Source organism: Agromyces sp. Root81 (assembly GCF_001429165.1).
Lineage (GTDB): Bacteria > Actinomycetota > Actinomycetes > Actinomycetales > Microbacteriaceae > Agromyces.
The window spans coordinates 679,219-907,695 of sequence record NZ_LMIR01000001.1 but is presented as its reverse complement, the minus strand read 5'-3'; the positions used below and the strand labels follow the sequence as shown (position 1 = coordinate 907,695).

Annotated in this window: 212 protein-coding genes, 9 tRNA genes and 1 riboswitch (2 of these 222 cut by a window edge); of the genes, 157 read left to right on the top strand and 64 right to left on the bottom strand. The window is 69.6% G+C overall.

Translation table 11 applies throughout. The annotated features are described in order from the left end of the window. The 5 genes from ASE14_RS04370 to ASE14_RS04350 all read left to right on the top strand — a co-directional run. On the top strand, positions 1-233 hold the 3' end of the coding sequence (locus tag ASE14_RS04370) for a hypothetical protein (protein WP_056651173.1). 304 nt of this gene lie to the left of the window's left edge; the window shows 233 of its 537 coding nt (coding positions 305-537); its start codon lies beyond the left edge, outside the window; it ends in the stop codon at positions 231-233. A gap of 209 nt (positions 234-442) precedes the next feature. Beyond that, a complete protein-coding gene (gene rplS, locus ASE14_RS04365) occupies positions 443-790 on the top strand; it encodes a 50S ribosomal protein L19 (RefSeq protein WP_056009567.1) in 348 nt (115 codons plus the stop codon). Between the two features lie 81 nt (positions 791-871). Continuing rightward, positions 872-1,618, top strand: coding sequence for a signal peptidase I (gene lepB / locus ASE14_RS04360; protein ID WP_056651171.1), 747 nt, complete (start codon positions 872-874; stop codon positions 1,616-1,618). Further along, the gene (locus ASE14_RS04355) at positions 1,618-2,298 is read left to right on the top strand and encodes a ribonuclease HII (RefSeq protein ID WP_056651168.1); all 681 of its coding nucleotides are present in this window, start codon (positions 1,618-1,620) and stop codon (positions 2,296-2,298) included. Before lepB ends, ASE14_RS04355 begins: the two co-directional genes overlap by 1 nt. A 5-nt stretch (positions 2,299-2,303) precedes the next feature. Next, a complete protein-coding gene (locus ASE14_RS04350; RefSeq protein ID WP_022891843.1) occupies positions 2,304-2,627 on the top strand; it encodes a DUF2469 family protein in 324 nt (107 codons plus the stop codon). A gap of 47 nt (positions 2,628-2,674) precedes the next feature. Here ASE14_RS04350 and ASE14_RS04345 read toward each other — a convergent pair whose 3' ends face one another. Next, positions 2,675-2,965, bottom strand: a complete 291-nt coding sequence (locus ASE14_RS04345) for a DUF1905 domain-containing protein (RefSeq protein ID WP_056651165.1) — start codon at positions 2,963-2,965, stop codon at positions 2,675-2,677. Between the two features lie 168 nt (positions 2,966-3,133). On the opposite strand from ASE14_RS04345, the gene ASE14_RS04340 reads away from it, so the two are divergent. The 4 genes from ASE14_RS04340 to ASE14_RS20895 are packed head-to-tail and all read left to right on the top strand — an operon-like array spanning position 3,134 to position 6,296. Continuing rightward, positions 3,134-3,490: a YraN family protein gene (locus ASE14_RS04340; protein ID WP_056651162.1), complete on the top strand. Its 357-nt coding sequence runs from the start codon at positions 3,134-3,136 to the stop codon at positions 3,488-3,490. Then, positions 3,490-5,040 carry a YifB family Mg chelatase-like AAA ATPase gene (locus tag ASE14_RS04335; RefSeq protein WP_056651159.1) on the top strand — a complete coding sequence of 517 codons (1,551 nt, stop codon included), beginning with the start codon at positions 3,490-3,492 and terminating at the stop codon, positions 5,038-5,040. The genes ASE14_RS04340 and ASE14_RS04335 overlap by 1 nt, the downstream gene beginning before the upstream one ends. Continuing rightward, a complete protein-coding gene (gene dprA / locus ASE14_RS04330; protein WP_200953261.1) occupies positions 5,037-6,017 on the top strand; it encodes a DNA-processing protein DprA in 981 nt (326 codons plus the stop codon). Before ASE14_RS04335 ends, dprA begins: the two co-directional genes overlap by 4 nt. Further along, positions 6,018-6,296, top strand: coding sequence for a helix-turn-helix domain-containing protein (locus ASE14_RS20895; RefSeq protein WP_200953260.1), 279 nt, complete (start codon positions 6,018-6,020; stop codon positions 6,294-6,296). A 24-nt stretch (positions 6,297-6,320) separates the two neighbouring features. Here ASE14_RS20895 and ASE14_RS04325 read toward each other — a convergent pair whose 3' ends face one another. Both ASE14_RS04325 and ASE14_RS04320 read right to left on the bottom strand, forming a co-directional pair. Further along, positions 6,321-7,088: a hypothetical protein gene (locus ASE14_RS04325; protein ID WP_056651157.1), complete on the bottom strand. Its 768-nt coding sequence runs from the start codon at positions 7,086-7,088 to the stop codon at positions 6,321-6,323. An 11-nt stretch (positions 7,089-7,099) separates the two neighbouring features. Continuing rightward, positions 7,100-7,834, bottom strand: a complete 735-nt coding sequence (locus ASE14_RS04320) for a hypothetical protein (protein WP_056651154.1) — start codon at positions 7,832-7,834, stop codon at positions 7,100-7,102. A 320-nt stretch (positions 7,835-8,154) separates the two neighbouring features. Between ASE14_RS04320 and ASE14_RS04315 the strand changes: the two genes are divergently transcribed. Then, positions 8,155-9,063 carry a metallophosphoesterase gene (locus ASE14_RS04315; protein ID WP_056651151.1) on the top strand — a complete coding sequence of 303 codons (909 nt, stop codon included), beginning with the start codon at positions 8,155-8,157 and terminating at the stop codon, positions 9,061-9,063. Positions 9,064-9,121: 58 nt separating this feature from the next. Further along, a complete protein-coding gene (locus ASE14_RS04310; protein ID WP_056651147.1) occupies positions 9,122-10,072 on the top strand; it encodes a tyrosine recombinase XerC in 951 nt (316 codons plus the stop codon). A 1-nt stretch (position 10,073) separates the two neighbouring features. Here ASE14_RS04310 and ASE14_RS19910 read toward each other — a convergent pair whose 3' ends face one another. Continuing rightward, the gene (locus ASE14_RS19910; protein ID WP_082600165.1) at positions 10,074-10,664 is read right to left on the bottom strand and encodes a M23 family metallopeptidase; all 591 of its coding nucleotides are present in this window, start codon (positions 10,662-10,664) and stop codon (positions 10,074-10,076) included. Positions 10,665-10,934: 270 nt separating this feature from the next. Here ASE14_RS19910 and rpsB point away from each other — a divergent pair, with 270 nt between their 5' ends. The 9 genes from rpsB (at position 10,935) to ASE14_RS04255 (ending at position 17,647) form a co-directional block, all read left to right on the top strand. Next, positions 10,935-11,876, top strand: coding sequence for a 30S ribosomal protein S2 (gene rpsB, locus ASE14_RS04295; RefSeq protein ID WP_056651137.1), 942 nt, complete (start codon positions 10,935-10,937; stop codon positions 11,874-11,876). A 28-nt stretch (positions 11,877-11,904) separates the two neighbouring features. Then, positions 11,905-12,735 (top strand): translation elongation factor Ts, encoded by an 831-nt coding sequence (gene tsf, locus ASE14_RS04290; protein WP_056651134.1) that lies wholly within the window; start codon positions 11,905-11,907, stop codon positions 12,733-12,735. Positions 12,736-12,902: 167 nt separating this feature from the next. Further along, positions 12,903-13,634, top strand: a complete 732-nt coding sequence (gene pyrH, locus ASE14_RS04285) for a UMP kinase (RefSeq protein ID WP_056651131.1) — start codon at positions 12,903-12,905, stop codon at positions 13,632-13,634. 33 nt (positions 13,635-13,667) lie between these two features. Further along, positions 13,668-14,222, top strand: a complete 555-nt coding sequence (gene frr / locus ASE14_RS04280) for a ribosome recycling factor (RefSeq protein ID WP_056651128.1) — start codon at positions 13,668-13,670, stop codon at positions 14,220-14,222. Between the two features lie 8 nt (positions 14,223-14,230). Next, a complete protein-coding gene (locus tag ASE14_RS04275) occupies positions 14,231-15,214 on the top strand; it encodes a phosphatidate cytidylyltransferase (RefSeq protein WP_082600053.1) in 984 nt (327 codons plus the stop codon). Positions 15,215-15,249: 35 nt separating this feature from the next. Next, a complete protein-coding gene (locus ASE14_RS04270) occupies positions 15,250-15,804 on the top strand; it encodes a DivIVA domain-containing protein (protein WP_235511079.1) in 555 nt (184 codons plus the stop codon). Positions 15,805-15,930: 126 nt separating this feature from the next. After that, entirely contained in the window at positions 15,931-16,539 is a 609-nt protein-coding gene (locus tag ASE14_RS19905) for a lytic transglycosylase domain-containing protein (RefSeq protein WP_200953259.1), read from the top strand. A 68-nt stretch (positions 16,540-16,607) separates the two neighbouring features. Further along, complete coding sequence (locus tag ASE14_RS04260; protein WP_056651119.1) at positions 16,608-16,916, top strand: hypothetical protein; 309 nt, start codon at positions 16,608-16,610, stop codon at positions 16,914-16,916. Continuing rightward, a complete protein-coding gene (locus ASE14_RS04255; RefSeq protein ID WP_056651116.1) occupies positions 16,913-17,647 on the top strand; it encodes an alpha/beta hydrolase in 735 nt (244 codons plus the stop codon). The genes ASE14_RS04260 and ASE14_RS04255 overlap by 4 nt, the downstream gene beginning before the upstream one ends. 13 nt (positions 17,648-17,660) lie before the next feature. Here ASE14_RS04255 and ASE14_RS04250 read toward each other — a convergent pair whose 3' ends face one another. Continuing rightward, positions 17,661-18,725: an AI-2E family transporter gene (locus ASE14_RS04250; protein WP_056651113.1), complete on the bottom strand. Its 1,065-nt coding sequence runs from the start codon at positions 18,723-18,725 to the stop codon at positions 17,661-17,663. A 28-nt stretch (positions 18,726-18,753) separates the two neighbouring features. Next, the gene (locus ASE14_RS04245) at positions 18,754-20,370 is read right to left on the bottom strand and encodes a DivIVA domain-containing protein (RefSeq protein ID WP_056651108.1); all 1,617 of its coding nucleotides are present in this window, start codon (positions 20,368-20,370) and stop codon (positions 18,754-18,756) included. A 191-nt stretch (positions 20,371-20,561) separates the two neighbouring features. Between ASE14_RS04245 and ASE14_RS04240 the strand changes: the two genes are divergently transcribed. Beyond that, entirely contained in the window at positions 20,562-22,460 is a 1,899-nt protein-coding gene (locus ASE14_RS04240; protein WP_157372778.1) for a hypothetical protein, read from the top strand. After that, positions 22,457-23,416 (top strand): tetratricopeptide repeat protein, encoded by a 960-nt coding sequence (locus ASE14_RS04235; protein ID WP_056651101.1) that lies wholly within the window; start codon positions 22,457-22,459, stop codon positions 23,414-23,416. Before ASE14_RS04240 ends, ASE14_RS04235 begins: the two co-directional genes overlap by 4 nt. A 39-nt stretch (positions 23,417-23,455) precedes the next feature. Here the strand turns inward: ASE14_RS04235 and glgB are convergent, their stop codons facing one another. Further along, positions 23,456-25,663, bottom strand: a complete 2,208-nt coding sequence (glgB, locus tag ASE14_RS04230; protein ID WP_056651098.1) for a 1,4-alpha-glucan branching protein GlgB — start codon at positions 25,661-25,663, stop codon at positions 23,456-23,458. Further along, positions 25,656-27,677, bottom strand: a complete 2,022-nt coding sequence (locus tag ASE14_RS04225) for a maltotransferase domain-containing protein (protein ID WP_082600049.1) — start codon at positions 27,675-27,677, stop codon at positions 25,656-25,658. The genes glgB and ASE14_RS04225 overlap by 8 nt, the downstream gene beginning before the upstream one ends. 107 nt (positions 27,678-27,784) lie before the next feature. On the opposite strand from ASE14_RS04225, the gene ASE14_RS04220 reads away from it, so the two are divergent. From ASE14_RS04220 to glgP, 7 genes are all read left to right on the top strand, one after another. Continuing rightward, positions 27,785-29,413, top strand: a complete 1,629-nt coding sequence (locus ASE14_RS04220; RefSeq protein WP_056651096.1) for a cyclic nucleotide-binding domain-containing thioredoxin-disulfide reductase — start codon at positions 27,785-27,787, stop codon at positions 29,411-29,413. 127 nt (positions 29,414-29,540) lie between these two features. Next, entirely contained in the window at positions 29,541-29,999 is a 459-nt protein-coding gene (locus tag ASE14_RS20340) for a hypothetical protein (RefSeq protein WP_157372776.1), read from the top strand. Between the two features lie 70 nt (positions 30,000-30,069). Further along, complete coding sequence (locus ASE14_RS04210) at positions 30,070-30,588, top strand: hypothetical protein (protein WP_056651090.1); 519 nt, start codon at positions 30,070-30,072, stop codon at positions 30,586-30,588. Between the two features lie 135 nt (positions 30,589-30,723). Then, positions 30,724-31,410, top strand: a complete 687-nt coding sequence (locus ASE14_RS04205) for a hypothetical protein (RefSeq protein WP_157372774.1) — start codon at positions 30,724-30,726, stop codon at positions 31,408-31,410. Positions 31,411-31,435: 25 nt separating this feature from the next. Next, the gene (locus ASE14_RS20335) at positions 31,436-32,053 is read left to right on the top strand and encodes a hypothetical protein (RefSeq protein WP_157372772.1); all 618 of its coding nucleotides are present in this window, start codon (positions 31,436-31,438) and stop codon (positions 32,051-32,053) included. 27 nt (positions 32,054-32,080) lie between these two features. Then, positions 32,081-32,743: a hypothetical protein gene (locus ASE14_RS04200; protein WP_056651085.1), complete on the top strand. Its 663-nt coding sequence runs from the start codon at positions 32,081-32,083 to the stop codon at positions 32,741-32,743. Positions 32,744-32,789: 46 nt separating this feature from the next. Beyond that, positions 32,790-35,354, top strand: coding sequence for an alpha-glucan family phosphorylase (gene glgP, locus ASE14_RS04195; RefSeq protein WP_056651080.1), 2,565 nt, complete (start codon positions 32,790-32,792; stop codon positions 35,352-35,354). Positions 35,355-35,510: 156 nt separating this feature from the next. Here glgP and ybaK read toward each other — a convergent pair whose 3' ends face one another. Both ybaK and glgX read right to left on the bottom strand, forming a co-directional pair. Continuing rightward, entirely contained in the window at positions 35,511-36,008 is a 498-nt protein-coding gene (gene ybaK, locus ASE14_RS04190; RefSeq protein WP_056651077.1) for a Cys-tRNA(Pro) deacylase, read from the bottom strand. Next, positions 36,008-38,122 carry a glycogen debranching protein GlgX gene (gene glgX / locus ASE14_RS04185; RefSeq protein WP_056651073.1) on the bottom strand — a complete coding sequence of 705 codons (2,115 nt, stop codon included), beginning with the start codon at positions 38,120-38,122 and terminating at the stop codon, positions 36,008-36,010. The genes ybaK and glgX overlap by 1 nt, the downstream gene beginning before the upstream one ends. Positions 38,123-38,214: 92 nt before the next feature. On the opposite strand from glgX, the gene ASE14_RS04180 reads away from it, so the two are divergent. The 7 genes from ASE14_RS04180 to gatB all read left to right on the top strand — a co-directional run bounded on the left by ASE14_RS04180 (position 38,215) and on the right by gatB (position 48,364). Continuing rightward, positions 38,215-39,468 carry a cysteine desulfurase family protein gene (locus ASE14_RS04180; protein WP_056651070.1) on the top strand — a complete coding sequence of 418 codons (1,254 nt, stop codon included), beginning with the start codon at positions 38,215-38,217 and terminating at the stop codon, positions 39,466-39,468. 165 nt (positions 39,469-39,633) lie between these two features. After that, positions 39,634-40,740: a tRNA 2-thiouridine(34) synthase MnmA gene (mnmA, locus tag ASE14_RS04175; protein ID WP_082600047.1), complete on the top strand. Its 1,107-nt coding sequence runs from the start codon at positions 39,634-39,636 to the stop codon at positions 40,738-40,740. 66 nt (positions 40,741-40,806) lie between these two features. Then, the gene (ligA, locus tag ASE14_RS04170) at positions 40,807-43,173 is read left to right on the top strand and encodes an NAD-dependent DNA ligase LigA (protein ID WP_369816448.1); all 2,367 of its coding nucleotides are present in this window, start codon (positions 40,807-40,809) and stop codon (positions 43,171-43,173) included. A 36-nt stretch (positions 43,174-43,209) separates the two neighbouring features. Beyond that, complete coding sequence (locus tag ASE14_RS04165; protein ID WP_056651066.1) at positions 43,210-44,979, top strand: alkaline phosphatase family protein; 1,770 nt, start codon at positions 43,210-43,212, stop codon at positions 44,977-44,979. 36 nt (positions 44,980-45,015) lie between these two features. Next, a complete protein-coding gene (gatC, locus tag ASE14_RS04160) occupies positions 45,016-45,318 on the top strand; it encodes an Asp-tRNA(Asn)/Glu-tRNA(Gln) amidotransferase subunit GatC (RefSeq protein WP_056651063.1) in 303 nt (100 codons plus the stop codon). After that, positions 45,315-46,850 (top strand): Asp-tRNA(Asn)/Glu-tRNA(Gln) amidotransferase subunit GatA, encoded by a 1,536-nt coding sequence (gene gatA, locus ASE14_RS04155; protein ID WP_056651056.1) that lies wholly within the window; start codon positions 45,315-45,317, stop codon positions 46,848-46,850. The genes gatC and gatA overlap by 4 nt, the downstream gene beginning before the upstream one ends. After that, complete coding sequence (gene gatB / locus ASE14_RS04150) at positions 46,850-48,364, top strand: Asp-tRNA(Asn)/Glu-tRNA(Gln) amidotransferase subunit GatB (protein ID WP_056651051.1); 1,515 nt, start codon at positions 46,850-46,852, stop codon at positions 48,362-48,364. Before gatA ends, gatB begins: the two co-directional genes overlap by 1 nt. A gap of 67 nt (positions 48,365-48,431) precedes the next feature. Here gatB and ASE14_RS04145 read toward each other — a convergent pair whose 3' ends face one another. Then, on the bottom strand, positions 48,432-49,730 hold the full coding sequence (locus tag ASE14_RS04145) for an acyltransferase (protein ID WP_056651047.1): 1,299 nt from the start codon (positions 49,728-49,730) through the stop codon (positions 48,432-48,434). A gap of 168 nt (positions 49,731-49,898) precedes the next feature. Here ASE14_RS04145 and ASE14_RS04140 point away from each other — a divergent pair, with 168 nt between their 5' ends. The 8 genes from ASE14_RS04140 to ASE14_RS04105 all read left to right on the top strand — a co-directional run bounded on the left by ASE14_RS04140 (position 49,899) and on the right by ASE14_RS04105 (position 56,315). After that, on the top strand, positions 49,899-50,537 hold the full coding sequence (locus tag ASE14_RS04140; protein ID WP_056651044.1) for a hypothetical protein: 639 nt from the start codon (positions 49,899-49,901) through the stop codon (positions 50,535-50,537). Between the two features lie 60 nt (positions 50,538-50,597). Next, a complete protein-coding gene (locus ASE14_RS04135) occupies positions 50,598-51,863 on the top strand; it encodes a DNA polymerase IV (protein ID WP_056651041.1) in 1,266 nt (421 codons plus the stop codon). 59 nt (positions 51,864-51,922) lie between these two features. Beyond that, on the top strand, positions 51,923-52,255 hold the full coding sequence (locus ASE14_RS04130; protein WP_056651038.1) for a hypothetical protein: 333 nt from the start codon (positions 51,923-51,925) through the stop codon (positions 52,253-52,255). Between the two features lie 62 nt (positions 52,256-52,317). Further along, positions 52,318-52,427, top strand: a riboswitch (TPP riboswitch). A gap of 39 nt (positions 52,428-52,466) precedes the next feature. Then, a complete protein-coding gene (locus ASE14_RS04125) occupies positions 52,467-53,102 on the top strand; it encodes an ECF transporter S component (protein ID WP_056651036.1) in 636 nt (211 codons plus the stop codon). Position 53,103: 1 nt separating this feature from the next. Continuing rightward, positions 53,104-54,594: an ABC transporter ATP-binding protein gene (locus ASE14_RS04120; protein ID WP_082600043.1), complete on the top strand. Its 1,491-nt coding sequence runs from the start codon at positions 53,104-53,106 to the stop codon at positions 54,592-54,594. Continuing rightward, positions 54,591-55,364: an energy-coupling factor transporter transmembrane protein EcfT gene (locus ASE14_RS04115; protein WP_200953258.1), complete on the top strand. Its 774-nt coding sequence runs from the start codon at positions 54,591-54,593 to the stop codon at positions 55,362-55,364. The genes ASE14_RS04120 and ASE14_RS04115 overlap by 4 nt, the downstream gene beginning before the upstream one ends. Further along, complete coding sequence (locus ASE14_RS04110; protein WP_056651030.1) at positions 55,355-55,942, top strand: AAA family ATPase; 588 nt, start codon at positions 55,355-55,357, stop codon at positions 55,940-55,942. The genes ASE14_RS04115 and ASE14_RS04110 overlap by 10 nt, the downstream gene beginning before the upstream one ends. A gap of 118 nt (positions 55,943-56,060) precedes the next feature. Next, positions 56,061-56,315 carry a hypothetical protein gene (locus tag ASE14_RS04105; RefSeq protein ID WP_056651027.1) on the top strand — a complete coding sequence of 85 codons (255 nt, stop codon included), beginning with the start codon at positions 56,061-56,063 and terminating at the stop codon, positions 56,313-56,315. Positions 56,316-56,332: 17 nt separating this feature from the next. Here the strand turns inward: ASE14_RS04105 and ASE14_RS04100 are convergent, their stop codons facing one another. The 4 genes from ASE14_RS04100 to orn form a co-directional block, all read right to left on the bottom strand. Continuing rightward, the gene (locus ASE14_RS04100) at positions 56,333-57,598 is read right to left on the bottom strand and encodes a serine hydrolase (RefSeq protein WP_056651024.1); all 1,266 of its coding nucleotides are present in this window, start codon (positions 57,596-57,598) and stop codon (positions 56,333-56,335) included. 24 nt (positions 57,599-57,622) lie between these two features. Further along, entirely contained in the window at positions 57,623-57,970 is a 348-nt protein-coding gene (locus ASE14_RS04095) for a metallopeptidase family protein (RefSeq protein WP_056651022.1), read from the bottom strand. Positions 57,971-58,004: 34 nt separating this feature from the next. After that, positions 58,005-58,080, bottom strand: a tRNA-His gene (locus tag ASE14_RS04090). A gap of 43 nt (positions 58,081-58,123) precedes the next feature. Further along, positions 58,124-58,744 (bottom strand): oligoribonuclease, encoded by a 621-nt coding sequence (gene orn, locus ASE14_RS04085; RefSeq protein ID WP_056651019.1) that lies wholly within the window; start codon positions 58,742-58,744, stop codon positions 58,124-58,126. 96 nt (positions 58,745-58,840) lie between these two features. On the opposite strand from orn, the gene ASE14_RS20330 reads away from it, so the two are divergent. Further along, positions 58,841-59,296 (top strand): hypothetical protein, encoded by a 456-nt coding sequence (locus ASE14_RS20330; RefSeq protein ID WP_157372770.1) that lies wholly within the window; start codon positions 58,841-58,843, stop codon positions 59,294-59,296. Between the two features lie 116 nt (positions 59,297-59,412). Here ASE14_RS20330 and ASE14_RS04080 read toward each other — a convergent pair. After that, positions 59,413-59,488: transfer RNA gene (locus ASE14_RS04080), tRNA-Arg, on the bottom strand. Positions 59,489-59,601: 113 nt separating this feature from the next. Continuing rightward, positions 59,602-60,822, bottom strand: coding sequence for a cation:proton antiporter (locus tag ASE14_RS04075; protein ID WP_056651016.1), 1,221 nt, complete (start codon positions 60,820-60,822; stop codon positions 59,602-59,604). A gap of 124 nt (positions 60,823-60,946) precedes the next feature. Between ASE14_RS04075 and nadE the strand changes: the two genes are divergently transcribed. Further along, entirely contained in the window at positions 60,947-61,768 is an 822-nt protein-coding gene (gene nadE / locus ASE14_RS04070; RefSeq protein WP_056651013.1) for an ammonia-dependent NAD(+) synthetase, read from the top strand. A 64-nt stretch (positions 61,769-61,832) separates the two neighbouring features. Here the strand turns inward: nadE and ASE14_RS04065 are convergent, their stop codons facing one another. The 3 genes from ASE14_RS04065 to ASE14_RS04055 form a co-directional block, all read right to left on the bottom strand. Further along, positions 61,833-62,486: a hypothetical protein gene (locus ASE14_RS04065; RefSeq protein WP_056651010.1), complete on the bottom strand. Its 654-nt coding sequence runs from the start codon at positions 62,484-62,486 to the stop codon at positions 61,833-61,835. A gap of 74 nt (positions 62,487-62,560) precedes the next feature. Further along, positions 62,561-62,818 carry a hypothetical protein gene (locus ASE14_RS04060; RefSeq protein ID WP_056651007.1) on the bottom strand — a complete coding sequence of 86 codons (258 nt, stop codon included), beginning with the start codon at positions 62,816-62,818 and terminating at the stop codon, positions 62,561-62,563. A gap of 117 nt (positions 62,819-62,935) precedes the next feature. Then, entirely contained in the window at positions 62,936-63,943 is a 1,008-nt protein-coding gene (locus tag ASE14_RS04055; protein ID WP_056651004.1) for an aldo/keto reductase, read from the bottom strand. A gap of 201 nt (positions 63,944-64,144) precedes the next feature. Here ASE14_RS04055 and ASE14_RS20890 point away from each other — a divergent pair, with 201 nt between their 5' ends. From ASE14_RS20890 to ASE14_RS04035, 4 genes are all read left to right on the top strand, one after another. Beyond that, positions 64,145-64,771 (top strand): single-stranded DNA-binding protein, encoded by a 627-nt coding sequence (locus ASE14_RS20890; RefSeq protein ID WP_056651001.1) that lies wholly within the window; start codon positions 64,145-64,147, stop codon positions 64,769-64,771. Positions 64,772-64,871: 100 nt separating this feature from the next. Then, positions 64,872-65,366, top strand: a complete 495-nt coding sequence (locus tag ASE14_RS04045) for a hypothetical protein (RefSeq protein ID WP_056650998.1) — start codon at positions 64,872-64,874, stop codon at positions 65,364-65,366. Positions 65,367-65,371: 5 nt separating this feature from the next. Then, entirely contained in the window at positions 65,372-67,054 is a 1,683-nt protein-coding gene (gene ettA / locus ASE14_RS04040) for an energy-dependent translational throttle protein EttA (protein ID WP_056650993.1), read from the top strand. A 1-nt stretch (position 67,055) separates the two neighbouring features. After that, entirely contained in the window at positions 67,056-67,532 is a 477-nt protein-coding gene (locus ASE14_RS04035; protein ID WP_056650990.1) for a thioesterase family protein, read from the top strand. Positions 67,533-67,548: 16 nt separating this feature from the next. Here ASE14_RS04035 and ASE14_RS04030 read toward each other — a convergent pair whose 3' ends face one another. The 3 genes from ASE14_RS04030 to ASE14_RS04020 all read right to left on the bottom strand — a co-directional run bounded on the left by ASE14_RS04030 (position 67,549) and on the right by ASE14_RS04020 (position 69,554). Continuing rightward, positions 67,549-68,085: a hypothetical protein gene (locus ASE14_RS04030; protein WP_056650987.1), complete on the bottom strand. Its 537-nt coding sequence runs from the start codon at positions 68,083-68,085 to the stop codon at positions 67,549-67,551. A 2-nt stretch (positions 68,086-68,087) separates the two neighbouring features. Further along, on the bottom strand, positions 68,088-68,567 hold the full coding sequence (locus tag ASE14_RS04025) for a ubiquinol-cytochrome c reductase iron-sulfur subunit (RefSeq protein ID WP_056650984.1): 480 nt from the start codon (positions 68,565-68,567) through the stop codon (positions 68,088-68,090). Positions 68,568-68,663: 96 nt separating this feature from the next. Beyond that, positions 68,664-69,554, bottom strand: coding sequence for an acyl-CoA thioesterase II (locus tag ASE14_RS04020; RefSeq protein ID WP_056650975.1), 891 nt, complete (start codon positions 69,552-69,554; stop codon positions 68,664-68,666). 93 nt (positions 69,555-69,647) lie between these two features. On the opposite strand from ASE14_RS04020, the gene ASE14_RS04015 reads away from it, so the two are divergent. Continuing rightward, positions 69,648-70,328, top strand: a complete 681-nt coding sequence (locus ASE14_RS04015) for a hypothetical protein (protein WP_056650972.1) — start codon at positions 69,648-69,650, stop codon at positions 70,326-70,328. Here ASE14_RS04015 and ASE14_RS04010 read toward each other — a convergent pair. From ASE14_RS04010 to ASE14_RS03960, 11 genes are all read right to left on the bottom strand, one after another. Then, complete coding sequence (locus ASE14_RS04010) at positions 70,325-70,897, bottom strand: pyridoxal 5'-phosphate synthase (RefSeq protein WP_056650969.1); 573 nt, start codon at positions 70,895-70,897, stop codon at positions 70,325-70,327. The genes ASE14_RS04015 and ASE14_RS04010 overlap by 4 nt on opposite strands. Before the next feature lie 3 nt (positions 70,898-70,900). After that, entirely contained in the window at positions 70,901-72,589 is a 1,689-nt protein-coding gene (locus ASE14_RS04005; protein ID WP_056650966.1) for an FAD-binding dehydrogenase, read from the bottom strand. 56 nt (positions 72,590-72,645) lie between these two features. Then, a complete protein-coding gene (locus ASE14_RS04000) occupies positions 72,646-73,110 on the bottom strand; it encodes a globin (RefSeq protein ID WP_082600042.1) in 465 nt (154 codons plus the stop codon). Further along, a complete protein-coding gene (locus tag ASE14_RS03995) occupies positions 73,107-74,219 on the bottom strand; it encodes a mechanosensitive ion channel domain-containing protein (protein WP_082600040.1) in 1,113 nt (370 codons plus the stop codon). The genes ASE14_RS04000 and ASE14_RS03995 overlap by 4 nt, the downstream gene beginning before the upstream one ends. 11 nt (positions 74,220-74,230) lie before the next feature. Next, the gene (gene pepN, locus ASE14_RS03990; RefSeq protein WP_056650963.1) at positions 74,231-76,813 is read right to left on the bottom strand and encodes an aminopeptidase N; all 2,583 of its coding nucleotides are present in this window, start codon (positions 76,811-76,813) and stop codon (positions 74,231-74,233) included. A 42-nt stretch (positions 76,814-76,855) separates the two neighbouring features. Further along, a complete protein-coding gene (locus ASE14_RS03985) occupies positions 76,856-77,542 on the bottom strand; it encodes a response regulator transcription factor (RefSeq protein ID WP_056650959.1) in 687 nt (228 codons plus the stop codon). Beyond that, positions 77,539-78,870, bottom strand: coding sequence for a sensor histidine kinase (locus ASE14_RS03980; protein ID WP_157372768.1), 1,332 nt, complete (start codon positions 78,868-78,870; stop codon positions 77,539-77,541). The genes ASE14_RS03985 and ASE14_RS03980 overlap by 4 nt, the downstream gene beginning before the upstream one ends. A 10-nt stretch (positions 78,871-78,880) precedes the next feature. Further along, entirely contained in the window at positions 78,881-79,735 is an 855-nt protein-coding gene (locus ASE14_RS03975; RefSeq protein WP_056650955.1) for an ABC transporter permease subunit, read from the bottom strand. Next, positions 79,732-80,643 (bottom strand): ABC transporter ATP-binding protein, encoded by a 912-nt coding sequence (locus ASE14_RS03970; RefSeq protein WP_056650952.1) that lies wholly within the window; start codon positions 80,641-80,643, stop codon positions 79,732-79,734. The genes ASE14_RS03975 and ASE14_RS03970 overlap by 4 nt, the downstream gene beginning before the upstream one ends. A gap of 114 nt (positions 80,644-80,757) precedes the next feature. Next, a complete protein-coding gene (gene pepN, locus ASE14_RS03965; protein ID WP_056650949.1) occupies positions 80,758-83,325 on the bottom strand; it encodes an aminopeptidase N in 2,568 nt (855 codons plus the stop codon). Between the two features lie 132 nt (positions 83,326-83,457). Continuing rightward, positions 83,458-84,942 carry an SDR family oxidoreductase gene (locus tag ASE14_RS03960; RefSeq protein ID WP_056650946.1) on the bottom strand — a complete coding sequence of 495 codons (1,485 nt, stop codon included), beginning with the start codon at positions 84,940-84,942 and terminating at the stop codon, positions 83,458-83,460. 86 nt (positions 84,943-85,028) lie between these two features. On the opposite strand from ASE14_RS03960, the gene ASE14_RS03955 reads away from it, so the two are divergent. From ASE14_RS03955 to ASE14_RS03920, 8 genes are all read left to right on the top strand, one after another. After that, on the top strand, positions 85,029-86,021 hold the full coding sequence (locus tag ASE14_RS03955; protein WP_056650943.1) for a DUF2332 domain-containing protein: 993 nt from the start codon (positions 85,029-85,031) through the stop codon (positions 86,019-86,021). A 9-nt stretch (positions 86,022-86,030) separates the two neighbouring features. Then, entirely contained in the window at positions 86,031-86,570 is a 540-nt protein-coding gene (locus ASE14_RS03950) for a ribose-5-phosphate isomerase (RefSeq protein WP_056650940.1), read from the top strand. 1 nt (position 86,571) lies between these two features. Beyond that, entirely contained in the window at positions 86,572-87,582 is a 1,011-nt protein-coding gene (locus ASE14_RS03945) for an Fpg/Nei family DNA glycosylase (RefSeq protein ID WP_056650937.1), read from the top strand. Positions 87,583-87,607: 25 nt separating this feature from the next. After that, the gene (locus tag ASE14_RS03940; protein ID WP_056650935.1) at positions 87,608-88,252 is read left to right on the top strand and encodes an FMN-binding negative transcriptional regulator; all 645 of its coding nucleotides are present in this window, start codon (positions 87,608-87,610) and stop codon (positions 88,250-88,252) included. Further along, positions 88,249-89,793 carry an amidohydrolase gene (locus ASE14_RS03935; RefSeq protein ID WP_235511078.1) on the top strand — a complete coding sequence of 515 codons (1,545 nt, stop codon included), beginning with the start codon at positions 88,249-88,251 and terminating at the stop codon, positions 89,791-89,793. The genes ASE14_RS03940 and ASE14_RS03935 overlap by 4 nt, the downstream gene beginning before the upstream one ends. A gap of 86 nt (positions 89,794-89,879) precedes the next feature. Beyond that, on the top strand, positions 89,880-91,427 hold the full coding sequence (locus tag ASE14_RS03930) for a multicopper oxidase family protein (protein ID WP_056650932.1): 1,548 nt from the start codon (positions 89,880-89,882) through the stop codon (positions 91,425-91,427). Further along, positions 91,417-92,844, top strand: coding sequence for a sensor histidine kinase (locus ASE14_RS03925; RefSeq protein ID WP_056650928.1), 1,428 nt, complete (start codon positions 91,417-91,419; stop codon positions 92,842-92,844). Before ASE14_RS03930 ends, ASE14_RS03925 begins: the two co-directional genes overlap by 11 nt. 152 nt (positions 92,845-92,996) lie before the next feature. Then, positions 92,997-93,653 carry a response regulator transcription factor gene (locus ASE14_RS03920; protein WP_056650924.1) on the top strand — a complete coding sequence of 219 codons (657 nt, stop codon included), beginning with the start codon at positions 92,997-92,999 and terminating at the stop codon, positions 93,651-93,653. 42 nt (positions 93,654-93,695) lie between these two features. Here ASE14_RS03920 and ASE14_RS03915 read toward each other — a convergent pair whose 3' ends face one another. The 3 genes from ASE14_RS03915 to ASE14_RS03905 all read right to left on the bottom strand — a co-directional run bounded on the left by ASE14_RS03915 (position 93,696) and on the right by ASE14_RS03905 (position 95,817). Further along, positions 93,696-94,424, bottom strand: coding sequence for a hypothetical protein (locus ASE14_RS03915; protein ID WP_235511077.1), 729 nt, complete (start codon positions 94,422-94,424; stop codon positions 93,696-93,698). 42 nt (positions 94,425-94,466) lie between these two features. Beyond that, complete coding sequence (locus ASE14_RS03910; RefSeq protein WP_056650921.1) at positions 94,467-94,964, bottom strand: Dps family protein; 498 nt, start codon at positions 94,962-94,964, stop codon at positions 94,467-94,469. Between the two features lie 178 nt (positions 94,965-95,142). Further along, positions 95,143-95,817 (bottom strand): TetR/AcrR family transcriptional regulator, encoded by a 675-nt coding sequence (locus ASE14_RS03905; protein ID WP_056650918.1) that lies wholly within the window; start codon positions 95,815-95,817, stop codon positions 95,143-95,145. A 131-nt stretch (positions 95,818-95,948) separates the two neighbouring features. Between ASE14_RS03905 and ASE14_RS03900 the strand changes: the two genes are divergently transcribed. Beyond that, positions 95,949-96,986, top strand: a complete 1,038-nt coding sequence (locus ASE14_RS03900; protein WP_200953257.1) for an NAD(P)-dependent alcohol dehydrogenase — start codon at positions 95,949-95,951, stop codon at positions 96,984-96,986. A 97-nt stretch (positions 96,987-97,083) separates the two neighbouring features. Next, positions 97,084-97,572 carry a DUF6326 family protein gene (locus tag ASE14_RS03895; RefSeq protein ID WP_056650912.1) on the top strand — a complete coding sequence of 163 codons (489 nt, stop codon included), beginning with the start codon at positions 97,084-97,086 and terminating at the stop codon, positions 97,570-97,572. Between the two features lie 225 nt (positions 97,573-97,797). On the opposite strand, the gene ASE14_RS03890 is transcribed toward ASE14_RS03895, so the two are convergent. After that, positions 97,798-97,871, bottom strand: a tRNA-Gly gene (locus ASE14_RS03890). Positions 97,872-97,948: 77 nt separating this feature from the next. After that, positions 97,949-101,719 carry an SCO7613 C-terminal domain-containing membrane protein gene (locus tag ASE14_RS03885; RefSeq protein ID WP_157372766.1) on the bottom strand — a complete coding sequence of 1,257 codons (3,771 nt, stop codon included), beginning with the start codon at positions 101,717-101,719 and terminating at the stop codon, positions 97,949-97,951. A gap of 181 nt (positions 101,720-101,900) precedes the next feature. Here ASE14_RS03885 and ASE14_RS03880 point away from each other — a divergent pair. From ASE14_RS03880 to ASE14_RS03845, 8 genes are all read left to right on the top strand, one after another. Then, positions 101,901-101,974, top strand: a tRNA-Pro gene (locus ASE14_RS03880). Between the two features lie 49 nt (positions 101,975-102,023). Further along, the gene (gene tig / locus ASE14_RS03875) at positions 102,024-103,487 is read left to right on the top strand and encodes a trigger factor (protein ID WP_056650905.1); all 1,464 of its coding nucleotides are present in this window, start codon (positions 102,024-102,026) and stop codon (positions 103,485-103,487) included. A gap of 69 nt (positions 103,488-103,556) precedes the next feature. Continuing rightward, complete coding sequence (locus ASE14_RS03870) at positions 103,557-104,039, top strand: tetratricopeptide repeat protein (RefSeq protein ID WP_056650902.1); 483 nt, start codon at positions 103,557-103,559, stop codon at positions 104,037-104,039. Positions 104,040-104,112: 73 nt separating this feature from the next. Continuing rightward, positions 104,113-104,697, top strand: a complete 585-nt coding sequence (locus ASE14_RS03865; RefSeq protein WP_056650900.1) for an ATP-dependent Clp protease proteolytic subunit — start codon at positions 104,113-104,115, stop codon at positions 104,695-104,697. Positions 104,698-104,724: 27 nt separating this feature from the next. Further along, positions 104,725-105,393 (top strand): ATP-dependent Clp protease proteolytic subunit, encoded by a 669-nt coding sequence (locus ASE14_RS03860; RefSeq protein ID WP_056650896.1) that lies wholly within the window; start codon positions 104,725-104,727, stop codon positions 105,391-105,393. 10 nt (positions 105,394-105,403) lie between these two features. Beyond that, positions 105,404-106,159: an AAA family ATPase gene (locus tag ASE14_RS03855; RefSeq protein WP_056650892.1), complete on the top strand. Its 756-nt coding sequence runs from the start codon at positions 105,404-105,406 to the stop codon at positions 106,157-106,159. Positions 106,160-106,273: 114 nt separating this feature from the next. Then, positions 106,274-107,551 (top strand): ATP-dependent Clp protease ATP-binding subunit ClpX, encoded by a 1,278-nt coding sequence (gene clpX, locus ASE14_RS03850; protein ID WP_056650889.1) that lies wholly within the window; start codon positions 106,274-106,276, stop codon positions 107,549-107,551. A 24-nt stretch (positions 107,552-107,575) separates the two neighbouring features. Then, positions 107,576-108,811: a benzoate/H(+) symporter BenE family transporter gene (locus tag ASE14_RS03845; RefSeq protein WP_082600038.1), complete on the top strand. Its 1,236-nt coding sequence runs from the start codon at positions 107,576-107,578 to the stop codon at positions 108,809-108,811. On the opposite strand, the gene ASE14_RS03840 is transcribed toward ASE14_RS03845, so the two are convergent. Then, on the bottom strand, positions 108,812-109,096 hold the full coding sequence (locus ASE14_RS03840; RefSeq protein ID WP_056650886.1) for a hypothetical protein: 285 nt from the start codon (positions 109,094-109,096) through the stop codon (positions 108,812-108,814). It lies immediately after the preceding gene. A gap of 146 nt (positions 109,097-109,242) precedes the next feature. Then, the gene (gene sepH, locus ASE14_RS03835) at positions 109,243-110,310 is read right to left on the bottom strand and encodes a septation protein SepH (RefSeq protein WP_056650883.1); all 1,068 of its coding nucleotides are present in this window, start codon (positions 110,308-110,310) and stop codon (positions 109,243-109,245) included. A 195-nt stretch (positions 110,311-110,505) separates the two neighbouring features. Between sepH and ASE14_RS03830 the strand changes: the two genes are divergently transcribed. Then, the gene (locus ASE14_RS03830) at positions 110,506-110,799 is read left to right on the top strand and encodes a DUF4193 domain-containing protein (RefSeq protein WP_056651735.1); all 294 of its coding nucleotides are present in this window, start codon (positions 110,506-110,508) and stop codon (positions 110,797-110,799) included. Here the strand turns inward: ASE14_RS03830 and ASE14_RS03825 are convergent. Further along, entirely contained in the window at positions 110,796-111,260 is a 465-nt protein-coding gene (locus tag ASE14_RS03825) for a DUF3093 domain-containing protein (RefSeq protein ID WP_056650879.1), read from the bottom strand. The genes ASE14_RS03830 and ASE14_RS03825 overlap by 4 nt on opposite strands. A 38-nt stretch (positions 111,261-111,298) precedes the next feature. Between ASE14_RS03825 and dut the strand changes: the two genes are divergently transcribed. The 5 genes from dut to dxs all read left to right on the top strand — a co-directional run bounded on the left by dut (position 111,299) and on the right by dxs (position 118,215). Beyond that, on the top strand, positions 111,299-111,757 hold the full coding sequence (gene dut / locus ASE14_RS03820) for a dUTP diphosphatase (protein WP_056650875.1): 459 nt from the start codon (positions 111,299-111,301) through the stop codon (positions 111,755-111,757). Then, positions 111,754-112,374 (top strand): DUF3710 domain-containing protein, encoded by a 621-nt coding sequence (locus ASE14_RS03815; protein ID WP_056650872.1) that lies wholly within the window; start codon positions 111,754-111,756, stop codon positions 112,372-112,374. Before dut ends, ASE14_RS03815 begins: the two co-directional genes overlap by 4 nt. A gap of 5 nt (positions 112,375-112,379) precedes the next feature. After that, positions 112,380-113,168: a DUF3159 domain-containing protein gene (locus ASE14_RS03810; RefSeq protein WP_056651730.1), complete on the top strand. Its 789-nt coding sequence runs from the start codon at positions 112,380-112,382 to the stop codon at positions 113,166-113,168. 156 nt (positions 113,169-113,324) lie between these two features. Next, positions 113,325-116,135, top strand: coding sequence for an aconitate hydratase AcnA (gene acnA, locus ASE14_RS03805; protein ID WP_056651729.1), 2,811 nt, complete (start codon positions 113,325-113,327; stop codon positions 116,133-116,135). 130 nt (positions 116,136-116,265) lie between these two features. Further along, positions 116,266-118,215, top strand: a complete 1,950-nt coding sequence (gene dxs / locus ASE14_RS03800; RefSeq protein ID WP_056650869.1) for a 1-deoxy-D-xylulose-5-phosphate synthase — start codon at positions 116,266-116,268, stop codon at positions 118,213-118,215. A 13-nt stretch (positions 118,216-118,228) separates the two neighbouring features. Here dxs and ASE14_RS03795 read toward each other — a convergent pair whose 3' ends face one another. The 5 genes from ASE14_RS03795 to ASE14_RS03775 form a co-directional block, all read right to left on the bottom strand. Beyond that, positions 118,229-118,765, bottom strand: coding sequence for a dihydrofolate reductase family protein (locus ASE14_RS03795; RefSeq protein WP_056650866.1), 537 nt, complete (start codon positions 118,763-118,765; stop codon positions 118,229-118,231). 60 nt (positions 118,766-118,825) lie between these two features. Continuing rightward, positions 118,826-120,964 (bottom strand): 3-hydroxyacyl-CoA dehydrogenase NAD-binding domain-containing protein, encoded by a 2,139-nt coding sequence (locus tag ASE14_RS03790; protein WP_056650863.1) that lies wholly within the window; start codon positions 120,962-120,964, stop codon positions 118,826-118,828. Next, on the bottom strand, positions 120,964-122,169 hold the full coding sequence (locus tag ASE14_RS03785; protein ID WP_056650860.1) for an acetyl-CoA C-acyltransferase: 1,206 nt from the start codon (positions 122,167-122,169) through the stop codon (positions 120,964-120,966). The genes ASE14_RS03790 and ASE14_RS03785 overlap by 1 nt, the downstream gene beginning before the upstream one ends. Positions 122,170-122,245: 76 nt before the next feature. After that, the gene (locus tag ASE14_RS03780) at positions 122,246-123,442 is read right to left on the bottom strand and encodes an HRDC domain-containing protein (protein WP_056650857.1); all 1,197 of its coding nucleotides are present in this window, start codon (positions 123,440-123,442) and stop codon (positions 122,246-122,248) included. Next, positions 123,435-124,022: a DUF3000 domain-containing protein gene (locus ASE14_RS03775; protein WP_056650854.1), complete on the bottom strand. Its 588-nt coding sequence runs from the start codon at positions 124,020-124,022 to the stop codon at positions 123,435-123,437. The genes ASE14_RS03780 and ASE14_RS03775 overlap by 8 nt, the downstream gene beginning before the upstream one ends. A gap of 85 nt (positions 124,023-124,107) precedes the next feature. Here ASE14_RS03775 and ASE14_RS03770 point away from each other — a divergent pair, with 85 nt between their 5' ends. Further along, entirely contained in the window at positions 124,108-125,322 is a 1,215-nt protein-coding gene (locus ASE14_RS03770) for a S9 family peptidase (RefSeq protein ID WP_056650851.1), read from the top strand. Positions 125,323-125,364: 42 nt separating this feature from the next. Here the strand turns inward: ASE14_RS03770 and ASE14_RS03765 are convergent, their stop codons facing one another. Continuing rightward, positions 125,365-125,802 carry a SufE family protein gene (locus ASE14_RS03765; RefSeq protein WP_056650850.1) on the bottom strand — a complete coding sequence of 146 codons (438 nt, stop codon included), beginning with the start codon at positions 125,800-125,802 and terminating at the stop codon, positions 125,365-125,367. A 47-nt stretch (positions 125,803-125,849) separates the two neighbouring features. Next, positions 125,850-126,749 (bottom strand): sulfurtransferase, encoded by a 900-nt coding sequence (locus ASE14_RS03760; RefSeq protein ID WP_056650844.1) that lies wholly within the window; start codon positions 126,747-126,749, stop codon positions 125,850-125,852. Between the two features lie 152 nt (positions 126,750-126,901). On the opposite strand from ASE14_RS03760, the gene zapE reads away from it, so the two are divergent. From zapE to ASE14_RS03745, 3 genes are all read left to right on the top strand, one after another. After that, positions 126,902-127,957, top strand: a complete 1,056-nt coding sequence (gene zapE, locus ASE14_RS03755; RefSeq protein ID WP_056650841.1) for a cell division protein ZapE — start codon at positions 126,902-126,904, stop codon at positions 127,955-127,957. Between the two features lie 173 nt (positions 127,958-128,130). Next, positions 128,131-129,393 carry an ammonium transporter gene (locus ASE14_RS03750; protein ID WP_056650838.1) on the top strand — a complete coding sequence of 421 codons (1,263 nt, stop codon included), beginning with the start codon at positions 128,131-128,133 and terminating at the stop codon, positions 129,391-129,393. A gap of 43 nt (positions 129,394-129,436) precedes the next feature. Then, positions 129,437-130,024, top strand: a complete 588-nt coding sequence (locus ASE14_RS03745; RefSeq protein ID WP_082600036.1) for a type II toxin-antitoxin system PemK/MazF family toxin — start codon at positions 129,437-129,439, stop codon at positions 130,022-130,024. A 55-nt stretch (positions 130,025-130,079) separates the two neighbouring features. Here ASE14_RS03745 and ASE14_RS03740 read toward each other — a convergent pair whose 3' ends face one another. Together ASE14_RS03740 and ASE14_RS03735 are read right to left on the bottom strand one after the other, a co-directional pair. Beyond that, on the bottom strand, positions 130,080-130,439 hold the full coding sequence (locus ASE14_RS03740; protein WP_056650836.1) for a VOC family protein: 360 nt from the start codon (positions 130,437-130,439) through the stop codon (positions 130,080-130,082). A 151-nt stretch (positions 130,440-130,590) separates the two neighbouring features. Then, a tRNA-Val gene (locus ASE14_RS03735) sits at positions 130,591-130,663 on the bottom strand. 251 nt (positions 130,664-130,914) lie between these two features. On the opposite strand from ASE14_RS03735, the gene ASE14_RS03730 reads away from it, so the two are divergent. The 3 genes from ASE14_RS03730 (at position 130,915) to ASE14_RS03720 (ending at position 131,217) form a co-directional block, all read left to right on the top strand. Next, positions 130,915-130,986: transfer RNA gene (locus tag ASE14_RS03730), tRNA-Gly, on the top strand. Between the two features lie 57 nt (positions 130,987-131,043). After that, a tRNA-Cys gene (locus tag ASE14_RS03725) sits at positions 131,044-131,117 on the top strand. A 25-nt stretch (positions 131,118-131,142) separates the two neighbouring features. Beyond that, positions 131,143-131,217: transfer RNA gene (locus ASE14_RS03720), tRNA-Val, on the top strand. On the opposite strand, the gene ASE14_RS20320 is transcribed toward ASE14_RS03720, so the two are convergent. Beyond that, the gene (locus ASE14_RS20320) at positions 131,188-131,355 is read right to left on the bottom strand and encodes a hypothetical protein (RefSeq protein ID WP_157372764.1); all 168 of its coding nucleotides are present in this window, start codon (positions 131,353-131,355) and stop codon (positions 131,188-131,190) included. The genes ASE14_RS03720 and ASE14_RS20320 overlap by 30 nt on opposite strands. A gap of 429 nt (positions 131,356-131,784) precedes the next feature. Here ASE14_RS20320 and ASE14_RS19900 point away from each other — a divergent pair, with 429 nt between their 5' ends. The 4 genes from ASE14_RS19900 (at position 131,785) to ASE14_RS03705 (ending at position 137,250) form a co-directional block, all read left to right on the top strand. Next, positions 131,785-132,003: a hypothetical protein gene (locus ASE14_RS19900; RefSeq protein WP_082600034.1), complete on the top strand. Its 219-nt coding sequence runs from the start codon at positions 131,785-131,787 to the stop codon at positions 132,001-132,003. 59 nt (positions 132,004-132,062) lie between these two features. Beyond that, a complete protein-coding gene (locus ASE14_RS03710) occupies positions 132,063-135,209 on the top strand; it encodes a DEAD/DEAH box helicase (RefSeq protein ID WP_056651723.1) in 3,147 nt (1,048 codons plus the stop codon). Between the two features lie 115 nt (positions 135,210-135,324). Then, positions 135,325-136,410 (top strand): DUF4238 domain-containing protein, encoded by a 1,086-nt coding sequence (locus ASE14_RS19895; RefSeq protein ID WP_082600032.1) that lies wholly within the window; start codon positions 135,325-135,327, stop codon positions 136,408-136,410. A gap of 504 nt (positions 136,411-136,914) precedes the next feature. Then, positions 136,915-137,250 (top strand): MazG nucleotide pyrophosphohydrolase domain-containing protein, encoded by a 336-nt coding sequence (locus tag ASE14_RS03705; RefSeq protein WP_235511075.1) that lies wholly within the window; start codon positions 136,915-136,917, stop codon positions 137,248-137,250. Between the two features lie 176 nt (positions 137,251-137,426). Here ASE14_RS03705 and ASE14_RS03700 read toward each other — a convergent pair whose 3' ends face one another. Further along, positions 137,427-138,020 (bottom strand): hypothetical protein, encoded by a 594-nt coding sequence (locus tag ASE14_RS03700; RefSeq protein WP_056650830.1) that lies wholly within the window; start codon positions 138,018-138,020, stop codon positions 137,427-137,429. 168 nt (positions 138,021-138,188) lie between these two features. Between ASE14_RS03700 and thrS the strand changes: the two genes are divergently transcribed. Then, positions 138,189-140,087, top strand: coding sequence for a threonine--tRNA ligase (gene thrS, locus ASE14_RS03695; RefSeq protein WP_235511103.1), 1,899 nt, complete (start codon positions 138,189-138,191; stop codon positions 140,085-140,087). Beyond that, positions 140,084-140,653, top strand: coding sequence for an HIT domain-containing protein (locus ASE14_RS03690; protein WP_056650823.1), 570 nt, complete (start codon positions 140,084-140,086; stop codon positions 140,651-140,653). Before thrS ends, ASE14_RS03690 begins: the two co-directional genes overlap by 4 nt. Positions 140,654-140,683: 30 nt before the next feature. On the opposite strand, the gene pdxY is transcribed toward ASE14_RS03690, so the two are convergent. Then, a complete protein-coding gene (pdxY, locus tag ASE14_RS03685) occupies positions 140,684-141,535 on the bottom strand; it encodes a pyridoxal kinase PdxY (RefSeq protein ID WP_056650820.1) in 852 nt (283 codons plus the stop codon). A gap of 50 nt (positions 141,536-141,585) precedes the next feature. Continuing rightward, a complete protein-coding gene (locus ASE14_RS03680) occupies positions 141,586-142,935 on the bottom strand; it encodes an aminotransferase class I/II-fold pyridoxal phosphate-dependent enzyme (RefSeq protein ID WP_056650817.1) in 1,350 nt (449 codons plus the stop codon). An 84-nt stretch (positions 142,936-143,019) separates the two neighbouring features. On the opposite strand from ASE14_RS03680, the gene pdxS reads away from it, so the two are divergent. From pdxS to ASE14_RS03605, 15 genes are all read left to right on the top strand, one after another. After that, on the top strand, positions 143,020-143,910 hold the full coding sequence (gene pdxS, locus ASE14_RS03675) for a pyridoxal 5'-phosphate synthase lyase subunit PdxS (RefSeq protein WP_056650814.1): 891 nt from the start codon (positions 143,020-143,022) through the stop codon (positions 143,908-143,910). Between the two features lie 32 nt (positions 143,911-143,942). Further along, complete coding sequence (gene pdxT / locus ASE14_RS03670; protein ID WP_157372815.1) at positions 143,943-144,548, top strand: pyridoxal 5'-phosphate synthase glutaminase subunit PdxT; 606 nt, start codon at positions 143,943-143,945, stop codon at positions 144,546-144,548. 235 nt (positions 144,549-144,783) lie between these two features. Next, complete coding sequence (locus ASE14_RS03665) at positions 144,784-145,479, top strand: ABC transporter ATP-binding protein (protein ID WP_056650808.1); 696 nt, start codon at positions 144,784-144,786, stop codon at positions 145,477-145,479. Further along, a complete protein-coding gene (locus ASE14_RS03660; RefSeq protein WP_157372762.1) occupies positions 145,476-146,543 on the top strand; it encodes a hypothetical protein in 1,068 nt (355 codons plus the stop codon). The genes ASE14_RS03665 and ASE14_RS03660 overlap by 4 nt, the downstream gene beginning before the upstream one ends. Beyond that, complete coding sequence (locus tag ASE14_RS03655; RefSeq protein ID WP_056650802.1) at positions 146,444-147,730, top strand: ABC transporter permease; 1,287 nt, start codon at positions 146,444-146,446, stop codon at positions 147,728-147,730. Before ASE14_RS03660 ends, ASE14_RS03655 begins: the two co-directional genes overlap by 100 nt. Before the next feature lie 20 nt (positions 147,731-147,750). Further along, the gene (locus ASE14_RS03650) at positions 147,751-148,524 is read left to right on the top strand and encodes a MerR family transcriptional regulator (RefSeq protein WP_235511074.1); all 774 of its coding nucleotides are present in this window, start codon (positions 147,751-147,753) and stop codon (positions 148,522-148,524) included. A 19-nt stretch (positions 148,525-148,543) separates the two neighbouring features. Next, entirely contained in the window at positions 148,544-149,074 is a 531-nt protein-coding gene (locus tag ASE14_RS03645; RefSeq protein ID WP_056650796.1) for a DUF1697 domain-containing protein, read from the top strand. A gap of 85 nt (positions 149,075-149,159) precedes the next feature. Continuing rightward, positions 149,160-149,918, top strand: a complete 759-nt coding sequence (locus tag ASE14_RS03640) for a YebC/PmpR family DNA-binding transcriptional regulator (RefSeq protein WP_056650794.1) — start codon at positions 149,160-149,162, stop codon at positions 149,916-149,918. Between the two features lie 9 nt (positions 149,919-149,927). Then, positions 149,928-150,536 (top strand): crossover junction endodeoxyribonuclease RuvC, encoded by a 609-nt coding sequence (gene ruvC, locus ASE14_RS03635; RefSeq protein WP_200953254.1) that lies wholly within the window; start codon positions 149,928-149,930, stop codon positions 150,534-150,536. Then, positions 150,533-151,153 carry a Holliday junction branch migration protein RuvA gene (gene ruvA / locus ASE14_RS03630; protein ID WP_056650789.1) on the top strand — a complete coding sequence of 207 codons (621 nt, stop codon included), beginning with the start codon at positions 150,533-150,535 and terminating at the stop codon, positions 151,151-151,153. The genes ruvC and ruvA overlap by 4 nt, the downstream gene beginning before the upstream one ends. Then, on the top strand, positions 151,150-152,190 hold the full coding sequence (gene ruvB / locus ASE14_RS03625; protein WP_056650786.1) for a Holliday junction branch migration DNA helicase RuvB: 1,041 nt from the start codon (positions 151,150-151,152) through the stop codon (positions 152,188-152,190). Before ruvA ends, ruvB begins: the two co-directional genes overlap by 4 nt. Before the next feature lie 71 nt (positions 152,191-152,261). After that, positions 152,262-152,660, top strand: coding sequence for a preprotein translocase subunit YajC (gene yajC / locus ASE14_RS03620; protein ID WP_056650783.1), 399 nt, complete (start codon positions 152,262-152,264; stop codon positions 152,658-152,660). A gap of 63 nt (positions 152,661-152,723) precedes the next feature. Further along, positions 152,724-154,466: a protein translocase subunit SecD gene (gene secD, locus ASE14_RS03615; RefSeq protein WP_235511072.1), complete on the top strand. Its 1,743-nt coding sequence runs from the start codon at positions 152,724-152,726 to the stop codon at positions 154,464-154,466. Continuing rightward, positions 154,466-155,485 carry a protein translocase subunit SecF gene (secF, locus tag ASE14_RS03610; protein ID WP_056650777.1) on the top strand — a complete coding sequence of 340 codons (1,020 nt, stop codon included), beginning with the start codon at positions 154,466-154,468 and terminating at the stop codon, positions 155,483-155,485. The genes secD and secF overlap by 1 nt, the downstream gene beginning before the upstream one ends. Before the next feature lie 75 nt (positions 155,486-155,560). After that, positions 155,561-157,813, top strand: a complete 2,253-nt coding sequence (locus ASE14_RS03605) for a bifunctional (p)ppGpp synthetase/guanosine-3',5'-bis(diphosphate) 3'-pyrophosphohydrolase (RefSeq protein WP_056650775.1) — start codon at positions 155,561-155,563, stop codon at positions 157,811-157,813. Here ASE14_RS03605 and ASE14_RS03600 read toward each other — a convergent pair. The 3 genes from ASE14_RS03600 to ASE14_RS03590 all read right to left on the bottom strand — a co-directional run bounded on the left by ASE14_RS03600 (position 157,783) and on the right by ASE14_RS03590 (position 160,593). Further along, entirely contained in the window at positions 157,783-158,367 is a 585-nt protein-coding gene (locus ASE14_RS03600) for a hypothetical protein (RefSeq protein WP_157372760.1), read from the bottom strand. The genes ASE14_RS03605 and ASE14_RS03600 overlap by 31 nt on opposite strands. A 110-nt stretch (positions 158,368-158,477) precedes the next feature. After that, complete coding sequence (locus tag ASE14_RS03595; RefSeq protein ID WP_056650768.1) at positions 158,478-159,710, bottom strand: DUF349 domain-containing protein; 1,233 nt, start codon at positions 159,708-159,710, stop codon at positions 158,478-158,480. An 88-nt stretch (positions 159,711-159,798) separates the two neighbouring features. Next, entirely contained in the window at positions 159,799-160,593 is a 795-nt protein-coding gene (locus ASE14_RS03590) for a peptidylprolyl isomerase (RefSeq protein ID WP_056650766.1), read from the bottom strand. A gap of 175 nt (positions 160,594-160,768) precedes the next feature. Here ASE14_RS03590 and ASE14_RS03585 point away from each other — a divergent pair, with 175 nt between their 5' ends. The 10 genes from ASE14_RS03585 (at position 160,769) to aroB (ending at position 171,807) form a co-directional block, all read left to right on the top strand. Beyond that, the gene (locus tag ASE14_RS03585; RefSeq protein ID WP_082600028.1) at positions 160,769-162,199 is read left to right on the top strand and encodes a replication-associated recombination protein A; all 1,431 of its coding nucleotides are present in this window, start codon (positions 160,769-160,771) and stop codon (positions 162,197-162,199) included. A 217-nt stretch (positions 162,200-162,416) separates the two neighbouring features. Continuing rightward, positions 162,417-163,040, top strand: a complete 624-nt coding sequence (gene rpsD / locus ASE14_RS03580) for a 30S ribosomal protein S4 (RefSeq protein WP_056650762.1) — start codon at positions 162,417-162,419, stop codon at positions 163,038-163,040. Between the two features lie 148 nt (positions 163,041-163,188). Next, positions 163,189-163,392 carry a hypothetical protein gene (locus tag ASE14_RS03575; protein ID WP_056650759.1) on the top strand — a complete coding sequence of 68 codons (204 nt, stop codon included), beginning with the start codon at positions 163,189-163,191 and terminating at the stop codon, positions 163,390-163,392. Between the two features lie 55 nt (positions 163,393-163,447). After that, on the top strand, positions 163,448-166,105 hold the full coding sequence (gene alaS, locus ASE14_RS03570) for an alanine--tRNA ligase (RefSeq protein WP_056650756.1): 2,658 nt from the start codon (positions 163,448-163,450) through the stop codon (positions 166,103-166,105). Between the two features lie 5 nt (positions 166,106-166,110). Continuing rightward, the gene (ruvX, locus tag ASE14_RS03565) at positions 166,111-166,587 is read left to right on the top strand and encodes a Holliday junction resolvase RuvX (protein ID WP_056650753.1); all 477 of its coding nucleotides are present in this window, start codon (positions 166,111-166,113) and stop codon (positions 166,585-166,587) included. Continuing rightward, complete coding sequence (gene mltG, locus ASE14_RS03560) at positions 166,584-168,071, top strand: endolytic transglycosylase MltG (protein ID WP_235511070.1); 1,488 nt, start codon at positions 166,584-166,586, stop codon at positions 168,069-168,071. The genes ruvX and mltG overlap by 4 nt, the downstream gene beginning before the upstream one ends. Further along, a complete protein-coding gene (locus tag ASE14_RS03555) occupies positions 168,064-168,894 on the top strand; it encodes a shikimate dehydrogenase (protein WP_056650750.1) in 831 nt (276 codons plus the stop codon). The genes mltG and ASE14_RS03555 overlap by 8 nt, the downstream gene beginning before the upstream one ends. 99 nt (positions 168,895-168,993) lie before the next feature. Next, positions 168,994-170,214 carry a chorismate synthase gene (gene aroC, locus ASE14_RS03550; RefSeq protein ID WP_056651711.1) on the top strand — a complete coding sequence of 407 codons (1,221 nt, stop codon included), beginning with the start codon at positions 168,994-168,996 and terminating at the stop codon, positions 170,212-170,214. Further along, positions 170,207-170,725, top strand: coding sequence for a shikimate kinase (locus ASE14_RS03545; RefSeq protein WP_235511068.1), 519 nt, complete (start codon positions 170,207-170,209; stop codon positions 170,723-170,725). Before aroC ends, ASE14_RS03545 begins: the two co-directional genes overlap by 8 nt. Further along, positions 170,722-171,807 carry a 3-dehydroquinate synthase gene (gene aroB / locus ASE14_RS03540; RefSeq protein WP_056650745.1) on the top strand — a complete coding sequence of 362 codons (1,086 nt, stop codon included), beginning with the start codon at positions 170,722-170,724 and terminating at the stop codon, positions 171,805-171,807. The genes ASE14_RS03545 and aroB overlap by 4 nt, the downstream gene beginning before the upstream one ends. Before the next feature lie 65 nt (positions 171,808-171,872). Here the strand turns inward: aroB and ASE14_RS03535 are convergent, their stop codons facing one another. Further along, positions 171,873-174,128: an esterase-like activity of phytase family protein gene (locus tag ASE14_RS03535; RefSeq protein WP_056650742.1), complete on the bottom strand. Its 2,256-nt coding sequence runs from the start codon at positions 174,126-174,128 to the stop codon at positions 171,873-171,875. 143 nt (positions 174,129-174,271) lie between these two features. Here ASE14_RS03535 and ASE14_RS03530 point away from each other — a divergent pair, with 143 nt between their 5' ends. The 3 genes from ASE14_RS03530 to nusB all read left to right on the top strand — a co-directional run bounded on the left by ASE14_RS03530 (position 174,272) and on the right by nusB (position 175,817). Further along, positions 174,272-174,712, top strand: coding sequence for a type II 3-dehydroquinate dehydratase (locus ASE14_RS03530; protein ID WP_056650740.1), 441 nt, complete (start codon positions 174,272-174,274; stop codon positions 174,710-174,712). Positions 174,713-174,840: 128 nt separating this feature from the next. Beyond that, entirely contained in the window at positions 174,841-175,404 is a 564-nt protein-coding gene (gene efp / locus ASE14_RS03525) for an elongation factor P (RefSeq protein WP_056009305.1), read from the top strand. Further along, positions 175,404-175,817 carry a transcription antitermination factor NusB gene (gene nusB, locus ASE14_RS03520; protein ID WP_056650737.1) on the top strand — a complete coding sequence of 138 codons (414 nt, stop codon included), beginning with the start codon at positions 175,404-175,406 and terminating at the stop codon, positions 175,815-175,817. Before efp ends, nusB begins: the two co-directional genes overlap by 1 nt. 37 nt (positions 175,818-175,854) lie before the next feature. Here nusB and ASE14_RS03515 read toward each other — a convergent pair whose 3' ends face one another. Continuing rightward, positions 175,855-177,141, bottom strand: coding sequence for a glycosyltransferase (locus ASE14_RS03515; protein ID WP_056650734.1), 1,287 nt, complete (start codon positions 177,139-177,141; stop codon positions 175,855-175,857). Positions 177,142-177,341: 200 nt separating this feature from the next. Between ASE14_RS03515 and ASE14_RS03510 the strand changes: the two genes are divergently transcribed. The 31 genes from ASE14_RS03510 to ASE14_RS03360 all read left to right on the top strand — a co-directional run bounded on the left by ASE14_RS03510 (position 177,342) and on the right by ASE14_RS03360 (position 212,476). Continuing rightward, positions 177,342-177,851, top strand: a complete 510-nt coding sequence (locus tag ASE14_RS03510; protein WP_056650731.1) for a DoxX family membrane protein — start codon at positions 177,342-177,344, stop codon at positions 177,849-177,851. Positions 177,852-178,028: 177 nt separating this feature from the next. Continuing rightward, positions 178,029-178,607 (top strand): bifunctional pyr operon transcriptional regulator/uracil phosphoribosyltransferase PyrR, encoded by a 579-nt coding sequence (gene pyrR / locus ASE14_RS03505; RefSeq protein WP_056650728.1) that lies wholly within the window; start codon positions 178,029-178,031, stop codon positions 178,605-178,607. Next, on the top strand, positions 178,607-179,557 hold the full coding sequence (locus tag ASE14_RS03500; RefSeq protein ID WP_056650723.1) for an aspartate carbamoyltransferase catalytic subunit: 951 nt from the start codon (positions 178,607-178,609) through the stop codon (positions 179,555-179,557). The genes pyrR and ASE14_RS03500 overlap by 1 nt, the downstream gene beginning before the upstream one ends. Then, the gene (locus tag ASE14_RS03495; protein WP_056650720.1) at positions 179,557-180,900 is read left to right on the top strand and encodes a dihydroorotase; all 1,344 of its coding nucleotides are present in this window, start codon (positions 179,557-179,559) and stop codon (positions 180,898-180,900) included. Before ASE14_RS03500 ends, ASE14_RS03495 begins: the two co-directional genes overlap by 1 nt. Then, positions 180,893-181,447: a hypothetical protein gene (locus tag ASE14_RS03490; RefSeq protein WP_056650717.1), complete on the top strand. Its 555-nt coding sequence runs from the start codon at positions 180,893-180,895 to the stop codon at positions 181,445-181,447. Before ASE14_RS03495 ends, ASE14_RS03490 begins: the two co-directional genes overlap by 8 nt. Further along, positions 181,440-182,618, top strand: a complete 1,179-nt coding sequence (gene carA, locus ASE14_RS03485) for a glutamine-hydrolyzing carbamoyl-phosphate synthase small subunit (protein WP_200953253.1) — start codon at positions 181,440-181,442, stop codon at positions 182,616-182,618. Before ASE14_RS03490 ends, carA begins: the two co-directional genes overlap by 8 nt. Next, positions 182,618-185,905: a carbamoyl-phosphate synthase large subunit gene (carB, locus tag ASE14_RS03480; RefSeq protein WP_056650713.1), complete on the top strand. Its 3,288-nt coding sequence runs from the start codon at positions 182,618-182,620 to the stop codon at positions 185,903-185,905. The genes carA and carB overlap by 1 nt, the downstream gene beginning before the upstream one ends. Then, complete coding sequence (gene pyrF, locus ASE14_RS03475) at positions 185,902-186,780, top strand: orotidine-5'-phosphate decarboxylase (RefSeq protein ID WP_056650710.1); 879 nt, start codon at positions 185,902-185,904, stop codon at positions 186,778-186,780. Before carB ends, pyrF begins: the two co-directional genes overlap by 4 nt. Next, a complete protein-coding gene (gmk, locus tag ASE14_RS03470) occupies positions 186,773-187,705 on the top strand; it encodes a guanylate kinase (RefSeq protein ID WP_056650707.1) in 933 nt (310 codons plus the stop codon). Before pyrF ends, gmk begins: the two co-directional genes overlap by 8 nt. 63 nt (positions 187,706-187,768) lie before the next feature. Continuing rightward, positions 187,769-188,026 carry a DNA-directed RNA polymerase subunit omega gene (gene rpoZ, locus ASE14_RS03465; protein ID WP_022891987.1) on the top strand — a complete coding sequence of 86 codons (258 nt, stop codon included), beginning with the start codon at positions 187,769-187,771 and terminating at the stop codon, positions 188,024-188,026. Positions 188,027-188,039: 13 nt separating this feature from the next. After that, on the top strand, positions 188,040-189,317 hold the full coding sequence (gene coaBC / locus ASE14_RS03460) for a bifunctional phosphopantothenoylcysteine decarboxylase/phosphopantothenate--cysteine ligase CoaBC (protein WP_056650704.1): 1,278 nt from the start codon (positions 188,040-188,042) through the stop codon (positions 189,315-189,317). Then, positions 189,314-190,507, top strand: a complete 1,194-nt coding sequence (gene metK / locus ASE14_RS03455; RefSeq protein ID WP_056650701.1) for a methionine adenosyltransferase — start codon at positions 189,314-189,316, stop codon at positions 190,505-190,507. Before coaBC ends, metK begins: the two co-directional genes overlap by 4 nt. Position 190,508: 1 nt before the next feature. Further along, positions 190,509-192,467, top strand: a complete 1,959-nt coding sequence (locus ASE14_RS03450) for a hypothetical protein (protein WP_056650698.1) — start codon at positions 190,509-190,511, stop codon at positions 192,465-192,467. 27 nt (positions 192,468-192,494) lie between these two features. Beyond that, positions 192,495-193,430: a methionyl-tRNA formyltransferase gene (gene fmt, locus ASE14_RS03445; protein WP_056650695.1), complete on the top strand. Its 936-nt coding sequence runs from the start codon at positions 192,495-192,497 to the stop codon at positions 193,428-193,430. Beyond that, complete coding sequence (locus ASE14_RS03440) at positions 193,427-194,917, top strand: RsmB/NOP family class I SAM-dependent RNA methyltransferase (protein WP_082600158.1); 1,491 nt, start codon at positions 193,427-193,429, stop codon at positions 194,915-194,917. The genes fmt and ASE14_RS03440 overlap by 4 nt, the downstream gene beginning before the upstream one ends. A 9-nt stretch (positions 194,918-194,926) precedes the next feature. After that, on the top strand, positions 194,927-195,622 hold the full coding sequence (rpe, locus tag ASE14_RS03435) for a ribulose-phosphate 3-epimerase (RefSeq protein ID WP_056650693.1): 696 nt from the start codon (positions 194,927-194,929) through the stop codon (positions 195,620-195,622). Continuing rightward, on the top strand, positions 195,619-195,882 hold the full coding sequence (locus ASE14_RS03430; protein ID WP_056650691.1) for a phosphoribosyl-ATP diphosphatase: 264 nt from the start codon (positions 195,619-195,621) through the stop codon (positions 195,880-195,882). Before rpe ends, ASE14_RS03430 begins: the two co-directional genes overlap by 4 nt. A 44-nt stretch (positions 195,883-195,926) precedes the next feature. Then, complete coding sequence (hisG, locus tag ASE14_RS03425; RefSeq protein WP_056650688.1) at positions 195,927-196,769, top strand: ATP phosphoribosyltransferase; 843 nt, start codon at positions 195,927-195,929, stop codon at positions 196,767-196,769. 7 nt (positions 196,770-196,776) lie between these two features. After that, positions 196,777-197,538 (top strand): imidazole glycerol phosphate synthase subunit HisF, encoded by a 762-nt coding sequence (gene hisF / locus ASE14_RS03420; RefSeq protein ID WP_056650686.1) that lies wholly within the window; start codon positions 196,777-196,779, stop codon positions 197,536-197,538. Next, positions 197,535-197,906 (top strand): phosphoribosyl-AMP cyclohydrolase, encoded by a 372-nt coding sequence (gene hisI / locus ASE14_RS03415; RefSeq protein ID WP_056650682.1) that lies wholly within the window; start codon positions 197,535-197,537, stop codon positions 197,904-197,906. Before hisF ends, hisI begins: the two co-directional genes overlap by 4 nt. Before the next feature lie 16 nt (positions 197,907-197,922). Continuing rightward, entirely contained in the window at positions 197,923-199,449 is a 1,527-nt protein-coding gene (locus ASE14_RS03410) for an anthranilate synthase component I (RefSeq protein ID WP_056650678.1), read from the top strand. After that, positions 199,446-200,204 (top strand): Trp biosynthesis-associated membrane protein, encoded by a 759-nt coding sequence (locus ASE14_RS03405; protein WP_056650675.1) that lies wholly within the window; start codon positions 199,446-199,448, stop codon positions 200,202-200,204. The genes ASE14_RS03410 and ASE14_RS03405 overlap by 4 nt, the downstream gene beginning before the upstream one ends. 35 nt (positions 200,205-200,239) lie before the next feature. Next, positions 200,240-200,470 carry a DUF6704 family protein gene (locus tag ASE14_RS03400; protein ID WP_056650672.1) on the top strand — a complete coding sequence of 77 codons (231 nt, stop codon included), beginning with the start codon at positions 200,240-200,242 and terminating at the stop codon, positions 200,468-200,470. Then, positions 200,470-201,243, top strand: coding sequence for an indole-3-glycerol phosphate synthase TrpC (trpC, locus tag ASE14_RS03395; protein WP_056650668.1), 774 nt, complete (start codon positions 200,470-200,472; stop codon positions 201,241-201,243). Before ASE14_RS03400 ends, trpC begins: the two co-directional genes overlap by 1 nt. Before the next feature lies 1 nt (position 201,244). Beyond that, complete coding sequence (gene trpB, locus ASE14_RS03390) at positions 201,245-202,453, top strand: tryptophan synthase subunit beta (RefSeq protein ID WP_056650665.1); 1,209 nt, start codon at positions 201,245-201,247, stop codon at positions 202,451-202,453. Further along, positions 202,450-203,235: a tryptophan synthase subunit alpha gene (gene trpA, locus ASE14_RS03385; RefSeq protein ID WP_056650662.1), complete on the top strand. Its 786-nt coding sequence runs from the start codon at positions 202,450-202,452 to the stop codon at positions 203,233-203,235. The genes trpB and trpA overlap by 4 nt, the downstream gene beginning before the upstream one ends. A gap of 57 nt (positions 203,236-203,292) precedes the next feature. Continuing rightward, the gene (lgt, locus tag ASE14_RS03380; protein WP_369816442.1) at positions 203,293-204,303 is read left to right on the top strand and encodes a prolipoprotein diacylglyceryl transferase; all 1,011 of its coding nucleotides are present in this window, start codon (positions 203,293-203,295) and stop codon (positions 204,301-204,303) included. 95 nt (positions 204,304-204,398) lie between these two features. Beyond that, entirely contained in the window at positions 204,399-208,991 is a 4,593-nt protein-coding gene (gene gltB / locus ASE14_RS03375) for a glutamate synthase large subunit (protein ID WP_056650660.1), read from the top strand. Further along, positions 208,984-210,441, top strand: a complete 1,458-nt coding sequence (locus ASE14_RS03370; protein WP_056650658.1) for a glutamate synthase subunit beta — start codon at positions 208,984-208,986, stop codon at positions 210,439-210,441. The genes gltB and ASE14_RS03370 overlap by 8 nt, the downstream gene beginning before the upstream one ends. 70 nt (positions 210,442-210,511) lie before the next feature. Beyond that, entirely contained in the window at positions 210,512-211,927 is a 1,416-nt protein-coding gene (pyk, locus tag ASE14_RS03365; RefSeq protein WP_056650655.1) for a pyruvate kinase, read from the top strand. 99 nt (positions 211,928-212,026) lie between these two features. Then, positions 212,027-212,476 carry an SRPBCC family protein gene (locus tag ASE14_RS03360; protein WP_056650653.1) on the top strand — a complete coding sequence of 150 codons (450 nt, stop codon included), beginning with the start codon at positions 212,027-212,029 and terminating at the stop codon, positions 212,474-212,476. 75 nt (positions 212,477-212,551) lie between these two features. Here ASE14_RS03360 and ASE14_RS03355 read toward each other — a convergent pair whose 3' ends face one another. After that, a complete protein-coding gene (locus ASE14_RS03355; protein WP_056650651.1) occupies positions 212,552-212,977 on the bottom strand; it encodes an SRPBCC family protein in 426 nt (141 codons plus the stop codon). Positions 212,978-213,214: 237 nt separating this feature from the next. Here ASE14_RS03355 and ASE14_RS03350 point away from each other — a divergent pair, with 237 nt between their 5' ends. After that, a complete protein-coding gene (locus ASE14_RS03350) occupies positions 213,215-214,873 on the top strand; it encodes a response regulator transcription factor (protein WP_056650648.1) in 1,659 nt (552 codons plus the stop codon). 2 nt (positions 214,874-214,875) lie between these two features. Here the strand turns inward: ASE14_RS03350 and ASE14_RS03345 are convergent. Further along, positions 214,876-214,958: transfer RNA gene (locus ASE14_RS03345), tRNA-Leu, on the bottom strand. 36 nt (positions 214,959-214,994) lie between these two features. On the opposite strand from ASE14_RS03345, the gene ASE14_RS03340 reads away from it, so the two are divergent. Then, positions 214,995-215,600 (top strand): ANTAR domain-containing response regulator, encoded by a 606-nt coding sequence (locus ASE14_RS03340; protein ID WP_056009246.1) that lies wholly within the window; start codon positions 214,995-214,997, stop codon positions 215,598-215,600. A 72-nt stretch (positions 215,601-215,672) separates the two neighbouring features. On the opposite strand, the gene ASE14_RS03335 is transcribed toward ASE14_RS03340, so the two are convergent. Next, entirely contained in the window at positions 215,673-216,092 is a 420-nt protein-coding gene (locus ASE14_RS03335) for a hotdog fold thioesterase (protein ID WP_056650645.1), read from the bottom strand. 57 nt (positions 216,093-216,149) lie between these two features. Between ASE14_RS03335 and polA the strand changes: the two genes are divergently transcribed. The 4 genes from polA to rpsA all read left to right on the top strand — a co-directional run bounded on the left by polA (position 216,150) and on the right by rpsA (position 223,204). Continuing rightward, positions 216,150-218,855, top strand: a complete 2,706-nt coding sequence (polA, locus tag ASE14_RS03330; protein ID WP_056650642.1) for a DNA polymerase I — start codon at positions 216,150-216,152, stop codon at positions 218,853-218,855. A gap of 68 nt (positions 218,856-218,923) precedes the next feature. Next, positions 218,924-220,597 (top strand): DUF885 domain-containing protein, encoded by a 1,674-nt coding sequence (locus ASE14_RS03325; RefSeq protein WP_056650639.1) that lies wholly within the window; start codon positions 218,924-218,926, stop codon positions 220,595-220,597. 11 nt (positions 220,598-220,608) lie between these two features. Continuing rightward, entirely contained in the window at positions 220,609-221,643 is a 1,035-nt protein-coding gene (locus ASE14_RS03320) for an epimerase (protein WP_082600026.1), read from the top strand. A 109-nt stretch (positions 221,644-221,752) separates the two neighbouring features. Beyond that, complete coding sequence (gene rpsA / locus ASE14_RS03315; protein WP_056650636.1) at positions 221,753-223,204, top strand: 30S ribosomal protein S1; 1,452 nt, start codon at positions 221,753-221,755, stop codon at positions 223,202-223,204. Between the two features lie 53 nt (positions 223,205-223,257). Here rpsA and ASE14_RS03310 read toward each other — a convergent pair whose 3' ends face one another. Continuing rightward, on the bottom strand, positions 223,258-223,860 hold the full coding sequence (locus ASE14_RS03310) for a DUF4126 domain-containing protein (RefSeq protein ID WP_056650633.1): 603 nt from the start codon (positions 223,858-223,860) through the stop codon (positions 223,258-223,260). Positions 223,861-223,926: 66 nt separating this feature from the next. On the opposite strand from ASE14_RS03310, the gene coaE reads away from it, so the two are divergent. The 4 genes from coaE to uvrA form a co-directional block, all read left to right on the top strand. Then, on the top strand, positions 223,927-224,541 hold the full coding sequence (coaE, locus tag ASE14_RS03305; protein ID WP_056650630.1) for a dephospho-CoA kinase: 615 nt from the start codon (positions 223,927-223,929) through the stop codon (positions 224,539-224,541). Between the two features lie 48 nt (positions 224,542-224,589). Continuing rightward, complete coding sequence (uvrB, locus tag ASE14_RS03300; protein ID WP_056650628.1) at positions 224,590-226,656, top strand: excinuclease ABC subunit UvrB; 2,067 nt, start codon at positions 224,590-224,592, stop codon at positions 226,654-226,656. 11 nt (positions 226,657-226,667) lie between these two features. Further along, on the top strand, positions 226,668-227,153 hold the full coding sequence (locus tag ASE14_RS03295; protein WP_056650625.1) for a hypothetical protein: 486 nt from the start codon (positions 226,668-226,670) through the stop codon (positions 227,151-227,153). A 96-nt stretch (positions 227,154-227,249) separates the two neighbouring features. Then, a protein-coding gene (gene uvrA / locus ASE14_RS03290) for an excinuclease ABC subunit UvrA (RefSeq protein WP_056650620.1) crosses the window boundary here: on the top strand, positions 227,250-228,477 show its 5' portion. 1,664 nt of this gene lie beyond the right edge of the window; only the first 1,228 of its 2,892 coding nucleotides appear in the window; its start codon is at positions 227,250-227,252; its stop codon lies off the right edge, out of view.

Genomic DNA, 228,477 nt, shown 5'->3' with positions numbered 1-228,477 from the left:
TCCTCCTCGGCATCGCCGCGTTCTGGGTCGCCGTGTGGCAGCTCGTCACCGACGGCGCGAACCGCATGAAGGCCTCGATGGCCGAGTTCGAACGGCTCGCCGGCGAGCAGAGCGGCGCTCAGGCCGGCAGCGCATCGGGCGGTTCGGCAGGTGCCACGGGCCCCGGCGTGCGGCGTCCGCCGTTCGACGACGGGGGCGACGAGGTGATCATCATCCACGAGGTGCGCGAGTAGCGTTCGCCGCTCGGGGTGCGATCGCGCGGGTCATCCGTCACCCGCTTTTGCCCACCCGGCCCCCGGCATGGCACAATAGAGGATTGTGCCGCCGCAGGTCTCTGCCTCCGGGGAGCGCGCACGCACGATCCGATCGTGCGAGGCGGCACCAGACACTTCCATCCAATGATCCGCGTTCGACCGGTTGCGGGCGCAGAGAGCGAACCAACATGCACATTCTCGACCACGTCGACGCCGCGAGCCTGAGGTCGGATGTCCCCGACTTCCGCCCCGGCGACACCGTCAAGGTGCACGTCAACATCATCGAAGGCACGCGCGCGCGCATCCAGGTCTTCCAGGGCGTCGTCATCGGCCGCCAGGGCGAGGGCGTGCGCGAGACCTTCACGGTCCGCAAGGTCAGCTTCCAGGTCGGCGTCGAGCGCAAGTTCCCGGTGCACTCGCCCGTGATCGACCACATCGAGGTCGTCACCCGCGGTGACGTGCGTCGCGCGAAGCTGTACTACCTGCGCAAGCTGCGCGGCAAGAAGGCGAAGATCAAGGAGAAGCGCGACGCCTGATCCGCCACGCGGATCGCGGTTCACGCGAACTCTTCCCCGAGCTCCCCACCCCTAGACTGGGTGGGGAGCTCGGGCGGTTAAATGACAGAAGAAGACACAGGCACGCGAACGGATCGCGCGGCTTCGGCGACGCCGAACAGACGACGCGGCGTTCTGCTGTTCCTCCGAGACCTGCTCGTCATCTTCGTCGTGGCGGTGCTCGTCTCGTTCCTCATCAAGACGTTCCTCATCAGGTCGTTCTTCATCCCATCGCAGTCGATGGAGGAGACGCTGGTGAAAGACGATCGCATCATCGTGAACCAGCTGGTGCCCGATGTCACGCCGCTCGAACGCGGTGACGTCGTCGTCTTCAAAGACCCGGGCGGATGGCTCCCGGCCCGTGTCGAGACCGAGCAGCCGCCCCTCGTGGCCGCCGTCGACTGGTTCATGTCGTTCGTGGGCCTCTCGGCTCCCGATTCGAACGACCACCTCGTCAAGCGCCTGATCGGGCTGCCAGGCGACCACGTCGTCTGCTGCAACGCGCTCGGCCAGATGAGCGTCAACGACGTGCCGCTCGACGAGCCCTACGTGGCATTGCCGCCCGGCGACACCAAGGCCTCGCGCGACGACTTCGACGTGGTCGTGCCCGAGGGCTCGCTCTGGGTCATGGGCGACAATCGCAACAACTCCAAAGACTCGCGCTACAACGGCGAGACGCCGCTCAAGGGCTTCGTGCCGATCGACAACGTCGTGGGTCGTGCGTTCGTCGTCAGCTGGCCCGTCGAGCACTGGGCATGGCTCGGCAACTACCCCGAGGTCTTCGACGGCGTCGAAGAGGCGAGCGACTGATGGCGCCCGCAGCGGTTCCGTCGCTCCGCGTCGAACGGGAGTTCCTCGCCGACGCCCCCATGATGCTCGCCTGCGACGAGGTCGGTCGCGGCGCCCTCGCCGGCCCGGTCACGATCGGTCTCGTGCTGATCGACTCCGCCGACCGACGCATGCCGGCAGGCCTTCGCGACTCGAAGCTCCTGAGCGAGCCGCGTCGCGAGGCGATGGCGCCGCGCGCCGCCGCCTGGGTGCGGGCGTCCGCAGTGGGCGAGGCCAGCGCGGCCGAGATCGACGAGCTCGGCATCATGGCCTGCCTCGGGCTCGCCGGCGCACGCGCCTACGCCGAGCTGTCGGCAGCCAACGAGCTCATCGACGATGTGCCGCTCCTCCTCGACGGCAACCACGATTGGCTGAGTGCGTCGATCGAACGCCGGGCGCGAGTCGTCACCCGCATCAAGGCCGACCGCGACTGCGCGTCGGTCGCCGCGGCATCCGTCATCGCCAAAGTGCACCGCGACCGGTTCATGCGCCGCGCCCACGACGAGCGTCCGCTCTACTCGTGGGACGAGAACAAGGGCTACTCGAGCAAGGCGCACTTCGCCGCGATCTACGAGCACGGCGCGAGCGAGCTGCACCGCACCACGTGGCTGCACGATCGCGTGCCGCCGACGCCGACGCTCTTCGACCTCAGCGTAGGATGAGTGCGATGGATGAGGACGAGTTCGAAGACTACGACCGCGAGGTCGAGCTGGCCCTGTATCGGGAGTACCGCGACATCGTGTCGCAGTTCAAGTACGTGGTCGAGACCGAGCGACGGTTCTACCTCGCCAACGAGGTCGAACTCGTGCGCCGCGACACCGAGCACGACTTCTACTTCGAGCTGACGATGAAGGACGTCTGGGTCTGGGACGTCTACCGCGCCGACCGCTTCGTGAAGTCCGTGCGCGTGCTCACCTTCAAGGACGTGAACGTCGAGGAGCTCGCCACGCGCGAGTTCGAACTGCCGAAAGAGCTCGCGCTCGACGAGTAGTCGCCGCCGGTTGCTCCGGCCGGGCTCGTCGCTGTCGACCGCGAGCTTCAGCTGAGGCGGCGTTCGAGGCGCACCGTGACGGTGTCGCCGATGTCCTTGCCGAGCTTCGCCCGGAGTTTCGCGTTCAACGAGAGCATGTGCCCGCCGGTTCCGGTGACCATGAGCCCCACGTCGCGCAGTGGAACCCCGTCGACCGTCGCGTCGACCTTGACGGCCTTGCCGGTTCCGAAGAACTCGGCTGAACCCGGCATCTCGACGCAGGCCCAGATCTCACCCTTGACGTCGACGCCGATCGGCGCGGTGAACTCGTGGTCGAGGGGCATCGGTTCGATGGTCATGTCGATCCTTCGTGTCGTCGTTCCTCGGGTCGGTGTTGCGCTCCATCCTGCCCGCCGCGGCGACACTCCGCCTCCCCAATCCGGATCTTCGCGCGTTCTCCACCGCTGTGCGGCCGGCGTGCATGGCGGGCGACGCGAGCCACGACGCTGGTCGCGGAGGTGGTGCGGATGTCGCACAATGCAGAGCTCGGCCGGCACGGTGAACAACTCGCGGTCGAGCATCTCGAGGCGCGCGGCATGCAGGTGCTCGAGCGCAACTGGCGGTGCCGAATCGGCGAGATCGACATCATCGCGCGCGACGGCCGTGACACGGTGTTCATCGAGGTCAAGACGCGCACGTCCGGTGACTACGGGCATCCGTTCGAGGCGATCACGCCCCTGAAGCTCGCGCGCATGCGGCGCCTCGCGATCGCCTGGTGCGAGGCGACGGATGCCGCGGCCTCGCGCATCCGCATCGACGCCGTCGCCGTGCTCGCCCCGAGCGAGGCACCGGCCCTCATCGAGCACCTCGAGGGCATCAGCTGATGCCGGTCGCCCGCACGCGCTCGGTGGCGCTCCTCGGCCTGACCGGTTCGATCGTCGAGGTCGAGGCCGACCTCTCGTCGCAGCTGCCCGCGTTCATCATCATCGGCCTGCCCGATGCAGCGCTCGGCGAGGCCAGGGACCGCGTACGCGCCGCAGCGGTGAACGCCGGCTGTCCGCTTCCGCAGCGGCGACTCACCGTCAACCTCTCGCCGGCGGCACTGCCGAAGCACGGGTCGGGGTTCGACCTCGCGATCGCGGTCGCCTGCCTCGCGGCGGCCGGGGAGATCTCGGCCGAGTCGGTCGAGCGGGTCGTGCACCTCGGCGAACTCGGCCTCGACGGCCGGCTGCGACCGATCGACGGCATCCTCCCGGCCGTGCTCGCCGCGGTGCGTTCGGGGTACGACACGGTCATGGTGCCGACGGCGAATGCCGATGAGGCGGGCCTCGTGCCCGGGGTCAGCGTCATCGGAGTCGCCTCGCTGCTCGACGCGGCGGTCCGCCACGGCGGTGTGTTCGACGAGCGGATCTTCGAGCCGGTTCCGGCGCCGGATCGAGCCGATCCGTCCGAGGCGAACGACGCCTCGTCCGGCGACCTCGCCGACGTCTCGGGCAACGACGACGCCGTCGAGGCGCTCCTCGCTGCCGCGGCCGGCGGGCATCACGTGTTCCTCCTCGGCCCACCGGGGGCCGGCAAGACGATGCTGGCTTCCCGGCTGCCGGGCATCCTGCCAGACCTCGATGCCGATGAGGCGCTCGAGGCGGCGTCCCTCCGCTCGCTCGCCGGCAGGCCGCCGCGATCCGGGCTCTCGCTCCGACCTCCGTTCGAAGCACCCCACCACACGGCAACGGCCGCGGCGATGGTCGGCGGCGGCAGCAGGCTGATCCGCCCCGGCGCGGCCGCACGCGCCTCGCACGGCGTGCTCTTCCTCGACGAGGCCCCCGAGTTCCCGTCGGCGGTGCTCGACGTGCTGCGCCAGCCGCTCGAATCGGGCACGATCGCCATTCACAGGGCGAACGCCGTCGCCTCGTTCCCGGCTCGGTTCCAGCTCGTGCTCGCCGCCAATCCGTGCCCGTGCGGCAACCACGGGGCGAAGGTCGGCGAATGCACCTGTCCGCCCGCCGCGCGACGCCGGTACCTCGCCCGAATCTCCGGCCCGCTCCTCGACCGTCTCGACGTGCAGCTCTGGGTTCCGCGCATCACTGCGGCAGGGCTCCGCCTCGGGGCGGAGCGCCCCGGAGTCTCGACCGCCGTCGCCCGCGAACGCGTGATCGAGGCTCGTGCTCGCGCCGCCCACCGCCTTCGCGGCACGCCGTGGCGCACGAACGCCCAGATGCCGGGGCCGTGGCTCCGCGGTGCCGGCGGACTCCATCCCGGCGGGCGCGCGACCGCCGACCTCGATCGCGCCCTCGAGCTCGGCACCGTCACGATGCGCGGCTACGACCGCATCCTCAAGGTCGCCTGGACGCTCGCCGATCTCGACGGTGCCGGCGCTCCAGGGCTCGAGCAGGTCGGGCGCGCACTCTTCCTCAGAAAGGGGCTTCCACTGTGAACACCGTCCATCGCGCGGCACGAGCCGCCCTGCCCCAGCTCTCCGCCGTGCGATCGGCTCCGATCACCGACGACCTCGCACTCGGCGAGGTGTACGCCCGGGCGCTCCTCGGTTCGGTGGCCGAGCCCGGCGACGGACTCCTCGGCCGCGCGATCGACGCGATCGGCGCCGTTCCGACGGCCGGCCTGCTGCTCGACGCGGTGAGTCCGGCCGAGTTCGCCGACAGGCTCACGCGGGCCGGGGGCACGATCGATGAACGCGAGGCGACGACCGGGCTCGAGCGATGGACGCCGCGACTCGATCACGGAGCGTTCGCTCGATCCCTGGATCAAGCCGCTCGCGTCGGAGCGCGTCTCCTGATCCCGGGCGACGCGGGCTGGCCGGTGGGCGTCGACGAGCTCGGTGTCCATGCACCGCTCGGGTTGTGGGTGCGCGGGCGTACGGGGGCACTCGACGGGTCGTCGGGTTCGATCGCCCTGGTCGGCGCCAGGGCGGCGACCGGGTACGGAGAGCACGTCACGATGGAGGCCTCCGCCGGACTCGTCGATCGCGGATTCACGATCGTCTCCGGCGGCGCGTACGGCATCGACGGCATGGCGCACCGGTCCGCCCTCGCGAGCGAGGGCGCGACGGTCGCCTTCCTCGCCGGGGGAGTCGACCGGTTCTACCCCATGGGGCACGAGACGCTGCTCTCCCGCATCGTCGACACGGGGGCGGTCGTCTCCGAGCTGCCCTGCGGCGCTGCGCCCACGAAATGGCGGTTCCTGCAGCGCAACAGGCTGATCGCAGCGGCCAGCGAGGGCACCGTCGTGCTCGAAGCCGGATTCCGCTCGGGCTCCCTGAACACGGCGGGCCATGCGGCCGCGCTCGGCCGGCCGCTCGGCGCGGTGCCCGGCCCGGTCACCAGCCCCGCTTCCGCCGGATGCCATCGGCTGTTCCGCGAGTACGACGCCGTCTGCGTCACCGACGCCGAGTAGATGGCCGAGCTCGTCGGGGGAGTCGGGCGTCGTGGCGGGTTCGAAGGTCGGCCGCCAAGGTCGGAGTCCGACGATCGCGGCGCCCGCGGCACCGCAGCGTCGCCCGAGACGGTGCGCGTGCTCGACGCACTGAGCACTCGCAGTCCACGCGAGCTCGCCGACATCGCACGTCGGTGCGGCATGACGCCATCGGCGGTGATGGGCGTACTCGGCGGGCTCGAGGCGGTGGGCCAGGCCAATCGGCATCCGTTCGGCTGGCTGCGCGCCAAACGCAGCTGATCTCTCATGCAGCTGACCGTGACCTCACCAGGGTCTCGGATCTCCGATGCGATAGGCAACCGTGTTGACGAATGCGTTGGCCAGAAGGATGTTGCCATGGCTGCGGGCGGTCTGCGTCACTATCGTCGGGACCTGTGGGCGCGAGAGTTCCGCAAGATCCGCGAAGAACTCTGCTTCGACTTGGTACGGCGAGTGGAAACGCAGCTGGGCCGGGTTGGTGTTGTAGGCATGCAAGTGTCCGAAGGCGTAGGCGCCGACCCCGTGGAAGTAGTACTTATCGCCCTGCGACCACGTGCTTGCACCGCCAGTCGGGTGCGTCGAGTTGAAGTTGTACTTGTACTGCCAGTGATGCCACGCCTCATGAATGAGGACACCGGCTCGATGGCTCGCGAAATTCGAGATGGACCCCTGCGCGAAGAGGGGGCAGAACATGTCGATCCTCGACCCGGAGGCGCTCGCCTCCGGCTGCACCTGCACGAGTCGCCGTTTGTAGTTATGGTCGTGAAACCTGTTGTTCGGTCCCGCCGCCAAGGACTCGTAGTCCTCCAGCGAATGCCACTGACGATTCATGTCATCGCTCAGCGCATACCCGATGAGGAAGATCGCGTTGAGCGTCTTCCCATAGGGGCGGCTCTTGTCGTTCGGGTCACCGACCCCCCATGGGTTCCAAGAGTCGTTCGTGATCTGAAAGTAGTTGCGTGCCCACGAGTTGAAGGCGTCGTAGTTGACGCCCATCACTCCGATGAGACCGTGAACGACGATCTCTTCGAGATTCCTGTTGTCTTCGCACATCGTGCACTCCCTTACTGCCGGTCGGTCCGCGGATCCGGCTCCGTACCTGGATGCACGGCGGGCGCGGCCTGATCGGGATGGCGGTCGAAGTACTCCGCGATGGCACGGTCGAAGTCTTCCCGGTCGGAGCCTCGGGTGAACCTCGCGACACCGACCAGCCCGACGTCCTCCGCCTTGACGATCGAGTTCAGCCGGTCGATCTCGTGCAGGGAGTCGTCATGGTTGAAGAGGTGGGCGTCGATTGCGGAGGCCCGCACTGCGCGGCTCGGGTGCTCGGTAGCGATCCGCAACGTCGCGTTGTCCGACGATTCGGTGCGCAGATACGAGAGCATCTCGGCAGCGCGTGCTTGCAGCATCTCCGCTGGACGGGCTTCGAAGGTGCACGCCTCCGGCTCGTCGTCCACCTTCTCGTCGACGAGGCGTTCGTGCCAGACGAATGCCTCGAGAGCGTCCTCGAGGGCAGGGTCCCTGAGTTCTCCGATGATCGAGAGCAGCACCATGTGGCGGGAGACGTCTTCGACCGGGAGCTTCCACAGTTCCTCACCCAGGCTCTCGGCGATCGCGGAGTCCTGGACATCGGCGATGCTTCGTCGAACGGCGTCGATGTCGCCGACCGGCACGCCGGCAGCCCATACGACGAAGTCGTCAAGGGTCTCGGGGGTCAGCGGGGGGCCTTCACCCGCTGTCGCGTGTCCGGCTGTGAAAGCCGGCTTCTCGACGTCGTAGACACCAGCTTCCTGGTTCATGTCACCAACCTCTTCCTCGACTCGACACGCATCGATCACGCGAGAGCGGTGATCATCCTGGTGTCTCGAGGTCCTGTCAGATCGGTCAGTGCCGTCTCTTCCGTTGTCCCGACCGAAGTTGGGCCCTCTTCGCAGTCATATACCCATTTCCGAAGTTGAATAAGTCCTCACTTCTGGGGACCGTCCTGCATCCTCGATTCGTCGCCCGGTCCGACGGTGCTCGACGCCGCTTCATCGAAGCCGCGCGCCAGTGAAAGCTGCGGGGGCGGTCGTTGGCGCGTCGGCGGCACGCCCTAGGCTTGCGGCGGAAGGATGGTTCGATGCAGCATCCGCAACTCGGCCGGTACGCGGCGGCCCGACACGTCATCGCCCATGTCAGCGATACGCACCTTCTGCACGGCGGTGCACCGCTCGGCGGGGTGGCCGACACCGTCGCGGCTCTCGCGGAGGTCTCCGAGCAGCTCGAACGACTCGGCGGTTCGATCGATGCGATCATCGTCACCGGCGATGTCGCCGACCTCGGCGAGTCCGATGCCTACCGCCTCGCACGGGCATCGCTCGAGCCGCTCGCCGAGCGCGCGCGTGCTCGACTCATCTGGGTGATGGGCAATCACGACGAGCGTGCCGCGTTCCGCGCGGAGCTGCTCGGCGAGCCGGCCGGTGACTCGCCCGTGCATCGCGTCATCGAGGTCGACGGGCTGCGCATCATCGCGCTCGACTCCACGGTGCCCGGGTACCACCACGGCGAGCTCGACGACGCTGCGCTCGACTGGCTGGCAGCTGCGATCGACGAACCCGCGGCGAACGGCACGGTCATCGCGCTGCATCACGCACCCATCGCCACACCGCTCGCCCTCATGGATGTGATCGAGCTCCGCGGTCAGGACCGCTTGGCCGAGGTCGTGCGCGGTCGCGACGTGCGGCTCATCCTCGGAGGTCACCTGCACTACGCGACGAACGGGAGCTTCGCCGGCATTCCCGTCTCGGTCGCCGGGGCCACGGCGTACACGATGGACCTCACGAGGTCGCCGCGGACGCTCGCCGGCGTCGACGGAGGCCGCTCGTTCTCCCTCGTGCACCTCTATCCCGACGGGGTGGTGACCTCCGTCGTGCCCGTCGGCCGGTACGCGGCCGTCACGACTCTCGACGAGGACTTCCTCGCCGAGATCGAAGCAGCATCGCCCGACGAGCGCCTCGAGCGCTTCTCGCGCAAGCGCGAGGGGGAGTGAGCCGCACTTCCGGGCGTGCCGTGCGTCGTGCCGGCCTGCACGGGAGCAAGCTGGACTCGTGAACCTCGACCGACTGCTCGACGACTACCTGTCGCACGTCGCGATCGAGCGCGGCTACTCGCCGCACACCGTCGCCGCCTACCGGAGCGACCTCATCGAGCTCATCGCCTTCGCCGAGACTCGCGGCGGGGTCGAGGCGACCGCCATCGATCTGCCGCTGCTGCGTGACTGGCTCTGGACGGCAACCGAGCGGGGACTCGCCCGCACGAGCATCGCGCGGCGGGCGGCATCCGCCCGTGGATTCACCGCCTGGCTCACCCGGCGCGGGCTCCTCGACGCCGACCCGGGCGTGCGACTGAAAGCGCCGCGCGCGCAGCGCACCCTGCCGCGTGTCGTCACCGAGCAGGCCGTCACCGACGCGCTCTCCGCCCTGTCGGCCCGGGCGGCCGACGGCGCGCCCACCGAGGTGCGCGACGTCGCGATCATCGAGCTGCTGTACGCCTCGGCGCTCCGCGTCTCCGAACTCGTCGGACTCGATCTCGGCGATGTCGATCGACGGCGGCGCATCGTCCGCGTGCTCGGCAAGGGGTCCAAAGAGCGGATGGTTCCCTACGGGGCGCCGGCGGCCCGCGCGATCGATCGGTATCTCGACGAAGCGCGGCCGATGATCGTCGCGGGAGCGGGCACGAGTGCGGCTGCCGGCAAGAGCGCCGTGAGCGTATCCGCCGACACGCACGCCGTGTTTCTCGGCGCACGAGGCGGCCGCATGGGGGTGCGGAGCGTGTACCGGCTCGTCGCCGCCATCCTCGCCGAGATTCCGGGCACCGGGCCGAGTGGGCCGCACGCCTTCCGGCATACTGCGGCGACGCACCTGCTCGACGGCGGCGCCGACCTGCGCGCGGTGCAGGAGTTCCTGGGGCACGCGAGCCTCGGCACCACCCAGATCTACACGCATGTGTCATCGGAGCGACTGAAGCAGAGCTATCGCACGGCCCACCCGCGCGCCTGACTCAGTCGAACGGCAGCAGCACCGCTCGCGGCAGACCTCCGAGGAACAGGAACGGCGACACGTACTCGCCGTCGACCCGCACTCCGAAGTGCACGCAGCCCGAGGCGCAGTGTCCGCCCATCGAGACGGTGCCGATCGCGTCGCCTGCCGCCACCGGTGCGCCGGCTTCGACGAGCGCCGCGACGGGCTCGATCGCGCTCACGACCCCCGCTCCATGGTCGATCGCGACGACCGGGCGCCCCGCGACCATCCCCGCGAAGCTGACCACACCGGGCGCTGGAGCGACCACGGTGGCCGCGGTGGTCGACGCGATGTCGATGCCGCGATGGCCGGCCGCATACGGCGTCGGCGGGGCGCGGAACGGGGCGACGACGCGGATGGGGGCGGGAACCGGCCATCGCCACGGCTCCGCCGGTCCATCGGGCGACGGCGAGCCGGCAAGCGCGACCCGCTCAGTCGCTCCCGGCGACGGGGCGGATGCCGACGCCGACGCCGCGGATCCCGCCACGGCCAGGGCGAGCACCGCGACGATGGCAATGGACGATGTCGGCCTCGCCACCCAGCGCCGGCGGGCCGGTCTCGGAGCGTTCATGATCCGATGATCGGCGTGCACGGGGCATCCGCGCGCGCGGACGTCGGAGACGTGGACGAGCCCGTGCCGGCCGCGGTTGGGGAGGGGGAGTGCCGATGGTAGAGTATCGGGAGCACCCCGGTCTTCCAGGGTGACTACGCGCGCCATTTCGGCCGACGACTCCACTCAGTCCAGTTCTCTGCTTCATCGCAGAAACCGGCGGAGCCGTGCCGGGCGCCAGGGCTCCAGCCGCCGGCCGGAGCGACAACTGAGAACAAAGGAGTACGGCTCATGGCCGTCGTCACCATTCGCCAGCTGCTCGACAGCGGCGTTCACTTCGGGCACCAGACCCGCCGTTGGAACCCGAAGATGAAGCGCTTCATCCTCACGGAGCGTTCGGGCAGCTACATCATCGACCTGCAGCAGTCGCTCGCGTACATCGACAAGACGTACGACTTCGTGCGTGAGACGGTCGCCCACGGCGGCACCATCCTCTTCGTCGGCACCAAGAAGCAGGCGCAGAACGCGATCGCCGAGCAGGCGACCCGCGTCGGCCAGCCGTACGTGAACCAGCGCTGGCTCGGTGGCCTCCTCACCAACTTCCAGACGGTCTCCAAGCGCCTCGCGCGCATGAAGGAGCTCGAGGAGCTCGACTTCGAAGGCACCACGAGTGGCTTCACCAAGAAGGAACTCCTCATCAAGAAGCGCGAGCTCGACAAGCTGCACAAGTCGCTCGGCGGTATCCGCAACCTGACGAAGACGCCGTCGGCGCTCTGGGTTGTCGACACCAAGAAGGAGCACCTCGCGATCGACGAGGCCAAGAAGCTCGGCATCCCCGTCATCGGCATCCTCGACACCAACTGCGACCCCGACGAGGTCCAGTACCCGATTCCGGGCAACGACGACGCGATCCGTTCGGTGAGCCTGCTCACCCGCATCGTCGCCGACGCTGCTGCTGAGGGCCTCATCGAGCGTCACCAGAAGCCCGAGGCCGAGGGCAACGTCTCCGCCGTCGAGCCGCTCGCCGAGTGGGAGCAGGAGCTCCTCCAGGCCGGTTCCGAGACCACCCCGGCGCAGGCTTCGGCCGAGACCGAGGTCGTCGCCGAGACCGTCGCAGAGGCCAAGGCCGAAGCCGCCGAGGTCGTCGACGAGGGTGCGACCGAGGTCGCCGCGACCGAGACCGCCGCCGACGTCGAAGGCGCCGAGGCCGCCGAAGCCGCCGAGTCCAAGTAAGACCACGAGTTCAGGAGACTTCAGAGATATGGCTAACTTCACTCTCGAAGACGTCAAGAACCTGCGCGAGCGCCTCGGCACCGGCATGGTCGACACGAAGAACGCACTCGTCGAGGCCGACGGCGACATGGAGAAGGCGGTGGAGATCCTCCGCCTGAAGGGCGCGAAGGGCAACGCCAAGCGCGCCGACCGCTCCACCGCTGAGGGCCTCGTGGGCGCCGTCGACAACGGCGACGGCACCGCGACCATGATCGAGCTCGCCTGCGAGACCGACTTCGTCGCCAAGGGCGACAAGTTCGTCGGGCTCGCCGACCGCGTGCTCGCTGCAGTCGCAGCGGCCCGTGCCGAGAACATCGAGGCAGCACTCGCCGCTCCGGCCGACGGCAAGACCGTCGCGACCGTGATCGACGAGGAAGCCGCGATCCTCGGCGAGAAGGTCGAGCTCCGTCAGGTCCGTCTCGTCAAGGGCGAGCAGTTCTCGATCTACCTGCACAAGACGTCGAAGGACCTGCCCCCGCAGGTCGGCGTCGTGCTCGGCTACGCCGGTGCAGACGCTGAGACCGCCCGTTCGGTCGCCCAGCACATCTCGTTCGCGAACCCGGAGTACCTCACCCGTGAGGATGTTCCGGCGGAGTCGGTCGAGAAGGAGCGCGCGATCGTCGAGCAGATCTCGCGTGAGGAGGGCAAGCCCGAGGCCGCCCTCCCGAAGATCATCGAGGGTCGCCTCGGTGCCTACTTCAAGCAGGTCGCACTGCTCGAGCAGGACTACGCGAAGGACAACAAGCTGTCCGTCGCCAAGGTCCTCTCCGACGCGGGCCTCACGGTGAGCGACTTCGCTCGCTTCAAGGTCGGCGCCTAAGTGCCTCGAAGGAGTCCGGATCGTTCGCGATCCGGACTCCTTTGCTGTGTCCGGAGCGATTCCGGATGCCTGGCGGGCAGTGCCCGTCGAAATCGCCTGCGGCCCGGCACTGCGCCGGGCCCGGCGAACCAGTAGCTTTGACTCCCAGAGGGGAAGGATCGGTCGGCATGACGGAACACAAGCGCAGGGTCCTGCTGAAACTCTCGGGTGAGGCGTTCGGCGCCGGTTCACTCGGGGTGAACCCCGACGTGATCAGCTCGCTCGCACGCGAGATCGCCGATGCCGCACGCACGGTCGAGATCGCGATCGTCGTGGGCGGTGGCAACTTCTTCCGCGGCGCCGAGCTCTCCCAGCGCGGTATGGACCGCGGCCGAGCCGACTACATGGGCATGCTCGGCACCGTGATGAACGCGCTCGCACTGCAGGACTTCCTCGAGCAGGCGGGCGCCGAGACGCGCGTGCAGTCGGCGATCTCCATGACGCAGGTCGCCGAGCCCTACATTCCGCGACGTGCAGAGCGGCACCTCGAGAAGGGCCGGGTCGTCATCTTCGGCGCCGGCGCCGGCCTGCCCTACTTCTCGACCGACACCGTGGCCGCCCAGCGCGCGCTCGAGATCGACGCCGAGGTCGTGCTCGTCGCGAAGAACGGCGTCGACGGCGTCTACTCCGACGACCCCCGCACGAACCCCGACGCGCACAAGATCGACCGCATCAGCTACCAGGAGGCCCTGCAGCGCGGACTCAAGGTCGTCGACTCGACGGCGTTCAGTCTCTGCATGGACAACGGCATGCCGATGCAGGTGTTCGGCATGGCGCCGCACGGCAACGTCACCGCGGCGCTCCTCGGCGCCGACCTCGGCACGATCGTCAGCAACGGCGAGCCCGCCTCCAGTCGATAGACTGTCCCGAGTAGCGAACCAGAAGGAGCCCCCGTGATCGCGGACGTACTTTCCGATGCCACCGCACGCATGCAGAAGGCCGTGGAGGTCGCCAAAGACGACTTCTCGAGCGTTCGCACCGGCCGGGCGAACCCCCAGCTCTTCCAGAAGATCATGGTGAGCTACTACGGCACCCCGACGCCGCTCGCGCAGCTCGCGTCGATGCAGAACCCCGAAGCGCGTACCCTCGTGGTCACCCCGTACGACAAGAGCGCGCTGAAGGACATCGAGCAGGCGATCCGCGACACCCCGAACCTCGGTGCGAACCCCACGAACGACGGCAACATCATCCGCGTGACGCTGCCCGAGTTGACCGAGGAGCGTCGCCGCGAGTTCGTCAAGATCGTGCGCGGCAAGGCCGAAGACGCCCGCGTGTCGGTTCGCAACATCCGCCGTAAGACGAAGGACGACCTCGACGCGCTCAAGGGCGACGTCGGCGATGACGAGGTTTCGCGCGCAGAGAAGGAACTCGAGCAGATCACGAAGTCCCACGTGGACGCGATCGACGATGCCCTGAAGCGCAAGGAAGCCGAACTCCTCGAGGTCTGAGGCAGACGATGTCAGGCGTCCCAGAAGAGGATGAGTCGGACGCCGGGGGGCCAGAGCGAACCTCGCGCGAGGAGTTCCGAGCGCAGGTCAATGCGCGAAAGGCAGACCTGGAGCGGCAGTTCGAGGTCGGCAAGGCCCAGTTCGATCAGGCGCAGGAGAAGATCCAGGCCCGCACCGGTCGCAACCTGATCCTCGCGACCCTGATCGGGCTCGGGTTCGGAGCGGTGCTCCTGCTCAGCCTCCTCGTGTTCAAAGAGCTCTTCATGCTCTTCGCGGTCGTCATCGCGGCCTTCGCGAGCTATGAACTCGCGCAGGCACTGCGCAAGGGCGGCTACCACGTTCCGCGCATCCCGACCGTCGTCGTCGCGGTGGCCGCCGTGCCCCTCGCCTACTACGGGAGCGCGAGCGGTCAGCTGCTCGCGGTGCTCGGCGGCATCCTGATCGTCACCGTCTGGCGGCTCTGCGAGCAGGCAGTACCGACGATGCGAAGCTCGGGGCGCGACCTCGGTCGCGATCTCGCGGCCGGTGCGTTCGTGCAGGGTTACGTCACGTTTCTCGCGACGTTCGCGGTGGTGCTCACCGCGGCCGAAGACGGCCAGTTCTGGACCCTCGCGTTCATCATCGTCGCGGTGGCTGCCGACACCGGGGCGTACGCGTCCGGACTCATGTTCGGCAAGCACAAGATGGCGCCGATCATCAGCCCGAAGAAGACATGGGAGGGCTTCGCGGGCGGGGCGGCCGCGAGCCTCATCGCCGGTGTGCTGCTCTCGACGCTGATGCTCGGCAACACCTGGTGGTTCGGTCTCATCTTCGGTGCCGCGATCTTCCTCAGCGCGACGCTCGGCGACCTCGTCGAGTCGTTGATCAAGCGCGACATCGGCATCAAGGACATGAGCTCGTGGCTTCCGGGGCACGGTGGATTCCTCGACCGGCTGGACTCGATCCTCCCGTCGGCGGCCGTCGCCTTCGTCGCATTCCGGATCTTCGGGTGAGCGCTTCCTCACCGATGCTCCGCAATAATGGAGCGGTGGACTCCACCTTCCCTCGCGCACGCAAGCCAAAGCTCGGGTACAACACGGCCCAGGTCGAGGCGTTCCTCCAGTTGGCACGACGCGCGTACGACGGCACCGCCAGGCCCGACGACGCGCCCCTGACCTCTGATCGCATCCGACTCACCGCGTTCGGCATGCAGAAGGGCGGCTACTCCACGACGCACGTCGACCAGGCCCTCGAGCGTCTGGAAGACGCCTTCGCGGCCCAGGAGCGGCAGGTCGCAGCGCAGCTGCACGGCAGCGACGCATGGCTGCGTGAGGCGCGCACGACCGCACAGGTCGTCTCCAACCGGCTCGCGCGGCCCGAGGGGCACCGATTCGACCGGGTCAGCCCGCTCGTGCGCGGCTACAGCACGCGCGACGTCGATCGCTTCGCCGACAAGCTCACGAGGTACTTCAGCGATGGCTGGCCGATCGCGATCGACGACGTCCGCGCGGTCGTGTTCAAGACCCAGCGCGGCGGGTATCGCGAGGCGCAGGTCGACCTCCTGCTCGATGCCGTCGTCGATGTCATGCTCGCGGTGCGATGAACTCGCGCGTCGAGTTGGTATCCGTCACCCCGCTTTCGATACACTCATCGAACCGTGGGTAGACATGCTGGAAGTGACGAGACCGTCGAGTCGCGTCCCCAGGCGACGGTTTCGCCGGCTCCCGCGGTGAGGAAGCCCCGTGTCGGCAGGGTCAAGCAGGCCGCGACGGTCGTGTTCGCGTTCACGGCATCCGTCAGTTTCCTGCTCGTGAACGTCGTCGACCCGTTCTCGGGCGCGACCGCCTCCTCGACCTACGCCGGCGGAGGCGACCGCTTCGGCGGGGCCAGCGTGCAGGCCTTCGAGGTCGAGGGCGACTACTCGATCGACGTCGCCCGAGAGGGCTACGACGTCGAGAAGAAGCCCGAAGCCAAGCTCGCGCCCGCGTCGACGAGCGCAGGCAGCGGGTGGGCGCCTCCCGCGGTGACCCCCGATCCCGGCTCGGCCCAGGCGTACGCCGCCGGTGCCGTCGCCGCTCGCGGATGGGCGTCGAGCGAGTTCGACTGCCTCGTGGCGCTCTGGAACAAGGAGTCCGGCTGGCGCGTGAACGCCTACAACGCCGGGAGCGGCGCGTACGGCATCCCGCAGGCGCTGCCGGGTTCGAAGATGGCCACCGCCGGAGCCGACTGGGAGACGAACGCCGCGACGCAGATCGAATGGGGCCTCGGTTACGTCTCGGGTCGGTACGGCACCCCCTGCGGCGCCTGGGCGCACTCGCAGGACGTCGGCTGGTACTGAGTCCACCGACTCCGCACCGCTCCGGTCGCGGCGCCGGCGGCCTCGTCCGCTCGCCTAGACTGATCTCCATGGCGCGCTCGAACCGATCCCGGAGCCGGGCGGCCCGTGCCCGCGAGGAGCACCCCGAACTCGACGTCGAGCGGCTCACCTCCGGGTGGCGCCGCACCGAGGTGCGAGGTGGCCGCGAATGGAACGTGCAACCCGTTTCTGAGGCGCAGGCGGTCAAGGCCTACCTCTGTCCCGGCTGCGGGCAGGACGTCGTACCCGGCGTCGCCCACCTCGTCGCCTGGCGCGCCGACGGCGTGCTCGGCGATGCGGCCGACCTGGCCTCCCGCCGTCATTGGCACACTCACTGCTGGAGGATCGGCGCGGTATGAGCGACACGTCTATCGAGATCCGCGCGGGCGTCGAACTGCCCGCTCGCCGCGAGGAGATCGAGCTGCACACCGCCGACGGGCTCACCCTCGTCGGCGAGCTCGCACTGCCACTGCACCAGGCGCCGGTCGCGACGCTCGTCACCCTGCACCCGCTGCCGACGGCCGGCGGCTTCATGGACTCGCACATCATCAGGAAGGCGGCCGCACGGCTGCCGGCGCTGGCGGATCTCGCGGTGCTTCGCTTCAACACGCGCGGCACCGCGTCGCCGCGCGGCACGAGCGACGGGGCGTTCGGCGAGGGCGTCGCCGAGCGAGCGGATGTCGCTGCGGCCATGTCGTTCGTCGAGGAACGGGGCCTGCCCCACCCGTGGCTCGTGGGTTGGTCGTTCGGCACGGAGCTCGCGCTCAAGTACGGGCTCGATCACGGTATCGACGGTGCGATCCTGCTCTCGCCACCCCTGCATCGCACGAGCGAGGCCGAGCTCGCGCGGTGGCAGCACGCGTCTCCCGAGCTCGTCGCGCTGATTCCCGAGTTCGACGACTACCTGCGCCCGCCCGAGGCGGCGGAGCGGTTCTCCAGCGTGCCGAAGATCACCCGGGTCGACGTGGCGGGTGGCAGGCACCTGTGGGTGGGGGAGTCGCAGACTCGGCGCGTGCTCGACGAGATCGTCGCGGCGGTCAATCCTTCTGCGCTGCCGTTGCCCACGGAGTGGCCTGCCGACTCGGTCTGAGCGTCGCGACTGCTCAGAGTTCGTTCTGGCGGGGCACGACGACCTGCTTGATGATCAGCAGGATGGCCGCGGCCACGGGAATGGCGACGAGCGCACCGAGCACGCCGCCGAGCGATCCGCCCGCAAGTGCTGCGATCACGACGAGCGCACCGGGCACCTTCACCGCGCGGTTCATGATGCGCGGGCTGAGCCAGTATGCCTCGACCTGCATGTAGACGATGTAGTAGATCGCCGCGACCAGGGCGGTCAGCGGCGACCCCAGTCCGGGGATGAGGCAGACGAGCACGATCACCACCGAACCGCTCAGCGTGCCGACGAGCGGAACGAGCGAGAACAGGAACGCGAGGAAGGCGAGCACGGCCGGGAACGGCGCACCGATGATCGAGAGGAAGATGAAGCTCCCCACACCGTTGACGGCTGCGAGCGAGACCTGGCCGAGCACGTATCGGCCCACGGACTGGGTGATCTGCTCGGTGAGGTCGGCGAACCGGTCGCGCTTCGAAGCGGGCACCAGCTGGTAGGTGGCGCGCTTCATGGTGTTCAGCGACGAGACGAAGTACAGCGTCAGGATGAAGACGATGACGACGCCGAAGACCCCGACGCCGATCGCGACGGCGACCTGCAGCACGCCGCCGGCGAGTTCGCTCAGCTTGTCGGGGTTGGTGAAGAAGTCGGTGAGGGCGCTCGTGACCTGGTCGTTGATCTGATCGACGGGAACCTGCGGGAACTGGTCCTTCAGGTTCTCGATCCAGTCCTGCGATCCGACCCGATCGACGATCCGCGGGATCTCCTCGACGAGCTGGCTCACCTGGTCCACGATGATCGGCACGACCGCGATCACGAGACCGGCGACGAGCAACCCGACCCCGCTCATGACGATCACGATCGAGGCCCAACGCGGAAGCCCCCGGCGCTCGAACCAGCTGATAGCCGGATCGAGGCCGAGGGCCAGGAACAACGCGACGCCGACGTAGGCGATGATCGTCGACAGCGTCGCGATCGAACCGAGGATGAGGAGGCCGACACCCACGCCGAGGGTGCCGACCAGCCCGATGCGGAACGCGTTCTGGATCTTCATCGAACGGCCGCACCCTTCCTTCGGACGACTACTTGTTCGTCTTCGCTGCCATCTGCTCCGCCTGCGTCAGCACGCCACGGAGGCTCTCGAAGTAGCCGGCGACGGCGTCGCGTTCGATCTTGATCTGCGAGAGGCGGTCCTCGGCGTCGGCGACGAGGGCGCGCGTGCGCTCCTCGGCGTCGGCGATGAGCTTGCGCGCCTGCTCGTGCGCGGCTGCGATGCGGTCGCGAGCCTCGTCGTCGGCCTTGTCGCGGACGACCGCGATGTCGGACCGGACCTCGGTCTCGAGACGGTCGGCCTCTGCGCGGCTCTCGGCGGTGCGGGCGACCGCCTCGGCGAGCTCGGCGTTGGCGTCCTCGAGGAACTTCTGCGTCTGCGCCACGGCCTCCTGGTGGGCGGCGAGCAGCTCCTGCTCCGCCTCGTCGCGCTTGGTCGAGAGCTCCGACTCGAGGTCGAGGTGTGCCTTCTCGATCTCGCGACGCATGCGGTTGACCTCGTGCGTCGTCTTCTTCCGCATCGCGGTGAGCTGGTTGTCGAGGTCGATCCGGCCCTGTTCGGACTCGGCGTCGAAGTCGGCGCGTGCCTGCTCCTGCTCGAGGGCGAGGTCGGCTCGCATCTGCTCGAGGTCGGCAGCGTGCTTGGCACGGATGCGCTCGAGCTCGTGCTGGAGCTTCAGGCGTGCGGCCTCGGCCTCGCGATCGATGTCGATCTGCGCCTGCTCGCGCTGCTGGGCCAGTTCGGCCCGGCTGCCCTCGAGCTCGCGGTCGAGGTCGCTGCGTGCCTGGTCGAGTTCGTGCACGAGGGCGGCACGACGCTCTGCGATCTCGGCTTCGATCGCAGCGCGTGCTTCGGCTGACTGTCGTTCGAGGTCGAGACGCGACTGCTCGGTCTCGGCGGCGAGGTCGATTCGGGCCTGCTCGCTCTCGCGTGCGAGCTCGGCACGTGCCCGGTCGAGCTCGATGGCGACCTCTGCGCGGGTCTGCTCGGTCTCCTGCGTGAGCCCGGCTGCGGTGGCGCGCGCCTCGGTGGCCTCGGAGTTCGCGGCAACGAGGATCTCGGCGGACTTGCGCTCGGCCGCGGCGATCATCGCGGCGGACTCGCGCTTGGCGCTCGTGCGGATCTCGGCGGTCTCGGTGGCGACGGCGCCGCGGATCGCCGCGGCATCGCGGGCGGCGTCCTGACGGAGCTGCTCGCTGGCCTCGTGCGAGCGCGAGACCATGTCGTCGGCCTCGGCGCGGGCGTTCTCGAGGATGCGGTTGGCCTGCGAGCGCGCCTCGGTGAGCGTGCGCTCGGCGAGCTCGTGCGCGTCGGAGCGCATGAGGTGCGACTCGTCTTCGGCGGCGCGGCGGAGCTTCTCGGCATCGATGTCGGCCTGCGCGATGAGGCGGGTGGACTGCTCCTCCGCGACACGCAGGGTGTTCTCGAGCTTGGTGCCGAGGCCCGAGAAGGTGGGGCTGCCGACCTCTTCGAGCTCGGCGGTCAGCTCATCGATGCGTGCAAGGAGACGCTTGTTCTCCTTGACGCTGTCGGTGCTCTGGGTGTTCGCAGCGATGATGTCGCGGCGAAGTCCATTGATCGCCTTATCGACCTCATCCTTGTCGTATCCGCGGAACACCTGCGTGAACTCGGTCTCTTCGACGGCCATTCTTCCTCCGGGCTCTGTCCCGCGTTCGTGGGGGCGCATGCGGGATGGTGTGTCCGATTGTACGGGTCGCGCGGAGGCCGTGAAGACACCATTCGTCCAGCGAGTGGTTAGGTCTCTCCCAGATTCCGTCGATAGTGTGGACTGTTCTTTGTCAGAGGTCGCCGATTGGGCGGCAATGGAGGTTTGTGTTCGTGCGCTTCGTCTTCGCTATCGTGGCGTTCGTCGCTGCGGCCGTGATGATCGGGCTCGGGATCGCCCAGCGCACGGTCTTCCTGGAGCCTGATCGAGTCTCGATGACCGCCCAGCTGTCCGACGTCGAGGCGGACTTCATCGTGATCGAGCCCGAGGCGCTCGCCGCCCATCCGGGCAAGCAGACCATCACTGTCTCGGGTTCGCCCAAGGCGTTCCTCGCCTACGGCCGCAGTTCCGATGTCGAGGCCTGGCTCGGTGACGAGGAGTACGCGTCGGTCGGCTACGACGCGGAAGCCGAGGAGCTGACCAACGAGGTCGTCGCCGAGGACACTGCCGACGAGGCGTCGTCGACGACCCCGCCGGCCACGACCCCGCCCGCCACGACAGAGACCCCGACGGCCGAGGCCGAGACCGAGGAAGTCGTGCCGTCCCCGGCCGGTTCCGACCTGTGGCTCGACGAGTTCTCCGACGAGCGCGTGCTCACCACCACGATCGACGTGCCCGAAGACATCTCGGTGCTGATCAGCGCCGACGGCGGCGACTATCCGCCCTCCCAGGTGAAGATCGACTGGCCTCTCGACAACGCGACCCCCTGGGCGGGCCCGCTGATCGTCGGCGGTGCACTCGTCTTCCTGCTCGGCATCGCACTCGTGATCTCGGGCTTCATGAACCACCGCCGTTCGCGCGGCCCGCGCCGCAACGGGCCGAAGGGGTCCGGCGGCAAGCTGCCGAGCGCACCCAAGCCCGGCCGCACGCAGATCGGCGGCGGGTCCAGCCGCCGTGCCATCGGTCGTGCCAAGCGCATCGCGATCGTGCCGTTCCTCGTCATCCCGGCGCTCGCGCTGACGGCGTGCTCGCCCGACTACTGGCCGAGCTTCGACGGGCAGGCGGCACCCGAGACCACTGCCCCGGCGACCCCGATCGCGACGACGCCGGCTCCCGGCGACGAAGAAGCAGACGAAGAAGCAGAGGAAGAGTCGCCCGAGGCCCAGCCCGCCGTGACGGTGCCGCAGATGGAGCGCATCATGCGCCGTGTCGCGGTGTTCGCCACCGAGGTCGACACCTCCCGGGACGCCACGGCCGCGGCCGAGCGCTTCGCCGGTCCGGCGCTCGAGGCCCGTGCCGCCAACTACGCGATCCGCGGAACCCTCGGCGAGCATCCGCTGCCCACGCCGATCCCGGCTTCGCCGCTCACCCTGACGCTCCCGCAGCAGGCCACCGGCTGGCCCCGCACGGTGCTCACGATCGCGAAGAACTCGGACGACCCGACGATCGCCCCGAGCGCGCTCGTGCTCGTGCAGGAGACGCCGCGCGAGAACTACAAGATCGAGTACGCGATGGCGCTCGCACCCGACGCCGACGTTCCCGAGGTCGCCCCCGCCTCGATCGGCGCACCGCCGATCTCCCCCGAGTTCAAGGGACTCGTGCTGCCGACCGGCCAGGTGGCCGCGGCGTACGCCGACATGCTGACGAGCGGCGAGGCGTCCACGTACGCGCCGTTGTTCGACCCCGAGGGCGACACGCTCATGGCGCAGCTCGGCCCGGCGGGCCAGCAGGCCACGAACGACGCACTGCCGCCCACGGTGGACGCCACATACTCGACCGTCCCCGGCGACAGCCCCACGATCGCCCTCGCGACGAACGACGCGGGCGCTCTCGTGACCGTCTCGATCGAGCAGACCGAGAACGTCGTGCCGAACGACGGCGGCACGATCGGGTTCCAGCCGGGTCCGGCCGCGGCACTCTCCGGCTTCACCGGCAAGAGCGCGAAGGGCGTGCAGCGGGTCGTCGGCATCCAGTTGCTGTTCTACGTTCCCGGCGTCGGGAACACGTCTGAAGACCAGATCCGCCTGCTCGGCTGGTCGGAGAGTCTCATCGGAGCTTCGGAGGTACCGTGACAAACCCGATTCCCCCTTCCGGCGCCGCGCTTCGCGGGGCGGTCGACCTGTCGGCGCTCGTGCAGCGTCAGGCGCAGGGCGCCACTGGCGGGCAGGGTGCGCACGCGGCATCCGGACCGAGCGATCAGATCGTCTTCGAGACGGATGACGCGGCCTTCGGCTCCACCCTCGAACTCTCGCGCACGGTGCCGGTCATCGTGGCCCTCTGGGCCACGTGGAGCGAGCCGTCGAAGGCCCTGCTCGCGACGCTCGAACGCCTGGTCCGTGCTCGAGCGGGTCGCCTCGTGCTCGCGGCCGCCGACGCCGACCGCAGCCCGCAGCTCGTGCAGGCCTTCCAGGCGCAGGCCATTCCGACGATCGTCGCAGTGGTCGCCGGTCAGCCCGTGCCGCTCTTCGCGGGTGAGCAGCCCGACGAGGTCATCGACCAGGTCTTCGACCAACTGCTCGAGCTCGCCGGCCAGCACGGCGTGACCGGCAGCATCGAGCCCGGCGAGAACGGGGCCGACACGGACGGCGCGCCCGCCGAGCCCGTCGAGGAGCCGCTGCCGCCGCTGCACCAGGAGGCGTACGACGCGATCGAACGCGGCGACTTCGCCGCCGCGTCATCCGCGTACCGCACCGCGATCGCCCAGGACCCGCGCGACGCACTCGCGGTCGCGGGTCTCGCGCAGGCGAACCTGCTCGGACGGCTGCACGGCAAGACGCTCGACGCGATCCGCAACGCCGCCGCCGCGGCGCCACAGGATCTCGGCGCGCAGCTCGACGTCGCCGACCTCGACCTCTCGGGCGGGCACGTCGAGGACGCCTTCGACCGCCTGCTGACGTTCTTCCCGAGCCTCGACGCCGACGGCAAGAAGCTCGTGCGCGAGCGACTCGTCGAGCTCTTCGAGGTCGTCGGCACCGACGACCCGCGTGTCGCCGTGGCACGGCGCCGCCTCACGACCCTGCTCTACTGACGCGACGCCGACTGAGGCGCCGACAACGACGCCGATCGATCAGTCGGAGGCATCGAGTGCGAACCACACGGCGCCGAGCGGTGGCAGGGTGAACGACGCCGATGCCGGGCGACCGCCCCACGGGGTCTCTGCGGCATCGACCGCTCCGAGGTTGCCGACGCCCGAGCCGCCGAACTCCGCGGCATCCGAGTTCATGACCTCTCGCCATCGCCCGGCACCCGGCAGGCCGATCCGGAACCCCTCGTGCGGCACCCCCGCGAAGTTGACGACGCAGAGGAGCGGGCGTCGCACGCGGTCGTACCTGAGGAACGCGATGACGTTCTCGGCGGCCGCGCCGCCCTCGATCCACTCGAACCCGGCGGCGTCGTCGTCGAGCTGCCAGAGCGCGGGCGTTGCGCGGTAGCCGCGATTCAGTGCGCCGACGAACTCGGCGAGTTGCCGGTGGCTCGGCTGGTCGAGGATCCACCAGTCGAGTCCTCGTTCCTCGCTCCACTCGGAGAGCTGGCCGAACTCCTGCCCCATGAAGAGCAGCTGCTTGCCGGGGTGGGCCCACATGAAGGCGAGGTAGGCGCGCACGTTCGCGAGCTGCTGCCAGTGGTCGCCGGGCATCTTGCGCACGAGCGACCCCTTGCCGTGCACGACCTCGTCGTGGCTGATCGGCAGCACGAAGTGCTCGCTGAACGCGTAGAGGAACGAGAACGTGAGGTCGTGGTGGTGGTGCGAGCGGTACATCGGGTCGTTCTGGATGTACTGCAGCGAATCGTGCATCCATCCCATGTTCCACTTGTAGCCGAAGCCGAGGCCGCCGCTCTCGGTGGGGGCGGTGACTCCCGGCCAGCTCGTCGACTCCTCGGCGATCATGACGATTCCGGGGTTGCGCTTGTACGCCGTCGCGGTGGCCTCCTGCAGGAACGCTATGGCCTCGAGGTGCTCCCGCCCGCCGTGGACGTTCGGCAGCCACTCGCCTTCCGCGCGTGAGTAGTCGAGGTAGAGCATCGAGGCGACGGCGTCGACCCGCAGCCCGTCGACGTGCATCTCCTCGAACCAGAAGAGTGCGTTCGCCACGAGGAAGTTGCGCACCCGCGGGTTGCCGTAGTCGAAGACGTAGGTGCCCCAGTCGAGCTGCTCGCCGCGACGTGGGTCGGCGTGCTCGTAGAGCGGCCGGCCATCGAAGCGGGCGAGCGCCCATTCGTCTTTCGGGAAGTGGCCGGGCACCCAGTCCATGATGACGCCGATGCCCGCGCCGTGCAGCCGGTCGATGAGGTACTTGAGGTCGTCGGGGGAGCCGAAGCGGCTGGTCACCGCGTAGTAGCCGGTCACCTGATAGCCCCATGAGCCGCCGAACGGATGCTCCGCGAGGGGCATGAACTCGACGTGCGTGTAGCCCAGCCACTCGAGGTACTCGATGAGCTCGTCGGCGACGTCGCGGTAGCCCTTGCCGGGGCGCCACGAGCCGAGGTGCAGCTCGTAGATGCTCATCGGGAGCGCGTGGAGGTCGGCGCCGGCACGGCGGGACATCCACTCGCCGTCGGTCCACTCGTGGGTGCTGCGCGAGACGACGGATCCGGTGGCGGGGGCGATCTCGGCCTGGCGGGCCATGGGGTCCGCCTTCATGATCCATTCGCCGGCGGCGGTGAGCAGTTCGAACTTGTAGACCGCGCCGGGCTCGACGTCGGGCACGAAGAGCTCCCAGACTCCCGTCGGGCCCATGCTGCGCATCGCGTGCCCGGTGCCGTCCCAGCGGTTGAACGCGCCGGTGACGCGCACTGCGGCCGCTCGCGGCGCCCACACCGTGAACGCCGTGCCACCGACGCTGCCGGCGACGCCCCAGTGTTCGCGGTAGTGGGCGCCGAGCACCCGCCAGAGCTCCTCGTGCCGGCCCTCGCCGATGAGGTGCAGGTCGAGTTCGCCGATGGTCGGCGCGAAGCGGTAGGGATCGTCGCTCGTCCACTCCGCGTCGTCGGCGTAGCGGGCGCGCACCCGGTAGTCGCTCGGGCCGAAGACACCTGCGCCCGCCCAGATGCCGTGTCCGACGTGCTCGAGGGGGAGCACGCCGCCGCCCGGGAAGACCGCCTCGACCGCCTCGGCGAGCGGCCGGCGGGTGCGGATCGCCGTGAGCGGCCCCGCGAGCTGCGGCGCGTCGAACCCGTGCTGGCCGAGCACGGAATGCGGGTCGGGGTGACGCCCCTCTGCGACGGCGGCGAGCACGTCGTCGGCGATGGCGGGAGCGGTGGGCGTTTCAGGCATCCGTGGCCCTTCTCACGTGCAGGATGTGCGCAGGCCGCGTGAAGGCGTCGAGCCGCACGTAGTTGTCGGCGCCCCATTCCCAGCGTTCGCCGGTGACGAGTTCGTCGACCTCGAAGCGGGCGCCCGGCTCGAGCCCGAGCGCCTCGAGGTCGAGGTGCACCGTCGTCTCCCGCACCGAGTGCGGGTCGACGTTGGCGACGACGATGATCGTGTCGTCGGCGCCCGTGCCCGTGAAGCGGCCCTCGAGGTGCTTCGAGTAGACGAGCACCGAGTCGTCGTCGCTCGCGTGGAAGCGGATGTTGCGGAGCTGGCCGAGCGCCGGGTGCTCGGCGCGGATGCGGTTGAGGATGCCGAGGTAGAGCGCGAGCGACCGGCCCTCGCGCTCGGCGGCCACGAAGTCGCGCGGCTTGTACTCGTACTTCTCGTTGTCGATCGCCTCTTCGGCGCCGGGGCGGGCGACCGACTCGAAGTGCTCGAAGCCCGCGTACACGCCCCAGAGCGGGGCCGCCGTCGCGGCGACGGTCGCGCGCACCGTGAATGCGGCAGGCCCGCCGAACTGCAGGTATTCGGTGAGGATGTCGGGGGTGTTGACGAAGAGGTTCGGCCGCATGAAGTCGGCCGTGTCCTGGGACACGCTCGTCAGGAATTCCTCGAGCTCGGCCTTGGTGTTGCGCCAGGTGAAGTACGAGTACGACTGCTGGAACCCGACCATCGCGAGGGCCTGCATCATCGCCGGTCGGGTGAAGGCCTCGGCGAGGAACACGACGCTCGGGTCATCCGCATTCACCGCTGCGATCAGTCGCTCCCAGAACGCGAGCGGCTTCGTGTGCGGGTTGTCGACGCGGAAGATGCGCACGCCCTGCTTCATCCAGTGCCCCACGACGCGCAGCACCTCGTCGAAGATGCCGTCGGGGTCGTCGTCGAAGTTCACCGGGTAGATGTCCTGGTACTTCTTCGGCGGGTTCTCCGCGTAGCGGATCGTGCCGTCGGGCAGCTGGGTGAACCAGTCGGGATGCTCCGTCACCCATGGGTGGTCGGGCGAGGCCTGCAGCGCGAGGTCGAGGGCGACCTCGATGCCGAGCGCGGCGGCTCGTCGCACGAACGCGCGGAAGTCGGCGAGCGTGCCGAGGTCGGGGTGCACGGCGTCGTGGCCGCCGGAGGTGCTGTCGGCGAGCGGCCCGCCGATGGCCCAGGGAGAGCCGGGGTCGTGCGGGCCCGGGTCGAGCGTGTTGTTGCGCCCCTTGCGGTTGGTGACCCCGATCGGGTGGATCGGCGGCAGGTAGACGACGTCGAAGCCCATCGCGGCGACGCCGTCGAGGCGCTTGGCCGCGGTGCGGAAGGTGCCCGACTTCCACGAGCCGTCCTTCAGCTGCCGGGCGCCCTCCGAGCGCGGGAAGAACTCGTACCAGGCGCCGACGCCCGCATGCCGACGCTCGACGAGGATCGCGTGCTCGGGGGAGTCCGTCGAGAGCCGCGCGAGCGGTCGGGCCTCGAACTCGGCGAGGGCCGGGTCGTCGATGAGCGGGCGACGAGCAGTGACGGATGCCGCGCCATCGCGCAGCCCGGCGGCGAGTGCCGTGAGGCGCTTCCGCGCCGCGAGCGGCCGGGTCTTCTCGGCGACGGCCCGGTCGATGAGGCGGGCGCCGAGCTCGAACATCAGCTCGGCGTCGACCCCGGCGTCGACCTTGAGCGCGGCGTCGTGCCGCCACGTCGCGACCTCGTCGTCGAAGCCCGTGACGTGCCAGCGCCACTCTCCGATCTCGTCGAGGAGCACCTCGACCTCCCACCGGTCGGTGCCGGCCGCCAGCGGAGACATCCGCTCTCGGCGCACCTCGCCCGACGGGCTCGTGATGATGAGCATCGCGCCCACCTGATCGTGGCCCTCGCGGAACACGGTCGCGCGGAATGGCACCACCTCGCCCTCGAACGCCTTGGGGCGCCAGCGGGAATCGGGCACGGCGGGGGTCAGCCGGGTCACGGGGATCCGGCCGGCGAGCACAGGGGCGGTCGTCACGGTTCGACCGTAGCGCGTCCGGGCAGGATCGGACCCGCGAAGACGGTCGGGTCGTCGCGATCAGGCGCGACTGTTGACGCGATGTCGCGGCGTGGATACCGTCGGGCATGATCACCGCCGAGACGCTCCGCGGCATCCCGATCTTCGCGCCGCTGCCCGACGAGACGCTCGACGAGCTCGCCCGGGCGGTCGAGGACATCCGACTCGTGCCCGGCGAGTACTTCGCGCACGAGGGCGACGAGCGCGCGCTCTTCATCGTGGTCGAGGGCGGGGCCGAGCTCACGAAGGTGATCAACGGCGAGGAGCGGGTGATCGGCCGCCGCAAGCCGGGGCAGTTCTTCGGCGAGGTGCCGATGACGCTCAGCACCCCGTTCCCCGCGAGTGGGCGAGCAGCGGATGGCGCGGAGGGAGCGCGGATCATCAAGCTCGACGTCAAGGTCTACTACACGCTCGCGGCGGCGGTGCCGTCGATCCCTGCGCGCGTCGCCGGCCTCGCCCGGCGCTATCTCGATTGGCTGCAGGAGGTCGCCTCAGAGCAGGCCGACACCGACGTGCGGGTGATCGGGCCGCGATCGGATGCGCGGACGCACGAGGTGACGGGATTCCTCGTCCGCAACCAGATCGCGTTCGAGCGCACGACCCTCGGTGAACGGATCGCCGGCGAGCGGTACCCGATCCTCGAACACGGCGGCGCGCGCACGGTGGACCCCTCGTTGCGCGAGGTCGCGACAGCGGTCGGGCTCGACGTCGTGCCCGCGGCATCCGACTACGACGTCGTCATTCTCGGTGCCGGGCCCGCGGGGCTGACCGCCGCCGTCAACGGCGCGGCGGAAGGTCTGCGCACGGTCGTGATCGAGTCCGTCGCTCCAGGTGGCCAAGCCGGCACGTCGACGCGTATCGAGAATTACACCGGGTTCCCCTTCGGCATCTCCGGCGACGACCTCGCGAGTCGCGCACTCAAGCAGGCGAAGCGGCTCGGCGCCGAGATCGTGGTGACCCGCACGGTCGAGGCGGTCGTGCCGGGCGCCGAGTTCAGCGAGATCGTGCTCGACGGCGGCGATGTGCTGCGCGCACCCGTCGTCATCGTCGCGACCGGAGTGGCCTGGCGGTCGCTGCCGGTGCCGGGCATCGACCGGTTCCGCGGCAGCGGCGTCTACTACGGGGCGGCCCGCAGCGACGCCTCGATCGCGCAGGGCGCCGACGTCTGCATCGTCGGCGCCGGCAACTCGGCCGGCCAGGCGGCACTCTTCTTCGCGCGCCATGCGCGGTCGGTGACGATGCTCGTGCGCGGCGAATCGCTCGCGGCGAGCATGTCGCGCTACCTCATCGACCAGATCGCCGCGAACGACGTCGTTCGAGTGCAGACGCGGAGCGAGATCGTCGGGCTGCACGGAGGGTCGAGCCTCGAGGCCATCGACGTCGCCGACCGAACGACCGGAGCGACGGCCAGGAAGGACGCGGGCGTCGTGTTCGTCATGATCGGCGCCGACGCGGTGACCGAGTGGCTGCCGCCCGACGTCGCCCGTGACGTGCACGGCTTCATCCTCACCGGGCCGGATGCCGCGGCCACGGCGCAGTGGGCCATCGACCGGCGCCCGTTCGCGCTCGAGACGAGCGCGCCCGGCGTGTTCGCGATCGGCGACGTGCGCTCGGGCTCGGTGAAGCGGGTGGCCGCGTGCGTCGGCGAAGGCGGCATGGCGGTGGCGTTCGTGCACCAGTACCTCGCGCTCGCGTAGAGCGGGTGCGCATGGCCCCCGTTTGGGGGTGATGCCACGTGCAATGGTGGACGCATAGGATCGCGAGACCGCGTGTGAGTTCCTTCGCGGAGGAGGTAGCGGCGCCAATCTGTGCTGGGCGACGAAGATGAACCGCGGAGATCAGTTGAAGTCCTCAAAGCCGGCAAGCCCGCTGGTGTCACTACTCATCGCTGCCGCAACTGGCATTTTCACGGGCTGGTTCGTAGCGGTCGTTCAGGTTTTGCTCAACGCGACCGGTGATCCCATGGGGAGCCTGATCGCTTTAGGAGTTGCGCTCGTTTTCGCACTACCCGTCGGGGCGTTGGCAGGCATTGGTGCCTTCGGTGCTGGCGTCGGTCTTGCGGCGCTTTCTCGACGAGTCTTCAAAGTGGGCATTGCGCCCCAAGCCACGCTCGCGGCCATTGGAGTATTCATCGTGGGGGCAGGTGCCTGCGTCGTTCTTGTGGCCGCCACCATGTTCGTGGCACTTGTGCCGATCATGTGGATTCCTCTGCTGGTGTCGTTCGCTGGTGCGCTGAGCATGCGCGCGTGGATCATCCAGCGTCAGCCAGGAGCTACCGGGTGACCGCGTCGCCCGGCCATCGTCGACGGCGTGCGAACACTGCTACGCGTCGGCCGACTCATCGAGGTGGGCCATGAAGTCGATCCGGATGGCTGCCATGGCGCTGCTCGTCACGGGTTCCGTACTCGGGCTCACTGCATGTGCCCCGTCGGAGTACGACGGACTCGCCATCGATAGTGACGCTGCCGGTTGTTTCAGCGCAGGCGGGGGCGACGACGTCATGCTCCAGTTGCCGGTCCGATCCGACGGTGATCGAGTTCCGTGGGCGATCGAGCGTTTCCAACTGGTCGACGCGCCGACATCGCATCTGGTGGGCGTCGACGTCCTCGGGCCATCGATGGAGATGTACTCGCCCGGGTCTCTTCCGAGCAGAGCGGTCCGCTCGGAAATGGAGCGGAACCGCAGCGAGGAGTGGCTCGACCGACAGCTCGCGGCCGATGCGGATTCGACCGTCGTTGTCATCCTCGATCGCGCGGTGACAGACGGCAGTGACTCCCGGCTCAGGATCTACTTCGGTGGGGGAGAGCCGGTGTATTACCAAGACGTCCTGCTCGACGCGATAGACGGATGCTCCGCGGCGGCCCATCGCTGAACTCGCGAGGTTCGAGCCCTTCGGGACCCTCGCTTGTTCCTGCGTCGCGGTTGTCTACACGGTGAGCAGTATCGTGATCAACGCGCGGTACGTGTTGGCCAGCGGAGGCTGCGAACTACGGAATCGAGAATGACGATGAGCAACGTGCCTCGCCACGGGCGAACGCTGGGCTGGTACCTGCTCCTGGTGTTCGTCATCGGACAGACCGTTCTCTGGGTGTCTTCGATGACGCGGGATGCCGCAGCGGCGCCTGAGCAGGCTTGGTCGATCGTCGCGCGCACGCTGGTCGTTCCGGTCGCCCTGACGCTCGCGGGCTATCTGGCGATGCTCCTGATCTATCGTCGGACGCTCCTTCGAAATCGTGTTCTTCGCCGGAACCCGGGTATGGCGATCCTGTGCACGACGCAGGTCACCGAACCTGCGGCGCGACTTGTTGCGCACCTTCGTGATGATGCCGACGCCGACCGCGCCTATAGCGACGCAGAGTTCGCCACGTGGAGGTTCACGGTGGTCGACGCTGATGCTGACATGGTCTTTTACGATGGGTCGACTGCCCCCCACGACGTGCTCCGGATCCCCTGGACCGACGTGGTCGATGCGCAGCTCAGCGATGTCGTGATGGGGCCGCGGTCGTTCCGAGGCATCACACTGTCGTTCTCACGCGATGGGCGCGTATTCGAGTTCCCCCTCCTGCCGGTTGGCAGTGGCCCAGCCGGTGCGTTCCCGATCGGGCGACGACGTGTCAATGAACTCAAGGCACTCCTTCGGGCGAGAGCCCGCATCGAAGCGCCCGAATTCACTTCGAGGGGGACACCAAATTGAGAGCGCCTACGAGCAAGAGGGACACATGAAAGTCGGCTTCCCGGTTGGGTTGATGTTCGCTGTCTTGCTCACGCTTGGCTCGTTCGCGCTAGTGGCTATTCGTGCGTTCGGATCCCGAGGCGACGGCTGGGCAGATATCCTTGAGTTCCTTCCATTTCTGGCTGCCGGAATTGGATTTGGGCTCGCGCTCAACTTTGCGTATGCAAAGTTCGCCAGGATGCGGTTGCATCGGCTCGCAAAAGATCATCCTGACGCTGTCCTCTTCACCGCAGAGATGACTCCCGCGCTGATGCAGTTTTTGCGATCAGAAGCGAACAGGCGGGAAAACCCCGCGTCAGTTGGCCGACTGCCTCATTTTTATACGGCGGTCGCTTCGGTCGACGGACTCAGTTTCTGGCGCGGGTCCGCACCGTACCCGGTCAAGTTCTGGCAAATTGACTGGGGCTCGATTCGGGATCTGCGGCCCGAACTTGTTCAGCTGCAGTTCAAGACCGCTCACGCGATCCATTTCGAAACCGGAGAATCCCCTGGCGCGCTCCAGATCGTTCCCTTTGCTGATGGGATGTTCACGGTCTCCTGGGGACAAAACCGCGTGAGTGAGCTCGTCGAAACGCTCAAGCGGTTGCGAACTCCAGCCCGATGAGCTCACCTCAACGGAAGGAAGCTGTCGATGGGCACTATTGACCCAGATTCACCGCTGGTCAGCGGTGAGCTCCAGGTCCTCCGTTGGGTGAAGCGGACGACGGAGGTTCTCCAGTTCACGTGGACACCAGGGCGTGAGGTTGACCCGCTGGATGAGGACCTTGTGGGCGTCGAGCACTTCGAGGATCAGCCGAAGCTCGGCCCGGCGGTGCTGTACGACCACCCGATGGAATCGTCGTACACGACATCCATCGAGAAGTTCACACGAAACCGGGACTCGGGCGTGGTGCGGATCGGCTCGCAGAAGAGCGAAGCGTCTCACGATCAGACGTGGTTTCGGCGACCGCCGCTGGACCCGGCCCGGCTGGAGGAGATCCTGGACCGGTTGCGAGCTGAACCGCCGAGTTACACGTTCTTCGACGAGTACTGGACGAGGGCCCAGTTTGAAGGGCGGCAGTGGTACTCGGTGCACGGCCTAGCGAGGCGGGACGATGGCCTCCATGAGGTGATCGTGCTCTGCTGCTGTCCCGACGACCCGCCCTCCGTGTCAGCTCGCGCGGCGCTCGCGCAGGTCGAGGCGGAACTCGGGTACGACTTCGCGGCAGTGGAGGTGCAGCGCACGTATGACACCGGCCCGGCTGTCAGCGGCATCGGAGCGCTCAGGATCGAGCGCAAGCTGGCGGCACCGTAGCCGACTCGTTCACGCAACCGACATCTGCGGCTCCTAGGGTGGAGCCGTGAAGCCGATTCGCAAGTTCACGGTCCGCGCGGTCATCCCACCCGAGCTCGGTGCGCTCGAAGAGCTCGCCGCGAATCTCCGCTGGGCGTGGCACGAACCGACCCGCCGGCTGTTCCAGCACGTCGATCCCGAGCTCTGGCAGGCCTCCGATCGCGACCCGGTCGCGTTCCTCGGCGAGGTCGACCCGGCCCGGCTGGCCGAACTCGCGGGCGACAGCGGCTACCTCGACTGGGCCGAGCGGGAACGCGCCGAGCTCCGCGAGTACCTCGCGGAGCCTCGCTGGTTCCAGTCGCTCGGGGCCGAGGCCCCGCGCACCATCGCGTACTTCTCGCCCGAGTTCGGCATCACCGCCGCGCTGCCGCAGTACTCCGGCGGACTCGGCATCCTCGCGGGCGATCACCTGAAGGCGGCATCCGATCTCGGCGTGCCGCTCGTCGGCGTCGGGCTCTTCTACAAGGCCGGGTACTTCTCGCAGTCGATCTCGCCCGACGGCTGGCAGCAGGAGCGCTACCCGGCGCTCGACCCCGACGGCCTGCCGCTCACGCTGCTGCGCGCGCCCGATGGCGCCCCGGTGCAGGTGACCCTCGCGCTGCCCGACGACCGCTCGCTGCACGCTCGCGTGTGGAAGGCCGCCGTCGGCCGCATCCCGCTGCTCCTCCTCGATACCGACATCCCCACGAACAGCGACGAGCTGCGCTCGGTCACCGACCGTCTCTACGGCGGCGGGGGCGAGCACCGGCTGCTGCAGGAGCTGCTGCTCGGCATCGGCGGCGCCCGTGCGGTGCGGGCGTGGACTGAACTGAGCGGGAGCCCCGCGCCTGACGTCTTCCACATGAACGAGGGCCACGCGGGCTTCCTCGGCCTCGAGCGCATCGCGACGTACATCGGTGAGGGCCTCACCTTCGCCGCTGCGCTGCAGCTCGTACGTGCAGGCACCGTCTTCACGACGCACACCCCGGTGCCCGCGGGCATCGACCGCTTCGACCGCGCCCTCGTGGAGCGGTACCTGTCGGGTTCGCTACTCCCGGGCGTCGACCCGGCCGACGCGCTCGCGCTAGGGGTCGAGCCCGGCGCCGACCCGGCGACGAGCGCGTTCAACATGGCCGTCATGGGGCTGCGGCTCGCCCAGCACGCGAACGGCGTCTCGAAGCTGCACGGCGAGGTGAGCCGGCGCATGTTCGGCGACCTCTGGCCGGGCTTCGATGCAGAGGAAGTGCCGATCACCTCGATCACGAACGGCGTGCACGCCCCGACCTGGACCGACCCCGCCCTGCTCGGCCTCGCCGAGACCCGGCTCGGCACGGGCGACACCGAGCACGCCGACTGGCGCAGCCCCGCGCTCGCCGACGGCGAGTTCTGGGCGGTCAAGCGCGCCATGCGCCAGCAGCTCGTCGACGATGCCCGGCGCCGGCTCGCGGCATCCTGGCGGGAGCAGCACTCCGGCGCCGAGCCGCCGAAGTGGGTGTCGCAGGTGCTCGACCCCGACACGCTCACGGTCGGCTTCGCCCGCCGGGTGCCCACCTACAAGCGCCTCACGCTCATGCTGCAGGACCCTCAGCGGCTGAAGGCGATCCTCACGAACCCCGAGCGGCCGGTGCAGTTCGTCATCGCGGGCAAGTCGCACCCGGCCGACGACGAAGGCAAGCGGCTGATCCAGCAGCTCGTGCAGTTCGCCCAACAGCCCGAGCTGCGGGGGCGCATCGTGTTCCTGCCCGACTACGACATGGGCATGGCCGAGAAGCTCTACCCGGGCTGCGACGTGTGGCTCAACAACCCGCTGCGCCCGCTCGAAGCCTGCGGCACCTCGGGCATGAAGGCGGCGATGAACGGCGCCCTGAACCTCTCGATCCTCGACGGCTGGTGGGCGGAGTTCGCCGGCGACGACTTCGGCTGGGTCATTCCCTCCGCCGATGCGGCAGGCGATGCAGGGGAGCGCGACGCCCTCGAGGCGGCGGCCCTCTACGACCTGCTCGAGCACCGGGTGGCGACGCGCTACTACGAACGCGACGGCGACGGCGTGCCGGTCGAGTGGGTGCGCCGGGTGCGCGAGACCCTCGCCGTGCTCGCGCCCGAACTCGGCGCCGATCGCATGGTGCGCGAGTACGTCGAACGTCTGTACCGACCGGCGGCCGAGCACTTCGCCGTGGTCGCCGCCGAGAGCGCGCGGGGAGCCCGCGAGCTGTCGGGCTGGGGTGCGCGGGTGCGGGCGGCGTGGCCGGGCGTGCACGTGGCGCACGTCGAGTCGGGCGGCATCGACGCACCGCACGTCGGCGACGAGCTGCAGCTGCGGGCCGTCGTCGAACTCGGCGAGCTCTCGCCCGACGACGTCACGGTCGAGGTGGTCTACGGTCGCAGTCGCGCCGACGAGACCATCGATGCCGCACAGCGCCAAGCACTCGTCGTCGCGGATGCCGCGGCGCAGGTCCGGCCCGGCCAGCACCTCTACACGGGGTCGGTCGTGCTCGACCGGGCGGGGGCGTTCGGCTATACGGTTCGGGTGGTGCCGCGGCATCCGCTGCTGCTCTCGACCGCCGAGCTGGGCCTCGTGGCCGTCGCGGACTGAGCCCGTCTCGGCCGACGCGCGGCGTCACGCCCTGTCACCCGTGCGGATATACGATCCGGCGCGCCGGTACTCGGCAGGAGATCTCGGGGTGGCGGCTCGTATATCCGCCGGAAGGACACTTCGCGCACCGGCCGCGACGCCAACCGTGGCCTGAGCTCAGCGGGTGCGGGCGATCGGCGCGTAGCGTCCGGCGGTGACGGCGAGCAGGTCGTCGGGCGCGAGCTCGAGGTCGAGCCCGCGGCGCCCGCCCGAGACGTAGATCGTCTCGCAGAGGATCGCCGACTCGTCGAGCACGGTCGGCAGCGCCGTCTTCTGGCCGATGGGGCTGATGCCGCCGACGACGTAGCCCGTCTTACGCTCGGCCACCGCGGGATCGGCCATCTCGGCGCGCTTGCCGCCGAGGGCCGCGGCGAGCGCCTTCAGGTCGAGCTGCATCGCCACCGGTACGATGCCGACCGCGAGCGCCCCGTCGACGCTGGCGAGCAGGGTCTTGAAGACGCGGTCGGGATCGAGGCCGAGTTTCTCGGCGGCTTCGAGCCCGTAGGCCGTGGCGCGCGGGTCGTGGTCGTAACCGAGCGCGGTGAAGGCGACGCCGGCCCGGGTCAGGGCGACGGTCGCCGGGGTGCCCGCCGAGGCATCCGCTCGCTTCGCCATCACTGCCCGCCCTCTGCGCGGTACAGGCGCATCGACTGGCCGCCGACCGTGATCGACGTGCCGGGGGCGAATGACCCGGGGCCGAGCGGCCCCGAAACAGGCGAGGCGGACGAGCCGAGCGCCGCCGCCGGCGCCTCCTCGGCGGAGTCCCACAGCAGGGTGTACCCGCTCACCTCGTCGTGCTCGGGCAGCACGATCTCGGCGCTCGATTCGTGCGCGTGCACGACGAGGAGGATGCGGTTCAGTGCCTCGGTCTCCGGTGTAGAGGCGGCGAGGAACTGGAGGGTGCGTTCGGCGGGGGAGTTCCAGTCGTCGATGTCCATGGTCTCGCCGTCGGCGTTGAACCAGTCCATCTGCGTGGCGCTCGGCACGGTCTCTCCCAGCCGTCCGAAGCGCATGGGGCGCAGCGCGGGGTTCTCAGCGCGCAGCCGCATCAGGTGCCGCGCGGTCTCGAACAGCTCTGGGGCGAACCGAGGGCGGTCGGCCGCCTCCCACGCCAGCCAGGTGAGCGGCGAGTCGTGGCAGTACGCGTTGTTGTTGCCGCGCTGGCTGCGCCCGAACTCGTCGCCCGCCGTGATCATCGGCACGCCCGCCGAGAGCAGCAGGGTGCCGAGCAGGTTCCGGATGCTCCGCCGACGCGCGGCCCGCACGACCGGGTCGGCCGCCTCGCCCTCGACGCCGTGGTTGTACGAGTTGTTCGAGTCCGTGCCGTCGCGGTTGCCCTCGCCGTTTCCCTTGTTGTGCTTGACGTCGTAGGCGGTGAGATCGGCGAGCGTGAATCCGTCGTGCGCGGTCACGAAGTTGAGGCTCGCAAGCGGCCCGCGCTCGCCGGAGAAGGTGTTCGACGAGCCTGCGAGACGCGTGGCGAAGCGGCCGATGCCGCTGCCCGCCGAGCCGGTGTCGCGCTCGCGGCGCAGGTCGCCGAGCCAGAAGTCGCGCATGCGGTCGCGGTAGCGGTCGTTCCACTCGGTGAAGCCGTTCGGGAAGTTGCCCGTCTGCCAGCCGCCGGGCCCGACGTCCCACGGCTCGGCGATGAGCTTCGACGCGCCGATCACCGGGTCGTCGAGCATGGCGCGCAGCAGCGGATGCTCCGGAGTGAACGTCTCCCGTGCGTCGCGGCCGAGCGTGGCAGCGAGATCGAGGCGGAACCCGTCGACCTGCAGCTCCTCGGCGAAGTACCGCATCGAGTCGAGCACGAGTCGCTGGGGTGCCGCGGCGGCGAAGTCGAGGCTGTTGCCGCATCCGGTGGTGTCGACGTAGTGTCCGTGCGCGTCGTGGCGGTAGTACGCGGCGTTGTCGATGCCGCGGAACGAGGTCGTCGGCCCCTCGCGCCCCTCTTCGGCGGTGTGGTTGTAGACGACGTCGAGCACGACCTCGAGCCCGGCCTCGTGGAGGCGGCGCACCATGCCGGCGAACTCGCGCCGCACTGCGGCAGCGCCGTCCGCGCGGGCCGCTGCGCTCGCATACGGCGCGTGCGCGGCGAAGAACGCGAGCGTGTTGTAGCCCCAGTAGTTGACCTTGCCCTGGCGCACGAGGCGCTCCTCCGAGACGAAGGCGTGCACCGGGAGGAGCTCGACGGTCGTGACGCCGAGGCTGGTGAGGTACTCGAGCGATGCATCGTGCGCGAGCCCGGCGTAGGTGCCGCGCAGCGGCTCGGGCACGGCCGGGTTGAGCTTCGAGAAGCCGCGCACGTGCGCCTCGTAGACCACGGTGCGGTCGAGCGGCACCTGAGGCTTGGCGGAGTCGCCCCACTCGAAGCCCGTCTCAATGAGCGATTCGAGGGCGACACCGCGCCACGAGCCGTCATCGGCGCGCGAGAGCCCACGGGCGTAGGGGTCCAGCAGGGTGTGCACGGGATTGAACGCGTGCTCGACGCCCGCCGGCCCGTCGACGCGCAGGCCGTAGTGGGCGCCGGGGCGGAGCTCGGCCGACTCGCCCTGCCAGACACCGTGCTCGTCGCGCACGAGCGGCGTGCGGGCGATCGCCCAGTCGAGGTCGTCGGCATCGAAGACGACGAGGTCGACGGATGTCGCGTGCTGCGACCAGACCCGGGCGATGCCGCCCTCGGCGCCCGCGCGAACGCCGAGCTCGTGCAGGGGATCGCGCTCAGGCATGCGATCTACAGTAGTTCGTGGAGGACGAGCGCCTCCCGAGTGGCTGCACACGTCGTGTCGCGGTGCTCGTGACGAGGAGAGCTGGAGGGCGAATGGTCTATCTCGACCATGCGGCGACCACGCCGATGCTGCCCGAGGCGATCGAGGCGCTCACCGCCGCGCTCGCCGTGGTGGGCAACCCCTCCTCGATCCACAGCGCGGGCCAGCAGGCCAAGCGACTGCTCGAGGAGTCGCGCGAGCGCATCGCCGCGACCCTCGGCGCGGACGGCATCGAGATCGTCTTCACGGGCAATGGCACCGAGGCCGTGAACCTCGCGATCAAGGGCATCTGGTGGCAGCGCCGCACGGTGGCTGGGGTCGCTGCCGGGTCGCCTGCCTCGCGTCGCCGCATCCTCGTGCCGGCGGGGGAGCACCACGCCACGATCGACACCGTCGAATGGCTCGTCGCCCATGAGGGGGCCGAAGTCGTCGAGATCCCGCTCGACGAGCTGGGCCGGGTGCGCCTCGACGTGCTCGCCGACGAGCTCGACCGTGACGCGGCATCCGTCGCCCTCGTCACGATGCTCTGGGCGAACAACGAGGTCGGCACGATCGAACCCGTCGAGCAGGTCGCGCGCCTGACCGCGCAGGCCGGCGTGCCCCTGCACCTCGACGCGATCGCGGCATACGGCCAGGTGCCGATCGACGTCCACGGCCTGCGCCGGGCGACGGACGCCCCGCGCGGAGCCGGGCTCGTCGCCCTCAGCGTCTCGGCGCACAAGATCGGCGGACCGGCGGGCATCGGCGCGCTCGTGCTCGACCGGTCGGCGGCGGTCGAGCCGCTCATCCACGGCGGCGGCCAGCAGCGCAAGGTGCGATCGGGCACGCAGGATGTCGCGGCTGCGGCGTCGTTCGCGGCGGCCGCCGAGCTCGTGGCCTCGCGCCTCGACGCCGACACCGCCCGCATGGCAGTGCTCCGCGACCGGCTGATCGCGGGCGTGCGCGACGTGGTGCCAGATGCGCGACTCTCGGGCGACATCGGCCCCGGGGCATCCGTTCGGCTGCCCGGCAATGCGCACTTCTCGTTCCCCGGGTGCGAGGGCGACTCGCTCCTCTTCCTGCTCGATGCCGCCGGCGTCGCGGTCTCGACGGGCTCTGCCTGCCAAGCCGGGGTGCCCGAACCGTCGCACGTGCTCATGGCCATGGGCCGCTCGGAGGCCGATGCCCGCGGCGCGCTCCGCATCACGATCGGGCACGGGTCGACCGGGTCCGATGTCGATGCGTTCCTGGCCGCGCTGCCCGCCGCGCACGCGCAGGCCGCCCGTGCCGGGCTCGCCGCCCGCGCCACCTCCTTCGACCGCGCCTGAACACGACTTCGGAGTTCTGCAGCCGTTCGGACGCCGCGGTGGGATCCGCTCCGAATCAGCGCGAATCTCCGAAGCTGTGCACGGAGTGGTCGAGAGGCGACCGCTGAACCAGCCGCGACCCGGGCTACGGGGCATCCGCTCAGCCGGCCTGCCTACACTGGAGGCATGAAGGTTCTCGCAGCGATGAGCGGCGGCGTCGACAGCGCCGTCGCTGCTGCGCGTGCCGTCGAGGCCGGCCACGAGGTCGTCGGCGTGCACCTGGCGCTCAGCCGCATGCCCGGCACCCTGCGCACCGGCAGCCGTGGCTGCTGCACGATCGAGGACTCGATGGACGCGCAGCGCGCCGCCAACGTGCTCGGTATCCCGTACTACGTGTGGGACTTCTCGGAGCGGTTCAAGGCCGACGTCGTCGACGACTTCATCGCCGAGTACTCCGCCGGGCGCACCCCGAACCCGTGCATGCGCTGCAACGAGCGCATCAAGTTCGCCGCACTGCTCGAGAAGGCGCTCGCCCTCGGCTTCGACGCCGTCGCCACCGGCCACTACGCCAAGATCGTGACGGATGCCTCGGGCAACCGCGAACTCCACCGCGCGAGCGCCGAGGCGAAAGACCAGTCGTACGTGCTCGGGGTGCTCACCGCCGAACAGCTCGCGCACGCCTACTTCCCGCTCGGCGACACGCCGTCGAAGACGCTCGTGCGCGCCGAGGCGGCCGAGCGCGGACTCTCCGTCGCGCAGAAGCCCGACTCCTACGACATCTGCTTCATCCCCGACGGCGACACGAGGGGCTGGCTCGCCGACAAGGTCGGCACCGAGACGGGCGACATCGTCGACCGCTCGGGCGCCGTCGTCGGCTCGCATGAGGGAGCGCACTCGTTCACCGTCGGCCAGCGCCGCGGCATGCGCCTCGGCACGCCAGCGGCCGATGGCAAACCCCGCTTCGTGCTCGAGGTGCGTCCGAAGGAGAACACCGTCGTCGTCGGCCCGAAGGAGGCGCTGGCCATCGGCGTCATCGCCGGGTCGCGGTTCTCGTGGGCCGGGCTCGCGCCCGAGCAGCCCGAGACTGCGTTCGAGTGCGAGGTGCAGATCCGCGCCCACGCCGACCCCGTGCCGGCCGTCGCGCAGCTCGTCGACGGCGAACTCGTCGTCACGCCGGGGCATCCGCTCGACGGCGTGGCGCCCGGCCAGACGGCCGTGATCTACGTCGGCACGCGGGTGCTCGGCCAGTTCACGATCGACCGAACGGTCAGCGCGGTTCCGGTCGACGCGTAGCCGCGTCTTGCAACTCTCGGTCGACGGCTCCTCGCAGTGTTGGCGGTCGCTCATAGGATTGGCGATGTGAGCGACATCTCCGGTGACAGCGGCCTTCCGACCGATTTCGACGCGGCGCGAGCCGAGGCGACCGTGCTCGCCGATCGCATCGAGGGTGCGCGGCTCGCGTACTACGGCGACGGCGACTCGACCCTCTCCGACGCCGAGTACGACGACGCCTTCCACCGTCTCGAGGCGCTCGAGCGCGCGTTCCCCGAACTCGCAGGTCAAGACAGCCCCACCCAGCAGGTCGGCGCGGCCATCGTCTCGGCGGGCTTCCTCGAGCACGAGCACGCCGAGCGCATGCTCAGCCTCGACAACGTCTTCTCGATCGACGAGTTCCGCGACTGGGCGACGAAGACCGCCTCAGCAGCGGGTCGGCCGGTGCACTGGCTCTCCGAGCTGAAGATCGACGGCCTCGCCATCAGCCTCGCCTACCGCGACGGCGTGCTCGAGACCGCGACGACCCGCGGCGACGGCCGGGTCGGCGAGAACATCACCGAGAATATCGACCTGATCCCGGCGATCCCGCACCGACTCGAGGGCGAGGGCTACCCTGCCTTCTTCGAGGTGCGCGGCGAGGTGTTCCTGCGCACGAGCGACTTCGAGGCGCTCAACGAGCGCCAGCACGAGCTGCAGGCCGCGTTCGAGGCCGAGCAGATCGCCAAGGGCCGGGCGGCCGACGAGATCCCGACGAAGTACCCCGAGTTCGCGAACGCCCGCAACACCGCCGCGGGCAGCCTGCGCCAGCGCCGGGAGAAGAAGAACGCCTTCGAGCTCTCGCTCATGCGCGAGCGGCTCGGCCGACTCGAGATGTACCTGCACGGCATCGGCGCGTGGCGCAGTGCCGCATCGACCCGGCCGGATGTCCGCAACCAGTCGGAGATCTACGCGCTGCTCGCGAGCTGGGGTCTGCCGGTCTCGCCGCACTCCCGCGTATTCGCCACGGTCGACGAGGTCGCCGGCTACATCGCCGAGCGCGGCGAGCACCGGCACGACGTCGAGCACGAGATCGACGGCATCGTCGTCAAGGTCGACGAGCTCGCACTGCACGACGAGCTGGGCGCCACGAGCCGGGCCCCGCGCTGGGCGATCGCCTACAAGTACCCGCCGGAAGAGGTGCACACGAAGCTCCTCGACATCGTGGTCGGCGTCGGCCGCACCGGCCGGGCGACCCCGTACGCGGTCATGGAGCCCGTCAAGGTCGCCGGCTCGACCGTGCGCCAGGCGACGCTGCACAACCAGCAGGTCGTGAAGGCCAAGGGCGTGCGTATCGGCGACACCGTGGTGCTCCGCAAGGCCGGCGACGTCATCCCCGAGATCCTCGGTGCCGTCGAGCAGCTGCGCGACGGCACCGAGGTCGAGTGGCACATGCCCGAGCTCTGCCCCGAGTGCGGCACGCCGCTGCGCGCCATGAAAGAGGGCGACATCGACCTGCGCTGCCCCAACGCGCGGTCGTGCCCCGCGCAGGTGCGCGGCCGCGTCGAGCACATCGGCTCGCGGGGCGGCCTCGACATCGAGGCGCTCGGTGAGGTCACGGCCGCGGCGCTCACGCAGCCCTCCGTTCCGGCTGAACCGCCGCTCGCGACCGAAGCCCGGCTCTTCGACCTCACGATCGACGAGCTCGTGCCCATCGAGGTCGTCGTGCGCGACGCGGAGACGGGCGAGCCGAAGGTCGACGAGGAGACGGGCGTGCCGGTGCGGCGTGCGCCGTTCCAGAAGCTCGGACCCGCGAGTTACCCGCCCGGCACCGAGACGATGACGCCGGCCGAGCGCCGTGCCGCCGGGGTGAAGAAGGACTTCCGGGTCGTCGGCCCGTCCGAGGCCGCGACGAAGCTCCTCGCCGAGCTCGAGAAGGCCAAGACGAAGCCGCTGTGGCGGCTGCTCGTCTCGCTCAACATCCGTCACGTCGGCCCGGTCGCGGCCCGTGCGCTCGCCGACTGGTTCGGCTCGCTCGACGCGATCCGCGCCGCCACCCGTGAGCAGCTCGCCGAGGTCGAGGGCGTGGGCGGCATCATCGCCGACTCGCTCATCGAATGGTTCGGCATCGACTGGCACCTCGACATCGTCGATCGGTGGACGGCGGCGGGCGTGCAGTTCGCGACCCCGGGGCATCCGGGGCCGGGCGCGGCAGCCGACGCCGGGGGAGTGCTGGCGGGTCTCACCGTCGTCGCGACCGGGTCGCTCGAGGGATTCAGCCGCGAGGGCGCGCAGGAGGCGATCATCGCAGCAGGCGGCAAGGCGGCCTCGAGCGTCTCGAAGAAGACCGACTTCGTCGCGGCCGGCCCTGGCGCCGGCTCCAAGCTCGCGAAGGCCGAAGAGCTCGGCATCCGGGTGCTCGACGCCGCGCAGTTCGCGGTGCTCGTGGCTGAAGGGCCGGACGCGCTCGACTGATCACGGGCGCGGCACCGGGGCGATGCTGGAGGGGACATGGCAGATGACGAGACCGAGCGCGGGTCCGATGAGTCACCGAGCGGCACCGGCGGGTCGAGCCGCCGCGACTTCCTGAAACTCGGCGGAGTCGCAGCCGCCGGAGCCGTGGTCGGCGGCGGCGTCGGGGCCGCGATTGGCGCCTCGATCGGACACGCGCTCGGCTACGAGGCCGGTGCCGACGACTTCGCCGCCTTCAGCCCCCGCGAGAAGGCGGGCTTCGACCATCTCGTCGTCGTCATGGGCGAGAACCGCTCCTTCGACAACCTGCTCGGCTGGCTGTACTCGACCGACGACCTGCCCGACGGGGCGCAGTTCGACGGTCTGGCGTTCGGCGACTACTCGAACACGGCTCCCGACGGCACGACGATCGCCGCCCACGTGTACGAGGGGGCGACCGACGAGATCATGGGGCGTCCGAACCCCGACCCGGGCGAGGAATACCCGCACGTCAACACGCAGATCTTCAACACGATCGACCCGCCCGGCAATGCCGAGCTCTTCGTGGAGCAGATGCAGACGCCCTTCAACGCGCCGAAGTCGAACGCGAAGCCCGCCATGGACGGCTTCGTGACCGACTACCTCGTCAACTACGAGCGACTCAAGAAGGGCACAGCGCCCGATCCCGGGGAGCTCGCGCAGATCATGGGCTCGTTCTCCGCCGAGATGCTCCCAGTGCTCTCGACCCTCGCGAAGAACTTCGCGGTGTACGACGCCTGGCACGCCGGTGTGCCATCGCAGACCTTCTGCAACCGCTCCTTCTTCCACGCCTCGACCTCGCACGGCTTCGTCACGAACAAGCACGGTGGTGGGTACACCAAGTGGCTCGACGCGCCCGCCACCCCGACGATCTTCAATCGCCTCGAAGACGCGGGCATCTCGTGGCGGGTCTACTTCGACGAACTCCAGCTCGTCTCGTTCACGGGCGTGCTGCACGCGCCGGTGCTCGAGAAGTACTGGCGCACCGCGCACTTCGCGACGATGGAGCAGTTCTACGACGACGTGAAGAACGGCGAGCTGCCGGCGTACTCGTTCATCGAACCGCGCATGACCTACAACCACAACGACTTCCACCCGCCGTTCGGCAGGCTCCGCGAGAGCGATGTCGACGGCACCGAGGTCGTCGACAGTGCGATCTCCGATGTCAGGGCGGGCGAGGCCCTCGTCCACGAGATCTACGAGGCCGTCAAGGCGAGCGCGTCCTCCGACGGCTCGAACGCGCTGAACACGATGCTGCTGATCACCTTCGACGAGCACGGTGGATGCTACGACCACGTGCCCCCGCCGTCGGCCACGCCGCCGGAGGTCGACGAGCCGGCCGGCGAGATGGGCTTCCGCTTCGATCGACTCGGATGCCGCGTACCGGCGATCGCCGTCTCCGCCTACACGCGCGCGGGCAGCGTGATCAACGACGAGATGCATCACGGCGCCGTGATCGCGACCCTGGCGAAGCTGCACGGGCTGAAGCCGCTCACTCGGCGCGACGCCGAGGCGAACGACATGTTCACCGCGGTGAACCTCGACACGCCGAGGCATCCGCTGACCTGGCCGTCGACGACCCCGCAGTACATCCCGCCGAACCCGCAGGCCGATGCCCCGCACCCCGGGCACGCGCACAAGGACAAGCCGCTGAGCCCGCCGGCACGCGGCCTGCTGGGGTTGCTGCTCGCGAAGTTCGGGCGCCCCGACGACGAGGAGCCCGAGACCTACGCCGACGCGTACGAGCTCCTGCAGAAGTACGGCATCGGGCTGTTCGGCGAGCCCCGATAGAATCGATGCATCCCCATCCCGAGACGACGGAGCAGCATGTCCGAAATCACTGCGGAGCAGGTCGCGCATCTCGCGAACCTCGCCCGCATCGCGCTCACCGATGAAGAGATCGGCCACCTCACCACGGAGCTCGGCCAGATCATGCACGCGGTCGAGAAGGTGAGCGAGGTCGCCACGCCCGACGTGCCGCCGACGAGCCACCCGATCCCGATGCAGAACGTCTTCCGCGACGACGTCGTGGGCACGACCGTGCTCACCGCAGACGAGGCGCTCGCGGGCGCCCCCGAGTCCGACGACTCGCGATTCAAGGTCTCGGCCATCCTGGGAGAAGAGCAGTGAGCGACGAACTGATCCGCCTGTCGGCGGCCGCACTCGGCGAGAAGCTCGCCGCCGGCGAGGTCTCCTCGGTCGAGGCCACCCGCGCGCACCTCGATCGCATCGCCGCGGTCGACGGTGCCGTGCACGCGTTCCTGCACGTCGAGGGCGAGCGCGCCATCGAGACGGCTGCCGAGATCGACCGCCGGCGTGCCGCCGGCGCACCCCTCGGCCCGCTCGCGGGCGTGCCGATCGCGATCAAGGACGTGCTCGTCACGAAGGGCATGCCGTCCACGTCGGGCTCCCGCATCCTCGAGGGCTGGATCCCGCCGTACGATGCGACGCCCGTCACGAAGGTGCGCGAGGCGGGCATGATCCCCCTCGGCAAGACCAACATGGACGAGTTCGCCATGGGCTCGTCGACCGAGCACTCGGCGTACGGTCCGACCCACAACCCCTGGGACCTCGACCGCATCCCCGGCGGCTCCGGCGGCGGCTCCGCGGCATCCGTCGCGGCGTTCGAAGCACCCCTCGCGCTCGGCTCCGACACCGGCGGCTCGATCCGCCAGCCTGCGCATGTCACCGGCACCGTCGGCGTGAAGCCGACGTACGGCGCGGTCAGCCGCTACGGCTCGATCGCCCTGGCCTCCTCGCTCGACCAGATCGGCCCCGTCACGCGCACCGTGCTCGACGCGGCCCTCCTCCACGACGTGATCGCCGGGCACGACCCGCTCGACTCCACGTCGATCCCCGAGGCGTGGCCGTCGATGGCCGACGCGGTGCGGCGAGCGGATGTCTCCGGCCTCCGCATCGGCGTCATCAAGGAACTCGACGGCGAGGGCTTCCAGGCCGGCGTGCGTCAGCGCTTCCACGAGTCGCTCGAGCTGCTCGAGAAGAACGGCGCCGAGATCGTCGAGGTCTCCGCACCTCACTTCGAGTACTCCATCGCGGCGTACTACCTGATCCTCCCGGCCGAGGCGTCGTCGAACCTCGCGAAGTTCGACTCGGTGCGCTTCGGCCTCCGGGTCACGCCCGAGGGCGGCGGCACCGTCGAGCAGGTCATGTCGGCCACGCGCGAGGCGGGCTTCGGTCCCGAGGTGAAGCGCCGCATCATCCTCGGCACCTACGCACTCTCTGCGGGCTACTACGACGCCTACTACGGCTCCGCGCAGAAAGTGCGCACGCTCGTGCAGCGCGACTTCGACGCGGCGTTCGCGAACGTCGACGTGCTCGCGTCGCCGACCGCGCCGACGACCGCGTTCAAGTTCGGCGAGAAGCTCGCCGACCCCGTATCGATGTACCTGAACGACATCGCGACGATCCCCGCGAACCTCGCCGGCGTGCCCGGCATCTCGCTGCCGTCGGGCCTCGCGCCCGAAGACGGCCTGCCCGTCGGCATCCAGTTCCTGGCGCCGGCGCGTGAGGACGCGCGTCTCTACAACGTCGGTGCCGCACTCGAGCAGCTGCTCGAAGCGCGTTGGGGCGGACCGCTCCTCGCGCAGGCCCCCGACCTCTCCGCCCATGAGCTCACCGCGACCGAGGAAGGCGCACTCTGATGGCCCGCGCTGAACTGATGGACTTCGACAAGGCCCTCGAACTCTTCGAACCGGTCATCGGCCTCGAGGTGCACGTCGAGCTGAACACCACGACCAAGATGTTCTCCTCGGCCCCGAACCCGGCGAACTCGCAGTTCCACGGAGCCGAGCCGAACACGCTCATCACGCCCGTCTGCCTCGGCCTGCCGGGTTCGCTGCCCGTGGTCAACGGCGACGCCGTGAAGTATTCGATCAGCCTGGGCCTCGCGCTCGGCTGCGAGATCGCGCCGTCGAGCCGGTTCGCACGCAAGAACTACTTCTACCCCGACCTCGCGAAGAACTACCAGATCTCGCAGTACGACGAGCCGATCGCGTTCGACGGCGAGGTCGAGGTCGAGCTCGAGAACGGCCGCGTCTTCACGGTGCCGATCGAGCGCGCGCACATGGAGGAGGATGCGGGCAAGCTCACGCACGTGGGCGGCTCGACCGGCCGCATCCAGGGCGCCGAGTACTCGCTCGTCGACTACAACCGCGCCGGCGTTCCGCTCGTCGAGATCGTGACGCGTCCGATCTTCGGCGGCGAGGCCGACACCCCGGCGCTCGCGAAGGCGTACGTCGCCACGATCCGCGACATCGTGCTCTCGCTCGGCATCTCCGAGGCGCGCATGGAGCGCGGCAACCTCCGCTGCGACGCGAACGTCTCGCTTCGGCCGCGCGGCCAGGAGAAGCTCGGCACCCGCACCGAGACGAAGAACGTCAACTCGATGCGCTCGGTGGAGCGCGCCGTGCGCTACGAGATCCAGCGTCAGGCGGCCATCCTCGCGGGCGGCGGCACGATCATCCAGGAGACGCGCCACTGGCACGAGGACACCGGTGCCACGAGCGCCGGCCGTCCGAAGTCCGACGCCGACGACTACCGCTACTTCCCCGAGCCCGACCTGCTGCCGGTCGTGCCCTCGAAGGAGCTCGTCGACGAGCTGCGCGCCGCGCTGCCCGAAGCGCCCGCCGCGCGCCGCCGACGCCTGAAGTCCGAGTGGGGCTTCAGTGACGACGAGTTCCAGATCGTGGCGAACTCGGGCATGCTGAACGAGCTGGCCGAGACCGTCGCGGCTGGCGCGACGCCCGCCGCCGCGCGCAAGTGGTGGACGGGTGAGATCGCCCGTCTCGCGAATGCCGCCGACGTCGACGCGTCGGGCCTCGTGTCGCCCGAGCACGTCGCCGAACTCGCGCAGCTCGTCGACTCCGGCACGCTCACCGACCGCTTGGCCCGCCAGGTGCTCGAGGGCGTCATCGCCGGCGAGGGCTCGCCGCAGCAGGTCGTCGACGCGCGCGGCCTCGCGGTCGTCTCCGACGACGGCGCGCTGATCGCCGCCATCGACGAGGCGCTCGCGTCGCAGCCCGACGTGCTCGCGAAGATCCGCGACGGCAAGGTGCAGGCGGCCGGCGCGGTCATCGGTGCGGTCATGAAGGCGATGCAGGGCAAGGCCGACGCTGCTCGCGTACGCGAGCTCGTGCTCGAGCGCGCTCAGGCCTGATCAGGCGCGGTCGCGTCGCTCGACTCCGACTCGTTCAGGCGAGCGAGCGATGCGGCCGTTCCGATCGCTAGAGCGCGACGGTGGTCGGGCCGCGCTCGCGCAGGCGCGCGGGCAGCGGGCGCAGGAGGAGTACGGCCGCCGTGAGCAGGATCGCGCTCGACGCGGCGACGACGAAGTCGAGACCGAAGACGATCACGGCGAACGGCGGTACGACCATGCACGCGGCGGCGAGTCCGGCCGACCAGTCGGGCACGCGGTTCCCGTGGCTCGGCAACGGGCGCTCCAATCGGCCGAACAGCATCGAGATCCCGGCGAGCACCCCGACCATGACGAGGAAGATCACCGGCCGGGTCAACCACCATTCGGCGGAGCCGGCCGACGGTGACGGCAGGGGCGTGAGCAGCAGCAGGCCGATCACGAGCGCGAGCACCGGCAGGTGCCACAGGTAGATCGTCATCAAGCGGGATCCGACCGTCGCGACCACCGCGCGTACCACCCGCACGGTCATCAGGCGCGCGAGCGCCGGATGCACGAGGACGAGCAGGCACGTCTGTCCGACGGCGAGTGCGACGATCGCGAAGGTCGGCGGATTGAGATTGTCGAGCATGTTACCGGGGTATCCGATTCCGACGAGGCCGACGAGCAGGAGGTAGGCACTGCCGCCGATCGCCGCGACGATGACCTTCGACCGGGCGCGGAACCATCCGTCGGCCATCCAGAAACCCAGCTGCTGCACGAACAACCAGACGAACGTCATGTTCAGGAGTCCGAGTGCTTCGATGCCGGTCGCGAAGCGCAGCACGTCGAATGTCAGCGCGCCGGCTGCCAGGGTCGCAAGCGTCCGCCAGGGCGCCATGGAGTGGAACGTCGCGAGCCCGGGGAGGGAGGCCTGCGCGAAGGCGTACGCCGCGAGGAACCAGAGCGGTGACGAGATTCCCATGCCGATGAGCCGGACCGCAACGGGATCGACACCGGTGAGGTGCATCACGAGTATGGCGAGGGCGAGCGCGGCGAACAGCGCGATCGACGGGCGCGCGAGCCTGAGGATGCGAGAGCGGATGAAGTCGGCCGCCGACCCTCCGGATGCCTCGAGGCGCCGCCAAGCGCCGATGCCGGCGAATCCGCCGACCACGAAGAACAGCGGCATGACCTGTGCGATCCACGTGACCGGGCCGATCCAGTTCGTCTCGAGGAGTGTGCGCTCGACCACCAGTCCGCGACCGGGAACGACCGCCGCGCCGATCATCAGCATGTGGCCCACGACCACGAGTGCGACGCACAGCACGCGCACGAGATCGATGACGGGATCACGCGCGGTTGCGCCGGGCGCGAACCCGGTGGGATGCGGTGCGCTCGATTCGCTCACGACCCCTCCGACTACTTCGTCCGGCCCTATGGCAATTCTGGCACGCTCACGGTGCTACGACCCCGGTGACGTGGCCGACGCGATGCGAGCGGCGCGCACCCGATTCACAGCACGCTCAATGCTGTCGGCCATAGATTGGTCGTCCCCTGAACGATTGACGAGGACAACATGGGATTCCTTGACCGTCTCTTCGGTGCAGTACCGGCCGAGCCGCCGAGGCAGCAGGCCCAGCCGGCCCGCAGGCTGAGCGACGACGAACTCGCAGTCGAGCGCTACCGGTACCTGCTGCGCACCGCTCCGCCCGAGTCGGTCGAGGCGGTGCACGCCGAGGCGTTCGCGAAGCTCACGCCGCAGCAGCGCCAGGCCGTCTTCGCCTCGCTCAGCGAGGAAGCCCCTGCCGGTGAACGACTCGTCTCCGACGAGCCGAGCGCGCTGGCCCGGGCCGCGACGCGCGCCGAGCTGCGCGCACCCGGCAGCGTCGAGCGAGCCTTCAACCGAGCGGATGCCGCGGGCGGGCGCCCCCAGCAGGGCGGCCCCTCGTTCGGCGGCATGTTCGCCGGCTCGCTGCTCGGCTCGGTGGCCGGTGTGGTCGTCGGCTCGGCGATCGCGCAGGCGTTCCTGCCCGACCCCTCGGCTGTCGAGGCGGGGGCCGATGGCGACGCAGGCGACTCGGGCGCCGATGGCGGCGGGGATGCCGGTGCCGACGGCGGGTACGACGCGTCAGGTGCCGATTCGGGCGGTGACTTCGGCGGCTTCGGCGATTTCGGTGGGGGCGACTTCGGCGGTGGCGGCGACTTCGGGTTCTGACCCTCGCCGCCGTCGACCGTCGGCGGACCTGATGACGGTGGCAGCGGATATGGTCGCATCATGAGCAAGCAGGACGGCTCGTCGCGCCAAGTGACCACCGGTCCGGTCGACGATTCGGCGACACCGATCCTGCACGTCGACATGGACGCGTTCTTCGTCTCCGTCGAGCTGCTGAAACGGCCCGATCTGCGCGGCAAGCCCGTGCTCGTCGGCGGCACCGCCGGGCGCGGCGTCGTGTCCGCCGCGAGCTACGAGGCCCGCCGCTTCGGCGTCAATTCGGCGATGCCCATGTCGCTCGCACTGCAGCGCTGCCCGAACGCGGTCGTGCTCCGCGGCGACTACGCGAGCTACACCGAGTATTCGCGTCGCGTCATGACCATCTTCGAAGAGGTCACGCCGCTCGTCGAGAAGCTCTCGATCGACGAGGCGTTCCTCGACGTGTCCGGCGCCCGACGACTGCACGGCAGCCCCGCCGAGATCGCGTGGAGCCTTCGCCGGAGGGTCTACGACGAGACCGGCCTCACCTGCTCGGTGGGTGTCGCGGCGACGAAGTTCGTGGCGAAGGTCGCATCGAGTCGCGCGAAGCCAGACGGCATGCTCGTCGTGCCGGCCGACCGCACGCTCGAGTTCCTGCATCCGCTCCCGGTCTCCGCACTCTGGGGCGTCGGCAAGGTCACCGAGGAGTCGCTCACCCGCATCGGACTGCGCACGGTCGGCGACGTCGCCGCGATGCCGGCAGACGCCCTCGAACGGGCGCTCGGGCGGGCACTCGCGTCGAAGCTCGGCCATCTCGCGATGGGCGTCGACGCACGAGACGTCGTCACCGGGCGCGAAGAGAAGAGCATCGGGCACGAGGTCACCTTCGGCTACGACCTCACCGACCTCGAGCAGCTGCGACGCGAACTCCTGCGGCTCTCCGACGATGTCGCGGTGCGACTGCGCCGGGCCGGGCTCGTCGGTCGTACGGTCGTGCTGAAGCTCCGCTACGGCGACTTCCGCACCGTCACGCGGTCGCGCACCCTGGGGGAGCCGACCGATGTCGCGCGGCGCATCTACGACGAGGCATCCGCTGCGCTCGGCGAGCTCGCGGGCGACGGAGCGCGCATCCGTCTGATCGGGGTGCGTGCCGAGCAGCTCCGGGCGTCGGGCAGCGGTGCGATGCTGTGGGACCCCGACGAGGAGTGGCGCGATGCGGAGCGCACGATCGACGAGGTGACTGCGCGGTTCGGGCGAGGTGCGGTTCGCCCGGCTTCCCTGGTTCGCCGTGCTGCCGATCGGGTCGAGTCGTCGCGCCGCAAGGACCCGGATGGCGGCGACGCACGCTGAGTCCTTCGGGATTGCCCCGAGGGGTGGTTCACGGACCGGGGCGCGGGTAGCGTGGACGCATGGCTGAACTCGTTCTGGACCTTGCCGAGACCGTCGCCGGTGTCGGCGTCAAGACCTCGTACGGCGACGCCGTCGACATCGACGGCACCACGCTCGTGCCGGTGGCGCTCGGATACTACGGCTTCGGCGCAGGAAGCGGCTCGGACGGAGCCGGCGATCAGGCGGGTGGCGGCGGCGGTGGCGGGCTCTCCATTCCGCTCGGCGCATACGTCGGTCGCTCGGGTGATGTCCGCTTCGAACCGAACCTCATCGGGTTGCTGCTCGTCGCGACGCCGCTCGTCTGGGTGACCGGCAAAGCACTCCGCATGGTGATCCGCGCGCTCAAGCGCTGACGGCGATCAGCGGCAGCGGAATCGGCCGCTGCCGCCTTGGCCCGCGCCATCGGCGTATACTCGTGTGCGAACACGGGAGTCCGGTGAGCCGGGCTGAGAGGAAGGTTCTCAACCTTCGACCGTCGAACCTGATCTGGGTCATGCCAGCGCAGGGAGGCCAATCACATCTCAATTTCCCGTGCCTCTTTCCACGAATCGAAAGGGCACGACAGTGCACACTGCAGCATCAGAGACCAGCAGCCCCTCCACGCCCCGCAAGCCGCGCGATCTGCGCTGGCGGGTCGTCGACATCGTCGTCGCAAGCGTCATCGGCGTCGCGACCGGGCTGCTCTTCCTCTTCTGGAACAACGTCGGCTACGCGTGGTTCAGCGCGGCCGACGCCCTCACCCCGGGGCTCGGCGGCGTCGCCGTCGGCATCTGGCTGATCGGCGGCGTGCTCGGCGGGCTGATCATCCGCAAGCCGGGCGCAGCGCTCTTCGTCGAACTGCTCGCGGCGATCGTCTCCGCCCTCATCGGCAACCAGTGGGGCATCGAGACGATCTACTCCGGCCTGGCGCAGGGACTCGGCGCCGAACTGGTCTTCGCGCTCTTCGCCTACCGCCGCTTCGGCCTCCTGCCCGCGATGCTCGCGGGCGCCGCCGCGGGCGCCGCCGCCTGGACGCTCGAACTCTTCACCTCCGGCAACCTGGCGAAGTCCGCCGAGTTCCTCGGGCTCTACTTCACGACCGTCGTCATCTCGGGCGCGGTGCTGGCCGGACTCCTCGGCTGGCTCATCGTGCGCGGTCTCGCCGCGACCGGGGCACTCAGCCGCTTCGCCGCAGGTCAAGACGTGGCCCAGCGGGTCTGACGTGGCGGACCGTTTCGACGCCACCCGTCCCGCGCGCGTGGAGGCGCGCGGGTGGGGCTGGCGGCATGCCGGGCGCAAGCTCTCGGCGCTCGATGGCATCGACCTCGTCGTCTCGCCGGGGGAGCGGGTGCTGCTGCTCGGGCCCTCGGGGTCGGGCAAGTCGACCCTCCTGCACGCGCTCGCCGGCGTCCACGGCGGCGCAGAAGAAGGGGAGGAGACCGGTTCGCTCCTGATCGACGGCGAGTGGCCGGGGGCGGTACGCGGGCGAGCGAGCCTCGTGCTCCAGGACCCGGATTCGCAGGTCATCCTCGCGAGGGTGGGCGATGACGTGGCCTTCGGGTGCGAGAACCTCGGTGTGCTGCGCGATGAGATCTGGCCGCGCGTGCGGCGGGCACTCGACGACGTCGGGCTCGATCTTCCGCTCGACCACCCCACGAGCGCGCTCTCCGGCGGCCAGAAGCAGCGCCTCGCGCTGGCCGGCGCCCTCGCGATGGGGCCGGGACTGCTGCTGCTCGACGAGCCCACGGCGAACCTCGACCCCGCGGGAGTCGACGAGGTGCGCCAGGCGGTCGCACGCACCCTCGAACGCACGGGCGCGACGTTCGTCGTCGTCGAGCACCGCGTCGACGTCTGGATCGACCTCGTCACCCGTGTGGTCGTGCTCGGCCGCAACGGCCGGCTGATCGCCGACGGCGATCCGGCAGAGGTCGTCGCGACGCAGCGCGAAGCGCTGCTCGCAGCCGGCGTCTGGGTGCCGGGTGTACCACCGGCGGTGTCGGCCGCGCGGCCCGCGCCTGCGTCATCCGTCGTCGATCTCGATGGCGTCGACCTCACGATCGGGCGCCGGAGCGACGCCGTCGTGCGCGACGGTCTCACGCTGGCGCTGCCCCGCGCAGCGTCGACGGTGCTCACCGGGCCGAACGGCGCCGGCAAGTCGACGCTCGCACTCACGATGGGCGGACTGCTGCCACCGCTGGCGGGGCGGGTGCGGGCCTCGACGGAACTGGCGGGCGGCCTGAAGGCCGACCCGATCCGGTGGCGCTCACGAGAACTCCTCACCCGCATCGGCACCGTGTTCCAGGAGCCCGAGCATCAGTTCGTCGCCTCGACGGTGCAGCGCGAGCTCGAAGTCGCGCCGCGCGCTCTCGGCCTGGACGCCGCGACGACGGCGCGGCGCACCCGGGAGGTGCTCGAACGACTGCGGCTCGACCGCCTCGCCGAGGCGAACCCGTTCACCCTGTCGGGTGGCGAGCAGCGACGCCTCACGGTCGGATGCGCGCTCGTCGCGCAACCGCGCGTCGTCATCCTCGACGAACCGACCTTCGGGCAGGACCGCCTCACCTGGATCGAGCTCGTGACCCTGCTGCGCGGGCTCGTCGACGACGGCACGACCCTCCTCTCGGTCAGCCATGATGCGGCGTACCTCGACGCCCTCGGCGACCAGCACCTCGACCTCGGCAGCGACGCACTGCGAATGGAAGCTGCGGCATGACCAGGGCGCCTCGACTGCACCTCGTCGACCGGGTGAACCCCGTCAGCCGCCTCGCCGCGGCGATGCTCCTGACGACGCCGCTGCTGCTCACCGTCGACTGGGTGAGCGCCGCCGTCGCGCTCGTCGTGCAGCTCGTGCTCTTCGCGATGGCGGGGGTGACGCCGCGGGTGCTCGTCGCCCGGACCTGGCCGATCCTCATCGCGGCACCGATCGCCGGGCTCAGCATGCTGCTCTACGGCCAGCCAGAGGGCACCGAGTACTGGTCGTTCTGGCTCGCGCGCGTCACCGACGGGTCGATCGAGCTCGCCGTCGCGGTCACCGTGCGCGTGCTCGCCATCGGGCTGCCCGCGGTGCTCCTGTTCATGAACGTCGACCCGACGGAACTCGCCGACGGGCTCGCGCAGGTCGCCCGCCTCCCGAGTCGCTTCGTGCTCGGCGCGCTGGCGGGCGCACGACTCGTCGGCCTCTTCATGGAGGACTGGCGGGCGATGGCGCTGTCGCGCCGTGCGCGCGGCATCGGCGATCACGGCGTGATCCGCCGGTTCGCGACCATGGCGTTCGCCCTCCTCGTGCTCGCCATCCGGCGCGGCAGCAAGCTCGCTACGGCGATGGAGGCCCGCGGGTTCGGTTCCGACCACCCGCGCACGTGGGCGCGCGAGTCCAGAGTCGGCTGGCCCGATGCCGCGCTCCTCTGCATCGCCGTCGGCATCGCCGTGCTCGCTGTCGGCGCCGCGCTCTGGGCGGGTACGTTCCACGCGGTGTGGGCGTGACCGCGGGCGACGAGCGCGCGGCCCTCGCGACCGCCGCCGCGGCATCCGCGGTGCAGCTCGTACTCGAGCGATGCCGCGCGGCACGCACCCGGGTGGTGGCGATCGACGGGCCGAGCGGGTCCGGCAAGAGCACCCTCGCCGATGCACTCGTGCAGGCGTGGCCGGGCCACGCGCCCGAACTCGTGCGCCTCGACGACGTGTACCCGGGCTGGGAGGGGCTCGAGTCGGCCGGAGCGGCGCTCGCGCACGAACTCGTGGCTCGCCACGCACGCGGCGCGGTCGGTACGTGGCGACGATGGGACTGGGCGGCCGATCGGGTCGGCTCGATCGAACAGAGCAGGCCGGGCCGGGCGCTCATCGTCGAGGGCTGCGGGGCGTTCGCCGCGACATCGTCGGTCGAGGCGGTTGCGATCTGGGTCGAGGCATCGCCTCGCGTGCGCAAGCGCCGCGCACTCGAGCGCGACGCCGGGGCGTTCGACCCGTACTGGGACCTGTGGGAGCGCCAGTGGCGCCGGTACGTCGCACGCACCGCGCCCGCCCGCCGTGCCGATGCGCGCGTGCGGGTCGCCGGCGTCTGAGCAGTCGACCGCGGCCTGCGGACTGCGGCCGGTGCCTGCGGCCGGTGCCCGTGGAACGCCGCCCCCGAACTGCGGTACGACCTGCCGGTTCGGGCATGCCGAGGGCTACGGTAGTGACATGAGCACAGATACAGCCGCCCAGTACGTCGCGGAGTTCCTCGACGGCCCGCTCGAGGGCGAGTTCGAGCAGCGCATCCTCGTCGGCGGCAAGCCCGAGCAGCGCGTCGGCATGGTCGCCGCCGTCGACGGTCTCGAATCGCTGTTCTGGTACGACGCGGTCGACGAGCGCCAGGTCAACGGCCAGGTGCGGGTGCAGTTCCGGTTCGACGCCGACGACTCCGACCCGGTCGAGTCCGACGACGAGAACGACTGAGGCGGTACGTCTGCCGGTCAGCCCTGCTGGTCGGCGAAGAACGCCCCGATGAGCGCAGCAGGGTGCGTGAGACGCCAGATCGGGCCGGGATCGCCGATGGCGCTCGTCAGTTCGAGCGGTGAGGCGACGTCGCCGCTCGCGGTCGCGAAGCTGATGCGCCCGACGTCGCTGCCCGACGGAGCGGTCGTGAAGGGCTCGACGGTGACGGATGCCTCGGCGGCATCGTCGCCCCACGAGGCATCCGTTCGACTCACCGACGCGATGAGGTCGGCTCGGTCGCCCCAAGCCGCCTCCACGCTCGCGTAGGGCGTGCCGGCCGTGATGATCTCGACCGGTGCCGCCGACTGCGCGCTCGAGGTCACGGCCGTGCTCACGGCGGCGTCGAGCGTCTCGTAGTCGGGCATGAGCGTCATGGCGCCGACCAGTCGGTGGGGCGGCTGGCCTTCGAGCCCGGGCACGGTGGTGGTGTACACGAAGCTCACACCCGCCTGGTCGGTGTAGCTCCGGGCGAGCGCGCGCACGCCGGCGTCACCGGGGCGCGCGACGATGTCGGGGATGTTCCGCTCGCCGGTCACCGCGGGTGGGTCGTCGCCGACGGCGAACAGCCCCGCGAGGCGACGATCGGCGAGCACCAGACCGGCGAGCCTCGTGAGCTCCTCAGGGGTCCCGACGTTGTCGCCCGAGAGCCCGGTGGCATCGGCGACCCGGGTGGCGGTGAACCCGTTCTCGGCGAGCCACGCGTTCGCGGCCTCGACGTACGGGTCGACGCCGCCGAAGGCCCAGCGCACCAGGGTGTCGGCGTGGTTGTTGCTCGAGGCCAGCAGCACGGCGCGCACCACGTCGCGCTCCGTCCACTTCTCGCCGGGCAGCACCGCGAGCGTTCGGGTGTCTTCGGCGACGTAGCGGAGGTAGTCGGTGTAGTCGTCCGGCCCGATCGTGATGTCGGGGCCGCCGCTGTCGGGCGGCAGTGGCAGGGTATCGAGGGTGGCCAGCACGGTGACGAGCTTGACGGCGCCGCCGATCGGCACCGCTTCGGTGTCGCCGGCCACGGCGAGCGTGGTCGACGCTCCGTCGTCGGCGAGCACCGCCATGGCACTCGCACCGTCCGCAGGAAGAGTCACGGCCGTCGCGCCGTCGCCGGATGCCGCTGCGGGCCCCTCTGCGACGGTGACGCTCACCGCGGGGAGCGGGCCGAGGAGCATCGCCGGGCCGTAGACCCCGATGCCGAGGATCGCGATCGCGCCGACGGCGATGCCGACGATGCGGCCGGGGGTCATGCTCATGGGATCAGCGTAACCCGGCGCGGATCACGCCCAGCCCAGCTCGTGCAGCCGGTCGTCGTCGATGCCGTAGAAGTGGGCGATCTCGTGGACGAGCGTGACGTGGATCTCTTCGCGGAGCTCGTCTTCGTCGGCGCAGATCGCCAGCAGCGGCTCGCGGAAGAGGATGATGCGGTCGGGCATCTCGCCGAACCCGTAGCGGTCGCGCTCGGTGAGCGCGAAGCCGTCGTAGAGGCCCAGCAGGTCGAGTGAGCCGTCTTCGGGACGGTCCTCCACGACGAACACGATGTTCTCGAGGCCGTCGACCATGTCATCGGGCAGACGGTCGAGCTCATCGACGACGATCGCCTCGAACGCTTCGGCATCGAGTTCCACGAGCGGCTCCGATCGGAGGCGGTGAAGAAAAACTTGGGGTGAGTAACGGGGCTTGAACCCGCGACCTCCTGGACCACAACCAGGCGCTCTACCGACTGAGCTATACCCACCATGTGCCGACCGCTCACGCGATCTGGCAACTCAAAGAGCCTACTACACCTTGGAGGCGAACTCGTTCACCACGGCCGCCGAGAGGCTCTGGAGCTCGGCCGTCGAGGGTCCGGGCTCCGCCACGAAGACCGCACGACGGTAGTAGTGCAGCTCGCGGATCGACTCCTGGATGTCGGCGAGCGCACGGTGCCCGCCGTTCTTCTGGGGCGAGTTGAAGTACGCGCGGGGGAACCAGCGCTTGGCGAGCTCCTTGATCGAGGAGACATCGACGCTGCGGTAGTGCAGGTGCCCGTCGAGCCGCGGCATGTACTTCGCGAGGAAGGCGCGGTCGGTGCCGATGGAGTTGCCGGCGAGCGGCGCCTTCTGCTCGTCGGGAACGTGCTTCAGCACGTACTCGAGCACCTGGTACTCGGCGTCGGCGACGCTGACCCCGTTGGGGATCTCCTCGATGAGTCCCGACTGGGTGTGCATCGTGCGCACGAACTCGCCCATCGACTCGAGGGCACTGGCGTCGGGCTTGATGACGATGCTGATACCGGCGTCGACGGGGTTGAGGTCGTAGTCGGTGATGATGACCGCGATCTCGACGAGCTCATCGACCTCGAGGTCGAGTCCGGTCATCTCGCAGTCGATCCAGACCAGGCGGTCACTCGATGAAGGCATGCGGAGAGTCTATCGGGGCGCTCCGACGTCGCGCTCGGGTGCCATCGCAGGATCCGCATGGGCGAGAGCGTCGGTGCTTCACGGTAGCTTCGCGACATGAAGACGTGTTTCCGGTGCAGAATCGAACTGCCCAGCACCAGCTTCAACGGATCACCGAAGAACAGTGACGGCCTCCACTCGTACTGTCGAGATTGTCAGAAGGCTTACTACCGGGCGAATGCAGCGCGTCACGCCGCGAACGTGCGTGCGACCAGTGCGCGGCGGCTGATCGAGGCGAGACGAGCGGTCATCGCACACCTCGCTGTCGGATGTGTGGACTGCGGCAATCTCGACCTGCGGGTGTTGGAGTTCGATCATGTACGAGGCGAGAAGATCGACTCGATCGCGAACCTTGTGCGGCGCGGCCGGAGCCTCGAGGTCATCGAAGCCGAGATTCGCAAGTGCGACGTGAGATGTCGCAACTGCCACGCAATCGTCACCATTGCTCGGCGGGGTCGTTCGTGGCACCACGAACTCCTCGACGAGCAAGGAAGAGCGTCTCCTGGCGCCTGATTCGAACTCGCGACCAAGCAGCGTCGTTCCATTTGGGGTCAGCGGCCGGGACAGGGAATGCTCCATCCCGGCCGCCGCGGCACCGTCGAACCCATCAGATTCCTCACACGTACCGCTGGTGCCCCCGGCAGGATTCGAACCCGCAATCGGCCGGGTAGAAACCGGCTGCCTTATCCTTTTGGCCACGGAGGCGAAGACCGCACTCTCAGACTAGCGAAGATGCGGATTCAAGAAGCCGTCACGACATGTAGTTTCCGCATCGCCCTGTGTATCCGCGACTGAACTCGTTGCAGATCTGGAGCGCCTCAGCCCTCGACGGGCACGAACGGGTCGTCTTCGGGGGCCTTGGCCGAGGCATCCGATCGCCCCTTGCGGATGGCGAGTGCGATCAGCGGGAACAGCAGCACCGACAGCATGCCGGCACCGACGAGCGCGGCCGCCGTGCCGCTCGGCAGGTCGCCGTTGTCGACGCCGATGGCCGTCACCGCGACGATGATCGGCAGGCCGGTGGCGCCGAACAGCGCCGTCGCCACCAGATCGCGCCGACTCGATCCCACGGGCGCGGCCAGGAGCGACGGGAGGCCGCGCACGAGCAGCAGCAGCACGAGGAAGATCGGCAGGAGCAGTGTCGTGCTGACGTCGCCGAAGAGCGAGGCGAGGTCGAAGGTCACTCCGGTGTTGATGAAGAACACCGGCACGAGGAATCCGTAGCCGACCGCTTCGAGCTTGGTCTCGACCACTTCGACGTCGCGCTCCGGTGCGCCCGACAGCAGTAGTCGGTAGAGCACGCCGGCGGTGAATGCCCCGAGCAGCATGTCGAGGTCGAGCACGATGCTGAGCGCCACGAGGGCGAGCAGCACGAAGATGACGAGACGCACCGCGAACTGGCCGCTCGTGTGCAGGGTCGCCGTGATGACGCGGTGCATCCGCTTGCCGACGCCCTTGGCGGCCAGCCAGATGGCGATGCCGGCGATGACGGCGAACGTGAGCAGCACGACGGTGGCGAGCAGGGGGCTGCGGCCGCTCAAGAAGATGGAGATCGCCAGCAGCGGGCCGAACTCGCCCACGGCGCCGAGCGCGATGACGGCGATGCCGAACGGGGTGCCGAGGTCGCCCGAGTCCCGCAGCACCGGCATGATCGTGCCGAGCGCCGTCGAGGTGAGCGCGATGCCGATGAACGCCGCGGCGGGCAGGTCGGCTGCCAGCACCGTCGCGATGCCGATACCCGCGGCGAGGGAGACGATCCAGCCGATGGCCGCGCGGCTCAGCGGCCGTCCGCGGATGGCACGGAAGTCGATCTCGTTGCCCGCGAGGAAGAAGAGCATCGCCAGTCCGAAGTCGGCGAGCAGCGTCATGAAGTCGTCGGGCACGACCCAGCCGAGCACTGCGGGGCCGAGCAGCAGGCCGAGCACGATCTCGAACACGACGAGTGGGATGACCACCCAGCGGCCGATGGCGCGCACGAGCAGCGGTGCTGCGACGGCGATCGCCGGCACGAGCACCATGGTTCCGATCGAGATCTCCACGGGGCACTCCGTTCGCGGCACGAGGGTGCCAGTCGAGATGGTAGCGGAGGCCCGCTCCGATGCCCGGGCGGCGGGCGGGCATCCGCTTCGCATGCCGGAAACATGACGGCGGTATGGTCGTGGCATGCGAGAGCTGCAGTCGCGAATCATCGCCGAACTCAACGTCACCCCCGCCATCGACCCCGCCGAGCAGGTGCGCGCCCGCATCGACTTCCTGAAGTCGTATCTGCGCACGACGGGAGCCAAGGGCCTCGTGCTCGGCATCAGCGGCGGACAGGATTCCACGCTCGCCGGGCGACTGTGCCGGATCGCCGTCGACGAACTCGTCGCGGAGGGGACCCCGTCGCGCTTCATCGCCGTCCGGCTGCCGTACGGCGTGCAGCGCGATGAAGACGACGCCCAGCTGGCGCTGACGTTCATCGAGCCGCAGGAGACCGTCGTCTTCAACATCAAGGGCAGCGTCGACGGTCTCGCCGACGGCTTCGCCGAGGCGACCGAGGTGCCGCTCAGCGACTTCGGCAAGGGCAATGTGAAGGCGCGCATGCGGATGGTTGCGCAGTACGCCCTCGCCGGTGAGGGGGCGCTGCTCGTCGTGGGCACCGACCACGCGGCCGAGGCCGTCACCGGTTTCTTCACCAAGTACGGCGACGGGGGAGCCGACGTCCTGCCGCTCACCGGGCTCACGAAGCGTCAGGGCCGCGCACTGCTCGAGCACCTCGGTGCGCCGGAGCGACTCTTCCTCAAGGTGCCGACGGCAGACCTGCTCGACGGGAACCCCGGTCAGTCCGACGAGGCGAACCTCGGCCTGAGTTACGCCGACCTCGACGCCTTCCTCGAGGGCGAGGAGATCGACGATACGGTCGCCGAGCGCATCGAGGCGCGGTTCCTGCAGACGCGGCACAAGCGCACCGTGCCGGTGTCGATGTTCGACGAGTGGTGGCGCTGAGCGTCAGCGACGACGGACGCTCAGCGCCCTGCATCCGGCGCCCGTACTCGGCCGCGGGTGCGGATCAGCGCAGCGGTTCGCCCTGCAGCGTCGCCGTCGGCGCGGTGCTCGCGGTGGACGTGGCGACGTCATCGGTGATGCTGACGCTGCCCTGGTAGCGCTGCTGATGCTGCTCGGCGACCCAGGCGTCCTGCTGGTCGACGGCGGCCTGTTCGGGCTCCTGGCGCTGCGTGCGCCACCGCGCGAGGTCGTTCAGGAACTGGCGGCGCGTGCGCCCCGGGTGGCGCTGCCACTCGAGCAGTCGGTCGCGGAACTCCACGACCGCGGGGTCGAGCTGGTACCCGAACGTCGCCGACGCGCGCTTGAGCTCGTGGAGCTGATGGGCGGCCCAGTTCGCCGCGACGTCCGAACCGCGGATCGGCAGCAGTCGCACGATGATGTCGGCCTGGCCGACGGCGCGGTCGGCGAGGACCTGCTCCTGCGGGGTCAGCGAGTTCCACACGGAGGCCTCGGTGGCGGCGTCGACGAGCGCGGCGATCGCAGCCGCCTTCGACTCACGATCGCGCTGCGCGACGAGTCGCTTGATCGCGAGATTGGCGATCCAGACGGCGAGGAGCCCGGCGGCGAGCACCGCGAAGAAGAGCACGACGGCCGAGAAGACCGTGGGCCGCGAGGCGCTCGTACCGAGCCATGAGATGAGATCGTTCCACCACTGCATGGCCGCAGATTACTCCCGCCGTGTGTCGCGGCGATCGAGCGTCGACGGCGCGCCCGAATACGCGTCGCCCCAGCTCAGCGGAACACTTCGGCGGCGTCGCGCGACGACCAGAACTCGCCGAGCTCGATCGAGCGGATGCCGCCCGCCACGAGCCGTTTCGCCCCGAACCGCAGCTCGGCGCCGACCCCTCGCTGCTCGATGTGCCCGAGCACGGCGCCCTGGGGGCGGGTGACCCGCCACAGCCCGGGGGCTGCCGGAGAGATCTGCAGGCCGGGCACGACGTCGGGGAACGGTTCGCGTGTGCGCGTGGCGTTCGTGGCGATGGCGGACATGTCGCTCCTCTCGTGGTGCAGCCGGCCCTGCGGTGTGTCACGAGAGTACGGCGGGCCACCGACATCCGCTCGATGGTCGAACGGCGACCGTCGCCGGGTCGTTCCGCCCGAACGGACTCAGCCGAGCACAGTGCCGTGCGCGGCGAACGGCTCGATGCGTGCGATCTCGTCGCCGGTGAGCGGCGGGGCGTCGAGGGCCGCGATGTTCTGCTCGAGCTGGGCGACGCTCGAGGCGCCGATGATGGCGCTCGAGACGAGGGGCTGCCTGAGCACCCACGACAGGGCGAGCTGCGCGAGCGTCTGGCCTCGTTCCCTCGCGATCGCGTCGAGCGCGCGGGCACGCTCGAGGTACTCGTCGCTGATCTGGTCGGGGGAGAGGAACCGGCTCGTCGCCGCACGCGAGCCCGCCGGAACGTCGCCGCCCAGGTAGCGGTCGGTCAGCAGTCCCTGCGCGAGCGGCGAGTAGACGATGCTCGCGGCGCCGACATCCTCGAGTGCCGGGAACAGGCCGTCTTCGATCTGCCGGTCGAACATCGAGTACCGCGGCTGGTGGATGAGCAGCGGCACGCCCTCGGCCTCGAGCGCAGCGGCGGCGGCTCGCGTCTGGTCGGGGTCGTAGTTCGAGATGCCGACGTAGAGCGCCTTGCCCTGGCGCACTGCAGAGGCGAGGGCGCCCATGGTCTCCTCGATCGGCGTCTCGGGATCGGCGCGGTGCGAGTAGAAGATGTCGACGTAGTCGAGGCCGAGACGACCGAGGCTCTGGTCGAGTGACGACAGCAGGTACTTGCGCGAGCCGAAGTCGCCGTACGGGCCCGGCCACATGTCGTAGCCCGCCTTCGACGAGATGATCAGTTCGTCGCGGTACGGCGCGAGGTCGTCGGCGAGGATGCGGCCGAAGTTCACCTCGGCGCTGCCGGGAGGCGGTCCGTAGTTGTTCGCGAGGTCGAAGTGGGTGACGCCGAGGTCGAAGGCGCGGCGCACGATCGCGCGCTGCGTGTCATAGGGGCGTTCGTGCCCGAAGTTGTGCCAGAGGCCGAGCGAGAGCGCGGGCAGTTTGAGGCCGCTGCGGCCCACCCGGTTGTAGCGCATGCGGTCGTAGCGTTCGGTGAGGGCGACGTAGCTCATGGAGCAACTCTAGGTCGCCGACTCCTCCTCCACATTCGTGTGACAGGGCGTCTTCTGCACGGTTCGCGGCGGAGGGCGCCGGATGCCTCGGCCGGCCGGGATGCTGATCGGACGCGGCTCCGGGTGACGATCCGGCACGAGCGCCATCCCGGGGCCGCGTGCCGTCGACTCGCGGCGGCATCCGACCGAGGAGTGCAGCACATGACCGACATCATCACCGTGACGGGAGTCGTGGGAACCGATCCCAAGCATCACGTCACCAACGGCGGACTCGCCATCACCACGTTCCGGCTCGCCTCGACGCGACGCGTGTTCGATCGCACGAAGGGCGCGTGGGAGGACGGCGAGACCAATTGGTACACCGTCTCCGCGTTCCGGCAACTCGCCACGAATGCGAGCCTCTCGATCCGCAAGGGCGAGCGCGTCATCATCCGAGGTCGACTCCGGTTGCGGGCGTGGGAGACCGGCGAGCGTTCGGGCACGGCCGTCGAGATCGAGGCCGATTCCATCGGGCACGACCTCGCCTGGTGCGTGACCTCCTACGCCAAGGTCCGGTCCGCTCGTCCAGCGGATGCCGCGGCTGCAGCGACCCCGCAGGGCGACTCGGTCGACGGGTTCGACGCGACGGCCGCCGCCGGTGAGGGGATGTCGGATGACGCCACCTCCCCGTGGCCCGGCACCGCTGCTCTGCGGCCGCTCGGATTCGACGCCGACGGCGACGGCACCGCCGACGCCGACTCGGACGCCGCCACGGGCGGCGAGCCCGACGATGCGGACGATGCGGACGATCTCGAGGTTCCCCAGCTCGAAGACTCGTTCGCCCGCTGACCGGGAGTGCTCGCGCCTGCCGACGGCCCGTCCGAGCCGACATCGACGGCCTACCGCCTAGAATCGGCTCGGGCGGTCGCCACCGCCGGTGAGGGGAACGATGAGACGGCGATTCGGTACCACCGCGGCCCTGGCATTCGCAGGCGTCGCGATCATCGTCGGACTGGCGGGGTGCACTTTCGACGACCCGCAGCCGACAGCCCCGGCGACGGCGACGGCGCGGCCGACGCCGTCGGACGGTGGAGCCCCCGCGCCGACGGCCCCGGAGTTCAAGCCCGAACTCTCGGCGGCCGAGAACCTTCCCTACTTCGACTGGGTCAACGGCGGGGTCGTGGCGGCGAACGCCGCGGCCGGCGGGCGGGACTTCGTCGACGCCCTCACCGCGGCCGGGTTCGACAAGGCGCAGATGCAGGTCACCGCCGACACGACGACGATCGGCGAGGCGGCCGACTCCGTGCAGTTCTCCGTGCTGTTCCAAGGCGAATGCCTCATCGGGCAGTACGGTCCGAAGTCCGGCGGATACCACGGCGCCGTGCGTCCGCCGCTCGGCACCGGCACCTGTCTCGTGGGCCAGACCCGCCCCATAGACTGGTAGGCGACATGGCTGATTACATTTACTCGATGGTTCGCGCCCGCAAGGCGGTCGGCGACAAGGTCATCCTCGATGACGTGACGATGGCATTCCTGCCCGGAGCGAAGATCGGCGTGGTCGGCCCGAACGGCGCCGGCAAGTCGACGATCCTCAAGATCATGGCCGGTCTCGACCAGCCGTCCAACGGCGAGGCGCGACTGAGCCCCGGTTACTCCGTGGGCATCCTCATGCAGGAGCCCGTGCTCGACGAGACCAAGACGGTGCTCGAGAACGTGCAGGAGGGTGTCGGGCCGATCAAGGCGAAGCTCGACCGCTTCAACGAGATCTCGCTCGCCATGGCCGAGCCCGACGCCGACTTCGACGCACTGCTCGCCGAGATGGGCGTGCTGCAGGAGGCCATCGACGCCGCCGACGCGTGGGACCTCGACTCCCAGCTCGAGCAGGCGATGGACGCGCTGCGCTGCCCGCCGGGCGACGAGCAGGTCTCCGTGCTCTCGGGCGGTGAGAAGCGCCGCGTCGCGCTCTGCAAGCTGCTGCTCCAGAAGCCCGACCTGCTGCTCCTCGACGAGCCCACCAACCACCTCGACGCCGAGAGCGTGCTCTGGCTCGAGCAGCACCTCGCCAAGTACCCCGGCGCTGTGCTCGCCGTCACCCACGACCGGTACTTCCTCGACCACGTCGCCGAGTGGATCTGCGAGGTCGACCGCGGTCGCCTCTACCCCTACGAGGGCAACTACTCGACCTACCTCGAGAAGAAGCAGGAGCGACTCAGCGTCCAGGGCAAGAAGGACGCGAAGCTGGCCAAGCGTCTGGCCGAAGAACTCGAGTGGGTCCGATCGAACGCGAAGGGCCGCCAGGCGAAGTCGAAGGCGCGTCTGGCGCGCTACGAGGAGATGGCGACCGAGGCCGAGCGCACGCGGAAGCTCGACTTCGAGGAGATCGTCATCCCCGTCGGTCCGCGCCTCGGCGCGCAGGTGATCGAGGCGAAGAAGCTCCGCAAGGGCTTCGGCGAACGCATCCTCATCGAGGACCTGAGCTTCAGCCTGCCGCGCAACGGCATCGTCGGCATCATCGGCCCCAACGGCGTCGGCAAGACCACGCTGTTCAAGACCATCGTCGGGCTCGAGCCTCTCGACGGCGGCGAGCTGAAGATCGGCGAGACGGTCGACATCTCGTACGTCGACCAGAGCCGCGGAGGCATCGACCCGAACAAGAACCTGTGGGAGGTCGTCTCCGACGGCCTCGACTACATCATCGTGGGCAAGACCGAGATCCCCTCTCGCGCCTACGTGTCGCAGTTCGGCTTCAAGGGGCCCGACCAGCAGAAGAAGGCCGGCGTGCTCTCGGGCGGTGAGCGCAACCGTCTGAACCTCGCGCTCACGCTGAAGCAGGGCGGCAACCTGCTGCTCCTCGACGAACCGACCAACGACCTGGACGTCGAGACGCTGTCGAGCCTCGAGAACGCGCTGCTCGAGTTCCCCGGTTGCGCCGTGGTCATCACCCACGACCGGTGGTTCCTCGACCGCATCGCGACGCACATCCTCGCGTACGAGGGCACCGAAGAAGACCCCGCGAACTGGTACTGGTTCGAGGGCAACTTCGAGTCGTACGAGCAGAACAAGATCGAACGGCTCGGGCCCGACGCGGCGAAGCCGCACCGTTCGGCCTACCGCAAGCTCACCAGGGACTGAGATGCGCCTTCACGTGCCCACTCCGCTGCGGTGGAGTGACCTCGACGCCTACGGGCACGTGAACAACGCCCGGATGCTGAGCCTGCTCGAGGAGGCTCGCATCCAGGCGTTCTGGGTGAGCGACGACACATCCGAACACGCCGCCGGAGCGTCGACCGCAGTCCTCGACGCCACGCCGGGCGCGACCACGATCACCCTGATCGCGCGTCAGGAGGTCGAGTACCTCGCACCGGTCCCGTACCAGCGCCAGCCGCTCGACATCGAGCTCTGGATCGGTCAGATCGGCGGCGCGAGCCTCGACGTCTGCTACGAGGTCTACTCGCCGGTCGGCGTCGAGCCGCGGCAGCTGTACACCCGCGCCGTGACGACGGTCGTGCTCGTCGATGCCGTGACCGAACGGCCCCGCCGCATCGGCGAGGGCGAGCGGGCGGCCTGGGAGCCATACCTCGGCGATCCGATCACGTTCCGACGGCGTTGACCTGAGGCGGCGCCGCTCAGTCGGCGAGGGGTTCGTCGCTGAACGAGCCCTCCCAGACCGCTCGGCTGCCGGCCTCGCCGATGCGAACGAGCGTCCAGGTCGACCCGGCGGCGATCACGAGCGCCGCCGCGGTGAGCACGACGCCCACGCCGATGCGGATGCCCCGACCCGGTGTTGCGACTCGACTCGCGACGTCGCCGTCTGCGGCGCCGCGTCGCCGCGCGGCACGCTCGACGAGCGCCCACACGGCGATCGCGACCGCGAGCACGAGCAGCGCGATGAGCCACGGCACGATGTCCTCGCCTTGGGCCGTGTGCACCTGGATGAGCGGCGCCGGCGGCACGCGCTGCTCGAGCCACTTGCCTGCCTCGATCGTGACGAGTCCGAGTGGGAGCAGGATCGCCGCGCCGATGAGGGCCGGCAGCCACAGCACGCGGCGCGCGGCGGGCCAGGCCGCCACGACCACGAGCGTCAGGCCGAGCAGCGGCGTGAGCACGATGACGGCGTGCACGAGCAGCACGTGCAGTGGCAGCCCGGCGAACGAGTAGTCCATCGTCAGGATGTCGCGACGATGCGATCACCGGACACGGCGACGCCGATCGGCGTCAGGGGATCGAGCGCGGGACCCTGGATGACGTCGCCCGTCGCGGCGTCGTACATCGACCCGTGGCACGGGCAGTGGAACTCGTCGCCCGCAGCGGCCACCACGCACTGCTGATGGGTGCAGATCGCGCTGAACGCGACGACCTGACCCGCGGTCGGCTGTGCGATCAGGGCGGGCTCCCCGTTGATGGTCGCATCGATGCTGCCGCCGACGGGAACATCGGCGACCGCCGCGATGTCGTCACCGAGCGCCGGCGCGTCGGGCGCAGCCGACGGTTCGGCGGGCGTCTCTTCGGCGAGCGTCGGGGGCGGCGACGATGCGGCGCCGGTGGGGCTCGGGGCATCCGCTGCACACCCGACGAGCGCCAGGGCTCCGCCGACGGCACCGGCGGAACCGAGAGTGAGGATGGTGCGTCGTGTGGGATCGGTCATCGCCAGAACTCCTTCGTCCGCGTCGCTCACGTCACGCGAGCGCCCATTGCCCCATTCTGGGTCACCATCGGGAGCGGGCGAGGGATTCCACAGGATCTATTCAGGCGAATGCTTCGCGTCGCGCGCAGGCACCCGAACCATGCCTTCCTGCGCCACGCTCGCCACCAGCACGCCCTCGCGGGTGTAGATGCGCCCGAGCGAGAGGCCGCGACCGCCGCTCGCCGACGGTGAGTCCTGCGTGTACAGCAGCCACTCGTCGACCCGGGCGTCACGGTGCCACCACATGGCGTGGTCGAGGCTCGCGATCTTGAGACCCGGCGTCGCCCAGGCGACACCGTGCGCACGGAGGATCGGTTCGAGGATCGAATAGTCGCTCGCATACGCGAGCGCGGCCCGATGCATGTTGAGGTCGTCGGGCAGGCGGCCGAACGCCTTCATCCACACCGCCTGGCGCGGGACCCGCTCGCCCTCGACCGTGAGGTAGACGGGCGACGGGATGTGCCGTACGTCGAAGGCGCGCTCGTTCGACCAGTACCGGGCGATGTCGTGGTCCAACGCGCCGAGCACGTCGGCCGTCGTCGGCAGGGTGTCGGGGTCGGGAAGGTCGGTCGGCATCTCCACCTGGTGCGAGACGCCGTCGTCCTCGGTCTGGAACGAGGCGATGAGCGAGAGGATCGGCACGCCGTTCTGGAACGCATGCGTGCGCCGGGTCGAGAACGAGCGGCCGTCGTGCAGGCGGTCGACCGAGAAGGTGATGGGGTGCGCCACGTCGCCGGGCCGCAGGAAGTACCCGTGCATCGAGTGGATCGTGCGGTCGTCGGGCACCGTGCGCATCGCGGCGATCAACGACTGGGCGAGCACCTGGCCGCCGAAGACACGCCCGAGCGGCATCCACTGCGACGGACCCGTGAAGATGTCCTCCGTGGTGCGTGCACCGGTGTCGGTGAGGTGCAGAGTGCTCAGCAGGCCGTCGATCGGACCGTTCATCGTTCCTCCGTGTCGGTGGTCGGTGACCGCTCGTGACCCTCAGAGCGTGTGACCGCCGGGGCGGCGGCGCTCTCTTGGTAGTTTAGACAGGAGATGGCTCAACAACTCACGCTCGCCGACAGCCTGTCGCTCGGAGATCTGCACACGTACCTGCAGCGCGCAGGTCGCGTCGAAGACGGCTCCGTGCGCCTCATCGCGGGCTCCGGCATCCTCGCCGTGTACACCGCGATCCTCTATCCGCGGGGCATCCTCGACGAGAGCCCCACCGTGCTCGGCCTGCGCACCTTCGCGCTCGCCGACGACGAGGAGTTCGACTCGGTCGTGCCGATGCGCTCCCTCGTCGAACGCATCGTTCGCGCCCGGGGCGAGCTCGGCGAAGACGACGACTCGCGCCCCGTTTCGATGTCGCGGCCGCCCGAGGTCAACACCGTCACCTGGGCGGGCATCTCCCCGCCGCGGGGCGGCTGGCGACCGCTCGGCACGACGGATGCCGCGACGCTCGAGGCCGCCGCCCGTGCGGGCATCGACGAGGTCGCCGAGGCGATCCCCGCCGGCACGGGGGAGCAGCTCGTGCAGCGCGTGCGCTCCGAGGTGTGGGGGCGCGGCGTCGAGGGCGTCGAGTACGTGCCGACCGGTGCCGCGTTCGCGGCGTACAGCCTCGGGTTCCTCGGCGACGACGAGGTCAAGCTCTTCGAGACGGGCCCGTGGACCCGGCTCTCCTCGCGCCGCGGCCACGTGCTCGTGCGTCGCAAGCCCTGGAGCCTGAAGGCCTAGGGCTGCTCCGCTCCTGACACCTGTCGCGACCATGCCCCGCCGTCGGTGACGTACACGATCCGCGTGTGCCGGCGATCCGGCGAGCCCTGCCAGAACTCGATCCGGGCCGGCACGATCCGCCACAGCGTCCAGTCGCCGGGCTCGATCCCGGCGCGGGCCGCGGCCGACCGAGCCGCGAGGTCGGCATCGCTCTCCTCGCGGCTCGCTTCGAGCACCGTGCCGCGCACTCGCACCGCTCGCACGACCGGCTGCCACCAGAAGTTCAGCGCGGCCACCGGGTGCGCCGCGAGCTGCGAGCCCTTTCGCGACGAGCGCTGCCCCGCGACGGCCCACCCGCGCTCGCTCACGTCCTTGAGGATGAGCGTGCGCGCGTCCGGTAGGCCGTCGGCGTCGACCGTTGCGAGGGTCGCGGCGTGCGGCTCGGCGACTCCTGCGCGGGCCGCATCTCGGATCCAGTCCACGAACAGCGCCACAGGATCGTGCGGGAGCGCCTGGAGGTCCAGCCGCGGTGCATTGCCGGTGAGCGCGGGCTGCGCCCGCAACCAGTCGGCGATCGTCCCGGACGGCATGCCTCAGCCTCGGGCGATCGCGCGCCCGGCTGCCCGACCGGTGAACAGGCATCCGCCGAGGAAGGTGCCCTCGAGTGCACGGTAGCCGTGCACACCGCCTCCGCCGAATCCGGATGCCTCGCCGACGGCGTAGAGCCCGGGCACCGGTGCGCCGTCCGTTCCGAGGGCGCGCGAATCGAGGTCGGTCTGGATGCCGCCGAGGCTCTTGCGGGTGAGGATGTGCAGCTTCACCGCGATGAGCGGGCCGGCCTTCGGGTCGAGGATCCGGTGCGGCGTGGCCACGCGGATGAGCTTGTCGCCGCGGTAGTTGCGTGCCCCGCGCACGGCGGTGAGCTGCAGGTCCTTCGTGAACTCGTTGTCGACCTCGCGGTCGCGCGCGACGATCTCGCGCTCGATGTTCGCGGTGTCGAGTTCGGCCTCGGGCGAGAGCGCCCACATGCCCTCGAGGAGTTCGTCGAGCGTGTCGGCGACGACGAAGTCGACGCCGTGCTCCTTGAACGCCTCGACCGGCCCGGGGGCGCCGGAGCCGAGCCGCTGCGCGAGGAGCTTCAGGTCCTTGCCGGTGAGGTCGGGGTTCTGCTCGCTGCCCGAGAGGGCGAACTCCTTCTCGATGATCTTCTGGGTGAGCACGAACCAGGAGTGGTCGTGCCCGGTCGTCATGAGGTGCTCGAGCGTGCCGAGCGTGTCGAATCCGGGGAAGAGCGGCACGGGCAGCCGCTTGCCGGTCGCGTCGAACCAGAGCGACGACGGGCCGGGCAGGATCCGGATGCCGTGCATCGGCCAGATGGGGTCCCAGTTGGTGATGCCCTCGGTGTAGTGCCACATGCGATCGCCGTTGACGAGCCGGGCGCCGGATGCCTCGGCGATGCCGAGCATTCGCCCGTCGACGTGTGCCGGCACACCCGAGAGCATGTGCTCGGGTGCCGTGCCGAGCCGCTCGGGCCACGCCGCACGCACGAGGTCGTGGTTGCCGCCGATGCCGCCGGAGGCGACCACGACGGCGGGGGCGCGGAGCTCGAATTCGGCGACTTCGTCGCGGTTCGAGGGCTCCCCGCGGCCGGCTCCGTCGGGTGCGAGCACCGCGCCGCGGATGCCGACGACGGCCCCGTCCTCGACGATGAGCTCATCGACGCGGTGACGGTGACGCAGCTCGACGAGGCCGGCGGCCTCACCCGCCTTCACCTTGGCGATGAACGGCGCGAGCACTCCCGGGCCGGTGCCCCAGGTGATGTGGAAGCGCGGCACCGAGTTGCCGTGGCCGATGGCGTTGTAGCCGCCGCGTTCGGCCCAGCCGACGATCGGGAAGAAGCGCACGCCCTTCTCGTACAGCCAGGCGCGCTTCTCGCCCGCGGCGAACTCGACGTAGGCGTCGGCCCAGCGCCGACCCCAGTCGTCCTCGTCTTCACGGTCGAATCCGGCGGTGCCGTCCCAGTCCTGCTTCGCGAGCTCGAGCGAGTCCTTCACGCCCATGCGGCGCTGCTCGGGGGAGTCGACGAGGAAGAGCCCGCCGAACGACCAGTGCGCCTGCCCGCCGAGGCTCGCCTCGAGCTCCTGGTCGACGATCACGACGCGCTTGCCGGCATCGACGAGCTCCGCCGCAGCGACGAGGCCGGAGAGGCCGGCGCCGACGACGATGGCGTCGGCCGGCTTCTGCGTGCGTTCGGTCGCGGCGGGTGCGGGGGAGGCGGCCACAAGGACTCCTTCGTCTCGGGTGGTGCGTGGGGTTCGGGTGGGATCGGGTGGTGCTGCTATTCGTCGAACGTGTTGACCATCGCGTGCGCGGCTCGCTGGAGATAATCCCACAGGGTCTCCTCGGCGAGCGGCGGCAGGTCGAGCGAGTCGACCGCCACCCGCATGTGCGCGAGCCAGCGGTCGCGGGCATCGGGGTTCACCGTGAACGGCTGGTGGCGCATGCGCAGGCGGGGGTGCCCGCGCTGCTCGCTGTAGGTGCCGGGGCCGCCCCAGTACTGCTCGAGGAACATCGTGAGCCGCTCGGCGGCCGGACCGAGGTCCTCCTCGGGGTACATCGGCTTCAGCACGGGGTCGCCGGCGACGCCGCGGTAGAACTCCGCGACGAGCTTCTCGAAGGTCGGCCGCCCGCCGACGGTCTCGTAGAACGAGGGGCCGAGTGCCGAGCCGTGCTCGGTGCCGCGCAGCGGCACGTTCGCCGGTCGCGGAGGTCCGGATGCCTCGGCAGGCAGCTGCTCGCTCATGATGCTCCTCCGGCCGGCGGGGCCGGCGGCTTCGGTGCGCGGGGTGCGCGCGGCTTCTTGACTGCGGCACGGGCCGCGGCGGCTCCGGTGTCGCCCGCGGCGACGACGGCGTTCGGGGTCGTCTTCGGCGGCTTCGCGCCCTTGACCCGGGTGGCGCCCTCGAATCCTGCCAGCACGACGCTGGTGAGGCTCGGCAGCTTCACGCCGGTCTCGTCGAGCGCGCGCTTGAGCCGCATGCGCAGCTCGCGCGCCACGTCGTCCTTCGCCGAGGAGCGCACCTTCATGACCACGCGGATGACGAGCGCCTCTGCCGTGACCGACTCCAGACCCCAGACCTCGGGCTTCTCGAGCACGCGGGAGCGCCACTTGGGTGAGTGCGCCATCTCGGTCGCGGTTCGCAGCAGCGTCGCCTCGACCTCGTCGACGTCGACGTCGTACGGCACGGCGAGGTCGACGATCACCCGAGCCCAGCCCTGTGACATGTTGCCGACGCGGAGGATCTCGCCGTTGCGCACGAACCAGAGGGTGCCGTTCACGTCGCGGATCTTGGTGACGCGGATGCGCACCTCTTCGACGATGCCGGTCGCCGGGCCGAGATCGACGACGTCGCCGACGCCGAGCTGGTCCTCCACGACCATGAACAGGCCGTTGAGCCCGTCTTTCACGATGTTCTGGGCACCGAAGCCGAGGCCGGCGCCGAGCGCTGCGGTCAGCAGGGCGAACGAGCCGAGGATCTGATTGTTGATCGTGTCGACGATGAGCAGCACGACGATGATGAAGAGCGTCACGTTGACGATGTTCGTGAGCACCGTGCCGAGCGTGCGGGTGCGCTGCACCACTCGCACGGCCGCGAGCGGCGACGCCTGCAGCGCCTGGGTGTCGGTGACGTCCTGCTTCTTCTTGACACCCGTGACGATCTGCTTGACGACGCGCTCGATGACGAAGTGCAGCACCCAGCGGATCAGGAGCGCGAACGCGATGATGAAGACGATCGAGATGATCTTGCCGAGCACGACGTCCCAGTTCTCGGCCCAGTACGACGCGATCTGCGCCCAGAAGTCGGGATTCACCGGGTTCTCGTCGGGGGAGGGCGTGTCGAAACCGAGCATGGTGTGAAAGTCTACTGAGCCGTGCCCGAGAGCTCGCTGGCATCGCGCGCCTGCGCGGCGAGTGCACGCTCGAGTTCGTCGAGGTGCTCTGAGACGAGTCGGTGCAGCGGCGCCGGCGCCGGGTTCGCCGCGAGCCAGGTGCGCGTCAGGTCCGCGAGCTCGGAGGAGACGAACGACGCCGGGTAGAGCCGCTTCACGATGAGCGAGGCCATCGTGAAGCTCCGGCTCGCCCAGACGCCCTGCAGCGCGTCGAAGTAGGCGGGTGCGCTGCTCGCGAGCAGCTCGGGCTGCGTCGTGCGCTGCCAGCCGTCGGCGATCGCGCGCGCGAGGTCGTTCGACAGTGCCGCGTCCGTGGCGACGCGGTGCCACGCGGCATCCTTCACCGCCTGATCGGGGCGTGCCGCACGCGCGGTCTCGGCGAGGAGGCGTCCCTTGGCCGTGTCGTCGCGCGCGAGCGCCTCGTCGATCTCCTCGTCGGCTGCCGCGCCGAGCGTCGCCCGCGCGACCACGAGCTCCCAGTGCAGGTCGAGGTCGATCCCGAGCCCCGCGAGCTTGATCGAGCCGTCGAGCAGGCTCCCGAGCACGTCGGCGTGGGCGGCGGTCGAGGCGACGCGGGTGAAGCCCTTCACGAACTGCAGTTGGGTGTCGGAGCCCGGCTCGGAGAGCTCGGCGAGTGCCCAGACGGCGTCGCCGGCCTCGGCGGCGACCTGCGTGCGGTGCTCCTCGGCGAGGTAGCGCCCGATCGCGAGCTCGAGTCGAGCGAGTGCGAGCGCACGGGCCGCCGACTGCGTCTCGTGGCCGATGCTGCCGATGACCAGTCGCACGAACTCGATGGTCGGCACCTCGGCGTCGCGCAGCGCGTCCCACGCCGAACCGAGCACGACGGCGCGGGAGACGGGGTCGGTGAGCTCGGGGAGGTGGTCGATCGCGGTTCGAAGCGACGTCGGGTCGAGCCGCACCTTGGCGTAGGTGAGGTCGTCGTCGTTGACGAGCAGCAGGTCGGGGCGTCGCCGCCCGACGAGTTCGGGCACCTCGGTCGCGGCGCCGTCGATGTCGAGCTCGATGCGGTTCGTCCGTGTGAGCCCGGCGTCGCCGAGCTCGTAGCAGCCGAGCGCGAGGCGATGCGGGCGCAGCGTCGGATGCCCCGCTGCCGCGGACTGCTCGATGCGTGCGGCGGTGATCGTGCCCGAGGCATCCGTCTCGATCGCGGCGCGCAAGGTGTTGACGCCGGCCGTCTCGAGCCAGAGCGCCGACCAGCGCGTGAGGTCGCGGCCGCTCGCCGCCTCGAGCTCGTCGAGCAGGTCCCGGAGCGTGGCGTTGCCGCCGGCGTGCGCGGTGAGGTAGGCGCCGACACCGCGCTGGAAGGCGTCGAGGCCGACCCAGGCGACGAGCTGCTTCAGTACCGAGGCGCCCTTGTCGTAGGTGATCGCATCGAAGTTGACCTCGACGTCGGCGAGGTTCGCGATCTCGGCGACGATCGGATGCGTCGACGGCAGCTGGTCCTGTTCGGCCGCGTTCGTCTTCTGATCGCTGGCGAACGTCGCCCAGACACCGGTGAACTCGGTGACGGCAGCGGTCGCGAGGGTCGACGCCCACGTGGCGAACGATTCATTGAGCCAGAGGTCGTTCCACCACTTCATCGTGACCGAGTTGCCGAACCACATGTGCGAGAGCTCGTGCAGCACGACCATCGCGCGCCGCTCGCGCCGCGCGTCGGAGACCCGTGAGCGGAACAGGTACGACTCGTTGAACGTGACGGCGCCGACGTTCTCCATGGCGCCCCAGTTGTACTCGGGCACGAAGATCTGGTCGTACTTGCCGTAGGGGTAGGGCACCCCGAAGGCCGTCTCGTAGAACGCGAGACCGGCCTGCACGAGCTCGAACATCACCTCCGGCTCCGCGTACCGGGCGAGCGAGGCGCGGGTCAGCACTCCGAGCGGGATGTCGCGGCCGTCGACGCTGCGGGCACTGCCGTGCCACGCGGCGTACGGGCCGGCGATGATCGCCACGATGTAGCTCGAGATGACCGGCCCGGGCTCGAACGACCATGTCGCGACCGCATCGGTCGCCTCCGGGCCGGCGGCGGCCGTCGTCGGCTCCGGTGTCGCGGCGTTGCTCAGCACCGTCCAGGCCGCGGGCGCGGTGATCGTGAACGTGAAGGAGGCCTTCAGGTCGGGCTGGTCGAAGACCGCGAAGACTCGGTTCGCCTCGGCGACGGCGAACTCCGTGTAGAGGTAGGTCGCCCCGTCGACGGGGTCGACGAAGCGGTGCAGGCCCTCGCCGGTGTTGGTGTAGGCGGCCGTCGAGACGACACGGAGCTCGTTCTCGGCGGCGAGATCGTCGAGGCGGATGCGCGTGCCGTCGCTGGCCTCCGCGGGGTCGAGCGACCGGCCGTTCAGCGAGATCTCGTGCACCTCGGTGGTGCAGGCCTCGATGAAGGTCGTCGCCCCGGCCTCCGCGTCGAACGAGACGAGCGTCTCGCTGCGGAACGTGTCGCCCGCACCCGTCAGGTCGAGTCGGATGTCGTATCGCGGGGAACGTACGACCCGAGCGCGCTGTTCGGCTTCGATTCGGGTCAGATCGGCAGCGGGCATTCAGTGGCCTCCGTGTGGTCGTCGACTCGCCAGCCTAGCGACTCAGGGTGAGCCGGGCATCGACAGCAGTCCGTGCTCGTAGGCGTAGATCACGAGCTGCACGCGGTCGCGCGCGTCGAGCTTCTGCAGCACCCGGCCGACGTGGGTCTTCACCGTCGACTCCGAGAGGAAGAACTGCTCGGCGATCTCGGGGTTGCTCCGGCCCTCGGCGATGGCGATGAGGATCTCCCGCTCGCGGGGCGTGAGCGAGTCGAGCCCCGGGGCGCCGCTCGGCGCTGCCGTGCCCGGCAGCTCGCCGGCGAACAGCTCGATCATCCGGCGGGTGACGCGCGGGGCCAGCGCGGCCTCGCCGGCGTGCACGGTGCGGATCGCGCCGACCAGCTCGGCGGGCCTCGAGTCCTTCAGCAGGAATCCGCTCGCGCCGGCGCGGATCGCGGCGAACGCGTACTCGTCGAGATCGAAGGTCGTCAGCACGAGCACGCGCGTGGCCGTGCCGCCTCGGGCGATCGCCTCGGTGGCGGCGATGCCGTCGACGTCCGGCATGCGCACGTCCATCAGCATGACGTCGACCTCGAGTGAGTCGACGAGGGCGATCGCGCTGCGCCCGTCGGCGGCCTCGCCGACGACGACGAGATCGGGCTCGGCTTCGAGCACCATGCGGAGGCCGGTGCGCACGAGTGACTGGTCGTCGGCGATTGCGACGCGGATGGGAGGCGGTGCGGTGCTCATGCTGGGTCCTCGGGGTTCGCTGCGCGTGGTTCGGTCGGTGTGGTCGGTGTCGTCTCTTCGGCTCGGAGCTCGGCGTGCAGTCGCCAGCCCCGTACGCTGCCGGGACCCACCTCGAGCGTGCCGCCGTAGAGGGCGACCCGTTCCCGCATGCCGACGAGTCCCTTGCCGCCGCTGCCGAGTTCGGACGTCGATGCGACGGCGGCGTCGTCGAGCACGTCGACCTTCACCGTGCCGGCGGCGTGCTCGACGCTGACGTCGACGCGATGCGCGGTCGCCGCATACCGCAGGGCGTTGGTGAGCCCCTCCTGCACGATGCGGTAGACGTTCAGCTGCAGGTTCGGGTCGACGATCGGCGGCCCGACGGTCGTCAGCTGCACCGGCAGCCCGGCCGCGCGGAATCGCTCCACGAGCACCGGCAGCGCCGCCGTGCCCGGTTGCGGAGCGAGCTCGTCGGGGCAGGCCGACGCATCGTCGGGCTCGGCCAGCACGCCGAGCATGCGTCGCATGTCGACGAGCGCCGCACGGCCGGTGTCGGCCACGTGCGCCATGGCCTCGGCGGCGCGCACCGGATCGCGGCCCACGGTCGCCGCCGAACCGTCGGCGAGTGTCACCATGACGGTGAGGCTGTGCGAGACGATGTCGTGCATCTCGCGGGCGATGCGCGAGCGCTCGAGCGCGGTCGCGAGCTGGGCCTGCTGGTCGCGCTCGCGGGCGAGGTCGTGTGCGCGGGCGATGAGGGCGTTCAGGTACCGGCGCCGGTTGCCGACGGTCACTCCGATGAGCGTCGCGATCAGCAGCAGCACCGTGAACTGCGAGGCGGATGCCGGTGCGTTGGCGCCGAACGGTGCCACGGTGTCATCGGCCTGGGTCCAGACGGCGATGTAGGACGAGGCCGTCGTGACGACCACCGAACCGGCGAAGCCGATCCAGGCGGAGCGGGTCGAGCCGTAGACGGCGAGGGCGTACAGGGCGAGCAGCAGCGGGAGCACGTCGGTCGACCCGAAGGGATAGACGACGAGGCAGACGATCCAGGCGACGATGACGAGCAGCCATGGCCGTCGGCGCCGGAACAGCAGGATCGCAGCGGCGGCCACTGCGATGGCGACGAACTGCGCGATGGCGATCCACACAGGCGGCGGGGTCGGGACGAACATCAGTGCGATCGTTCCGACGAAGGTCGGCACGAAGTACAGCGCAGTGATCAGCGAGTCCGTGAGCCACGGGTGCCGCGCCCAGAACTGCCGGATCACGCCCGGCGGCTTCGGCAGACGAAGTTCTCCCCCGACTACCGAAGCCGGGTAGCCGGGGGAGATGGGTGCTTCCGTCATGGACTGGACTCTACGCGTCCCGTCGCTTCAGGAGCACCGCGGCGCCGGCAATGGATGCCCCCATCCAGCCGAGCACGATGAGGAGGTTCAGCCAGACGCCGAACCCGTCGGCGGTGGGCTCCGCCGTCGTCGAGGTGAACATGTTCATGCCCGCGTTCGGGAGCAGGTACGGCACGAGGTCGTGCGCCCACTCGGCGGGGATCATCTGCAGCACCATCGGCAGGAGCAGGAGGAGACCGAGCACCGCGGCGATGCCGCCAGCGCTGCTGCGGATCATGGTGCCGACTCCGAGCGCGAACACCGCGACGAGCGCGAGGTAAAGCGCGCCGCCGAGGAGCGGCAGGAACACCGCGGGTTCGGCGATGCTCGCCGTGACGCCGATGCCCGCGAAGGCCATCGAGGAGACGAGGAACGCGCCGAGGTTCGCGATGAGGCCGACGATGAACGTCGCGACGAACAGCACGACGCCCTTGGCCGCGAGGGCCGGCAGTCGCTTCGGCACGGCCGTGAGCGTCGAGCGGATCATGCCGGTCGTGTACTCGCCACTGATGACGAGCACGCCGAGCACGCCCGCGACGAGCTGGCCGAAGTAGACGCCGAACACCGAGGACTGCACGACGAGCGTCAGCTGGTCGGCGGCGGGCATGCCCGAGGCATCAGCACCGCCGTTCATGCCGCTGGCCATGCTGAGCGACATCATGAGCGCCATGCCGAGCGAGATCGCGATCACGATGAGGTACGACCAAGTGGTCGAGCGGAGGCTGCGGAGCTTGATCCACTCGGAGCGGAGCACGCCGCCGAACGACAGCGAGGTGGAGCGGGCGCGCTGCGAGGGGTGCGCCAGCGGCGGGGTGATGGTGGTCATCGGACGGCCTCCGTGCGGTATTCGACGGCGTCGGCGGTCAGGGCCATGTAGGCCTCCTCGAGCGACGCGCTGAGCGGGGTGAGTTCGTGGATCGCGAGCCCGTGCTGCGCGGCGAGGTCGCCGATGCCGGCTGCTGCGACGCCCGTGACCTCGAGCACGCCCGCTTCCGAGCGGATCACCGCGACCTCGGGGGCGGCGAGGAGATCGGCGAGCTGCGAGGAGTGCGGCGAGCGCACCAGCACTCGGGGACGCGTGCCGCCGGCGATGATGTCGGCGACGGGGGCGTCGGCGATGATCTCGCCGCGGCCGAGCACGATGAGGTGATCGGCGGTGAGGGCCATCTCGCTCATGAGGTGCGAGGAGAGGAAGATCGTGCGGCCCTCTGACGCGAGGTGGCGCACGAACTGGCGCACCCACAGCACCCCCTCGGGGTCGAGGCCGTTGACGGGCTCGTCGAGGATGAGGGTCGCCGGGTCGCCGAGCATGGCTGCCGCGATGCCGAGGCGCTGGCCCATGCCGAGCGAGAAGCCGCCGACGCGCTTGCGCGCCACTGACTCGAGTCCGGTGAGTTCGATGACCTCGCGCACGCGGCTCGCGCCGATGCCGTGCGTCGCCGCCATCGCCAGCAGGTGGTTGTAGGCGCTCCGGCCGGTGTGCACGGCCTTCGCGTCGAGGAGGGCGCCGACCTCGTGCAGGGGTGCGCGGTGCGCGGCGTAGGGCTTGCCATTGACCGTGACGCGACCTGCGCTCGGTCGGTCGAGTCCGACGATCATGCGCATCGTGGTCGACTTGCCCGCGCCGTTCGGGCCGAGGAAGCCAGTGACCTGACCGGGGCGGACGGTGAAACTGATGTCGTTGACGGCGGTCTTCGCGCCGTAGCGCTTGACGAGCCCTTCTGCCGTGATCATGCTTCAACGCTAGAGATCGGGCGGCCCCGGGGCATCCGCCTGAAGAATGGTTCAGGGCGGGCCGGGATGGTACCGAAGTACCATGCCGACCCGCCCTGGACGGTCGTGCCGGTGCTACTGCGCGTCGCGCGCCTGCGCGGCGAGTGCGCGCTCGACGCCGGCGACGTTCTCGACCACGAGACGACGCAGCGCGGGCGCGGCGTCGGCGTTCTGCGCGAGCCACGCGTGGCTCGCGTCGACGAGCGCACGGCTCGCGAGCGGCGCCGGGTAGAGCAGGTCGACGAGCTTCTCGGCGATCGCGTAGCTGCGGTTCTGCCAGATGTCGCCGAGCATGCCGAAGTACTGCTCGATGAACGGGGTGAGCAACGACTGGTCGTCGGCACGCACGAAGCCGGTCGCAGTCGTGCGCACGACCGAGTTCGTCGCCGTGTCGACGTCGATGACCGACGCCCACGCGCGCTGCTTGCCCTCGGCGGTCGGCGTCGCCGCGCGGGCGTGCGCGGCCGACTCCTGACCCGTGGCCGTCTTGTCCGACTCGAGGCGGGCGTCGATCTCGGCGTCGCCGGCGCGACCGGCGGCGACGAGTGCGATGAGCAGCTCCCAGCCGAGGTCGGTGTCGATGTCGAGGCCGTCGAGCGTGATGGAGCCGTCGAACAGGCCCGCGAGGGCGTCGACGTGCGAACCCGCCTCGGCGATCGAGGCGAACGCCTTCACGAACTGGAACTGGGCGTCGCTGCCGGCCGCGGCCTGCTGTGCGAGCTGCCAGAACCCGTCGGCGAGCACACGGCGCGCGTCGGAGCGACGCTCGGGGGCGACGTACGAGCTCGCCGCGAGCTGCGCGTTCGCGAGGATGATGCGCAGCGTCGTCGACTCGGTCTCGCTCGCGATGTTGCCGAGCACGAGCTCCAGGTAGTCGCTCGCGCTCGTCTCGGCGTCGCGCACCGCGTCCCACACCGAGCTCCAGACCAGGGCGCGGGCGAGCGGGTCCTCGATCTTCGACAGGTTCCCCAGCGCGACGTGCTGCGACGCCTCGTCGAGACGGATCTTCGCGTACGCGAGGTCGTCGTCGTTCAGGAGCACGAGGTCGGGGCGCGCGAGGCCCACGAGCTCGGCGACATCCGTGCGCTCGCCGTCGATGTCGAGCTCGACGCGGTGCTCGCGCACGAGCGCGCCGTCGACGAGGTTGTAGAAGCCGATCGCGGCGCGGTGCGGGCGGATCGTGGGGTAGTCGGGGTGGGCCGACTGCAGCACCGTGAACGAGGTGATCGTGCCCGCGTCATCCGTCGCGATCTCGGGGCGCAGGGTGTTGACGCCCGCGGTCTCGAGCCAGAGCTTCGACCAGGCCGACAGGTCGCGGCCGCTGGCGACCTCGAGCTCGCCGAGCAGGTCGGCGAGGGTCGTGTTGCCCCACGCGTGCTTCTTGAAGTACGCCGAGACGCCCGTGAAGAAGGCTTCGATGCCGACCCAGGCGGCCAGCTGCTTCAGCACCGACCCGCCCTTGGCATAGGTGATGCCGTCGAAGTTGACGAGCACGTCTTCGAGGTCGCGGATCTCGGCGACGATCGGGTGCGTCGAGGGCAGCTGGTCCTGACGGTACGCCCAGCTCTTCTCCATCGAGTTGAAGGTCGTCCACGCGTGGTGCCACTCGGTGGCCTCTGCGGTGGCGATCGTCGACGCCCACTCGGCGAACGACTCGTTGAGCCACAGGTCGTTCCACCACTTCATGGTGACGAGGTCGCCGAACCACATGTGCGCGAGCTCGTGCAGGATCGTGACGACCCGGCGCTCCTTGATCGCGTCGGTGACCTTCGAACGGAACACGTAGACCTCGGTGAAGGTCACCGCGCCCGCGTTCTCCATCGCACCGGCGTTGTACTCGGGCACGAAGAGCTGGTCGTACTTCGTGAACGGGTAGGGCACGTCGAACTTCGCCTCGAAGTACTCGAAGCCCTGCTTCGTCTTCTCGAAGATGTAGTCGGCGTCGAGGTACTGCGAGAGGCTCTTGCGGCTGAACACGCCGAGGGGGATGACCCGCCCGTCGGAGCTCGTGAGCTCGTCGCGCACGACGTCGTAGGGGCCGGCGACGAGCGCGGTGATGTAGCTCGACATGCGCGGGGTGGCCTCGAATGCCCAGGTCGCCGTCGAGACGTCGTCGGCGCGGCGCCCCGACGGGTGCAGCTCGGGCTCGGGCGTCGGCTGGTTCGACACGACCTGCCAGTGCGAGGGCGCCGTGACCGTGAACTTGAACTCGGCCTTGAGGTCGGGCTGCTCGAACACGGCGAACATGCGGCGCGAGTCGGGCACCTCGAACTGCGTGTAGAGGTAGACCTCGCCGTCGGCGGGGTCGACGAAGCGGTGCAGGCCCTCGCCGGTGTTCATGTAGCGGCCGTCGGCGACGACGACGAGCTCGTTCTCCGCGGCGAGGTTCGGCAGCTGGATGCGCACGCCGTCGCTCACCACTGCGGGGTCGAGCTCGACGCCGTTCAGGGTGACCGAGTGCACGGCCGCCGTGATGGCATCGATGAACGTCGACGCACCCGCGGTCGCGGTGAACCGCACGGTCGTCTGAGTGCGGAACACCTCCGGACCGGTGGTGACATCGAGCACGACGTCATAGTCGCGCACCGAGACGAGCGCAGCACGCTCCTCGGCTTCGATTCGGGTGAGGTTCTCTCCGGGCACGTCTGCTCCTTCGGCAGTCATCGACGCGGCTCGTGGCCGCAGGCAACGTGCATCAGCCTAGCTCGCGGGCGGGCCCGCGGTCACGGAGGTTCGACGACCACCGGGCGAGCGGATGCCCCGGCGCAGCGCTCATCACCAGTCGGCGCGCGCGTAGTCCTTCAGGAACACGCCGGTGACGTCTTCGCCGGCTTCGCCGCGCACGATCGGGTCGTAGACCCGTGCGGCGCCGTCGACGAGGTCGAGCGGCGCGTGGAAGCCCTCCTCGGCGAGGCGCACCTTCGTGGGGTGCGGGCGCTCGTCGGTGATCCAGCCCGTGTCGACGCTCGTCATGAGGATGCCGTCGGCGAGCATCTCCTTCGCGCTCGTGCGGGTGAGCATGTTCACCGCGGCCTTCGCCATGTTGGTGTGCGGATGCCCCGGTCCCTTGTAGCCGCGACTGAACACGCCCTCCATGGCCGAGACGTTCACGATGTACGTGCGGCGCGCGGATGACGCGGCGAGCGACGCCCGCAAGCGGCTCACGAGGATGAACGGTGCCGTGGTGTTGCAGAGCTGCACCTCGAGCATCTCGAGCGGGTCGACGTCCTGCACGACCGCGCTCCAGCTGTTCTCGTGGTGGAGGTCGGGCACGAGTCCGCCGGCGTCGATCGCGGTGCGATCGGCGAGCTTCGCGAGTGAGCTCGACCCGGGTGCGAGCGCGAGCGCGGTGAGGTCGTCGGCCGTCATCGTGCCGGCGAAGAGGCCGGAGGACAGCACCGGGTGGCTCGACACCGAGTCGGCGAGCGCGAGCGGGTGCGCGTCGTTGGTGTGGCCGAAGCTGACGAGTTCGGGCATCGGTCCGTCGGGCAGCGGAGAGGACTCGGCCTCCACCAGAGGTGAGTACGAACCGGGGGAGCGGCGCACGGTCTGCGCCGCGTTGTTGATGAGGATGTCGAGGGGGCCCTGAGCCGCCACGTCGTCGGCGAGCGCGATGACCTGCGCGGGATCGCGCAGGTCGATGCCGACGATCTTCAGGCGGTGCAGCCAGTCGCTCGCATCGGGCATCGCGGCGAAGCGCCGGGCGGCATCCCGCGGGAACCGCGTCGTGATCGTGGTGTGCGCACCGTCCCGAAGGAGGCGCAGCGCGATGTACATGCCGATCTTGGCGCGGCCGCCGGTGAGGAGCGCCCGCTTGCCGGTGAGGTCGGTGCGCGCGTCGCGCTTGGCGTGGCTCATGGCGGCGCACGTCGGGCAGAGCTGGTGGTAGAACGCGTCGACGAGCGTGTACCGCTGCTTGCAGATGTAGCAGGGACGCGCGACGCGCAGCTCGCCGGCCGTGCGCGCGTCGGTGCCGCTCACGAGGTCGGCGCCGCGCGTCTCGTCGTCGATACGGGTCGGGGCACCGGTGGCCGTCGCGGCAATCACGGCGCGGTCGGCATCCTGCACGATCTTCCGCTTCGCGAGCCGGCGCGCGACCTTGACCGACTTGAACATCTTCGCCGTGGCGTGGCGGACGGTCTCGAAGTCGGGGTCGTCCTCGTCGAGCTCGCTGAGCGCGGCCAGCACCCGCAGCGTCGTCTCGAGATCCCGCGCGTCGATGGTGGGCGCGATGGAGGGGTCGGAGGTCTCGGAGGGCATCCGCGAATTCTACGGGCTGACACCCCACGATCACCTGTGTGCCGCTGAGCGGAACGGGTGCGCGACCGTCGGAGTAGCGTGACCGCATGAGCACCAGCACCGATGCGTCCGCACCGACCGCGGCCCGGTACCGCTCGTTCGCCCAGGTCGAGGCACGCGGCATGTCCGCCACGTACGAGGCCTGGGCCGCGGGGGTGGCGACGGATGCCTCGACGCTCGCGCTCATCGACGAGTTGCCCCCGCCGAAGCGGCAGCCGAACCTCGTCTTCTCGGCTGCGCGCCTGCTCGGCGCGCCGAGCGGCGCCTACCCCGAGTTCGCCGAGTGGCTCGCCGAACACTGGAGCGAGGTGCGCGAGGTCGCACTGACCCACGCGACGCAGACCAACGAGGCAGCGCGCTGCGCCCTGCACCTGCCGTTGCTCGGCGGCATCGAGGGGCCGATCGCGCTGCTCGAGGTCGGGGCATCCGCCGGCCTCTGCCTCTACCCCGACCGGTACAGCTATCGATACGCGGGGCACCAGCAGCTCGACCCCGTCGACGGCCCGAGCACGGTCGTGCTCGACTGCACGCTCCGCGGTGATGCGCCGGTCCCCGTGCCCACCGCCATGCCCGAGGTCGTGTGGCGTGCGGGAATCGACCTCCATCCGCTCGACGTGCGCTCGCCGGCCGACGTCGACTGGCTCGAGGCCCTCGTGTGGCCCGAGCACGACGATCGCAGGGTCCGGCTCCGTGCCGCCGCCGAGATCGCCGCCCGCAGGCCGCCGCTCCTCGTGAGCGGCGACCTCAACGAGCGGGTCGCCGCGCTCGCCGCATCCGCACCGTCCGACGCCACGCTCGTCGTCTTCCACACGGCCGTGCTCATGTACCTCGACGTGTCGGGTCGTGACGACTTCGCCAGGCAGGTCGCCGCACTGCCCGGCCACTGGCTCTCGGTCGAGGGCCGGAGCGTGGTCGGCGGCATCCGCGTGCGCGACGACGTGCCGAACGACGGCAGCGACCTCGTGCTCGCCCTCGACGGCGTGCAGCAGGCCTGGGCGCAGCCGCACGGTCGTGCGCTCACCTGGACGCCGAATCCCTAGACTTGGCGCATGCGCATCCACATCGCGACCGACCACGCCGGCCTCGAATTCAGCCGCACGCTCGTCGATCACCTGACCAACGGCGGTCACGAGGTCGTCGACCACGGCCCGGCCGAGTACGACGCCCTCGACGACTACCCGGCCTTCTGCATCAACGCGGCGCTCGGCGTCGCCCGCGACCAGGCCGCCGGCGTCCGCGCGCTCGGCGTGGTGTTCGGCGGTTCGGGCAACGGCGAGCAGATCGCGGCCAACAAGGTCCGAGGCATCCGCGCAGCCCTCGTCTGGAGCATGGACACCGCGATGCTCGCGCGCGAGCACAACGACGCCAACGTCATCTCGATCGGCGCCCGCCAGCACACCGTGCAGGAGGCGATCCGGTACATCGACGCCTTCATCGCCGAGCCCTTCTCGGGCGACGAGCGGCACGTGCGCCGCATCGCCCAGCTCGCCGAGTACGAGACGACCGGCGTCATCGCGGGCAAGGGCGTCGACGTCTCACCCGAGTCTGCCGACGGCGGAGTCTCGACAGGCTCAACCAGCGGGCTCTGACGTGCCCGAGGGTCACTCCGTCCACCGCATCACCCGGCAGTTCGAACGCAACTTCGTCGGGCACGTCGTGCGCGCCTCGAGCCCGCAGGGCCGGTTCGCCGCCGGGGCCGCCGAGATCGACGGGCGGCGCATGACCGATGCCCGGGCCGTCGGCAAGCAGATGTTCCTCGGCTTCGAGGGTGATGCCTGGCTGCGCGTGCACCTCGGCATGTACGGGGCGTGGGACTTCGCGGGCGAGATCCTGATGGATGCCACGATCGCCTCGGCGAACGGGCGCATGGGCCAGACGAACCAGGCGGGCACCTTCCTCGACGGCCCGAACCCCGACGCGGTCGTCTTCGACTCGGCGGGCGAGAACTCGCTGCAGTCGATCGGTGCGCCGCGCAAGACGCGACTGCGCATGTCGGAGTCCGAGAAGGAGAAGGACGGCTTCGGCCTCGACACCTTCCCGCCCGAGCCCATCGGCCAGGTGCGGGTGCGGCTCCTCACCGACACGATCTGCGCCGACCTGCGCGGGCCTACGGCTTGTGAAGTGCTCGACCCCGCCCAGGTCGAGACTGTCGTCGGTCGGCTCGGCCCCGACCCGCTGCTCGACGACGGGCCCGAGGCCGAAGAGCGCTTCACCCGCACGATCCTGAAGAAGGCCACCCCGATCGGCCTGCTGCTCATGGACCAGAACGTGGTCGCGGGCATCGGGAACGTGTACCGGGCCGAACTCCTCTTCCGGGCGAAGCAGAACCCGCACACCCCGGGCAAGCTCGTTCCCGAGGAGCACGTGCGCCACCTGTGGCGCGACTGGGCGAAGCTCCTCCGCATCGGTGTCGAGACCGGTCAGATGATGACGATGGACGACCTCGACCCCGAGGCGTACCGTGCTGCGATGGCCAGTCGCGACGATCGCCACTGGGTGTACAAGCGCGAGGGCCTGCCCTGCCGGGTGTGCGGTACGAACATCGTGCTCGAGGAGATGGGCGCTCGCAAGCTCTACTGGTGCCCGTACTGCCAGGCCTGACCGAGACATCCGCCGAAGGAGCCGCATGCGCCAGAACCCCAGCTTCACCCTTGCGAGCGACGGCGGCGTGAAGCGCCTCGTGCGCGAGCACCCGTGGATGACGATCGTCAGCATGACGGATGCCTCGGGTCTCGTGGCATCGCACTACCCGGTGCTGCTCGACGAGGCGGCCGACGGCATCGTGCTGCTCACGCACGTGGGCCGCCCCGACGAGGTCGTGCACGAGCTCGGCCGTCACGAGGTGATGGTCGTCGCCCAGGGGCCGCACGGCTACATCTCGCCGGGGTGGTACGACGCGAAGCCCGCCGTGCCGACCTGGAACTTCGTCTCCGCCCACCTGTACGGCACACCCGAGCTGCTCTCGGACGACGAGAACCTGCGGGTGCTCGAGGCGCTCGTCGATCACTTCGAAGACGCCATGCCCGAACCGCGGCGCATGCGCGGCACGGCGGCGAACTCCGAGTACGCCGATCGCATCGCCGCGGGCACCGTCGGCCTGCGCATCCCCATCACGCGGTACGTCGCCAAGAACAAGATGAGCCAGAACCGCCCGCCCGAGACCGTCGAGCGCATCATCGGCGAGCTCGAGGGCGACGGCCCGTACGCCAGCCCCGCGCTCGCCGCGGAGATGCGCCGCACCCACGACGCGATGCGGGCGGCGCAGGCGTGAGCGAGAGCAGCGAGCACGTCCCGGTCGGGACTGCCGGCGCAGCGGATGCCGCCGAGCCGCTGATCCTCGCCGGTGCACGGCTGCCCGGCGCCGACGGGGTCGTCGACCTCCACCTCGCCGGAGGCCGCGTCGTCGCGGTGGTGCCGACTGGGGATACGCCGCAGGGGGAGACATCGTCCGGAGGCATCCGCCGTCTCGACGTCGACGGGCGCTTCGTCGTGCCCGGCCTGTACGACCGGCATGTGCACTTCTCCCAGTGGGCCATGGTGTCGCGCCGCCTCGATCTGGCCGGCGCCGAGTCGGCGGCGGCCGTCGCCCGTCTCGTCGAGACATCCGTCGCCGGCGGCGACGTCGAGGTGATCGGGTTCGGCTACCGCGATGGGCTCTGGGCCGACGCCCCCACCCGCGCGGTGCTCGACGCCGTCTCGGGCGAGGTGCCGGTCGTGCTCGTCTCGGCCGACCTGCACGCCTGCTGGCTGAACTCGGCCGCGCTCCGGCGACACGGGGCGAGCGAGCTCGCCGGCGCCAGTGGGGTGCTGCGTGAAGACGACTGCTTCCGGCTCGTGCGCGAGATCGACGACGTGGCCGATGCCGTACTCGACGGCTGGGTCGCCGATGCCGCGCAGCGGGTGGCGGCACGCGGTGCGGTCGGCGTCTCCGAGTACGAGATGCGCTGGAACCGGGACGACTGGGTGCGCCGTGTCGCCAGGGGAGTCGACGCGCTCCGCGTCTCGTTCGGCATCTACACGCAGCACCTCGATCGCGCGATCGCCGAAGGGCTCCGAACCGGTGACGAGGTGCCCGGAACCGCCGGGCTCGTCACCGTGGGCGGGTACAAGGTCATCACCGACGGCTCGCTCAACACGCGCACCGCGTGGTGTTTCGACCCGTACCCGGGGCTCGGCGCCGACGAGCACCCGTACGGGCTCGCCACCGTGCCCTACGACGAACTCGTGCCGCTCATGCGCCGCGCACGCGATGCGGGCATCACCCCGGCCGTGCACGCCATCGGCGACCAGGCGAACGCCCGGGTGCTCGACGCGTTCGAGGCGGTCGGATGCACCGGCTCGATCGAGCACGCGCAACTGCTGCGCCGCGACGACATCGCCCGCTTCGCACGGCTCGGCGTCGTCGCGAGCGTGCAGCCCGAACACGCGATGGACGACCGCGACGTCGCCGAACGCTACTGGGCCGGACGCACCGACCGGGCGTTCATGCTCGCGGACCTCGCGGCGGCCGGCGTCGAACTCGCCCTCGGCTCCGATGCGCCCGTGGCGCCACTCGACCCATGGGTCGCGATCGCCGCCGCAGTGGGCCGCACCCGCGATGGACGCGAGCCGTGGCATCCCGAACAGGCGATCGAAGCGCGCGCCGCGCTCGCCGCATCGACCGGTGGGCAGGGAGCGACCGTTCGCATGGGGATGCGCGCCGACGTCGCCGTGCTCGAACTCGACCCGCTCGCGGCATCGGTCGACGATCTCCGCACCATGCCGGTCGCCGCGACGCTTCTCGCCGGGCGCTTCACGCACCAGGCGCTCTGACGTCGACGGGGGCGGGGGAAAACCCCCGCCCCGATTCGGCTGTCCTCCGGCTGTGGTCGGTGCGCGCCGTTCGCGAGGCTTGAACCATGCCAGTCACACGTCTTCGACCGCCTCGTCTCCGTCGCCCCCGCGCCGTGCTCGGCACCGCGCTCGCCGCAGTCGCCGCCGGCGGGCTCGTGGCGATCGCCTTCGCCGGCTGCGGCGTCGTCGGACCCGGTCCGATCTCGACGGTCGGCGAGGTCGACTTCGACACCCCGCTCGCGATCCCGCCGCTCGCGGAGTCCACCGTCGACGCCGACGGCACGCGGGTGTTCTCGCTCGACGCGCAGGCGGGCACGACCGAGTTCACCCCCGGGGTGCCGAGCGGCACCTGGGGGTTCAACGGCAGCTACCTCGGCCCGACGCTCGTCGCCGATCGCGGCGAGCACGTGCGCGTCGACGTCGCGAACTCCCTCGACGAGCCGACGACCGTGCACTGGCACGGCATGCACCTGCCGGCCGAGATGGACGGCGGCCCGCACCAGATGGTGGCTCCGGATGCCTCGTGGTCGCCCGAGTGGGACATCGACCAGCAGGCCGCGACCCTCTGGTACCACCCGCACCCCCACGGCGAGACCGAGGAGCACGTCGCGAAGGGACTCGCGGGCATGTTCATCCTGAAGGACGAGCACGAGCGCTCACTCGGACTGCCGTCGGAGTACGGCGTCGACGACGTGCCGGTGATCGTGCAGGACTCCGGTTTCTCGACCGAAGGCGAGCAGGAGTCGACGCAGCGCGGCTACGCCGGCGGGCTCGGCGACGAGCTCATCGTCAACGGCACGCGCAGTCCGTACCTCGAGGTCTCCGACGAACTCGTGCGGCTGCGACTGCTGAACGCCTCGACGGCGCGCACCTACGCCTTCGCGTGGGGCGATGCGCGCCCCGTCGAACTCATCGCGACCGACGGCGGCCTGCTCGAGGCATCCGTCACGCTCGACCAGGTGCGACTCTCGCCGGGGGAACGCGCCGAGGTGCTGCTGCGCGTGGCGCCCGGCGAACGCGTCGTGCTGCAGTCGAAGATGACTCCCGAGATCGCCGGACTCGTCGGGCCGGTCGCCGACACCAACGGCGGCAGCGACGCCTTCGACGTGCTCGAGGTGCGCGCGGCGGCGACGCTCGACCCGGCGCCGCCGGTGCCGACCGCGCTCAACACGATCGACGACTTCGACGAGGCCGATGTCGCCACCACCCGCACCTTCACCCTCAGCGACAGCTTCGAGATCAACGGCGAGTCGATGGACATGGGCCGCATCGACGAGACCGTGACCGTCGACACGCTCGAGCGCTGGATCGTCGACAACGCGACGCAGGTGCCGCACAGCTTCCACGTCCACGACGTGCAGTTCCGCATCGCGTCGATCGACGGCGTAGCGCCGCCGCCCGAGCTCGCGGGCTGGAAGGACACGATCTTCACCGAGCCCGAGAAGCAGTACGAACTGCTGATGCGTTTCGAGGACTACTCCGATCCCGACACGCCGTACATGTACCACTGCCACCTGCTGTGGCACGAAGATCAGGGGATGATGGGCCAGTTCGCCGTCGTCGAGCCCGGTCAGCGTGCCACGATTACCGAGGGAACCAACCATGAGCACTGACACCACCACCACCATCGCCGCCACGCCGCCCGCGTCCGCCGCGACCACGGAGGCCGCGCCGAAACGCTTCAGCTACTGGTCGTTGTGGGCGAAGGTGCCGCGCGAGTTCGCCTTCCTCATCCTCACCATGCCGATTGCGATCACCGGGCTCGTCGTGCTCTCCACGACGTTCTCCACGGGACTCGGCCTGATCTTCCTGGTCTTCGGCATCTTCATCGTCGTGGCATCGCTCTTCATCGCCCGTGGGTTCGGCACCTTGGAGCTCGTGCGGCTGCGCTGGGCCGGCCGGCGGGCGATCACCCGCCCGGTGTGGGATCGCGAGCAGCGCGAGCAGGGCTTCTGGCGCACGGTCTTCGCACCGTTCATCGACGGCCACTACTGGCTCTACCTGCTGCACGGCATGGTGATCAACCCGATCATCAGCATCATCTCGTGGAGCATCACGATCGCGTGGACCTCGGTCGCCCTCGGCGGCACGACCGGCTGGATCTGGGAGCGCTACATCCCCGACGGCCGCGGCGATCAGGACTTCTGGCTCTACGACGTCGTCATCGACTGGCTGTTCCCGGGCAACACGCTGAACGTCGACCCCCGTGTCGGCGAGGCGGCCTTCGAGTTCGTCATCGGCCTGATCTTCCTCGCCGCGCTGCCGTTCGTGTTCCGTGGCCTCACCCTGCTGCACGACGTCATCGCCCGCGGCGTGCTCGGAGCGTGGCGCTCCGAGGCCCTCGAGCGCGAGGTCGCGCAGCTCGCCGCCTCCCGCGGCGCCGCGGTGCAGGCAGAAGACGCGTCGCTCCGCCGCCTCGAACGCGACATCCACGACGGCCCCCAGCAGCGGCTCGTGCGCCTGCAGATGGACCTCGCGGCGATCGAGCGCAAGATCGACCGCGACCCCGAGTCGGCGCGAGAACTGCTCGGCGAGGCGCGCGAGCAGGCCCGCGAGACGCTCGACGAGCTGCGTGCGCTGTCACGCGGGTTCGCCCCGCCGATCCTGCAGGACCGCGGCCTCGCCGTCGCCCTGCAGTCGGTCGCAGCACGGAGCCCGATTCCGGTCACGGTCGAGATCGAGCTGCCGACGGATGCCGCGCTGCCCGCGACGATCGAACGCAACGCCTACTTCGTGGCCGCCGAGTTGCTCACGAACGCCGTGAAGCACGCCGAGGCGAGCGGCATCCGCCTCACCGTCTCGACGCGCGACACGGGCGCGACCGGGCACTGGCTCGACCTCTGGGTGACCGACAACGGCCGCGGCGGCGCGTCGCAGACCGCCGGGCACGGGCTCGCCGGCCTCGAGGACCGCGTGCAGGGCCTGCGCGGCCTGCTCGTCGTCGACAGCCCCGTCGGCGGACCCACGACGGTCGGCGCGCACATCCCGTTCGCACCGCTCGCAGCAGGGGAGACCGCTCCGCAGGGCTGACCGAGCGCAGTCCTCCTTCGTCGATCGAGGAACCGACGAAGGAGGATGCGAGCAGTCCTCCTTCGTTGATCGAGGAGCGACCGACGGAGGAGGACGCGTCTCGAGATCCGTGGCCGCGAGGCATCCGCTCGCCCGCCGATAGTGTGGGGGGCATGACCGATCGCGCCCCGCTCCGCATCGTGCTCGCCGAGGACTCGGTGCTGCTTCGCGAGGGGCTCGTCCGGCTCTTCGACGAGGCCGGCTTCGAGACGGTGGCCGCCTACGGCGAGGCCGATTCGCTGCTCGCCGCGCTCGACGAGACCCGGCCAGACCTCGCGATCCTCGACGTGCGCATGCCGCCGACGTTCCGCGACGAGGGCGTGCGCGCCGCGATCGAACTGCGGCGCCGCATGCCGAAGGTCGGGGTGCTGCTGCTCAGCCAGTACGTCGAGGGCACCTACGCCCACGAGCTCCTCTCTTCGGGGGAGGGCGGCATGGGCTACCTGCTGAAGGACCGCGTCGCCTCGCTCGACGAGCTCGAAGACGCCGTCGAACGGGTCAGCCAGGGCGGCACGGTGCTCGACCCGCAGGTCGTGCGCGAGCTGCTCGCCCGCCGCAGCGACCCGCTCGAGTCGCTGACGCCCCGCGAGGGGGAGGTCATGGCGCTCATGGCCGAGGGGCGCACGAACGCCGGCATCGCGAAGCAGCTCTTCATCGGCGTCGGCGCCGTGGAGAAGAACGTCACGTCGATCTTCCAGAAGCTCGGCCTCGAGGACTCCGGCACCGACCACCGGCGCGTGCTCGCGGTGCTCACCTGGCTGCAGCGCTGACGCCGCGCGTCTCGTCGCAGGTCACGCGGGTCGCGCCGCTGGTCACGCCGGCGGGCTGCGCCGCAGGGGCACGTGCGTGCGCAGCACCTGCAGGTAGCTGCGGTAGCCCCGGAACATCCAGAACAGGAACGAGATCACCGCGACGACCGCGCCCACGGCGACCGACCACCCCACCGACGCGGTGAGCGTGTAGATCAGCGCGCCGGTGAGGAGGCCGATGAGCGCGGTGTTCACGACGAGCATCACCATCGCCGAACTCGCGAAGACCTGCGTGCGGTCGCGCACGGCGAACGGGTAGTACGTCTGGCCGATCCCCGTCTCGTCGTCGGTCGTGCCCATGAGGAAGTACCGCTCGATTCCGGGGTCGAGGTCGAGGTAGGCGCCGCGCAGCCGGTTCATCGCGAGCACGTACGCGAGGTCCTCGGTGGCGGTGTTGAACACGCGGAACTGCGTGATGACGCCGAGCAGCACGAGCAGGACCAGTATGCCGAGCGCCGCGATGCCGAACCAGCCGCGGAACTCGGTGGCGTTGCCGAGCACGCCGAGCGTCACGAGCCCGGCCGAGACGAGCGTGAGGAAGATCGCGATGCGGGTGAGCACCTCGCTCTGCGTGGTCGACCGCGAGGCGAGCAGGCTCCAGTGCTCGGTGGCCAGCATCTGCGCGCGGAGCGACTTCTGCGCATCGGTCAGCGTCGGGTCGGATGCCGCGCCGGAACCTGCGCCCGCGGCATCCGCCGAAGACGAAACGGGCCCGGGTGCATCGGCCGTCATACCGGCATTCTGCACCCGGGCCCGTCAGCCCGCCATCGCGCGTTACTTCACGGCGACGTGCGAGAAGAGGAACCAGCGGTCCTTGTCGAGGCCGCGACGGATCTCGATCGCCACGTCCTGGCTCACCGGGTCGAGCTCGGCGAGGCCGTCGATCGCCTCGGCGAGTTTCTCGGCGGCGAGGTCGATCTGCGCGACGATGTCGGCGATCGCCTCGTCGTAGGGCTGGAAGCCGAGCTTGGGGTTCGCAGCACCGCTCTTGTCGGCGACGGACTTGAGGCGGCCGTCGACGGGCAGGCCCAGCGCGACGACTCGCTCAGCGGCGAGGTCGGCCCACTCCTGCGCGTGCGCCACGACGTCGTCGAGCAGCTCGTGCACCGCGATGAAGTTCACGCCGCGCACGTGCCAGTGCGCCTGCTTGCCGTTGACGGCGAGGGCCACGAGCTCCTGCACGACGGGGGTGAGGAACTGGGCGACGCCCGATGCCACGTCGGCGTTCGCGCCGGCCTTCGGGGTCTTGGGGGCGATCTTGGTGTCGGTCATATGGTCCACCTTCCCTGAACGTATGTCGTGTTCAACGCTACGCGGGTGCTCGCATATTTCAAGGAAGGGAAGGCTCGGCTGATCTGGGGTTGACACCGGGCGTCACACCCCGTTCGGTCGACCTCGACCTCGTTCGCCGAGGTCGGAGCAGAGGTGCGACGGCGCTCCGTGAGCGTCGCTATGCGGAGGCTCTCAGGGGCTCGAGGGCGGCGAGGACGAGGTCGAGGCCGAAGGTGAACTCCTCGGCCGGGTCGTAGCCGGCAGCGACGAGCGCCGCAGCGGACTCGTTGAGGTAGGGAAACTCGTCAGGTGGAAGCTGGGGCAGGTAGACGCCCTCGCCCAGGTCCGCGAACTCGTCGGCGGTGTCGAACGGGAGGCCGGCTTCCTGCAGGGCGAAGCCGTAGACGTAGCTGTCGAGCAACCAGTTGGCGTGCGTCGCCATCACGACTGTGAAGCCGGCTCTCCGCAGGCAGGCGGTGACCGCTTCGTGGTGACGGAGATTCGCGGGCCCAGGCGACGTCCGCGATTCCAACAGGCCGATCGCCCACGGGTGGCCTGCGAGAACCTGTCGAGTGGATACCGCCCGCCGCCGCATCGCCGACTGCCAGTCGGATTCTTCCGACGGGAGTTCGATCTCTTCGAACACGAGGTCGACCATGGCGTCGAGCAGCTCGTCTTTGCTCGCGACGTAGCGGTAGAGCGTCATCGCGCCCGCGTCGAGCTCGCCGGCCAACCGGCGCATGCTCAGCCCGGCGACCCCCTCGCGATCGGCGAGCCGGACCGCCTCGACCACCACGCGCCGCTTGCTCAGCCCCGCGTCTGACGCGACCTCGCGTTCTTCCCTCGCAGACACGGTCCCCTCGCTTCTCTCGACCGGCTTGACAAGCGTACACCGTACGCGTCATAGTACACCGTACGCGTACACCGTACGCGTACGGTGTACGAGCCACTGAGCGTCGCAGCTCGGACGAGAGGAGTCTTCCTGTGGGGATCGAACAGCAATCGGGTGCGGGAGAACGCCTGGTGTCGGCGTCAGGTCTGGCCGGGACGACGATGCGGGCCGCCGTGCAGCACTGCTACGGCCCGCCCTCAGCCCTCCAGTCGTCGGAGGTCGCGATCCCGGCGCCAGGTCGAGGCGATGTGCTCGTCCAGGTGGGCGCGGCCTCGGTTCACCTCGGCGACTACTTCGTCATGACCGGGGAGCCGTACGTGGTGCGCCTGGTGTTCGGGCTCCGGCGGCCGCGCAACGGCATCCCCGGCAGGGATCTCGCCGGTGTGGTGGCAGCGGTCGGGAAGGACGTCACCGCGCTCCGCCCCGGCGACGAGGTGTTCGGGTGGAGCACCGCTGGAACGCTCGCGGAGTACGCGTGCGTCCCGGCGGACAACCTGGTGCCCGTGCCCGCCGACGTGTCGGTCGGGGACGCGGCGACGATGCCCACGTCGGCCATGACGGCGTTGCAGGCATTGCGCAAGATCGCGAACGTTCAACCGGGCCAGACGGTGCTGGTCACGGGCGCGTCGGGCGGCGTGGGCTCCTTCGCCGTACAGATCGCCAAGGCTTTCGGCGCCGAGGTGACGGGGGTGTGCAGCACCCGCAACGTCGACCTGGTCCGCTCACTCGGCGCCGACCACGTCGTCGACTACACGAAGACCGACTTCACCCGCGCCGAGAAGCGCTACGACGTCATCCTCGACAACGTGGAAGCCCAGCCCCTGGCGGCTGTCCGCCGAGCGCTGACGCCCACCGGCACCCTGATCCCCAACAGTGGACGCGGCGGCCGCTGGCTCGGCCCCATCGGTCGGATCGTCACAGCGCGCGTGCTATCCGGGTTCACCCGTCAGCAGCTGAAGCCCTTCACGTCGGTCGGGAAGCGCCAGGACCTGCTCACCCTGGCCGACCTGCTCACGACCGGGCAGGTCACGCCCGTCATCGACCGCACTTACCCCCTCGACGAAGCAGCCGACGCGCTCCGCTACATCGCGGCCGGCCACACCAGAGGAAAGGTCGTGATCACCGTCTGACTACCGGACCGACGAGAACGACCCAACCCGTGCGTACGCACGCCCAGATCTGCCGCCACTCCGGCGGACGGACCGCTCCTCCTGAAAGAAGAAACCGATGACCATCCGAACGAACACCCCGAACCTGCTCGACAATCCGCCCGTCCCCGTGCAGGCCAAGATCGCCGCAGCATGGACCAGCTTCATGTTCCTCTACATCTACGTCGACCTCTTCAACCTCTACAAGCCCGGCGTCGTCGACGGCATCCTGAACGGCCTCATCTGGAAGTTCGACATCAGCTCGACGTTGTTGACCATTTTCCTCGCGTCCGTGTCGATCCCGGCCCTGATGGTGGTGCTCTCCATGACGCTGCCCGCCCGCGTGAACCGCGCTACGAACCTCGTCGTCGCATCGCTCCTCATCCCCTACACGGCGTTCAACGCGGCAGGGGCGACCTCGGAGTGGGCCTTCTTCTACGGCCTCTCCATCGGAATCGAGGTGCTGCTCCTGGCCTTCATCCTGCGCTTCGCCTGGACCTGGCCTCGAACCGCCGCCGTCCCAGCCGGTCCCGCGACGACCGACCTTCGACAGGACCTTCGACAGTAGGTATCCGTGCCCGACGGCGTGAAGCCCGCGTCGGAGAGCAGCTGATTCGAGAATTCCACGACGGTGGCGGTCATCGAGTCCACCTCCGCGAGGACGCTGTCCGGCTCAACGCGGAGAGCTTCGATTCGTTGTGGGAAGGTGCCGATCCGGGTGAGGCACTCGCTCAAGGGGCGGTTGCCAGCGGCTTCGACAGGCGGAACGATCTGCAGGCTCGACTTCTGAGCGTGGAGGGGATGACGGGAATCGAACCCGCGTAATCAGTTTGGAAGACTGAGGCTCTACCATTGAGCTACATCCCCGCGTACCCGCTCGCGGGCACTGGATCATCGTAGTACACGATGACCCCCGTCTCGTGACGCGCGCCGGCGTCGCCCACTTATCGCAGGGCCGCGATCGTACGGATGGTGCCGCGGGCGAGGCGCAGCTGGCGCTCGTACGTCGCAGCGAGCACGACGAGCAGCACGCCCGCGATGCCGAGCCACAGCCACCACCACACCGCCTCGTAGAGGTCGGTGATCCACGGCCAGAACTGCACGAGCGCGTGCGCGAGCAGCACCGCCCCGCCGAGCAGCAGGGGCGCCTGCAGGCGACGGGCCGCGCCGATGACGACCACGGCGACGGCGACGACGCCGAGGGTCACGATGCGCCAGAGCTCGGGATCGGTGAAGTCAGCGCCGAGCGGCGGGACGAGCAGGATGGCGAGACCGGGGCCGAGCGCCGGCCAGCTGCCGAGTTCGGGGGAGTGCAGCATCCGGAACCATCCCGCACCGATGAGCGCGATGCCGACCGATGCGGTGACGACGTCGAAGGGATCGACCTGACCCGACACGAGTGCCAGCAGGCCGCCGATGACGAGCACGCCGAGGGTCGTCCAGCCGAACACCGCGCCGGACACCGGCCGAGCAGAGGTCGCGGCCGCCGCGATGTGGGCGAGCGCGAGCACCGCGAACAGCACGGCCGCGCGCACCACCGGCGACTGACCGTCGACGATCGCGATCAGGGTCGGCACGGCCGCCAGGGCGACGGATGCCGCGAGCAGCACCTCCGCCAGCCATGCCGGCCGCGACCCGGTGCGGGCCCACATCACCGCGATCGCAGCGCCCGCCGCGAGGGCGACGACCGGCCAGAACTCGACGATGAGCACGCTGTCGGCGTTGCCGAGGGCGACGGCGGCACCACGCACGAGTCCGGCGCCGGTGAATGCGACCCATCCGGTGAGCACGCCGAGCAGTCGGATCGGCACCCCGCGCGCGACGTCGGGCAGGAAGGTCGCGGCGATCGCGACGACGATGCCGATCGAGACGAGCAGGAGCGTTCGCAGTTCGGAGTCGCCCGCCAGGCCGACGCTCGGCAGCACCGCGACCGCGGCCGCGGACCCGAACAGTGCCGTCCGGCCGCTCGCGGCGGCGGCGCCGGCAGTGCGCCGCCACGTGATCAGGCCGCCGGTGGCGGCGAGCGCCGCGGCGAGCGGCAGCGTGTAGGCCTCGGCGTCATCGACGCCGTCGCTCGAGAGCCACGTCCACACGGTGGCGACGCCGAGCCCCAGGCTCAGCCATCCGAGGTGCCGTGCCGGCCGATCGCCGCCGATCGGGTCGCCGTCGAGCGCCGCGAGCACGAGCGGCACCGGGGTGAGCAGGAGGAGTACGAGCCACGTGTCACCAGTGTCGAACGTGTCGGTGAGGCCCGAGACGAGGGCGGTCAGCCCCACCACGCCCGCAGCGGCAGCCCACACCGGACGCGTCGCTCCCGGGGGCGATGGAACGACGTGCGCGAGCGCCGCCGCGAGCAGGGTGGCGCCGGCGAGTGCCACCGCGACGAGCTCGGGCCCCACGACGAGGTCGACGGCGACGGCCGAGGCGAAGCCGAGTGCGAGGGGGGTCACGGCCGCGAACGCGATGCGGAGCGGTGCCGGAGTGCCGAGGCGGAGCCAGAGCACCCCCGCGACGACGACGACGGCCGCGGGCAGCCAGCGCAGCGAGGCATCCGCTTCGAACGCGAGCGCCCAGATCGAGACGACGGATGCCGCGAACAGCGGAACGACGACGGCGAGCCGATCGCGGGCGCTGCCGGCCCGCACGAGTGCGGCGGCGACGAGCAACGCGGAGGCGACCGTGGCGAGCCACATCCACGGCGTCGCCCAGGCGTCGACCAGCGATGCGCCGCCTGACTCGATCCACAGCGGAATCGAGAAGACCGCGGCGGCGAAGACCGTCGAGGCGATCGCGAGGTGCGCGACTCCGATCGCAGGGGCGGCGGTCGACGGCCAGATCCGGGGTGCCAGCAGCCGGCCGAGCACAGCGAGCACGAGCACGAGCGCGGTCGCCCACGGCCAGACCTCGGCGTTCGAGTAGCCCACCCACCAGGCGAGGGCGCCGCTGCCGACGCCCGCGATGACGAGTACGGCGAGCAGGCCGGGGATCGCGAAGCGGCGGAGTGCGATGAGGAGGGCGCCGCCCGCGAGCACGAGGAGGGCGGCGGCGGAGACGCCGACGCCCGGTGCGACGGCAGCGGCGACGAGCGCACCCACGAAGACCGCGCCGATCGGGAGGGCTGCGAGGGCGCGGCCACGCCGCAGCAGGAAGGTGACTGCGAGCGAGCCGACGGCGACCACGAGCGGCACGAGGACGACGGTGAGCTCGTGGCCGGGCTCGGTGGTCGCGATCGGGGAGTCGAGCTCGAGCCGCCATGGCGGCACGCTCGAGGCCAGCGTCGACCCGATCGCGCCGAGACCGAGGAACGCCCCAGGAGCCGCGGAACCGGCGGCGACGATCACCGCCGCCACGCACGCCGACAGTGCGTCGCCCGCCGCGCCGCCGCGAAGACGCGTGCCCGCGGCGAACAGGCAGGCCACGAGGCCCGCGGCCGCCGGTGCCAGCCACAGCGACTGCGCGGTCTCGAGCTCGCGATAGATCGGCAGCGCCGCGGCGAGGGCGAGGCTGAGCCCGAGCACCGGTGCCGCGACTCCGCCCCACGCCGGAGCCACGCCCCGACGCACGCGCACCGCGAGCAACGCGATCAGCCATGCGGCGGCCACTGCGAGGTGCTCCCACAGCTGGCTCCACGGAACCTCGGGCAGCGCGAAGGTCGCGGGAATCAGGGCGAGCGCTCCCGCGACGAAGCCCGCCGCCATCACGATCGTCCGCTCGACCATGGCGGGCAGGAGTACCGCGATGGAGCCGAGCACCGAGACGGCCAGGAACCCGACCAGGAACGGGGTGCTGAGCTGGTCCTGCGGCGCCGCGTCGCTGGCGAGCAGGAACACGCCGATCGGGGCGAGCGCGGCCGCGGCGAATCCCGCGACGCGGATTCCGCTGACCGCCCGCACGCCCACGAGCACGGCGGCGACGACGAGCAGCGCACCGCCGGTGTACCCGGACGCACTGACGGTCTCGGTGCCGAACAGTTCGTTGGCCCGCACGATCCAGACGTCGAGCAGCAGCAGCACGATGGCGACGGATGCCACGCCCTCCGCCGTGCCCGGCAGGCGGCGGGCCCTGAGCAGCCAGGCGACGCCCAGCACGGCGACGCTCGCGCCGGCGATGATGACCGATCGCACCTCGAGGCTCGCTACGAGGTAGGCGACGAAGAGGAACACGATCGCCGTGATCGAGATGAGCACGACGCCGAGCGTCAGGAGCAGCACCTGGACGCCGGAGCGGCCCGAACGAGGAGGGGCGGCCGCGGATACCGGGGCGCCAGCCCTGGCCGCAGGGGGAGCGGTGGGGGCGGTTGCCTGCTGTACGACGGGCGCGGTGGCGGTGGCGGGGGCGGTGCCGGGCGCGGGCATCGGCACCGGCACCGACGTGAGCGGGGTGGCCACGGCGGCAACGACGGCCGGGGCGGCAGGAGCCGCGGCATCCATCGCCTGTACCGCAGCCACAGCAGCGGCAGCCTCGCGAACCCGAGCCGCCTGCTCTGCTCGAAGGCTCGTGATGAGCGATTGTCGGGCCGCTTCGCCCTCGTGCACCGTGCGACCGGCGGCGAGCAGTCCGCCCGCTGCGGGAACCGACAGGTCGAGGCCGCAGGTCTCGCACACGGACGATCGGAGGGCGCTGAAGCACGCCGGGCAGAGCGTCGTGTCGATGAGTTGCGCGGGATCGGAGGGCCACCGTCGCAGGTCGCGACGATCGGCGGGATGCTCGGGCATGGCGACACTCTGCCACGGGAGGCGCCGCTCGGGGCGATTCATCCACAAGAACCCCTGCGCGTCGGGGCTGGACGGTGCACAACGAGCGCCCTGCGCTGTGCAGTAGACTTTCGGGGGTCCATCCGTCTGACGCATGCTTCGGCATGCCCGCGCGGCTGAATCGACGAGTTGAGTCGCGACTCGGGGCGTAGCTCAGCTTGGTAGAGCGCCCGCTTTGGGAGCGGGAGGTCGCAGGTTCGAATCCTGTCGCCCCGACGAGTTCCACGACTCGACACGAACTTCCACACAACAGGAGAACTTCCACATGCCGACCACTTCGGTTGAGAAGCTGAGCCCCACTCGCGCCAAGCTCACCATCTCGGTGACGCCCGAGGAGCTGAAGCCCAGCATCGCCCACGCGTACGAGCACATCGCCGAGCAGATCAACGTGCCCGGCTTCCGCAAGGGCAAGGTGCCGCCGCCCATCGTCGACCAGCGCGTCGGCAAGGGCGCCGTACTCGAGCACGCCGTCAACGAAGGCCTCGACGGGTTCTACCGCGCGGCCGTCGCCGAGCACGAGCTGCGCCCCCTCGGCCGCCCCGAGGCCGACATCGTCGAGTGGCCCAGCGACAAGGACTTCTCGGGCGACCTGCTGCTCGCCATCGAGGTCGACGTCCGGCCCGAGATCGAGCTGCCCGCCTACGACGGCCTCGAGCTCACGGTCGACTCCGTCGAGGTCGCGGACGACGAGGTCGCTGAGGAGCTCGACCGTCTGCGCAGCCGCTTCGGCACGCTCATCACGGTCGACCGTCCCGCCAAGTCCGGCGACTTCGTGACCCTCGACCTCGTCGCCAAGATCGACGACGCCGAGGTCGACACCGCCAGCGGCATCTCGTACGAGCTCGGCTCGGGCGACCTGATCGAGGGCATCGACGAGGCCCTCGACACGCTCTCCGCAGGCGAGACCACGACCTTCGCATCGAAGCTCCTGGGCGGCGACCACGAGGGCGAGACCGCCGAGATCACCGTCACCGTCTCCGCGGTCAAGGAGCGCGAGCTCCCCGCAGCCGACGACGACTTCGCGCAGATCGCGAGCGAGTTCGACACGCTCGCCGAGCTGACCGACAGCCTCAAGGAGCAGGTCGCCCGCAACAAGTCGTTCGGCCAGGGCAGCCAGGCCCGCGACCTCCTCGTCGACAAGCTCCTCGAGCTCGTCGAGGTGCCGGTCGCGCAGGCGGTCATCGACGACGAGGTGCACCGTCACCTCGAGAACGAGAACCGTCTCGAAGACGACGAGCACCGCGCAGAGGTCGCCGAGTCGAGCGAGAAGGCGTTCAAGACGCAGATCCTGCTCGACACGATCGCCGAGGCCGAGAAGGTCCAGGTCAGCCAGGACGAGCTGACCCAGTACCTCGTGCAGGGTGCGGCCCAGTACGGCATGGACCCCAACGAGTTCGTGCAGATCCTGAGCCAGCAGGGCCAGATCCCCGCCATGGTCGGCGAGGTCGCGCGCAACAAGGCGCTCGCGATCGCGCTCGGCAAGGCGAAGGTGACGGATGCCGCGGGCAAGCCCGTCGACCTCTCGGAGTTCACGGCCGTCGCCGCTGCCGAGGCCGAGGCTGAGGCAGAGGTCGTCGACGAGGCCGAAGAGATCGTCGAAGAGGCCGAGGCCGCTGAGAAGCCCGCGCCGAAGAAGCGCGCGCCGAAGAAGGCCGCAGCCGCCGATGAGGCCGCCGCTGAGAAGCCCGCGCCGAAGAAGCGCGCAACGAAGACGGCCGACGCCGAGTAATTCGGTGATCGAACCCTGAACGGGGCCGGGCGATTCGCTCGGCCCCGTTTCTCGTCCGAGGAGGACCGGATGTCGCAGTGGCAGCAACGAGTGGACGCCGTCTGGGCCGAGGCGCAGCCGCTCGGCGACGACGAGGTGATCCGCCGCATCGACGCGCTCGCGGCCGAACGCCCGCAGGGCGACCCGATCGCGCTCTTCGAGCAGGCGGGCGCCCGCGACTCGGCGGGCCTCGAAGCCGAGGCCGAACCGCTCTACCGCGAGGCCATCGCGGGTGGGCTCACGGGCTCCGAACGCGTGCAGGCGCACTTGCAGCTCGCCTCGACGATCCGCAACCTCGGGCGGCCGCTCGAGGCCATCGCCCTCCTCGACGCGATCGAGCCCGAGGCGGGTGAGTTGCGCGATGCCGTGATCGCCTTCCGAGCGCTCGCGCGGGTCGATGCGGGCGACGCCCGCCTCGCGGCATCCGAGGCGCTCGCGGCCCTCGCGCCGCACCCGCAGCGGTATCGGGTGTCGCTCGCCGCATACGCCGCGGAGCTCGCGGCATCCGCCTAGGGCGAACAGCCCCGTTCACGCGCGTTGCACCGGATAGATTCGAGTGAACGCGACAACGGAAACGGAGCGACACATGGCCGAACCGACACCAGGCACCGGTGTTTTCGATCGACTGCTGAAGGACCGCATCATCTGGCTTGGCTCCGAGGTGCGCGACGACAACGCGAACGAGATCGCGGCGAAGCTGCTGCTGCTCGCCGCTGAAGATGCCAAGAAGGACATCTACCTCTACGTGAACTCGCCCGGTGGCTCGATCACGGCGGGCATGGCGATCTACGACACCATGCAGTTCGTGCCCAACGACATCGTCACCGTCGGCATCGGCATGGCCGCCTCCATGGGGCAGCTGCTCCTGACGGCCGGCACCAAGGGCAAGCGGTACATCACCCCCAACGCGCGCGTGCTGCTGCACCAGCCGCACGGCGGCTTCGGCGGCACCGCGAGCGACATCCAGACGCAGGCGCAGCTCATCCTCGACATGAAGAAGCGACTCGCGGAGATCACCGCGGCGCAGACGGGCAAGACCGTCGAGCAGATCAACGCCGACGGCGACCGCGACCGCTGGTTCAACGCGCAGGAGGCCCTCGAGTACGGCTTCGTCGACCACATCCGCGAATCGGCCCTCGACGTGGCCGGTGGCGGCGGAACCCAGGCGTAGGCACTCGAGAGAAGAGAGAACGAGCGAATGAACATCCCCGCTTTCGGTGGCACCGCCTTCAACGGCGTCCAGGCACCGGGCTCGCGCTACATCCTGCCGAGCTTCGAGGAGCGCACGGCCTACGGCTACAAGCGCCAAGACCCCTACGCGAAGCTCTTCGAGGACCGCATCATCTTCCTCGGCGTGCAGGTCGACGACGCATCCGCCGACGACATCATGGCGCAGCTGCTCGTGCTGGAGTCGATGGACCCCGACCGCGACATCATCCTCTACATCAACTCGCCCGGTGGCTCCTTCACGGCCATGACCGCGATCTACGACACGATGCAGTACATCCGTCCGCAGATCCAGACGGTCGTGCTCGGGCAGGCCGCCTCGGCCGCAGCCGTGATCGCCGCAGCCGGCACGCCGGGCAAGCGACTTGCGCTGCCGAACGCCCGCGTGCTCATCCACCAGCCCGCCATGGGCGAGGCGGGGCACGGTCAGGCATCTGACATCGAGATCCAGGCAGCCGAGATCATGCGCATGCGCTCGTGGCTCGAGGAGACGCTCTCGCATCACTCGAACCGCACGCCCGAGCAGGTGCACACCGACATCGACCGCGACAAGATCCTGTCGGCGAACGAGGCGCTCGAGTACGGTCTCATCGACCAGGTGCTCAGCTCCCGCAAGAGCCTGCCGGCGATCGCGCGATAGCGCTCGCACCGTGAACGCGGCGGATGACTGGCTGCACGACAGCCGGGCCATCCGCCGCGTTTCGCTGTATCCGGATGCCGCGATCGACCGTGTCGCATGGCCGGCGAGCATTCCCGCGATCGATCAGCTGATCGGCGACGGCGGCATCGAGTTCGCTCCGGGCCTGACGTTCCTCGTGGGCGAGAACGGCAGCGGCAAGTCGACCCTGCTCGAGGGCATCGCGACGGCGTACGGGCTGCCGCCCGAAGGCGGCAGCAACAACGGCGGGCATTCCACGCGACCGAGCGAGTCGCCGCTCTCGGAGTGGCTCCGCATCGAGCGCAGCCCGTCGGCGCCGAGGTGGGGCTTCTTCCTCCGCGCCGAGACGATGCACGGCTACTACAGCTACCTCGAGGCGCTGCCCGACAGCCCCGACCGGCACCTGCACTCGCTGAGTCACGGGGAGTCGTTCAACGACCTGCTCGACAACAAGCTCAATCACCCGCAGTACCTCGCCGGCCTCGTCTGCCTCGACGAGCCCGAGGCGGCGCTCTCCTTCTCGTCGATCCTCGGCTGGATCGCCGGGCTCGACCGCATGGTGTCGCGCGGCACTCAGGTCATCTGCGCGACGCACTCGCCCGTGCTCGCCTCGGTGCCGGGCGCCACGATCCTCGAACTGGGGGAGTGGGGCATGCGCGAGACGACGTGGGAGGAGCTCGAACTGGTCTCGCACTGGCGAGGGTACCTCGACGACCCGCGGCGATATCTGCGGCACCTCCTCGACTGAACGTCCCGGTTCGCGACCCGCGAACGACCGAGCGTGTCGAATCCCGCAGGCTACCCTCGATCGGCCCGTTCTCGGGCTAGGCTCGGAACAGACTCGTCGACTGGGAGGGTTTCGATGGCACGCATCGGAGAGAGCGCCGACCTGCTCAAGTGCTCGTTCTGCGGAAAGAGCCAGAAGCAGGTGCAGCAGCTCATCGCCGGACCCGGCGTCTACATCTGCGATGAGTGCGTCGAGCTCTGCAACGAGATCATCGAGGAGCGCCTCGCCGAAGCCGGCGAGACCGAGGCCGGCGAGTTCGAACTGCCCAAGCCGAAGGAGATCTTCGGCTTCCTCGAGGAGTACGTCATCGGCCAGGAGGCCGCGAAGAAGGCACTCGCCGTCGCGGTCTACAACCACTACAAGCGCGTCCGTTCCCGTGCGGCACTGACCTCGGCCGACGCGCGCGACGACGTCGAGCTCTCCAAGTCCAACATCCTGCTCATCGGCCCCACCGGCTGCGGCAAGACCTACCTCGCGCAGACGCTCGCGAAGCAGCTGAACGTGCCGTTCGCCGTCGCCGACGCCACCGCGTTGACCGAGGCCGGCTACGTCGGCGAAGACGTCGAGAACATCCTGCTGAAGCTGATCCAGGCCGCCGACTTCGACGTGAAGCGCGCCGAGACCGGCATCATCTACATCGACGAGGTCGACAAGATCGCCCGGAAGGCCGAGAACCCGTCGATCACGCGCGACGTCTCCGGTGAGGGCGTGCAGCAGGCGCTGCTCAAGATCCTCGAGGGCACGGTCGCTTCGGTGCCGCCGCAGGGCGGCCGCAAGCATCCGCATCAGGAGTTCATCCAGATCGACACGACGAACGTGCTGTTCATCGTGGCCGGCGCGTTCGCCGGCCTCGAGGACATCATCTCCTCGCGGGCCGGCAAGCGCGGCATCGGCTTCGGCGCACCGCTGCACAACAAAGAGGACGAAGCCGACATCTTCAGCGAGGTGCTTCCCGAAGACCTCCACAAGTTCGGACTCATCCCCGAGTTCATCGGTCGTCTCCCGGTCGTCGCGACGGTGACGCCGCTCGACCGCGAGGCGCTCATGGAGATCCTCACGGTGCCGCGCAACGCGCTCGTCCGCCAGTACCAGCGCATGTTCGAACTCGACGGCGTCGAGCTCGACTTCGAAGAGGAGGCGCTGCAGGCGATCGCCGATCTCGCGGTGCTCCGCCAGACGGGTGCCCGCGGTCTCCGCGCCATCATGGAGGAGGTGCTCGGGCCGATCATGTTCGAGGTGCCGTCCTCCACGGGCGTCGCCCGGGTCGTGGTCACGAAGGCCGCCGTGCTCGACAACGCCGCGCCCACGATCGTGCCGCACACCAAGCAGCGCCGCACCGAGAAGTCGGCGTAACCCGGTCGAGAGCGAGCTCCGCCCATCTTCCACACCGTCGTCGCCGGCGTCATCGCGGCCATCACCGGTTTCGCGAGCTCGTTCGCACTGGTGATCGCGGGCCTCACCGCCGTTGGAGCTTCGGAGACGCAGGCGGCGTCCGGACTCTTCGCGCTCTGCATCGCCACCGGTCTCCTGTGCATCGTGCTGCCGCTCATCACGCGCATGCCGGTCTCGTTCGCCTGGTCGACCCCGGGCGCGGCGCTGCTCGTGGCCGCCGCGGCCACCACGCAGGAGTTCGCCGCCGCGATCGGCGCCTTCATCGTCTGCGGCGCGCTCATCGTGCTCGCAGGGCTCTGGCCGGCGCTCGGCCGGGCGATCACGAGCATTCCGAAGCCGATCGCGAGCGCCATGCTCGCCGGCATCCTCTTCCCGATCTGCGTGGCCCCGGTGTTCGCCGCGGTCGAGCAGCCGGCGATCGCCGTGCCCATGGTGCTCGTGTGGCTCTTGCTCGCGCGCCTCGCCCCGCGGTGGGCCGTGCCCGCGGCGATGCTCGTCGCCGTGATCGGCATCGCCGTGCTGGCCGGACCCGCGGTGCTCGAGAGCGAGGCCGTGCGGCCGCAGCTCCAGTTCGTGGCGCCCGTCTTCGACCCGTTCGTGATCGTGAGTCTCGGTCTCCCGCTCTTCATCGTGACGATGGCCGGGCAGAACGTGCCGGGGTTCGCCGTGATGTCGACGTTCGGCTACCGGCTCGCGCCGCGGCCGGTGCTCGTCGCCTCGGGCGTCGCCTCGACGGCGGCGGCATTCGCCGGCGGCCACGCGCTCAACCTCGCCGCCATCACCGCGGCGATCATGGCGAGCCCCGAGTCGAACCCCGACCCCCGTCGACGGTGGGTGGCCACGTTCACCTCGGGCATCGTCTACCTCGTGCTCGGCGCCGGCGCCGGTCTCGCGGCCGCCGTCGTGCAGGCGTCACCGCCGATCGTCATCACCGCGGTCGCCGGGCTCGCCCTGCTCGGGGCCATGGTCACCGCGCTGACCGGAGCCTTCGAGGACCCGAGCCAGCGGATCACCGCGATCGGCACGTTCCTCGTGACGGCATCGGGGGTCGCCGTCGTCGGAATCGGCTCCGCATTCTGGGGGCTCGCCGTCGGCGGCGTGCTGATGCTGTGGCTCGGCCGCCCGGCCGCACCCGCAGGGGCGGGCGCAGCGACGCCGCCAGCGGCCGCAGCACGCCGCTCAGGCGACGACGAGCGCGATCTCGACGCGGAGCCCGTCTAGTCAGTCGAAGACGCGCACGAGCTCCCAGCGGCCGTCGTGACGGCGAACGTCGAACACGTGCGTCTCCCCGTCGTCGGCGCTGGCCTGGAAGCGCCATCCGGTGATCTGCAGCGGCGGCCGGCCGGGCGCGACGTCGTACCCGGCCACCGGCGCCCACCAGTCGCACGGGCCGACGAGGGTCGTTGGAGTGTCGTTCACGCGGAACCGGCGGGACCGCCACACGAGACGCTCGGGGCGGCCGTCGTCGCTCGTCCAGAGCTCGACGTACTCCTGCACGAGCGACATGGGCACCTCACCGATTCGAAGATATGTTCGATCGTAACACCGGGTGCGCGCATGCGGAACGCCGCCGAGCACGAGGCTCGGCGGCGTTCGGAGGGTGCGATCGTCGATCGGTCGAGATCGACGCAGGAGCGGGTTCGGTCGCGAGGTCAGGCGAGGTCGTCGTCGGTGCGTGCGCCGAAGACGATCTCGTCCCAGCTCGGCATCGATGCGCGGCCCTTCTTGGCGCTGCCGCGAGCACCGGAGTTGCTCGAGACGCCCTTGCCGCCCCAGATGCTGCGAGCAGCGGCGCCCGGCTTCTCCTCGGCGGACTGTTCCGACTCCTGGGTCTCCTGCACCGGGGTCGGGGCGAGCGGTGCCTGCTGACGTTCGGGCTCGCTGCCCGCCGCCTCGCGTTCGCCGCGACGGCGACGCAGAGCCTCGAGCAGGTCGGCGGTCTCGCCGAGCGACTGCTTCGGCTCATCCGCTCGCTTGATCGCCGCACGTGCGACCGCCGGGCTCGAGGCCTGGGGCGTGCGCGCGTACGGAAGCGGCTCGAGGTGCGGTGCCGTGTCGAAGTCGCCGTGCTCGGGCTCCTCGAACGTGAAGGCGCCGCTGTCGAAGCGCGACTCCTCTGAGTCGGGTCCGACGGCGCGGAGGCGGGGGATGAGCCCGCCCTTCATCTCGCCCTGCTGCGAGAGCGTGATCGCCTCGGAGTTCAGCGGCTGCAGCGACTGCTTGCGGGGCTCGAAACTCCAGCGCGCGTCGTGGTCGATGGTCTCCGCGGTGAACTCGAGCTTGATGATCCAGCCGCGCTCCTCGTCCTTCCAGCTCGCCCAGCGTTCGCCGTGGGCGCCGAGCTGCGCGAGTCGCTCGCGGATGACGCCGCCGAAGACGGGCTGCTCATCGGCCGGATCGGCCTCGGGGGTGACGTGCACGGGGACGGCGAGGGCGGAGGTGACCATGTGTTCGCGCTCGGCGAGCACCGGCCCCTCGAAGCGGCGGATGTAGTCGATCGACGCCCCGGTGACCTGTGCGACCTCCTCGGCGGACATCCCTGCACGAATGTGCGCCTGCACCTCGCGGGGTGAGGGTTTCGGACCGGTGTGCTGTTCGGGCTGCGCCTGGCGGATGCGAGATTGCAGTACCTCGTCGATCTCGATCCGGAAGCGCGCTCCATCGTCGGAGGCGGCGAGCAACGCGCCGTTCTCGACTCCGATTACCTTGAGTTCCTGCATCGCGACAAGCCCTTCCGTGCCTTCGTCTCCGCCCAAGGATGCCACGTCCTGATGTGTGCTCGTGGGAATAGCCCGGGCGCGCCGGAAGTTGAGCACGGAGCAGCTGTGGAAACGCTGCGAAAGTGGTTTGCTAACGCCACCGATTTGATGCAGACTATGGCCGCCGAATCATCGGCGATGAAGAAATGGATGGGAATGGCAACGGATTACGACGCACCGAGGAAGACCGAAGACGACTCCGAGTCGATCGAGGCCCTCAAGGAGCGCGTCCCCGACAAGATGTCGGGCGTAGTGGATGTCGACGACGCCGATAACCCCGGTGGGTTCGACCTCGCTGGTGCCGATCTCTCCGACGTCGAACTCGACGTCGTGGTGCTTCCGCCGCAAGCCGACGAGTTCACCTGCGTGAACTGCTTCCTGGTGAAGCACCGTTCGCAGATGGACCACGAGACGAAGCTCGGACCGATCTGCATGGAGTGCGCGTCCTAGACGCCCGGCTCGGTACGCTCAGGCCGTCGTGATCCATTGATCGCGGCGGCCAGTTCTTTCGGATGACGCGTCGAGATGAGCCAGTACGGCGTCGGATCCGTCGGGTCGGTGATCGGCACCCGCACGACGGGCTGCACCCAGCCGCGGATCACGAGGAACGCCCTGGCATCGAGACCCGTGCCCCGTTCGACGCGAGCTGCGGCATCCGTCGCCCCGGTCGCGATGCCCGTGTCGGCGAGGGCGATCGAGGCGCGACCGGCGCGGAGCCGGCCCTCTGCCACCTCGATGACGGGCGCGGTCACGCTGAGCGCTGCGACGGTCGCGCCATAGAGGATGACGCCGGTGGCGATGCCGGCCGGCATCGAGACGGGCGCCAGCACGAGGATGCTGGAGGGGATGAGCAGCAGGCTGGCGATGTAGATCCACGGCGTCGGCCAGAGTTTCTCGCGGTAGTCGGGCATGGCTCTATTCGACCAGACTTCTGCACTACCCTCGAACAGTGACCGATTCCGTCGATGTGCTGATCACCGCTGACCGCGTCCCGAACTACGCCCATCCGGGCGACGCGGGCGCCGATCTCCACGCTTCCGAGTCCGTCGTGCTCGGCCCCGGCGAGCGGGCCACGGTGGGCACCGGCGTCGCGATCGCACTGCCCGACGGTTACGTCGGCTTCGTCGTGCCGCGCTCGGGCCTCGCCTTCAAGCACGGCATCACGATCGTCAACGCGCCCGGCACCATCGATGCCGGCTACCGCGGTGAGATCAAGGTCGCACTGTTGAACACCGACGCCCGCGAGGCGCACACGATCGAGACCGGCGACCGCATCGCCCAGATCATCGTGATGCCGGTGAGCCGCGCTCGATTCGTCGAGGTCGAGCGGCTGCCCGGCAGCCTGCGCGGCGAAGGGGGATTCGGCTCCACCGGATTCGGGGAGCACAAGTCAGGAGTGAACGCGTGAGCGACATCGAAACCGGCGGCGACTTCCCCGCCGAACAGCCCAAGTCGGCGCCCGAAGACCGTGCAGCCGCCGGCCCGTTCGACGAGGCGGAGGCGAACCCCGTTCGCCCCTACGTCGACCTCGGCGGCGTGAAGGTGCTGCCGCGCGAAGGACTCCACCTCCGTCTCGAGGTCGAAGAGGGCACGAAGCGCGTCGTCGCGATCGGCCTCGACTACGCGAACTCGACGCTGCAGGTGCAGCCGTTCGCCGCGCCGCGCTCGAGCGGACTGTGGCACGAGATCCGCGCGCAGATCGCCGACCAGATCGCCCGTCAGGGCGGCTCGACCACCGTGCGCGAGGGGTCCTTCGGCCCCGAGCTGCTCGCGCAGATCCCCGTCGCCGCCGGCGAGGGCCAGCAGGGTCAGATGCGACTCGCCCGGTTCATCGGCGTCGACGGCCCCCGCTGGTTCCTCCGCGGCGTGATCGCGGGCGAGGCGGCGGTCGACCCCGCCGCGGCCGCGAAGGTCGAAGACCTCTTCCGCTCGATCGTCGTGGTGCGCGGCACCACGCCGATGCCGCCGCGCGATCTCATCCCGCTGCGCATGCCCGCGTCCTCCGCGGGCGCTCCCACGGTGTGACCGCGATGACGGACCCGTCCGGTTCGCCGCGCCCCGACGAGGGCGATCGAGCGGATGCCGCGGCGGACGCCGAGTCCGCCGAAGCCGGCGAGTTCGGCCGGCAACTGGCCGCCGCCGCGGAGAAGAGCGGACTCGGCGCGCTCGCGCGCGACGAGAAGCTGAGCGGCCGCGACCTCCTCACGGCGGTCGGCGGTGTCCGGGGCATCCTCGAGGCGCTGCTGCCCGGACTCGTCTTCCTCCTCGTCTACAGCGGGCTCACGAGCTTCGCCGGTCAAGACCCGCAGGCTGCGCTCGTGCCGGCGCTCGTGGCATCCGTCGGCCTCGCGGTGATCTTCACGATCGCCCGCCTCGTCGTGAAGGGCCAGCCGACCCAGGCCATCGCCGGCCTCATCGGCGTGCTCGCCTCAGCAGCGCTCGCCCTCTGGTCGGGTGACGCACGCGACAACTACGTGCTCGGGTTCTTCACGAACGCCGCGTACGCGCTCGCGCTGACCATCTCGCTCTTCGTGCGCTGGCCGGCGATCGGCCTGATCGTCGGGTTCCTCATGGGAGACGGCATCGCCTGGAAGCAGGACAAGCGCAAGTACCGCGCCGCACAGTTCCTCACGCTCGTCTGGATCGGCCTGTTCGTCGCGCGCCTCGCGGTGCAGCTGCCCTTCTATCTCGTCGACAACGTCGAGGCCCTCGGGGCCACCCGCCTGCTCATGGGCGTCCCGCTCTATGCGCTCGTGCTGGTCTTCTCCTGGCTGGTCGTGCGGGCGGTCTACCCGTCATCCGCTCGCGCTGCCGAGTGATAGAGTTATCTCGACGTCAAGATAAATCCGCACACCGTGCGAGGCCTGTCGGCGGGCGAGTGGCTTAGGTTACCCTTGCTGGAACAGCCCCATGTCTGACGGAGAAGATGGAGTGCCGCCTGCATGTCCGGCGGCATCCGCGAAGGAGAGGACATCGTGTCTGCAGTGAACAGTTTCGGGGCGAAGGACACGCTCCGCGTCGGTGATGAGTCCTACGAGATCTTCCGACTCGACACCGTGCCGGGCCATGAGAAGCTTCCGTTCAGCCTCAAGGTGCTGCTCGAGAACCTCCTGCGCACCGAAGACGGCAAGAACGTCACCAAGGAGCAGATCGAGGCCCTCGGGTCGTGGGTGCCGACGGCCGAGCCCGACACCGAGATCCAGTTCACGCCGGCACGTGTCGTGATGCAGGACTTCACCGGCGTCCCCTGCATCGTCGACCTCGCCACGATGCGTGAGGCGGTCGTCGCGCTCGGCGGCGACCCCAACAAGATCAACCCGCTCGCGCCGGCCGAGATGGTCATCGACCACTCCGTCATCGCCGACCTCTTCGGCACTGAGAACGCGCTCGAGCGCAACGTCGAGATCGAGTACGAGCGCAACGGCGAGCGCTACCAGTTCCTCCGCTGGGGCCAGACGGCGTTCGATGACTTCAAGGTCGTGCCGCCGGGCACCGGCATCGTGCACCAGGTCAACATCGAGCACCTCGCGAAGGTCACCTTCACCCGCGAGGTCGAGGGAGTGCTCCGCGCCTACCCCGACACCTGCGTCGGCACCGACTCGCACACCACGATGGTCAACGGCCTCGGCGTGCTCGGCTGGGGCGTCGGCGGCATCGAGGCCGAGGCGGCCATGCTCGGCCAGCCCGTCTCGATGCTCATCCCCAAGGTCGTCGGCTTCAAGCTGTCGGGCGCGATTCCCACGGGCGTCACCGCGACCGACGTCGTGCTCACGATCACCGACATGCTCCGCAAGCACGGCGTGGTCGGCAAGTTCGTCGAGTTCTACGGCTCCGGCGTGGCATCCGTGCCGCTCGCCAACCGTGCCACCATCGGCAACATGAGCCCCGAGTTCGGCTCGACCGCCGCCATGTTCCCGATCGACGACGTGACCCTCGACTACCTGCGCCTCACTGGCCGCAGCGACGAGCAGATCGCCCTCGTCGAGGCGTACTCCAAGCTCCAGAAGCTCTGGCACGACGCCGACAGCGAGCCCGAGTTCAGCGAGTACATGGAGCTCGACCTCTCGACCGTCGTTCCCTCGATCGCCGGCCCGAAGCGTCCGCAGGACCGCATCGAGCTCTCGGAGTCCAAGATCGCCTTCGAGAAGGACCTCCTGAACTACGCGACCGTCGACCACGACCTGGTCGACCTCGAGGGCGCCGAGTCCTTCCCGGCATCCGACCCGCCCGGAAACTCGCCCGAAGACGAGTACAGCCACCACGAGCACCACCACAAGAGCCACGCTCCTGCGACGGCCTCGAAGCCGACGGACGTCACGCTCGGCACCGGCGAGACGTTCGTGCTCGACCACGGCGCGGTCGCGATCGCGGCGATCACCTCGTGCACCAACACGTCGAACCCGTCGGTCATGCTGGCGGCCGGCCTCCTCGCCCGCAACGCGGCGAAGAAGGGCCTGAAGGCGAAGCCGTGGGTGAAGACCACCCTGGCGCCGGGCTCGAAGGTCGTCACCGACTACTACGAGAAGGCGGGCCTGACCGACGACCTCGAGGCCCTCGGCTTCTACACCGTCGGCTACGGCTGCACCACCTGCATCGGCAACTCGGGCCCGCTGCTCGACGAGATCTCGGCAGCGGTCAACGACTCCGACCTGGCCGTGACCGCGGTGCTCTCGGGCAACCGCAACTTCGAGGGTCGCATCAACCCCGACGTGAAGATGAACTACCTCGCGAGCCCGCCGCTCGTGATCGCGTACGCTCTCGCCGGCTCGATGAACTTCGACTTCGAGGTCGACTCGCTCGGCAAGGACACCGAGGGCAACGACGTCTTCCTGAAGGACATCTGGCCCGACGCCGCCGAGGTGCAGCACACGATCGACACCTCGATCAACAAGGACATGTTCGTCACGCAGTACGCCGGCGTGTTCGACGGCGACGAGCGCTGGCGCTCGCTCGAGACGCCGACCGGCGCGACCTTCGAGTGGGATGCCGAGTCGACGTACGTGCGCAAGCCCCCGTACTTCGACGGCATGACCATGGAGACGACCCCGGTCACCGACATCGCCGGCGCCCGCGTGCTCGCCAAGCTCGGCGACTCGGTCACGACCGACCACATCAGCCCGGCCGGTTCGATCAAGGCCGACAGCCCGGCAGGTCACTACCTGACCGAGCACGGGGTCGACCGCAAGGACTTCAACTCCTACGGCTCGCGTCGCGGCAACCACGAGATCATGATCCGCGGCACCTTCGCGAACATCCGCCTGAAGAACCAGCTCCTCGACGGCGTCGAGGGCGGCTACACGCGCGACTTCACGCAGGCCGACGCGCCCCAGTCGTTCATCTACGACGCGAGCCAGAACTACCAGGCGCAGGGCACCCCGCTCGTCATCTTCGGCGGTAAGGAGTACGGCTCCGGCTCGTCGCGCGACTGGGCGGCCAAGGGCACGAGCCTGCTCGGCGTCAAGGCGGTCATCACCGAGAGCTTCGAGCGCATCCACCGCTCGAACCTCATCGGCATGGGCGTCGTCCCGCTGCAGTTCCCCGCAGGCGAGAGCTGGGCGTCGCTCGGCCTCGACGGCACCGAGGTCGTCTCGATCTCGGGCCTCGAGCAGCTGAACGAGGGCGTCACGCCGAAGACCGTTCACGTCGTCGCCACGCCGAGCGAGCACTCCGCTCCCGGCAAGGCGACCGTCGAGTTCGACGCGGTCGTGCGCATCGACACGCCGGGTGAAGCGGACTACTACCGCAACGGCGGCATCCTGCAGTACGTGCTGCGCTCGCTCGTCTAAACGCTCGCAAGGGATTCGGGGCGGTCGGCTTCTTGCCGATCGCCCCCTTCTCTGCCCGGCTTCGCATGAAGCCCGGCGTAGACTCGTTCCGTTCAGCGGGACCGCCCGCGACCTTCCGGAGGCAAGACGCATGACCCTGCTCGAGACCATTTCAGGACCCCGTGATCTCGATGCGCTGAGTCCCGAACAGCTCGATCAGCTGGCGCGCGAGATCCGCGAGTATCTCGTCGAGTCCGTCTCGAAGACCGGCGGGCACCTCGGTCCGAACCTCGGCATCGTCGAGATGACCATCGCCATCCACCGCGTCTTCGAGTCCCCGCGCGACGCGATCGTCTTCGACACCGGGCACCAGTCGTACGTGCACAAGCTCCTGACGGGGCGCCGCGACCTCTCCACGATCCGCAAGACCGGCGGTCTCGCCGGCTACCCGCAGCGCTCGGAGTCTGAGCACGACATCGTCGAGAGCTCGCACGCCTCGAGCTCGCTGTCATGGGCCGACGGCATCTCCAAGGCCTTCGAGATGACCGGGCAGGACGACCGGCACGTCGTCGCCGTCGTCGGCGACGGTGCACTCACCGGCGGCATGACGTGGGAGGCGCTCAACAACATCTCCGACGACAACACGCGCAAGCTCATCGTCGTCGTCAACGACAACGGCCGCTCCTACGCGCCCACGATCGGCGGCATGGCGCGCTTCCTCAACACGGTGCGCACGAAGCAGACGTACCGCAACCTGCACCTCTCGAGTCGTCGCGCCTTCGACCGCCTCGGCGCCCCGGCCAGCGCGTTCTACCGCGGCGTGCGCGGCGGCCTGCACGGCTTCCTCAGCCGCTTCACCGACAACGAGGCGCTCTACTCGAACCTCGACATCAAGTACATCGGCCCGATCGACGGGCACGACGAGCGCGCCATGGAGTCGGCGCTCCGCCAGGCCAAGGCCTACGGTGCGCCGGTCATCGTGCATGCGATCACCGACAAGGGGCGGGGCTACGAACCCGCCCTGCGTGACGCGGCCGACCAGTTCCACGCCGTCGGCCAGATCGACCCCGAGACCGGGGAGTCGCTCGAGACCGCATCGGCCCCGTCGTGGACGAGCGTCTTCGCCGACGAGCTCGTGCACCTCGCCGAGAGCAACGAGCGCCTGGTCGGCATCACCGCCGCGATGCTGCGCCCCACCGGGCTGCATCGCATGGCGGAGCGCTTCCCGAGCCGCGTGTTCGACGTCGGCATCGCCGAACAGCACGCCGCGACATCCGCCGCCGGCCTCGCCTTCGGCGGCCTGCACCCGGTGGTCGCCGTCTACGCGACCTTCATGAACCGTGCCTTCGACCAGGTGCTCATGGACGTGGCGCTGCACAAGGCCGGCGTCACCTTCGTGCTCGACCGCGCCGGAGTCACCGGCCCCGACGGCCCCAGCCACCACGGCGTGTGGGACCTCTCGATCCTGCAGGTGGTCCCCGGCATCCGCATTGCCGCACCACGCGACTCCGTACGGCTCGTCGAGGAGCTCGGCGAGGCCGTGGTCGTCGACGACGCACCGACCGTCATCCGCTTCCCGAAGGGCACCGTCGGCGTCGACTTCGACGCGGTCCGGCGCACCGCCGACGGTGTCGATGTGCTCGCCGAGTCCGAGCGGAAGGACGTGCTCATCATCACGGTCGGCCCGATGGCCGACACCGGCCTGCAGGTCGCCGAGCGGCTCGAGGCGCAGGGCATCGGCGCGACCGTGGTCGACCCCCGGTGGGTCGTTCCGGTGCCGCGCAGCGTCATCGACCTCGCCGCCGAGCACCGCATCGTCGTCAGCATCGAAGACGGCATCCGCGTCGGCGGCATCGGCACCCGCATCCGGCAGGACCTCCGCGAGGCGGGCGTCGACACGGCCGTCACCGAGCTCGGCCTGCCCGACGAGTTCCTCGACCACGGTTCGCGCGGCGACATCCTCGAGCGGGTCGGACTGACCCCGCAGCACATCGCACGCGACGTCACCGCGATGGTGCTCGGCTCGAAGCTGCCGCACGCTCGCGGCGCCGGCATCGACGCCGAGGTGTCGACCGACACCCGTCCGCAGCCGCGCGTCTGACGTTCGCCGGGCGTCAACCCGTGCGGTAGACGTGCTCGACCGCGCCGTTCGGGAACGGCGTCGTTCGGACGAGCGTGAAGCGCGGCGTCACCGTGGCGACGGGCAGGAGCGGTCTGCCACGGCCGAGTGCGACCGGCATGTAGGTCACGAGCAGTTCGTCGAGCCGCCCAGCCTCGAGGAACTGGGCGGCGGTCGGTCCGCCGCCGACGATCCAGACGTTCCGATCGCCCGCGCCCGCTCGTGCGGCCTCGGCGACCGGCAGAACGTCGCCGGACGCGAACCGGATGTCGGAGTCGGGCGGTACCGGCAGCCGCCGATGCGTGAGCACCCAGGCGGGCCGGGCGCCGAAGTCCCAGTTGCCGGGCTGCTCCCGGAGGATCCACTCGTACGTGGAGGCGCCGAGCACGACCGCGCCGACATCGGCGAAGAAGCGATCGTAGTGCTCCTGGAACGCATCGAAGCCGAACTGCAGCAGCCACTCGAGCCCGTGATGCTCGTCGGCGATGAAGCCGTCGAGGCTTGCAGCGACGTAGTACTGGAACTTCGCCATGCACCGAGCATAGAAGCGGCCCCCGCCTTTCGCCGGGGGCCGTTCTGGTCGTGCTGGTGGCTACGCGCCCACTCCCGTGATGGTCGGGTGGTGGAACGTGTCGCCGAAGACGCGCTCGGAGGCGCCGACCCGGTCGAGGTAGGGCGTCAGGCCGCCCATCTGGAACGGGAATCCGGCACCGAGCACCATGCAGAGGTCGATGTCCTCTGCGGCCGCCACGACGCCGCCGTCGAGTATGAGGCGCACCTCGCGGGCGAGGCCGTCCTGCAGGGCGATGAGAATCTCGTCGGCCGAGCGGGGGTTCTTGCCGCCGGCGACGATCTTCAGGGCGCCCTTGTCGAAGCCCTTGACCTTGCCCTTGTCGTCCTTGTCGAGCAGCTTGCCGTAGTCGGCGAGCTTGTGCAGGTTCTCGCTGCGGTAGAACCGGTCGGGGAACGCCGCGTGGTGGGTGTCGAGCACGTGCGCACCGACCTTGAGCCCGACCAGGTCGAGCAGCACCGACGGCGCCATCGGCAGGCCGAGCGGGGCGATCGCCTCGTCGACGGTCTGGAACGAGGTGCCCTCGTCGACGGCCCGCATGGCCTCGCCGAGCAGCACGGCGAGGAGCCGGTTGACGACGAAGCCGGGGGTGTCGGCGGTGATGACGGCGTTCTTGCGCAGGTTCTTCGCCGTGACCATGGCGGTCGACAGCGTCGCCTCGTCGGTGTGCGGCGTCTTCACGACCTCGATGAGCGGCATGACCGCGACCGGCGTGAAGAAGTGGAAGCCCACCAGGCGCTCGGGGTGCGCGAGCTTCGCGCCGATCTGCTCGACCGACAGCGACGAGGTGTTCGTGGCGAGCACGGCCTCGGGCGAGATGAACTGCTCCACCTCGGCGAAGACGTTCTGCTTGATCTCGAGCTCTTCGAAGACGGCCTCGATGACCCAGTCGCAGTCGGCGAAGTCGGCCTTGTCGGTGGTGCCCGTGACGAGGGCCTTCAGGCGGTTGGCCTCGTCGGGGGAGATGCGACCCTTCTCGAGGAGCTTGTCGATCTCCTCCGCGATGTAGGCCACGCCCTTGTCGACGCGCGCCTGGTCGATGTCGGTGATGACCACCGGCACCCGCAGACGGCGCACGAAGAGCAGGGCGAGCTGGCTCGCCATGTAGCCGGCACCGAGCACGCCGACCTTGGTGACCTTCTTCGCGACCGACTTGTCGGGCGCGCCCGCCGGGCGCTTCGCGCGCTTCTGCACGAGGTTGAAGGCGTAGATCGAGGCCTGGAGCTGGTCGCCGACGATGAGCTCGGAGAGCACCTCGTCTTCGCGTTCGAAGCCCTCGGCCTTCGTGCCGCTCTTGGCCGCCTTCATGAGCTCGAGCGCCGCGTACGGCGAATTCGGCACCGAGCCGATGCGGCTCTTCAGCATCTTCGTGGCGATCGCGATCGCCGCGTCCCACTTGACGAGCCGCTCCACCTTGCCGGGCTCGTTGGGCCGCTTCACCTTGATGCGGCCGGAGACGACGCCGTCGGCCCACTTGATCGAGTCCTCGAGGAAGGCGACCGAGTCGAACTTCGCGTCGGCGATGCCGAGCTCCATCACGTCGTCGGCCTTCATCGTGCGGTTCTGCTTCAGCGGGTTCTCGATGACGACTTTGAGGGCGTTCTCGATGCCGATCAGGTTCGGCAGCAGGTACGCGCCGCCCCAGCCGGGGATCAGGCCGAGGAAGACCTCGGGCAGGGCGACGGCGGGCACCGAGGCATCCACCGTGCGGTAGTCGGCGTTCAGCGCGATCTCGAGGCCGCCGCCGAGGGCGAGGCCGTTGATGAACACGAACGACGGTACGCCGAGCTCGGAGGCCTTGCCGAGCGCGAAGTGGCCCAGCTGGCCCATCTTGCGCGCGATGTCGCGGTCGGGGATCTCGGCGACCTTCGACAGGTCGGCGCCCGCGGCGAGGATGAACGGCTTGCCCGTGATCGCGACGGCGTGGATCTCGCCGGCCGCGGCGCGCGCCTTCAGCTCGTCGAGGGTCTTCGCGTACTCGAGCAGCGACACCGGGCCGAGCGTGTTCGGGCGGGTGTGGTCGCGGCCGTTGTCGAGCGTGACGAGGGCGAGCGTCTTGCCGTCCGAGATCGGCACGTCGCGCACGAAGGAGTGCGTGACGACCTCGTCGTCGGAGAGTGCGGCGAGCGAGTCGAAGTCGATCTTCGTGTAGTCGGTCATCAGGCCTTCTTCGCCTTCTTGTCGTAGTTCGGGTTCTCCCAGACCATGGTGCCGCCCTGGCCGAGGCCGACGCACATGCTCGTGATGCCGTAGCGCACGTCGGGGCGCTCGGTGAACTGGCTCGCGAGCTGGTTCATGAGTCGCACGCCCGAGGAGGCGAGGGGGTGGCCGACCGCGATCGCGCCGCCCCACGGGTTGACACGGGTGTCGTCGTCGGCGATGCCGTAGTGGTCCATGAACGAGAGCACCTGCACGGCGAACGCCTCGTTCATCTCGAAGAGGCCGATGTCGTCGATCGAGAGGCCCGCCTTGCGGAGCGCCTTCTCGGTGGCCGGGATCGGGCCGATGCCCATGATCTCGGGGTCGACACCCGCGAAGGCGTAGCTGACGAGCTTCATCTTCGGCGACAAGCCGAGTTCCTTCGCAGCGGCACCGGAGGCGAGGACCGCCGCGGTCGCGCCGTCGTTCAGGCCCGATGCGTTGCCGGCCGTGATGCGGCCGTGGGGGCGGAACGGCGTCTTCAGGGCGGCGAGGCCCTCGAGCGTCGTCTCGGGGCGCATGACCTCGTCGCGCGTGGCGAGGCCCCAGCCCTGCTCGGTGCGGATCGCGACCGGCACCAGGTCCTGCTGGATCTTGCCCGCGGCGTACGCCGCCGCCGTCTTCTGCTGGCTCGCGAGGGCGAAGCGGTCGCTGCGCTCCTTCGTGAGCTGCGGGAACCGGTCGTGGATGCGCTCGGCGGTCGCGCCCATCACGAGGGCGTCCTCGCCGACGAGGCGCTCGCTGAGGAAGCGCGGGTTCGGGTCGACGCCCGAGCCCATGGGGTGGTGGCCCATGTGCTCGACGCCGCCGGCGATCGCGATGTCGTACATGCCGAAGCCGATCGAGCCGGACATCATCGCGGCGGCCGTCATGGCGCCCGCGCACATGCGGTCGATCGAGAAGCCCGGCACGGTCTTCGGGAGTCCGGCGAGGATCGCGGCCGTGCGGCCGAGGGTCAGGCCCTGGTCTCCGGTCTGGGTCGTCGCGGCGATGGCGACGTCGTCGATGCGGTCCTTCGGGATGTTCGGGTTGCGCTCGAGGAGTCCGACGATCGCCTTCACGACGAGGTCATCGGCCCGGGTGTTCCAGTACATGCCCTTGTCGCCGGCCTTGCCGAACGGGGTGCGGACCCCATCGACGAATACGACTTCAGCTTGATCAGCCACGCTGCAGCTCACTTTCGGTCAGGATGCTTCGATCCTACGAACGCCGCTGTGGAGGCGCTGAATCGCTTGACGGAATCTACGAAGCGTCGGAGGCGGCGTCCTCGACGGATTGTGCCGCCTCGACAAATGCAGTGGCGATTCTCTGTGAGGTTGCGGCAACCTGCCACTGGCGTGCGCCGAGGGCCAGGAGCGCCTCGCCGACGGCCTCTGCTGTCGTCTCCGCGGGCGGCGTCCATGCCACCCGGCGCAGGTGATCGGGGGTGAGCAGGTTCTCGACCGGCATGTTCATCTGCTCGGCGACCTCGGTCACGGCGGCCTTCGCGAGCCTGAGGCGCGCGTCGGCCTCGGGGTTGCGTGCGGACCAGGCTCGCGGCGGCGGCGGAGCATCGCTCGGCACCCGCACCTGCGGCAGCTCGGTGGTCGTGAGTCCGCGCTCGACGGCACTCCACCAGCGGTCGAGCTCGGTGCGGCTCGCGCGGCCGTTGAACTCGCGCAGGTCGGCGAGGGCGCGCCGGGTCGACGGCAGCGTGCGGGAGACGGCGAGGAGCGAGGCATCCGGAACCAGGCGACCGGGCGCCACGTCGAGCTCGGTCGCGAGCTCGTCACGCGAGAGCCAGAGTTCGCGGGCGACCGCGAGATTGCGGGGGCTGCGCATGGCATGGATGCCGGAGAGCCGGCGCCAGGGCTCGGCAGCCGGCGGCTTCGCGGCACGGTGCAGCACGGCGTCGAACTCCTCGGCCGCGAGCTCGGCCTTGCCGTCCTCCTCGAGTCGGGCGCCGAGGCGTTCGCGCACGTCGACGAGGAGTTCGACATCGAGTGCCGCGTACTTCAGCCATGACTGCGGCAGCGGTCTCGTCGACCAGTCGGACGCCGAGTGCTCCTTGGCGAGCTTGATGTCGAGCAGCTCCTCGACGACCGAGGCCAGCCCCACCCTCGGCATGCCGAGGAGGCGCGCTGCGAGCTCGGTGTCGAAGATGCGCTCGGGGTCGAGGCCGACCTCGCGAAGGCATGCGAGGTCCTGGCTCGCCGCGTGCAGCACCCACTCCTCGGAACGGATCGCGTCCTGCAGTGCCGAGAAGTCGGGGATCTGCGGCGGATCGAAGAGGAAGGTGCCGGAGCCTCGCCGGAACATCTGGATCAGATAGGCCCGCTGCGAGTAGCGGAATCCGCTCGCCCGTTCGGCGTCGACTGCGATCGGGCCCTCGCCGTCGAGGATCCGCCTCACCGCCTCATCGAAGGCGGCGGGGGTCTCGATCACCTGGAATTCATCCACGGTTCGTCCTCCGACGGGGCAGGGGCGTCACCCCTTCTGATCGGGGCGGCAGTCCTGCGAGCATGCACAACAACTCCGCCCAGCCTTCCACATGCGGGCCGATGGCCGAGTCGAGGGGCGTCCACGACGCGCGCAGTTCGATCTGCGCGCCGTCGCCCTGGCGGGCGAGCTCGCCGAAGCCGGTCGAGAGGATCTTCGTCGCCGTGCCGGATGCGGCGATGTAGCGCGCACCCCGCGCGTCGAGCGCGTCGACGAGCCACGACCAGGCGACGTCGGCGAGGAACGGGTCGAGGCCGATGTCGGTCTCGAGCGGCGCCTGCGCGAAGCAGACGATGCGGAAGCGGCCGCCCCAGGCCTCTGGTTCGCTCTGGTCGTACAACAGCACGAACCGGCCGGTGCCGAGCTCCGAGTCGTCATGTCGGCTCGGCATGACGTCGGCCGAGAGCGCGACGGCGTTCGGGGCGAGCGAGCCGGGAGCGGGGATCTCCGAGATGCGCAGTTCCGCCCTGGGGGTGGCCGCCCGCAATGACTCGAGGGCGGCCTCGAACTCGGAGGGAAGCGGAGGCGCTGAGTCGGGCACGAGTGCAGACTAGAGTCTCGGATACTGGGGACGTCGGCGGCACGCCGCGCCACCGGCACACGATGACTGCTTCGGGAGGAAACGGATGCGTCGAAAGCGCGGTGCACGTTCCGCGATCGGGATCGCCTTTGGCGCCGTCGGGCTCATCGCCGTGACGATCGGGGCCGCGACCGCCGCCACTGCGGTGTTCTTCGCGCGGAAGGTCGTCACGCCGCCCGAGCGACGCGAAGAGGACGTGCGGATCACCAGGGTCGACCTCGCCGCGGGCGAGATCACGCTGGTCGGCTCGGAGGAGACGCGCATGCCCGGCCGCTACGGCCTCTGGTTCGACCGCGACGCCGGTCATGCCCGTCTGGGCGACGTCATCGAGGACGGAGCGCGCGAGGTGCGGCGCAGCATCGAATCCATCGACTTCGGTCGCCTCGACCGGGCGACTCGCGGCCGCATCAACGGCTGGTACCACCTCGGCCCCTGGGAGCTCGGGCTGCCGTACGAGAACGTCGTCGTCGAGACGGAGCTCGGCGCTGCGCCGGCCTGGCTCATCAGGGCGACGGATGACTCGACCCGCTGGGTCATCCAGGTGCACGGCCGTGGCGTGAAACGACCCGAAGGGCTGCGCGCGGTGCCGCCGGCGCACGCCGTGGGCTGGAACACCCTCCTCATCTCCTATCGCAACGACGGCGAGGCGCCTGAGAGCGAGGACCGCAAGTACGGTCTCGGCGGCACCGAGTGGGCCGATGTGGTCGCCGCGACCCGGTTCGCGGTCGAGCACGGCGCCGAGGAGATCGTGCTCATGGGCTGGTCGATGGGCGGCGCCATCTCACTCCAGGCGGTGCTGCGATCTGCGGAGGTGCGCGAGCGGCTCGTCGGGGTGATGCTCGATTCGCCGGCCATCGACTGGGCCGACATCCTCCGCTTCCAAGGGCAGTTGAACAACCTGCCGCCCGAGTTCGGAGACCTCGTGGTGCGGCTGCTCGGCGGACCGCTCGGCAGCGGCCTCACCGGCATCGGCGCGCCGATCGCCGTCGAAGACCTCGACCCGATCGCCCGTGCCGACGAGTTCGACGTGCCGATGCTGCTCATGCACAGCGTCGACGACGGGTTCGTGCCGATCGACGGCTCGCGCCGCTTCGCCGCTGCTCGGCCCGACCTCATCGACTTCGAGGAGTTCGAGGGCGCACGTCACACGAAGCTCTGGAACGCCGAGCCCGATCGGTGGACAGGTCTCGTGCACGACTGGCTCGCACGCCACAGCGAGAGCCCGGAACGGCTCGGTGACGAGGCGCAGATCGTCGGCTGACGACGAGTTCGCGAGTTCGCGAGTCCGCGAAGTGCGTCGAGCTCAGACGGCGATGCGCTCGCGCACCTGTCGCTTGATGCGGCCGAGCATGCCGGTCATGCCGCGTACGCGAAGCGGGGAGACCGCCGCGCCGAGGCCGAGCGACTGCGGGTAGTCGGCGGGCACGTCGAGCACCTCGTCGGCGGTCAGTCCGTCGAGACCCTGCACGAGGATCGAGGCGAAGCCGCGCGTCGTCGGCGACTCGGCCGGCGCCGTGGCGTACAGGTGCACCCGCCCGTCTGCGACCTCGACGAAGATGAACACCGGCGACTGGCACTCCTCGACCCGTTCGAACAGGTCGGGGTGGTCGGCGTAGCGCTCGGGCAGCTCGGGCAGCTCGTTCGAGAACTCGAGCAGCAGTTGCAGGCGATCGCGCACGCCGAGTGCGAGGAAGTCCTCGCGGGTCTCGGCGAGTCGTGCGGGCAGGGTCGTCGCGTTCATCGGAATCCATTCTCCCATGTCGTGCGACGCCCCCGCCCGGCGCGGCGTCAGCGGGCGGGCGCCTCGCCGCGCGCCTCGCCGGTCACGATGGGCACGCGGACGGCGCTGCCCCACTCGGTCCACGAGCCGTCGTAGTTGCGCACCTTCTCGAAGCCGAGGAGGTGGTTCAGCACGAACCAGGTGTGGCTCGAACGCTCGCCGATGCGGCAGTAGGCGATGATGTCGTCGCCGTCGGCGAGACCGACCTCGTCGCGGTAGATCGCGTCGAGTTCGGCGCGGGACTTGAACGTGCCGTCGGCGGCCGCGGCACGGGCCCAGGGCACGGATGCCGCGGTCGGGATGTGACCCGCGCGCAGGGCGCCCTCTTCGGGGTAGGCGGGCGCGGTCGTGCGTTCGCCGCTGTACTCCTCGGGGGAGCGCACGTCGACGAGCGGGTTGCCGAAGTGGGCCAGCACGTCGTCTTTATATGCGCGCACCGCACGGTCGTCGCGCTCGACGACCGGGTACTCGACGAGCGTCACCTCGGGTGCCGCGGTCGTGAGCTCGCGGCCCTCGGCGATCCAGAGGTCGCGGCCGCCGTCGAGCAGGCGCACGTCTTCGTGGCCGAAGAGGGTGAAGACCCAGAGCGCGTAGGCGGCCCACCAGTTGTTCTTGTCGCCGTAGATGACGACGGTGGTGTCGCGGGCGATGCCCTTCGAGCCGAGGAGGGCGGCGAACTGCTCGCCGCCGACGTAGTCGCGCACGACGGGGTCGTTGAGGTCGAGGTGCCAGTCGATCTTCACGGCACCGGGGATGTGCCCGGTCTCGTAGAGCAGCACGTCCTCATCGGATTCGACGACGACCAACCCGGGCTGACCGAGGTGCTCGGCGAGCCAGTCGGTGGTGACGAGACGCTCGGGGTGTGCGTACTCGGCGAGCTTCGCAGCGGCGTCGAATTCGGCGGACATGGGGTACCTCCTGGGATCGCCTGGTCGGGCGGGGTGTTCGGGGGAGCGGACTAGGCTGATCACCTGTCCACCACGAATCTACGCGGCGCAGGGGGCGAAGTCAGCAGCCCTGTCATCCGATGCAATAGATGCACACCGGGAGCTCCTCCAGCATGACCACGGCATCGAGCCAGTCACTCATCCGTCTCGTCGAGAGGAACCCGTCGATCTCGGGGGCCGAGATCGCTGCAGAGCTCTCGCCGCCGCCGCAGTTCGAGCACGCGTCGTTCGAGTCGTACCGCCCCGACCCCGACTTCCCGTCGCAGCAGGCCGCACTCGACCGCTTGAACGAGTTCGCCGGCGCCTGGCGCGCGGCGCAGCGTCCGGGCGGGTTCTTCTCCCGTAAGCGTCCTGCCCGCATCGAGCTGCCGGGCGTCTACCTCGACGGCGGGTTCGGCGTCGGCAAGACCCACCTGCTCGCCGCGCTCTGGCACGTGGCGCACGGACCGAAGTACTTCGGAACGTTCATCGAGTACACGGCCCTGGTCGGCGCGCTCGGCTACCAGCCGGCGGTCGAACTGCTGCGCGGTGCGAAGCTCGTCTGCATCGACGAGTTCGAGCTCGACGACCCGGGCGACACGATGCTCATGACGCGGTTCCTCGGCGAGCTCATGGCCGGCGGCACGCGCGTCGCCGCGACGTCGAACACGCCGCCGAACGCGCTCGGCGAGGGCCGGTTCGCCGCCTCGGACTTCCTCCGCGAGATCCACGCCCTGTCGTCGAACTTCGAGACGCTGCGCATCGACGGGCTCGACTACCGCCGCCGTGACACCGAGGGCCACGCCGAATCGCTCGCGGGCGACGCCGATGTCTCGCGCACGGCCGCGGCACTCGCCGCGCGCGGCCACCGGATCTCGCTCGACGGCTTCGACGACCTCGTCGCGCACCTCGCGACCGTGCACCCTTCGAAGTACGTGAAGCTCGTCGCCGGCCTCGAGTTCATCGCCCTCGAGGGCGTGCATGAGCTCACCGACCAGAACGCGGCGCTGCGCCTCGTCGCCTTCATCGACCGCGTCTACGACGCCGAGGTGCCGATCATCGCGAGCGGCCTGCCGCTCGACGAGGTCTTCGGCGGCGACATGATGTCGGGCGGCTACCGCAAGAAGTACCTCCGAGCGATGTCGCGCATGATCGCGCTCACCACGGGCGAGCTGCCCCCGCACGACTGAATCCAGTTCGCCCCGGCGATTCACATCGCTTGAGCGGCGCTCGGAAACGTGCTGTTTACCTGCGGGCTCCGTACGTAACAGACGCGAAACAGTAGATGGTCCCGATCGAAACGTCCTCTCGTGAAACTTGGCGACACAGGTTCCCCCACCTGTATTCCTGAGAGAGGTTCGAGATGGATCAAGGCAACACCGCGTTCCTGTTGATCATGGCGGCCCTGGTGCTGCTCATGACCCCCGGACTCGCGTTCTTCTACGGCGGCCTCGTCAAGGCGAAGAGCGTCATCAGCATGATGATGATGAGTTTCGGTGCGATCGGCCTCATCGGCGTCCTCTGGGTGCTGTACGGCTACGCGATCGCCTTCCCGGGTGCCGAGGGCCTCGTCGCCCCCTGGTCCATCGACTGGTCGGCCATCGGCCTGACGAGCCTGCTCGAGACGCCCGAGGATGCCGCGTACCCGCCGCTCGCCTTCGTGGCCTTCCAGGCGACGTTCGCGATCATCACGGTCGCGCTCATCTCGGGTGCCATCGCCGACCGCGCGAAGTTCGGCGCGTGGATGATCTTCGCCGCGATCTGGGCGACCATCGTCTACTTCCCGGTCGCGAGCTGGGTGTTCAACTTCGGCCTCGCCGACGACGGCTCGTTCGCCTACGGCGGCTGGACCACGTTCGGCATGCAGGAGGCCTTCGGTGTCGGCGTCATCGACTTCGCCGGCGGCACCGCCGTGCACATCAACGCGGGTGCCGCGGCCCTCGCCCTGGCGCTCGTGCTCGGCAAGCGGGTCGGTTTCTCGAAGGGCGCCCACGTGCCTCACAACCCGCCGTTCGTGCTCCTCGGCGCCGGCCTCCTCTGGTTCGGCTGGTTCGGCTTCAACGCGGGCTCCGAGCTCGCGGCAGACGGCACCGCGGCCCTCGCCTGGGTCAACACGCTCGCCGCCCCGGCAGCGGCACTGCTGGCCTGGCTCCTCGTCGAGAAGATCAAGGACGGCAAGCCCACGTCGGTGGGCGCGGCATCCGGTGCGGTGGCCGGTCTCGTGGCCATCACCCCCGCGTGCGCCTCCCTCACGCCCGGCTGGGCGATCGTGCTCGGCCTCATCGCCGGCGCGGTCTGCGCCCTCGCGATCGACCTGAAGTTCAAGTTCGGCTTCGACGACTCGCTCGACGTGGTGGGCATCCACCTCGTCGGCGGTCTCATCGGAACGCTGTACCTCGGCTTCTTCGCGAACAACACGGGCCTCATCTACAGCGGTGACCCGACGCAGCTGCTCGTGCAGGCGATCGCGGCCTTCTCGGTGCTGGCCTACTCGTTCGTGCTCGCCTTCATCATCGGCACCGTCATCCAGAAGACGATGGGCTTCCGGGTGACCAACGAAGACGAGATCGCGGGCGTCGACACCGTGCTCCACGGCGAGGACGCGTACAAGCTCGAGACCGTCTGAACCTGACGGAATCACCGCGACGGCGGTGGGGTAGTGTGCCGGTGTGTCAGACACCAATCGCTTCCTCACCGCCCTCGTCCGTGTCGTCGGGGCGCTGCTCGGGTCCGGGGCGTCACGTTCCTCAGTCGGCCAGTCGCGGCCGCAGCAGGGCGGCACGACGCGAACAGCGGATGCCCCTGAGCCGGCGTCGACCTCGACCGACACGCTGTCGCCGGGGCAGGCGGGGGAGTCCGCCACCATCGAGGTGGATCCGGGCCGCCTCCGCGGCGTCGAGCTGGGCTACTCGCCGTCCCGTGACGGCGAGCCCGACCCCGGCGAGGTCGTATGGACCTGGGTGCCCTATGAGGAGAACGACGGGCGCGGCAAGGATCGCCCCGTGGTCGTGGTCGCGGCATCCGGAGCGGGCGACTACCTGGCCGTGCAGCTGACCAGCAAGGCCCACGACGGCGACCGCGACTTCGTTTCGCTCGGCACCGGCGCCTGGGACGGTGAGGGGCGGCCGAGCTGGGCGCGCATCGACCGGGTGTTCCGCGTGCGTGCCGGAGGAATGCGCCGTGAGGCGGCCTCCCTCGACGCCGAGCGCTACGGCCGCGTGGCCGCGGCGCTCGACGCGCGCTACGGCTGGCGCTGAGGTCGTCGTCCGGGCCGGTGCGCGATCGTGTGCACTCGGTCAGGATCGGGCGAGTTCAGGCGCGTGGCGGCTTGTGGAGCCCGAACGGCGACCCCTGATTATCACGGCACAGGCGGAACTCGCCGAACGTCGCGACGGTCGCCTCATCCTCGCCGCCTGGGAGGGACTCGATGGTGCCGCCGAGCCGCTCGACAGCGGCGACCGCGGCGTCCAGGTTCTCGACCCTGAAGAAGACGTAGGGCGCGGCGCCCGGGTCGCCGCCGTGCACGCCAGCGGGCACGCCGGCCCCGGTGACCGCGTAGCCGTCGCCGCCCGGACCCGTTTCGAACGTCCAGCCGAAGAGCTTGCCGTAGAAGCTGCGTGCAGTCGTGGCATCCGCTGCCCCGAACTCGATGAATGAGACCTCGCCCGACATGGTTCCCCCTCGCCTCGCGCGTGCTCAGGGCACACGGTAGTCGGCGGCCCAGCAGGCCACAACGGGAACGGGACGGCCGGATGCGGCCGAGACGTCGGGAGCGTAGACACCCCGGAAATGAAGAAAGCCCCCAGTGGAGTGGGGGCTTTCGTGGGCGATGCCGGGCTCGAACCGACGACCTCTTCCGTGTGAAGGAAGCGCGCTACCAGCTGCGCCAATCGCCCATGTGGGATTTGCGAGTCACACGCGGTGACCGCGGACTCGATACTAGCCGACCGAGGAGGGTGAATGCACATCGAGGGATGGGTGTGCCGTCGGCACAGGCTCGGGGAGGCCTCGAACCCGCTCGACACGCCCGGGATGCGGGGTCGGATTCCGCCCGTGATCAGCGCGAATCCGCCGCTCGACCCCGTCAGTTTGTGAATCGTTCAGGGAATCAGTTAGAGTCTTCCTGCACGCAGAAATGCGGAGCAACGCGGATGTGGCGCAGTGGTAGCGCATCACCTTGCCAAGGTGAGGGTCGCGAGTTCGAATCTCGTCATCCGCTCTGATCAGGATGGGGCGAAAGCCCCATTCCTGTTCTTTTGGTGGTGAACCCAGACACGGTGGATTGGCCGAGAGGCGAGGCAGCGGCCTGCAAAGCCGTATACACGGGTTCGAATCCCGTATCCACCTCCAAGCTGAGAACTTCCATTCTCGACTTGGGCGATTGGCGCAGCGGTAGCGCGCTTCCCTGACACGGAAGAGGTCACTGGTTCGATCCCAGTATCGCCCACCACAAGAAAGCCCCGGCATCGCCGGGGCTTTCGTCGTTTCCGGGCTTGCGTGCCCGTGCTTCCATCACAGAGTTGACACGATGAACCGCGTGCACATGTTCCTGGTCGACGAGACGAACCGTGACTTCGTTGAGAATCATCTCTTCATCGTTGGCGGACTGGTCTACGCGCCCGAGCAGTTCCCGCAGGTGGATGCTGCAGTCGAGGCGTGTCGGCGGGCGGCTGGCTATCGTCCTGGCTACAGCCACACACAGGCCGTCCCGCAGCAGTCGCCCGTTCGTCGCGTGGAAGGATCAGCAGCGTGCGAGGAGTCGAGAGCGTAAACCGGACCCACGCGGCTCCAGTTCGGGGAACGGAAGTCGATCGAGGTCGCACACGTGCAGTAGAACTGGCACGCAAGGCGGTTGGAAGGGCGGGAGCCAAGACGGAGATTCCTCTCAAGAGGTTCGCGGTTATCTAACCCGCGTTGCGTCGGGGGAACGGGAGTGACTGGCCGCTTTGCGCGGCCTCCCGCGAGCTGTCTGTAGTCACCAGTAATGTGTCGTTGGCAGAGCGAGGGGTGGGACAGCATGGCGCTGACGACATCATTGGCGGGACGGGGCCGGAACACGAACCTGCCGAAGAGTCACGCTCTTGTGCCGCTTCTGGAAGCCGTCGTCAACGCCATCCAAGCGATCGACGCCCGACCGGCCGACACCGTCGACTCGGGCGAGCCGGGTCGCATCGTCGTGGAGTCGATCATTGATGACGAGCTCGGGCAAAAGTGGCGAGACGGGGACGCGTGGTAGCCGCGCCTCGCGCCGCCCAGGTGCAAGGAGAGCAGCAGCGGATTCTGCGATTCTGGTGGATGCTCGAACTCTTCAGTCCGCAAGGCGTTCCGAAGCTGACTTCTCGGTCGACGCGGCCTTCGGACCGGCAAGTGGTTGAGTGGAAGCAGAACGCTCCGCTGCCGTGGGAAACGTTGCGGCCTCCTGAACCGTTGGGCAAGACGCGACGGGTCTGGCAGCACACGGTGTATCTCGGTGTTTACGATCTCGAATCGATCTACGAGTGCTTGCATGAGGCCTTCGGCGACGACAAGGATGCGTATGACGAGCGTCCAGCCGGTCGTAGCGCGTGCGCGGGCATGTTGGTTGATGGCAGCGGGAGGTTGGTAGCTGACTCGGCTGTACTTTCTTCTGCGCTGTGGGCTGTGGGGCGGATCCACACGCAGGGTGTGCGTGATCGCGCGTGGGCGGACGGTTTTCCGGATGCTGCGAAGGCTCTGCATGAAGCGGTGGACGAGTCTGAGAGGACTCGCTGGGAGGCTTCGAGTGCGGACACGCATCTTGCGCAGGATGGACAGTCCCTTCTGGCTCTGATGCGTGTTGCGCAAGGCATTGCGGGCGTTGTAGGTAGTCCCCGCCTCGCGACCGATACAATCGTCATTCAGTCGGTGGCCGTCTCGGCTCAGCGCGCTGACGAAGCCAGCGATACGGACTTTCTGAACAGCTTCTTCCTGGATGACCTCGCGACCGTTCAGGCAGATGTCGCGAACGGCGACTGCGGTAACGCCTTGGCGAGCTACTTGACGGGCGACAGCACTCTCAACGATCGAGACCGCGTGGATGTCATCCAGACCCGTGAGGCAGCCGATGACGGAGTATCAGTGGACCGTCTCCCGAAGGGGCGTTGGCCTTCCGACCCTGCCCATGGTCTTTCTCTGCGGCAGCAGTTCGCAGTGAACCACGCACTCAATGACCTTGCACCTAGTCGCGGGCTTATGGGGGTGAATGGGCCGCCGGGTACGGGGAAGACCACCATGCTGCGTGACATTCTTGCCGGCAACGTCGTCGAACGAGCTCGACAACTGGCTGCGCTCGCTCGTCCCGAGGATGCATTCACGTCGACGATCCACCGGTGGAGCACCGGCAAGTACAGCATGAAGGTCCCGCAGCTGCGACGGGAGTTGACCGGCTACGAGATGGTCGTCGTGTCTGCGAACAACGCAGCTGTCGAGAACGTGACAGCGGAGATCCCGGCGCGCGATGCGATCCATTCCCGGTGGCATGGCGAGGCCGACTACTTCGCTGATATCGCAACGGAAGTCCTTGCCGAAGTCGACGGACAGAAAGACGACGCGCCCAAGACCCAAGCCTGGGGACTGGTCGCCGCCCGTCTCGGCAACAAGCGCAATCGCAGCGCCTTCCACTCGGCGTTCTGGTTCGACAAGAAGGACCCGCGCACGAAGGAGCCGATGCCTGACAGCCCGCCGCGCATGCAAACCCGTCTCGCCCGGTGGAGCGACGGCAGCGCGCCACACAAGATTTGGAAAGAAGCGCGTGACGACTTCGCACGCGCTGAGCAACGTGTCGACGTGCTCCTTACGAAGCGGCGGCAGGCGCAGGAGCGGTTCAGGCAACTCACACGAGCGACAGAGGTCGAGCGCAGCTGGGCCGAGCACGCCGCTCGGATTCAATCCGATCTGCGCGGAATTGAGGAACAACTGGTCGCGGACCTGAGCGCGGTCGAGCTGGCAGGCAGAGAGTTGGCTCTCGCCGCGGCGGCTCGCGATCGCCGCGTCGGTGCCAAGCCGGGCATGTTGGAGACGGTCTTCACGTTCGGACGCGCAATTCGTGAATGGCGTGCAGGGCTGCAGCCCTTTGAGGATTGCCTGCAGGTTACGGAAGCTGCCCAGCACCAGGCGGAGGCGCAGGTCCGTCGATCGGAAGGCCGTGCGGTGGAGCTCGGACGCGAGCTTGTCGATGCCGAGGCGGGGCGAGCGCACGCGTCAGAGTTCCTGGCCGAGCTTCGACGCCGGATCAACGCCGACAAGGCGGAACTCGCGGTGGCGTACCCTGACGAAGCATGGAAGGGTGAGGCGCGCGAGCTATACGCTCCCTGGCTCGACGCAGAGCTTGACGCCGCAAGGTCGGACCTGTTCCTCGCTGCCCTTCAGCTCCACGAGGAATTCCTCGCGAACACTGCGAAGGACGTATCCCAAGGGCTGCGTGCTGCACTGGAAATCGTCGCAGGCGGAGGACCGCGCAATCTTGAGGCCGAGAAGAGGCGCGCAGCGTGGCAGCTGTTCTTTCTCGTCGTCCCGCTGGTCTCGACGACATTCGCGTCGTTCGGGCGCATGTTCGGTGACATCGGGCCAGAGAGCATCGGCTGGGTCCTCGTCGATGAGGCAGGTCAGGCATCTCCGCAGTACGCTGCTGGCGCGATCTGGCGCGCTCAACGAGTGGTTGCAGTTGGTGACCCTCTCCAGCTCCAGCCGGTCGTGACGATTCCGCCGAAGGCGCAGCGCGACATCGCCACCGCTTACCGTGTGTCGGATACTTGGATGCCTCCGCATGCATCGGTGCAGACTCTCGCGGACCGCGTGTCCCGCCGTGGAACGACTCTTAAGCAGGGCGACCGGCATGTGTGGGTGAGCGCGCCGCTGACGGTACATCGCCGCTGTGACGATCCGATGTTCACTCTCTGCAACGACATCGCCTACAACGGCATCATGGTGAACGGCGTCAAACGCCGCTTGGATGACCCCGTTCAGCCCGACCTTTTCGACAGCACCACCGGTCCACTCATCGCCCCGAGCCACTGGGTAGACGAACCCGCGCTGACCCAGGGCAGCCATCTCCAGGAGAACCAGATTGCCCGGCTGGAGAACGCCCTCGCGTATCTTGCCGATCATGGCATCCCGCCGGAAGAGGTGATCGCGATCTCACCATTCCGAGCCGTCGCTGGTCGGCTTGACTCGCTTTCGCGGACCTACCCAGGACTCACGGCGGGAACGATCCACACCGCCCAGGGCAGGGAGGCGTCAGTGGTGTTCTTGGTGCTTGGCGGCGATCCAGCATCTCCTGGGGCGAAGGCATGGGCGGCATCCACTGTCAACCTTGTCAATGTTGCCGCCAGTCGCGCGAAACGCCGACTGTATGTCATCGGTGACCGTGCCGCCTGGGCGAAACACAACTACTTCCACCAGCTCGCCGCGTCCCTGGCCCCATGACTCTGCGTGTCTGCTCAGCGGCTTTCGCTGCTGCGCGTCGCTGTGGAGTCGAAGCCGTAGCTCGCAGCTGCTGGGCTTATCGCATTGAACTACCGACAGTCGAACGAGGAGACTGATGGCAGGGGATCATTTCGTACCGGCTGCGCTGTTGGGCCGCTTCTCGGTAGACGAAGGCAAGCGATACAGGTCGCGACGATTGAATGTCCTGCGTAAGGGGGCGTCGCGCGCGTATCTGGCCAAGGCCGAAACGGTCGGCTATGAGAACAACCTCTACGATGTCGACTTCGACGCCTCAATGAGTGAGCACGGTGCAGGCTTCGTCGACGCGCTGTGGAAGGAGTACGAACCTCGGCTCCCAACGGCGCTCGATTTACTGAGCGAAGGTCGGTGTGACCTCGATCATTGGATCAACGTTCTGGTCCCGTTCGTTGCGTCTCTTCTGATCCGGGATAGGTGGTACGGCGAGCGACTAGCGAATGCTCACCAATGGAAAGACCATGAGGAAGGATGGCTGAAGGATGCAGTTTTCAGCGAGTCGAACCTCAATCTGAATCGAATCGTTCAGCGTAACGGCATCATGGGCAGACTGCTGGTCTCGCGCTGGTCAATGCTGGAGGTGGAGGACGATCTTTGCACATCGGATCTTGGCTACGCGTTCGAACTTGATCAAGTAGAACGCGACGGACGTGTTGAGGACCGGGTATTCCTTGTCGTGCCGTTGTCGAGACGCGCGGTGCTGTTTGTTGCACCCGAACCGGTGGTCCAAGTGCTTGAGTGGCGCGAAGGCCGCTGGGGGCGAGAAATCTTGTCGCTTGCGCACAACCAGGTCAATGCAGCAGACGTGAACGACACCATTGCTCGATGCGCACAGGATTTCGTCGCAGGTTCCCAAGCGGCGGTGGACTCCGTTGATCCTGGCAGCATCGGGAAGATTTCGCCGGCGGAGCTTCAAGCGATCCAGGAATACTGGCCCTACCGCGCGAGGACGAATGAGCTAGCGGGAGTCTGGGGCGCGCTGAGGCTTGCTGCGAACGGTGTACCTCCTGCAGATTTGGGAAGAACGCTGCTGGAGCCTCATATCGGGCTCACAGACCGCTTCGATCGAGCAGTGACGACCGTGAACGTCGGACCTGCAAGGCAAGCTCGCGTGCTTCAGGATGTGATCGACTGTGGGCCAACAGGCTTCAGGTTCACCTGGTGAGAATGCAGCGGAACGTTGCGGCGCTCGGATATCGATGGGCCCCGACCGCAGGCGCAACGGCTGCGCTGCGACAGTCGCTCTCGTGCCGCGCTGACGGCGATATCGCATCGTCTCGTCGAAGGCGGCGAGAGTGCACTGATCGTTGTCCGCACCACGCGACAAGGGCGATGCAGCGGAAACCACCAGGTTCCGATACGACCCCAGCAGTTCGCTCATACGAGCTTCGTCCCACAGGCCGTCTTCACGCACCCAGTGGTCGTAGTCCGTGTCGACGGTCTGGTACCCGCGCCGGGCCAGTTCGCTGAGCACCGAGGTCTTCCCGGCACCAGACATGCCAGTGATGAGGACACGAGACATGGAGTGAGCCTACGCGGCACTCTCGGACGCGACGGGTGCGTTTCTTGTCGAACCGGGCGTGCGATCACCAGACCAGCTCGACACGAGGGGGTATGTGGTCCGCCAAGTGATTCAGCCCTTGGCGCTGGGGGCCGGGATACTTGGTGCGTGGAGTTCCAGGCGATGCAGCAGATGGCTCGGCGGGTGGCGGCGTTGTATGCCGAGCGGGATGTCGAACGGTTCGGGCGAGCGTGGGGAGCGAACGAACTCGTCCTTGGTCTCGTGGGTGACGTGGGCGATCTCGCGAAGCTTGCTCAGGGCAAGGCGGGGGTGAGGCCGCACTCTGATCTGGATGCGGCACTCGAGCATGAGCTCGCGGACTGTCTGTGGTCCGTGATTGCGATCGCCGACGCCCTGGATATTGATCTTGAGAGAGCGTTCGGAAACGCGATGGAGGAGTTGTCGCAGCGTCTGGGCGGTCCCGCAGCGGCGGTCGAGACCTAATCAGGCGGCGATCTGGTGTGCTGCGGCCGCGTGATGGTCCCGCGCAAGCGAGGAGGAGCCCCCGGGAGACTCTTGGCAGCTGAAGCACCGCTAGGCTCGGACCGCCGACGGCGAAATCAGGCCGTCGGCAGACGAAGAACAGGCGAATCGTGCGCCGAGTCGAACGGGTCGCGCGATCACCCGACCTGCTCGAACACGAGCGGGGGATAGGTGATGCGGGTCGTGTACCAGGCCCACGAGTCGCCTGCGGTCTGCTCTATGGCGGCCCAGCCGCCGTAGGCGGGCAGGTTCTTCAGGGTGACGCTCACGGTCTGCTTGCCGGTCACGCTCCTGGGTCCTGCGCCGACGACGGTTCCGGATGCCGCATAGCCGCTCGCGTTCAGCGTCACCGGGCCGCCGGACTCGACGGAGAAGATGCAGACGTACGTGCCCACCCCCGTGATGCCGTAGGCCGCCGGCTCGAAGTGGATTGAGACCGCGGGGTTCCGGGTGGGCGACTCTCGGCGGTCGAAGCCGGCGTACGGCGTGACGGCATCCGTCTGCATGATGGTGGGGCGGATGAGGGTGAGGTTCGTGCGTCCCTTGCCGACGGTGTGCACGGGGGAGAGGTGGTCGATCGGCGCCCAGAAGATCGGGCCGAGCACGAGCTCGCCGATCCGGTACTTCTCGACCCACTCCTCGAGGCGGACGTCCGGCTCGAAGTCGGCGAGTTCGATCACACGCTCATCGAACTCGCTGCGCGAGCCCAGTTCTGTCGATGTCTCATACATGAGTAAAACTCTAGAACCGGCGGGTGCGACGCGGCTCCGGGACAGCACCGAGGTGCTGATCGGCTTCGGTCGCGGCGACTACAGTTGAAGGGTTCTGTAGACCGATTCAAGGAGTGGATTCAGGTGGCCGACGGCTTCGAGCTCTTCACCGACCGATCCGTTGTCGCAATGCGCGTCAACGGCGAGCTCAAGGACCTCGCCACGACGGTCACCGACGCCGACGTGGTCGAACCCGTCACGATGGACTCGCCCGACGGCCTGAACATCCTCCGCCACTCGGCTGCGCACGTGCTCGCGCAGGCGGTGCAGACGGTGAACCCCGAGGCGAAGCTCGGCATCGGCCCGCCCGTCACCGACGGCTTCTACTACGACTTCGATATCGTCGAGCCGTTCACCCCCGAAGACCTCAAGGCGCTCGACAAGGAGATGTCACGAATCATCCGTGCCGGCCAGCGCTTCATGCGCCGGGTCGTCACCGACGACGAGGCGCGTGCCGAACTCGCGAACGAGCCGTACAAGCTCGAACTGATCGGCCTCAAGGGCTCTGCAGCGGCCGGCGGCGACAACGAGAACGTCGAGGTCGGGGCCGGCGAGCTCACGATCTACGACAACGTCGACCCGAAGACCGGCGAGACCGTCTGGAAGGACCTCTGCCGCGGCCCGCACGTGCCGAGCACCCGCATGATCGGCAACGGCTGGTCGCTCATGCGCGTCGCCGCCGCCTACTGGCGCGGCTCGGAGAAGAACCCCCAGCTCCAGCGCATCTACGGCACCGCATGGCCGACGAAAGACGAGCTGCGCGCCTACCAGCACCGCCTCGAGGAGGCCGCGCGTCGCGACCACCGCAAGCTCGGCACCGAGCTCGACCTGTTCTCGTTCCCCGAGGAGATCGGCTCGGGTCTGCCGGTCTTCCACCCCAAGGGCGGTGTCGTCAAGCGCGAGATGGAGGACTACGTCCGCCGTCGCCACATCGAAGAGGGCTTCCAGTACGTCTCGACCCCGCACATCACGAAGGGTCATGTCTTCGAGCTGAGCGGCCACCTGCCGTACTACAAGGACACGATGTTCCCGCCGATGGAGCTCGAGAACAGCGAGTACTACCTCAAGGCGATGAACTGCCCGATGCAGAACCTCATCTACCGCTCGCGCGGGCGCTCGTACCGCGAGCTGCCGCTGCGGTTCTTCGAGTTCGGCACCGTGTACCGCTACGAGAAGTCGGGCGTCGTGCACGGGCTCACCCGCGTGCGCGGCCTCACTCAGGACGACTCACACAGCTACGTGACCCCCGAGCAGGCGCCCGGCGAGATCCAGCACCTCCTCGACTTCGTGCTCGGCCTCCTCCGCGACTTCGGCCTCGACGACTTCTATCTCGAGCTGTCGACGCGCGATGCGAACTCCGACAAGTTCAAGGGCAGCGACGAGCAGTGGGAGGTCGCCACCAACGTGCTGCGCGACGTCGCCGAGCGATCCGGTCTGCAGCTCGTGCCCGACCCGGGCGGCGCCGCGTTCTACGGCCCGAAGATCTCCGTGCAGGCGCGTGACGCCATCGGCCGCACCTGGCAGATGTCGACGATCCAGTACGACTTCAACCAGCCCGAGGGCTTCGGCCTCGAGTACACCGCAGCCGACGGCACGCACCAGCAGCCGGTGATGATCCACTCGGCGAAGTTCGGCTCGATCGAGCGGTTCTTCGGCGTGCTGATCGAGCACTACGCCGGCGCGTTCCCCGTGTGGCTCGCTCCCGTTCAGGTCGTGGGCATCCCCGTCGCCGACGACTTCGCGCCCTACCTCGGCGCGATCATCGAGCAGCTGAAGGGCGGCGGCGTTCGCGCCGAGCTCGACGTGAGCGACGACCGCATGCAGAAGAAGATCCGCACGCACACCACCCAGAAGGTGCCGATCCAGCTCATCGCCGGCGACAACGACCGCTCGGGTGAGACCGTGAGCTTCCGCTTCCGCGACGGCACCCAGGAGAACGGCGTCGCGATCGCCGAGGCGGTCGAGCGCATCAAGCAGGTTATCGAGGAGCGTCGCCAGGTCGTCACGCGCGACGACCTGTTCGCATGAGCGCGTACCAGCCCGAAGAGTTCGACGGCGTGCCGACGGATGCCGCGGCCGACCTCGCCGGCGTACCCGACGCGTTCCAGCGCCTCTGGACGCCGCATCGGCTGGTGTACATCCAGCACGGCCAGCAGCCCGACGAGCACACCTGCCCGTTCTGCCGCGCCCCCGAGATGAGCGACGAGCAGTCGCTCATCGTCGCGCGTGGCACGCACGCCTACGTGCTGCTGAACCTCTACCCGTACAACAGCGGGCACCTGCTCGTCTGCCCGTACCGCCACGTCGCGACGTACGACGAGGCGACGCCCGAGGAGATCGCCGAGATCGGCGAGCTCACGCAGATCGCGATGCGGGTGGTGAAGCAGGTGTCGAAGTGCGACGGGTTCAACATCGGCATGAACCAGGGCCGCATCGCGGGCGCCGGCATCGCCGAGCACCTGCACCAGCACATCGTGCCGCGCTGGGCGCTCGACTCGAACTTCTTCCCGATCATCGCGGGCACGAAGGCGCTGCCGCGCCTGCTCGGCGAGGTGCGTCAGGAGATCGCCGAGGCGTGGCCCGCATCAGCGTGATTCGCTGAGGCGGACTCGACCGGGTCGTCGTCAGCGCACCTGGCGCACGGTGAACTGCATGCGCGGGTGGGCGTAGGACTCCTGTGCCTCGACGAGCTGCAGCTCCCGCTCGCCCGACTCCTGGGTGAGCGAGAGCAGGTCGAAGACGCTCGAGGTGGTGCGTGCGAGGGCATCGGCGGCATCGCCGGTGCGACGGTAGTGCGCGGTGAACAGCGCCGCCGTGACGTCACCCGAACCGTTCGCCTTCATGGGCAGCTTCGGGGTCTGCACGATCCAGGCGCCCGCGTCGTCGACGGCGAGCATCTCGATCGTGCCCTCCTCGCGGTCGGGGCGCTCGACGCTCGTCACGAGCACCGTGCGCGGACCGGTGGCGCGCACGAGATCGACCGAGGCCAGCGTGGACTCAAGCGTGTCGGGCTCGGTCTCCGTGAGGAAGCCCAGCTCGAACTGGTTGGGCGTGATGATGTCGGCCGCGGGCACCACGCGGTCGCGCAGCAGGATCGGGATCGCCGGGGCCACGAAGCATCCGGACTTCGCATTGCCCATGACCGGGTCGCAGGCGTAGACCGCGTCGGGGTTGGTTGCCTTGACCCGGGCGACCGCGTCGAGGATGACGTCGGCGATGCCCTCGCCGCCCTGGTAGCCCGAGAGCACCACGTCGATCTGCGGGAATGCGCCGCGCTCCTCGATGCCGGTGATGACCTCGCGTACATCGTCGGGGCTGATCATCGGTCCGCGCCAGGCGCCGTAGCCGGTGTGGTTCGAGAAGTTGACGGTGTAGACCGGCAGCACCTCGACGCCGATGCGCTGAAGGGGGAAGACGGCGGCGGAGTTGCCGACGTGACCGTAGGCGACCGCGGACTGGATCGAGAGAATCTTCACCGCTCGATCATCGCATCTCCCGCGCCGGTGCTCCGTCCGCGGTGTCGGCGCTATCGCCGAACCGCGCGGATCGAGGCGCCGAGGTCGGCCGCCAGCTTCTGCAAGTCGGCATCGGCGAGGTCGTGCACGGTGAGGCGCAGGTGCTCGGAGGGGGAGTGGTCGCCGAGGGCGAACTCATCGCCGGGTCGTGCGAGCCATCCACGCCGCATGAGCTGTTCGGACACGGCGCGTGCCGGCGCGCCGAGCGGCACCCAGACGTTCAGGCCGTCACCGGGTCGTGTCGTGATGCCCTCGGCGGTGAGGAATTCTGCGAAGACGGCGTTGCGCGCCGCGTAGTGCGCGCCGGCGGCGCGGATGCCAGCCTCGACGTCGGGATCGGTCGCGAGTGCGTGCACGAGCCGCTGCAGCAGGTGGCTCACCCAGGTGGTGCCCGGGGTCAGTCGCATCGCGAGCCGGTCGGCGGTCTCGGGGTCGGAGGCGGTGACTGCGAGGCACATGTCGGGCCCGAGGAACTTCGACACCGAGCGCACGAGCGCCCAGCGCCGATGCTCGGCGCCGATGAGCGAGTGGTACGGCAGCTGGGAGAGCAGCGAGTAGTGGTCGTCTTCGATGACGAGCACGTACGGATGCTCCCTGAGCACCTCGCGCAGCTCGGCCGCGCGCCGTTCGGTGAGGCTGGCCCCGGTGGGGTTCTGCGCGCGCGGCGTGCAGATGACGGCGCGGACGCCCTGCTCGAGCGCCGCCCGGAGCCCGGCGACGGTCATGCCCTCGTCGTCGATCGGCACCGGGACGGGCCGGTAGCCCGCGACGCGGACGGTGTGGATGCTCGTGAGGAAGCACGGGTCTTCGAGGGCGACGGCGTCGTCGCGGGTGAGCGCCTGGGCGAGCAGACGCTCCACCGCATCGGCGGCACCGCTCGTGACCGTGATGCGGATGGGCGTCTCCGCCGGCAGATCGGCGCTCATCCACTCGTGCGCCCAGCGCGCCAGGCCGGGATCGATGACGGGCTCGCCGTACAGCACGGGGCGTCGGGCGATGCTCGCCAGTGCGAGCGAGGGGTCGGGGATGCGTGCGGGATCGGGATTTCCGGTGCCGATGTCGCGGAGGGCCGTGTCGGCGGCGAAGCCCTCCTGGGCGACGGTGGAGGCGCCGGCGACCCTCGTGCCGCCGCGGCCCAGCGTGATGACGACGCCGGCGTTCATGAGCTGCCGGTAGGCGGAGACCGCAGTGTTCCGGTTGACGCCGAGATGTTCGGCGAGCGTCCGCACCGGGGGGAGTGCATCGCCGGGGCGGAGGGCGCCGCGCTCGATGAGCGTGCGCAGGCTGTCGGCGATCTCTGCCGCTGAGCGACCCTCGATGTCGATGATGACGCACCGCCCCTTCTTCGTGTCTGCGACCATGGTATCTTTTGGCCTAGGACAATAGTTCTGTTCGTCTGTTCTGATGCGCGACAACGTGTCGCGCACGTCCGAGAGGATCCCCCTGTGACCGTATCCGAAACGGGTTCGAGCCGCGTGAAGCGCGGCCTCGCCGAGATGCTGAAGGGCGGCGTCATCATGGACGTCGTCACCCCCGAGCAGGCGCGCATCGCCGAGGATGCCGGCGCTGTCGCCGTCATGGCCCTCGAGCGCGTGCCCGCCGACATCCGCTCCCAGGGCGGCGTCGCCCGCATGAGCGACCCAGACCTCATCGACGCGATCATCGCCGAGGTGTCCATCCCCGTCATGGCGAAGGCGCGCATCGGACACTTCGTCGAGGCGCAGGTGCTGCAGGCCCTCGACGTCGACTACATCGACGAGTCCGAGGTGCTCTCGCCCGCCGACTACGTGAACCACATCGACAAGTGGGCGTTCAACACCCCCTTCGTCTGCGGTGCCACGAACCTCGGTGAGGCGCTCCGTCGCATCAACGAGGGTGCCGCGATGATCCGCTCGAAGGGCGAGGCCGGCACCGGCGACGTCTCCGAGGCGACCAAGCACATCCGCAAGATCTCCTCCGAGATCAACCAGCTGAAGTCGATGACGCGCGACGAGCTCTACGTCGCCGCGAAGGAGCTGCAGGCGCCCTACGAGCTCGTGCTCGAGGTCGCCGAGACCGGCAAGCTCCCGGTCGTGCTCTTCGTCGCCGGCGGCGTGGCCACCCCCGCGGATGCCGCGATGATGATGCAGCTCGGCGCCGACGGCGTGTTCGTGGGCTCGGGCATCTTCAAGTCGGGCAACCCCGAGGCGCGTGCTGCCGCGGTCGTCAAGGCGACCACGTTCTACGACGACCCCTCGGTCGTCGCGCAGGTCTCGCGCGGCCTCGGCGAGGCCATGGTCGGCATCAACGTCGCCGACCTGGCGGCCCCGCACCGTCTCGCCGAGCGCGGCTGGTGACGACGAACCTCAGAAGCGGATCCCTCGACGCGGTGGCGTCGGCTTCGGCCGGCCCCCGCGTCGGGGTGCTCGCCCTCCAGGGCGACTTCCGCGAGCACGCGCACGTGCTCGCGACGCTCGGCGCCGAGGTGTCGCTCGTGCGTCGCCCCGAGGAGCTCGACGCGATCGACGGCCTCGTGATCCCGGGCGGCGAGTCGAGCGTCATGGACAAGCTCGCGCGCACCTTCGGGCTGCAGGCACCGTTGAAGGCCGCGATCGCCGCCGGACTGCCCGTCTACGGCACGTGCGCCGGGCTCATCATGCTCGCCGACACCGTGCTCGACGCGATCGACGGCCAGGAGTCGCTCGGCGGGCTCGACGTCGTCGTGCGCCGCAACGCCTTCGGCTCGCAGAACCAGTCGTTCGAGACCGATCTCGACATCCCCGCGCTCGGCGAGGTGCCCGTGCACGCGGTGTTCATCCGCGGACCGGTCGTCGAGTCCGTCGGCGCTGCTGCGACGCCGCTCGCGACGCTCGCAGACGGGCGAGTGGTGGCCGTCGAGCAGGGGAACCTCCTCGGTACGAGCTTCCATCCCGAGATCACGGGAGAGCACCGCTTCCACGAGTACTTCCTCGCGAAGGTCCGCACCCGCGTCTGAAGCGGTGGTGAGCGCTCGTCCGTCCGGGGAGCTCGGGCGGGGTTCAAGGGGGTCGTCCCATCCTGCCCAACCGTCGGAATCGTTGCCGTGCACGGCGATGTGCGTGAACATGCGGCCGCGCTGACCGCGCTGCACGGTCTATTTCCAGAGGTCATCACCACTCGGGCTTGACCTTGATGCTGCATCAACCCTGCACCCTGATCTCGTACACGTTTCACACGAGAGGGACAGCGGCATGTTCTTGGCAGTATCAGGTCTCCAGAAGAGCTATGGCACAGGCATCGTCACGCCTGTGCTTCGAGGCACCGGCCTCGAACTCGCACGTCAGCGGATCGGCGTCATCCTCGGTCCGTCCGGCTCCGGGAAATCGACGCTGATGAACATCATCGGCGGGATCGACCGGGCCGACGGCGGCACGGTCGAGGTGGACGGCGAGCGGATCTCCGATCTCACCGACGACCAACTGCTCGAGTATCGCCGCGCGAGTGTCGGCTTCATCTTCCAGTTCTACAACCTGGTGCCGAACCTCACCGCGGGAGAGAACATCGAGGTGGTGTCCAACATCAGCGAGAAGCCGCTGAAGATCGACGATGTGCTCTCCGCCGTCGGGCTCGCCGACAAGAAGAACCGATTCCCCCTCGAGCTGTCGGGCGGTGAGCAGCAGCGCGTCGCGATCGCTCGGGCGATCGTGAAGAGCCCACGGCTGCTGCTCTGCGACGAGCCGACTGGTGCGCTCGATCTGGAGACCTCGCGCGGTGTGCTCGCCCTGCTCCAGCGGGTGAATGCCGAGTTCGGAACGACCATCCTGATGATCACCCACAACGCCGCCATCGCCGACATGGCCCACTCCGTCTACCGGATGCGCGACGGCCAGGTCGAGGAAGCCACGCACCATGATCAGCCCGTGCCCGCCGAGCGGATCCAGTGGTGAGCGCCCTCAACCGCCGCATCTGGCGGATGCTGCGCGAGCACATGGGCCGCTACGTCGGCATCGCGATCCTGGTCCTGCTGGGCAGCTTCTACTTCACGGCGGCCACCGGGGTGGCCGGCAGCATGGAGCGCATGGTGGTCGGGTTCGCCGACCGGAACCAGCAGGAGGACCTCACCTTCACCACCGACAAGCCGCTCGACATCGCCGACTGGGAGCGTGAGTCCAGCGCGACGATTGAGGCCTCGCTGCGACACGACGTCCGGCTGCCCAAGGGGGAGCTTCGCCTGCTGAGCCCCGGCGCAGAGCTCAACCTCGCCCAGGTGACTTCAGGTCAGGCCCTCGCCAATCCCGGGGACGTGCTCGTCGATCCGCATTTCCTGCAGACCCAGGGGCTGAAGGTCGGCGATGTCCTCACCCTCGACGGCAGAACCTTCACCGTCGTCGGCACCGTGGCCGTGCCGAACTACGTGTATCCGCTGAAAGGGCTCTACGACGTCTTGCCGACCGCGGGGTTCGGCATCGGCGTCGCCGCGCAGGCCGACATCGAGGCGCTTCCGTCGGCCACCGAGGCGGCGAGCACGACATACAGCGTGCGCTTTCATGACCGCGATCGGATCGAGGCCCAGACGGCCGCGCTACGGAATCTGCTCGGCGATGATGGCTACCGCGTCACGGAGTGGATCGAAGCCGAGCACAATCAACGCATCAGCATGCCCTGGGGGAACATCTCGAGCATGCAGTCGATGAGCTTCCCGGTCGCGATCGCCTTCTTCGTCCTCGGCTGCGTGATCGTGGGCGTGATGATCACCCGTACAGTCAAGGCCGACAGCATCATCGCCGGCAGCCTGTACGCACTCGGCTACCGTCGGGCCGAGTTGACTCGGCACTATCTGGCCGTGCCGGTGCTGGTCACCCTGGCGGGCAGCCTGGCCGGCACGCTCTGGCGCTGCCTTGCATCGCGCCGGTGGTCGGCACCATGCTCGCCGCGTACAACCTGCCGGACGCCGGGCTGCTTTTCGCGCCGCACAATCTTGCGATCTCGCTGCTCGCGCCCGTCGTGTTGATCGGGACGGCCAGCGCACTGTCGATCCGCCGAATCCTCGGCAAGCGCGCCGCTGATCTGATGAAGGGCGGCGAGAAGACCGGAAAGGTGACGGCGCTGGAGCGTGCTCTCCGGCTGGACCGCTTCCGGTTCGCCACCGCCTTCCGGATCCGCGAGCAGGTGCGGAGCATCCCGCGCCTGCTGTTCTTGGTGCTGGGCGTGGCCGCCGCATCGATGGTCATGCTCTTCGGGCTGACGTATAGCCACTCGATGGACATCGTCACCGAGCGCGGCGCACTGACCAGGTACAACTATCAGATCGAGTACAACTTCACCGAGGTGCAAGACCTGAAGGACTCGCCGGTCCCGGCCGGCGCGGAGCCGTACAACACGATTCGGGTGCATCCCGAAGGACGCGAGGCGGTCGGGTTCTACCTGACGGGCATGTTGCCGGACTCGGTCGGCATGAAGCTGAACGACACGCGTGGCTCTCCGCTGCCGCGGAACCAGGTCAACATCACCGAGCCGTTGGCCACCCGGCTGCAGCTCGCTGTGGGCGACACCCTCCGATTCGTCAGCAAGCTCGACGGCGCGTCCTACACCCTGCGGATCGACGGGATCATTCAGGCCTATGGCGAGCAGTTCGTCACCATGCCTCTGGAGGAGTTCAACCGGCTGACCGGCCAGCCGGCGGGGAGTTACCGTACGGTGCTGGCGAGCCAAGAGATGGATTTCGACGAGTCGAAACTTGCCGGTGTGCTCGATACCCGCGATCCCGGCGCGTTCGAGCAGATCGGCGCACCCACGTCGCTGATCATGGGATCTGTGTCTGCCCTTGCTGTGCTGATCGCGGTCGTGATCTTGTTCCTCGTCACGTCCTTGATCGTCGAAGAGAACCATGGGACGGTTGCACTGTTCAAGGTGCTGGGCTATCGCCGGCGGGAACTCGCCAGATTGATCTTGAACAGCGCGACGCCGGCGGTGGTCGTCGGAATCCTGCTCGGATTGCCCGCGATGCTCGCCTTCGCGAATCTGCTCTTCGGGCTCGTTGCCGAGACGCTCAACATGCTGATTCCGATCACGGTGAATCCGTGGCATGTTCTGATCAGCTTCGTGGTGATCTTCGTGGTGTACGAGATCACCAAGTGGCTGTCCGGGCGCAAACTCGCCAAGATCGCCATGAGCGATGCGCTCAAGGGCGCCGAATGAGCAACCCGGAGGAGGACAGGGTGAGCGACAAGCTGACTATCAGCCAGCTCGCCGCGTACGCCGGCATCACGGTGGCGACGGTTCGGCACTATCACCGGATCGGGCTGCTGCCGGAGCCGGCGCGCGACGGCTCGGGCTACCGGCGATACGACGCTGCTGCCGTGGTCCGGCTGATCCGGATCCACGTCCTGGCGAGCGCCGGCGTGCCGTTGGCGAAGGTGGATGACCTGCTGGAGGCTGGTCCAGAGGAGTTCACCGATGGCGTGCGGCAGATCGACCATCGGCTGCGCTCGGAGATCCGAGGGCTGCAGCGGACCCGTGAACGGCTCGCCAGGCTCGCGGGCGGAGAGCAGATCGCCCTTCCTCCGAGCGTGATCGGCTACCTCGACCGGCTGCGCGACCTCGGCGTCGACCAGCGCTACCTCGAACTCGAGCGGGATGCTTGGATCATGGTCGCCGCCCAAGTTCCCGATCAGATCGACTCCATGATGGTCCTCAAGCACGCCGCCTTGGACGACCCCGACATGGTGCGGCTCTACGGTCTGCTCAGTGGTGCGATCGAGTGGTCGGTCGACGATCCGCGGGTGGTCGAGGTTGCCGACATCCTGGACCGGATCAACCAGCGCGCCATCGGCACCGGGGTCCCGCGTCAAGATGGGTTCGAGGACCGCTTCGTCGAACTCCTGGATAGCACGATGGTGGCTTCGGCGCCGCTGGCGAAGCGGCTCATTGCTCTCCTGGAGGAGCGAGGCTGGACGGGCTGGACGAGACCCGAACGCATCCCACTCGACTGAGCCAGCGTAGTCTCGGCCCATGACCAAGTGGATCGCGCTCCTGCGCGGCGTCAATGTCGGCGGCATCACGATCAAGTCCGTCGAGTTGCGCGAAGTGTTCGACCGGCTCGGCTTCGAGCACGTGCGCACGGTGCTCGCGAGCGGCAACGTCGCCTTCGACGGGGCCGAGGGCGAGGCATCCGACGCCCTGAAGTCCCGCATCGAGCAGGCGCTGCGCGATCGCTTCGACTACGAGGCGTGGATCGTGCTGGTCACTCGCGAACAGCTCGAGCGGGTCGTCGAGGCGTTCCCGTTCGACGCATCCGATATGTCGCGCCAGCCGTACGTGGTGTTCGCTTCAGACGAGAAGGCGCTCGACGAGCTCGTGGCGGCGGCGGGGGAGCCCGACCCCGCCGCAGACCCGATTTCGCGCGGCGACGGGGTGCTCTATTGGAACCCAGTCACGGGCACGACCCTCGAGACGCCGTTCGCCAAGCTGCTCGGCAAGCCCCGTTACAAGCCGGCGACGACGAACCGCAATCTGCGCACGCTGCACAAGCTGCTCGCCTGAACGGCTCGGCGGCGAGCGTCGCTGACTTAGAATGGTGGCGCGCGAGCCGTGACCCGGCCGCGCGAGGATTCGATTCAGGAGACGCATGTCCGGGCATTCCAAGTGGGCGACGACCAAGCACAAGAAGGCGATCATCGATTCGCGCCGTGCGAAGTCGTTCGCGAAGCTCATCAAGAACATCGAGGTCGCCGCGAAGATGGGCGGCGCCGACCTCTCCGGCAACCCGACCCTGGTCGACGCCGTGCAGAAGGCGAAGAAGACCTCCGTCCCGAACGACAACATCGACCGCGCCATCAAGCGCGGCGCCGGCCTGACCGGTGAGTCGATCGACTACACGACGATCATGTACGAGGGCTACGGCCCCAACGGCGTCGCGCTCCTCATCGAGTGCCTCACCGACAACAAGAACCGAGCGGCCGCCGAGGTGCGCACGCTCATGACCCGCAACGGCGGCACCATGGCCGACCCGGGCAGCGTCGCGTACAACTTCGCACGCAAGGGAGTCATCGTCGTCGCCAAGGCCGACGGTCTCAGCGAAGACGACGTGCTCGGCGCGGTGCTCGACGCCGGCGCGGAAGAGGTCACCGACGAGGGTGAGACCTTCGAGGTCATCACCGAGGCATCCGACATGGTCGCCGCGCGCACCGCACTGCAGGAGGCCGGCATCGACTACGACTCGGCGGATGCCGCGTTCGTGCCGTCGCTCAAGGTCGAGATCGACGCCGACACCGCGCGCAAGGTGTTCCGCCTCATCGACGCCCTCGAAGACAGCGACGACGTGCAGAACATCTACAGCAACTTCGACCTCACCCCCGAGGTGCAGGCCGAGCTCGAAGCGGACTAGCCGATCGCCGTGCGAGTGCTCGGCATCGACCCAGGCCTCACGCGCTGCGGCGTGGGCGTCGTCGATGTCGAGCCGAACCGCACGGCGCGCCTCGTCGACGTCGTGGTGCTGCGATCGCCCGCCGAGCTCGACACCCCGCGCCGTCTCGTGCGCATCGCCGAGGGGCTCGAGGCGATCATCGAGGAGCACCGGCCGCAGGCCGTCGCACTCGAGCGCGTCTTCGCGCGCAGCGACGTCTCGACGATCATGGGCACCGCCCAGATCTCCGGTGTGGCCATGCTGATCGCCGCGCGCCGGGCGCTGCCCGTCGCGCTGCACACGCCGAGCGAGGTCAAGGCCGCGATCACCGGGTACGGTCGCGCCGACAAGAAGCAGGTCGGTGCGATGGTGGCCCGCATCCTCGGCCTCGACGAGGTGCCGAAGCCCGCGGATGCCGCGGACGCCCTCGCCCTCGCGATCTGCCACGCCTGGCGCACCGGGGGCGTCGCGGGCGCCGCCGTCCGTGACGAGGCCGACGGTTCGGCCGCCGACTCGGCGCTCACACCGGCACAGCGGGCATGGCTCGCCGCGGAGCGCTCCGCCTCCGTGTCGGGGGCGGCCCGTAGGCTGAAGCGGTGATCTCCTCTCTTCGTGGCCGTGTGCTCGCAGCAGCCGGTGGTTCGGTCGTCATCGAGGTCGGCGGGGTGGGGTTCCACGTCAACACGACCCCGGCGTTGGCCCTCTCGATGCGCGAGGGCCACGAGGCATCCGTGCACACCACGCTCGTCGTGCGCGAAGACTCGCTGACCCTGTTCGGCTTCGCCACCCGTGACGAACTCGACGTCTTCGACCTCCTCATCGGCGTCACGGGCGTCGGCCCGAAGTCGGCGCTCGGCGTGCTGTCGGTGCTGTCGCCCGGCCAGATCGCCGAGGCGGTGCAGCGCGACGACGATGCCGTCTTCCGCAAGGTGAGCGGCATCGGCCCGAAGACCGCGAAGCTCATCACCGTCTCGCTCGCGGGCAAGCTCGTCGCGCCCGCCGTGTCCGCGCCGAACGCGCCGGTCGTGGCGGGCGGCGCTGCCGACAGCGTGCTCGCGGCCCTCACCGGGCTCGGCTGGTCGGAGCGGGTCGCCGCCGACGCCGTCGACGAGACGATCGCCGCGGCATCCGACATCGAGGCCGCCTCGGTGCCGACGCTGCTGCGGCTCACCCTCGCTCGTCTGGGCCCGGCGCAGCAGGCGGGCCGCGCGCGATGAGCGACGACCTCGACCTCACCGACCCGGTGCTCGCCTCAGAGGCGGAGCTCGCGTTCGAAGGCGCACTGCGGCCGAAGAGCCTCGGCGAGTTCGTCGGCCAGACCCGGGTGCGCGGGCAGCTGCAGCTGCTGCTCACCGCGGCGACGTTGCAGCAGCGCACGCCCGACCACATCCTGCTCGCGGGGCCTCCCGGCCTCGGCAAGACGACGCTCGCGATGATCGTCGCCCACGAGGGCGGGCGGCCGCTGCGCATGTCGAGCGGTCCCGCCATCCAGCACGCGGGTGACCTCGCGGCCATCCTGAGCTCGCTCGTGCCCGGCGAGGTGCTCTTCATCGACGAGATCCACCGCATGGCGCGCTCGGCCGAAGAGATGCTCTACCTCGCCATGGAGGACTTCCGCATCGACATCATGGTCGGCAAGGGTGCGGGCGCGACCTCGGTACCGCTCGACCTGTCCCCGTTCACGCTCGTCGGGGCGACCACGCGGGCCGGCCTCCTGCCGAACCCGCTGCGCGACCGATTCGGCTTCACGGCGCACCTCGAGTTCTACGATGAGGCGGAGCTCGAGCAGGTGCTCGCGCGAGCCGGCACGATGCTCGGCCTCGACGTCGACCGCGAGGCACTCGCCGAGATCGCCGGGCGCTGCCGCGGCACCCCGCGCATCGCCAACCGCCTGCTGCGCCGGGTCCGCGACTACGCCCTCGTGCACGGAGAACGCGCCGATATCGACTCGGTGCGCGCTGCCCTCGAGCTCTACGACGTCGACCCGCTCGGGCTCGACCGCCTCGACCGTGCGGTCATGGAGATGATCCTCACGCGGTTCGGCGGCGGCCCGGTGGGCCTCAACACGCTGGCCGTCTCGGTCGGCGAAGAGGCCGAGACGATCGAGGCCGTCGTCGAGCCGTTCCTCGTGCGCATCGGGCTCATCACCCGAACGCCGAGGGGTCGCATGGCGACTCCCGCGGCGTGGCGCCACTTCGGTCTCGTCGATCAAGCGTCCGGCTCTGCAGCGGCGCTTCCGATCGATGACCTATAATCCTTGAAGCTGACCCCTCAGCACCGACGACTTCGTGCGCGCGTCGCACTCCGGAAGGTACTTCTCCTCTCATGACGTTCGATCCGTTCACCATCATCATGCTCGCCGTCTTGGCGGTGCTGATCTTCTTCATGTTCCGCAACTCGCGCAAGCGTCAGGCCGACGCCCGCGAACTGCAGTCGAAGGTGCAGCCTGGTGCGAAGGTGATGACCAACTTCGGCGTCTTCGGCACGATCCTCTCGATCGACGAAGAAGAGAACCAGGTGCTCCTCGAGACCTCGCCCGGCACCGTGCTCACGGTGCACCGTCAGACCGTCGCGCGCGTCGTCGAGCCGAAGGCCGACGCCGTCGAGGAGACCGCGGCGGTCGAGGGCGAGCCCGAGTTCGGCGAGCGTCTCGACTCCGCGCCCGACGCGACGCCGGGCGACGCGACCGACGAGAAGCCCGACACCAAGAAGTCGGACGACTAAGACTCATCCCGAGGCTGGGCCCGTGCACTGATGCGCGGGCTCTCTGCAGAGAAAGCGGAACACGTGGCTGCACCATCCAAGCGGTCATCCCGGCCGACCCCCGTGCGCAAGGCATGGAGATCACTCATCTGGCTGGGTGTCATCATCGCACTGCTGTTCGGCATCAATGCCGCCGGCGTCATCTGGGGCGGTGGGTCGTGGGCTCCGAAGCTCGCGCTCGACCTCGAGGGCGGCACGCAGATCATCCTCGAGCCGAAGGTCGAGACCGGCGCGAGCGTCTCGCAGGAGCAGCTCGACCAGGCGGTCTCGATCATCCGCCAGCGCGTGGACGCCTCGGGTGTCTCGGAAGCCGAGATCAACACCGAGGGCCAGAACGTCGTCGTCCGCATCCCGGGTGAACTCGACGACCAGACCCGTGCGCGCATCCAGCAGTCGGCGAAGCTCGAGCTCCGCGCGGTGCTGCTCGCCGACGCGGCGACCGATACGTCCGCCGACCCCAGCGCGAGCGCCGAGCCGACCGAGGCGCCCGCAGAAGAACTCGAGTCGACCCCGACCGCGGTGCCGACCGACGGCAGCGACCCGTCGTGGATCACTCCGGCACTGCAGCAGCAGTTCGACGACTTCGACTGCGCGCAGATCGATGAGAACTCCGCGAATGTCGCACCGGCCGACGAACCCCTCGTCACGTGCGACCGGACCCGTACCGTGAAGTACCTCCTTGGCCCAGTGGAGGCGAGCGGCGAGAACATCGCCGATGCCACCAATGGCATGGTGCAGACGCAGACCGGTGCATCGACGGGCCAGTGGGCCGTCAACATCGTCTTCGACGACGAGGGCACCAAGGACTTCGCCGAGGTCAGCACCCGTCTCTTCGGGCTGCAGGGCCAGGCACCGCGCGACCAGTTCGCGTTCGTGCTCGACGGTGAGGTGCTCACCGCCCCGTCGATGAACGGCGCGATCACTGATGGCAAGCCGCAGATCACCGGCAGCTTCGACCAGGCCTCGTCGAAGGCCCTTGCCGACCAGCTGAAGTTCGGCGCGCTGCCGATCAGCTTCACGGTGCAGTCCTCTGACACGATCTCGCCCACGCTCGGCACCTCGCAGCTGCAGTCGGGTCTGATCGCGGGTCTGATCGGTCTGATCCTCGTCGTGATCTACACGATCTTCCAGTACCGCGCGCTCGCGTCGGTCACCATCGCCTCGCTCGTGATCGTCGGCATCATCACGTACCTGATGATCACGATCCTGTCGTGGCGTGAGGGGTACCGCCTGTCGCTGGCCGGCATCGCCGGCCTCATCGTCTCGATCGGCTTCACCGCCGACTCGTTCATCATCTACTTCGAACGTGTTCGAGACGAGCTCCGAGACGGCAGACCGCTCGTCGGTTCCGTCGAGGCGGGTTGGAAGCGCGCGTTCCGAACCGTGCTCGCGTCGAAGGCCACCAACCTGCTCGCAGCCGTCGTGCTCTTCGTGCTCGCGGTCGGCAGCGTCAAGGGCTTCGCGTACACACTCGGACTCACCACGATCATCGACGTCGTCGTGGTCATCCTGTTCACGCACCCGATGCTGCAGCTGCTCGCGCAGACCCGCTTCTTCTCCAGCGGCAACCCCTGGTCGGGCCTCGACCCGAACGCCCTCGGCGCCGTGTACCGCGGTCGTGCCGAGTTCCGCAAGCCTGTCGGACAGCCGGCGAAGAAGACCGCGGCAAGCGCCAAGGAAGCGGCGCGCCGCCAGACGATCGCCGAACGGAAGGCCGCTGCAGCAGTGGGCGCCTCCGATTCGTCCGACGAAGGGAAGGAGTCCTGATGGCGAACCGTCTCACGACCTTCGGCAACGACCTCTACACCGGAAAGCGTTCCTTCAACTTCGTCGGAGGCCGCAAGAAGTGGTACACGATCGCCGGGATCCTGATCCTGCTGTCGGTCGTGGTGCCGCTCTTCACCGGCATCAACTTCAGCATCGAGTTCCGCGGCGGGTCCCAGTTCCAGATCGCTGAGGTCGAGAACGCCACGCCTGAGCCCGCGATCGACGCGGTGCACTCCGTGGTTCCCGACGCCGAGGTGCGCGTCGCGATCGTCGGCGGCACCGGCGTGCGCGTACAGACCGACCAGCTCGAGCAGGCGGATTCGCAGGACGTGACCGGTGCTCTCGCCGAGGCCTACGACGTTCCCGAGTCGGAGGTCACCTCCTCGTTCATCGGACCCAGCTGGGGTGCGGATGTCACTCGGCAGGCCCTCGTCGGCCTCGTCGCGTTCCTCCTGCTCGCGGGCATCATCATGGCGCTGTACTTCCGTACCTGGAAGATGTCGCTCGCGGCGATCCTCGCGCTGATCGGCGACCTCGTCGTGACGGTGGGCATCTACGCCTTGGTGGGCTTCGAGATCAGCCCGGCGGCGACCATCGGTATCCTCACGATCCTCGCCTACTCGCTGTACGACACCGTCGTGGTGTTCGACAAGATCCGTGAGAACACCGCCGAAGACGGCCAGGAGTCTCGGCGCACCTTCGCCGAATCCGTGAACCTCGCCGTGAACCAGACTCTCGTGCGCTCGATCAACACGAGCGTCGTGGCTGCGCTGCCCGTCGCGGCGATCCTCTTCATCGGCGCCGGCGTGCTCGGAGCCGACACGCTCCGCGACATCTCGCTCGCGCTGCTGATCGGTATCCTCGTGGGCACCTGGTCGACGGTGTTCGTCGCCGCACCGCTCTACTCGCAGCTGCGCGAGGGCGAGCCGACGATCAGCCGTCACGACCAGAAGGTGTTGAAGGAGCGTGAGCGCGCGGCATCCGTTCCGACGGATGCCGAGGCCCTGCCCAGCGCATGATGTTCGCGGCCGGCGTGAGCCGTGTGGTACGTCGGAGCCTCCGGAGCGGCGATAATTGAGTTCCGGAGGTGATCGATGACGGAGACGGGTGTCAACTCGACGGCATCGCTGCGCCGTCTGGTGCCCCGCATCTTCTCGAAGGCGCAGCCGTCGGGCGCGGTCGACACGCTCATGCGCACGGTGCGGATGCACCATCCGAAGGCCGATCTCTCCCTCATCGAACGGGCCTACACGGTCGCGGAGCGCGCCCACGAGGGGCAGAAGCGCAAGAGCGGTGAGCCGTACATCACCCACCCGATCGCGGTCGCGCAGATCCTCGCCGACCTCGGCATCGGGTCGAAGACCGTCGCTGCGGCGCTGCTCCACGACACCGTCGAAGACACCGCATACACGCTCGATCAGGTGCGGGCGGACTTCGGCGACGAGATCGCGATGCTCGTCGACGGCGTCACGAAGCTCGACAAGGTCAAGTACGGCGACTCCACGCAGGCGGAGACCGTCCGCAAGATGATCGTCGCGATGTCGAAAGACATCCGCGTGCTGATCATCAAACTCGCCGACCGGCTGCACAACGCGCGCACCTGGGGCTTCGTGCCGGCGGCATCCGCCGCCCGCAAGGCCACAGAGACCCTCGAGATCTACGCGCCGCTCGCGCACCGTCTCGGTATCCAGACGATCAAGTGGGAGCTCGAGGACCTCTCGTTCGCGGTGCTCTACCCGAAGCTCTACGCCGAGATCGAGAGTCTCGTCAAGCAGCGCACCCCGCAGCGCGAAGAGTTCGTGCAGAATGTCATCGACCTCATCACCGACGACCTGAAGGCCGCGAAAATCCGCGGCAAGGTCGTCGGGCGCCCCAAGCAGTACTACTCGATCTACCAGAAGATGATCGTGCGCGGTCGCGACTTCGACGAGATCTACGACCTCGTCGGCATCCGGGTGCTCGTGAACTCGGTGCGCGACTGCTACGCCGTGCTCGGTGCGATCCACGCCAGGTGGACTCCGCTTCCCGGGCGCTTCAAGGACTACATCGCGACCCCGAAGTTCAACCTCTACCAGTCGCTGCACACGACCGTCATCGGGCCCAAGGGTCGTGCGGTCGAGATCCAGATCCGCACGCACGACATGCACCAGCGCGCCGAGTACGGCGTCGCCGCGCACTGGAAGTACAAGGAGCGCATGGCCGGCGGCCGCGCCGCTGACAAGTCGGGGCAGAACGAGGCCGACATGGCCTGGCTCGCCCACATCTCCGACTGGCAGGCCGAGACGGCCGACCCGGGGGAGTTCCTCGATTCGCTGCGGTTCGAGATCGGCGCGAAGGAGGTCTACGTCTTCACGCCGAAGGGTCGCGTGATCGGCCTGCCCGCCGGCGCGACGCCAGTCGACTTCGCCTACGCGGTGCACACCGAGGTCGGTCACCGCACGATGGGCGCGAAGGTCAACGGGCGGCTCGTGCCGCTCGAGAGCGAGCTGTCGAGCGGCGACGTCGTCGAGGTGTTCACCTCGAAGAACCCCGACTCGGGACCGAGCAAGGACTGGCTCGGCTTCGTCAAGAGCCCGCGTGCGCGCAACAAGATCCGCCAGTGGTTCACCAAGGAGCGACGCGACGAGGCGATCGAGCAGGGCCGCGACGCGATCGCCCGCGCGATGCGCAAGCAGAACCTGCCGCTGCAGAAGCTCATGAACCAGGAGTCGTTCGCCGAGGTCGCGGCCCAGCTGCGCTACGACGACGTCTCCTCGCTGTACGCCGCTGTCGGCGAGGGCCACGTGTCGACGCAGTCGGTGCTCGAGAAGGTCGTCGCGCTCGTGCGCGACGTCGACGAGGGCGACGAACCCGACCTGCCGATCCCGGTTCGGTCCCGGCCGCTGCCGCGGCATTCGGATTCGGGCGTGCTCGTGCGCGGTGCGCCCGACATCCTCGTCAAGCTGGCCCGCTGCTGCACCCCGGTGCCTGGCGACGAGATCGTCGGGTTCGTGACGCGCGGCGCCGGCGTCTCGGTGCACCAGGCGAGCTGTCACAACGTGCAGAGCCTCATGCAGGAGCCCGAGCGCATGATCGACGTCGAGTGGGCGCCGAGCTCGAAGAGCGTGTTCCTCGTGCAGATCCAGATCGAGGCGCTCGACCGGGCGGGGCTTCTCTCCGACGTCACGAGGGTGCTGTCGGAGCACCACGTCAACATCCTCTCGGCCAACGTCTCGACGTCGACCGACCGGCTCGCGCTCAGCCGCTTCGTCTTCGAGATGGGCGACACCACGCACCTCGACCGCGTGCTCAACGCGGTGCGGCGCATCGACGCCGTCTACGACGTGTACCGCGTCAGCGACGGCTGAGCCGCGAGTTCGTTCTCGACACGGCCGAGGCGATCGAGAGCCAAACTCCGGTGCGGCATTCGCACCGCGTCGATCAGTCGGGTGCGAAGCTCCGACGCGAGTCCCGGGTGCATGCGGCAGAGTTCGACGACGACGGGTTCGGGATCAGCGTCGGTTGCGGCCGCTTCGCGCAGCAGGTCGAATCCCGTGCGACCGGGCGAGGTGCATCGCGCGCTCGGATAGTCGATGATGTCGGCCCCGGCGATCACGACCTCGCGAACGACGAGGCGCGGCGCCGAGAACACGGCGACGCGAGCGGTTCGGGGAACGCAGAACTGCGCGATCGACGGGGGAGCGGGAAGCGCCCCGTGCACCCAGGCGGCCGAGAGCCGTTCGATCACGAGGACGCGCGGCGCGCGCAATGCGACCGCGGCGGCTCGCAGGCCCGGCAGGTCGGGCTCGTCGACCGGAGCCCAGCCGTCGTCGATCGGCACGACCTCGCCGTCGATGCGCGCGGCGCAGAGTTCGGCGAGCGGGAGGTCGTCGGTGCCGAGCACGCTCGGGAGTCTGGCCATGAGGTCATGCTGCGGCATCCCACCGGCTCAGGAACCGAACGGCCGCGATCTGTGGAGAACCTCGGGGTCGTTCAGTGGTCGCGGAGGAGTCCGCGACCACTGCGGAGCGTTCAGCCGCCGACGGCCTTCAGCCAGGCGCGGCGGGCGTCGAGCGCTTCGCGAGCGGATGTCGCGGCCTTGGCGTCGCCCGCGGCCTCGGCCGCTGCGAGCTCGGCCTCGAGCTTGTCGATCGCGTCGTGCAGCTGCCCGAGCATGCCCTCGGAGCGGGCCTTCTTCTCGGGGTCCTCGCGCTGCCAGCGCTCCTCCTCGAGCGACTTCACGTGGTTCTCGACCTTGCGGAGGCGGTCTTCGACGACGCGCACCTGGTCGCGGGGGACCTTGCCGATCTCGTCCCACTTGCGCTGGATCTTGTTGAGGCCGGCGCGGGCCTGCTTCGGGTCCTTCTCGGCGAGCAGCGGCTCGGCCTCGGTGAGCAGCGCGAGCTTCTCGTCGAGGTTGGCGCGGTAGCTCTCGTCTTCCTGCGCATCGATCTCGGCCTTGGCGCTGAAGAGCACGTCGCCGGCGGCCTTGAACTTCGCCCAGAGCGAGTCGTCGAGCTTCTTGCCCGCACGTCCGGCGAGCTTCCACTCGTCGAGCAGGTGACGGTAGTCGCCGACCGCGTCGGCGCCGCGCGGCGCGAGCGCCTCGGCTCGCTCGATGAGCGCCTGCTTGCGGGAGCGCACGTCGCGATGCGAGGCGTCGAGCTCGGCGAAGAAGGCCTTGCGGTGCGTCTCGATCGTCGAGCGTGCCGCACGGAATCGCTTCCAGAGCTCGTTGGCCTCGTTCTTCGGCAGTCGCGGTCCGTCCTGCTGGTGGCGCTGCCACCGCGCGAACAGCTCGTCGAGTTCGGCGGTCGCCTGCTTCCACTGCGTCTTCGCGGGGTCGCCGGCGGCGAGTGCCTCGGCCGCCTCGACGATCGCGGTGCGCTCGGCCACGGCCTCGGCGACCGCGGCCTTGGTCTCGGCCTGCTGCTGCTCGGTCAGCTCCTTGGTCGTGCCCGACAGCGCCTCGAGGCGACGGGCGAGCGACTCGAGGTCGCCGACGGCGTTCGCGTTCGAGACGGAGGACTGGAGCGTGGCGACGGCCTTCGAGACATCCGCTGCGGGGGCGCCGCGGCGCACACGTTGCTCGAGCAGGCCGACCTGGCCGGCGAGGTCGGCGTACTTGCGCTCGAAGTAGGCGAGCGCCTCTTCAGCAGAGCCGTCGGGGTACTGCCCGACCTCTCGTTCGCCGTCGCTCGTGCGCACGAAGACGGTGCCCGTCTCGTCGACGCGGCCCCACGGTTGCTGCTCTGATTCGGTCACGGCCTCACCCTGTCGTATGTCGGATGCCGCCCGCAGGCGACGTTGACGGCATCAAGCCTATTGCACCGCCGAAGGGCGGCGCGGGCGGTCACTCGATCGTGAACGCCGTGATCGTGGTCGGCACCAGCGGGGCGCCGTCGCCGTCCGGGGCGCCGTCGCCGTCGGCGTCGCTCGTACCGGCGTCGATGACGCCCGCACGGAGTGCGTCGAGACCGCTCGTCACCTTGCCGATGACCGTGTAGCCGCCGGTGCCGCCGGGCAGCGTCGTGTCCTCGTAGACGATGAAGAACTGGCTGCCCTGGCTGTACTGCGAGTCGAGGCGCGCCATGGCGATCGTGCCGGCCGGGTAGAGCGCATCGGCCGGGGCGTTCTCGACCGGGCCGTAGCTGTAGCCGGGACCGCCCGTGCCGTCGCCGCTGGGGTCGCCGCACTGCAGCACCCAGATGCCCTCGGTCGTGAGGCGGTGGCAGCTCGTGCCGGTGTAGAAGCCCGACTGGATGAGGCTGATCTCGCTCGAGACGGCCTGCGGTGCCGCTGCGCCGTCGAGCTCGATGCCGACGGGGATGTCATTGAGGGTCAGCGTGCCCGTCCAGGTGCGGTCCTCGGCGATGTCGGCCGACGGGACGTCGCCCTGGTTCTCGCCCTCCGCCGGCGTAGGGCTCGGAGTCGGCGTCGCCGTGGCGGCCGGTTCGGCGCCGGGTCCACCGCTGAAGTAGAAGATCTGCGCACCCGTCGCGAGGGCGAGCACGACGACCATGCCGAGCACGGCGATGACGTTGTCGCGGGTGCGCCGGCGCTGCTTCCGGGTGTGGACTTCCTGGCGTGCCTGGTAAGTGCGCAGGCGTGCTCGTTCTTCACGCGCCTGTCGGTCGTTCGATGCCACGCATGCTCCTTCTCGGGACTCCTGCGTGCCGACTCTACGCAAGGGCGGGTGCGCAGACCAATCGCCGCACCGATCAGGGCCCGAGATCGGGTGTCGGATGCCGCGACGATGCGTGATTGCGTGGTCGACTCCGGGCCGAGCCTGTGTGTCGGATGCCGCGGCTACGCTTGAGCACATGGTGGATTCCGGCCCGGGGCTGCGTTCAGGCGCGACCCCGCTCGCGGTGCGCATGCGCCCGACGAGCCTCGACGAGGTGGCCGGCCAGCGGCACCTGCTGACGCCGGGTTCCCCGCTCGTCGCCCTCGCCGGCGATCGCTCGGGGGAGTCGGGCTCGGTCTCGGTCATCCTCTGGGGTCCTCCCGGCACCGGCAAGACGACCCTCGCCCAGGCGATCGCCCGCTCGTCGGGCCGCAAGTTCGTCGAGCTGTCGGCCGTGTCCGCCGGCGTGCGCGACGTGCGCCAGGTCATGGAGGAGGCGCGGGCGAGCCGCGACCTCTACGGCCTCTCGACCGTGCTCTTCCTCGACGAGATCCACCGCTTCACGAAAGCCCAGCAGGACGCGCTGCTCCCCGGCGTCGAGAACGGCTGGGTCATCCTCGTGGCAGCGACCACCGAGAATCCGTCGTTCTCCGTCATCTCTCCGCTCCTGTCGCGCTCGCTCCTGCTCACGCTCGAGCTCCTCACCGACGACGACCTGGGGGTGCTCGTCGACCGGGCGGTCGCCGATCCTCGCGGCCTGGCCGGCAAGGTGACGCTCGACCCCGAGGCGCGGGCCGCCATCATCCGGCTCGCCTCCGGCGACGCGCGACGTGCGCTCACGGCGCTCGAGGCCGCGGCGGTGGCCGCGGCGCAGGCGGTTCCGGCCGTGCCGGAGTCCGGCGACGACGACGAGACCGACGACGACGAGTCGACGGGCGACGATGGCACGCCCGCCGATGTCGAGACGGATGCCGCGGCATCCGCTGCGCCCGTCATCACCACCGATATCGTGGCCCGCGCCGTCGACCGTGCGCTGCTGCGCTACGACCGCAACGGCGACGAACACTACGACGTGATCAGCGCGTTCATCAAGTCGGTTCGCGGCAGCGACGTCGATGCCTCGCTGCACTATCTCGCGCGCATGATCGAAGCCGGCGAGGATCCGCGGTTCATCGCGCGCCGCATCATCGTGCTCGCCTCCGAAGACATCGGCCTCGCCGACCCGAGCGCGCTCGGCGTGGCCGTGGCCGCCGCCGACGCCGTGCAGCTCATCGGCATGCCTGAGGGGCGGATCCCGCTCGCGCAGGCCGTCGTGCACCTGGCCACCGCCCCGAAGTCGAACGCCGCCTACGTCGGCATCGACCGGGCGATCGCCGACGTGCGCGAGGGCAAGGCCGGCCGGGTGCCGAAGCACCTGCGCGACGCGCACTACCCGGGTGCGAAGCGGCTCGGCCACGGCAAGGGGTACAAGTACCCCCACGACGACGAGATCGGCGTCGTGGCGCAGGAGTACCTGCCCGAGTCGCTCCGCGGCGCCGTGTACTACGAGCCCACCGAGCACGGAAATGAGCGCGAGGTGTCTGCGCGACTCGCGAAGCTGCGGCGCATCGTGCGTGGCGGGCGCTGAGCCCCGCGAGGCTGAGAAGCCCCCGGTGGGGCGCGCGGCGCTGCCGTGATATCATTTCCGTTGGCCTGAAGCCTGATTCTCGAGCGCGGCTGCGAGAGGATCACCGGCGAACGGGTGCGATCTGTAGCCGATCCACCCTTGGCGAATCCCTCTGACACAGATTCCCGGCGCACGATCGCGCCGCGATTTCACTTGAGATTCTTCCGAAAGGACATTCGTGTCGAACCAGTCACGTAGCAAGACCCGCCTCTCCCGTGCGCTCGGCGTCGCCCTCACCCCGAAGGCCGCCCGCTACATGGAGAAGCGCCCGTACGCTCCCGGTGAGCACGGCCGCACCAAGCGCAAGCAGGACAGCGACTACGCCGTTCGTCTGCGCGAGAAGCAGCGCCTGCGCGCCCAGTACGGCATCCGCGAGAAGCAGCTGCGCATCGCCTTCAACGAGGCCCGTCGCACCGACGGCCTGACCGGTGAGAACCTGGTCGAGCTGCTCGAGATGCGTCTCGACGCCATCGTGCTGCGTGCCGGCTTCGCCCGCACCATCTCGCAGGCCCGCCAGTTCGTCGTGCACCGCCACATCCTCGTCGACGGCCAGCTCGTCGACCGCCCCTCGTTCCGCGTGAAGCCGGGCCAGCTCGTGCACGTCAAGGCACGCAGCGAGGGCACCGAGCCCTTCCAGGTCGCGGCCGCCGGCGGTCACGTCGACGTGCTGCCCAAGCTCCCCGGGTACCTCGAGGTCGAGCTCGACAAGCTCCAGGTGAAGCTCGTCCGTCGCCCGAAGCGCGCCGAGGTCCCCGTGACCTGTGACGTGCAGCTGGTCGTCGAGTACTACGCAGCTCGCTGACGCAGAGCAGTTGAGACAGGGGTCGCGGGGTTTCCCGCGGCCCCTGTCGCGTACCCGGCAGGTGCTCGCGGCACGGCCACTAGACTGGTGATTGGCGTGCCGAGCGCACCGCGTCGGCGACACATCGATCAGGGAGCAGGAGCACCTCGTGAAGAGCATTCTGTGGTTCACCGTCGGCGTCGCGGCCGGATTCGCGGTCGCGCACCAGGTCAACCAGACCAAGCAGGGGCGGGACTTCTTCTCCGCGGTCGACGCGAAGGCGCGCGCCTTCGGCCAGGCGATCGCCGAGGGTTACCACGCCCGTGACGCCGAGCTCCGGGCCGAGCAGGGCGAGACGCCCGCGTCTCTCTGAGTCGCGCCCACGATGTGATGGCCCGGATGCCCCGGGCACGACCGAGAACGGAACCATGCAGACTGCCGACATCCGCCAGCGTTGGCTGGACTTCTTCGCCGAGCGCGGACACACCGTCGTCCCCTCGGCATCACTCGTCTCCGACGACCCCACGCTGCTCTTCACGGTCGCCGGCATGGTGCCGTTCGTGCCGTACCTGACGGGTCTCGTGCCTGCGCCGTACCCGCGCGCGACGAGTGTGCAGAAGTGCATCCGCACGAACGACATCGAAGAGGTCGGCCGAACGCCGCGCCACGGCACGTTCTTCCAGATGAACGGCAACTTCTCGTTCGGCGACTACTTCAAGGAAGGCGCCATCTCCATGGCGTGGGAGCTGCTGACGACTCCCGAGGCCGGCGGCGGCTACGGCTTCGACCCCGACGACCTCTGGGTCACCGTCTACGAAGACGACGACGAGGCGATCGAACTCTGGAAGAAGGTCGCGGGCCTGCCCGACGAGCGCATCCAGCGCCTCGGCAAGGACACGAACTACTGGCACACCGGCCAGCCCGGCCCGGCCGGCCCCTGCTCGGAGATCTTCTTCGACCGCGGCCCCGCCTACGGTGCCGACGGCGGTCCGGCGACCGATGACGACCGCTACGTCGAGATCTGGAACCTCGTGTTCATGCAGTACCTCATCGATGACGTGACGTCGAAGACCGACTTCCGCATCGTGAAGGAATTGCCGAAGAAGAACATCGACACCGGCATGGGGCTCGAGCGCGTCGCCTTCATCAAGCAGGGTGTCGACAACATGTACGAGATCGACCAGGTGCGCCCGGTGCTCGACCGTGCAGCGGAGCTCTCGGGTCGCCGCTACGGCGCGAACCACGACGACGACGTGCGCATGCGCGTCATCGCCGACCACGTTCGCTCGGCCCTCATGCTGATGAGCGACGGCGTGAGCCCGTCGAACGAGGGGCGCGGCTACATCCTGCGCCGGCTGCTGCGCCGCAGCATCCGCGCCATGCGCCTGCTCGGAGTGGAGGGCCCCACCTTCCGCGAGCTCTTCGCCGCGTCTCGCGATGCGATGAAGTCCGCCTACCCCGAGGTCGCGAAGGACTACGCGCACATCGAGCAGCTCGCACTCGGCGAGGAGGAGACGTTCCTCCGCACGCTCACCGCGGGCACGTCGATCCTCGACCTCGCCGTCTCGAAGACGAAGGAGTCCGGACGCGGCCAGCTCGCCGGCGACACCGCGTTCCTGCTGCACGACACCTACGGCTTCCCGATCGAACTCACGCTCGAGATGGCCGACGAAGCCGGCCTCGCCGTCGACCGCGCGGCGTTCGACACGCTCATGACCGAGCAGCGCTCCCGCGCGAAGGCCGATGCGAAGTCGAAGAAGAAGGTGCTCGCCGACCTCTCGGTGTACGCCGAGTTCCGGGCCAAGGGCGAGACGATCTTCACGGGCTACACCGAGCTGACGACCGCGTCGAGCGTGCTCGGCCTGCTCGTCGACGGTCGCCCCGTGCCGTTCGCGACCGCAGGGCAGACCGCCGAGGTGATCCTCGCCGAGACCTCGCTGTACGCGGAGTCCGGTGGACAGGCGCCCGACCAGGGCCGCATCGTCGGCGACGGATTCGAGCTCGAGGTGCTCGACGTGCAGAAGCCCATCAAGGGCCTCATCAGCCACACGGTGAAGGTGACCGCGGGCGAGGTCGGCGTCGGCGTGCCCGCGACGACCCTCGTCGACGAGCAGTACCGCCGCGGCGCCACGCAGGCGCACTCCGGCACGCACCTCGTGCACGCTGCGCTCCGCCAGGTGCTCGGCCCCAACGCCCACCAGTCCGGCTCGTTCAACAAGGCCGGCTACCTGCGACTCGACTACGGCTGGAACTCGGCGCTCTCCGCTGAGACCCGCAGCGAGATCGAGGAGATCTCCAACGCCGCGATCCGCGACAACCTCGAGGTCGTCACGCGCGAGATGCCGCTCGACGAGGCCAAGTCCCTCGGCGCGATGGCGCTCTTCGGCGAGAAGTACGGGGATGTCGTGCGCGTCGTCGACATCGGCGGCCCCTGGTCGCGCGAGCTCTGCGCCGGCACGCACGTGGCGACGAGCGCCGAGGTCGGCATGATCAACATCGTGGGGGAGTCCTCGGTCGGCGCATCCAACCGCCGCGTGGAGTCGCTCGTCGGTCTCGACGCCTTCCGCCGCTTCGCGTCGGAGCGTGCGCTCGTCTCCGAACTCACCTCGACGTTGAAGACGCGCCCCGAGCAGCTCGTCGATCGCGTCGGCGAGCTCGTCACGAGCCTGAAGGCCGCCGAGAAGCGCATCCAGCAGTTCGAGGCCCGTGCGCTGAACGACCGCGTGCCCGCGCTTGCCGCCAAGGCCGTCCGCGCCGGCGAGGTGCTGCTCGTGGCCGAGACGGTCGGCTCGCTCGGCTCCGGCGACGAACTGCGTGCACTCGCGACCTCCGTGCGATCGCAGCTCGGCGATGCGGCATCCGTCGTAGCGCTGACCGCAGAGGTCGGCGGCAAGCCGGTCGCGATCGTCGCGACGTCACCCGCCGCCCGAGACGCCGGTGCGAACGCCGGTGCGCTCGCGAAGACGATGGCCGGAGTGCTCGGCGGCGGTGGCGGCGGCAAGCCCGATCTCGCCCAGGGCGGCGGCAGCGATCTCGCGGCGATCCCCGCTGCGCTCGACGCGGTGCGCTCGGCGCTCCGAGGGTAGGCGTCGTGCGAACCGGGGCGAGGCTCGGGGTCGACGTCGGGCGCGCCCGCATCGGCGTGGCGCGGTGCGACACCGGCGGGATGCTCGCGACCCCGGTGGAGACGGTGCCGCGTGCCGCGGACGGCGACGCCGATGTCGCGCGCATCCTCGAGATCGCGCGCGAACACGAGGTGATCGAGATCGTCGTGGGCAACCCGTTGTCGCTGTCCGGAGCGTCGACGCCGTCGACCGACGATGCGATAGCGTTCGCCGAGAGGTTGACGAGCACGGGGATCCCGGTGCGACTCGTCGACGAACGGCTCTCGACCGTGAGTGCCCAACAGGCGCTTCGCGCGACCGGGAAGTCGACGCGCAAGCAACGTCCCATCGTGGATCAAGTTGCAGCCGTTATCATTTTGCAACACGCCATCGACGCCGAGCGGGATTTCGACCGCCCGCCCGGGCGAATGATCGAGATCCACGAAGGGCCATCCCCCCTGTGACCCACCTTCCTCCCGACCGCGACGATCGCGACCTCGCGACCGCCGACTGGAACGCGATGCTCTCGGGCGATGCGCCGATCCGGGCGCCGAGAGCAGCGGATGCCGCGCCGGCACCGGTTCCGGCCGCGCAGACGCCGAGCGACGCACCCTCGGCACCGCAGCCCGGGCCCGAAGGGCGCCCGATGACTCGTCGGGAGGCGCGGGAGGCCGAGCAGCGTCAGGCTGCGGCGGCCGAGGCTGCGGCGATTCTGGCCGAAGCCGGTGAGCCGACTGCGCCGGCCGCGCACGCCCAGCCGAACTCCACACTGCCGCTCTTCGAGTCGATCGTCGCGGAACCGGCGGCGCCGGAGACGGATCGTCCGTCGCGAGCCGAACGACGCGCCGTGAACTCCGACCCGTACGAGCCCGAGAAGCCGAAGCGCCGCGGAGCGTGGGGCTGTCTCGTGGCACTCCTCATCGTCGTCGCGCTCGGCGCCGTGGCGTTCTTCTTCCTGCAGGGTCCGATCAACGCCGTCATCGAGCGATTCACTCCCGCTGCGGACTTCGACGGTGCCGGCACCGGCGAGGTGGTGTTCATGATCCACGACGGCGAGAACGGCTCCGACATCGCGACGAACCTCGTCGACGAGGGAGTCACCGCCTCGTACGACGCGTTCTACGACCTCCTTCTGGAGCAGAGCCCCGAACCCGAGTTCCACCCGGGCGCCTACCAGCTGGCCGAGGAGATGAGCGCGCAGGCCGCGCTCGATGCGCTGCAAGACCCGGCCAACAAGCTCGAGAACACGTTCGTGATCCCCGAGGGCACCTCGCTGCCCGACACGCTCGTCGCCATCTCCGAGGGCAGCGACGTGCCGCTCGAGAACCTGCAGGCCGCCTCCGTCGAGCCGCCCGCGAGCTACGGGCTACCGGCGGAGGCCACGACGCTCGAAGGGTTCTTGTTCCCGGCCACCTACACGCTGGAGCCGGGGCTCGACGCCCATGCCGTGCTGCAGACCCTCGTGAACCGGCAGTTCGAGGCGCTCGACGCCGCCGGCGTCCCGGCCGACCAGCGCTGGCGCACGATCGTGCTCGCGTCGATCGTGCAGCGCGAGGCCGGGTCGAACCTCGACGACTTCCCGAAGGTCGCGCGGGTCTTCCAGAACCGCCTCGATCAAGGAATCAACCTCGAGTCCGACGCGACCGTCGCGTACGGCACCGGCAACACGCACACCGTGTGGACGACCGATGAGGAGCGCGCCGACGCGTCGAACCTCTACAACACCTACGCGAACCCGGGGCTTCCGATCGGACCGATCGGCAACCCGGGCGATGTCGCGATCAACGCCGCCATCCACCCGGCAGACGGCCCCTGGCTGTTCTTCGTGCCGGTGAACCTGGCCACGGGCGAGACCGTCTTCTCCACCACGGTCGACGAGCACGAAGCAGCAGTGGCCCGGCTGCAGGAGTGGTGCGCACTGGACGAGAACGCCTCGTACTGTGAGTGAACCCCGCCGGCTCGCCGTGCTCGGCTCGCCGATCTCGCACTCGAAGAGCCCGGCGCTGCATCGCGCGGCATATGAGCGCCTCGGGCTGCCGTGGCAGTACACGGCGATCGAGATGGACGGCCTCCGACTCGGAGAGTTCATCGGCGGCCTCGACGCCTCGTGGCGCGGGCTCTCGCTCACCATGCCGTTGAAGCAGGACGTGCTGCCCCTCCTCGACGCCCTCGACGACGTCGCCGCCGCCACGGGCGCCGCGAACACCGTGCTGCTCGACGAAGGCGGTCGGCGAGGATTCAACACCGACGTCGGCGGCATCGTGCGAACCCTGCGCGAGGCCGGTGTCCACGAGGTGTCGCGCGGCGTGCTCCTCGGCGGCGGCGCGACGGCCGCCTCAACGCTCGTCGCGATGTCGGAGCTCGGCGCCCGCGAAGTGCGGGTGCTCGTGCGGCGCCCGGGCTCCGCTGCCGCGCTCGTCGGGATCGGGTCGCGTCTCGGGATCCAGGTCGAAGAGGGCGGGCTGGCCGAACTCGCGATCGACCGGCCCGCCGAACTCGTGGTGAGCACCGTTCCCGGTGGCACGGACCTCGGCGTCGAGGCATCCGCTGAGCTCATCGCCTCGGCCGCGCTGCTCGATGTCGCGTACGACCCATGGCCGACGCCGCTCGCAGCGGGCTGGCTCGCCGGCGGGGGTACGGTCGTGCACGGGCTCGGGATGCTGCTGCACCAGGCCTTGCTGCAGGTGCGGATCTTCGTGAACGGCCACCCGACCGCGCCGCTCGACGACGAGGACGCCGTGCTCGACGCCATGCGCGCTGCCGTCTCCTGAGCCTGTGGAAGGGTGCGGGGCCGCTCGCTGTCGCACTGGTGGGTGATGCGTCGCCGTCACACGCGGTTCGGCTCGCTGAGCCTGTGGAAGGATGGGAGCATGCTTCGTTGGCTCACTGCCGGAGAGTCGCACGGCCCTGAGCTCGTCGCGATCCTCGAGGGTCTTCCCGCCGGTATCCCCGTTTCACTCGACGACATCCGCGCCGACCTCGCGCGCCGCAAACTCGGCTACGGCCGGGGTGCCCGCATGAAGTTCGAACAGGACGAGCTCGCGATCTCGGGCGGTGTGCGCCACGGCCTCAGCCTCGGCAGCCCCGTCGCGCTGCGCATCGGCAACACCGAGTGGCCGAAGTGGCAGGAGGTCATGAGCCCCGAGCCCATCGACCCCGCGAAGCTCGGCCGCGGGCGCGGCGCCGCACTGACCCGCCCCCGCCCCGGTCACGCCGACCTCGTCGGCATGCAGAAGTACGGCTTCGACGAAGCGCGTCCGGTGCTCGAGCGCGCGAGCGCTCGAGAGACCGCAGCACGTGTCGCGCTCGGCGCGATCGCACGTTCGTTCCTCGGAGAGCTCGGCATCCGGCTCGTCGCCCACACGCTCGCGATCGGGCCGGTACGGGTGCCCGACGGCAGCCCGCTGCCGACGCCCGACGACGTCGACCGTCTCGACGCCGACCCGCTGCGGTGCTTCGACCCCGAGACCTCGGCCGCGATGGTCGCCGAGGTCGACCTCGCGCACAAGGAGGGCGACACCCTCGGCGGTGTCGTCGAGGTGCTCGCCTACGGCGTGCCGCCCGGACTCGGCTCGCACGTGCACTGGGACCGTCGCCTCGACGCCCAGCTCGCCGCAGCGCTCATGGGCATCCAGGCGATCAAGGGCGTCGAGGTCGGCGACGGCTTCGAGACGACCCGGCGCCGCGGCTCGGTCGCGCATGACGAGCTGCACGTCGACGGCGGTCGCATCGCGCGCGCCAGCGACCGTGCCGGCGGAACCGAGGGCGGCATGTCCACCGGTACCGTGCTGCGTGTGCGCGCCGGCATGAAGCCCATCGCGACCGTGCCGCACGCACTGCCGACGGTCGACGTCTCGACCGGCGAGGCCGCCGCGGCACACCACCAGCGCTCCGACGTCGTGGCCGTCCCCGCTGCCGGCGTCGTGGCCGAGGCGATGGTCGCCCTCACCCTCGCGAACGCCGTGCTCGAGAAGTTCGGCGGCGACTCGGTCGCCGAGACCCGTCGCAACCTCGAGTCCTACCTCGCGGCGATCCCCGACACGCTCCGCACCGCAGGCACTGCGGCGGATGTCGCGGCAGATCGTGTCTGACACCCCGCGACTCGCCCTGCCGATCGTGCTCGTCGGCCCGATGGGCGCGGGCAAATCGCGGGTCGGGCAGCGGCTCGCGGCATCCGTCGGCGCACCGTTCGTCGACACCGACCTGCGCATCGTCGAACGGTACGGGCCGATCGAGGAGATCTTCGACCGGGAGGGCGAGGAGTACTTCCGCATCGTCGAGCGCGAGGTCGTCGACGAGGCGCTGCGCGAAGAGGCCGTGATCTCGCTCGGCGGCGGAGCCGTGCTGCACGAGGACACCCGCGACGACCTCGCGGGACTGCCCGTCGTCTGGCTGCAGGTCTCCGCGTCGGCGGTGGCTCCGCGCCTCGCGGGCGGCACCCGACCGCTCCTCGCCGACGGCGGCATCGAGCGCTGGAGCGCCATCCTCGAGGCGCGCCGCCCCCTGTACGAGTCGGTCGCCGACTTCAGCATCGACACCTCGCGTCGCTCGGTCGCGCGGATCGTCGACGACATCACCGGGCGCTTCGGAGGAACACGATGACCGTAGACGAGACCCGCACGAGCATCCGCGTCGGCGGCGAATCGGGCTACGACGTCATCGTGGGCCGCGGCGTGCTCGCCGAACTCGGCGACGCACTCGGCTCCGAGCCGACGAAGGTGCTCATCGTGCACCCCGCGACGCTCGGCGCCCGCGCGGCCGAACTCCGCGAAGCGCTCTCCGACCGCTACCAGGTGCTGCTCGCCGAGGTGCCCGACGCCGAGGCCGGCAAGCGCATCGAGGTCGCCGCGTTCTGCTGGCAGGTGCTCGGTCAGGCCGACTTCACCCGCACCGACGCGGTCGTCGGATTCGGCGGGGGAGCGATCACCGACCTCGCTGGATTCGTCGCAGCGACATGGTTGCGCGGTGTCAAGGTCGTGCAGGTGCCGACGACGGTGCTCGGCATGGTCGACGCGGCCGTCGGCGGCAAGACCGGCATCAACACCAACGAGGGCAAGAACCTCGTCGGCGCCTTCCATGCGCCCGCCGCCGTGATCTGCGACCTCGACGTGTTCGAAACGCTGCCGAAGAACGAGATCCTCGCGGGCTTCGCCGAGATCGTGAAGGCGGGGTTCATCCGCTACCCCGAGATCCTCGACATCATCGAGGCCGACCCCGAGGCCGCGACCGACCCGTCGACGCCGCAGTTCCGCCGCGTGGTCGAGCTCGCGATCCGGATGAAGGCCGATGTCGTCTCAGAGGACTTCACCGAGCAGGGGCTCCGCGAGATCCTGAACTACGGGCACACCCTCGGTCACGCGATCGAGCACGCCGAGCGGTACCAGTGGCGCCACGGTGCGGCGGTCGCGGTCGGCATGGCGTTCGCAGCAGAACTCGGCCGTCTCTCGGGCCGCCTCTCCGACGAGGTCGCCGACCGGCACAAGCGGGTGCTCGACCTGCTGAGCCTGCCGACGACGTACCCCGCCGGCCGGTGGAACACGCTCCTCGCGACGATGCAGCGCGACAAGAAGGCCCGCGCGGGCCAGCTGCGCTTCATCGTGCTGGACGACCTGGCGAAGCCCACGGTCATGCTCGCGCCCGACCCGTCGCTGCTCTTCGCCGCGTATCAGGAGATCGCCTCCTGAGACACGCGAACGAGAGCGGGCGGATGCCCGAGGCATCCGCCCGCTCTCGAATCGGATGAGCCGGATCAACCTGCGGTCGCTGCGCCGAGGTCGGGGTTGTCGCTGAAGAAGCCGTCGAGGCCTTCGTCGAGGAACACCCGGAGTTCGCCGGCGAGGTCGCCGATGCCTGCGGGGTCGGCGCTCGAACGGAACTCGGCCGGGAGGAACGCGTTCTCGCGGCGGAACGTCCAGCCGTGCACCTCGAGCCCGGCCGCGTGCGCGTCGGCGATCAGCGTCGTCGGCGCACCGAGCGTGCCGGTCGCGGTGCGGGGGATCACGAGGCTCTTCTCGACGCCGACGCCCTCGGCGTACGTCGCGATCTCGGCGAGGCCAGCGGGCGTCGCGAGATCGGCGTACGTGCGGGCGTCACCGGCGACCGCGAAGTCGTAGGGTCGACCGCTCGAGTTGATGAGCTGGGCGAGCCCCACGTCGGTGGCCCCGTCGAGCTCGCGGAGGTTGCCCACCTCGAAGCTCTGGATGATGACGGGGGCATCGGCCCTGTCGAGCCCGTTGCGCGAGAGCTCGGCGACGAGCGGCTCCTCGAGCGAGAGGCCGATCGAGTCGAAGTAGCTCGGGTGCTTCGTCTCGGGGTAGACGCCCACCGGCAGCCCATCGCAGCTCACCGAGTGCCGCGCGAGGTCGAGCACCTCGTCGAGGGTCGGTACCTGGTAGAGGCCGTTGAACGTCGTGTTCTCCGGGCGGATCTGCGGGAGCCGCTCGATCGCGCGCAGCGTCTTGAGCTCGGCGAGCGTGAAGTCCTCGGTGAACCAGCCCGTGACGGAGACGCCGTCGATGACCTTCGTGGCCTTGCGGTCGGCGAAGACCGGGCGGGACGCGACATCCGTCGTGCCGCTGATCTCGTTCTCGTGGCGGGCGACGAGGACTCCGTCCTTCGTCGAGACCACGTCGGGCTCGATGAAGTCGGCGCACTCGGTGATCGCGGTCTCGTAGGAGGCGAGGGTGTGCTCGGGGCGGTAGCCGCTCGCGCCGCGATGCGCCACGACGGTGACGTCGGACGGCTGCACGCGGGTGCGATCGAGGTCGATGACGTCGATCTCGGTGTCGTCGGGGGTGCCCCCGATGCGCGCGTCGTTGCCGGGGTAGTTGTTGTCGTTGGCGATCAGGAGGTCGCCGCCCTTCAGCTGCACGACGGTCTCGAACGACTGCACGGGCAGCGAGAACGGGTCGCCCGTGCCGTAGCCGTCGCCCGCGCCGAGCAGCCCGGGGCTCGCGATGCGCAGCGCATCGAGCACGAGCGTCTTCTCCAGCTTGCCCTCGGCGTCCGTGCGCTTGAGGTCCACTTCGTAGATGCGCTTCGTCACGGCCTGGTCGCCTTCGAAGTCGTCGCGCTCGACGAGGAGCAGGACTCCCTTGCGCACGGCGAACGCATCGCCGACGACGTTCGCGTCCTGGTCGGTCTGGTAGCTCCAGGTACGGCCCGTGTACGCGCCCGACCTGGTGTCGAACTCGAGGATCTCGCGACGGCGGAGGTCGGCGTCATCCGCGTAGGATCCCTCGACGATCGGATAGAGGTAGCGCCCGTTCACCGAGGACGCGAGCGCCTCGAAGCCGCGGCTCGCACGCACGCGCGGCGTCTCGCCGGCTTGCAGGTACGGGTTCTGCGGCGACTTCGCGCCACCGGGCATCGGGTGCGGCTTCTCGAGCAGCGTGCCGTCGGCGCTGAAGTGGAGCAGGAACGGGCCGAACTCCTCACCGACCCAGAAGCTGCCGTCCTTCGCCCGGACCACCGACTCGATGTCGAAGTCGGCGCCGGTGAGCAGGCGCTCGGGCGTCGCCTCGTTCGCGATCGGGAAGTCGAGCACGTCGTTCGCGTCGTTGTACGAGACGAACCGCTCGACCTGGATCTCGCCGCTGCCGCCCTCCGCGGTCTGCCAGGCCGGACGGACGAGGTAATTGCGGAGCAGGAAGTCCGCCGAGTTGCCCTTCGCGCCGAAGCCGTTGTCGGGCTGGGCCCAGAACGTGCCGTCGCCGTTGTCGATCATCGCCGAGAACCCGGGGACGACCTGGCCGGCGAAGGGTCCGGTACGCCCGTTCACCGTCGTGGTGAGCGCCGCGCCGCTGGCGGGGCCCGCCTCGAGGTGGTCGGCCGAGAGCGTCGCCCGGGCGACGAGGGTGGGTTCCGTCTTCTTGACGGATGGGCCGTTCGGCTCGCCGTCGTCGGCGGCGTTCGCGGGGGAGGGGACGAGGATGACGGCTGCGGTGGCGGCCGCCGCGGCCAGGGCGAGGATGCGCGTCTGTGCGCGTGGGATGCGATGTGCCATGGACGCAACCCAATCGGGCCGAGCGCACGTTGACATGTCCGCCGGCGATCTCGATGCCGACCAACCGGTGAACACGGGGTGCATCCGCACGGCGAGGTGCAACCCGCCGTCACCCGCAGCCCACCGGTGGATAGGCTTGCCGCGTGACCTCCACCATCCTCGTCCTCAACGGCCCGAACCTCGGCCGGCTCGGCACCCGCGAACCCGAGGTCTACGGCAGCGAGAGCCTCGCCGACATCCGCGACTCGCTCGCCGGCGTGGTGCCGGCCGATGTCGAGATCGACCTGCGGCAGAGCGACGACGAGGCCGAGCTCATCGGCTGGATCCACGAGGCCGTCGACCGGAGGCTCCCTGTCGTGCTGAACCCGGCCGCGTTCACCCACTACAGCTACGCGCTGCGCGACGCCGCCGCCCAGCTGAAGCAGGCGGGCGTGCCGCTCGTGGAGGTGCACCTCTCGAACCCGCACACGCGCGAGACCTTCCGGCACACGAGCGTGATCTCCGGGGTCGCCACCGGCGTGATCGCCGGCTTCGGGAGCGACTCGTACCGCATGGCCGTCGAGTGGGTGCTGCGTCACGCCTGAGAACGGCGGCGGGGAGGCGGCATCCGCTCGCATTGGCGCAGTCTCGACCGAGCGACTAAACTCGACCGACTGAACTTCTGCGGCCGATTCCGGCCGAGCCTCTTCGCAACTGAACGGAACACACACGCATGGCAAGCACCGCTGACATCAAGAACGGCGTCGTCCTCTCCATCGACGGTCAGCTCTGGAGCGTCATCGAGTTCCAGCACGTCAAGCCCGGCAAGGGCGGTGCGTTCGTGCGCACCAAGCTGAAGAACGTCGTGTCGGGCAAGACGGTCGACCGCACCTACAACGCGGGCGCGAAGATCGAGATCGAGAACGTCGACCGCCGCGACTTCACGTACCTGTACAGCGACGGCGACGGCTTCGTCTTCATGGATCAGACCGACTTCGACCAGCTCACGGTGCCCGGCACCGTCGTCGGCGACGCCGCGAACTTCATGCTCGAGAACCAGTCGGTGACCGTGGCGCTGAACAACGGCAACCCCCTCTACGTCGAGCTGCCCGCGTCGGTCGTGCTCGAGATCACCTACACGGAGCCCGGCCTGCAGGGCGACCGCTCCACCGGTGGCACGAAGCCCGCGACCGTCGAGACCGGCTACGAGATCCAGGTGCCGCTCTTCCTCGAGACCGGCACGAAGGTCAAGGTCGACACCCGCACGGGCGACTACCTCGGCCGCGTGAACGACTAGTGAGCGCTCGTACCAAGGCGCGCAAGCGCGCGCTCGATCTGCTGTACTCGGCCGACATGCGCCAGGTGCCCGTCGAGCAGATGCTCGTCGTCGAGGCGGAGAAGGCGGCGGGCGAGCCCGAGCGCGCCGCGTCGTGGCTCTACGCGCGCGAGATCGTCGACGGCATCGTCGACAACCGCGCGCAGATCGACGAGCTCATCGAGACGCACTCGCACGGCTGGACCCTCGAGCGTATGCCGGCGGTCGACCGCGCGATCCTGCGCATCGGCGTGTGGGAGATCATCCACAACGACGCCGTGCCCGACGGTGTCGCGATCTCCGAGGCCGTCGAGGCGGCCACGGTGCTCTCGACCGACGACTCGGCCGGGTTCGTGAACGGCCTGCTCGCGGCGATCTCGCACTCCAAGGCCTGACTCGCGGGCGCCTTCGAGGCGCGCTCCGAGCCTGCGCTCACGACGACCTCCTCGCCTCGAGGAGGTCGAGCGTGTGCTCGACGACCTCGCGCGGGCCGTCGTGGGCGCGCAGTGCCGCGCCGATGCGCGCGGCCCGGGTGCGGAACGAGGCATCCGCCGACACCGCCCGCCATGCCCGGAGGATCGCGCGCGGCTTCGGACGGCCGGTGCGCAGGTCGATGCCCGCTCCTGCATATGCGACGCGTGCGGCGATCTCCGGCTTGTCGACGTCGCCGCCGGCGATGATGAGCGGGACGTCGTGGGCGAGCGCGGCGAGCACTCCGCCCCAACCGCCGTTGGTGATCATCGTGTCGGTGCGGGGGAGCAGCCGGTCGTAGGGCACGAAGTCGGCAACGCTCGCGTTCGGAGGCGCCGGGAACGGGAGCGCATCGTCGCCGTCCCGGCCTGTCGCTGCGACGATGCGCACCGGCTGCCGGCCGAGCGCCGAGAACGACGGTTCGATCAGGTCGTGGGGGTCGACGTTGAGCGTGCCCTGCGTGACGTGCACGATCGGCGCCCCGTCGCGTTCGAGGGCCTCCCACCTCCCGGGAACCCGCCGATCGTCGCTCGACGGACCGATGAGCTCGCCGACGTGCACGACCTGCTCGATCGGTCGATCGCGCGGGTACTCCAGCTCGCGCACGCCGCTGGCGCAGACGAGCTGCGGCGACGTGCACGCCGCGTCGAAGCCGAGTCCGTTCGGTGCCAGCCCGACTCGGACGCGCTCGGCCTGATAGGCGCGGTTGATCGGGCGGCCGACGAGCGCGACGACACGATGCAGCAGCCGGTCGCGCACCCGTCCGAGGGCGCCGCGAGCCGGCCGGAGCCCCAGTCCTGGCGGCGGCAGCTCGGCGGTCGGCACCATGAGCGGCACGATGCTGACGGTGACCCAGGCCGTCGACGTGCGCTCGGCCGCGAGGTGCGCGCCGAGGCTCATGCCGTCGGCGACGATCACCTCCCACGGATGCTCGTCGAACGCCGCGAGCAGGTCGGCGCACTGCGCCGAACCCGTGCGGACGAAGACCTGCTCGACGTTCGCGAGCATCTGCCGGGGCCCCTTGCGGCCGCGCAGCACGGGGAACGTCGCGCTGAGGTCCTGCTCGTCGAAATCGGGCGCCGCCTGCCACCGGATGACGCTCGCGCCGAGCTCCTCGAAACGTGCGGCGTGCGCGTTGCCGGTGTAGACGCGCACGGTGTGGCCCTGGGCGATGAAGGCCCGCGCGACCGCCGACATCGGGGCGACATGACCGTGGAACGGCATCGCGGCGATCATGACATCGACCATGGTCCATTCCAGCACGATCGTCTGCCGCGGCGTGTCTCGCACTCGGGGGGTCCGGCGGCCGTGTCCCTGAGAGCGCGTTCCGTGGAACCACCGAGCGCGGTTCAGCGGCACTCCCGACGACGGGTCATCGTGGTGGCGATGTGATGGGTGAGCCGTCGATTCCGGCCGGCATCTCCCACGTTGCTCTCGGAAGGAGCACCATGTCCAGCACCACCATCGGCACGGGTCGCGTCGCGACCGCGACCGGGTACGACTCGATCCTCGATCGCGCGAACGCCGCCCAGGCGGTCGCGCAGCGCTTCCTCGCCCGCGCCGGCGTCCCAGCACTGCGGGTCTCGCTCGGCCTCGTCTTCCTCGTCTTCGGCGTGCTGAAGTTCTTCCCCGGCCTGAGCCCCGTCGAAGCGCTCGTGACCCGCACCTGGAACGTGCTGTCGTTCGGCGTCGTCGACGGCTACGCGGCGCTCGCCCTCACGGCGACGCTCGAGGTCTTCGTCGGCGTCACGCTCGTCACGGGCGTACTGCTCAGGGTCGGGCTGCTCGCGCTGGCCGTGACCTTCGTCGGCGTCTTCTCGCCACTCGTGTTCTTCGGCGGTGAGCTCTTCACCGCGGGCGGACCGACGCTGACCGCGCAGTACATCCTGAAGGACGTCGTGCTCGTGGCTGCCGCCATGGTGATCGCGGCGAAGGCGTTCAGCCGTCCGATCCGGTGATCCCGTGCGCTCGGCCCGTCTCGCCGACGACCCCCTCCGCCTGCGGCAGGGGGTCGTTCGCGTCATCTGATCGCGGCGACGCGAACGCCCGCGGCAGCCCCCCACTCGCGGGACACGATAGGATTGGCGGAGTTGACAACCTTTAAGGCCGTCCTGTGAGGCGGAGAAGGGAGTCGTTTGATGGCACGTGCCGTGCTCAGTCAAGCTGACATCTCGCGGGCGCTGACCCGCATCTCGCACGAGATCCTCGAGTCCAATCGCGGCAGCTCCGATCTCGTCATCCTCGGCATCCCGACCAGGGGCGTGATCCTCGCCCGTCGCATCGCCGAGACGATCGCCCGCATCGAACCCGACGCCGCACCGCCGCAGGCCGGCGCGCTCGACGTCACGATGTACCGCGACGACCTCACTCGCACTCGCACGCGCACGCCGCAGCCGACGGAGCTGCCGCCGGGCGGCATCGACGGCAAGACCGTCGTGCTCGTCGACGACGTGCTCTACTCGGGTCGCACCATCCGCGCCGCGTTCGACGCGCTCAGCGACCTCGGCCGGGCCCGCGCGGTGCGCCTCGCGGTGCTCGTCGACCGCGGTCACCGGGAGTTCCCGATCCGCGCCGATTTCGTCGGCAAGAACCTGCCGAGCTCGACCCGGGAGCGCATCAACGTGTGCCTCAGCGAGGTCGACGGCGAGGACGCCGTCACGATCGATGACGCTGCTCCCGCCGACGCGGCCGCGACCGAAGGGGGCGAGGCGTGATGCGCCATCTGCTCAGCACCCGCGAGCTCAGCCGGGAGCAGGCGATCGAGCTCCTCGACATCGCGGAGGACATGGCCGCCGTGCAGGAGCGCGAGGTCAAGAAGCTGCCGACGCTGCGCGGCAAGACCGTCGTGAACCTCTTCTTCGAGGACTCGACGCGCACCCGCATCTCGTTCGAGGCCGCCGCGAAGCGACTCTCGGCCGACGTCATCAACTTCAGCGCCAAGGGGTCGAGCGTCTCGAAGGGCGAGAGCCTGAAGGACACGGCGCAGACCCTGCAGGCGATGGGTGCCGACGGCGTCGTCATCCGCCACCACGCCTCGGGCGCGCCGTACACGCTCGCCACGAGCGGATGGATCGACGCCGGCGTCGTCAACGCCGGCGACGGCACCCACGAGCACCCCACGCAGGCGCTGCTCGACGCGTTCACGATGCGCCGGCGCCTGCACGGCGCGGCATCCCGCGGGCGGGCGCTCGACGGCGTCCGCGTGCTGATCGTCGGCGACGTGCTGCACTCCAGGGTCGCCCGGTCGAACGTGTGGCTGCTCGCGACGCTCGGCGCCGAGGTCGAACTCGTCGCCCCGCCGACGCTGGTGCCGGTCGACACCAGCTCGTGGCCCGCGAGCGTCGGCTACGACCTCGATGCCGCCCTGCGCGGCACCCCCGACGTCGTCATGATGCTGCGCATCCAGGCGGAGCGCATGCACGCGGCGTTCTTCCCGAACAGCCGCGAATACGCGCGCACCTGGGGCCTCGACGATGCCAGGTTCGACGCACTGCCCCCCAGTACGATGGTGATGCACCCCGGCCCGATGAACCGCGGGCTTGAGATCGCCGCCCGCGCAGCCGACTCCCAGCAGTCGACCGTGCGCGAGCAGGTTGCGAACGGAGTTTCTGTGAGAATGGCCGCCCTCTACCTCTTGCTGTCCGGTGAACGGGGTGACGCCTGATGAACGAGCGTTTCCTGATCACCGGTGCCACCCTCCCGGGCGGCGAGCGGGCCGACATCCTGCTCGACGGCGGCGTCATCGCCGGAGTCGGCAGCATCGCGGATGCCGCGGGCGCCACGACGATCGACGCCGACGGGCTCATCGCCCTGCCGGGTCTCGTCGACCTGCACACGCACCTCCGCGAACCGGGCTACGAGCAGAGCGAGACCGTGCTCACCGGCACGCAGGCCGCCGCCGCCGGCGGCTTCACCGCGGTGTTCGCGATGGCCAACACCTTCCCGGTCGCCGACACCGCAGGCGTCGTCGAGCAGGAGGCGAGCCTCGGCCGTGCCGCAGGCTACGCCACCGTGCAGCCGATCGGCGCCGCGACGGTCGGCCTCAAGGGCGAGCAGCTCGCCGAGCTCGGCGCGATGGCCCGGTCGCGGGCGAACGTGCGCGTCTTCTCGGACGACGGGTTCTGCGTCTCCGACCCGCTGCTCATGCGCCGTGCGCTCGAGTACGTCAAGGCCTTCGACGGCGTCATCGCCCAGCACGCGCAGGAGCCGCGCCTCACCGAGGGCGCGCAGATGAACGAGGGCGCCCTCTCGGGCGAGCTCGGCCTGACCGGGTGGCCGGCCGTCGCCGAGGAGTCGATCATCGCGCGCGACGTGCTGCTGGCCGAGCACGTGGGCTCGCGCCTGCACGTGTGCCACGTCTCCACCGCCGGATCCGTCGAGGTGATCCGCTGGGCCAAGGCTCGCGGCATCGACGTCACCGCCGAGGTGACCCCGCACCACCTGCTCCTCACCGAAGACCTCATCGCGGGCTACGACCCGCGGTTCAAGGTGAACCCGCCGCTCCGCCGGAGCGAAGACGTGGAGGCGCTGCGCGCCGCCCTCGCCGACGGCACGATCGACATCGTCGCCACCGACCACGCCCCGCACCCGGTCGAGGCGAAGGAGAGCGAGTGGCAGGCGGCCGCCAACGGCATGGTCGGCCTCGAGTCGGCGCTCGCGGTCGTGCATGCCGCCGTCGTCGAGACGGGGCTCATGGGCTGGGCGGATGTCGCGCGCGTCATGTCGTCCGCACCGGCCCGCATCGGCCGGCTGCACGGCCACGGCGAGGCGATCGCCGTCGGAGCCGCGCCCGAGCTGACGCTGTACGACCCCGCCGCGGCATCCGAGTTCGACCTCGACCGGCTCGCCGGCCGCAGCACGAACTCGCCGTACCTCGGCCGCCGTCTGCCCGGCCGGGTCGTCGCGACCTTCCACGGCGGGTACCCGACCTTCCTCGACGGCGCCGTGCGCCCGCACGACGAGGTCGCAGGCAACGCGGCCGCCGTCTGGGGGGCCGCGCATGGATAAGTTCATCGGCATCGTCGTCGCCGTCGCGATCGTCGCGGTCGCCGGCTGGCTGATGTTCCGCTCCTGGAAGCGGCGCACCGTGCGCGACGAGACGCTCGGCTCCTACCCGGTCCCCGCTGTGCACGGCGCACCGGTGCTCGACGCCGAGGTGCTCTACGTCGCGACCACCCCGATCGGCGAACCCCTCGAACGCCTCGCCGTGCAGGGACTCGCGTTCCGCGGCTCCGCCCACGTCGAGGTGCTTCCCGAAGGCGTGATCCTCCGCATCGCGGGGGAGTCGACGACCTTCATCCCGACCGACCGTCTGGTCGGCGCCCAGCTCGCGAGCTTCGCGATCGATCGTGGCGTCGAGCCCGAGGGCCTCATCGCCCTCACCTGGATCGCCCAGGAGCGAGGTGCGGCCGAGCACGCCGAGCCTCGCGTCGACAGTTACGTGCGCGCCCGGTATCCGGGCGACCCGGCCAGGATCATCCAGGCCGTCAACGACATCGCCGCCGCGTCAGTCGCGCAGCGGCCAGAGCAGGAGAGTGAGGCCTCGAATGACTGAGACCCCCGCCGGCACGAGCGAATCCGCCGTGCTCGTCCTCGAAGACGGACGCCGCTACGAGGGCCGCGCCTACGGTGCGCGCGGCCGCACCCTCGGCGAAGCCGTCTTCGCCACCGGCATCACCGGCTACCAGGAGACGCTGACCGACCCGTCGTACGCGGGCCAGATCGTCATGATGACCGCGCCGCACATCGGCAACACGGGCATGAACGACGAGGACATGGAATCCGCCCGCATCTGGGTCGCCGGCTTCATCGTCCGCGACCCCTCGCGGGTCGTGTCGAACTTCCGCTCGCAGCGGAGCCTCGACGACGACCTCGCCTCATCGGGCGTCGTCGGCATCAGCGGCATCGACACCCGCGCGCTGACGCGCCACCTGCGTTCCGCCGGTGCCATGCGCGCCGGCATCTTCTCCGGCGACGACGCACTCCTCACACCGGGCGAGCAGCTCGACCTGGTGCAGAGCGGCGCGGCGATGGCCGGGGCCAACCTGTCGGCGGCGGTCTCGACGACCGAGTCCTACTCGCTGCCCGCCGAGGGCGAGCGAGTCGGCTCCGTCGCGGTGCTCGATCTCGGAGTGAAGACCTCCACCCTGAAGTACCTCGCCGAGCGCGGGTTCGACGTGCAGGTCGTGCCGCAGACGATCACCGCCGAAGAGGTGCTCGCACTGAAGCCCGACGCCTTGTTCTTCTCCAACGGGCCCGGCGACCCCGCGGCATCCGAACGCCATGTCGAACTGCTGCGCACGACCCTCCGTGCCGGGCTGCCGTACTTCGGCATCTGCTTCGGCAACCAGCTGCTCGGCCGCGCCCTCGGCTTCGGTACCTACAAGCTGCCGTTCGGCCACCGCGGCATCAACCAGCCCGTGTTCGACAAGGCCACCGGCCGGGTCGAGATCACGGCGCACAACCACGGCTTCGCCGTCGATGCGCCGATCGACCGGGTGAGCGAGTCGAGCGAGGGCTTCGGCCGCGTCGAGGTGAGTCACTACGGCCTCAACGACAACGTCGTCGAGGGACTCAACTGCCTCGACATCAGCGCGTTCAGCGTGCAGTACCACCCCGAGTCGGCGGCCGGCCCGCACGACGCGAACTACCTCTTCGACCGATTCCGCGACATGGTGATCGCGACGACGTCGACGAGCACCGCGACCGAAGGAAGCAACGAGTAATGCCCAAGCGCGACGACATCAACAGCGTCCTCGTCATCGGATCCGGTCCGATCGTCATCGGACAGGCCGCCGAGTTCGACTACTCGGGCACCCAGGCGTGCCGCGTGCTCCGCGAGGAGGGCGTGCGGGTCATCCTCGTGAACCCGAACCCCGCGACGATCATGACCGACCCCGACTTCGCCGATGCGACGTACATCGAGCCGATCACGCCCGAGATCATCGAGTCGATCATCATCAAGGAGCGGCCCGACGCGGTGCTCCCGACCCTCGGCGGGCAGACCGCGCTGAACGCCGCCATCGCGCTGCACGACGCCGGCATCCTCGAGAAGCACGGCGTCGAGCTCATCGGCGCGAAGGTCGAGGCCATCCGCAAGGGCGAGGACCGCCAGCTCTTCAAGGACCTCGTGCTCGAGGCCGGCGCCGGTGTCGCCCGCTCGCACGTCGCGAAGACCCTCGAGCAGGCGAAGGAGTTCGCCCTCGACCTCGGCTACCCCCTCGTCGTGCGTCCCTCGTTCACGATGGGCGGCCTCGGCTCGGGCTTCGCGTACACCGAGGAGGACCTCGTGCGCATCGTCACGCAGGGCCTGCACGATTCGCCGACCACCGAGGTGCTCCTCGAGGAGTCGATCCTCGGCTGGAAGGAGTACGAGCTCGAGCTCATGCGCGACACCGCCGACAACACGGTCGTCGTCTGCTCGATCGAGAACGTCGACCCCGTCGGCGTGCACACGGGCGACTCGATCACCGTGGCGCCCGCGCTGACGCTGACCGACCGCGAGTACCAGCACCTCCGCGACATCGGCATCGACATCATCCGCGCCGTCGGCGTCGACACCGGCGGCTGCAACATCCAGTTCGCCATCGACCCGGCCGACGGCCGCGTCATCGTCATCGAGATGAACCCGCGCGTGTCGCGTTCGAGCGCGCTCGCCTCGAAGGCCACGGGCTTCCCGATCGCCAAGATCGCCGCGAAGCTCGCCATCGGCTACCGCCTCGACGAGATCCCCAACGACATCACCCGGGTCACCCCCGCCTCGTTCGAGCCGACGCTCGACTACGTGGTCGTCAAGGTGCCCAGGTTCGCGTTCGAGAAGTTCCCGGCCGCCGACCCCACGCTCACGACGACCATGAAGTCGGTCGGCGAGGCGATGGCGATCGGCCGCAACTACGCGACCGCGCTGCAGAAGGCCCTCCGCTCGCTCGAGAAGCGCGGCTCGTCGTTCCACTGGGGCGAAGAGGACCGCTCGATCGAGGAGCTGCTCGAGGTGGCATCCGTGCCGACCGACGGCCGCATCGTCGTCGTGCAGCAGGCGCTCCGCAAGGGCGCCACGATCGAGCAGCTGTTCGAGGCCACGAAGATCGACCCGTGGTTCCTCGACCAGATCGTGCTCATCAACGAGGTGGCAGCGACCATCGCGACCGCCGAGAACCTCGACACCGAGCTCCTGCTGCTCGCGAAGGACCACGGCTTCTCCGACGCCCAGATCGGCCAGCTCCGCGGCTTCGGCGAGGCCGACGCCCGCGAGGTGCGCCACATCCTCGGCATCCGCCCGGTCTACAAGACGGTCGACACGTGCGCGGGCGAGTTCCCCGCGCTCACGCCGTACCACTACTCGAGCTACGACCAGGAGACCGAAGTCGAGCCGAGCGACCGCCGCAAGGTCGTCATCCTCGGCTCCGGCCCGAACCGCATCGGTCAGGGCGTCGAGTTCGACTACTCGTGCGTGCACGCCTCGTTCGCCCTCTCGGCGGCCGGGTTCGAGACGATCATGATCAACTGCAACCCCGAGACGGTCTCGACCGACTACGACACGAGCGACCGGCTCTACTTCGAGCCGCTCACCCTCGAAGACGTGCTCGAGGTCATCCACGCCGAGTCGCAGTCGGGCGAGCTCGTCGGCGTCGTCGTGCAGCTCGGCGGCCAGACGGCGCTCGGGCTCGCCAAGGGCCTCGAGGCCGCCGGCATCCCGATCCTCGGCACGACCCCCGAGGCGATCGACCTCGCAGAGGAGCGCGGGCTCTTCTCCGGCATCCTCGACGCCGCCGGCCTCCTCGCCCCGAAGAACGGCACCGCGATCGACCTCGCCGGCGCCGTGCACGTCGCGGAGGGCATCGGCTACCCCGTGCTCGTACGCCCGAGCTACGTGCTCGGCGGCCGCGGCATGGAGATCGTCTACGACTCGCCGTCGCTCGCCGACTACTTCGAGCGCATCGAGGGCCAGGGCATCGTCGGCCCGAGCCACCCGCTGCTCGTGGACCGGTTCCTCGACGACGCGATCGAGATCGACGTCGACGCGCTCTACGACGGCACCGACCTCTACATCGGCGGCGTCATGGAGCACATCGAGGAGGCCGGCATCCACTCCGGCGACTCGAGCTGCACCCTGCCGCCCGTGACGCTCGGCCGTGCCGAGGTCGACCGCGTGCGCGAGGCCACCCGTGCCATCGCCGAGGGCATCGGCGTTCGGGGCCTCCTGAACGTGCAGTTCGCGATCGGCGCCGGCGTGCTCTACGTGCTCGAGGCGAACCCGCGAGCGAGCCGCACCGTGCCCTTCGTGTCGAAGGCGCTCGGCATTCCGCTCGCGAAGGCCGCCTCGCGCATCATGGTCGGCTCGACCGTCGCCGAACTCATCGAGGAGGGCATGCTGCCCGCCTCCGACGGTTCGCGGGTGCCGTTCGACGCACCCGTCGCCGTGAAGGAGGCCGTGCTGCCCTTCCACCGCTTCCGCACCCGCGAGGGCATCATGGTGGACTCGGTGCTCGGCCCCGAGATGCGCTCGACCGGCGAGGTCATGGGCATCGACAAGGACTTCCCGACCGCATTCGCGAAGAGCCAGCTCGCCGCGTACGGCGGCATGCCCACCTCGGGCACGGTCTTCGTCTCGGTCTCCGACCGCGACAAGCGTGCGATCATCCTCCCGGTGCTGCGCCTGCAGCAGCTCGGCTACGACATCGCCGCGACCGAGGGCACCGCCGAGGTGCTGCGCCGCAACGGCATCCGCGCCCAGGAGGTGCTGAAGTTCAGCGAGAAGACGAGCCCCGACGCGTCATCCGTGGTCGAACTCATCCACCTCGGTGAGGTCGACGTCGTCGTGAACACCCCGAGCGGGCGTTCGTCGCGTGCCGACGGCTACGAGATCCGCGCGGCCGCGGTGGCCGCCGACATCCCGCTCTTCACGACCATCGCCGAGCTCTCGGCGGCCGTCGCGTCGCTCGACGTGCAGCGCGAGGGCTTCGAGGTCACGAGCCTGCAGGAGTACGGACTCCGCCGGGAGGCGAACGCATGACCGACATCACGCCCTTCGGCGATCGACTCGAATCCGTCTTCGCCGCCTACGGCAGGCTCTGCGTGGGCGTCGACCCGCACGTGACGCTCCTCGACCAGTGGGGGCTTCCCGACTCGGCCGATGGTGTGCGCGAGTTCGGTCTGCGCACCGTCGACGCCGCTGCAGGGCGCGTGGGCATCGTCAAACCGCAGGTGGCGTTCTTCGAGCGGCACGGTGCGGCCGGCTACGCCGCGCTCGAACGCGTGCTGGCCGAGGCCCGCGACGCCGGCCTGATCGTGATCGCCGACGTGAAGCGCGGCGACATCGGCACGAGCGTCGAGGCGTACGGCCAGGCCTGGCTGACGCCGGGATCGACGCTCGAGGCGGACGCGATGACGATCAGCGCGTACCAGGGCCTCGGCTCGATCGCCGGTGTGCTCGAGGCCGCCGAGCGAGTGGGCAAGGGTGCGTTCGTGCTGGCCGCGACCTCGAACCCCGAGGCCGCCGCCATCCAGCGCGCCGTGCTGCAGCAGTCGAGCCGAGCCGGCTCGACGGTCGCCCAGGCCGTCACGAACGGCGTCATCGCCTGGAACCACGGGCGAGCGGATGTCGCGAACCGGCCCCTCGGCTCGGTCGGCGTCGTGCTCGGCGCGACCGTCGACCTGCGCAGCTCGGGCATCGACCTCGACACCGACCCGCCCAAGCCCGGCCTGCCGGTGCTGGCCCCGGGGTTCGGGCACCAGGGCGCCGAGCTCCGGGATCTCCAGGCGATCTTCGGGTCGCTGGCCGGCGGCGTCATCGTGAGCGAGTCGCGGTCGATCCTCGGTGCAGGGCCCGACGGCCTCGCCGAGGCGATCACCCGCCGTGTCGACGAGGTCGGGGTGGCGAGTGTCTGAGTCGACGACCGCTCCCGAGGCCACCAGGCCCTCACCGCCCGATGTCGACCGGGTGGCCGCCTCCCGCGCGGCCGTGGCGGCTCGCCGCGCCCGCGCGACGGTCAAGTCGGCGATCGCGGCCGGCTCGCGCAGCCCGCTCGACGTGCTGCGCGAGGCGTTCGAGTCGCCTGAGGGCGTCGAGGGACGTCTCCGCGTCACCGAGTTCCTGACCTCGATCCCCGCGATCGGGCAGACGAAGTCGGCCCGCATCATGGAGGAGCTCGAGATCTCGCCGTCGAAGCGGCTCGGCGGCCTCGGCCGTCTCCAGCGCCGCCGGCTCCGCGAGTTCCTCGCCGACTGGGTCGCCGCGCACGGCGGCACGGGCGACCGGCTCGTCGTGCTCGCCGGCCCCACCGCGGTCGGCAAGGGCACCGTCGCCGAGTACATCCGTCGGAACCACCCCGATGTGCGACTCTCGGTCTCGGCGACGACCCGCGCGCCGCGACCCGGCGAGGTCGAGGGGGAGAGCTACTTCTTCGTCGACGACGCCGAGTTCGACCGCATGGTCGAGGCGGGGGAGCTCCTCGAGTGGGCGACCGTGCACAACGCCTCGCGCTACGGCACCCCCCGCAAGGCGGTCGAGGAGGCCATCGCCGCCGGCAACAGCGTGCTGCTCGAGATCGACATCCAGGGCGCACGGTCGGTCCGCCGCGCCGCGCCTGAGGCGACGCTCGTCTTCCTCCTGCCGCCCAGCTGGGACGAACTCGTGCGCCGACTCGTCGGCCGGGGCACCGAGAGCCCCGCCGAACAGCAGCGCAGGCTCGAGACGGCGAAGGTGGAATTGGCTGCTGTCGACGAGTTCGATCACCAGGTCGTCAACCACGACGTCGCCGAAGCGGCGCAGGAGGTCGTAGACTTGATGAGATCTCGCAAGGGTCGGCGTTGAGCTGCCCTCGCCACGACTTTCCGCGCACTGCGGGTGCGCACCCCACGATCAAGGAGTCATTCCATGGCTGAGAAGCTGTCCGGCATCATCGATCCGCCCATCGACGACCTGCTCTCGAAGGTCGACTCGAAGTACCAGCTCGTCATCTTCGCGTCCAAGCGCGCGCGGCAGATCAACGACTACTACGCGGACCTGCACGAAGGCAGCCTCTTCGACAACGTCGGCCCGCTCGTCGACTCGTCGATCGACGACAAGCCGCTCTCTGTGGCACTGCACGAGATCAACGAAGACAAGCTCCGGCTCCGCCCGATCGCCGAGTGATCCGGAGGGCCGGATGACTCGGCTCAACATCGTCGTCGGCATCACCGGCGGCATCGCCGCGTACAAGGCCGTCGGCGTCGTGCGGGCGCTCGTGCTCGCAGGGCACGACGTGCACGTCGTGCCGACCGAGGGCGCCCTGCGATTCGTCGGTCGGCCGACGCTCGAGGCGATCTCCCGCAACCCGGTGCACACCGAGTTGTACGAGGGGGTCGCCGAGGTGCGGCACGTCGCAATCGGGCAGGCGGCCGACCTCATCGTCATCGCCCCCGCCACGGCGAACTCGATCGCGAAGCTCGCCGCAGGGCTCGCCGACGACCTGCTCGGCAACACCGTGCTCGCGAGCGAAGCGCCCGTCGTCATCGCGCCGGCCATGCACACCGAGATGTGGCGGCACCCTGCGACCCGGGCGAACGTCGAGACGCTGCGTTCGCGCGGCGTGACGATCGTCGGTCCGGCCGTCGGCCAGCTCACGGGCGCCGACAGCGGCCCGGGCCGCATGGAGGAGCCCGACGAGATCGTGCGTGCGGCGCTCGAACGCGTCATGGGCGAGCGCGTCTCGCCCGTGTCATCCGTCGCCCCTCGCGATCTCGAAGGCCGGCACGTCGTCGTGAGCGCAGGCGGCACCCGCGAACCGCTCGACCCCGTGCGCTTCCTCGGCAACCGTTCGAGCGGCAAGCAGGGCATCGCGATCGCCGAGGCCGCGCGCGCCCGCGGCGCCCGCGTCACTCTCGTCGCGGCGAACCTCGAGGTCGCCGACCCCGAGGGCTGCGACATCCGCCGCGTCTCGACCGCGCTCGAACTGCAGGCCGCCGTCACCGAGGCTGCTGCGGGCGCCGACGTCGTCGTGATGGCCGCGGCCGTCGCCGACTACCGACCGGCGGCCGTGAGCGAGGCGAAGATCAAGAAGGATCAGAGCGACGACGGCCTGACCCTCGAACTCGTCCGCAACCCCGACATCCTCGCGGGCCTCGGCCATGCGCCGCACTCGGGCACGATCCTCGTCGGCTTCGCGGCCGAGACCGAGGCCGACGACGAGCGCCTGCTCGCGCTCGGCCGGGCCAAGCGCGAGGCGAAGGGCGCCGACCTGCTCGTCGTCAACCGAGTCGGCTGGAACGAGGGCTTCGCGAGCGATGAGAACCGCATCCTCGTCATCGGCCGCGATGGCGTCGTCGTCACACGAGCACATGGAACCAAGCTGTCGGTGGCGCATGACATCCTCGACGTGGTTGTCTCGCAAGTGACGACTGCGGCGCATGCCGCGCAGAGCACGAAGGAACCAGAATCCGCATGAGCGCACTCCGCCGCTTCACGTCCGAGTCCGTCACCGAGGGACACCCCGACAAGCTCTGCGACCAGATCTCGGACTCGATCCTCGACGCGTTGCTGCGTGAAGACCCCAACAGCCGCGTCGCCGTCGAGACGCTCGTGACGACCGGGCTCGTGCACGTCGCCGGCGAGGTCACGACGAGCGGCTACGTCGAGATCCCGGCGATCGTGCGCGAGCGCGTCACCTCCATCGGCTACGACTCCTCCGATGCGTGGTTCGACGGCCGCTCGTGCGGCGTCTCGGTGTCGATCGGCGGCCAGTCGCCCGACATCGCCCAGGGCGTCGACCACGCGTTCGAGGCGCGCGAGCGCTCGAGCGACGACGCGCTCGACATGCAGGGCGCCGGCGACCAGGGCATCATGTTCGGCTACGCCACGCGAGAGACGCCCGAGCTCATGCCCGTGCCGATCTGGCTCGCGCACCGTCTCGCCGAGCGGCTCGCAGCCGTGCGCAAGAACGGCGAACTCGACTACCTCCGCCCCGACGGCAAGACCCAGGTCACGATCGGCTACGACGGCCAGGTGCCGAAGACCGTCGAGACCGTCGTGCTGTCGACGCAGCACGCTCGTGCGGTGTCGACCGCACAGCTCCGCGCCGAGGTCGAAGAACTCGTCATCCGGCCCGTACTCGACATGGTCGAGCTCGCACGGCCCGAACTCGAGGTGCTGATCAACCCCACCGGCCGCTTCGAGATCGGCGGCCCGCAGGGCGACGCCGGTCTCACAGGTCGCAAGATCATCATCGACACGTACGGCGGTGCGAGCCGGCACGGTGGCGGCGCCTTCAGTGGAAAGGACCCGTCGAAGGTCGACCGCTCAGCGGCCTACGCGATGCGCTGGGTTGCCAAGAACGCCGTCGCCGCTGGTCTCGCCGACCGCCTCGAGCTGCAGGTGGCGTACGCCATCGGCAAGGCGGCTCCGGTCGGGCTCTACGTCGAGACCTTCGGCACCGGCAAGCTCGCCGACGAGCAGATCACCGCCGCGATCCGCGAGGTGTTCGACCTGCGCCCGGCGGCGATCATCCGTGACCTCGACCTGCTGCGGCCGATCTACGCCCAGACCGCGAGCTACGGCCACTTCGGCCGCGAGCTGCCCGACTTCACGTGGGAGCGCCTCGACCGCGTCGACGACCTCCGCTCCGCTGCCGGACTCTGACGTGGCCGGCGGCTCCGTCGCCCGAGTGCTCGTCGATTCGCCCCTGCCGCAACTCGACCAGCTCTTCGACTATGCGGTGCCCGAGCGGCTCCGCGAGGCCGCGGTCGCCGGGGTCCGAGTGCGCGTGCCGCTGCGATCGGGTGGTCGCATCGCCAACGGCTGGCTCGTCGAGGTCGCGTCCTCGAGCGAGTTCGAGGGTCGACTGAGCGAGCTCGAGGACGTCGTCTCCGAGGTGCCGCTGCTCATGCCCGAGGTGTGGGCGCTCGCCCGCGCCGCTGCCGATCGTGCGGCCGGCAACGCCGGAGACATCCTGCGGGTCGCCATCCCGAGCCGATACGTGCGAGCCGAGCGCGCGTGGCGCGGCGCCGAGGCCGACCCGGGCGAGCTGCCCGGTCCCGCCGCGCCGATCCCCGGCTACGAGCGGGGTCGCATCGAGACGGGCATCGACGCCGGCGAGCGGATGGCGCTGGCCGCCGACCCCCGCCCGGTGCGACTCGACTCGGGGGAGTGGGTGGGCGCATGGGCGGCGACCCTCGCGGCGGCCGCGGCGCACACGCTCGCGGCCGACCGCTCGAGCCTCATCATCGTGCCCGACTACCGCGATCAGGAGCAGCTTCAGGCGGCGCTCGCCGATCGCGTCGACCCGCGCCGGGTGCTCCGCACCGATGCGCGCCAGACGGGCGGCGAACGGTTCCGCGCGTTCCTCGAGGCGACCGGGTCCGACGCCCGGGTCGTCATCGGCAACCGCTCGACGGTCTACGCTCCGGCTGCACGGCTCGGGCTCATCGCGATGTGGGACGACGGCGATGCGCTGCAGAGCGAGCAACTCGCCCCCGGGGTGCATCCGCGTGACGCCGCCCTCATCCGGCAGGAGCAGTCGGGCGCGGCGCTCGTCTTCCTCGGCCACAGCCGCAGCGTCGAGGTCGAACGACTCGTCGAGATCGGCTGGCTGCGCGAGGTGCCGGCGGTCAAACACGTGCGGCCCCGCGTCGTCCCGACCGAGCAGCAGGCGTCGCCCGAGCCGGGTTCTGCCCGCATCCCGTCGAGCGCGTGGCGGGCCGCGCAGGAGGCGATCCGCGAGGGGCCGGTGCTCGTGCAGGTCTCGCGCCCCGGCCATGCGCCGATGCTTACGTGCGACCGCTGCCGCGAACCCGCGCGCTGCACGGCGTGCGGCGGCGGCCTGGTCGTACCGCGAAGCGGCGGCGACCCCCGCTGCGTGCTCTGCGGCACGAGTGGCAGCACCTGGCGCTGCCCGGTCTGCGAGGGCACGAAGCTGCGCGCCGCGACGGTGGGGGCGAGTCGCACCGCCGAAGAACTCGGTCGGGCGTTCCCGACGGCGCGCATCATCCTCTCCGACGGTGAACGACCGGTGCTCCGGGTGGGTGCCGAACCCGTGCTCGTGGTCGCGACCCGCGGTGCGGAGCCGATCGCGGACGGCGGCTATCGTGCCGTGCTCCTGCTCGACGGTGAGCGGATGCTGCTGCGCGAGTCACTTCGCGTCGCCGAAGACTGCCTGCGCTGGTGGGCGAACGCTGCGGCCCTCGCGACGCCCGGGTCGCCGATCTACCTCGTCGGCGTCGCCGGCGCACTCGCGCAGGCGCTGACATCATGGCGGCTCCCCGAGTGGGCGAGCGGCGAGTTCGCGAGCCGCCGGGCGCTGCGCTTCCCGCCGGCTGTCCGTGTGGCGAGCGTGACCGCGGCCCCGGCCCTCGTCGCCCATGCACTGACCGCTGCCCGGGTGGCGGCTCCGGGCGTCGATGCGCTCGGTCCCGTGCCGGCCGATGACGGTCTCGAGCGCGGCATCGTGCGGTTCGATTACGCTGCCGGCGCCGCCGTCGCGAGGGTGCTCCGCGCCGAGATGATCAAGGTCGCGACGGAGCGGCGGCGGCCGGTCGCAGGCCGGGCGCCGAAGCGGCCGTCGGTGCTTCGCGTGCGCTTCGACGACCCCGAGGTCCCGTAGTCGGCGCCTCGTCGGCGACAATGGAGTGTGCAGAAGCTCCGCATCGTCTTCGCCGGCACTCCTGCCGTCGCCATCCCGTCGCTCGAACGTCTCGCGGCGAGCGGCCATGACCTCGTCGGCGTCGTGACCCGGCAGCCGGCTCCGCTCGGTCGCAAGCGCGTGCTGACGCCGTCACCCGTCGCCCAGGCCGCGACCCGGCTCGGCGTGCCCCTCATCGAGGCGAATCGCCTCGATGCCGACGCGACGGAGCAGATCGCGGCGCTGGCCCCCGATCTCGGTGTCATCGTCGCCTACGGCGGCCTCGTGCGCGAACCGCTCCTGTCGACACCGGTGCACGGCTGGGTCAACCTGCACTTCTCGCTGCTGCCGGCCTGGCGCGGGGCGGCACCGGTGCAGCACTCGCTCATCGCGGGCGACGCGGTCGCCGGTGCATCGGTGTTCCAGCTCGTGCCCGAGCTCGACGCCGGGGACGTGTTCGCCGAGCTGCGCCATCCGTTGCGGGGCGAGGAGACGGCCGGTGAGCTCCTCGACGAGCTCGCGGCCTCGGGCGCCGAGCTGCTCGCCGAAGTCGTCGACGGCATCGCCGGCGGCACCGCGCGTGCGGTGCCGCAGCAGGGCGAGCCGAGCCTGGCCCCGAAGCTCTCGATCGACGATGCTCGCCTCGACTGGTCGCAGCCGGCGAGCGAGGTGCGGAGCCGCTTCCGCGGCGTGACCCCGGAACCCGGCGCCTGGACCACGATCGACGAGCAGCGGGTCAAGGTACTCGAACTCGTCGCGCCGTCGGGCGGCGACGACGCTCCCGCGCTCACGCCGGGCGAGCTCGTGCTGTCGGCGCGCCGGGTGCTCGTGGGCACCGGCACGACGCCGCTCGAACTTCGCAGGGTGCAACCGGCCGGGAAACCCGCGATGGACGCGGGTGACTGGTGGCGCGGCTCCGGCCGCACCACGGCGGTGGCACGATGAACGGCCGTCGCGATGGAAGCGCCGGGGGAAGCGGGAGCAACGGCGGCGGCGGCCAGCGTCGGAGCAGCGGCGGAGCCCCCGCCCGCACCGCCCACGCCCGCATCGCTCCGGCCCGTATCGTCGCCGTCGAGGTGCTCGAGGCCGTTCGGGCCGACGAGGCCTATGCGAACCTCCTGCTGCCCACGCGCATCCGTCGGGTCGGCCTCGACCGGGCCGACGCCGCCTTCGCGACGGAGCTGACCTACGGCACCCTGCGCATGCAGGGCTTCTACGACCGGGTCATCGAGCTCGCCGCGAACCGACCGGCCTCCGCGATCGATCCGGCTGTGCTCGACGTGCTCCGGCTCGGTGCGCACCAGCTGCTGGCCACCCGGGTCGCCACGCACGCCGCGGTCAACGAGCAGGTCGAGCTCGCCCGACGCGTCGCCCCGAAGGCGGCGGGGTTCGCGAACGCCGTGCTCCGCACGATCTCCCGCACGTCGGCCGAGGAGTGGCGCGAGCGCGTCGCCGACGGCGCGCGCGGCGAAGACGCGAGGCTCGCGGCCGTCACGAGCCATCCCGAATGGATCGTGCGGGCGCTCCGCACCGCGCTCGAACACGAGGGCCGTGCCGAAGAACTCGAGCAGTTGCTCGACGCCGACAACGCCTCGCCGCGCGTGAACCTCGCGGTGCTGCCGGGGCTCGGCGCCGACACCGCCGACATCGAGGGGTTCGAGCCCGACCGGTTCTCGCCGATCGGCGCCGTCGCGGCCGACCCGATCGCGGCGGCCGAGCGGTCGGGCGGACGCATCCGGGTGCAGGACGAGGGCTCGCAGCTCGCCGCGCTCGCGCTCAGCCGTGCCGAGGCGGTTCGTGCGGGGGAGCGCTGGCTCGACCTCTGCGCCGGTCCGGGTGGCAAGACGGCGGTGCTCGCCGCCGAGGCGCTCGCAGCCGGCGCCGAGCTCGCCGCGAACGAGACCGTGCCCGCCCGCGCCGACCTCGTGCGCAACGCGATCACCGGTGTGCCGCTCGACGTCGCGGTGCACGTCGGCGACGGCCGCCAGCTCGACCTCGAGGCGCTCGGCGCACCGGGCGGCTTCGACCGCATCCTGCTCGACGCCCCCTGCACCGGACTCGGCGCGCTCCGTCGTCGGCCCGAGGCGCGGTGGCGCAAGGCCCCGTCGGATGTCGCCGAGCTCACGAAGCTCCAGGGGCAGCTGTTCGACAGCGCATTCGCCGCACTCGCCCCCGGCGGGATCCTCGCCTACGTCACGTGCTCGCCGCACACCGCGGAGACGCACGGCACCCTTGCCGCGGCGCTCCGCCGCGCCGGCGATGCGGCCGAACAGCTCGACACGCGTGCCGTGATCGAGGGGGTGTCCCGGCATCCGCTCGGTCTCGCGGGCGCGCCGGAGACCGTGCAGCTCTGGCCGCACCGCCACGGCACCGACGCGATGTTCGTCGCCCTGGTCCGGAAGCGCGCCGGCGTCGCCGACGCCGCTCGATAGGGTGGCTGCATGACGACGCGGATCAACCCGAGCATCCTCGCTGCCGACTTCGCGAACCTCGAGCACGAGCTCGGGCGCATCGCGAGTGCCGACCTCGTGCACGTCGACGTCATGGACAACCACTTCGTGCCGAACCTGACGTTCGGCCCGCAGATGGTGGGGCGCCTGCAGGAGGTCAGCCCGATTCCGCTCGACGTGCACCTCATGATCTCCGACGTCGACCGCTGGGCTCCGGGGTACGCCGAGCTCGGCGCGTTCTCGGTCACCTTCCACGCGGAGGCCACCGACGCCCCGGTGGCACTCGCACGCCGGCTCCGCGAGATCGGTGCGCGCGCCGGCATCGCGCTGAAGCCCGGCACCGACGTCGAGCCCTACCTCGAGCTGCTGCCCGAGTTCGACCAGGTGCTCGTCATGACGGTCGAACCGGGCTTCGGCGGGCAGTCGTTCATGCCAGAGACGATGCCGAAGCTCGAGCGCCTCTCCCGCGTGGTGCGCGAGACCGGCCTCGACGTGTGGCTCCAGGTCGACGGCGGCATCTCGCTCGACACGATCGGCATCGCCGCCGAGGCCGGCGCGGACACGTTCGTAGCGGGTTCGGCGGTCTTCGGAGCCGACGTGCCCGCCGACCGCATCATGGCGCTCCGCGACAGCGCGGCCGCGCACCGGCATGGGCCGGTGCCCGGCACCGGTAGTCTTGTCGGGTGAAGACCTTCGACGAGCTGTTCATCGAGCTCGCTGACAGAGCCGCCACCCGCCCCGAGGGCTCCGGCACCGTGCGGGAGCTCGACGCCGGCGTGCACGCCATCGGCAAGAAGATCGTCGAGGAGGCGGCCGAGGTGTGGATGGCAGCCGAGTACCAGAGCGACGACGAGACCGCAGAAGAGATCTCGCAGCTGCTGTACCACCTGCAGGTGCTCATGCTGGCGAAGGGGCTCTCGCCCGCCGACGTGTACCGACATCTCTGATCACGCCCATGGCCGATCAGAACCGTCGACACGAAAGTCAGGAAATGCTCCGAATCGCCGTGCCCAACAAGGGCTCGCTTGCTGAAACCGCCGCGCAGATGCTGTGGGAGGCCGGGTACACCGGTCGCCGCGACCCTCGCGACCTGCACACCGCCGATCCCCGCAACGGGGTCGAGTTCTTCTACCTCCGCCCGCGCGACATCGCGACCTACGTCGGCTCCGGCGCGCTCGACGTCGGCATCACGGGTCGCGACCTCCTGCTCGATTCCGGCTCGGATGCCTCCGAGATCGCGCCCCTCGGATTCGGCGACTCGACCTTCCGCTTCGCCGGGCCGGCGGGCGCGTTCACCGAGCTCGCCGACCTCGACGGCGTGCGGGTTGCTACCAGCTACCCGGGTCTCGTCGGCGGATTCCTCGCCGGCCACGGTGTCACTCCCGCGAAGCTCGTCAAGCTCGACGGCGCGGTCGAGTCGGCCGTGCGACTCGGCGTCGCCGACGCCGTCGCCGACGTCGTCTCGACGGGCTCGACGCTCCGCCAGGCCGGGCTCGAGATCTTCGGCCCCGTCATCCTCGACTCCGAGGCCGTGCTCATCGGTTCCGGTGTCGACAAGCCCGGCGCCGCGACGCTGCTCCGGCGCCTGCAGGGCGTGCTCGTCGCCCGCCAGTACGTGCTGCTCGACTACGACGTGCCGCTCGAGCACCTCGAACGCGCCACCGCCGCGGCGCCCGGGTTCGAGTCGCCCACCGTGTCGCCGTTGCACGACCCCGAGTGGGTCGCGGTGCGGGTCATGATCCCGCGCACCGACATGAACCACGTCATGGACGAACTGTACGAACTCGGCGCCCGGGCGATCCTCGTCGGCGCCATCCACGCGGCCCGGTTGTGAGGCTCGCATGTCTCTCGCAGTCCGTGTGATCCCGTGTCTCGACGTGGCAGCAGGCCGCGTGGTGAAGGGCGTCAACTTCCAGAACCTGCGTGATGCCGGCGACCCCGTCGAGCTCGCGGCCAGGTATGCCGAGCAGGGCGCCGACGAGCTCACCTTCCTCGACGTCACCGCGACGGTCGACGACCGCTCGACGACGTACGACATGGTGCAGCGAGTCGCTGAACAGGTGTTCATCCCGCTCACGGTGGGCGGCGGCATCCGCTCGACCGACGACGTCGCTCGCCTGCAGGGCCACGGCGCCGACAAGGTCGGCGTCAACAGCGCCGCGATCGCTCGCCCCGCGCTCATCGGCGAGATCGCCGACCGCTTCGGCGCGCAGGTGCTCGTGCTCTCGCTCGACGTCAAGCGCTCCGATCGCACTCCGTCGGGCTTCGTGGTGACGACCCACGGCGGCCGCACCGAGACCGACCTCGATGCGCTCGAGTGGGCGCGCCAGGGCATCGAGCTCGGCGCGGGCGAGCTGCTCGTCAACTCGATCGACGCCGACGGCACGAAGGCGGGCTTCGATCTCGAGCTCACGGCTCTCATGCACGAGCTGTCGACCGTTCCCGTCATCGCCTCCGGCGGTGCCGGGAAGGTGGCCGACTTCCCACCGGCGATCGCGGCGGGTGCCGACGCGGTGCTCGCGGCCTCCGTGTTCCACAACGGCGAGCTGACCATCGGCGAGGTGAAGGCCGCGCTGGCGGCCGACGGGAGGATCGTGCGATGACCGCGGAGTCGACGGTCGACGAGGCGCTCGAACGCGCTCTCTTCAACGCCGACGGGCTGCTGCCCGCCGTGATCCAGCAGTGGGACACGGGCGAGATGCTCATGCTCGGCTGGATGGATCGCGAGGCGCTGCGCCGCACGCTGACCGAGGGCCGCGTCACGTTCTGGTCGCGATCGCGGCAGGAGTACTGGCGCAAGGGCGACACGTCGGGCCACGCGCAGTACGTTCGCTCGGCGGCGCTCGACTGCGACGCCGACACACTGCTCGTGCGCGTCGAGCAGATCGGTGCGGCCTGTCACACCGGCACCCGCACCTGCTTCGACGGCGACCCGATCGCCGTGACCGCCGGATTCCCGCCCGCCGACTGACGACGAGGAGCACACGTTGGCCGACGCCACGACCACCTTCGAGGAGTTCACCGCCCTGCTCTCGGGGCGCCGGGTCGTGCCCGTCGTGCGCGAGCTCTTCGCCGACGGCGAGACTCCCGTGGGCATCTACCGCAAGCTCGCCGGCGGCCGGCCGGGCACGTTCCTGCTGGAGTCCGCCGAACAGGGCGGCATCTGGTCGCGCTACTCCTTCGTCGGCGTCTCCTCGTACGGCGTGCTCACCGAGGCATCCGACCGGGTCGAGTGGCAGGACTACGGGCTGAGCGCCGAACGGGCGCTCGGCGATGCAGCGGTGCTCGCGCCGCTGGCCGCGCTGGAGGCGCTCTTCGAGCGCTGGCGCACTGAGGACGTGCCGGGTGCACCGCCCCTGACCGGCGGACTCGTCGGCTTCATCGGCTGGGAGGCGATCCGTCAGATCGAGCACCTGCCGAATCGGCCGCCGTCGGAGTTCCCGATGCCGGGCCAGGCATTCGCCTTCGTCTCCGAACTCGTCGTCGTCGACCACCGCACGGGCACCGTGCAGCTCATCGCGTCGGTGCTCAACGACCGGGGCGAAGCGCCCGAGCAGCTCTGGCAGGGCGCGCAGGCGCGTCTCGACCGCATGCAGCAGGGCCTCGCCCAGCCGACCGAGGCGTGGCTCGCCGAGATCGACCTGGCGCGTGCGGCCGACCCCGTGCACCGCACCGACAAGGCCGACTTCCTCGCGGCGGTCGATCGCTCCAAGGAGTACATCCGCGACGGCGACATCTTCCAGGTCGTCATCTCGCAGCGCTTCGAACAGGAGGCGACCGCGCACCCGATCGACGTGTACCGGGTACTCCGCAGCCTCAACCCGAGCCCGTACATGTACCTCCTCCACCTCGAGGACACGGCGGGGGAGCCCTACTGGATCGTCGGCTCCTCGCCCGAGGCGCTCGTGAAGGTGCAGCAGGGGCGCGTCTTCACGCATCCGATCGCGGGGTCGAAGCCGCGCGGCGCCACGCCCGAGGCCGACGCCGATCTCGAAGCCGAGCTCATCGCCGACCCGAAGGAGCAGGCGGAGCACCTCATGCTCGTCGACCTCGCGCGCAACGACCTCGCGAAGGTCTGCACGGCCGGCACGGTCGAGGTGACCGAGTTCATGCGGGTCGAGCGGTTCAGCCACATCATGCACCTCGTCTCCTCGGTCGAGGGCGATCTCGTCGCCGACGCCAACGCGATCGACGTCTTCCGTGCCACGTTCCCCGCCGGCACGCTGTCGGGGGCGCCGAAGCCCCGTGCCCTCGAGATCATCGACGAGCTCGAACCGGCGCAGCGCGGCCTCTACGGCGGCGTGGTCGGCTACTTCGGGTTCGGCGGCGACGCCGACCTCGCGATCGCGATCCGCACCGCGACGATCTCGGGCGGCGTGGCACGGGTCCAGGCCGGCGGCGGCCTCGTCGCCGACTCCGACCCCGAGTCGGAGTTCCAGGAGTCCCGCAACAAGGCCGCGGCGCCGCTGCGGGCCGTCGCCGTGGCCAACGCGATGCGGCGGGTGGAGTCGTGAACCCGGCCCGCATGAAGATGCCCGCGATCCTCGCCACGGTGGTGGGCGCCGGGCTCGTGCTGCTCTCGTGGAGCCAGACCTGGTTCGACCTCGTCATCGAGGCGAGCACCACCGGCGGTGTCGGGGATCCGATCGCGGTCGCCGGCAGCATCGCCTCCCCGGCGCTCGCGGCGCTTGGCCTCGCCGGTCTCGCACTCGTGGCGGCGCTCGGGATCGCCGGCCCCGGCATCCGCTTCGTGCTCGGCGTGCTCGAGGTCCTCCTCGGCGGCTGCGTGCTGCTCGCCGCGAGCCTGACGCTCGCCGACCCGGTCGCCTCAGTGTCGCCTGCCGTGACGGATGCCACGGGCGTCGCCGGTGCCGAGCCGACCGCCGAGCTCGTGGCATCCGTCACCGCGACGCTCTGGCCGGTGCTCGCGATCGTCGGCGGCGTGCTGCTCGTGCTCGCCGGGCTCGCGGTGCTCGTGACCGGCGGCCGCTGGCCGGCCTCCACGCGGCGGTACAGCGATTCCCGCATGGCTGCGGAGGACGCAGCGGCCGGAGCCGTCGGGCGCCCGGCCTCAGATCGCGCGATCGACGACTGGGACGGTCTCAGCCGAGGCGACGACCCGACCGACGACGATGGCGAAGCCGCCCGAGAACCGGCCGACGCCCGCACCCAAGACATCCCCGCCGGCCCGGCGGGCGACGACGCGACCGCGTCGGACGATGACGCCGACCAGAGCGGCGACGAGAGCCCCAGTGGCGCGAACCGCTAGACTGGCCGACGAAAACCCCAGCACGAAGGAGCATCATGAGCATTGAGACCGCAGATCCCGGCCACGGACACTCGCCCGCGGCATGGACCGCCGTCACGATCATGCTCATCGCATTCACGATCGGCACGGTCGCCTTCTTCTTCGACGCGCAGTGGCTCGTCTGGGCGTCGGCAGGTCTCCTCGTCGTCGGCGCGATCGTCGGCTGGGTGCTCGCGCGCGCCGGCTACGGTGTCGGCGGCTCGAAGGTCGCCGAAAAGGCGCACTAGTGCTCGCCGAGCTGACGGCGAACGCTGTCGCCGACGCTCTGGCGCGCCGCGAGAGCGCTCCGCTCGCCGAGGTCGAGGCAGCTGCACTCGCCCGGCCGGCCGCGCTCGATGCGCTCGAGGCGCTGCGCCCGGCCGCACACGTCAAGGTCATCGCCGAGATCAAGCGTTCGAGCCCCTCGCGGGGTTCGCTCGCCTCGATCACCGACCCGGCCGCCCTCGCTCGTCAGTACGAGCTCGGCGGTGCGAGCGCCATCAGCGTGCTCACCGAGGGTCGCAAGTTCGGCGGCTCGCTCGCCGACCTCGAGACCGTGCGCGCCGCCGTCTCGCTGCCCGTGCTGCGCAAGGACTTCATCGCGACGCCGTACCAGGTGTTCGAGGCCCGTGCGGCGGGCGCCGACCTCGTGCTGCTGATCGTGGCCGCGCTCGACGACACGACGTTGCGCGAACTCCACGACCTCATCATCGAGCTCGGCATGACGCCGCTCATCGAGACGCACTCGGCCGATGAGCTCGAGCGGGCGGCGGCGCTCGGCGCCCGCCTCATCGGCGTGAACGCCCGCGACCTCTCGACGTTCGAGCTCGACCGCGACCTCTTCGGCCGGCTGGCTCCGCGATTCCCCGAGGGCGCGATCCGCGTCGCGGAGTCCGCGGTGCTCTCGGCAGCGGATGTCGCCCACTACCGCTCATCGGGCGCCGACGTCGTCCTCGTCGGCGAGGCGCTCGTCACGGGCGGCGACCCGATTGCCAACCTCTCAGCTTTCCTGGCGGTGTGACATGGCGCTCAGAGCGCAGACCGGTCCCTACTTCGGCGACTTCGGCGGGCGCTTCGTGCCTGAGTCCCTCGTCGCCGCCCTCGACGAGCTCGGCGAGGCCTACGACCTTGCCAAGCTCGATCCGGCGTTCGGCGCCGAGCTCGCCGAGCTCGGCCGTAGCTACACCGGCCGCCCGTCGATCATCACCGAGGTGCCGCGATTCGCCGCGCACGCCGGCGGTGCCCGGGTCATCCTGAAACGCGAAGACCTGAACCACACGGGTTCGCACAAGATCAACAACGTGCTCGGCCAGGCGCTGCTCACCAAGCGCATCGGCAAGACCCGCGTGATCGCCGAGACCGGCGCAGGCCAGCACGGCGTCGCGACGGCGACCGCGGCGGCGCTCTTCGGACTCGACTGTGTCATCTACATGGGCGAGGTCGACACCGAGCGCCAGGCACTCAACGTCGCCCGCATGCGCCTGCTCGGCGCGGAGGTCATCGCAGTCGCCTCAGGATCGCGCACGCTCAAGGACGCGATCAACGACGCGATGCGCGACTGGGTGACCAATGTCGAGACGACCAACTACATCTTCGGCACGGTCGCGGGTCCGCACCCGTTCCCTGAAATGGTGCGCGACTTCCAGAAGATCATCGGCGAAGAGGCGCGCCAGCAGGTCATCGACCTCACGGGCGGCCTGCCGACGGCGGTCGCGGCGTGCGTCGGCGGCGGATCGAATTCGATCGGCATCTTCCACGCCTTCCTCGACGACGCCGACGTGGCGCTGTACGGCTTCGAGGCCGGCGGCGACGGCGTCGAAACCGAGCGACACGCGGCGACCATCACGAAGGGACGCCCCGGCGTGCTCCACGGCGCGCGCAGCTACATGCTGCAAGACGAGGACGGCCAGACCATCGAGTCGCACTCGATCTCGGCCGGTCTCGACTACCCGGGTGTCGGACCCGAGCACTCGTGGCTGTCGGCGATCGGCCGGGCGGAGTACCGCCCTGTGACCGACGACGCCGCCATGCAGGCGCTGCGCCTCCTGACGCGCACCGAGGGCATCATTCCGGCGATCGAGTCGGCCCATGCCCTCGCGGGCGCCCTCGAGCTCGGCCGCGAACTCGGTCCTGAGGCCACGATCCTCGTGAACCTGTCGGGTCGCGGCGATAAAGACATGGACACGGCCGCACGCTACTTCGAGCTCTACGACCAGGAGAACGCCGAATGAACACGGTCGGTCCCGTCATCCGCCGTCGGAACGACGTTGCGGGCGGCGCCCTCATCGGGTACTTGCCCGTCGGCTTCCCGACGTTCGACGAGAGCGTCGAAGCGGCGGTGTCGATCGTCGAGAACGGCGTCGACATCATCGAGCTCGGCCTGCCGTACTCCGACCCCGTCATGGACGGCCCGGTCATCCAGGCCGCCACGCAGCAGGCCCTCGCGAACGGCTTCCGTCTCGCCGACGGCTTCGAGGCCGTGCGCCGCATCACCGAGCGGGTGGATGCCCCGGTGCTGATCATGACCTACTGGAACCCCGTCGTGCAGTACGGGGTCGACCGTTTCGCCGACGACCTCGCGGCGGCCGGGGGAGCCGGGCTCATCACGCCCGACCTCATCCCCGATGAGGCGGCGGAGTGGATCGCGGCATCCGAGCGCACCGGTCTCGACCGTGTGTTCCTCGCTGCGCCGACCTCGAGCGACGCCCGCATCCGTCAGGCCGTCGACTCGAGCCGCGGCTTCGTCTACGCAGTGTCGACCATGGGCATCACGGGCGCCCGCAGCGACGTCGACCGTGCTGCTCGCACCCTCGTCGAGCGACTGACCGCGGCAGACGCTCCCGCGAGCTGCGTCGGCGTCGGCATCTCGACGGCCGCCCAGGTGGCCGAGGTGCTCGAGTACGCCGAGGGCGCGATCGTCGGTTCGGCCCTCGTGAACGCACTGGCCACCGGCGGAGTGGCCGCCGTCGGCGAGCTCGCCGCAGAACTCGCGCGCGGCACGCGCGCGGAGTGAAGTACGCTCATTGAGGCCGTCAGCGGCCGACGCAACTGAGGAAAGGCAACAGCCGGCGTGATCGCACCGTTCAGCATCCCGAGCCCAGACCCCGCGTGGCGCGCATTCGAGATCCCCGTCCCGTGGGGCGTCCTCGTCATCAACACCTACGCGCTCTGCATCCTCGTCGGAATCATCCTCGCGGTCATCATCACCTCGCGCCGCCTCACCAAGCGCGGCGCCGAACCCGGCATCGTGCTCGACATCGCCCTGTGGGCGGTGCCGCTCGGCATCATCGGCGCCCGGTTCTACCACGTGCTCACGCACCCCGACGACTACTTCTATGCCGGGGCGAACATCTGGAATCCCTTCGCGCCCGGGGCCATCTGGAACATCTGGGAGGGTGGCAACGCGATCTACGGCGCCCTCATCGGCGGTGCCATCGGTGCGATCATCGGCTGCCGGTTCACCGGCATCCGCTTCTGGTCGTTCGCCGACGCGCTCGCGCCCGGCCTGCTCGTCGCGCAGGCCATCGGCCGACTCGGCAACTGGTTCAACCACGAGCTCTTCGGCTCGCCCACCGACCTGCCCTGGGGCCTCGAGATCTCCGCCGACAACCTGGCCTTCCCGGCCGGCCTCGCCGAGGGCACGCTCTTCCACCCGACGTTCCTCTACGAGCTCGTCTGGAACCTGCTGGGCGCGATCGCCATCGTCATGCTCGAGCGCCGGTTCAACATGCGCTGGGGCAAGGCCTTCGGCGTGTACCTCATCTGGTACGGCGCGGGTCGCGCGTTCTTCGAGTCGATCCGCCTCGACCCGAGCGAGATGTTCTTCGGCATCCGGGTCAACGTCTGGGCGTCGCTCGCTGCCGTCGTGCTCGGCATCGTGCTGATCCTCGTGCAGCGTCGCCGGCACACCGGCGACGAGCCGAGCCCGTACGTGACGGGGCGTGAATGGACCGCGCCAAATGCTGAGGTAGACTCCGAAGACATCGAGTCCGACTCCGACTCTCTCGACGATGATGTCGAGGGTGAGAGCAAGACGGGCGTGACGGCAGCCACAAGCTCAAGCCGATCCACCACAGCGTAAACGCCCCGCAGAACGTTCTCCGAAGCGACGCCGCACCACGCGTCGAGACATCTCCCTTGATGGGCCGACGACGTCCCCCGCTGCACACTTAGTTGATGAGGACGGTTCACGTGTCGCTCACCCCACCCTTCTCGAGGTTCGGTACCGTTCCGGCTGCCCAGGGCATGTACGACCCTGCAGCCGAGAAGGACGCCTGCGGCCTCGCGATGGTCGCCACCCTCCGTGGCACCGCCGGACACGACATCATCACCGCGGCGCTCGATGCGCTGCGCAACCTCGAGCACCGCGGCGCGGTCGGCTCCGACGCCGGCACCGGCGACGGCGCGGGCATCGTCACGCAGGTGCCCGATGCGTTCCTCCGCGCGGTGACCGCGTTCGGGCTTCCCGCCGCGGGGGCCTACGCGGTCGGCAACGCGTTCCTCCCCGTCGACCCCACCGCGCGCAGCCGGGTCAAGCAGGCACTGGTCGGGCTCGCGGCATCCGAAGGCCTTGCCGTCATCGGATGGCGCGAAGTTCCGGTGCGTCCCGACGAACTCGGCACGCTCGCTCGGGCGGCGATGCCGGTCGTGCAGCAGCTCTTCGTGCAGGCGGTCGCCACGTCCTCGACGGGCGCGACGGTGTCGGGCATCGACCTCGACCGGCTGACCTTCCGGCTGCGCAAGCGCGCCGAGCGCGAGCTGGAGCTCTACTTCGCCTCGCTCTCGAGCCGCACGCTCGTGTACAAGGGCATGGTCACGACCCTGCAGCTCGAGCCGTTCTACCCCGACCTCTCCGACGAGCGATTCGCCTCGAAGCTCGCGCTCGTGCACTCGCGGTACTCGACGAACACCTTCCCGTCGTGGCCGCTCGCCCAGCCGTTCCGCATGATCGCGCACAACGGCGAGATCAACACGATCCAGGGCAACCGCAACTGGATGCGGGCGCGCCAGTCGCAGCTCGAGTCCGAGGTGCTCGGCGACCTCGCACCGCTGCGGCCGATCGTCACCCCGGGCGCCAGTGACTCCGCGTCGTTCGACGAGGTCGTCGAACTGCTGACCCTCGCCGGCCGGAGCCTGCCGCACGCCGTCATGATGATGGTGCCCGAGGCCTGGGAGAACCAGACCGAGATCGCACCCGAGCGGCGCGCGTTCTACGAGTACCACTCGATGCTCATGGAGCCGTGGGACGGCCCCGCCGCCATCGTCTTCACCGACGGAACGCTCGTCGGTGCGACCCTCGACCGCAACGGACTGCGCCCGGGCCGCTACGTCGTGACCGACGACGGCCTCGTCGTGCTCGCGAGCGAGATCGGCGTGCTCGACATCGAGCAGAGCCGCATCGTGCGCAAGGGCCGACTGCAGCCGGGTCGCATGTTCCTCGTCGACACCGAGGCCGGGCGCCTCATCGAGGACGACGAGATCAAGGCCGAGCTCGCCGCCGCCGAGCCGTGGGGCGACTGGCTCGAACAGGGTCGCATCCAGCTCGCCGAGCTGCCGGAGCGCGAGCACATCGTGCACCCGCCGGCCTCCGTCAACCGTCGCCAGCGCACCTTCGGCTACACCGAGGAAGAGGTCAAGATCCTGCTCGCGCCGATGGCGCGCACCGGGCAGGAGCCGCTCGGCGCCATGGGCTCCGACACGCCGATCGCCGTGCTGTCGAAGCGCCCACGGCTGCTCTTCGACTACTTCACGCAGCAGTTCGCGCAGGTCACGAACCCGCCGCTCGACTCGATCCGGGAAGCGGTCGTCACCTCGCTCGGCACGTCCCTCGGACCGGAGCGCAACCTCCTCGATGCGGGTCCCGAGCACGCACGCCAGGTCTCCCTCACCTTCCCGGTGATCGACAACGACGAGCTCGCGAAGATCGTGCACATCGATCCGTCGCCCGGTGCCCGCACGACCGTCACCGTGCGGGGGCTCTACCGCTTCGACGAGGGTCCCGAGGCGATGCGCACCCGTCTCACGGCGATCTGCGCCGAGGTGGATCAGGCCATCGACGACGGCGCGGCGTTCATCGTGCTGAGCGATCGCGACTCCAACAAGGACCTCGCGCCGATCCCGTCGCTCCTCATGCTGTCCGCGGTGCACCACCACCTCATCCGCTCCGAGAACCGGATGAAGGTCGGACTCGTGGTCGAGGCCGGCGACGTGCGCGAGGTGCATCACATCGCGCTGCTCGTCGGCTACGGGGCATCCGCCGTGAACCCGTACCTCGCCATGGAGAGCTGCGAAGACCTCGTGCGCTCGGGGGTCATCACCGGTGTCTCGCCCGAAGACGCGGTGCACAACGTCATCAAGGCGCTCGGCAAGGGCGTGCTGAAGATCATGTCGAAGATGGGCATCTCCACCATCTCGTCGTACGCGGGAGCCCAGGCCTTCGAGGCGATCGGTCTCGACCAGGGCTTCATCGACGAGTTCTTCACCGGCACGACCTCGAAGCTCGGCGGCGTCGGCATCGATGCGATCGCAGCCGAGAACCTCGACCGCCACACGCAGGCCTACCCGCAGGACGTCGCCGTTCGAGCGCACGAGCGCCTGGCGACCGGCGGCGAGTACCAGTGGCGGCGCGACGGCTCGCCGCACCTCTTCAACCCCGAGACAGTGTTCCGCCTGCAGCACTCCACGAGGAACCGGCGCTACGACGTGTTCCGCGAGTACACCTCGCTCGTCGACTCGCAGGCCGAAGACCTCATGACGCTGCGCGGCATGTTCGCCCTGCGTACCGGTACTCGCCCCGCGGTGCCGATCGACGAGGTCGAATCCGTCGAATCCATCGTCAAGCGCTTCTCGACCGGTGCGATGAGCTACGGCTCGATCTCCAAGGAGGCGCACGAGTCCCTCGCGATCGCGATGAACCGGCTGGGGGCGAAGTCGAACACCGGCGAGGGCGGCGAAGACCTCGACCGCCTGCTCGACCCCGAGCGGCGCAGCGCGATCAAGCAGGTCGCCTCGGGGCGGTTCGGTGTCACGAGCATGTACCTCACGCACGCCGACGACATCCAGATCAAGCTCGCCCAGGGCGCCAAGCCCGGCGAGGGCGGCCAGCTGCCGCCGACGAAGGTGTACCCGTGGGTCGCGCGCACGCGGCACGCCACCGCGGGTGTCGGCCTCATCTCGCCGCCGCCGCACCACGACATCTACTCGATCGAAGACCTCAAGCAGCTGATCTTCGACCTGAAGCGCGCCAACCCGAAGGCGCGCGTGCACGTGAAGCTCGTGAGCCAGTCGGGCATCGGTGCGGTCGCAGCCGGCACGGCCAAGGCCCTCGCCGACGTCATCCTCGTCTCGGGGCACGACGGCGGCACCGGCGCGAGCCCGTTGAACTCCCTCAAGCACGCGGGCACGCCCTGGGAGCTCGGCCTCGCAGAGACCCAGCAGACGCTCATGCTGAACGGCATGCGGGATCGCGTGGTCGTGCAGGTCGACGGGCAGCTGAAGACCGGCCGCGACGTCGTGATCGGCGCGCTGCTCGGCGCGGAGGAGTTCGGCTTCGCCACGGCGCCGCTCGTCGTGCAGGGCTGCGTCATGATGCGCGTCTGCCACCTCGACACCTGCCCGGTCGGCGTCGCCACGCAGAACCCCGAACTGCGCAAGCGCTTCACGGGCAAGCCCGAGTTCGTCGTCAACTTCTTCGAGTTCATCGCGCAGGAGGTGCGCGAGTACCTCGCGGAGCTCGGATACCGTTCGATCGACGAGATCATCGGCCGCCGAGAGCTGCTCGACGTGGACCGCGCGCTCGACCACTGGAAGGCCTCCGGTCTCGACCTGACGCCCGTGCTCGTCGGCCCCGACTTCTCCGAGTCCGAGCCGCGGCGCAACGCCCGTGGTCAGGACCACGAGCTCGACGAGCACTTCGACAACGAGCTCATCCGCCGCAGCAGGCTCGTGCTCGAGCAGGGGGGCAGCATCGAGATCGCGCTGCCCATCCGGAACACCGAGCGCGCCGTCGGCACCATGCTCGGACACGAGGTGACCGTGCGGCGCGGCGAGCACGGCCTGCCCAGCGGTTCGATCGACATCACCCTCACCGGGTCGGCTGGCCAGTCGCTCGGCGCCTTCCTGCCGGCCGGCATCACGCTCCGGCTCGAGGGCGACTCGAACGACTACGTCGGCAAGGGGCTCTCGGGCGGCCAGATCGTGGTCCGTCCGTCGCGTGACAGCGGATTCGTCGCCGAACGCAACGTGATCGCCGGCAACGTCATCGGCTACGGGGCGACGCAGGGCAGCATGTTCATCCGCGGCATCGTCGGCGAACGCTTCCTGGTGCGCAACTCCGGGGCGACCGCGGTCGTCGAGGGTGTGGGCGACCACGCGCTCGAGTACATGACCGGCGGGCTCGCGCTCATCCTCGGCGAGACCGGCCGCAATCTCGGCGCCGGCATGTCGGGCGGCACCGCCTACGTGCTCGACCTGCGCGAGGGCCGGGTGAACCGCGAGTCGCTGACGACCGGAGAACTCGAGCTCCTGCCGCTCGGCAGCGCCGATCGCGAGATCGTGCGCGACCTGCTCGAACAGCACGTCGCGAACACGGACTCCGCGGTCGCAGCGGCGCTGCTCGCCGCCGGCGACGACGGATACGACCGCTTCACCAAGGTGCTGCCGCGTGACTACGCCGCAGTGCTCCGAACCCGCCAGAGCGCGGTCGACGAGGGGCTCGACCCCGACGGCGACGTGGTTTGGACGCGAATCCTGGAGGTTACGAATGGCTGACCCCAAGGGCTTTCTGAAAGTCACCGAGCGCGAGCTGCCCAAGCGGCGGCCGGTTCCGGTGCGCATCATGGACTTCAAGGAGGTCTACGAGCAGGGCGACCCCGCGCAGCTGCGTCGCCAGGCCGGTCGCTGCATGGACTGCGGCATCCCGTTCTGCCACCAGGGCTGCCCCCTCGGCAACCTGATCCCCGAGTGGAACGACCTCATGTACCGCGGTGAAGGGCGCGCGGCCGCCGAGCGACTGCACGCCACGAACAACTTCCCCGAGTTCACCGGCCGCCTGTGCCCGGCGCCCTGCGAGTCGGCCTGCGTGCTCGGCATCAACCAGCCGGCCGTCACGATCAAGCAGGTCGAGGTCTCGATCATCGACGAGGCGTTCGGCAACGGCTGGGTCCAGCCGCAGCCGCCGGGGCGCCTCACGGGTAAGACGGTCGCGGTGGTCGGCTCCGGCCCCGCCGGGCTCGCCGCGGCCCAGCAGCTCACGCGTGCCGGTCATACGGTCGCCGTCTTCGAGCGCGACGACCGCATCGGCGGCCTCCTCCGTTACGGCATCCCCGACTTCAAGATGGAGAAGAAGCACCTCGACCTGCGGCTCGCGCAGATGACCGCGGAGGGCACCCGGTTCCGCGCCGGCGTGAACATCGGCGTCGACATCACCTGGGCGCAGCTTCGCGAGCGCTACGACGCCGTCGTGGTCGCCACCGGGGCGATCGTCCCGCGCGACCTGCCGATCCCCGGGCGCGACCTTCCGGGTGTGAACTTCGCCATGGACTACCTCACGCAGTCGAACCGGCACCTCGCGGGCGACCAGGTCTTCGACCAGATCACCGCGGAGGGCAAGCACGTCGTCGTGCTCGGCGGTGGAGACACGGGCGCCGACTGCATCGGCACCGCGCACCGCCAGGGCGCCCTGTCGGTCACGAACCTCGCGATCGGCACGGAGCCGAGCGCGAGCCGGCCCGAGCACCAGCCGTGGCCGATCCACCCGACCCTGTTCGAGGTGCAGAGCGCCCACGAGGAGGGCGGCAACCGCCAGTTCCTCGCCTCGACGGTCGAGTTCCTCGCGAACGACGCCGGAGAGGTGCGCGCCATCCGCGTCGCCGAGACCGAGTACCTCGACGGCCGTCGCGTGCCGAAGGCCGGCACCGAGCGGGAGATCCCCGCCGACCTCGTGCTCCTCGCCCTCGGATTCACGGGGCCCGAGACGGCTGCGCTCGACGAGCAGCTGCAGCTGCCCGTCACCGATCGCGGCAACCTCGCACGCGAGGCCGACTACGCGACCGCCCAACCGGGCGTCTTCGTCGCCGGCGATGCCGGCCGCGGCCAGTCGCTCATCGTCTGGGCGATCGCTGAAGGACGGGCTGCGGCATCCGCCGTCGACCGCTACCTTGAAGGCGAGACCCTGTTGCCGTCGCCCATCGCCTCGACGGCGCACGCCTTCTCCATCTGACCAGTGCGCGCCGCACGGCGCGCTTCGACCAACACCCAGCGCTTTGCGCAGAACACGGGAGCACACACCAATGAGACGAGCGAAGATCGTCGCCACCCTCGGGCCGGCGACATCGAGCTATGAGCAGATCCGGGCGATTCTCGATGCGGGCGTCGACGTCGCGCGGATGAACCTCAGCCACGGCAGCTACGACGTGCACGAGGGCGTCTACCAGAACGTGCGGAAGGCGGCGAACGACACGGGTCGTGCCGTCGCAGTGCTCGTCGACCTTCAGGGGCCGAAGATCCGACTCGGCAAGTTCGCCGACGGACCGCACGAGCTCGCCGAGGGCGACATCTTCAAGATCACGACCGAGGACGTCGTGGGCACGAAGGAGCTCGTCAGCACGACGTTCAAGGGCCTGCCCGCCGACGTCAAGCCCGGCGACTTCCTGCTGATCGACGACGGCAAGGTCCGTGTCGAGGTCATCGAGACCGATGGCGTCGTCGTGACGACCCGCGTCATCGTCGCCGGCCCGGTGTCCAACAACAAGGGCATCAACCTGCCGGGTGTCGCGGTCAACGTGCCGGCGCTCTCCGAGAAGGACGAGGCCGACCTCCGCTGGGGCCTCGAGCTCGGCGCCGACCTCATCGCGCTCTCCTTCGTGCGCAACGCCTCCGACATCACGCGCGTGCACGAGATCATGGACGAGGTGGGCCGTCGCGTCCCCGTCGTCGCGAAGATCGAGAAGCCGCAGGCCGTCGACGCCCTCGAGGAGATCACCGAGGCGTTCGACGCAATCATGGTCGCCCGCGGCGACCTGGGCGTCGAGCTGCCCCTCGAGGCGGTGCCGATCGTGCAGAAGCGTGCGGTCGAGATCGCCCGTCGTCTCGCCAAGCCCGTCATCGTGGCGACGCAGATGCTCGAGTCGATGATCCACAGCCCGGTGCCGACGCGCGCCGAGACCTCCGACGTCGCGAACGCGGTGCTCGACGGAGCCGACGCCGTCATGCTCTCGGGCGAGACGAGCGTGGGGGAGTACCCCGTCATCACGGTGCAGACCATGGCGCGCATCGTCGAGTCGACCGAGCAGCACGGGCTCGACCGCATCGCGCCGCTCGGCACGAGGCCCCGCACCCAGTCGGGCGCGATCACGGCCGCCGCGGTCGAGGTCGCCGACTTCGTCGAGGCCAAGTACCTCTGCGTCTTCACCGAGTCGGGCGAGACCGTGCGCCGCATGACGCGCCTGCGTTCGAAGATCCCCATCCTGGCGTTCACGCCCGACCCGGCGATCCGTCGTCGCCTCGCGCTCAACTGGGGTGTCGAGTCGTTCGTCGTCTCCCGCGTGACCCACACCGACCAGATGGTCGGTCAGGTCGACGAGGCTCTCTCGAAGACCGGCAAGGCGGTCAACGGCGAGAAGGTCGTCATCATCTCGGGTTCCCCTCCCGGAATCCCCGGCACCACCAACGACGTGCGCGTGCACGTCGTCGGCGAGGTGCTGTAACCAGCATCACGCGAGGGAGCCGGTCCGAGAGGGCCGGCTCCTTCGGCGTTCCGGCGACGGGCAGCGGATGCCTCGGCGTCGAAGTGGCACACTCGGAGCATGGTCGTCGAGTTCGAGTGCCGCACCCGCCTGTCGACGCCGGTGCAGCGGTCGTTCGACCTGTCGCGGAGCATCGACCTGCACGTCACCTCGATGGCGGCGTCGCGTGAGCGAGCCGTGGCGGGGGTCACGACCGGGCTCATCGGCAGCGGCGAAGAGGTGACCTGGCGGGCGTGGCATTTCGGCGTGCCGCTCCGGATGACGAGTCGCATCACGGAGTTCGAGGAACCGGCTTCGTTCGTCGACGAGCAGGTTCGCGGCCCGTTCCGTTCCTTCCGCCACGAGCACGGCTTCATGCCCGACGAGGGCGGCGGCACGATCATGACCGACCGGGTGCGGTTCGTCGCACCCCTCGGCACCCTGGGCCGAGTCGCAGAACTCGTGATCGGCCCGTACCTGCGGCGTCTCATCGAACAGCGGAACGCGCACCTCGCCGCGTCCGTTCGCTGAGGGCGTTCGCCGCTCGATGAACTGGTGCCGGTGCAGTCTTTGCGGCGGAAGCCGTTGCGCAGAGGCGCGTCAGGGTCAGCCCCGTTCGAGGACCTGCTTGAGGTTCTCGACGAACTGGGCGTTGCGCTTGGTGGCCCAGCCGAGCATCCGATTCGTCATCCAACCCATGAAGCCGCCTGCGTCGAGGTCGATGTGCCGGGTGAACCGCACCCCGCCGTCGACCGGCTCGATCGTGCGGATGTCGATCGGAACGATCTTCCCCATGTCGCCGCCCTTGAGGACGACCTTATGGGGCGGCTCAGTGGCGATGATCTCCTCGGTACCCGAGACCATCCCCTTGACGTCGAAGACGGTGCCCACAGCGAGTTGGCCTTCGCCCTTGGTGACGGTCGCCGACTTGACATCCATGTGCCAGTGCTGATCGTTGCGCACGTCCTGGACGTAAGCGAAGACCTGCTCCGCCGGCCTGGCGATGAACGTGCTGCTTTCGTAGCTGATCATGTCTCTGTCCTCCTGATGCGTGCTGCTGAAGTGGCTGTGGATATGGCTGCGGGCAGGTGCCCGGGGTCGGAGCTCAACCTAAGAGCGACGTCGCCCGGGTTCCGGGTGTTCAGCCTCAAAGGTCCCGCGGCGTGAGCCGCGCGGCATCGGCACTTCCCGCCGGATCGCCTGCGCAGCATGGGCAGTTCTACCCAGCCGCGGCGTGCAGTGGGAGACTGGACGCCGAGGGAGGCCGCCGTGAGCGATGCCGCTTCTGCGCTCGCCGGGGCCCGCGCGGCGCATCGTGGGCTGCGCTGGGACGACGCCTGCGCCGGCTTCCTGGCGGTCGATGCGCCTGAAGGACTCGCGGTTGACGACCTCGAGATGCTCGCCGAGTGCGCACAACTCAGCGGCCGGCACGAGGCGGCGGTGTCCGCCCTCGACCGGGCGTTCGCGCTCAGGGTGGGGGAGGGCGACCTCGATGCCGCTTCCACGGACGCTTTCTGGCTCTGGCAGGCGTTCCTGCTGGATGGCGAGATGGCCCGCGCGAACGGCTGGCTGGGTCGGCTCCGGGAGGTTGCGGGCGGGTACGGCACCGAGCCCGGCTGGCTGCTCGTGGCGACCGCGTACGGATGCTTCGCCACAGGCAGGTATGACGACGCACGGGCTCTGCTCGCACCGGCAAGGGCACAGGGTCGCGAGCGGGCCGACGTCGACCTGGAGGCGTTCGCCACATTGCTCACCGGACGGGCGTGGCTCAACGCCGGTGCGACGCAGGCAGGTCTCGAGCGTCTCGACGAGGCGATGCTGCGAGTGACCGCGGGGGAGACGTCGCCGCGGACGACCGCATCGCTGTTCTGCGCTTCGATCGCCAACGCCGAGATGGAGGCGCATGACCTGGCCCGTGGCCAGGAGTGGGAGCGAGCGCTCGAGGAATGGATGTTCACGCTGCCTGTGCCGACCTTGTCCGCGCCGTTCCTCGCGAACTGCCGCGTGTACCGCGCCGTGCTGCAGCGGCGGCGCGGGGACTGGATTGCAGCCCGGCGTGAGCTCGTGACGGCCGTCGACGAGCTCACCGGGGGGCATGGAGCGCGGCTGGCCGGACATGCCTGCTACGAACTCGGCGAATCGCTCCGGCTGCTCGGGGAGCACGCCGAGGCCGAGTCCGCCTACCGGCGGGCGAGCAGCCTGGGTGCCGCGACCCAGCCCGGGCTGGGGCTCATGCACCTCGCCCGGGGGGAGGTGAAGACCGCGGCCGCCGGTGTACGACGAGCGCTCAGCGAGACCGAGCGCCCACAGGACAGGTGCAGCCTCCTGCCCGCGTACGTCACGATCATGCTTGCGGCGGGCGAGCTGCCCGAGGCAGCCGCCGCCGTCGATGAACTCGGCCGGTGCGCGGACGTCTTCGAGACGACGCTGGCGCGGGTCGAGCACGCCCGGGCGGTGGGTGAGGTCGCCCTGGCCGACGACAAGGCGTCGGCCGCGCTCGCGCCGTTGCGGCGAGCCGCTGCGGGATGGCGTGAGCTGGCCGCGCCGTACGAGACAGCCGTGACCGCGGTCCTCCTCGCGACCGCATGTCGCGCCGTGGGCGACGAGGAGGGCGCGCAATTCGAACTGGAGGCCGCCGCGGCGACCTTCGCGAAGCTCGGCGCCGCACCCGACCTCGCGCACGCGCGGGCTCTTCTGGCGGGGTCGACAGCGCGGTCGGTCCACGGCCTCACCCGGCGGGAGGCCCAGGTGCTGCAACTCGTCGCCGCGGGCAGGACCAATCACATGATCGCCACCGAGCTCCTGCTCAGCGATCGCACCGTGCAACGCCACGTGAGCAACATCTTCGCCAAGCTCGGGGTGCACTCCCGGACCCAGGCGGCGACCCTCGCAATCGAGCACGACCTGGTGCGCCGCGCTCGCGGCTGAGGTGCCGGTGGTGGGGGTCGAACCCACACGCCCTTTCGGGCAAAGCATTTTGAGTGCTCCGCGTCTGCCATTCCGCCACACCGGCCAAAGGCCTCGCTCAGAATACCGTAGGCTTTCCTCCGTGACAGACACCGAACCAACTCAGTCGGCACCGCGCCGCGTGGTCGTGGCGGAAGATGAGTCGCTCATCCGCCTCGACATCGTCGAGATCCTGCGCGACAACGGCTTCGAGGTCGTCGGCGAGGCCGGTGACGGCGAGACCGCAGTGGCACTCGCCACCGAGCTGCGGCCCGATCTCGTCATCATGGACGTCAAGATGCCCCAGCTCGACGGCATCTCCGCCGCGGAGCGGCTCTCGAAGGGCCACATCGCCCCGGTCGTGCTCCTCACGGCGTTCAGCCAGAAGGAGCTCGTGGAGCGCGCGAGCGAAGCGGGAGCCCTTGCCTACGTCGTGAAGCCGTTCACGCCCAACGACCTGCTCCCCGCGATCGAGATCGCCCTGGCGCGCTATGCGCAGATCATCGCGCTCGAGGCCGAGGTCGGCGACCTCGTCGAGCGCTTCGAGACCCGCAAGCTCGTCGATCGTGCCAAGGGCCTCCTCAACGAGAAGATGGGACTCTCGGAGCCCGAGGCGTTCCGTTGGATCCAGAAGGCCTCGATGGACCGCCGCCTGACGATGAAAGACGTCTCGCAGGCCATCATCGAGCAGCTCGCGGCCAAGAAGTAATCAACCCAGCTTTCCTCCGGCGGATGCCGCGGCGACACGTCTCGCCGCGGCATCCGCCGTTCTCATGCCGGTTCAGGCCGCCGGGCGGTCCTTGATCAGGTTCGTGATGCGGATCGTCGAGCACCGACGACCCTGATCGTCGGTGACGGCGATCTCGTGCGTCGTGAGCGTGCGGCCGAGGTGGATCGGCGTGCAGACCCCGGTGACCCACCCGCTCGTCGCCGAGCGCGTGTGGGTCGCGTTGATCTCGATGCCGACGGCGAGTCGGTCGGGGCCGGCCCAGAGGTTCGCGGCCATGGATCCGAGCGATTCGCCGAGCACCACGTAGGCCCCGCCGTGCAGGAGCATCGCCGGTTGCGTGTTGCCCTCCACCGGCATTCTCGCCACGGAACGATCGACCGTGAACTCGAGGAACTCGATGCCCATCTTCTCGGCCAGTGCACCCGTTCCGCGGGTGTGGAGGTAGTCGATCGGATCGGTCGTCTGGGTCATGCTCGCCTTCGAGATGGGCCGTCGGGAAGTGTCGTCGGCCGCTTGTAGTCTTGGGGGGTGTCGGACGCAGAAAAGCCTACCCTCCTCGTCGTCGACGGCCATTCGTTGGCCTTCCGGGCCTTCTACGCCCTCCCAGTCGACAGCTTCACCACCCGCGACGGTCAGCACACGAACGCCATCCACGGCTTCCTGTCGATGCTGCTCCTGTTGCTCCAGAACGAGAAGCCGACGCACATCGCGGTCGCGTTCGACATCTCCCGCTTCTCGTTCCGCACACGCGAGTACCCCGAGTACAAGGGCACGCGTGGTGAGACCCCCGTCGAGTTCAAGGGGCAGGTGCCGCTGCTGCAAGACGCGCTGAAGGCGATGGGCGTTCGCACCCTCGAGAAGGAGGACTACGAGGCCGACGACATCCTCGCGACGCTCGCAGCGCGCGGGCGTGCTGAGGGCTATCGGGTGCTCCTCGTCTCGGGCGACCGCGACACCATCCAGCTCGTCAACGACGACGTCACGCTGCTCTACCCCAACACGCAGGGCGTCTCGCAGCTGAAGCGCTACGACACCGACGCGGTCGTCGAGCGCTACGGAATCCGGCCCGAGCAGTACCCCGACGTCGCGGCACTCGTGGGGGAGTCGAGCGACAACCTCATCGGCATCACCAAGGTCGGCGAGAAGACCGCCGTCAAGTGGCTCGGCCTCTACGGCTCCCTCGACGGAATCCTCGAGCACGCCGACGAGATCAAGGGCGTCGTCGGGCAGAACCTGCGCGACGAGAGAGAGAACGCGATCCGCAACCGCCGGCTCAACCGGCTCGTCACCGACGTCGAGCTCGACGTCGCGATCGACGAACTCGAGGCGAAGCCGATCGACATCGAGGCGGTGCAGCCGCTGTTCGAGCGACTCGAGTTCCGCACGCTGTTCGAGCGCATGAAGAAGATCGCGGCGGGCAACGGCAACGGCAACGGTGCGTCCGCGGCGTCCGGCTCGGCCTCGGCCGCCTCCGAGACGGCGGAGGCAGCCCCGGCTGCTCCCATCGCGCCGACTCCGCGCCGACTCCTCGATGAAGAGCTCGCCGTCTGGCTCGAGCGGGCCGTCGTCGCCGAGCCGGCCGGTCTCGGCCTCAGCGTCGAGGTGCTCGACGGCCAGGTGATCGGCGCGGGCATCGCGACCGCCGACGAGACCGTGCAGCTCCCGTGGCAGCCCGGCCGCTCCGACTATGCGCCGTTCGAGGCGTGGCTCGCGAGCGATGCGCCGAAGATCATGACCGACGCGAAGCCGCAGCTGAAGGCGCTCATGCGCTCGGGCCTCGCGTTCGACGGACTCGTCGTCGACACCCTCGTCGCCGGATGGCTCGTGCGGCCGATCCTCGCTGAGAAGACGCTCGCCGACCTCGTCGAGCGCTACCTCGGCGAGACCGTGCCACAGGCCGACCCGGCCCAGCTCATGCCGGAGGAGGGCACCGATGCCGGCGCCCCCGAGTACGCCTGGTACGCGCTCCGCGTCGCGCCCGTCGTGCTCCGCGCACTCCCCGAGAGCTCGCGGCAGCTGCTCGCCGACATCGAGATGCCGCTCGTGCCGGTGCTCGCGGCGATGGAGGTGCGCGGCGTGACCGTCGATCACGACGAGCTCTCCTCGCTCTCCGCCGAACTCGGTGCCCGCGCCGCCGGCCTGGCCGAGGCGGCCTTCGCCGAGATCGGCCGCGAGGTCAACCTGGGTTCACCGAAGCAGCTCCAAGAGGTGCTCTTCGACCAGCTCGGCATGCCGAAGACGCGAGCGACGAAGACCGGCTACACGACCGACGCGAGCGCGCTGGCCGACCTGCAGGAGTCGAACCCGCACCCCTTCCTCGGGTACCTGCTCGAGCACCGCGACGCCACGAAGCTGCGGCAGATCGTCGAGTCGCTCGACAAGTCGATCGCCGGCGACGGGCGCATCCACACGAGCTACGGGCAGATCGGCGCGGCCACGGGTCGCATGTCGTCCAACGACCCGAACCTGCAGAACATCCCGATCCGCACCGAAGACGGCCGCCGCATCCGCAAGGCGTTCCGTCACGGCCCCGAGTACACCGAGCTGCTCACCGCCGACTACTCGCAGATCGAGATGCGCATCATGGCGCACCTGTCGGGCGACCCCGGCCTCATCGAAGCGTTCAACGCGGGTGAAGACCTGCACCGATTCGTCGGCGCACGCGTGTTCGGGGTCGACCCCGCCGACGTCACCCCGGTGATGCGCACGAAGGTGAAGGCCATGTCGTACGGGCTCGCCTACGGCCTCAGTGCGTTCGGACTCTCCAAGCAGCTCCGCATCGATCGCGCAGAGGCGACGCAGCTCATGAAGGAGTACTTCGAGCGCTTCGGTGCGGTGCGCGACTACCTGCGCATGGTCGTCGAGCAGGCGAAGATCGACGGCTACACCGAGACGATCTTCGGTCGCCGCCGTCCGTTCCCCGACCTCAACAGCCCGAACCGGGTGCTCCGCGAGAATGCCGAGCGCGCCGCCCTGAACTCGCCGATCCAGGGTTCGGCGGCCGACATCATCAAGATCGCGATGTCGCGGGTCGAGAACGACCTTGCGGCGCAGGGCATGGAGAGCCGCATGCTGCTCACCGTCCATGACGAGCTCATCTTCGAGGTCGCAGCGGGGGAGTCCGAGTCGCTCGAGGCGCTCGTACGCGACCGCATGGCGAATGCGGCCGAACTGCTCGTGCCGCTCGACGTGCAGATCGGTCGCGGCGCGAACTGGGAGGACGCGGCGCACTGATCGCGGCGCCCGAGTCCGGCCCGACGGTCGCGTGCGCGATGTCGCCCGGCTGTCATAGGCTCGCTCTCATGGCATCGAGTGAACGCACCCCGACCGACGTCGATCGCATCGCAGAGGGGTGGGTCGACACTCTCGTCGAACTGCACCCCGGTGTGGGCACCTACATCGGTCGCACGACCCATGATGACCGCTTGGCCGACTACTCTCCCGAGGGCCACGAGCGGTCGATCGCGGCCACGCGAGAGGCGCTCGCAGCGCTCCGCGGGGCGACGCCGGTCGACGACGTCGACCGCATCACCGTCGCCGACCTCGGCAGCGAGCTCGAGCTCGAGCTCGAGCGCCACGACGCCGGGCTGCACCTGCGCGACCTCAACGTGATCGCGAGCCCGGCCCAGGACATCCGCGAGGTCTTCGACCTCATGCCCACCGATGCCCCTGAGGAGTGGGATCGCATCGCGACCCGGCTCGAGGCGGTCCCCGGTGCCATCGACGGCTACATCGAGACGCTGCGCGAGGGCATCGCCCGCGGCACCGTGCCTGCCGCCCGTCAGGTGCGCGAGGTGGCCGCGCAGGCGCGGCGCATCGCGAAGCCCGATGGGTTCTTCGGCACCTTCACCGGCTCCGCGAAGGCCGGCGAGACCGAACTCGCGCCGTCGATCGTCCAGCACCTCGGCAACGGTGCGGCGGTGGCCGCCTCCTCCTACGGCCGGCTCGCGGAGTTCCTCGAGACGGAGCTCCACCCCGTGGCGGGCGAACACGACGGCGTCGGACGCGAGATCTATGCGCTGCAGTCGCAGCACTTCCTCGGCGCCGTGATCGACCTCGACGAGACCTACGAGTGGGGCATCGATGAGCTCGCCCGCATGGTCGCCGAGCAGGAGTCGATCGCGAACGAGATCCTGCCCGGGGCATCCGTTCACGAGGCGATCGCCTTCCTCGACAACGACCCGTCGCGGAAGCTCCACGGCACCGAGGCGCTGCAGCGCTGGATGCAGGAGACGAGCGACCGCGCCGTCAACGAACTCGCCGGCACGCAGTTCGACATCCCGGCCGAGATCCGCACGCTCGAGTGCATGATCGCCCCGACGCAAGAGGGCGGCATCTACTACACCGGCCCGAGCGACGACTTCTCGCGCCCGGGTCGCATGTGGTGGTCGGTGCCCGAGGGCGTCACCGAGTTCGACACCTGGCGCGAGCTCACGACCGTGTACCACGAGGGCGTTCCCGGTCACCACCTGCAGATCGGCCAGGCCGTCGTGAACCGCGGCCAGCTGAACACCTGGCGGCGCCAGCTCGCCGGCACCTCCGGTCATGCCGAGGGCTGGGCGCTCTACGCCGAGCGGCTCATGCAGGGCCTCGGCTACCTCGACGACCCCGCCGACCGGCTCGGCATGCTCGACGGTCAGCGCATGCGCGCCGCCCGCGTCGTGCTCGACATCGGCGTGCACCTCGGCAAGCAGCGACCCGACGGCCAGGGGGTCTGGACGGGGGAGTACGCCTTCGAGTTCCTCGGGCAGAACGTCAACATGAACGAGGGCTTCGTGCGCTTCGAGGTGAACCGGTACCTCGGTTGGCCGGGCCAGGCACCGTCGTACAAGGTCGGCCAGCGCATCTGGGAGCAGCTGCGCGACGAGGTGGCACGCCGTGAAGGCGCGTCGTTCGACATCCGCGAGTTCCACCGCAACGCGCTCGCGCTCGGCGGTGTCGGGCTCGACACGCTGCGTTCCGCGCTGCTCGACTGAGCGACGCCGGCATGACGCGGGTGGTCATCGCCGGGGCATCCGGGTTCATCGGGCGTCACCTCGTCGCGAGGTATCGCGCCGCGGGCATCGACGTCCGCACGATCGGTCGGGGCACGTCGGCGGATGCCTCGTGGGGCGACCCGGAGGCCATCGCCGACATCGTCGACGGATGCGACGTGCTCGTGAACCTCGCCGGCAGGAACGTGAACTGCCGGTACACCCCGAGCAATCGCGCCGAGATCATCAGTTCGCGGATCGAGACGACGGCGGCGCTGCGTGCGGCCGTGGCTTCCGCCGCGGCGCCGCCGCGCGTCTGGTTCAACTCCTCGACGGCGACGATCTACCGGCACGCAGAGGACCACCCGATGACCGAGCGCGACGGCGAGCTCGGGAGCGGGTTCTCCGTCGAGGTCGCGAAGGCCTGGGAGGCGGAGTTCTTCGCCGGCGCTCTGCCGTCGACGCGACGGGTCGCGCTCCGCATCGCCATCGTGCTCGGCGACGGCAGTGCGATGCGGCCGCTCGCCCGACTCGCGCGGTTCGGGCTCGGCGGACCGCAGCTCGACGGGAGATGGCCGGCGACCCGTGCTCGCAGAGCGGCGGGCACGCAGCACGAGTTCGGGGCGCGCGGCGGAAGGCAACGCTTCAGCTGGGTGCACATCGACGATGTCACGGGCATCATCGACTTCCTCGCGGCGCGGCCCGATCTCGACGGCGTCGTGAACGTCAGCGCTCCGAACCCCAGCGACAATCGCACGCTGATGCGCACGATCCGCCGGCTTCTCGGGGTGCCGTTCGGCATGCCCGCGTGGCGGTGGATGCTCGAGCCGGGGACCGCGGTGATCCGCACCGAGACCGAGCTGGTGCTGAAGAGCAGGTGGGTCGTCCCCGAGCGACTGCTCGAGGCAGGCTACGAGTTCGAGTATCCCGACCTCGAGGGGGCGCTTTGCAGCATCCTGAGGCCCGAAACGGTGCCCGCCACTGCCGATCGGACGCCGGCACAGCCGGACCGACGCGGTCGTTTGCCAATGGGGGAGCGCTTCCGTTAGGATTGAGCGTCACTCGTGTGACATCCCTGTCCGCATGCCCATCGCGGAATCAACATATCGCTCTCCCTCGCGATGGGCTCGATTTTGTCCTTTACGGAGCATTCACTACATGACAACCGCAACGACCAAGGCACCCAAGCAGGTCGCGATCAACGACATCGGATCTGCTGACGATTTCCTCGCCGCGGTCGAGAAGACTTTGAAGTTCTTCAACGACGGCGACCTCATCGAGGGTACCGTCGTGAAGATCGACCGCGACGAGGTCCTCCTCGACGTCGGCTACAAGACCGAGGGTGTCATCCCCTCGCGTGAGCTTTCCATCAAGCACGATGTCGACCCCAGCGAGGTCGTCGGCGTCGGCGACACCGTCGAGGCGCTCGTCCTTCAGAAGGAAGACAAAGAAGGCCGTCTCATCCTGTCGAAGAAGCGCGCTCAGTACGAGCGTGCATGGGGCGACGTGGAGAAGATCAAGGAAGCCGATGGCGTCGTGACCGGTTCGGTCATCGAGGTCGTCAAGGGCGGCCTGATCGTCGACATCGGCCTCCGCGGCTTCCTCCCGGCGTCGCTCATCGAGCTCCGCCGCGTGCGCGACCTCACGCCGTACCTCGGCCAGGAGATCGAGGCGAAGATCCTCGAGCTCGACAAGAACCGCAACAACGTCGTGCTCTCGCGCCGCGCGCTCCTCGAGCAGACGCAGTCCGAGTCGCGTTCGACGTTCCTCGCGAACCTCCACCCGGGACAGATCCGCAAGGGCGTCATCTCGTCGATCGTCAACTTCGGTGCGTTCGTCGACCTCGGCGGCGTCGACGGTCTCGTCCACGTCTCCGAGCTCTCGTGGAAGCACATCGAGCACGCCAGTGAGGTCGTCGAGGTCGGCCAGGAGGTCACCGTCGAGGTGCTCTCCGTCGAGCTCGACCGCGAGCGCGTCTCGCTGTCGCTCAAGGCGACGCAGGAGGACCCGTGGCAGGTCTTCGCCCGTACCCACGCGATCGGTCAGGTCGCCCCGGGTAAGGTCACGAAGCTCGTTCCGTTCGGTGCGTTCGTTCGCGTCGCAGACGGCATCGAGGGCCTCGTCCACATCTCCGAGCTGTCGGGCAAGCACGTCGAGCTCGCAGAGCAGGTCGTGTCGGTCGGCGAAGAGGTCTTCGTCAAGGTCATCGACATCGACCTCGAGCGTCGCCGCATCTCGCTCTCGCTGAAGCAGGCGAACGAGGGCGTCGACCCCGAGGGCACCGAGTTCGACCCGGCGCTCTACGGCATGCTCACCGAGTACGACGAGCAGGGCAACTACAAGTACCCTGAGGGCTTCGACCCCGAGACCAACGAGTGGCGCGAGGGCTTCGAGGCCCAGCGCGAGAAGTGGGAGCAGGACTACGCTGCCGCCCAGGCTCGTTGGGAGGCTCACAAGAAGCAGGTCGCCGCGGCGAACGCTGCTGCTGTGGCCGACGACTCGTTCACCTCGAGCGCTGCATCGTTCTCGAGCGACTCGGCCGGCGCGGGCACCCTCGCCGACGACGCGTCGCTCGCGGCGCTGCGCGAGAAGCTCTCGAGCAACAACTAGTCGCGATCCGCGATACGGAAGGCCGGTCCCCTCGGGGGCCGGCCTTCCGGCGTTCACGGGGCGCCTGACGGATGTCGCGCGCTGCGCGCCCGCCGGCGGCGCACCGCGAAGACCACGAGTGCGGCGATCACCACGATTCCGAGCGCGACGAGGACCGGCGCGAGAATCGCGGCGAAGGCGAGTGCGAACGAGCCGGCATCCTCTGCGGCGCTCATCACCGGCGCGCCGACTCCCGCCGTGGCCGCGTTGACGACCGGCCGGGCCATGGCCTTCGCGAGGTGCACGAGGAGCGCGAGGCCCACGCCGATCGCGATGGGAACCCACTGCTGCGACGTGAAGAACGCCTCGGGGTCGGTGACGGCGGTGGTCGTGGCGCTCACGCCGGAGCCGAAGGCGAGACCGCCCGCCGTCGGCCGCACGACCGTCTGGACGATGTCGTTCATGGAGTCGAGGCCCGGGATCTTGTCGGCGACGAACTCGACGATGAGGAGCACGACGAGGATGAGGAGCACCCACTCGTTGGCGAGCCACGCCCACTGCGGCGGCAGTTCGATGAGGCCGGTGAAGCGGTCGAGTGCGCCGATGAGCACGAGGGGGATCCACGCGTTCAGTCCAGCCGCGAGGGCGAGCCCGGTCCCCGTGAGCAGTTCGAGCATGGTCGCCTCCTGCGCCGTCGCGTCCGGTGCCGTCGCGTCGAGTGTCGCACGGATAGAGTGGGAGGCGTGTATCTGATCGGCCTCACGGGCGGCATCGCCTCAGGAAAGTCCACCGTCGCACGGCGTCTCTACGAGCACGGCGCCGTGCACATCGACGCCGACCAGCTCGCGAGGCGCGTCGTCGAGCCCGGCACGCCCGCGCTGGCCGCGATCGTCGAGGCGTTCGGCGCAGAGGTGCTGCACCGCGACGGCACCCTCGACCGCGCGAAGCTCGGGGAGCGCGTCTTCGGCGACGCCGAGCAGCTCGCCAAGCTCAACGCGATCGTGCACCCGGCTGTGCGCGAGCTCTCCGGCCGCCTGATCGCGAAGGCGGAGCAAGAGGACCCCGCCGCCGTCGTGGTCTACGACGTGCCCCTGCTCGTCGAAGCGGCCGTCGACCACCCGTTCGACCTGATCGTCGCGACCAACGCGCCCCGCCGCACGCAGGTCGAGCGACTCGTCGAGGTGCGCGGACTCGACCGCGGCCAGGCCGAAGCCCGAGTCGACGCCCAGGCCGACAACACCGCGCGCCTCGCGATCGCCGACGTCGTCATCGACACCGATGGGTCGCTCGCGCACACGATGAGCCAGGCCGACGAACTCTGGCACCGCATCGTCGAAGAACGCCGCGCCCGGGCATAGCAGCAGGCGCCGGCCGGAGTGTCGGCGGGCGCTCCTAGACTGGAGAGCATGCAGGCCACGCGTTCAGTCCGGCCGTTCGAGGTCATCAGCGACTACACGCCGAGCGGCGATCAGCCGGCGGCGATCGCCGAACTCGCCGCGCGCATCAACGCCGGCGAGACCGACGTGGTGCTGCTCGGCGCGACCGGCACCGGCAAGTCGGCGACGACGGCATGGCTCATCGAGCAGGTGCAGCGACCGACCTTGGTGCTCGCGCACAACAAGACGCTCGCGGCGCAGCTCGCCAACGAGTTCCGAGAGCTCCTGCCGAACAACGCCGTCGAGTACTTCGTCTCGTACTACGACTACTACCAGCCCGAGGCGTACGTTCCGCAGACCGACACCTTCATCGAGAAAGACAGCTCGATCAACGCAGAGGTCGAGCGCCTGCGGCACTCGACGACGAACTCGCTGCTCAGCCGCCGCGACGTGGTCGTGGTGTCGTCGGTCTCGTGCATCTACGGTCTCGGCACGCCCGAAGAGTACCTCGGTGCGATGATGCCGCTGCAGGTGGGCCAGCAGGTCGACCGCGACTGGCTCATCCGCAAGTTCGTGTCGATGCAGTATCAGCGCAACGACGTCGACTTCTCGCGCGGCAACTTCCGCGTGCGCGGCGACACGATCGAGATCATCCCGATCTACGAGGAGCTGGCGATCCGCATCGAGATGTTCGGCGACGAGATCGAAGCGCTCTACAGCCTGCATCCGCTCACCGGCCAGGTGGTCGCGAAGCTCGACTCAGTGCCGGTCTTCCCGGGCTCGCACTACGTCGCGAGCACCGAGGTGATGCAGCGCGCGATCGGCACCATCCGCATCGAACTCGAAGAGCGACTCGCCGAGCTCGAGCGCGAGGGCAAGCTGCTCGAGGCGCAGCGCCTGCGCATGCGCACCACCTTCGACCTCGAGATGATGGAGCAGATCGGCTTCTGCTCCGGCATCGAGAACTACTCGCGCCACATCGACGGGCGTCAGGCCGGCGAAGCACCGCACTGCCTTCTCGACTACTTCGCCGACGACTTCCTCGTGGTCATCGACGAGTCGCACGTCACCGTGCCGCAGATCGGTGCGATGTACGAGGGCGACTCCTCGCGCAAGCGCACCCTCGTCGAGCACGGGTTCCGGCTGCCGAGCGCGCTCGACAACCGGCCGTTGAAGTGGGACGAGTTCAAGGCGCGCGTCGGCCAGACCGTCTACCTCTCGGCGACGCCGGGTCGCTACGAGATGGGCATCGCCGACGGCATCGTCGAGCAGATCATCCGCCCGACGGGGCTCGTCGATCCGCAGATCGTGGTGAAGCCGTCGAAGGGCCAGATCGACGACCTCCTCGAAGAGATCCGCACGCGTGCCGGCCGTGATGAGCGCGTGCTCGTCACGACGCTGACGAAGAAGATGGCCGAGGAGCTGACCGACTTCCTCACCGAAGCCGGGGTGCGGGTCCGGTACCTGCACTCCGACGTCGACACGCTCCGCCGCGTCGAACTGCTCACGGAGCTCAGGGCGGGCGTCTACGACGTGCTCGTCGGCATCAACCTGCTCCGTGAGGGCCTCGACCTGCCCGAGGTCTCGCTCGTCGCGATCCTCGACGCCGACAAAGAGGGGTTCCTCCGTTCCTCGACGTCGCTCATCCAGACCATCGGCCGTGCCGCTCGAAACGTCTCGGGCGAGGTGCACATGTACGCCGACGTGCTCACCGATTCGATGAAGTCGGCCATCGACGAGACGACTCGGCGTCGCGACATGCAGATCGAGTACAACCGGGTCAACGGCATCGATCCGCAGCCGCTCCGCAAGCGAATCGCCGACATCACCGATGTGCTCGCCCGAGAAGAGGCCGACACGGCGGCGTTGCTCGCCGGTCGCGACGCCAAGAAGAAGACGTCGGTTCCGAACCTGCGGCGCGAGGGCATCGCGGCCGCCGGCGCCAACGACCTCGAAGACATCATCCGAGACCTGAACGACCAGATGCTTGTCGCGGCGGGGGAGTTGAAGTTCGAGCTCGCAGCGCGCCTGCGCGACGAGGTCTCCGACCTGAAGCGCGAACTCCGTCAGATGGAGAAGGCCGGACACCTCGGATGACGAGTACCGGTATGGGCCGTGCTGCGACTCCGCCGCCGAGCGAACGGTACGGCCCCGATCCCGACGGCATCCTGCTGCGCGTCGCCAAGTCGTTCGGGCTCGCGATGCTCATCGGCGCCGGGCTCGGAGCGACGATCGGTGTCGTGACGCAGCTCGGCGGCGTCGCCGAAGGGTGGGCTCTGGTCGGGCTGGCGTTCGGTGCGGCGGCCGGGGCGATCGTCGGCTTCTGCGCCGGCAGCGCGGCCGCCGCGGTGGCGTTGCTCGGCGTCGCGCCGCTCTTGCGCCTTTCGGCACAGGGCCGCGCCGGTGTGCTCGGGGCGGCATCCGCGCTCGGCGCGGCCGTCCCCATCGGATTCGTGCTGGCGTTCGCAGGAGCCACACCCCTGCCGGCGGCCGCCGTGGCATCGGCGATCGGCATCGTGGTCGCCGCAGGCGCGGTCGGTTGGATGATCGTGTGGCGCAGCGAACGCCGGGCGGCACGCGACGATTCCGAGTAGCCCGGCGCGGCGCGGGCACCCCGATTCGAACGTATGTTCGCTCAGAGCGCGTGTGCTCGGGGCATCCGTGTCGGTGGTGCTCTCTAAACTCGAAGAGTGCCAGTTTCACGTCTCGATGCCCATTCGCACCTGAGTGTCCGCGGCGCTCGCGTGCACAACCTGCAGAACGTCGACGTCGAGATTCCCCGTGACGCGATGGTCGTCTTCACGGGTCTCTCGGGGTCGGGCAAGTCGTCACTCGCCTTCGACACGATCTTCGCCGAGGGTCAGCGGCGGTACGTCGAGTCGCTCTCGGCGTACGCGCGGCAGTTCCTCGGGCAGGTCGACCGCCCGGACGTCGACTTCATCGAGGGGCTGAGCCCCGCGGTCTCGATCGACCAGAAGTCGACGAACCGCAACCCGCGGTCGACGGTCGGCACGATCACCGAGATCTACGACTACATGCGACTGCTGTGGGCGCGCATCGGCGTGCCGCACTGCCCGGTGTGCGGTGAGCGCATCCAGCGGCAGACCGTGCAGCAGATCGCCGACCAGCTCATGGAGCTGCCCGCGGGCACCAGGTACCAGGTGGTCAGCCCGGTCGTGTCGAAGAAGAAGGGCGAGTTCGTCGACCTCTTCCGAGACCTCGCCGCGCAGGGTTACTCGCGAGCCGTCGTCGACGGCGACGTCATCCGGCTCGACGATCCGCCGAAACTCAAGAAGCAGATCAAGCACGACATCTCCGTCGTCATCGACCGTCTCGTCGCCGGACCCGAACTGCTGGGGCGACTCACCGACTCCCTCGAGACGGCGCTGCGGCTCACCGACGGGCTCGTACAGGTCAACTACGTCGACGAGACCGGCTCCGCCGCGTGGGCGACGTTCTCCGAGAAACTGTCGTGCCCCAACCAGCACCCCATCCAGCTCACCGAGATCGAACCGCGCACCTTCTCGTTCAACGCGCCGTTCGGCGCCTGCCCCGAGTGCTCGGGCCTCGGCACCCGCATGTCGGTCGACGACGCGCTGCTGCTCGGCGACCAGAGCCTCAGCATCGCCGACGGCGTCATCCTGCCGTGGACCTCGCAGGGCAAGAGCCTCTACAACTACTACGAGAAGCTCCTCGGCGGGCTCGCCCGCGATCTCGACTTCTCGCTCGACACCCCGTGGGAGGAGCTCGACGAGGTCGCCCGCCAAGCGGTGCTCCGCGGCGACAACTTCGAGGTCAAGGTGAAGTGGCGCAACCGCTACGGCCGCGAGATGAGCTACACCTCGGGCTTCGAAGGCGTCGTGCCCTACATCGAGCGCCAGTACCTGCAGGCCGAGACCGACGTGCAGCGCGCCCGGT

Excerpts from the sequence above, each read along its gene's own strand:
- rplS (WP_056009567.1), top strand. The coding sequence starts at position 443 with ATGCACATTCTCGACCACGTCGACGCCGCGAGCCTGAGGTCGGATGTC.
- lepB (WP_056651171.1), top strand. The coding sequence starts at position 872 with ATGACAGAAGAAGACACAGGCACGCGAACGGATCGCGCGGCTTCGGCG.
- ASE14_RS04355 (WP_056651168.1), top strand. The coding sequence starts at position 1,618 with ATGGCGCCCGCAGCGGTTCCGTCGCTCCGCGTCGAACGGGAGTTCCTC.
- ASE14_RS04350 (WP_022891843.1), top strand. The coding sequence starts at position 2,304 with ATGGATGAGGACGAGTTCGAAGACTACGACCGCGAGGTCGAGCTGGCC.
- ASE14_RS04345 (WP_056651165.1), bottom strand. The coding sequence starts at position 2,965 with ATGACCATCGAACCGATGCCCCTCGACCACGAGTTCACCGCGCCGATC.
- ASE14_RS04340 (WP_056651162.1), top strand. The coding sequence starts at position 3,134 with ATGTCGCACAATGCAGAGCTCGGCCGGCACGGTGAACAACTCGCGGTC.
- ASE14_RS04335 (WP_056651159.1), top strand. The coding sequence starts at position 3,490 with ATGCCGGTCGCCCGCACGCGCTCGGTGGCGCTCCTCGGCCTGACCGGT.
- ASE14_RS20895 (WP_200953260.1), top strand. The coding sequence starts at position 6,018 with ATGGCCGAGCTCGTCGGGGGAGTCGGGCGTCGTGGCGGGTTCGAAGGT.
- ASE14_RS04325 (WP_056651157.1), bottom strand. The coding sequence starts at position 7,088 with ATGTGCGAAGACAACAGGAATCTCGAAGAGATCGTCGTTCACGGTCTC.
- ASE14_RS04320 (WP_056651154.1), bottom strand. The coding sequence starts at position 7,834 with ATGAACCAGGAAGCTGGTGTCTACGACGTCGAGAAGCCGGCTTTCACA.
- ASE14_RS04315 (WP_056651151.1), top strand. The coding sequence starts at position 8,155 with ATGCAGCATCCGCAACTCGGCCGGTACGCGGCGGCCCGACACGTCATC.
- ASE14_RS19910 (WP_082600165.1), bottom strand. The coding sequence starts at position 10,664 with ATGAACGCTCCGAGACCGGCCCGCCGGCGCTGGGTGGCGAGGCCGACA.
- rpsB (WP_056651137.1), top strand. The coding sequence starts at position 10,935 with ATGGCCGTCGTCACCATTCGCCAGCTGCTCGACAGCGGCGTTCACTTC.
- tsf (WP_056651134.1), top strand. The coding sequence starts at position 11,905 with ATGGCTAACTTCACTCTCGAAGACGTCAAGAACCTGCGCGAGCGCCTC.
- pyrH (WP_056651131.1), top strand. The coding sequence starts at position 12,903 with ATGACGGAACACAAGCGCAGGGTCCTGCTGAAACTCTCGGGTGAGGCG.
- ASE14_RS04275 (WP_082600053.1), top strand. The coding sequence starts at position 14,231 with ATGTCAGGCGTCCCAGAAGAGGATGAGTCGGACGCCGGGGGGCCAGAG.
- ASE14_RS04260 (WP_056651119.1), top strand. The coding sequence starts at position 16,608 with ATGGCGCGCTCGAACCGATCCCGGAGCCGGGCGGCCCGTGCCCGCGAG.
- ASE14_RS04255 (WP_056651116.1), top strand. The coding sequence starts at position 16,913 with ATGAGCGACACGTCTATCGAGATCCGCGCGGGCGTCGAACTGCCCGCT.
- ASE14_RS04250 (WP_056651113.1), bottom strand. The coding sequence starts at position 18,725 with ATGAAGATCCAGAACGCGTTCCGCATCGGGCTGGTCGGCACCCTCGGC.
- ASE14_RS04245 (WP_056651108.1), bottom strand. The coding sequence starts at position 20,370 with ATGGCCGTCGAAGAGACCGAGTTCACGCAGGTGTTCCGCGGATACGAC.
- glgB (WP_056651098.1), bottom strand. The coding sequence starts at position 25,663 with ATGCCTGAAACGCCCACCGCTCCCGCCATCGCCGACGACGTGCTCGCC.
- ASE14_RS04220 (WP_056651096.1), top strand. The coding sequence starts at position 27,785 with ATGATCACCGCCGAGACGCTCCGCGGCATCCCGATCTTCGCGCCGCTG.
- ASE14_RS20340 (WP_157372776.1), top strand. The coding sequence starts at position 29,541 with ATGAACCGCGGAGATCAGTTGAAGTCCTCAAAGCCGGCAAGCCCGCTG.
- ASE14_RS04210 (WP_056651090.1), top strand. The coding sequence starts at position 30,070 with ATGAAGTCGATCCGGATGGCTGCCATGGCGCTGCTCGTCACGGGTTCC.
- ASE14_RS04205 (WP_157372774.1), top strand. The coding sequence starts at position 30,724 with ATGAGCAACGTGCCTCGCCACGGGCGAACGCTGGGCTGGTACCTGCTC.
- ASE14_RS20335 (WP_157372772.1), top strand. The coding sequence starts at position 31,436 with ATGAAAGTCGGCTTCCCGGTTGGGTTGATGTTCGCTGTCTTGCTCACG.
- ASE14_RS04200 (WP_056651085.1), top strand. The coding sequence starts at position 32,081 with ATGGGCACTATTGACCCAGATTCACCGCTGGTCAGCGGTGAGCTCCAG.
- ybaK (WP_056651077.1), bottom strand. The coding sequence starts at position 36,008 with ATGGCGAAGCGAGCGGATGCCTCGGCGGGCACCCCGGCGACCGTCGCC.
- glgX (WP_056651073.1), bottom strand. The coding sequence starts at position 38,122 with ATGCCTGAGCGCGATCCCCTGCACGAGCTCGGCGTTCGCGCGGGCGCC.
- ASE14_RS04180 (WP_056651070.1), top strand. The coding sequence starts at position 38,215 with ATGGTCTATCTCGACCATGCGGCGACCACGCCGATGCTGCCCGAGGCG.
- mnmA (WP_082600047.1), top strand. The coding sequence starts at position 39,634 with ATGAAGGTTCTCGCAGCGATGAGCGGCGGCGTCGACAGCGCCGTCGCT.
- ASE14_RS04165 (WP_056651066.1), top strand. The coding sequence starts at position 43,210 with ATGGCAGATGACGAGACCGAGCGCGGGTCCGATGAGTCACCGAGCGGC.
- gatC (WP_056651063.1), top strand. The coding sequence starts at position 45,016 with ATGTCCGAAATCACTGCGGAGCAGGTCGCGCATCTCGCGAACCTCGCC.
- gatB (WP_056651051.1), top strand. The coding sequence starts at position 46,850 with ATGGCCCGCGCTGAACTGATGGACTTCGACAAGGCCCTCGAACTCTTC.
- ASE14_RS04140 (WP_056651044.1), top strand. The coding sequence starts at position 49,899 with ATGGGATTCCTTGACCGTCTCTTCGGTGCAGTACCGGCCGAGCCGCCG.
- ASE14_RS04135 (WP_056651041.1), top strand. The coding sequence starts at position 50,598 with ATGAGCAAGCAGGACGGCTCGTCGCGCCAAGTGACCACCGGTCCGGTC.
- ASE14_RS04130 (WP_056651038.1), top strand. The coding sequence starts at position 51,923 with ATGGCTGAACTCGTTCTGGACCTTGCCGAGACCGTCGCCGGTGTCGGC.
- ASE14_RS04115 (WP_200953258.1), top strand. The coding sequence starts at position 54,591 with ATGACCAGGGCGCCTCGACTGCACCTCGTCGACCGGGTGAACCCCGTC.
- ASE14_RS04105 (WP_056651027.1), top strand. The coding sequence starts at position 56,061 with ATGAGCACAGATACAGCCGCCCAGTACGTCGCGGAGTTCCTCGACGGC.
- ASE14_RS04100 (WP_056651024.1), bottom strand. The coding sequence starts at position 57,598 with ATGAGCATGACCCCCGGCCGCATCGTCGGCATCGCCGTCGGCGCGATC.
- orn (WP_056651019.1), bottom strand. The coding sequence starts at position 58,744 with ATGCCTTCATCGAGTGACCGCCTGGTCTGGATCGACTGCGAGATGACC.
- ASE14_RS20330 (WP_157372770.1), top strand. The coding sequence starts at position 58,841 with ATGAAGACGTGTTTCCGGTGCAGAATCGAACTGCCCAGCACCAGCTTC.
- nadE (WP_056651013.1), top strand. The coding sequence starts at position 60,947 with ATGCGAGAGCTGCAGTCGCGAATCATCGCCGAACTCAACGTCACCCCC.
- ASE14_RS04065 (WP_056651010.1), bottom strand. The coding sequence starts at position 62,486 with ATGCAGTGGTGGAACGATCTCATCTCATGGCTCGGTACGAGCGCCTCG.
- ASE14_RS04060 (WP_056651007.1), bottom strand. The coding sequence starts at position 62,818 with ATGTCCGCCATCGCCACGAACGCCACGCGCACACGCGAACCGTTCCCC.
- ASE14_RS04055 (WP_056651004.1), bottom strand. The coding sequence starts at position 63,943 with ATGAGCTACGTCGCCCTCACCGAACGCTACGACCGCATGCGCTACAAC.
- ASE14_RS20890 (WP_056651001.1), top strand. The coding sequence starts at position 64,145 with ATGACCGACATCATCACCGTGACGGGAGTCGTGGGAACCGATCCCAAG.
- ASE14_RS04045 (WP_056650998.1), top strand. The coding sequence starts at position 64,872 with ATGAGACGGCGATTCGGTACCACCGCGGCCCTGGCATTCGCAGGCGTC.
- ettA (WP_056650993.1), top strand. The coding sequence starts at position 65,372 with ATGGCTGATTACATTTACTCGATGGTTCGCGCCCGCAAGGCGGTCGGC.
- ASE14_RS04035 (WP_056650990.1), top strand. The coding sequence starts at position 67,056 with ATGCGCCTTCACGTGCCCACTCCGCTGCGGTGGAGTGACCTCGACGCC.
- ASE14_RS04030 (WP_056650987.1), bottom strand. The coding sequence starts at position 68,085 with ATGGACTACTCGTTCGCCGGGCTGCCACTGCACGTGCTGCTCGTGCAC.
- ASE14_RS04025 (WP_056650984.1), bottom strand. The coding sequence starts at position 68,567 with ATGACCGATCCCACACGACGCACCATCCTCACTCTCGGTTCCGCCGGT.
- ASE14_RS04020 (WP_056650975.1), bottom strand. The coding sequence starts at position 69,554 with ATGAACGGTCCGATCGACGGCCTGCTGAGCACTCTGCACCTCACCGAC.
- ASE14_RS04015 (WP_056650972.1), top strand. The coding sequence starts at position 69,648 with ATGGCTCAACAACTCACGCTCGCCGACAGCCTGTCGCTCGGAGATCTG.
- ASE14_RS04010 (WP_056650969.1), bottom strand. The coding sequence starts at position 70,897 with ATGCCGTCCGGGACGATCGCCGACTGGTTGCGGGCGCAGCCCGCGCTC.
- ASE14_RS04000 (WP_082600042.1), bottom strand. The coding sequence starts at position 73,110 with ATGAGCGAGCAGCTGCCTGCCGAGGCATCCGGACCTCCGCGACCGGCG.
- ASE14_RS03995 (WP_082600040.1), bottom strand. The coding sequence starts at position 74,219 with ATGCTCGGTTTCGACACGCCCTCCCCCGACGAGAACCCGGTGAATCCC.
- pepN (WP_056650963.1), bottom strand. The coding sequence starts at position 76,813 with ATGCCCGCTGCCGATCTGACCCGAATCGAAGCCGAACAGCGCGCTCGG.
- ASE14_RS03985 (WP_056650959.1), bottom strand. The coding sequence starts at position 77,542 with ATGAGCACCGCACCGCCTCCCATCCGCGTCGCAATCGCCGACGACCAG.
- ASE14_RS03980 (WP_157372768.1), bottom strand. The coding sequence starts at position 78,870 with ATGACGGAAGCACCCATCTCCCCCGGCTACCCGGCTTCGGTAGTCGGG.
- ASE14_RS03975 (WP_056650955.1), bottom strand. The coding sequence starts at position 79,735 with ATGACCACCATCACCCCGCCGCTGGCGCACCCCTCGCAGCGCGCCCGC.
- ASE14_RS03970 (WP_056650952.1), bottom strand. The coding sequence starts at position 80,643 with ATGATCACGGCAGAAGGGCTCGTCAAGCGCTACGGCGCGAAGACCGCC.
- ASE14_RS03960 (WP_056650946.1), bottom strand. The coding sequence starts at position 84,942 with ATGCCCTCCGAGACCTCCGACCCCTCCATCGCGCCCACCATCGACGCG.
- ASE14_RS03955 (WP_056650943.1), top strand. The coding sequence starts at position 85,029 with ATGAGCACCAGCACCGATGCGTCCGCACCGACCGCGGCCCGGTACCGC.
- ASE14_RS03950 (WP_056650940.1), top strand. The coding sequence starts at position 86,031 with ATGCGCATCCACATCGCGACCGACCACGCCGGCCTCGAATTCAGCCGC.
- ASE14_RS03940 (WP_056650935.1), top strand. The coding sequence starts at position 87,608 with ATGCGCCAGAACCCCAGCTTCACCCTTGCGAGCGACGGCGGCGTGAAG.
- ASE14_RS03930 (WP_056650932.1), top strand. The coding sequence starts at position 89,880 with ATGCCAGTCACACGTCTTCGACCGCCTCGTCTCCGTCGCCCCCGCGCC.
- ASE14_RS03925 (WP_056650928.1), top strand. The coding sequence starts at position 91,417 with ATGAGCACTGACACCACCACCACCATCGCCGCCACGCCGCCCGCGTCC.
- ASE14_RS03920 (WP_056650924.1), top strand. The coding sequence starts at position 92,997 with ATGACCGATCGCGCCCCGCTCCGCATCGTGCTCGCCGAGGACTCGGTG.
- ASE14_RS03915 (WP_235511077.1), bottom strand. The coding sequence starts at position 94,424 with ATGACGGCCGATGCACCCGGGCCCGTTTCGTCTTCGGCGGATGCCGCG.
- ASE14_RS03910 (WP_056650921.1), bottom strand. The coding sequence starts at position 94,964 with ATGACCGACACCAAGATCGCCCCCAAGACCCCGAAGGCCGGCGCGAAC.
- ASE14_RS03895 (WP_056650912.1), top strand. The coding sequence starts at position 97,084 with ATGACCATCCGAACGAACACCCCGAACCTGCTCGACAATCCGCCCGTC.
- ASE14_RS03885 (WP_157372766.1), bottom strand. The coding sequence starts at position 101,719 with ATGCCCGAGCATCCCGCCGATCGTCGCGACCTGCGACGGTGGCCCTCC.
- tig (WP_056650905.1), top strand. The coding sequence starts at position 102,024 with ATGCCGACCACTTCGGTTGAGAAGCTGAGCCCCACTCGCGCCAAGCTC.
- ASE14_RS03870 (WP_056650902.1), top strand. The coding sequence starts at position 103,557 with ATGTCGCAGTGGCAGCAACGAGTGGACGCCGTCTGGGCCGAGGCGCAG.
- ASE14_RS03865 (WP_056650900.1), top strand. The coding sequence starts at position 104,113 with ATGGCCGAACCGACACCAGGCACCGGTGTTTTCGATCGACTGCTGAAG.
- ASE14_RS03860 (WP_056650896.1), top strand. The coding sequence starts at position 104,725 with ATGAACATCCCCGCTTTCGGTGGCACCGCCTTCAACGGCGTCCAGGCA.
- clpX (WP_056650889.1), top strand. The coding sequence starts at position 106,274 with ATGGCACGCATCGGAGAGAGCGCCGACCTGCTCAAGTGCTCGTTCTGC.
- ASE14_RS03840 (WP_056650886.1), bottom strand. The coding sequence starts at position 109,096 with ATGTCGCTCGTGCAGGAGTACGTCGAGCTCTGGACGAGCGACGACGGC.
- sepH (WP_056650883.1), bottom strand. The coding sequence starts at position 110,310 with ATGCAGGAACTCAAGGTAATCGGAGTCGAGAACGGCGCGTTGCTCGCC.
- ASE14_RS03830 (WP_056651735.1), top strand. The coding sequence starts at position 110,506 with ATGGCAACGGATTACGACGCACCGAGGAAGACCGAAGACGACTCCGAG.
- ASE14_RS03825 (WP_056650879.1), bottom strand. The coding sequence starts at position 111,260 with ATGCCCGACTACCGCGAGAAACTCTGGCCGACGCCGTGGATCTACATC.
- ASE14_RS03810 (WP_056651730.1), top strand. The coding sequence starts at position 112,380 with ATGACGGACCCGTCCGGTTCGCCGCGCCCCGACGAGGGCGATCGAGCG.
- dxs (WP_056650869.1), top strand. The coding sequence starts at position 116,266 with ATGACCCTGCTCGAGACCATTTCAGGACCCCGTGATCTCGATGCGCTG.
- ASE14_RS03795 (WP_056650866.1), bottom strand. The coding sequence starts at position 118,765 with ATGGCGAAGTTCCAGTACTACGTCGCTGCAAGCCTCGACGGCTTCATC.
- ASE14_RS03790 (WP_056650863.1), bottom strand. The coding sequence starts at position 120,964 with ATGACCGACTACACGAAGATCGACTTCGACTCGCTCGCCGCACTCTCC.
- ASE14_RS03770 (WP_056650851.1), top strand. The coding sequence starts at position 124,108 with ATGCGTCGAAAGCGCGGTGCACGTTCCGCGATCGGGATCGCCTTTGGC.
- ASE14_RS03765 (WP_056650850.1), bottom strand. The coding sequence starts at position 125,802 with ATGAACGCGACGACCCTGCCCGCACGACTCGCCGAGACCCGCGAGGAC.
- ASE14_RS03760 (WP_056650844.1), bottom strand. The coding sequence starts at position 126,749 with ATGTCCGCCGAATTCGACGCCGCTGCGAAGCTCGCCGAGTACGCACAC.
- zapE (WP_056650841.1), top strand. The coding sequence starts at position 126,902 with ATGACCACGGCATCGAGCCAGTCACTCATCCGTCTCGTCGAGAGGAAC.
- ASE14_RS03750 (WP_056650838.1), top strand. The coding sequence starts at position 128,131 with ATGGATCAAGGCAACACCGCGTTCCTGTTGATCATGGCGGCCCTGGTG.
- ASE14_RS03740 (WP_056650836.1), bottom strand. The coding sequence starts at position 130,439 with ATGTCGGGCGAGGTCTCATTCATCGAGTTCGGGGCAGCGGATGCCACG.
- ASE14_RS20320 (WP_157372764.1), bottom strand. The coding sequence starts at position 131,355 with ATGATTCTCAACGAAGTCACGGTTCGTCTCGTCGACCAGGAACATGTG.
- ASE14_RS19900 (WP_082600034.1), top strand. The coding sequence starts at position 131,785 with ATGGCGCTGACGACATCATTGGCGGGACGGGGCCGGAACACGAACCTG.
- ASE14_RS03710 (WP_056651723.1), top strand. The coding sequence starts at position 132,063 with ATGCTCGAACTCTTCAGTCCGCAAGGCGTTCCGAAGCTGACTTCTCGG.
- ASE14_RS19895 (WP_082600032.1), top strand. The coding sequence starts at position 135,325 with ATGGCAGGGGATCATTTCGTACCGGCTGCGCTGTTGGGCCGCTTCTCG.
- ASE14_RS03700 (WP_056650830.1), bottom strand. The coding sequence starts at position 138,020 with ATGTATGAGACATCGACAGAACTGGGCTCGCGCAGCGAGTTCGATGAG.
- thrS (WP_235511103.1), top strand. The coding sequence starts at position 138,189 with ATGCGCGTCAACGGCGAGCTCAAGGACCTCGCCACGACGGTCACCGAC.
- ASE14_RS03690 (WP_056650823.1), top strand. The coding sequence starts at position 140,084 with ATGAGCGCGTACCAGCCCGAAGAGTTCGACGGCGTGCCGACGGATGCC.
- ASE14_RS03680 (WP_056650817.1), bottom strand. The coding sequence starts at position 142,935 with ATGGTCGCAGACACGAAGAAGGGGCGGTGCGTCATCATCGACATCGAG.
- ASE14_RS03665 (WP_056650808.1), top strand. The coding sequence starts at position 144,784 with ATGTTCTTGGCAGTATCAGGTCTCCAGAAGAGCTATGGCACAGGCATC.
- ASE14_RS03645 (WP_056650796.1), top strand. The coding sequence starts at position 148,544 with ATGACCAAGTGGATCGCGCTCCTGCGCGGCGTCAATGTCGGCGGCATC.
- ASE14_RS03640 (WP_056650794.1), top strand. The coding sequence starts at position 149,160 with ATGTCCGGGCATTCCAAGTGGGCGACGACCAAGCACAAGAAGGCGATC.
- ruvB (WP_056650786.1), top strand. The coding sequence starts at position 151,150 with ATGAGCGACGACCTCGACCTCACCGACCCGGTGCTCGCCTCAGAGGCG.
- yajC (WP_056650783.1), top strand. The coding sequence starts at position 152,262 with ATGACGTTCGATCCGTTCACCATCATCATGCTCGCCGTCTTGGCGGTG.
- secF (WP_056650777.1), top strand. The coding sequence starts at position 154,466 with ATGGCGAACCGTCTCACGACCTTCGGCAACGACCTCTACACCGGAAAG.
- ASE14_RS03605 (WP_056650775.1), top strand. The coding sequence starts at position 155,561 with ATGACGGAGACGGGTGTCAACTCGACGGCATCGCTGCGCCGTCTGGTG.
- ASE14_RS03600 (WP_157372760.1), bottom strand. The coding sequence starts at position 158,367 with ATGGCCAGACTCCCGAGCGTGCTCGGCACCGACGACCTCCCGCTCGCC.
- ASE14_RS03585 (WP_082600028.1), top strand. The coding sequence starts at position 160,769 with ATGGTGGATTCCGGCCCGGGGCTGCGTTCAGGCGCGACCCCGCTCGCG.
- alaS (WP_056650756.1), top strand. The coding sequence starts at position 163,448 with ATGCAGACTGCCGACATCCGCCAGCGTTGGCTGGACTTCTTCGCCGAG.
- aroC (WP_056651711.1), top strand. The coding sequence starts at position 168,994 with ATGCTTCGTTGGCTCACTGCCGGAGAGTCGCACGGCCCTGAGCTCGTC.
- aroB (WP_056650745.1), top strand. The coding sequence starts at position 170,722 with ATGACCGTAGACGAGACCCGCACGAGCATCCGCGTCGGCGGCGAATCG.
- ASE14_RS03535 (WP_056650742.1), bottom strand. The coding sequence starts at position 174,128 with ATGGCACATCGCATCCCACGCGCACAGACGCGCATCCTCGCCCTGGCC.
- efp (WP_056009305.1), top strand. The coding sequence starts at position 174,841 with ATGGCAAGCACCGCTGACATCAAGAACGGCGTCGTCCTCTCCATCGAC.
- ASE14_RS03515 (WP_056650734.1), bottom strand. The coding sequence starts at position 177,141 with ATGGTCGATGTCATGATCGCCGCGATGCCGTTCCACGGTCATGTCGCC.
- ASE14_RS03510 (WP_056650731.1), top strand. The coding sequence starts at position 177,342 with ATGTCCAGCACCACCATCGGCACGGGTCGCGTCGCGACCGCGACCGGG.
- ASE14_RS03500 (WP_056650723.1), top strand. The coding sequence starts at position 178,607 with ATGCGCCATCTGCTCAGCACCCGCGAGCTCAGCCGGGAGCAGGCGATC.
- ASE14_RS03495 (WP_056650720.1), top strand. The coding sequence starts at position 179,557 with ATGAACGAGCGTTTCCTGATCACCGGTGCCACCCTCCCGGGCGGCGAG.
- ASE14_RS03490 (WP_056650717.1), top strand. The coding sequence starts at position 180,893 with ATGGATAAGTTCATCGGCATCGTCGTCGCCGTCGCGATCGTCGCGGTC.
- carA (WP_200953253.1), top strand. The coding sequence starts at position 181,440 with ATGACTGAGACCCCCGCCGGCACGAGCGAATCCGCCGTGCTCGTCCTC.
- carB (WP_056650713.1), top strand. The coding sequence starts at position 182,618 with ATGCCCAAGCGCGACGACATCAACAGCGTCCTCGTCATCGGATCCGGT.
- pyrF (WP_056650710.1), top strand. The coding sequence starts at position 185,902 with ATGACCGACATCACGCCCTTCGGCGATCGACTCGAATCCGTCTTCGCC.
- rpoZ (WP_022891987.1), top strand. The coding sequence starts at position 187,769 with ATGGCTGAGAAGCTGTCCGGCATCATCGATCCGCCCATCGACGACCTG.
- coaBC (WP_056650704.1), top strand. The coding sequence starts at position 188,040 with ATGACTCGGCTCAACATCGTCGTCGGCATCACCGGCGGCATCGCCGCG.
- metK (WP_056650701.1), top strand. The coding sequence starts at position 189,314 with ATGAGCGCACTCCGCCGCTTCACGTCCGAGTCCGTCACCGAGGGACAC.
- ASE14_RS03440 (WP_082600158.1), top strand. The coding sequence starts at position 193,427 with ATGAACGGCCGTCGCGATGGAAGCGCCGGGGGAAGCGGGAGCAACGGC.
- rpe (WP_056650693.1), top strand. The coding sequence starts at position 194,927 with ATGACGACGCGGATCAACCCGAGCATCCTCGCTGCCGACTTCGCGAAC.
- hisG (WP_056650688.1), top strand. The coding sequence starts at position 195,927 with ATGCTCCGAATCGCCGTGCCCAACAAGGGCTCGCTTGCTGAAACCGCC.
- hisF (WP_056650686.1), top strand. The coding sequence starts at position 196,777 with ATGTCTCTCGCAGTCCGTGTGATCCCGTGTCTCGACGTGGCAGCAGGC.
- hisI (WP_056650682.1), top strand. The coding sequence starts at position 197,535 with ATGACCGCGGAGTCGACGGTCGACGAGGCGCTCGAACGCGCTCTCTTC.
- ASE14_RS03400 (WP_056650672.1), top strand. The coding sequence starts at position 200,240 with ATGAGCATTGAGACCGCAGATCCCGGCCACGGACACTCGCCCGCGGCA.
- trpB (WP_056650665.1), top strand. The coding sequence starts at position 201,245 with ATGGCGCTCAGAGCGCAGACCGGTCCCTACTTCGGCGACTTCGGCGGG.
- trpA (WP_056650662.1), top strand. The coding sequence starts at position 202,450 with ATGAACACGGTCGGTCCCGTCATCCGCCGTCGGAACGACGTTGCGGGC.
- gltB (WP_056650660.1), top strand. The coding sequence starts at position 204,399 with ATGAGGACGGTTCACGTGTCGCTCACCCCACCCTTCTCGAGGTTCGGT.
- ASE14_RS03370 (WP_056650658.1), top strand. The coding sequence starts at position 208,984 with ATGGCTGACCCCAAGGGCTTTCTGAAAGTCACCGAGCGCGAGCTGCCC.
- pyk (WP_056650655.1), top strand. The coding sequence starts at position 210,512 with ATGAGACGAGCGAAGATCGTCGCCACCCTCGGGCCGGCGACATCGAGC.
- ASE14_RS03360 (WP_056650653.1), top strand. The coding sequence starts at position 212,027 with ATGGTCGTCGAGTTCGAGTGCCGCACCCGCCTGTCGACGCCGGTGCAG.
- ASE14_RS03355 (WP_056650651.1), bottom strand. The coding sequence starts at position 212,977 with ATGATCAGCTACGAAAGCAGCACGTTCATCGCCAGGCCGGCGGAGCAG.
- ASE14_RS03335 (WP_056650645.1), bottom strand. The coding sequence starts at position 216,092 with ATGACCCAGACGACCGATCCGATCGACTACCTCCACACCCGCGGAACG.
- ASE14_RS03325 (WP_056650639.1), top strand. The coding sequence starts at position 218,924 with ATGGCATCGAGTGAACGCACCCCGACCGACGTCGATCGCATCGCAGAG.
- ASE14_RS03320 (WP_082600026.1), top strand. The coding sequence starts at position 220,609 with ATGACGCGGGTGGTCATCGCCGGGGCATCCGGGTTCATCGGGCGTCAC.
- rpsA (WP_056650636.1), top strand. The coding sequence starts at position 221,753 with ATGACAACCGCAACGACCAAGGCACCCAAGCAGGTCGCGATCAACGAC.
- ASE14_RS03310 (WP_056650633.1), bottom strand. The coding sequence starts at position 223,860 with ATGCTCGAACTGCTCACGGGGACCGGGCTCGCCCTCGCGGCTGGACTG.
- uvrB (WP_056650628.1), top strand. The coding sequence starts at position 224,590 with ATGCAGGCCACGCGTTCAGTCCGGCCGTTCGAGGTCATCAGCGACTAC.
- ASE14_RS03295 (WP_056650625.1), top strand. The coding sequence starts at position 226,668 with ATGGGCCGTGCTGCGACTCCGCCGCCGAGCGAACGGTACGGCCCCGAT.